At 60.1% G+C, this 228,678-nt stretch carries 209 protein-coding genes, 10 tRNA genes and 1 other RNA gene (2 of these 220 running past the window's edge); 84 read left to right on the plus strand and 136 right to left on the minus strand.

The genetic code is table 11. The features are described from left to right. Positions 1-332 carry the end of a mannitol dehydrogenase family protein gene (locus tag ACJ8HH_RS12230; RefSeq protein ID WP_039565071.1) on the plus strand. Its footprint begins 1,141 nt before the window's first position, so only the last 332 of its 1,473 coding nucleotides appear in the window; its start codon lies off the left edge, out of view; it ends in the stop codon at positions 330-332. A 62-nt stretch (positions 333-394) separates the two neighbouring features. On the opposite strand, the gene ACJ8HH_RS12235 is transcribed toward ACJ8HH_RS12230, so the two are convergent. Next, positions 395-703: a type 1 fimbrial protein gene (locus tag ACJ8HH_RS12235; protein WP_033635274.1), complete on the minus strand. Its 309-nt coding sequence runs from the start codon at positions 701-703 to the stop codon at positions 395-397. 318 nt (positions 704-1,021) lie between these two features. Here ACJ8HH_RS12235 and ACJ8HH_RS12240 point away from each other — a divergent pair, with 318 nt between their 5' ends. The 9 genes from ACJ8HH_RS12240 (at position 1,022) to yejF (ending at position 11,403) form a co-directional block, all read left to right on the plus strand. Next, positions 1,022-1,996 (plus strand): CobW family GTP-binding protein, encoded by a 975-nt coding sequence (locus ACJ8HH_RS12240; protein WP_043147724.1) that lies wholly within the window; start codon positions 1,022-1,024, stop codon positions 1,994-1,996. 77 nt (positions 1,997-2,073) lie between these two features. Next, positions 2,074-2,784, plus strand: coding sequence for a phosphatase PAP2 family protein (locus tag ACJ8HH_RS12245; protein ID WP_043147725.1), 711 nt, complete (start codon positions 2,074-2,076; stop codon positions 2,782-2,784). 410 nt (positions 2,785-3,194) lie between these two features. Beyond that, positions 3,195-3,770: a bifunctional murein DD-endopeptidase/murein LD-carboxypeptidase gene (gene mepS, locus ACJ8HH_RS12250; protein ID WP_033635277.1), complete on the plus strand. Its 576-nt coding sequence runs from the start codon at positions 3,195-3,197 to the stop codon at positions 3,768-3,770. 12 nt (positions 3,771-3,782) lie between these two features. Continuing rightward, positions 3,783-4,031, plus strand: coding sequence for a hypothetical protein (locus tag ACJ8HH_RS12255; RefSeq protein ID WP_197766258.1), 249 nt, complete (start codon positions 3,783-3,785; stop codon positions 4,029-4,031). Positions 4,032-4,182: 151 nt separating this feature from the next. Next, positions 4,183-5,766, plus strand: coding sequence for a cyclic di-GMP phosphodiesterase (locus ACJ8HH_RS12260; protein WP_039565063.1), 1,584 nt, complete (start codon positions 4,183-4,185; stop codon positions 5,764-5,766). Between the two features lie 93 nt (positions 5,767-5,859). Continuing rightward, complete coding sequence (locus ACJ8HH_RS12265; RefSeq protein WP_039565061.1) at positions 5,860-7,668, plus strand: extracellular solute-binding protein; 1,809 nt, start codon at positions 5,860-5,862, stop codon at positions 7,666-7,668. Positions 7,669-7,677: 9 nt separating this feature from the next. Continuing rightward, a complete protein-coding gene (locus tag ACJ8HH_RS12270; protein WP_043147726.1) occupies positions 7,678-8,769 on the plus strand; it encodes a microcin C ABC transporter permease YejB in 1,092 nt (363 codons plus the stop codon). After that, complete coding sequence (locus ACJ8HH_RS12275; protein WP_015378535.1) at positions 8,766-9,791, plus strand: ABC transporter permease; 1,026 nt, start codon at positions 8,766-8,768, stop codon at positions 9,789-9,791. The genes ACJ8HH_RS12270 and ACJ8HH_RS12275 overlap by 4 nt, the downstream gene beginning before the upstream one ends. Before the next feature lies 1 nt (position 9,792). Further along, complete coding sequence (yejF, locus tag ACJ8HH_RS12280; protein ID WP_060451719.1) at positions 9,793-11,403, plus strand: microcin C ABC transporter ATP-binding protein YejF; 1,611 nt, start codon at positions 9,793-9,795, stop codon at positions 11,401-11,403. A 16-nt stretch (positions 11,404-11,419) separates the two neighbouring features. On the opposite strand, the gene ACJ8HH_RS12285 is transcribed toward yejF, so the two are convergent. The 3 genes from ACJ8HH_RS12285 to rsuA form a co-directional block, all read right to left on the minus strand. Further along, positions 11,420-11,764, minus strand: a complete 345-nt coding sequence (locus ACJ8HH_RS12285; RefSeq protein WP_004935763.1) for a YejG family protein — start codon at positions 11,762-11,764, stop codon at positions 11,420-11,422. Positions 11,765-12,358: 594 nt separating this feature from the next. Further along, entirely contained in the window at positions 12,359-13,555 is a 1,197-nt protein-coding gene (locus ACJ8HH_RS12290; protein WP_025303559.1) for a Bcr/CflA family multidrug efflux MFS transporter, read from the minus strand. A gap of 41 nt (positions 13,556-13,596) precedes the next feature. Next, positions 13,597-14,310: a 16S rRNA pseudouridine(516) synthase RsuA gene (gene rsuA, locus ACJ8HH_RS12295; RefSeq protein WP_033648013.1), complete on the minus strand. Its 714-nt coding sequence runs from the start codon at positions 14,308-14,310 to the stop codon at positions 13,597-13,599. A 316-nt stretch (positions 14,311-14,626) separates the two neighbouring features. On the opposite strand from rsuA, the gene ACJ8HH_RS12300 reads away from it, so the two are divergent. Together ACJ8HH_RS12300 and rplY are read left to right on the plus strand one after the other, a co-directional pair. Beyond that, a complete protein-coding gene (locus tag ACJ8HH_RS12300; RefSeq protein ID WP_060451720.1) occupies positions 14,627-16,384 on the plus strand; it encodes a DEAD/DEAH box helicase in 1,758 nt (585 codons plus the stop codon). Positions 16,385-16,546: 162 nt separating this feature from the next. Beyond that, on the plus strand, positions 16,547-16,831 hold the full coding sequence (gene rplY, locus ACJ8HH_RS12305) for a 50S ribosomal protein L25 (RefSeq protein WP_004935776.1): 285 nt from the start codon (positions 16,547-16,549) through the stop codon (positions 16,829-16,831). 84 nt (positions 16,832-16,915) lie between these two features. Here rplY and yejK read toward each other — a convergent pair whose 3' ends face one another. After that, positions 16,916-17,923, minus strand: a complete 1,008-nt coding sequence (gene yejK / locus ACJ8HH_RS12310; RefSeq protein ID WP_033635284.1) for a nucleoid-associated protein YejK — start codon at positions 17,921-17,923, stop codon at positions 16,916-16,918. A 210-nt stretch (positions 17,924-18,133) separates the two neighbouring features. On the opposite strand from yejK, the gene ACJ8HH_RS12315 reads away from it, so the two are divergent. The 3 genes from ACJ8HH_RS12315 to ACJ8HH_RS12325 all read left to right on the plus strand — a co-directional run bounded on the left by ACJ8HH_RS12315 (position 18,134) and on the right by ACJ8HH_RS12325 (position 20,307). Beyond that, positions 18,134-18,361: a YejL family protein gene (locus ACJ8HH_RS12315; RefSeq protein WP_004935782.1), complete on the plus strand. Its 228-nt coding sequence runs from the start codon at positions 18,134-18,136 to the stop codon at positions 18,359-18,361. A gap of 9 nt (positions 18,362-18,370) precedes the next feature. Then, positions 18,371-20,152 (plus strand): LPS biosynthesis-modulating metalloenzyme YejM, encoded by a 1,782-nt coding sequence (gene yejM / locus ACJ8HH_RS12320; protein WP_033635286.1) that lies wholly within the window; start codon positions 18,371-18,373, stop codon positions 20,150-20,152. A 78-nt stretch (positions 20,153-20,230) separates the two neighbouring features. Beyond that, positions 20,231-20,307 (plus strand) — tRNA-Pro (locus ACJ8HH_RS12325). A 47-nt stretch (positions 20,308-20,354) separates the two neighbouring features. Here ACJ8HH_RS12325 and ttrA read toward each other — a convergent pair. The 3 genes from ttrA to ttrB are packed head-to-tail and all read right to left on the minus strand — an operon-like array spanning position 20,355 to position 25,178. Further along, positions 20,355-23,426 (minus strand): tetrathionate reductase subunit TtrA, encoded by a 3,072-nt coding sequence (gene ttrA, locus ACJ8HH_RS12330; RefSeq protein WP_060451721.1) that lies wholly within the window; start codon positions 23,424-23,426, stop codon positions 20,355-20,357. Next, positions 23,419-24,444, minus strand: coding sequence for a tetrathionate reductase subunit TtrC (gene ttrC / locus ACJ8HH_RS12335; protein WP_060451722.1), 1,026 nt, complete (start codon positions 24,442-24,444; stop codon positions 23,419-23,421). Before ttrC ends, ttrA begins: the two co-directional genes overlap by 8 nt. Beyond that, complete coding sequence (gene ttrB, locus ACJ8HH_RS12340; protein WP_033635289.1) at positions 24,441-25,178, minus strand: tetrathionate reductase subunit TtrB; 738 nt, start codon at positions 25,176-25,178, stop codon at positions 24,441-24,443. Before ttrB ends, ttrC begins: the two co-directional genes overlap by 4 nt. A gap of 229 nt (positions 25,179-25,407) precedes the next feature. Between ttrB and ttrS the strand changes: the two genes are divergently transcribed. The 3 genes from ttrS (at position 25,408) to ACJ8HH_RS12355 (ending at position 28,034) form a co-directional block, all read left to right on the plus strand. Further along, positions 25,408-27,126 carry a tetrathionate respiration histidine kinase TtrS gene (ttrS, locus tag ACJ8HH_RS12345; protein ID WP_230298443.1) on the plus strand — a complete coding sequence of 573 codons (1,719 nt, stop codon included), beginning with the start codon at positions 25,408-25,410 and terminating at the stop codon, positions 27,124-27,126. Then, the gene (gene ttrR / locus ACJ8HH_RS12350; RefSeq protein ID WP_041035997.1) at positions 27,101-27,700 is read left to right on the plus strand and encodes a tetrathionate respiration response regulator TtrR; all 600 of its coding nucleotides are present in this window, start codon (positions 27,101-27,103) and stop codon (positions 27,698-27,700) included. The genes ttrS and ttrR overlap by 26 nt, the downstream gene beginning before the upstream one ends. Before the next feature lie 91 nt (positions 27,701-27,791). After that, on the plus strand, positions 27,792-28,034 hold the full coding sequence (locus tag ACJ8HH_RS12355; protein WP_004935803.1) for a DinI family protein: 243 nt from the start codon (positions 27,792-27,794) through the stop codon (positions 28,032-28,034). A 209-nt stretch (positions 28,035-28,243) separates the two neighbouring features. On the opposite strand, the gene ACJ8HH_RS12360 is transcribed toward ACJ8HH_RS12355, so the two are convergent. From ACJ8HH_RS12360 to ACJ8HH_RS12375, 4 genes are all read right to left on the minus strand, one after another. Then, positions 28,244-28,319 (minus strand) — tRNA-Thr (locus ACJ8HH_RS12360). A gap of 6 nt (positions 28,320-28,325) precedes the next feature. Beyond that, a tRNA-Ser gene (locus ACJ8HH_RS12365) sits at positions 28,326-28,413 on the minus strand. Positions 28,414-28,570: 157 nt separating this feature from the next. Beyond that, positions 28,571-28,900, minus strand: a complete 330-nt coding sequence (gene osmE / locus ACJ8HH_RS12370) for an osmotically-inducible lipoprotein OsmE (protein WP_033635291.1) — start codon at positions 28,898-28,900, stop codon at positions 28,571-28,573. Between the two features lie 127 nt (positions 28,901-29,027). Continuing rightward, positions 29,028-29,495 (minus strand): nuclear transport factor 2 family protein, encoded by a 468-nt coding sequence (locus ACJ8HH_RS12375; protein WP_025303631.1) that lies wholly within the window; start codon positions 29,493-29,495, stop codon positions 29,028-29,030. 107 nt (positions 29,496-29,602) lie between these two features. Between ACJ8HH_RS12375 and ACJ8HH_RS12380 the strand changes: the two genes are divergently transcribed. Next, positions 29,603-30,181, plus strand: a complete 579-nt coding sequence (locus tag ACJ8HH_RS12380; protein WP_039565032.1) for a TetR/AcrR family transcriptional regulator — start codon at positions 29,603-29,605, stop codon at positions 30,179-30,181. On the opposite strand, the gene ACJ8HH_RS12385 is transcribed toward ACJ8HH_RS12380, so the two are convergent. The 3 genes from ACJ8HH_RS12385 to ACJ8HH_RS12395 all read right to left on the minus strand — a co-directional run bounded on the left by ACJ8HH_RS12385 (position 30,175) and on the right by ACJ8HH_RS12395 (position 32,397). Further along, on the minus strand, positions 30,175-30,591 hold the full coding sequence (locus ACJ8HH_RS12385) for a VOC family protein (protein WP_033635296.1): 417 nt from the start codon (positions 30,589-30,591) through the stop codon (positions 30,175-30,177). The two genes, ACJ8HH_RS12380 and ACJ8HH_RS12385, sit on opposite strands and share 7 nt — an antisense overlap. A gap of 151 nt (positions 30,592-30,742) precedes the next feature. Continuing rightward, entirely contained in the window at positions 30,743-31,873 is a 1,131-nt protein-coding gene (gene ompC / locus ACJ8HH_RS12390; RefSeq protein WP_033635297.1) for a porin OmpC, read from the minus strand. Between the two features lie 272 nt (positions 31,874-32,145). Further along, a complete protein-coding gene (locus ACJ8HH_RS12395) occupies positions 32,146-32,397 on the minus strand; it encodes a hypothetical protein (RefSeq protein ID WP_133306283.1) in 252 nt (83 codons plus the stop codon). A 172-nt stretch (positions 32,398-32,569) separates the two neighbouring features. On the opposite strand from ACJ8HH_RS12395, the gene ACJ8HH_RS12400 reads away from it, so the two are divergent. From ACJ8HH_RS12400 to rcsB, 4 genes are read left to right on the plus strand one after another with little or no spacing between them, the layout of a single operon-like run. Beyond that, positions 32,570-32,977, plus strand: coding sequence for a DUF4186 domain-containing protein (locus tag ACJ8HH_RS12400; RefSeq protein ID WP_089185413.1), 408 nt, complete (start codon positions 32,570-32,572; stop codon positions 32,975-32,977). Positions 32,978-33,031: 54 nt separating this feature from the next. Next, positions 33,032-34,186 carry an MFS transporter gene (locus ACJ8HH_RS12405; RefSeq protein WP_033648025.1) on the plus strand — a complete coding sequence of 385 codons (1,155 nt, stop codon included), beginning with the start codon at positions 33,032-33,034 and terminating at the stop codon, positions 34,184-34,186. A 20-nt stretch (positions 34,187-34,206) separates the two neighbouring features. Then, entirely contained in the window at positions 34,207-36,909 is a 2,703-nt protein-coding gene (rcsD, locus tag ACJ8HH_RS12410) for a phosphotransferase RcsD (RefSeq protein ID WP_060451723.1), read from the plus strand. After that, complete coding sequence (gene rcsB, locus ACJ8HH_RS12415; RefSeq protein WP_004935900.1) at positions 36,902-37,552, plus strand: response regulator transcription factor RcsB; 651 nt, start codon at positions 36,902-36,904, stop codon at positions 37,550-37,552. Before rcsD ends, rcsB begins: the two co-directional genes overlap by 8 nt. Before the next feature lie 61 nt (positions 37,553-37,613). Here the strand turns inward: rcsB and rcsC are convergent, their stop codons facing one another. Both rcsC and gyrA read right to left on the minus strand, forming a co-directional pair. Further along, a complete protein-coding gene (gene rcsC / locus ACJ8HH_RS12420) occupies positions 37,614-40,475 on the minus strand; it encodes a two-component system sensor histidine kinase RcsC (protein ID WP_041036029.1) in 2,862 nt (953 codons plus the stop codon). A gap of 163 nt (positions 40,476-40,638) precedes the next feature. After that, positions 40,639-43,281, minus strand: a complete 2,643-nt coding sequence (gyrA, locus tag ACJ8HH_RS12425; protein WP_004935906.1) for a DNA topoisomerase (ATP-hydrolyzing) subunit A — start codon at positions 43,279-43,281, stop codon at positions 40,639-40,641. A 212-nt stretch (positions 43,282-43,493) separates the two neighbouring features. On the opposite strand from gyrA, the gene ubiG reads away from it, so the two are divergent. The 4 genes from ubiG to yfaE all read left to right on the plus strand — a co-directional run bounded on the left by ubiG (position 43,494) and on the right by yfaE (position 48,408). After that, positions 43,494-44,219: a bifunctional 2-polyprenyl-6-hydroxyphenol methylase/3-demethylubiquinol 3-O-methyltransferase UbiG gene (gene ubiG, locus ACJ8HH_RS12430; RefSeq protein WP_004935909.1), complete on the plus strand. Its 726-nt coding sequence runs from the start codon at positions 43,494-43,496 to the stop codon at positions 44,217-44,219. Between the two features lie 438 nt (positions 44,220-44,657). Continuing rightward, complete coding sequence (nrdA, locus tag ACJ8HH_RS12435; RefSeq protein ID WP_033635301.1) at positions 44,658-46,946, plus strand: class 1a ribonucleoside-diphosphate reductase subunit alpha; 2,289 nt, start codon at positions 44,658-44,660, stop codon at positions 46,944-46,946. 67 nt (positions 46,947-47,013) lie between these two features. Next, entirely contained in the window at positions 47,014-48,144 is a 1,131-nt protein-coding gene (gene nrdB, locus ACJ8HH_RS12440) for a class Ia ribonucleoside-diphosphate reductase subunit beta (RefSeq protein WP_019453694.1), read from the plus strand. A gap of 3 nt (positions 48,145-48,147) precedes the next feature. Next, complete coding sequence (gene yfaE, locus ACJ8HH_RS12445) at positions 48,148-48,408, plus strand: class I ribonucleotide reductase maintenance protein YfaE (protein ID WP_033635302.1); 261 nt, start codon at positions 48,148-48,150, stop codon at positions 48,406-48,408. Between the two features lie 59 nt (positions 48,409-48,467). Here the strand turns inward: yfaE and ACJ8HH_RS12450 are convergent, their stop codons facing one another. The 3 genes from ACJ8HH_RS12450 to ACJ8HH_RS12460 all read right to left on the minus strand — a co-directional run bounded on the left by ACJ8HH_RS12450 (position 48,468) and on the right by ACJ8HH_RS12460 (position 50,306). Beyond that, the gene (locus ACJ8HH_RS12450; protein WP_021505939.1) at positions 48,468-48,620 is read right to left on the minus strand and encodes a Hok/Gef family protein; all 153 of its coding nucleotides are present in this window, start codon (positions 48,618-48,620) and stop codon (positions 48,468-48,470) included. Positions 48,621-48,851: 231 nt separating this feature from the next. Then, positions 48,852-48,974 carry a helix-turn-helix domain-containing protein gene (locus ACJ8HH_RS12455; protein WP_228657843.1) on the minus strand — a complete coding sequence of 41 codons (123 nt, stop codon included), beginning with the start codon at positions 48,972-48,974 and terminating at the stop codon, positions 48,852-48,854. A gap of 135 nt (positions 48,975-49,109) precedes the next feature. Further along, positions 49,110-50,306: a nicotinamide mononucleotide deamidase-related protein YfaY gene (locus ACJ8HH_RS12460; RefSeq protein WP_048321827.1), complete on the minus strand. Its 1,197-nt coding sequence runs from the start codon at positions 50,304-50,306 to the stop codon at positions 49,110-49,112. Between the two features lie 245 nt (positions 50,307-50,551). Here ACJ8HH_RS12460 and tyrP point away from each other — a divergent pair, with 245 nt between their 5' ends. Then, on the plus strand, positions 50,552-51,760 hold the full coding sequence (gene tyrP / locus ACJ8HH_RS12465) for a tyrosine transporter TyrP (RefSeq protein WP_015378562.1): 1,209 nt from the start codon (positions 50,552-50,554) through the stop codon (positions 51,758-51,760). A gap of 47 nt (positions 51,761-51,807) precedes the next feature. Here tyrP and ACJ8HH_RS12470 read toward each other — a convergent pair whose 3' ends face one another. Then, positions 51,808-52,347, minus strand: coding sequence for a YfaZ family outer membrane protein (locus tag ACJ8HH_RS12470; RefSeq protein WP_016926923.1), 540 nt, complete (start codon positions 52,345-52,347; stop codon positions 51,808-51,810). A gap of 338 nt (positions 52,348-52,685) precedes the next feature. Here ACJ8HH_RS12470 and katA point away from each other — a divergent pair, with 338 nt between their 5' ends. Then, positions 52,686-54,122 carry a catalase KatA gene (gene katA / locus ACJ8HH_RS12475; RefSeq protein ID WP_060443031.1) on the plus strand — a complete coding sequence of 479 codons (1,437 nt, stop codon included), beginning with the start codon at positions 52,686-52,688 and terminating at the stop codon, positions 54,120-54,122. Between the two features lie 43 nt (positions 54,123-54,165). Here the strand turns inward: katA and menE are convergent, their stop codons facing one another. The 8 genes from menE to idnO form a co-directional block, all read right to left on the minus strand. Further along, positions 54,166-55,551 (minus strand): o-succinylbenzoate--CoA ligase, encoded by a 1,386-nt coding sequence (gene menE, locus ACJ8HH_RS12480; RefSeq protein WP_048321829.1) that lies wholly within the window; start codon positions 55,549-55,551, stop codon positions 54,166-54,168. Further along, positions 55,539-56,522: an o-succinylbenzoate synthase gene (gene menC / locus ACJ8HH_RS12485; protein WP_060425871.1), complete on the minus strand. Its 984-nt coding sequence runs from the start codon at positions 56,520-56,522 to the stop codon at positions 55,539-55,541. The genes menE and menC overlap by 13 nt, the downstream gene beginning before the upstream one ends. Continuing rightward, positions 56,522-57,379: a 1,4-dihydroxy-2-naphthoyl-CoA synthase gene (gene menB, locus ACJ8HH_RS12490; protein ID WP_033635308.1), complete on the minus strand. Its 858-nt coding sequence runs from the start codon at positions 57,377-57,379 to the stop codon at positions 56,522-56,524. Before menB ends, menC begins: the two co-directional genes overlap by 1 nt. Positions 57,380-57,390: 11 nt before the next feature. Beyond that, positions 57,391-58,161, minus strand: a complete 771-nt coding sequence (menH, locus tag ACJ8HH_RS12495) for a 2-succinyl-6-hydroxy-2,4-cyclohexadiene-1-carboxylate synthase (protein WP_033648035.1) — start codon at positions 58,159-58,161, stop codon at positions 57,391-57,393. Then, a complete protein-coding gene (gene menD, locus ACJ8HH_RS12500) occupies positions 58,158-59,834 on the minus strand; it encodes a 2-succinyl-5-enolpyruvyl-6-hydroxy-3-cyclohexene-1-carboxylic-acid synthase (RefSeq protein WP_049213520.1) in 1,677 nt (558 codons plus the stop codon). The genes menH and menD overlap by 4 nt, the downstream gene beginning before the upstream one ends. A gap of 376 nt (positions 59,835-60,210) precedes the next feature. Continuing rightward, positions 60,211-60,522, minus strand: coding sequence for a stress response protein ElaB (elaB, locus tag ACJ8HH_RS12505; protein WP_025303653.1), 312 nt, complete (start codon positions 60,520-60,522; stop codon positions 60,211-60,213). An 81-nt stretch (positions 60,523-60,603) separates the two neighbouring features. Further along, positions 60,604-61,635 carry an L-idonate 5-dehydrogenase gene (gene idnD, locus ACJ8HH_RS12510; protein WP_060451724.1) on the minus strand — a complete coding sequence of 344 codons (1,032 nt, stop codon included), beginning with the start codon at positions 61,633-61,635 and terminating at the stop codon, positions 60,604-60,606. A gap of 22 nt (positions 61,636-61,657) precedes the next feature. Next, positions 61,658-62,422 (minus strand): gluconate 5-dehydrogenase, encoded by a 765-nt coding sequence (idnO, locus tag ACJ8HH_RS12515; RefSeq protein WP_060430680.1) that lies wholly within the window; start codon positions 62,420-62,422, stop codon positions 61,658-61,660. Positions 62,423-62,690: 268 nt separating this feature from the next. On the opposite strand from idnO, the gene ACJ8HH_RS12520 reads away from it, so the two are divergent. Next, on the plus strand, positions 62,691-63,674 hold the full coding sequence (locus ACJ8HH_RS12520; RefSeq protein ID WP_033648039.1) for a LacI family DNA-binding transcriptional regulator: 984 nt from the start codon (positions 62,691-62,693) through the stop codon (positions 63,672-63,674). Here ACJ8HH_RS12520 and ACJ8HH_RS12525 read toward each other — a convergent pair. Together ACJ8HH_RS12525 and ACJ8HH_RS12530 are read right to left on the minus strand one after the other, a co-directional pair. Next, the gene (locus ACJ8HH_RS12525) at positions 63,654-64,163 is read right to left on the minus strand and encodes a DUF1097 domain-containing protein (RefSeq protein ID WP_060451725.1); all 510 of its coding nucleotides are present in this window, start codon (positions 64,161-64,163) and stop codon (positions 63,654-63,656) included. The genes ACJ8HH_RS12520 and ACJ8HH_RS12525 overlap by 21 nt on opposite strands. Positions 64,164-64,293: 130 nt before the next feature. After that, a complete protein-coding gene (locus tag ACJ8HH_RS12530) occupies positions 64,294-65,529 on the minus strand; it encodes an MFS transporter (protein ID WP_442520233.1) in 1,236 nt (411 codons plus the stop codon). A 288-nt stretch (positions 65,530-65,817) separates the two neighbouring features. Between ACJ8HH_RS12530 and ACJ8HH_RS12535 the strand changes: the two genes are divergently transcribed. Further along, positions 65,818-66,693 (plus strand): LysR family transcriptional regulator, encoded by an 876-nt coding sequence (locus ACJ8HH_RS12535; protein ID WP_060451726.1) that lies wholly within the window; start codon positions 65,818-65,820, stop codon positions 66,691-66,693. Positions 66,694-66,752: 59 nt separating this feature from the next. Here ACJ8HH_RS12535 and nuoN read toward each other — a convergent pair whose 3' ends face one another. The 14 genes from nuoN to lrhA form a co-directional block, all read right to left on the minus strand. Next, positions 66,753-68,210, minus strand: coding sequence for an NADH-quinone oxidoreductase subunit NuoN (nuoN, locus tag ACJ8HH_RS12540; RefSeq protein WP_033635324.1), 1,458 nt, complete (start codon positions 68,208-68,210; stop codon positions 66,753-66,755). Positions 68,211-68,216: 6 nt separating this feature from the next. Continuing rightward, a complete protein-coding gene (nuoM, locus tag ACJ8HH_RS12545; RefSeq protein ID WP_033648043.1) occupies positions 68,217-69,746 on the minus strand; it encodes an NADH-quinone oxidoreductase subunit M in 1,530 nt (509 codons plus the stop codon). A gap of 95 nt (positions 69,747-69,841) precedes the next feature. Further along, positions 69,842-71,689, minus strand: coding sequence for an NADH-quinone oxidoreductase subunit L (gene nuoL / locus ACJ8HH_RS12550; protein ID WP_015378577.1), 1,848 nt, complete (start codon positions 71,687-71,689; stop codon positions 69,842-69,844). After that, the gene (gene nuoK / locus ACJ8HH_RS12555) at positions 71,686-71,988 is read right to left on the minus strand and encodes an NADH-quinone oxidoreductase subunit NuoK (RefSeq protein WP_004936014.1); all 303 of its coding nucleotides are present in this window, start codon (positions 71,986-71,988) and stop codon (positions 71,686-71,688) included. The genes nuoL and nuoK overlap by 4 nt, the downstream gene beginning before the upstream one ends. After that, complete coding sequence (gene nuoJ / locus ACJ8HH_RS12560; protein WP_019453717.1) at positions 71,985-72,542, minus strand: NADH-quinone oxidoreductase subunit J; 558 nt, start codon at positions 72,540-72,542, stop codon at positions 71,985-71,987. The genes nuoK and nuoJ overlap by 4 nt, the downstream gene beginning before the upstream one ends. A 13-nt stretch (positions 72,543-72,555) precedes the next feature. Then, a complete protein-coding gene (nuoI, locus tag ACJ8HH_RS12565; RefSeq protein ID WP_025160170.1) occupies positions 72,556-73,098 on the minus strand; it encodes an NADH-quinone oxidoreductase subunit NuoI in 543 nt (180 codons plus the stop codon). A 14-nt stretch (positions 73,099-73,112) separates the two neighbouring features. After that, positions 73,113-74,090 carry an NADH-quinone oxidoreductase subunit NuoH gene (gene nuoH / locus ACJ8HH_RS12570; RefSeq protein WP_004936022.1) on the minus strand — a complete coding sequence of 326 codons (978 nt, stop codon included), beginning with the start codon at positions 74,088-74,090 and terminating at the stop codon, positions 73,113-73,115. Further along, a complete protein-coding gene (gene nuoG, locus ACJ8HH_RS12575) occupies positions 74,087-76,825 on the minus strand; it encodes an NADH-quinone oxidoreductase subunit NuoG (protein WP_039567075.1) in 2,739 nt (912 codons plus the stop codon). The genes nuoH and nuoG overlap by 4 nt, the downstream gene beginning before the upstream one ends. Positions 76,826-76,901: 76 nt before the next feature. Continuing rightward, positions 76,902-78,248: an NADH-quinone oxidoreductase subunit NuoF gene (gene nuoF / locus ACJ8HH_RS12580; RefSeq protein WP_033648045.1), complete on the minus strand. Its 1,347-nt coding sequence runs from the start codon at positions 78,246-78,248 to the stop codon at positions 76,902-76,904. Next, complete coding sequence (nuoE, locus tag ACJ8HH_RS12585; RefSeq protein WP_060451727.1) at positions 78,245-78,796, minus strand: NADH-quinone oxidoreductase subunit NuoE; 552 nt, start codon at positions 78,794-78,796, stop codon at positions 78,245-78,247. Before nuoE ends, nuoF begins: the two co-directional genes overlap by 4 nt. Positions 78,797-78,798: 2 nt before the next feature. Further along, positions 78,799-80,595 (minus strand): NADH-quinone oxidoreductase subunit C/D, encoded by a 1,797-nt coding sequence (gene nuoC, locus ACJ8HH_RS12590; protein WP_004936036.1) that lies wholly within the window; start codon positions 80,593-80,595, stop codon positions 78,799-78,801. Positions 80,596-80,691: 96 nt separating this feature from the next. Then, positions 80,692-81,366: a NuoB/complex I 20 kDa subunit family protein gene (locus ACJ8HH_RS12595; protein WP_004936039.1), complete on the minus strand. Its 675-nt coding sequence runs from the start codon at positions 81,364-81,366 to the stop codon at positions 80,692-80,694. Between the two features lie 15 nt (positions 81,367-81,381). Next, a complete protein-coding gene (nuoA, locus tag ACJ8HH_RS12600; protein WP_025303663.1) occupies positions 81,382-81,819 on the minus strand; it encodes an NADH-quinone oxidoreductase subunit NuoA in 438 nt (145 codons plus the stop codon). A gap of 707 nt (positions 81,820-82,526) precedes the next feature. Beyond that, the gene (gene lrhA / locus ACJ8HH_RS12605) at positions 82,527-83,471 is read right to left on the minus strand and encodes a transcriptional regulator LrhA (RefSeq protein ID WP_004936045.1); all 945 of its coding nucleotides are present in this window, start codon (positions 83,469-83,471) and stop codon (positions 82,527-82,529) included. 856 nt (positions 83,472-84,327) lie between these two features. On the opposite strand from lrhA, the gene ACJ8HH_RS12610 reads away from it, so the two are divergent. Then, positions 84,328-85,542, plus strand: a complete 1,215-nt coding sequence (locus ACJ8HH_RS12610) for a pyridoxal phosphate-dependent aminotransferase (RefSeq protein ID WP_004936047.1) — start codon at positions 84,328-84,330, stop codon at positions 85,540-85,542. Between the two features lie 107 nt (positions 85,543-85,649). Then, positions 85,650-86,249 (plus strand): 5'-deoxynucleotidase, encoded by a 600-nt coding sequence (yfbR, locus tag ACJ8HH_RS12615; protein WP_025303666.1) that lies wholly within the window; start codon positions 85,650-85,652, stop codon positions 86,247-86,249. Between the two features lie 27 nt (positions 86,250-86,276). On the opposite strand, the gene ACJ8HH_RS12620 is transcribed toward yfbR, so the two are convergent. From ACJ8HH_RS12620 to yfbV, 4 genes are all read right to left on the minus strand, one after another. Then, positions 86,277-88,127, minus strand: a complete 1,851-nt coding sequence (locus ACJ8HH_RS12620) for an SLC13 family permease (protein ID WP_072270997.1) — start codon at positions 88,125-88,127, stop codon at positions 86,277-86,279. Between the two features lie 79 nt (positions 88,128-88,206). Continuing rightward, on the minus strand, positions 88,207-88,863 hold the full coding sequence (locus tag ACJ8HH_RS12625; protein ID WP_060420045.1) for a sugar phosphatase: 657 nt from the start codon (positions 88,861-88,863) through the stop codon (positions 88,207-88,209). Between the two features lie 17 nt (positions 88,864-88,880). After that, the gene (locus ACJ8HH_RS12630; protein WP_016926898.1) at positions 88,881-89,375 is read right to left on the minus strand and encodes a YfbU family protein; all 495 of its coding nucleotides are present in this window, start codon (positions 89,373-89,375) and stop codon (positions 88,881-88,883) included. A 143-nt stretch (positions 89,376-89,518) separates the two neighbouring features. Then, positions 89,519-89,974: a terminus macrodomain insulation protein YfbV gene (gene yfbV, locus ACJ8HH_RS12635; RefSeq protein ID WP_004936061.1), complete on the minus strand. Its 456-nt coding sequence runs from the start codon at positions 89,972-89,974 to the stop codon at positions 89,519-89,521. Between the two features lie 358 nt (positions 89,975-90,332). On the opposite strand from yfbV, the gene ackA reads away from it, so the two are divergent. Together ackA and pta are read left to right on the plus strand one after the other, a co-directional pair. Continuing rightward, complete coding sequence (gene ackA, locus ACJ8HH_RS12640) at positions 90,333-91,535, plus strand: acetate kinase (protein ID WP_055312511.1); 1,203 nt, start codon at positions 90,333-90,335, stop codon at positions 91,533-91,535. 74 nt (positions 91,536-91,609) lie between these two features. Further along, positions 91,610-93,769: a phosphate acetyltransferase gene (gene pta, locus ACJ8HH_RS12645; RefSeq protein ID WP_049203683.1), complete on the plus strand. Its 2,160-nt coding sequence runs from the start codon at positions 91,610-91,612 to the stop codon at positions 93,767-93,769. A 65-nt stretch (positions 93,770-93,834) separates the two neighbouring features. Here pta and ACJ8HH_RS12650 read toward each other — a convergent pair whose 3' ends face one another. From ACJ8HH_RS12650 to ACJ8HH_RS12670, 5 genes are all read right to left on the minus strand, one after another. After that, positions 93,835-94,794, minus strand: a complete 960-nt coding sequence (locus ACJ8HH_RS12650) for a transketolase family protein (RefSeq protein WP_197766259.1) — start codon at positions 94,792-94,794, stop codon at positions 93,835-93,837. Then, positions 94,787-95,638 (minus strand): transketolase, encoded by an 852-nt coding sequence (locus ACJ8HH_RS12655; RefSeq protein ID WP_084827352.1) that lies wholly within the window; start codon positions 95,636-95,638, stop codon positions 94,787-94,789. Before ACJ8HH_RS12655 ends, ACJ8HH_RS12650 begins: the two co-directional genes overlap by 8 nt. Positions 95,639-95,651: 13 nt before the next feature. Beyond that, entirely contained in the window at positions 95,652-97,031 is a 1,380-nt protein-coding gene (locus tag ACJ8HH_RS12660; protein ID WP_004936074.1) for a PTS ascorbate transporter subunit IIC, read from the minus strand. A gap of 23 nt (positions 97,032-97,054) precedes the next feature. Then, entirely contained in the window at positions 97,055-97,336 is a 282-nt protein-coding gene (locus tag ACJ8HH_RS12665; RefSeq protein ID WP_025303676.1) for a PTS sugar transporter subunit IIB, read from the minus strand. 92 nt (positions 97,337-97,428) lie between these two features. After that, positions 97,429-97,872 (minus strand): PTS sugar transporter subunit IIA, encoded by a 444-nt coding sequence (locus tag ACJ8HH_RS12670; RefSeq protein ID WP_038876423.1) that lies wholly within the window; start codon positions 97,870-97,872, stop codon positions 97,429-97,431. A 310-nt stretch (positions 97,873-98,182) separates the two neighbouring features. On the opposite strand from ACJ8HH_RS12670, the gene ACJ8HH_RS12675 reads away from it, so the two are divergent. Beyond that, positions 98,183-99,202 (plus strand): LacI family DNA-binding transcriptional regulator, encoded by a 1,020-nt coding sequence (locus ACJ8HH_RS12675; RefSeq protein ID WP_038876425.1) that lies wholly within the window; start codon positions 98,183-98,185, stop codon positions 99,200-99,202. A gap of 54 nt (positions 99,203-99,256) precedes the next feature. Here ACJ8HH_RS12675 and yfcD read toward each other — a convergent pair whose 3' ends face one another. Both yfcD and yfcE read right to left on the minus strand, forming a co-directional pair. After that, positions 99,257-99,802 carry an NUDIX hydrolase YfcD gene (yfcD, locus tag ACJ8HH_RS12680; RefSeq protein WP_004936086.1) on the minus strand — a complete coding sequence of 182 codons (546 nt, stop codon included), beginning with the start codon at positions 99,800-99,802 and terminating at the stop codon, positions 99,257-99,259. 99 nt (positions 99,803-99,901) lie between these two features. Next, complete coding sequence (gene yfcE, locus ACJ8HH_RS12685; protein ID WP_033635338.1) at positions 99,902-100,453, minus strand: phosphodiesterase; 552 nt, start codon at positions 100,451-100,453, stop codon at positions 99,902-99,904. 233 nt (positions 100,454-100,686) lie between these two features. Between yfcE and yfcG the strand changes: the two genes are divergently transcribed. The 3 genes from yfcG to ACJ8HH_RS12700 all read left to right on the plus strand — a co-directional run bounded on the left by yfcG (position 100,687) and on the right by ACJ8HH_RS12700 (position 102,729). Further along, entirely contained in the window at positions 100,687-101,316 is a 630-nt protein-coding gene (gene yfcG, locus ACJ8HH_RS12690) for a GSH-dependent disulfide bond oxidoreductase (RefSeq protein ID WP_033648056.1), read from the plus strand. A 110-nt stretch (positions 101,317-101,426) separates the two neighbouring features. Further along, on the plus strand, positions 101,427-101,798 hold the full coding sequence (gene folX / locus ACJ8HH_RS12695; protein ID WP_033635340.1) for a dihydroneopterin triphosphate 2'-epimerase: 372 nt from the start codon (positions 101,427-101,429) through the stop codon (positions 101,796-101,798). Between the two features lie 16 nt (positions 101,799-101,814). Continuing rightward, a complete protein-coding gene (locus tag ACJ8HH_RS12700; protein WP_060425854.1) occupies positions 101,815-102,729 on the plus strand; it encodes a TIGR01777 family oxidoreductase in 915 nt (304 codons plus the stop codon). Between the two features lie 7 nt (positions 102,730-102,736). On the opposite strand, the gene hisP is transcribed toward ACJ8HH_RS12700, so the two are convergent. The 15 genes from hisP to ACJ8HH_RS12775 form a co-directional block, all read right to left on the minus strand. Then, positions 102,737-103,510, minus strand: a complete 774-nt coding sequence (gene hisP / locus ACJ8HH_RS12705) for a histidine ABC transporter ATP-binding protein HisP (RefSeq protein WP_004936098.1) — start codon at positions 103,508-103,510, stop codon at positions 102,737-102,739. Positions 103,511-103,531: 21 nt separating this feature from the next. Further along, positions 103,532-104,236: an ABC transporter permease gene (locus ACJ8HH_RS12710; protein WP_033635343.1), complete on the minus strand. Its 705-nt coding sequence runs from the start codon at positions 104,234-104,236 to the stop codon at positions 103,532-103,534. Then, positions 104,233-104,919, minus strand: a complete 687-nt coding sequence (locus tag ACJ8HH_RS12715; RefSeq protein ID WP_033635345.1) for a histidine ABC transporter permease HisQ — start codon at positions 104,917-104,919, stop codon at positions 104,233-104,235. The genes ACJ8HH_RS12710 and ACJ8HH_RS12715 overlap by 4 nt, the downstream gene beginning before the upstream one ends. A gap of 82 nt (positions 104,920-105,001) precedes the next feature. Further along, entirely contained in the window at positions 105,002-105,784 is a 783-nt protein-coding gene (gene hisJ, locus ACJ8HH_RS12720; protein ID WP_033635346.1) for a histidine ABC transporter substrate-binding protein HisJ, read from the minus strand. Positions 105,785-106,088: 304 nt separating this feature from the next. Then, positions 106,089-106,661: a UbiX family flavin prenyltransferase gene (locus ACJ8HH_RS12725; RefSeq protein WP_033635347.1), complete on the minus strand. Its 573-nt coding sequence runs from the start codon at positions 106,659-106,661 to the stop codon at positions 106,089-106,091. A gap of 132 nt (positions 106,662-106,793) precedes the next feature. Continuing rightward, positions 106,794-108,311 carry an amidophosphoribosyltransferase gene (purF, locus tag ACJ8HH_RS12730; RefSeq protein ID WP_033653751.1) on the minus strand — a complete coding sequence of 506 codons (1,518 nt, stop codon included), beginning with the start codon at positions 108,309-108,311 and terminating at the stop codon, positions 106,794-106,796. Between the two features lie 21 nt (positions 108,312-108,332). Then, a complete protein-coding gene (cvpA, locus tag ACJ8HH_RS12735; RefSeq protein WP_004936119.1) occupies positions 108,333-108,833 on the minus strand; it encodes a colicin V production protein in 501 nt (166 codons plus the stop codon). Positions 108,834-109,067: 234 nt separating this feature from the next. Continuing rightward, a complete protein-coding gene (dedD, locus tag ACJ8HH_RS12740; RefSeq protein ID WP_033648058.1) occupies positions 109,068-109,805 on the minus strand; it encodes a cell division protein DedD in 738 nt (245 codons plus the stop codon). Beyond that, a complete protein-coding gene (gene folC, locus ACJ8HH_RS12745) occupies positions 109,806-111,071 on the minus strand; it encodes a bifunctional tetrahydrofolate synthase/dihydrofolate synthase (protein WP_060437717.1) in 1,266 nt (421 codons plus the stop codon). Between the two features lie 191 nt (positions 111,072-111,262). Then, positions 111,263-112,171, minus strand: coding sequence for an acetyl-CoA carboxylase, carboxyltransferase subunit beta (gene accD / locus ACJ8HH_RS12750; RefSeq protein ID WP_025303691.1), 909 nt, complete (start codon positions 112,169-112,171; stop codon positions 111,263-111,265). Between the two features lie 232 nt (positions 112,172-112,403). Continuing rightward, entirely contained in the window at positions 112,404-113,066 is a 663-nt protein-coding gene (locus tag ACJ8HH_RS12755; protein ID WP_019453745.1) for a DedA family protein, read from the minus strand. Positions 113,067-113,144: 78 nt separating this feature from the next. Beyond that, on the minus strand, positions 113,145-113,966 hold the full coding sequence (truA, locus tag ACJ8HH_RS12760; protein ID WP_033635351.1) for a tRNA pseudouridine(38-40) synthase TruA: 822 nt from the start codon (positions 113,964-113,966) through the stop codon (positions 113,145-113,147). After that, positions 113,966-114,976 (minus strand): aspartate-semialdehyde dehydrogenase, encoded by a 1,011-nt coding sequence (locus ACJ8HH_RS12765; protein ID WP_033635352.1) that lies wholly within the window; start codon positions 114,974-114,976, stop codon positions 113,966-113,968. The genes truA and ACJ8HH_RS12765 overlap by 1 nt, the downstream gene beginning before the upstream one ends. Before the next feature lie 110 nt (positions 114,977-115,086). Then, positions 115,087-116,208, minus strand: a complete 1,122-nt coding sequence (pdxB, locus tag ACJ8HH_RS12770) for a 4-phosphoerythronate dehydrogenase PdxB (protein WP_039564969.1) — start codon at positions 116,206-116,208, stop codon at positions 115,087-115,089. 53 nt (positions 116,209-116,261) lie between these two features. Further along, positions 116,262-117,035, minus strand: a complete 774-nt coding sequence (locus tag ACJ8HH_RS12775) for an AraC family transcriptional regulator (RefSeq protein ID WP_033635354.1) — start codon at positions 117,033-117,035, stop codon at positions 116,262-116,264. A 117-nt stretch (positions 117,036-117,152) separates the two neighbouring features. On the opposite strand from ACJ8HH_RS12775, the gene ACJ8HH_RS12780 reads away from it, so the two are divergent. Continuing rightward, the gene (locus ACJ8HH_RS12780; RefSeq protein ID WP_033648062.1) at positions 117,153-118,073 is read left to right on the plus strand and encodes a DMT family transporter; all 921 of its coding nucleotides are present in this window, start codon (positions 117,153-117,155) and stop codon (positions 118,071-118,073) included. Here the strand turns inward: ACJ8HH_RS12780 and ACJ8HH_RS12785 are convergent. From ACJ8HH_RS12785 to ACJ8HH_RS12795, 3 genes are all read right to left on the minus strand, one after another. After that, on the minus strand, positions 118,070-119,488 hold the full coding sequence (locus ACJ8HH_RS12785; protein ID WP_033648063.1) for a sensor histidine kinase: 1,419 nt from the start codon (positions 119,486-119,488) through the stop codon (positions 118,070-118,072). The genes ACJ8HH_RS12780 and ACJ8HH_RS12785 overlap by 4 nt on opposite strands. Beyond that, positions 119,475-120,149 (minus strand): transcriptional regulator TctD, encoded by a 675-nt coding sequence (gene tctD, locus ACJ8HH_RS12790; RefSeq protein WP_033648064.1) that lies wholly within the window; start codon positions 120,147-120,149, stop codon positions 119,475-119,477. Before tctD ends, ACJ8HH_RS12785 begins: the two co-directional genes overlap by 14 nt. A gap of 167 nt (positions 120,150-120,316) precedes the next feature. Then, positions 120,317-120,646, minus strand: coding sequence for a hypothetical protein (locus tag ACJ8HH_RS12795; RefSeq protein ID WP_033648065.1), 330 nt, complete (start codon positions 120,644-120,646; stop codon positions 120,317-120,319). 276 nt (positions 120,647-120,922) lie between these two features. Here ACJ8HH_RS12795 and ACJ8HH_RS12800 point away from each other — a divergent pair, with 276 nt between their 5' ends. Genes ACJ8HH_RS12800 through ACJ8HH_RS12810 form a run of 3 tightly spaced genes read left to right on the plus strand, consistent with a single transcriptional unit; the run spans position 120,923 to position 123,879 of the window. Next, the gene (locus tag ACJ8HH_RS12800) at positions 120,923-121,903 is read left to right on the plus strand and encodes a Bug family tripartite tricarboxylate transporter substrate binding protein (protein WP_033635359.1); all 981 of its coding nucleotides are present in this window, start codon (positions 120,923-120,925) and stop codon (positions 121,901-121,903) included. A 15-nt stretch (positions 121,904-121,918) separates the two neighbouring features. Further along, positions 121,919-122,350: a tripartite tricarboxylate transporter TctB family protein gene (locus tag ACJ8HH_RS12805; RefSeq protein WP_033648066.1), complete on the plus strand. Its 432-nt coding sequence runs from the start codon at positions 121,919-121,921 to the stop codon at positions 122,348-122,350. An 11-nt stretch (positions 122,351-122,361) separates the two neighbouring features. Continuing rightward, entirely contained in the window at positions 122,362-123,879 is a 1,518-nt protein-coding gene (locus ACJ8HH_RS12810; protein WP_033648067.1) for a tripartite tricarboxylate transporter permease, read from the plus strand. A gap of 34 nt (positions 123,880-123,913) precedes the next feature. Here the strand turns inward: ACJ8HH_RS12810 and ACJ8HH_RS12815 are convergent, their stop codons facing one another. Further along, positions 123,914-124,543, minus strand: a complete 630-nt coding sequence (locus ACJ8HH_RS12815) for a CatB-related O-acetyltransferase (RefSeq protein WP_033653746.1) — start codon at positions 124,541-124,543, stop codon at positions 123,914-123,916. A gap of 156 nt (positions 124,544-124,699) precedes the next feature. Beyond that, entirely contained in the window at positions 124,700-125,695 is a 996-nt protein-coding gene (locus ACJ8HH_RS12820; RefSeq protein ID WP_060419172.1) for a DMT family transporter, read from the minus strand. Between the two features lie 172 nt (positions 125,696-125,867). Between ACJ8HH_RS12820 and pdxR (ACJ8HH_RS12825) the strand changes: the two genes are divergently transcribed. After that, positions 125,868-127,334, plus strand: coding sequence for a MocR-like pyridoxine biosynthesis transcription factor PdxR (gene pdxR, locus ACJ8HH_RS12825; RefSeq protein ID WP_060419174.1), 1,467 nt, complete (start codon positions 125,868-125,870; stop codon positions 127,332-127,334). Here pdxR (ACJ8HH_RS12825) and ACJ8HH_RS12830 read toward each other — a convergent pair. Genes ACJ8HH_RS12830 through ACJ8HH_RS12845 form a run of 4 tightly spaced genes read right to left on the minus strand, consistent with a single transcriptional unit; the run spans position 127,331 to position 130,985 of the window. Next, a complete protein-coding gene (locus ACJ8HH_RS12830) occupies positions 127,331-127,831 on the minus strand; it encodes a protein disulfide oxidoreductase (protein WP_060451729.1) in 501 nt (166 codons plus the stop codon). The genes pdxR (ACJ8HH_RS12825) and ACJ8HH_RS12830 overlap by 4 nt on opposite strands. After that, the gene (locus ACJ8HH_RS12835) at positions 127,824-128,540 is read right to left on the minus strand and encodes a DsbA family protein (protein WP_442520234.1); all 717 of its coding nucleotides are present in this window, start codon (positions 128,538-128,540) and stop codon (positions 127,824-127,826) included. Before ACJ8HH_RS12835 ends, ACJ8HH_RS12830 begins: the two co-directional genes overlap by 8 nt. After that, the gene (locus tag ACJ8HH_RS12840) at positions 128,537-130,573 is read right to left on the minus strand and encodes a protein-disulfide reductase DsbD family protein (RefSeq protein WP_033653742.1); all 2,037 of its coding nucleotides are present in this window, start codon (positions 130,571-130,573) and stop codon (positions 128,537-128,539) included. The genes ACJ8HH_RS12835 and ACJ8HH_RS12840 overlap by 4 nt, the downstream gene beginning before the upstream one ends. Positions 130,574-130,622: 49 nt before the next feature. Beyond that, positions 130,623-130,985, minus strand: coding sequence for a hypothetical protein (locus tag ACJ8HH_RS12845; RefSeq protein ID WP_033635372.1), 363 nt, complete (start codon positions 130,983-130,985; stop codon positions 130,623-130,625). 205 nt (positions 130,986-131,190) lie between these two features. Here ACJ8HH_RS12845 and flk point away from each other — a divergent pair, with 205 nt between their 5' ends. After that, positions 131,191-132,219 carry a flagella biosynthesis regulator Flk gene (gene flk / locus ACJ8HH_RS12850; protein ID WP_048321842.1) on the plus strand — a complete coding sequence of 343 codons (1,029 nt, stop codon included), beginning with the start codon at positions 131,191-131,193 and terminating at the stop codon, positions 132,217-132,219. Positions 132,220-132,223: 4 nt separating this feature from the next. Here flk and ACJ8HH_RS12855 read toward each other — a convergent pair whose 3' ends face one another. Then, positions 132,224-132,679, minus strand: coding sequence for a rhodanese-like domain-containing protein (locus tag ACJ8HH_RS12855; RefSeq protein WP_033635375.1), 456 nt, complete (start codon positions 132,677-132,679; stop codon positions 132,224-132,226). A 93-nt stretch (positions 132,680-132,772) separates the two neighbouring features. Between ACJ8HH_RS12855 and pdxR (ACJ8HH_RS12860) the strand changes: the two genes are divergently transcribed. Beyond that, positions 132,773-134,206: a MocR-like pyridoxine biosynthesis transcription factor PdxR gene (gene pdxR / locus ACJ8HH_RS12860; RefSeq protein WP_060451730.1), complete on the plus strand. Its 1,434-nt coding sequence runs from the start codon at positions 132,773-132,775 to the stop codon at positions 134,204-134,206. Positions 134,207-134,233: 27 nt separating this feature from the next. Here the strand turns inward: pdxR (ACJ8HH_RS12860) and ACJ8HH_RS12865 are convergent, their stop codons facing one another. After that, positions 134,234-135,130, minus strand: coding sequence for an endonuclease/exonuclease/phosphatase family protein (locus tag ACJ8HH_RS12865; RefSeq protein ID WP_033648077.1), 897 nt, complete (start codon positions 135,128-135,130; stop codon positions 134,234-134,236). A gap of 217 nt (positions 135,131-135,347) precedes the next feature. Between ACJ8HH_RS12865 and pepT the strand changes: the two genes are divergently transcribed. Then, positions 135,348-136,595, plus strand: coding sequence for a peptidase T (gene pepT, locus ACJ8HH_RS12870; protein WP_033648078.1), 1,248 nt, complete (start codon positions 135,348-135,350; stop codon positions 136,593-136,595). On the opposite strand, the gene ACJ8HH_RS12875 is transcribed toward pepT, so the two are convergent. Next, complete coding sequence (locus tag ACJ8HH_RS12875) at positions 136,592-137,704, minus strand: SLC13 family permease (protein WP_033648079.1); 1,113 nt, start codon at positions 137,702-137,704, stop codon at positions 136,592-136,594. The genes pepT and ACJ8HH_RS12875 overlap by 4 nt on opposite strands. 154 nt (positions 137,705-137,858) lie before the next feature. Here ACJ8HH_RS12875 and apbE point away from each other — a divergent pair, with 154 nt between their 5' ends. Then, the gene (gene apbE / locus ACJ8HH_RS12880; protein ID WP_033648080.1) at positions 137,859-138,890 is read left to right on the plus strand and encodes an FAD:protein FMN transferase ApbE; all 1,032 of its coding nucleotides are present in this window, start codon (positions 137,859-137,861) and stop codon (positions 138,888-138,890) included. 62 nt (positions 138,891-138,952) lie between these two features. Here apbE and ACJ8HH_RS12885 read toward each other — a convergent pair whose 3' ends face one another. Together ACJ8HH_RS12885 and fabB are read right to left on the minus strand one after the other, a co-directional pair. After that, on the minus strand, positions 138,953-139,174 hold the full coding sequence (locus ACJ8HH_RS12885) for a hypothetical protein (RefSeq protein WP_004936201.1): 222 nt from the start codon (positions 139,172-139,174) through the stop codon (positions 138,953-138,955). Positions 139,175-139,386: 212 nt separating this feature from the next. Then, positions 139,387-140,607 (minus strand): beta-ketoacyl-ACP synthase I, encoded by a 1,221-nt coding sequence (fabB, locus tag ACJ8HH_RS12890; protein ID WP_033648081.1) that lies wholly within the window; start codon positions 140,605-140,607, stop codon positions 139,387-139,389. A 170-nt stretch (positions 140,608-140,777) separates the two neighbouring features. On the opposite strand from fabB, the gene mnmC reads away from it, so the two are divergent. Further along, positions 140,778-142,799: a bifunctional tRNA (5-methylaminomethyl-2-thiouridine)(34)-methyltransferase MnmD/FAD-dependent 5-carboxymethylaminomethyl-2-thiouridine(34) oxidoreductase MnmC gene (gene mnmC, locus ACJ8HH_RS12895; RefSeq protein ID WP_033648154.1), complete on the plus strand. Its 2,022-nt coding sequence runs from the start codon at positions 140,778-140,780 to the stop codon at positions 142,797-142,799. 41 nt (positions 142,800-142,840) lie between these two features. On the opposite strand, the gene ACJ8HH_RS12900 is transcribed toward mnmC, so the two are convergent. The 6 genes from ACJ8HH_RS12900 to prmB form a co-directional block, all read right to left on the minus strand. Then, positions 142,841-143,122: a YfcL family protein gene (locus ACJ8HH_RS12900; protein ID WP_016926855.1), complete on the minus strand. Its 282-nt coding sequence runs from the start codon at positions 143,120-143,122 to the stop codon at positions 142,841-142,843. Between the two features lie 32 nt (positions 143,123-143,154). Beyond that, positions 143,155-143,712 carry an elongation factor P hydroxylase gene (locus tag ACJ8HH_RS12905; protein WP_033648082.1) on the minus strand — a complete coding sequence of 186 codons (558 nt, stop codon included), beginning with the start codon at positions 143,710-143,712 and terminating at the stop codon, positions 143,155-143,157. An 80-nt stretch (positions 143,713-143,792) separates the two neighbouring features. Continuing rightward, positions 143,793-144,599, minus strand: coding sequence for a sulfite exporter TauE/SafE family protein (locus ACJ8HH_RS12910; RefSeq protein WP_033635385.1), 807 nt, complete (start codon positions 144,597-144,599; stop codon positions 143,793-143,795). A gap of 3 nt (positions 144,600-144,602) precedes the next feature. Further along, positions 144,603-145,430: a penicillin-insensitive murein endopeptidase gene (gene mepA / locus ACJ8HH_RS12915; protein WP_060388079.1), complete on the minus strand. Its 828-nt coding sequence runs from the start codon at positions 145,428-145,430 to the stop codon at positions 144,603-144,605. Positions 145,431-145,435: 5 nt separating this feature from the next. After that, a complete protein-coding gene (gene aroC / locus ACJ8HH_RS12920; protein ID WP_004936219.1) occupies positions 145,436-146,521 on the minus strand; it encodes a chorismate synthase in 1,086 nt (361 codons plus the stop codon). A 65-nt stretch (positions 146,522-146,586) separates the two neighbouring features. Further along, entirely contained in the window at positions 146,587-147,519 is a 933-nt protein-coding gene (gene prmB, locus ACJ8HH_RS12925; protein WP_028127753.1) for a 50S ribosomal protein L3 N(5)-glutamine methyltransferase, read from the minus strand. A gap of 170 nt (positions 147,520-147,689) precedes the next feature. Between prmB and smrB the strand changes: the two genes are divergently transcribed. After that, positions 147,690-148,220 carry an endonuclease SmrB gene (smrB, locus tag ACJ8HH_RS12930; protein WP_033635388.1) on the plus strand — a complete coding sequence of 177 codons (531 nt, stop codon included), beginning with the start codon at positions 147,690-147,692 and terminating at the stop codon, positions 148,218-148,220. A 71-nt stretch (positions 148,221-148,291) separates the two neighbouring features. On the opposite strand, the gene sixA is transcribed toward smrB, so the two are convergent. The 4 genes from sixA to ACJ8HH_RS12950 all read right to left on the minus strand — a co-directional run bounded on the left by sixA (position 148,292) and on the right by ACJ8HH_RS12950 (position 153,131). After that, a complete protein-coding gene (gene sixA / locus ACJ8HH_RS12935) occupies positions 148,292-148,774 on the minus strand; it encodes a phosphohistidine phosphatase SixA (RefSeq protein WP_004936230.1) in 483 nt (160 codons plus the stop codon). 388 nt (positions 148,775-149,162) lie between these two features. Then, entirely contained in the window at positions 149,163-151,328 is a 2,166-nt protein-coding gene (gene fadJ, locus ACJ8HH_RS12940; RefSeq protein WP_060451732.1) for a fatty acid oxidation complex subunit alpha FadJ, read from the minus strand. Next, positions 151,328-152,638, minus strand: coding sequence for an acetyl-CoA C-acyltransferase FadI (gene fadI, locus ACJ8HH_RS12945; RefSeq protein WP_041036112.1), 1,311 nt, complete (start codon positions 152,636-152,638; stop codon positions 151,328-151,330). The genes fadJ and fadI overlap by 1 nt, the downstream gene beginning before the upstream one ends. A gap of 196 nt (positions 152,639-152,834) precedes the next feature. Next, positions 152,835-153,131 carry a YfcZ/YiiS family protein gene (locus tag ACJ8HH_RS12950; RefSeq protein ID WP_072145088.1) on the minus strand — a complete coding sequence of 99 codons (297 nt, stop codon included), beginning with the start codon at positions 153,129-153,131 and terminating at the stop codon, positions 152,835-152,837. 405 nt (positions 153,132-153,536) lie between these two features. Between ACJ8HH_RS12950 and fadL the strand changes: the two genes are divergently transcribed. Continuing rightward, complete coding sequence (fadL, locus tag ACJ8HH_RS12955; RefSeq protein ID WP_033648086.1) at positions 153,537-154,859, plus strand: long-chain fatty acid transporter FadL; 1,323 nt, start codon at positions 153,537-153,539, stop codon at positions 154,857-154,859. Between the two features lie 117 nt (positions 154,860-154,976). Here the strand turns inward: fadL and mlaA are convergent, their stop codons facing one another. From mlaA to ccmA, 10 genes are all read right to left on the minus strand, one after another. Next, entirely contained in the window at positions 154,977-155,735 is a 759-nt protein-coding gene (mlaA, locus tag ACJ8HH_RS12960; RefSeq protein ID WP_033635394.1) for a phospholipid-binding lipoprotein MlaA, read from the minus strand. A gap of 28 nt (positions 155,736-155,763) precedes the next feature. Then, positions 155,764-156,978 carry a c-type cytochrome biogenesis protein CcmI gene (ccmI, locus tag ACJ8HH_RS12965; RefSeq protein WP_049212425.1) on the minus strand — a complete coding sequence of 405 codons (1,215 nt, stop codon included), beginning with the start codon at positions 156,976-156,978 and terminating at the stop codon, positions 155,764-155,766. After that, positions 156,978-157,445, minus strand: coding sequence for a cytochrome c-type biogenesis protein (locus tag ACJ8HH_RS12970; protein ID WP_033635396.1), 468 nt, complete (start codon positions 157,443-157,445; stop codon positions 156,978-156,980). Before ACJ8HH_RS12970 ends, ccmI begins: the two co-directional genes overlap by 1 nt. Continuing rightward, on the minus strand, positions 157,442-157,993 hold the full coding sequence (locus tag ACJ8HH_RS12975; RefSeq protein ID WP_015378623.1) for a DsbE family thiol:disulfide interchange protein: 552 nt from the start codon (positions 157,991-157,993) through the stop codon (positions 157,442-157,444). Before ACJ8HH_RS12975 ends, ACJ8HH_RS12970 begins: the two co-directional genes overlap by 4 nt. Continuing rightward, positions 157,990-159,960, minus strand: coding sequence for a heme lyase CcmF/NrfE family subunit (locus ACJ8HH_RS12980; RefSeq protein WP_033648089.1), 1,971 nt, complete (start codon positions 159,958-159,960; stop codon positions 157,990-157,992). The genes ACJ8HH_RS12975 and ACJ8HH_RS12980 overlap by 4 nt, the downstream gene beginning before the upstream one ends. Next, positions 159,957-160,451 carry a cytochrome c maturation protein CcmE gene (ccmE, locus tag ACJ8HH_RS12985; RefSeq protein WP_004936264.1) on the minus strand — a complete coding sequence of 165 codons (495 nt, stop codon included), beginning with the start codon at positions 160,449-160,451 and terminating at the stop codon, positions 159,957-159,959. The genes ACJ8HH_RS12980 and ccmE overlap by 4 nt, the downstream gene beginning before the upstream one ends. Next, positions 160,448-160,684 (minus strand): heme exporter protein CcmD, encoded by a 237-nt coding sequence (gene ccmD / locus ACJ8HH_RS12990; RefSeq protein WP_004936267.1) that lies wholly within the window; start codon positions 160,682-160,684, stop codon positions 160,448-160,450. The genes ccmE and ccmD overlap by 4 nt, the downstream gene beginning before the upstream one ends. After that, the gene (locus ACJ8HH_RS12995) at positions 160,681-161,418 is read right to left on the minus strand and encodes a heme ABC transporter permease (RefSeq protein WP_004936270.1); all 738 of its coding nucleotides are present in this window, start codon (positions 161,416-161,418) and stop codon (positions 160,681-160,683) included. The genes ccmD and ACJ8HH_RS12995 overlap by 4 nt, the downstream gene beginning before the upstream one ends. 119 nt (positions 161,419-161,537) lie before the next feature. Further along, positions 161,538-162,197 carry a heme exporter protein CcmB gene (ccmB, locus tag ACJ8HH_RS13000; protein ID WP_025303731.1) on the minus strand — a complete coding sequence of 220 codons (660 nt, stop codon included), beginning with the start codon at positions 162,195-162,197 and terminating at the stop codon, positions 161,538-161,540. After that, a complete protein-coding gene (gene ccmA / locus ACJ8HH_RS13005; protein ID WP_197766261.1) occupies positions 162,197-162,829 on the minus strand; it encodes a cytochrome c biogenesis heme-transporting ATPase CcmA in 633 nt (210 codons plus the stop codon). The genes ccmB and ccmA overlap by 1 nt, the downstream gene beginning before the upstream one ends. 220 nt (positions 162,830-163,049) lie before the next feature. Here ccmA and ACJ8HH_RS13010 point away from each other — a divergent pair, with 220 nt between their 5' ends. Together ACJ8HH_RS13010 and ACJ8HH_RS13015 are read left to right on the plus strand one after the other, a co-directional pair. Further along, positions 163,050-163,976, plus strand: a complete 927-nt coding sequence (locus ACJ8HH_RS13010; RefSeq protein ID WP_060451736.1) for a formate/nitrite transporter family protein — start codon at positions 163,050-163,052, stop codon at positions 163,974-163,976. Between the two features lie 129 nt (positions 163,977-164,105). Further along, a tRNA-Arg gene (locus tag ACJ8HH_RS13015) sits at positions 164,106-164,180 on the plus strand. 93 nt (positions 164,181-164,273) lie between these two features. On the opposite strand, the gene ACJ8HH_RS13020 is transcribed toward ACJ8HH_RS13015, so the two are convergent. The 4 genes from ACJ8HH_RS13020 to ACJ8HH_RS13035 form a co-directional block, all read right to left on the minus strand. Beyond that, entirely contained in the window at positions 164,274-165,548 is a 1,275-nt protein-coding gene (locus ACJ8HH_RS13020) for a lactonase family protein (RefSeq protein WP_230298440.1), read from the minus strand. 20 nt (positions 165,549-165,568) lie between these two features. Continuing rightward, positions 165,569-166,369 carry a helix-turn-helix domain-containing protein gene (locus ACJ8HH_RS13025; RefSeq protein ID WP_039564901.1) on the minus strand — a complete coding sequence of 267 codons (801 nt, stop codon included), beginning with the start codon at positions 166,367-166,369 and terminating at the stop codon, positions 165,569-165,571. Between the two features lie 704 nt (positions 166,370-167,073). Beyond that, positions 167,074-167,295 carry a hypothetical protein gene (locus tag ACJ8HH_RS13030; protein WP_004936288.1) on the minus strand — a complete coding sequence of 74 codons (222 nt, stop codon included), beginning with the start codon at positions 167,293-167,295 and terminating at the stop codon, positions 167,074-167,076. 1 nt (position 167,296) lies between these two features. Further along, on the minus strand, positions 167,297-168,268 hold the full coding sequence (locus ACJ8HH_RS13035) for a hypothetical protein (RefSeq protein ID WP_041036124.1): 972 nt from the start codon (positions 168,266-168,268) through the stop codon (positions 167,297-167,299). 227 nt (positions 168,269-168,495) lie between these two features. On the opposite strand from ACJ8HH_RS13035, the gene ACJ8HH_RS13040 reads away from it, so the two are divergent. From ACJ8HH_RS13040 to dsdC, 3 genes are all read left to right on the plus strand, one after another. Then, the gene (locus tag ACJ8HH_RS13040; RefSeq protein ID WP_039564898.1) at positions 168,496-169,992 is read left to right on the plus strand and encodes a helix-turn-helix transcriptional regulator; all 1,497 of its coding nucleotides are present in this window, start codon (positions 168,496-168,498) and stop codon (positions 169,990-169,992) included. A 134-nt stretch (positions 169,993-170,126) separates the two neighbouring features. After that, positions 170,127-170,378, plus strand: a complete 252-nt coding sequence (locus ACJ8HH_RS13045) for a CsbD family protein (RefSeq protein ID WP_033648096.1) — start codon at positions 170,127-170,129, stop codon at positions 170,376-170,378. A gap of 469 nt (positions 170,379-170,847) precedes the next feature. Then, the gene (gene dsdC, locus ACJ8HH_RS13050; protein WP_039564894.1) at positions 170,848-171,777 is read left to right on the plus strand and encodes a DNA-binding transcriptional regulator DsdC; all 930 of its coding nucleotides are present in this window, start codon (positions 170,848-170,850) and stop codon (positions 171,775-171,777) included. 11 nt (positions 171,778-171,788) lie between these two features. On the opposite strand, the gene ACJ8HH_RS13055 is transcribed toward dsdC, so the two are convergent. Genes ACJ8HH_RS13055 through ACJ8HH_RS13065 form a run of 3 tightly spaced genes read right to left on the minus strand, consistent with a single transcriptional unit; the run spans position 171,789 to position 173,355 of the window. Beyond that, complete coding sequence (locus ACJ8HH_RS13055; protein WP_033648098.1) at positions 171,789-172,091, minus strand: hypothetical protein; 303 nt, start codon at positions 172,089-172,091, stop codon at positions 171,789-171,791. A gap of 3 nt (positions 172,092-172,094) precedes the next feature. After that, entirely contained in the window at positions 172,095-173,018 is a 924-nt protein-coding gene (locus ACJ8HH_RS13060; RefSeq protein WP_060451738.1) for a DMT family transporter, read from the minus strand. 46 nt (positions 173,019-173,064) lie between these two features. Continuing rightward, positions 173,065-173,355 (minus strand): hypothetical protein, encoded by a 291-nt coding sequence (locus ACJ8HH_RS13065; RefSeq protein ID WP_033635408.1) that lies wholly within the window; start codon positions 173,353-173,355, stop codon positions 173,065-173,067. 396 nt (positions 173,356-173,751) lie between these two features. On the opposite strand from ACJ8HH_RS13065, the gene ACJ8HH_RS13070 reads away from it, so the two are divergent. Continuing rightward, positions 173,752-174,903: a porin gene (locus ACJ8HH_RS13070; RefSeq protein ID WP_033648100.1), complete on the plus strand. Its 1,152-nt coding sequence runs from the start codon at positions 173,752-173,754 to the stop codon at positions 174,901-174,903. Between the two features lie 56 nt (positions 174,904-174,959). Here the strand turns inward: ACJ8HH_RS13070 and mltB are convergent, their stop codons facing one another. After that, complete coding sequence (mltB, locus tag ACJ8HH_RS13075) at positions 174,960-176,048, minus strand: lytic murein transglycosylase B (RefSeq protein WP_033648101.1); 1,089 nt, start codon at positions 176,046-176,048, stop codon at positions 174,960-174,962. A gap of 279 nt (positions 176,049-176,327) precedes the next feature. Between mltB and ACJ8HH_RS13080 the strand changes: the two genes are divergently transcribed. Further along, positions 176,328-176,783: a DUF805 domain-containing protein gene (locus tag ACJ8HH_RS13080; RefSeq protein ID WP_060436525.1), complete on the plus strand. Its 456-nt coding sequence runs from the start codon at positions 176,328-176,330 to the stop codon at positions 176,781-176,783. Here the strand turns inward: ACJ8HH_RS13080 and pgaD are convergent. Genes pgaD through pgaA form a run of 4 tightly spaced genes read right to left on the minus strand, consistent with a single transcriptional unit; the run spans position 176,780 to position 183,021 of the window. Then, positions 176,780-177,220 carry a poly-beta-1,6-N-acetyl-D-glucosamine biosynthesis protein PgaD gene (gene pgaD / locus ACJ8HH_RS13085; RefSeq protein WP_015378639.1) on the minus strand — a complete coding sequence of 147 codons (441 nt, stop codon included), beginning with the start codon at positions 177,218-177,220 and terminating at the stop codon, positions 176,780-176,782. The two genes, ACJ8HH_RS13080 and pgaD, sit on opposite strands and share 4 nt — an antisense overlap. Beyond that, entirely contained in the window at positions 177,217-178,551 is a 1,335-nt protein-coding gene (gene pgaC / locus ACJ8HH_RS13090) for a poly-beta-1,6-N-acetyl-D-glucosamine synthase (protein ID WP_033653713.1), read from the minus strand. Before pgaC ends, pgaD begins: the two co-directional genes overlap by 4 nt. After that, a complete protein-coding gene (gene pgaB / locus ACJ8HH_RS13095; RefSeq protein WP_039564888.1) occupies positions 178,548-180,554 on the minus strand; it encodes a poly-beta-1,6-N-acetyl-D-glucosamine N-deacetylase PgaB in 2,007 nt (668 codons plus the stop codon). The genes pgaC and pgaB overlap by 4 nt, the downstream gene beginning before the upstream one ends. 10 nt (positions 180,555-180,564) lie before the next feature. Further along, on the minus strand, positions 180,565-183,021 hold the full coding sequence (gene pgaA / locus ACJ8HH_RS13100; RefSeq protein WP_072274575.1) for a poly-beta-1,6 N-acetyl-D-glucosamine export porin PgaA: 2,457 nt from the start codon (positions 183,019-183,021) through the stop codon (positions 180,565-180,567). 580 nt (positions 183,022-183,601) lie between these two features. On the opposite strand from pgaA, the gene ACJ8HH_RS13105 reads away from it, so the two are divergent. Both ACJ8HH_RS13105 and ypdK read left to right on the plus strand, forming a co-directional pair. Next, a complete protein-coding gene (locus tag ACJ8HH_RS13105) occupies positions 183,602-184,039 on the plus strand; it encodes an antitoxin HicB (RefSeq protein ID WP_033648105.1) in 438 nt (145 codons plus the stop codon). A 557-nt stretch (positions 184,040-184,596) separates the two neighbouring features. After that, positions 184,597-184,671, plus strand: a complete 75-nt coding sequence (ypdK, locus tag ACJ8HH_RS13110; protein ID WP_099782600.1) for a membrane protein YpdK — start codon at positions 184,597-184,599, stop codon at positions 184,669-184,671. Positions 184,672-184,726: 55 nt separating this feature from the next. Here ypdK and ACJ8HH_RS13115 read toward each other — a convergent pair whose 3' ends face one another. The 3 genes from ACJ8HH_RS13115 to ACJ8HH_RS13125 form a co-directional block, all read right to left on the minus strand. Next, positions 184,727-185,251, minus strand: coding sequence for a cytochrome b (locus ACJ8HH_RS13115; RefSeq protein WP_060424395.1), 525 nt, complete (start codon positions 185,249-185,251; stop codon positions 184,727-184,729). A 111-nt stretch (positions 185,252-185,362) separates the two neighbouring features. Continuing rightward, positions 185,363-186,592 carry an alanine transaminase gene (gene alaC, locus ACJ8HH_RS13120; RefSeq protein ID WP_039564884.1) on the minus strand — a complete coding sequence of 410 codons (1,230 nt, stop codon included), beginning with the start codon at positions 186,590-186,592 and terminating at the stop codon, positions 185,363-185,365. 119 nt (positions 186,593-186,711) lie between these two features. Next, positions 186,712-187,251 carry a GNAT family N-acetyltransferase gene (locus ACJ8HH_RS13125; protein WP_033648108.1) on the minus strand — a complete coding sequence of 180 codons (540 nt, stop codon included), beginning with the start codon at positions 187,249-187,251 and terminating at the stop codon, positions 186,712-186,714. Between the two features lie 167 nt (positions 187,252-187,418). On the opposite strand from ACJ8HH_RS13125, the gene ACJ8HH_RS13130 reads away from it, so the two are divergent. The 3 genes from ACJ8HH_RS13130 to ACJ8HH_RS13140 all read left to right on the plus strand — a co-directional run bounded on the left by ACJ8HH_RS13130 (position 187,419) and on the right by ACJ8HH_RS13140 (position 191,185). Continuing rightward, positions 187,419-188,663: a DUF1479 domain-containing protein gene (locus ACJ8HH_RS13130; protein WP_442520235.1), complete on the plus strand. Its 1,245-nt coding sequence runs from the start codon at positions 187,419-187,421 to the stop codon at positions 188,661-188,663. Positions 188,664-188,762: 99 nt separating this feature from the next. Further along, positions 188,763-190,454, plus strand: a complete 1,692-nt coding sequence (locus tag ACJ8HH_RS13135) for a LytS/YhcK type 5TM receptor domain-containing protein (RefSeq protein WP_060451741.1) — start codon at positions 188,763-188,765, stop codon at positions 190,452-190,454. Beyond that, positions 190,451-191,185 carry a LytR/AlgR family response regulator transcription factor gene (locus ACJ8HH_RS13140; RefSeq protein WP_033635419.1) on the plus strand — a complete coding sequence of 245 codons (735 nt, stop codon included), beginning with the start codon at positions 190,451-190,453 and terminating at the stop codon, positions 191,183-191,185. The genes ACJ8HH_RS13135 and ACJ8HH_RS13140 overlap by 4 nt, the downstream gene beginning before the upstream one ends. 4 nt (positions 191,186-191,189) lie before the next feature. Here the strand turns inward: ACJ8HH_RS13140 and ACJ8HH_RS13145 are convergent, their stop codons facing one another. After that, a complete protein-coding gene (locus ACJ8HH_RS13145) occupies positions 191,190-191,522 on the minus strand; it encodes a DUF2502 domain-containing protein (RefSeq protein ID WP_060451742.1) in 333 nt (110 codons plus the stop codon). 397 nt (positions 191,523-191,919) lie between these two features. Between ACJ8HH_RS13145 and ACJ8HH_RS13150 the strand changes: the two genes are divergently transcribed. Next, entirely contained in the window at positions 191,920-193,149 is a 1,230-nt protein-coding gene (locus ACJ8HH_RS13150) for an L-lactate MFS transporter (RefSeq protein WP_033653703.1), read from the plus strand. Between the two features lie 71 nt (positions 193,150-193,220). Here ACJ8HH_RS13150 and glk read toward each other — a convergent pair whose 3' ends face one another. Then, entirely contained in the window at positions 193,221-194,183 is a 963-nt protein-coding gene (gene glk, locus ACJ8HH_RS13155; protein ID WP_060451743.1) for a glucokinase, read from the minus strand. A gap of 310 nt (positions 194,184-194,493) precedes the next feature. Between glk and ACJ8HH_RS13160 the strand changes: the two genes are divergently transcribed. Continuing rightward, complete coding sequence (locus ACJ8HH_RS13160; protein WP_060451744.1) at positions 194,494-195,741, plus strand: ion channel protein; 1,248 nt, start codon at positions 194,494-194,496, stop codon at positions 195,739-195,741. On the opposite strand, the gene ACJ8HH_RS13165 is transcribed toward ACJ8HH_RS13160, so the two are convergent. Together ACJ8HH_RS13165 and ACJ8HH_RS13170 are read right to left on the minus strand one after the other, a co-directional pair. After that, positions 195,738-196,430: an aspartate/glutamate racemase family protein gene (locus ACJ8HH_RS13165; RefSeq protein WP_033653701.1), complete on the minus strand. Its 693-nt coding sequence runs from the start codon at positions 196,428-196,430 to the stop codon at positions 195,738-195,740. The two genes, ACJ8HH_RS13160 and ACJ8HH_RS13165, sit on opposite strands and share 4 nt — an antisense overlap. Before the next feature lie 67 nt (positions 196,431-196,497). Beyond that, on the minus strand, positions 196,498-196,950 hold the full coding sequence (locus ACJ8HH_RS13170) for a multidrug/biocide efflux PACE transporter (RefSeq protein WP_060451745.1): 453 nt from the start codon (positions 196,948-196,950) through the stop codon (positions 196,498-196,500). A 99-nt stretch (positions 196,951-197,049) separates the two neighbouring features. Between ACJ8HH_RS13170 and ACJ8HH_RS13175 the strand changes: the two genes are divergently transcribed. Beyond that, complete coding sequence (locus ACJ8HH_RS13175) at positions 197,050-197,919, plus strand: LysR family transcriptional regulator (protein ID WP_060451746.1); 870 nt, start codon at positions 197,050-197,052, stop codon at positions 197,917-197,919. Here ACJ8HH_RS13175 and ACJ8HH_RS13180 read toward each other — a convergent pair. Further along, a complete protein-coding gene (locus tag ACJ8HH_RS13180; protein ID WP_060426285.1) occupies positions 197,916-199,577 on the minus strand; it encodes an alpha-keto acid decarboxylase family protein in 1,662 nt (553 codons plus the stop codon). The two genes, ACJ8HH_RS13175 and ACJ8HH_RS13180, sit on opposite strands and share 4 nt — an antisense overlap. A gap of 189 nt (positions 199,578-199,766) precedes the next feature. Here ACJ8HH_RS13180 and mgrA point away from each other — a divergent pair, with 189 nt between their 5' ends. Continuing rightward, the gene (mgrA, locus tag ACJ8HH_RS13185) at positions 199,767-200,756 is read left to right on the plus strand and encodes an L-glyceraldehyde 3-phosphate reductase (protein ID WP_041036146.1); all 990 of its coding nucleotides are present in this window, start codon (positions 199,767-199,769) and stop codon (positions 200,754-200,756) included. 224 nt (positions 200,757-200,980) lie between these two features. Continuing rightward, entirely contained in the window at positions 200,981-201,391 is a 411-nt protein-coding gene (locus tag ACJ8HH_RS13190) for a DUF2502 domain-containing protein (protein WP_049195598.1), read from the plus strand. A 41-nt stretch (positions 201,392-201,432) separates the two neighbouring features. Here the strand turns inward: ACJ8HH_RS13190 and ACJ8HH_RS13195 are convergent, their stop codons facing one another. Further along, positions 201,433-202,668, minus strand: a complete 1,236-nt coding sequence (locus ACJ8HH_RS13195) for an Nramp family divalent metal transporter (RefSeq protein WP_043147789.1) — start codon at positions 202,666-202,668, stop codon at positions 201,433-201,435. Positions 202,669-203,045: 377 nt separating this feature from the next. On the opposite strand from ACJ8HH_RS13195, the gene ACJ8HH_RS13200 reads away from it, so the two are divergent. Then, positions 203,046-204,233, plus strand: coding sequence for a NupC/NupG family nucleoside CNT transporter (locus tag ACJ8HH_RS13200; RefSeq protein ID WP_004936373.1), 1,188 nt, complete (start codon positions 203,046-203,048; stop codon positions 204,231-204,233). Positions 204,234-204,527: 294 nt separating this feature from the next. On the opposite strand, the gene ACJ8HH_RS13205 is transcribed toward ACJ8HH_RS13200, so the two are convergent. Next, entirely contained in the window at positions 204,528-205,592 is a 1,065-nt protein-coding gene (locus tag ACJ8HH_RS13205) for an FAD-dependent oxidoreductase (protein WP_043147790.1), read from the minus strand. Positions 205,593-206,065: 473 nt separating this feature from the next. On the opposite strand from ACJ8HH_RS13205, the gene ACJ8HH_RS13210 reads away from it, so the two are divergent. The 4 genes from ACJ8HH_RS13210 to ACJ8HH_RS13225 all read left to right on the plus strand — a co-directional run bounded on the left by ACJ8HH_RS13210 (position 206,066) and on the right by ACJ8HH_RS13225 (position 210,935). After that, a complete protein-coding gene (locus ACJ8HH_RS13210; RefSeq protein WP_033648118.1) occupies positions 206,066-206,602 on the plus strand; it encodes a fimbrial protein in 537 nt (178 codons plus the stop codon). A 69-nt stretch (positions 206,603-206,671) separates the two neighbouring features. Then, entirely contained in the window at positions 206,672-207,352 is a 681-nt protein-coding gene (locus ACJ8HH_RS13215; protein WP_071883831.1) for a fimbrial biogenesis chaperone, read from the plus strand. Positions 207,353-207,373: 21 nt separating this feature from the next. Then, complete coding sequence (locus ACJ8HH_RS13220) at positions 207,374-209,842, plus strand: fimbria/pilus outer membrane usher protein (RefSeq protein ID WP_060451747.1); 2,469 nt, start codon at positions 207,374-207,376, stop codon at positions 209,840-209,842. Positions 209,843-209,888: 46 nt separating this feature from the next. Continuing rightward, positions 209,889-210,935, plus strand: coding sequence for a fimbrial protein (locus ACJ8HH_RS13225; RefSeq protein ID WP_060426115.1), 1,047 nt, complete (start codon positions 209,889-209,891; stop codon positions 210,933-210,935). A gap of 161 nt (positions 210,936-211,096) precedes the next feature. On the opposite strand, the gene ACJ8HH_RS13230 is transcribed toward ACJ8HH_RS13225, so the two are convergent. The 4 genes from ACJ8HH_RS13230 to gltX form a co-directional block, all read right to left on the minus strand. Further along, a tRNA-Ala gene (locus tag ACJ8HH_RS13230) sits at positions 211,097-211,172 on the minus strand. 60 nt (positions 211,173-211,232) lie between these two features. Continuing rightward, positions 211,233-211,308: transfer RNA gene (locus tag ACJ8HH_RS13235), tRNA-Ala, on the minus strand. Positions 211,309-211,477: 169 nt separating this feature from the next. After that, positions 211,478-211,831, minus strand: coding sequence for a GNAT family N-acetyltransferase (locus ACJ8HH_RS13240; protein ID WP_197640977.1), 354 nt, complete (start codon positions 211,829-211,831; stop codon positions 211,478-211,480). A 149-nt stretch (positions 211,832-211,980) separates the two neighbouring features. Then, positions 211,981-213,396: a glutamate--tRNA ligase gene (gltX, locus tag ACJ8HH_RS13245; RefSeq protein WP_015378659.1), complete on the minus strand. Its 1,416-nt coding sequence runs from the start codon at positions 213,394-213,396 to the stop codon at positions 211,981-211,983. 294 nt (positions 213,397-213,690) lie between these two features. Between gltX and ACJ8HH_RS13250 the strand changes: the two genes are divergently transcribed. The 9 genes from ACJ8HH_RS13250 to ACJ8HH_RS13290 all read left to right on the plus strand — a co-directional run bounded on the left by ACJ8HH_RS13250 (position 213,691) and on the right by ACJ8HH_RS13290 (position 218,611). Beyond that, positions 213,691-213,766: transfer RNA gene (locus tag ACJ8HH_RS13250), tRNA-Val, on the plus strand. Positions 213,767-213,794: 28 nt separating this feature from the next. Then, a tRNA-Val gene (locus ACJ8HH_RS13255) sits at positions 213,795-213,870 on the plus strand. Positions 213,871-213,908: 38 nt separating this feature from the next. Continuing rightward, positions 213,909-213,984, plus strand: a tRNA-Val gene (locus tag ACJ8HH_RS13260). Between the two features lie 7 nt (positions 213,985-213,991). Next, positions 213,992-214,067, plus strand: a tRNA-Lys gene (locus tag ACJ8HH_RS13265). Between the two features lie 76 nt (positions 214,068-214,143). Next, positions 214,144-214,267: non-coding RNA, RtT sRNA (locus tag ACJ8HH_RS13270), on the plus strand. A 205-nt stretch (positions 214,268-214,472) separates the two neighbouring features. After that, on the plus strand, positions 214,473-215,480 hold the full coding sequence (gene fepB, locus ACJ8HH_RS13275; RefSeq protein WP_041036157.1) for a Fe2+-enterobactin ABC transporter substrate-binding protein: 1,008 nt from the start codon (positions 214,473-214,475) through the stop codon (positions 215,478-215,480). 214 nt (positions 215,481-215,694) lie between these two features. Next, positions 215,695-216,750, plus strand: coding sequence for a Fe(3+)-siderophore ABC transporter permease (gene fepD, locus ACJ8HH_RS13280; protein WP_033635435.1), 1,056 nt, complete (start codon positions 215,695-215,697; stop codon positions 216,748-216,750). Beyond that, a complete protein-coding gene (gene fepG, locus ACJ8HH_RS13285; RefSeq protein ID WP_033635436.1) occupies positions 216,750-217,787 on the plus strand; it encodes an iron-enterobactin ABC transporter permease in 1,038 nt (345 codons plus the stop codon). The genes fepD and fepG overlap by 1 nt, the downstream gene beginning before the upstream one ends. A 17-nt stretch (positions 217,788-217,804) precedes the next feature. Further along, complete coding sequence (locus tag ACJ8HH_RS13290) at positions 217,805-218,611, plus strand: ABC transporter ATP-binding protein (RefSeq protein WP_033649861.1); 807 nt, start codon at positions 217,805-217,807, stop codon at positions 218,609-218,611. Positions 218,612-218,648: 37 nt separating this feature from the next. Here ACJ8HH_RS13290 and fes read toward each other — a convergent pair whose 3' ends face one another. After that, positions 218,649-219,932 (minus strand): enterochelin esterase, encoded by a 1,284-nt coding sequence (gene fes / locus ACJ8HH_RS13295; protein WP_033649829.1) that lies wholly within the window; start codon positions 219,930-219,932, stop codon positions 218,649-218,651. A 277-nt stretch (positions 219,933-220,209) separates the two neighbouring features. On the opposite strand from fes, the gene ACJ8HH_RS13300 reads away from it, so the two are divergent. Further along, the gene (locus tag ACJ8HH_RS13300) at positions 220,210-222,372 is read left to right on the plus strand and encodes a TonB-dependent siderophore receptor (RefSeq protein WP_033649830.1); all 2,163 of its coding nucleotides are present in this window, start codon (positions 220,210-220,212) and stop codon (positions 222,370-222,372) included. Between the two features lie 35 nt (positions 222,373-222,407). On the opposite strand, the gene ACJ8HH_RS13305 is transcribed toward ACJ8HH_RS13300, so the two are convergent. From ACJ8HH_RS13305 to budA, 3 genes are all read right to left on the minus strand, one after another. Then, positions 222,408-223,994 (minus strand): ABC transporter substrate-binding protein, encoded by a 1,587-nt coding sequence (locus tag ACJ8HH_RS13305; protein ID WP_033649831.1) that lies wholly within the window; start codon positions 223,992-223,994, stop codon positions 222,408-222,410. A 142-nt stretch (positions 223,995-224,136) separates the two neighbouring features. Beyond that, positions 224,137-225,822 (minus strand): acetolactate synthase AlsS, encoded by a 1,686-nt coding sequence (gene alsS, locus ACJ8HH_RS13310; protein ID WP_033635442.1) that lies wholly within the window; start codon positions 225,820-225,822, stop codon positions 224,137-224,139. 32 nt (positions 225,823-225,854) lie between these two features. Then, entirely contained in the window at positions 225,855-226,634 is a 780-nt protein-coding gene (budA, locus tag ACJ8HH_RS13315) for an acetolactate decarboxylase (protein ID WP_033635443.1), read from the minus strand. A gap of 451 nt (positions 226,635-227,085) precedes the next feature. On the opposite strand from budA, the gene ACJ8HH_RS13320 reads away from it, so the two are divergent. Then, a complete protein-coding gene (locus ACJ8HH_RS13320; protein ID WP_033635445.1) occupies positions 227,086-227,988 on the plus strand; it encodes a LysR family transcriptional regulator in 903 nt (300 codons plus the stop codon). On the opposite strand, the gene eutC is transcribed toward ACJ8HH_RS13320, so the two are convergent. Continuing rightward, on the minus strand, positions 227,967-228,678 hold the 3' portion of the coding sequence (gene eutC, locus ACJ8HH_RS13325) for an ethanolamine ammonia-lyase subunit EutC (protein ID WP_060430410.1). The gene runs 80 nt beyond the window's last position; 712 of the gene's 792 nt are visible here — the last part of the coding sequence; its start codon lies beyond the right edge, outside the window — the gene reads right to left on this strand; its stop codon occupies positions 227,967-227,969. The two genes, ACJ8HH_RS13320 and eutC, sit on opposite strands and share 22 nt — an antisense overlap.

Here is a 228,678-nt window from a genome sequence, read left to right on the forward strand (position 1 = left end):
GCCTGCTGGACGCGGTGCGCTGGCATCTGCGGCACGGCGGCGACTATAGCGGGCTGGCGCTGGGCGTGGCGGGCTGGATGCGTTACGTCGGCGGCGTCGATGACGCCGGTCAGCCGATCGACATTCGCGATCCGCTGGCAGACGTGCTGCAACAGACTATTGCCGCTACGCCGGACGATCGGCGGCGCGTAACGGCGCTGCTGGCGCTGAAATCGGTGTTCGGCGAATCGCTGGCAACGCATGCGGCGTTTGCCGACGCGGTGACGCAAGCCTATTTGTCGCTGCGCGATCGCGGTGCGCGTGAAACGGTGAAGGAGTGGGTGCTGCGGTGAGGTGCCTGCAGGGCCGAGAATAACCATGCCGGCGTAACGTTACGCCGGCATGGCGGAACGACTTAACGATAAACGACCGTCATAACAGCGAGTTTCTTCTGTTGGTCTACCCACTTCATTTCGGTTGTGCCTAGATTTAGCGGAAGTTCTTTGCGTGTAGTATCAAAACCTGACAACGCTTGCTGGGCCTGATAACGCTGGCCGTTGCGGTAACATTGCGTATTCGCCTTAGAATCTGCAATATTGACCGTGCAAGGACTTTCAACGATAGAACCGACGAAGCGAATTACCCCGCCGGCCACTCCTGCATGACTCACTGCCGTCCATGAAAACAACATTCCTACGATCAAAAATAACCGAAAGGTATTCATGGCAACCTCATTTTTAGTTAAGCCAATTTAACCATAGAGGATCTTGTTAGGAATAATCGCAAGGAAAGGGACGAGATTTGATCGTTAATCGCGTCATTAACAATGTAAAAACAAGCTACTAACAAAAGTTAACCGCATCTAATACAGGGTTTTATCTAAGAATTTTCTTGTTATGAACGGTGGATTTTGTCGGTTGAAAAGCGCATGGTGACGTGCAAAATTTGCGAGATAGAGCACAAATTAAATCGCGGCGGTTTCACCGATAAGGCTGCGTAACTCATTTATTAAGCAGGTTAATTTTTGCTCCAGGAATTATTAATGACCAAAACCAATTTGATTACCGGTTTCCTCGGCAGCGGTAAAACCACCACTATCCGCCATTTGCTGGCTCATAAGCCCGAACATGAGCGCTGGGCGGTATTGGTCAATGAATTCGGCGAGATCGGCATCGACGGCGCGCTGCTGGCAGACAGCGGCGCGGTGCTCAAAGAGATCCCCGGTGGCTGCATGTGCTGCGTCAACGGCCTGCCGATGCAGGTGGGCTTGAATATGCTGTTACAGCAGGCCAAACCGGATCGGCTGCTGATCGAGCCGACCGGGCTCGGACATCCGAAACAAATTCTGTCGCTGCTGACCCAGGAGAGCTATGCCGGCTGGATTGATCTGCAGGCCACCCTGTGCCTGCTGGATGCCCGCCAGCTCAGCCAGCCCCGCTACCGCGACAACGAAAACTTCCGCGATCAGCTGGCCGCGGCCGACGTTATTTTGGCCAGCAAAAGCGATACCTATCAGCCGGAAGACAGGGGGGCGCTGGAGGCCTGGAGGGCGCAAGATCCGCTGCGGCGGCCCTGTTATGCCATCGCTCAAGGCGAAGCGGATGTCGCGCTGTTGTCACTTCCGCGCACGAATCGTACAGAATTGCCGGACGCGCAGCATCATCATGGTCAGGCGAAAACGCAGGGGCTGGCGGCGCTGCGGCTGCCGGAGCACGCCCGCTGGCGGCGAGCGTTGAACGAGGGGCAAGGCTTCACCAGCTGCGGCTGGATTTTTGACGGCGACACCCAATTCGACACCGTCGGCTTTATGGAATGGGTGCGACTCGCGCCGGTAGAACGCGCCAAAGGCGCGGTGCGCATCCCCGAAGGCACATTGCTGATCAATCGTCAGGGACAGGATCTCAACATCGAAACCCGCCCGGTCGCGCCGCTCGACAGCCGAATTGAGCTTATCCACAGCGAAAATGCCGATTGGAACGCCCTGCAATCCGCCTTGTTTAAGATTCGTTTAAGTTAGACCCCGTACCGTTGCCCCCCGGTTGCCGCAGGGCGGCCGGGTTTTATTTCGTTTTCATTTTGCCAACAGGTTATGTCATGACACGCCGCAATTTACCCCTCATTATCCTCTTCAACTTACTGGGCGTTGCGCTGTTCCTGTCCTGGTTCCTGCCGGCCAATCACGGCGGCTGGTTTACCCTGGACTCGGCGATCTTTTTCTTCTTTAACCGCCATCTGGCCACCGACCCGGCGTTTTTGCACCTGGTCGCCATCACCAACAACCGCGCGTTTGACGTGATTTCGCTGCTCGCCATGGGCCTGCTGTATTTGTACTTCTACCTGAAGCAGGACGCCGCCGGCCGCCGCCGCCTGGTGATCACCGGCGTGGTGATGCTGCTGACCGCCGTGGTGCTGAACCAGCTTGGCCACCTGCTGCCGGTGAAGCATCCGAGCCCCACCCTGACCTTCGACAATATCTATCGCGTCAGCGAGCTGACCGGCATCCCCACCAAGGACGCTTCCAGCGACAGCTTCCCCGGCGACCACGGCATGATGCTGATTATTTTTTCCTGCTTTATGCTGCGCTATTTCGGCCGCCGCGCCTTCGCCGTCGCCCTGCTGATTACGCTGCTCTTCTCATTGCCACGCGTGATGATTGGCGCCCACTGGTTTACCGATATCGCCGTCGGCTCGCTGTCAGTGGTGCTGGTTGGCGCCAGCTGGGTGCTGATGACGCCTTGCAGCGACTGGATCGTCGATCGGTTGAATCGCCTGTTGCCCGGCAAGCATCGCCCCGGCCAACCATAACTTGCGTCTATGACTCATGCCGGGAGGCGCTCGCCTTCCGGCCTTAATCCCTTCGCTGAGCGCAAAATATCGTCACCGCCCGTTAACGCTTTTGCAACCTGATTTCACGCCAGATTCATACATCGGACAATTGGCGTTTTTTATATGAAGATTTACATTATGTTACATCACAAATTCATATAAAAAAGACGGGAAAAAGGCTCGCAATCCCCTATTTGTTCCGGTAATCTCAGATGCGTTTGTGCCTGGTTTAAGTCGAATCAGTATGGAATCCGATAAAAATGTGCGTTCTCGCACGTTTTCAACGGTAACTGGTTGTCGATGCAACAGGTGCGGACTAGGCTCGTTTCGTTTGGCATTTTTCAGGTAGCGACTTTCGTCGTTAAGGACTTCAAGGGAAAACAACAACAATGGTCAAATCTCAACCGTTTCTGAGATATTTTTTGCGGGTAGTCCCTGCAATTGCCGCTGCGGTTATGCTCTCCGCATGCAGCTCGACTCACACTTCGAACTTGAATAACGCACAAACTGAGATGCGTGCAGTTAATGACAAAGACGGTCTTTTACTGCAAGCCTCTCAGGATGAATTCGAAGCGATGGTCCGCAACGTTGACGTCAAGTCAAAGATTATGGATCAGTACGCGGACTGGAAAGGCGTTCGCTACCGTTTAGGCGGTGACAGCAAGCGCGGCATCGATTGCTCGGCGTTTGTTCAACGCACCTTCCGCGAACAGTTCGGCATGGATTTACCGCGTTCTACCTATGAACAGGAAGATCTCGGCAAGAAAATCCAGCGCACCAAGCTGCGCGTCGGCGATTTGGTGCTGTTCCGCGCAGGTTCCACCGGGCGCCATGTCGGCATCTATTTAGGCAACGATCAGTTCGTTCACGCCTCCACCAGCAGTGGGGTCATGATTTCCAAGCTGACCGATAACTATTGGAATAAACGTTATCGAGAAGCGCGCCGGGTGTTGACCAACGGTTAACGGCGCAATGCCTTGAAGATCCTGAATACCAAACGAGCGATAAGCGCCGCCTACGGGCGGCGTTTTTTTTGGTTGTCTAACAGATATCATCAAGATTGCTCCCTGCCTTATCGCCATCTTTCTCCGCTTAACGCTGCCGCACGCCATTATTTTGATAAACTGTTGGCAGGAAATCGCGCCATCGAGGAAAAACTCGCCTATTATCGTCAGATGGCGGCAACGGCGCCCCGGCGTTATTTAAAACGTTTCCGCTTAAAATAGGCGCATTATATTTCTGTCGGCGACGCCGCATATTTAAACAACGCCGCCGGTTGGTACGGGATAAAAAGGCAAAAATGAAAAAAAAGCCGTTGGCACAATCCATTAAATGGCTGCGCGACACCCCTGACGCCCTGTTGCAGAGGACTCGGTTATGGGCTTGAAAAGAGCTTTTGCCCGCAGCGTGTCTCACCGACAGCGCAGCCTGGCTAAAAGCGGCGTCGCCGCCCTGGTATTTTTTACGCTCTTCACCGCGGTCACGCTTTCTTTGATTAACCACCAGCGCACGCAATATCAACATAAGGTCGAAGCGCGCACGCAAAAGTTCACGCTGGGTTATATCTCGCACCTGAAGACGGTGATGCAGCAAATGATGCCGCTGCTGGCCAAGCCTTGCCTCTCAAGCCAGTCGGACATTACCTACCAGGCGGCCTTTACCAGCGGCGTGCGCACCTTCCTGTTGGTGAAAGACGGCTACGCCTATTGCTCTTCCGCCACCGGCGACATGATGTTGCCGATGAAAAATCTCTACCAGGATATCGACTGGAATCTGCCCCTGGATCTCAAGCTGCAGCAGGGCACGCCGATCGTGCCGAACAAACCGGCGGTTGCAGTTTGGCTGCGGCATCCCGACGAAAAGGCCACCGGCATCCTCGCTACGCTGGACATCGATCTGATGCCCTATCTGCTGTTCACCTCGCACGACGAACAGGCGCCGGGCATCGCCATCGTGATGGGCAACCGCGCGCTGACCACCTTCAGCCCGAACCTGATGCCGGTCGATCAGTTGCCGAAGGGCAAGGCGGATAAACTGACGCTGCCCAATCTGCCGCTGACCATCCTGTTCTACAACGAGAAACTGACCCCCAACGACATTCGCCTGACGCTGCTGGGCAGCCTGGTGCTGTCATTGATGATCGGCGTACTCTGCTATTACATGCTGCTGCTGCGGCAAAGCCCGGAACGCGCACTGCTGCGCGGCATCAAGCGCAACGAGTTCTTTATCGAATACCAGCCGGTGTTCCATACCGACAGCAACAGCATCGGCGGGCTGGAAGCGCTGATCCGCTGGCAGCATCCGATCGAAGGCCGCATCCCGCCCGACGTCTTTATCCCCTACGCCGAAAGCAACGGGCTGATCGTGCCGCTCACCCGCCACCTGTTCAGGCTGATCGCCGAAGATGCGCCGCAGCTCGCCAAAGCGCTGCCGCGGGGAGGCAAGGTCGGGCTCAACATCTCCCCCGCCCACCTGAGCGCGCCGTCGTTCCACCAGGACGTGTATGAACTGTTGACGCAGCTGCCGGGCGATTACTTTACGCTGGTGTTTGAAATCACCGAGCGCGGCATGGTGGAAGAAGAGAGTGCGCTGGCGGAGTTTGACTGGCTGCACAAACAGGGCATCGAGATCGCGGTGGACGATTTTGGCACCGGGCACAGCGCGTTGATCTATCTTGAGCGCTTCACCATGGATTACCTGAAGATCGATCGTGGCTTCGTCAACACCATCGGCCAGGACACGGTCACCGCGCCGGTGCTGGATGCGGTGATCTCGTTGGCGAAAAAGCTGAAAATGCTGACGGTGGCCGAGGGCGTGGAAACCGCCGAGCAGATGCAGTTCCTGCAAGAACACGGCGTCAACTTCATGCAGGGCTACTACTTCAGCAAGCCGCTGAGCATCGACAATTTCGTCGCTTACTGCAATGCTCATCAGGTCTTTGATTATCAGGCAAATAAATAGTTAGTCTTTAAGCATCTTTACCCTGCGCCCGCCCGAAGAATGTTATGCTGGGCGCAGGTTGTACTTTATTCCACAGCAGGAGCTTACCGTCTGATGTCCGTGCGCATTTTCGCTGCTCTGGTGCTCTCGGCACTGAGTTTCGGTCTGCGGGCCGAAGCCCTCAACGAAAGCTACGCTTTCGCCCTTCTCGGTGAACCGAAATACGCCACCGACTTCAGCCATTTCGACTACGTCAACCCGGCGGCACCCAAAGGCGGCGACGTGCGGCTGGCGGCCATCGGCACCTACGACAACTTCAACCGCTTCGCTACCCGCGGCGTGCCCGGCGAACGTACGATGGAGCTGTACGATACGCTGTTCACCAACTCCGACGACGAACCCGGCAGCTATTATCCGCTGATTGCCGAATCGGCCCGTTTCCCGGCCGACATGCGCTGGATGGAGTTGGATATCAACGCCCGCGCCCGCTTCCAGGACGGCAGCCCGATCACCGCCGCCGATGTGGCCTTCACCTTCAATAAATTCATGACCGAAGGCGTACCGCAGTTTCGCTCCTATTACAAAGGCGTCACGGTCAAGGCCATTTCCCGGCTGACGGTGCGCATCGAGCTACCTAAAGCCAACCGTGAGCAAATCCTCAGCCTGCTCAGCCTGCGCGTATTGCCGGAAAGTTTCTGGAAAAACCATAAGCTCAACGAACCGCTCAGCACCCCGCCGCTCGCCAGCGGCCCGTATAAAATCGCCGATTACCGCCTCGGCCAGTACATCACCTACCAGCGAGTGCGCGACTACTGGGCCGCCAACCTGCCGGTGAACCGCGGCCGCTACAACTTCGACAGCATTCGCTACGATTATTACCTGGACGATAAAGTATCGCTGGAAGCCTTCAAGGCCGGCGCTTACGATTTCCGCATCGAGCCGTCACCCAAAAGCTGGGCCACCCAGTATCAGGGCGGCAACTTCGCGCGCAACTACATCATCAAGCAGGACGAGACCAACCAGGCGGCGCAGAATACCCGCTGGCTGGCGTTCAACCTGCAAAAACCGCTGTTCGCCGATCGTCGGGTACGGGAAGCGATCGGCCTGGCTTTCGACTTCAACTGGATGAACAAGGCGCTGTATTACAACGCCTATCAGCGCGCCGACAGCTATTTCCAAAACACCGCCTACGCCGCCCGCGGCTACCCGGACGCCGCCGAACTGGCCTTGCTGGCGCCGCTCAAAGGCCAGATACCGCCGGAGGTGTTTACCAGCATCTACCAGCCGCCCTCCTCCGACGGCAGCGGCAACGATCGGCAAAACCTGCTGAAGGCGACCCAATTGCTGAAAGAAGCCGGTTGGGTGGTCAAAAATCAAAAGCTGGTCAACGCCAAAACCGGCCAGCCGTTCACCTTCGAACTGATGCTGCTGAGCGGCAGCAACTTCCAGTACGTATTACCCTTCCGCCACAACCTGCAGCGGCTGGGCATCGAGATGCAAATTCGCGAAATTGACGCCTCGCAGTACACCCGTCGCATGCGTGAACGCGATTTCGACATGATGTCGACCGTATATATGGCGATGCCGTTCCCCAGCGCCGATCTGCAAATCCTGTGGGATTCGCAGTACATCGATTCCAGCTACAACACGGCCGGCGTTAAAGATCCGGCGGTCGACAGCCTGGTGAGGCAAATCGCCGCCCATCAGGGCGACGAAAAGGCCCTGTTGCCGCTCGGCCGCGCGCTGGATCGGGTGCTGACCTGGAACAACTACATGCTGCCGATGTGGTACTCCAACCACGATCGCTACGCCTATTGGGACAAGTTCTCCACGCCGTCGATCCGCCCGGCCTATGCGATCGGCTTCGATAACTGGTGGTACGACGTCAACAAGGCGGCGCGTTTACCGGCTCAACGGCAATAAGGAGTCGGAATGGTGGCCTATCTGATACGCAGACTGTTACTGGTGATCCCCACGCTGTGGGCGATCATCACCATCAACTTTTTTATCGTGCAAATTGCCCCCGGCGGCCCGGTCGATCAGGCCATCGCCGCCATTGAGCTGGGGCATGGCAGCGGTTTTGGCAGCGGCGGCGTCAGCGAAGGCCTGGGCCATGCCCGGGCAGGCATCGCGGCTGGCGACAGCCAATACCGCGGTTCGCGCGGTCTGGATCCGGAGGTGATCGCCGAGATCACCCAACGTTACGGCTTCGATAAACCGCTGCACGAGCGCTACTTCACCATGCTGTGGAACTATATGCGCTTCGACTTCGGCAACAGCCTGTTTCGCGGCGCTTCGGTGATGCAGCTGATCGGCCAGAGCCTGCCGGTCTCCATCACGCTGGGCCTTTGGAGCACGCTGATCATCTACCTGGTGTCGATCCCGCTCGGCATCCGCAAGGCCGTCCACAACGGCAGCGCGTTCGATACCTGGAGCAGCACGCTGATCATCATCGGCTACGCCATTCCGGCTTTCCTGTTCGCCATCCTGATGATTGTGCTGTTCGCCGGCGGCAGCTACCTGGACTGGTTCCCGCTGCGCGGCCTGGTCTCCAGCAACTTCGACACCCTCTCGTGGCCAGCGAAGATCGCCGACTACCTGTGGCACATCACGTTGCCGGTGTTGGCGACGGTGATCGGCGGCTTCGCCACCCTGACCATGCTGACCAAAAACTCGTTCCTCGACGAGATCCGCAAGCAGTACGTCACCACCGCCCGCGCCAAGGGGCTGGATGAGAAAAAGATCCTGTACCGCCACGTATTCCGCAACGCCATGCTGCTGGTGATCGCCGGTTTTCCGGCCACCTTTATCAGCATGTTCTTCACCGGCTCGCTGCTGATTGAGGTGATGTTCTCGCTCAACGGCCTGGGGCTGCTGGGCTACGACGCCACGCTGCAGCGCGACTACCCGGTGATGTTCGGCACGCTGTATATCTTCACCCTGATCGGCCTGCTGTTGAATATCCTCAGCGATATCACCTACACCCTGGTCGATCCGCGCATTGACTTCGAGGCCCGCCAATGAGCCGCCTTAGCCCGATCAACCAGGCGCGCTGGGCGCGCTTTCGCCGCAACCGCCGCGGCTACTGGTCGCTGTGGATCTTTTTGGTGCTGTTCACCCTGAGCCTGGCCGCCGATCTGATCGCCAATGACAAACCGCTGTTGGTGCGTTATGAAGGCCGGCTGTACCTGCCGTTTATGATTAGCTACAGCGAAACCGCCTTCGGCGGCGAACTGAATACCGAAGCCGACTATCAGGATCCGTTCGTGCAGCGGCAGATCGAACGGCACGGCTGGGCGGTATGGGCGCCGATCCGCTTCAGTTACGACACCATCAACTTCGCCACCGAAGTGCCCTTCCCCTCGCCGCCTTCGCGTCACAACCTGCTGGGCACCGACAGCAACGGCGGCGACGTGCTGGCCCGGGTGCTGTACGGTTTTCGCATCTCGATGCTGTTCGGCCTGGCGCTGACGCTGTTTTCCAGCCTGATCGGCGTGTGCGTCGGCGCGACGCAAGGGTATTACGGCGGGCGTTTCGATCTGTGGGGGCAACGCTTTATCGAAGTGTGGTCGGGCATGCCGACGCTGTTTCTGATCATTCTGCTGTCGAGCATCGTCCAGCCCAATTTCTGGTGGCTGCTCGGCATCACCATCCTGTTCGGCTGGATGAGCCTGGTGGGTGTGGTGCGCGCCGAATTCCTGCGCACCCGCAATTTTGACTACATCCGCGCCGCGCGCGCCATGGGCGTGCCGGATCGCGTTATCATGTCCCGCCATATGCTGCCCAACGCCATGGTGGCGACGCTGACCTTCCTGCCGTTTATCCTGTGCGGCTCGATCACCACCCTGACGTCGCTCGATTTCCTCGGTTTCGGTCTGCCGATCGGTTCGCCGTCGCTCGGTGAGTTGCTGCTGCAAGGCAAAAACAATCTGCAGGCGCCGTGGCTCGGCATCACCGCCTTCCTGGTCTTGGCGGTGCTGCTTTCGTTATTAATCTTTATCGGCGAAGCGGTGCGCGACGCCTTTGACCCCAGCAAGGCGCATTGATATGGCCACTCCTTTGCTCGCTATTCAGGATCTCAGCATCGCCTTCCGCCAGGGCGACACCGTCACGCCGGTGGTCAACGAACTCTCGCTGCAAATCGCGCCGGCGGAAACGCTGGCGCTGGTAGGGGAATCCGGCTCCGGCAAAAGCGTCACCGCCCTGTCGATACTGCGCCTGCTGCCCGCGCCGCCGGTGGTTTACCCTGCCGGCGACATTCTGTTCAACGGCGACTCGTTGCTGCATGCGCCGGAAACGGCGCTGCGCAAGGTGCGCGGCAATCAGATCGCGATGATCTTTCAGGAACCGATGGTGTCGCTTAACCCGCTGCACACCATCGAGAAACAGCTGGCGGAAGTGTTGATGCTGCACCGCGGCCTGCGGCGCGATGCCGCGCGCGCGGAGATCGTCGAGTGCCTGGAGCGCGTCGGCATCCGCCAGGCCAAAAACCGGCTGCAGGACTATCCGCATCAGCTGTCCGGCGGCGAACGCCAGCGGGTGATGATCGCCATGGCGGTGTTGACCCGCCCGAAACTGCTGATCGCCGACGAACCCACCACCGCGCTCGACGTCACTATCCAGGCGCAGATCCTGACGCTGCTGCAAGAATTGAAACGAGAGATGGACATGGGGCTGCTGTTCATCACCCATAACCTGAATATCGTGCGCCGCCTGGCGGACAACGTGGCGGTGATGCGCCAGGGGCGCTGCGTGGAGCAAAACGCCCGCGCGCGGCTGTTCAGCCGGCCGCAGCATCCTTACACGCAGCAGCTGCTGGCCGCCGAAGACGTCGGTGAACCGCTGCCGTTGCCTGCCGCGCCCAACGGGCGCCCCGGCGACGAGCGGCCGCTGCTCAAGGTGGAGAACCTGCAGGTGCGCTTCCCCATTCGCCGCGGCCTGCTGCGCCGCACGGTGGATTATCACTATGCATTGAAATCATTGAGTTTCGAGCTGCGGGCCGGGGAAAGCGTGGGGCTGGTGGGAGAATCCGGCTCGGGCAAAAGCACCACCGGGCTGGCGCTGCTGCGCCTGTTGGCCTCGCAGGGCGCCATCTGGTTCGACGGCGAACCGCTGCACCCGCTCACGATGAAGCAGATGCTGCCCTACCGCAGCCGGATGCAAATCGTCTTCCAGGATCCCTATTCCGCCCTGAACCCGCGCCTGAACGTGCAGCAGATCATCGCCGAGGGGCTGGAAGTGCACCAGCAGCTTAGCGCAGAGCAGCGGGAACAGCGCGTGATCGAGGTGTTGCAGGAGGTCGGCCTGGATCCGCAGCTGCGCCACCGCTATCCCACCGAGTTTTCCGGCGGCCAGCGCCAGCGTATCGCCATCGCGCGCGCGCTGATCCTGCAGCCGCAGCTGCTGATCCTCGACGAGCCGACCTCTTCGCTGGATAAATCGGTGCAGGCGCAGATCCTGACGCTGCTGAAATCGCTGCAGCAACGTCACCGGCTGGCTTATCTGTTCATCAGCCATGACCTGCAGGTGGTGCGTTCGCTATGCCACCAGGTCATCGTGCTGCGACAGGGAGAAGTGGTTGAACAGGGAGACTGCCGGGCGATTTTCGCGGCGCCCGCCGCCGACTATACCCGTCAACTGCTGCAGTTGGCGGATTAGCGGATTAGCGGCGAATTCAGAAGGGGTATTGCGCGCTGAGCGGTTCGGCGATCGCGGCGCCGACGTTTTTCAGGCGGCACATGGTGGCGCTCTCGTCGCTGCGCTGCACGAACAGGCAAGGCTCTCCTTCCCATTCGACAATCGCGCAGTCGACCTGAATCTCCTGCAGCGACAGATTGAGCTGTTGCATTACCTGCCAGGCCTCGGCCCCTTCATGGCTGAGCAACTTCAGCCCAATCAGGTTGTTATCTTCGTCTATTCCGTTAAACGGAATCGGTTCGACCTTCACGCCGGTGAAACCGGATAGCCAACGATAACTTTGCGGCAAGCGATGCACTACCGAAAGTTGGATACTCTCCACATGAAATCCCTAGTTTGAAAAGGTGAAACACTTTTACCTGACAGGGTTACTAAGTTATAGCCGTTGACTCCCGACTCTGCCGCGCACAAATGTTATTTAAATGTAAATTTTGCCGCAAACCATTAACCTGACCCCGTGCTTGCCGATGCCGCGCCATTTTTTGGCGCGCCGTGCGGTGTTATTTCACGGCATTTTGCGACTCAGCTCGCATTTTTGCGTTATATGTAACCCTTTCCCGCAGCGATCTCAACTCTTTTTTCTTGCAATGCGACTACTTTTCCGTCGCCATATTTTTACATTGAAGAAACATTTCACCCGCCACGTTAGCGCAGCCTCTCCTGCTAATGCCTTGATTTACACCAATCCTAATACAAACCACTCGCGCGGCGCAGCCGACAGAACGCCGCGCCTCCCGGGGAATATCGGGCGGCACGATGGCGGAGTTTTTTAACAAAAAGCACACAGATGGGAAAATGACCGATTAATTAGCAGGCATATATTTAGCAACAAATTATTCATTGCCGGTTGCACCCTGAAATGGCAGGGCGCAACCCCATGACGCTGCGGGGCGAAACGCCCCGAGTCGGGAGAACGTCAGGCTGCGCGATCGCGCGGCCGGCTGGCGTAAACGTAGAACAGCACCGCCACGATGCTGCACAGCGCCATCGAGGTGACCATTGGCCAGGCGCTTTTGCCCGGCGCCATCGACAGCACCGCCCCCACCAGCGCGCCGATGCTGAAGCGCAACGTGCCGGCCAGGGAAGACGCGGTGCCCGCCATATGCGGAAAATCATCCAGGATCACCGCCATGGCGTTGGAGGAAATCATCGCGATACACCCCAGGTAGACCGCTACGCCGATCACCAGCGCCCAGAAGCCCAGGCCGACGGCGCTTACCGCCAGCAGCCACAGCCCCATCGCCAGCTGCACCAGCAGCCCCAGCTTGAACATCTTGACCGCGCCGAACCGCCGCACGTTGCGGCTGTTGATCAGCGTCGTCAGGAACAGGAAGACGATGTTCAGCGCAAAATAGTAGCCAAAGTGCTGCGGCGAAACGTGGTTCAGTTCGATGTAGACGAACGGCCCGGCGCTGAGGAACGAGAACATGCCCGCAAACGAGAAGGCGCTGGCCAACATGTAGCTCAGCACCCGCTTGTGGCGGAACAGCGAACCGAAGTTGCCCAGCGTGGTGCGCAGGTGGAACCGCTGACGCCGCTCTTTCGGCAGCGTCTCCTTGATGAACAAGGCCACCAGCAGTGAACCGATCAGCGCCGCGGCGCCCATGGTCCAGAAGATGGCGTGCCAGCTGAACCACAGCAGCAGCGCACCGCCGATCATCGGCGCCAGCAGCGGCGCGATGGTCATCACCAGAATGACGAACGACATCATGCGCGAGAACTCATCCTTGGTGAACATGTCGCGCATCAGGGCGTTAATCACCACGCTGGCGGCGGCGGCGGCCAGACCGTGCAGGAAACGCAGCCCGATCAGCTGATCGATAGACTGCGCCATGGCGCAGGCGCAGCCGGCGATGGCAAAGATCAGCGTTCCCCACAGGATCACCGGCTTGCGGCCGATGCTGTCCGACATCGGCCCATAGAACAGCTGCCCGAAGGCAAAGCCGAGCATATAGGCGCTGAGCGTCATCTGCACGCTGCCGGACTCGACGCCAAACTGGGCGGCGATCACCGGCATACTGGGCAGGTACATGTCGATGGCCAACGGCATCAACATGGACAACAGGCCCAGAATGAAAATCAAACCGAGATGAGAGGTTCGGTTCTGTTGCACGTTCCACGACTCCTTAATCGGCCGCAATCAATGATCGGTTATCAGTCCTGCAGGTGCGGCGCGCCCACGCTGGCGATCTCTTCTTCGGTCAGTGGGCGGTATTCGCCCGGCGCCAGATCGTCATCCAGCACGATGGCGCCGATGCGCTCACGGTGCAACTCGATCACCCGGTTGCCGACGGCGGCGAACATCCGCTTCACCTGGTGGTAGCGCCCTTCGCTGATGGTCAGGCGCACCACGCGCTCGTCGACCTGCTCCAACGTCGCCGGCCGCGTCAGATCTTTCTCGTTGTGCAGTTGCACCCCTTCGGCGAAACGCTGCGCGGTGTCTTCCGCCAACGGGTGCTCCAGCGTGACCAAATAGGTTTTCTCGCAGTGGTGGCGCGGCGACGTGACGCGGTGCGACCACTGGCCGTCGTCGGTCATCAGCACCAGCCCGGTGGTGTCGATATCCAACCGCCCGGCGGCGTGCAGCTTGTACGCGACCGGCTCATCGAGGAAATACAGCACCGTCGGATGATCGGGATCGTCGGTGGAGCAGACGTAGCCCTGCGGTTTGTTGAGCATGAAATAGCGCGGGCCGTTCTGCTGCTGCAGCGGATTGCCGTCGAACGCCACTTCTTGCTCCGGGGTCAGTTTGATCGCCCCGCTCTTCACCACCTCACCGTCAACGGTGACGCGTTTAGCCCGAAGTTCGCGCGCGACCAGCGCACGGCTGATGCCTAACTGCTGAGATAAAAACTTGTCCAATCGCATGGGATCTGCTTTGCCTGTCGTTGTTATGATCGCATTGATCGTATTGCCAAAATATGACGCCCGCCGTTGCACCGGGTGCAAATGGCAGGTTCAGGGGGGAAATCGCGTGGGGGAACAGCGATTGCTGTCACACGAGTATAGCGGCACAACGCGTTGCCCGACAGGGGTAATTTTCACGCTTCTCGCACCGCGCGCGCGCAGAAGGCATAATAATGGAAATTTTTCGGCCGCCCGGGCGTAAAATGTCACGCTTTCTGTGGGAACAGAGGTGACAAAACCGCTTCCCGGCGGCCCATTCCAACCTACGGCGTTCATTATGGCCTTTACCCTACGCCCCTACCAACTGGAAGCGGTCGAAGCCACCATCAATCATTTCCGGCGGCACCCCGAACCGGCGCTGATCGTGCTGCCGACCGGCGCCGGCAAAAGCCTGGTGATCGCCGAACTGGCGAAGCGCGCCCGCGGGCGGGTGCTGGTGCTGGCGCACGTCAAGGAACTGGTGGCGCAAAACCACGCCAAATACTGCGCCTACGGCCTGGAAGCGGACATCTTCGCCGCCGGCCTGCAACAAAAAGAGAGCGCCGGCAAGGTGGTGTTCGGCAGCGTGCAGTCGGTGGCGCGCAACCTGCCTCTGTTCGACGGCGCCTTCTCGCTGCTGATCGTCGATGAATGCCACCGCATCAGCGACGACGACGACAGCCAGTACCAGCAAATCATCCAGCATTTGCAGAAAACCAACCCGCAGCTGCGGCTGCTGGGGCTGACCGCCACGCCCTATCGCCTGGGCAAGGGCTGGATTTACCAGTATCACTACCACGGCTTCACCCGCGGCGACGGCGCCAGCCTGTTTCGCGACTGCATCTACGAGCTGCCGCTGCGCTACATGATTAAGAACGGCTTCCTGGTGCCGCCTGAGCGGCTGGACATGCCGATCGTGCAGTACGATTTCAGCCGGCTGGAGGCCAGAAGCAACGGCCTGTTCAGCGAAGCGGATCTGAACCGTGAGCTGAAGCGGCAAAACCGCGTCACGCCGCATATCATCAGCCAGATTGTAGAGTACGCCCAAGATCGTAAAGGGGTGATGATCTTCGCCGCCACCGTCGAGCACGCCCGCGAGATCCACGGCCTGCTGCCGAACGGCGAGGCCGCGCTGGTCAACGCCGAAACGCCGCCCGCCGAGCGCGATGCGCTGATCGAGGCGTTCAAACAGCAGCAGCTGCGCTATCTGGTCAACGTAGCGGTATTGACCACCGGCTTCGACGCGCCGCACGTCGATCTGATCGCTATTCTGCGCCCGACCGAGTCCGTCAGCCTGTATCAGCAGATCGTCGGCCGCGGGCTGCGGCTGGCGCCCGGCAAGGAGGATTGCCTGATCCTCGACTACGCCGGCAACCCGCACGATCTGTTCACGCCGGAGGTCGGCGTCAGCAAGCCGCACGGCGACAGCCAGCCGGTGCAGGTGTTCTGCCCGGCCTGCGGCTTCGCCAACCTGTTCTGGGGCAAGTGCACCGAGAATGGCGACATCATCGAGCACTACGGCCGCCGCTGTCAGGGCTGGCTGGAAGACGACGACGGCCACCGCGAACAGTGCGATTACCGCTTCCGGTTCAAGAGCTGCCCGCACTGCGGCGCGGAGAACGACATCGCCGCGCGCCGCTGCCATCAGTGCCAGGAGGTGCTGGTCGATCCCGATGACATGCTGAAGGCGGCGCTGAAGCTGAAAGACGCGCTGGTGCTGCGCTGCGGCGGCATGGAATTGCAAAGCGGCCGCGACGACAAGGGCGAATGGCTGAAGGCCACCTATTACGACGAGGACGGCACCAGCACCAGCGAGCGTTTCCGCCTGCAGACGCCGGCGCAGCGCAAAGCGTTCGAAATGCTGTTCCTGCGCCCGCACCAGCGCGCGCCGGGCGTGCCGTTCGCCTGGCACACCGCCGCCGACGTGCTGGCGCAACAGCAGGCGCTGCGCCATCCGGATTTCGTGGTGGCGCGCAAACGCGGGCAGTTTTGGCAGGTGCGCGAGAAAGTGTTCGATTATCAAGGCCGTTTCCGCCGCGCCAATCAGTTGGCCTGAGCGAACGGCCCTCAATCTGGGCAGGTTTTCGTTGCCCTGCAGGCGGCTTTCCGTTAAAATGCCGCGCGCTTTACCTGGGCCTGCCCAGCGTTAAAGCGGAATTCCGAACTTGCTACTTGGGTCGCCTGTAGCAGGGTAAATTTTCTTTTAAGAGAAAAAACAATGTTCACTATCAATGCAGAAGTACGTAAAGACCAGGGTAAAGGTGCGAGCCGCCGCCTGCGTGCAGCAAACAAATTCCCAGCTATCGTTTACGGTGGCAAAGAAGCTGCAGTTTCCATCGAATTGGACCATGATTCTGTCAAGAACATGGAAGCTAAACCAGAATTCTACAGCGAAGCAGTAACTCTGGTTATCGACGGTAAAGAAACCAAAGTTAAGGTTCAGGCTGTACAGCGTCACCCGTTCAAGCCAAAACTGGCTCACATCGACTTCGTTCGCGTTTAATCGCTACGTTTTCGAACCTTTCGGGACGCCGAAATAAAGAACGCCGCAATTGCGGCGTTTTTTATTGTCTGCGATTCGGCGCGCTTACTTGCCGCTGCCGGTCCGGCGCTGCAGCTGATCGCGCAGATTCGGCGGCGTGCCTCTGATGGTCAGGGTGTCGGTGGCCGCATCCCAGAAAATGCGCTCGCCCAGCAGCATGGCGTCGAAGTTCAGGCTGATGCCGCCGCCGCTGCCGGCGAATTTGGTTAGTTGGCGCAGCGTGCCGCGATCCGCCGGGAAGCTTTCTTCCAGCTCATACCCTTGCTCGCTTGAGAACTGCATGAAGTCTTTCTCGCCGACCGGCGACAGCTCCTGCGACAGCGCCTGCAGCTCAATCTCTTCGCCCGCCTGCAGCTGTTCGTTGCAGTAGCTGTACACCTGCTGGCGCACTGACTGGCGCTCGTTCTTGTCCAGCTGCGCATCGGCGCAGTAGTCGTCCACCGCCTGCAGCAGCCCACGATTTTGCGCCTTGGCGTCCAACCCTTCGGATGCCGCCAGGAAATCCATGAAGAAGTCGGCGACCTTGCGGCCCACGCGCCCACGCAGGAAGGTCAGGTAGCGGGTCGATTCCGGGTTGGTTTCCCATTCGGTCAGATCGATGCGCGCGACGATATCGGCGTTGTTGATGTCCAGATAGTGCGTGGTGTTGATATCCAGCTCTTCGTTAACGCGCATGCTGTTACGGCTGTTCAGCACCGCGATCAGCAGATACTCCACCGCCAGATAACGGTATTGGCCAAACAGCACCACGCCGCCTTCGGCGAACGGATACTTCGCCAGTTCGTCGCGCAGGCGGCCAGTCGCCGCGCGGCTGAAGGCCAGAAAGTCCTTATCGTCCTTGCGGCAGGTGCGCAGCGCTTCCGCCAGCTCGCTGCCTTCGTTGAACAGGCCCAAGGCCTTGCTCTTGGCGCTATAGACGCGATGCAGTTCCGTCATCATTTCTTCCACCGCCGCGTTGGTGGGAAGCAAGGAATCGCGCAGCACCACGTCCAGCGTTTGCTCGTCGCGTTTCACCAACTGGTGCAGAGCGATCTGGTCGATATCCAGACTCATGGTAAATCCTCCTGTTCTTTAGGCGCGTATTCAAACACTGAAGGCCCCGCCCTGCAATACTAAAAACCGCGGCAAACCGGAAAGGCGCTGCAAGGGGCAGCCCCGGCGCGGGCGAACAATTTCCCGAATGACAGGAAGTGATAAAAGAGCGGAAAATCACTGCCCTATACGGTAAGATAGGGCACTTTGCAGATTACTAAGCGCAATTTTATGCCACAATCATCCCGTTACAGTGACGAACACGTTGAACAACTGCTCTCAGAGCTGGTCAATGTTCTGGAAAAACACCATACCCCCACCGATCTTTCCCTGATGGTGCTGGGCAATATGGTCACTAATTTGATCAACACCAGCGTTGCCCCCGCGCAGCGGAAAACCCTGGCGAGATCGTTCGCGGAAGCCCTGCAGGCTTCTGTCCGTGAAGATAAAGCACATTAATATTGACTTATGGTGACAAACCGTCAGCGTTATCGTGAAAAAGTCTCCCAGATGATCAGCTGGGGGCACTGGTTCGCCTTATTCAACATTTTGCTCGCCCTTGGGCTGGGCAGCCGTTACCTGTTTGTCACCGACTGGCCCGCATCCCTGCTGGGCCGGGTTTATGCCTTTGTCAGCCTGCTGGGGCATTTCAGCTTTATCGTGTTCGCCGGCTATTTGCTGGTGATCTTCCCGCTCACCTTCGTGGTGATGTCGCAGCGGCTGCTGCGATTTATTTCCGCCGCGCTGGCCACCATCGGGCTCACGCTGTTGCTGGTCGACAGCGAAGTGTTCTCCCATTTCCACCTGCACCTCAATCCGGTGGTGTGGGATCTGGTGGTCAACCCGGACCAAAGCGAGCTTTCGCGCGACTGGCAACTGATGTTCATCTGCGTGCCGGCGATCTTCCTGGTGGAGATGCTGTTCGCCACCTGGAGCTGGCAGAAGCTGCGCAGCCTGAACCGCCGCCGCTTCGGCAAACCGCTGGCGGCGCTGTTTATCAGCGCCTTTTTCGCGTCGCACCTGATTTACATCTGGGCCGACGCCAACTTCTATCGCCCGATCACCATGCAGCGAGCCAACCTGCCGCTCTCGTACCCGATGACCGCGCGCAAGTTCCTCGAAAAACACGGCCTGCTCGACCAGCAAGAGTATGAGCGCCGCCTGATGCAACAGGGCAACCCGGAAGCGGTGGCGGTAGAGTATCCGCTCAGCGATCTCAGCTACGGCGATAAAGGCAGCGGCTATAACCTGCTGATGATCGTGGTGGACGGCATTCGCGCCAAAGACGTGGCGCAGGATATGCCGGCGCTGACGCGCTTCGCCCAGGAAAACGTGCGTTTCAGCGATCATTACAGTTCGGGCAACCATGCCGATACCGGGCTGTTCGGCCTGTTCTACGGCATTTCCCCGACCTATCTGGACAGCGTGCTCGCCGGCCGCAAGCCGTCGGCGCTGATCGCTGCGCTCGGCGATCGGGGCTACCAGCTGGGGCTGTTCTCCTCCGATGGCTTCAACGCCAGCCTGTACCGTCAGGCGCTGTTGACCGACTTCTCGCTGCCGACGCCGGCGCCGCAAAGCGACGCGCAAACCACGCAGCAATGGCAGCGTTGGCTGGCGGATCAGGGTAGCAAAGAGCCGTGGTTCTCCTATATCAGCTTCAGCGGCGCCGAGGCTGTCGAAGGCGACAAAACCCCGGCGCCGGCCGACTTTATTCGGCGCTATCGCACCGGCGCGCAAGACGTGGACGCCCAGATAGCCCAGGTGCTGGACACCCTGAAACAGCGTGGCCTGCTGGATAAAACCGTGGTGGTGATCACCGCCGAGCACGGCGTCGAGTTCAACGACAGCGGCAAAGGCCAATGGGGCGCCGGCACCGGCTTCAACCAGGCGCAGCTGCAGGTGCCGTTGGTGATCCACTGGCCGGGCACCCCGGCGCAGACCATCAGCAAGCTGACCGGCCATAACGACGTGATGCGCACCCTGATGCAACGATTGCTGCACGTGAAGACCGCGCCGAAAGACTATTCGCAGGGCGAAGATCTGTTCACCGCCCAGCGCCGCAACGACTGGATCGCTACCGGCGATGGCAATCAGCTGGTGATCATCACGCCGACGCAGACGCTGATGCTGGACAACAGCGGCAACTATCGCGTCTACGATCAGAACGGCGATGAAATAAAAGACGAGAAACCGCAGCTTGCTCTGCTGTTGCAGGTGCTGACCGATGTAAAACGCTTTATCGCCAACTAACTGCTTAAAACTAAAGCAATCAAGTGGCGAGGCGCTTGCATTAACATCGGGAATCGGTAGTATGATTTTTCATAGCGTCGGCATGTAGCGCAGCCTGGTAGCGCACCGTCATGGGGTGTCGGGGGTCGGAGGTTCGAATCCTCTCATGCCGACCAAATTTAAGAAAACCTGCTGTTACAGCAGGTTTTTTTTCGTCTGCCGTTTACGCGGAAAGTTTGACGATCGCCGCTGGAATCCCCTGTCGCACCGCCGCACCGGTCACCCAGTCCAGCCAGGTGTTCGGCACTTCGCGCGTCGGATCGGCAAACCCCAGATCGTTGAGATTGATGCCGGCGGCAATGCGCTTATCCATCGCCAGCGGCTCGCCGTCCAGGTAGTGCTGGCTGGCGCCCATCTCCCGGTGGCCGTAGCCGTGTTCCACCGCGATCACGCCGGGCATCACCCCCGCCAGCAGACTGATCTGCGCCTCACGGCTGCCGCCCGGGGTGCTGATGCTCACCCAATCACCGTGTTGAATGCCGAAACGCGCCCCGTCCGCCGGGTTCAGCGCCACCAGGTTCACCGGCTTCACGTCATGCAGGCGCCGGATCACCGCGGTGGAGCTGCTCATCACATTGGATTTGAAGGACATCAGCCGCAGCGGCCACTGCCGCTCAGGGTAGAGTTCTTCCACCGCGCGGCCGTCCGACAAACGCGCCGGGTAGCAGGTTGGGCAGCCGCTGAAACGCTCGCCGGTAATCGCATGCCGGTGCTTCGCCACTTCCGCATTCCAGATCTGCAGCGGCTTCTCCCAGCGGTTGCCCACGCTGCCGTCGCGGCGGCCGCTGTCATGACCGGCGAAGCGGCCGCCGCGGCTGTAGATAAACGCCACGCGGCCGATCTCATCGGCGCGCAGCGTCTGCGCAAGCTGCGGCAACAAGCGATCGACGCCGCTCAGCGCCAGCTCTTCCTCCCTCACGGCCGGCACCGGCGCCTTGCCGGCAAACGCCACGTTGGCGGCGGCGCGCAGATAATAATCCTCGGCGCGGTTGAGCGGCAGCAGCCCGCCCCGGCCGTCGCCGATAGCGCGATCGCCGACCCCCGGCAGCGCCAGGCGTTTGGCGACGGCGATGCAAAACGCCTCCATGGAGATCGGCTGCCCTTGCGCCGTTTTCGCGGTCGCCGGCGTCACTATCGGCCAGCGCGCAGTGGTGGCCTTGCTGGCGACGCCGCCCCAGGGGGCGCTGAATCCCCAGCTCTCAAAGTTATGGGTGTCCGGGACGATATAGTCGGCCAATGCCGTCGTTTCGTTGATAAACGCATCGATGGCGATAAACAGCGGCAAACGCGCCGGATCTTTCAGCCGCTCTTCCGCCACGCCGCGCAACCCGGCGATACCGTACAGGGGGTTGGTCATGTTCGAGATCCAGGCTTTCAGCCCGTACGGATATCCCGCCAGCGCCGACGTCAGCAGCTCGGTCAACTGCCCGGCGACGAACGGATACCAGGGCGCCCTGGCCGGCCAGGGCGAAACGCCCGCCGCCACTTTTTCGCGGTATTCGTCGGAGGTTTCATAGGCGGCCTTGCTGCGCGCGATATTCAACCCCTTCGGTTTTACCAGGCCGGGAAACTCGACCAGGTTATAGCGCGGCCCCTCGGCGAAACCGTTGAATTTGCCGCCGCCGACGAACACCCCGCCCGTCAGGCTCAGGTTACCGATCAACACGTTGAGCATCATCACCGACCAGGTATTGTAAAACCCGTTCGCCGCCATCATCCCGCCATGGGCGATCACCGCCGCCTTGCGCCCGTGGGCGGTAAAAGCCTCGGCCAGCGCCGCGATGCGCGCCACCGGTACGCCACATTCCCGGCTGTAGGCTTCCGGCGACAGCTTGTCGGCCGCCTCTTTCAGACACTGAAAGCTGCTCTTCACCGCCACCTGCGCGCCGTCGTGCAGCGTCACCGTGCGGGTTACCCACAGCTCAGCGCTGTCGCACGTCTCGGCCGCCACCAGTTCCCCCGCGCCGTTAACCACCAGCGGCGACGTCGACTCGGCGCCGTTCAGATGGGCCAGCGTCAGATGCTGCCCCGCCAACGGATGCTCGCTCTCGGCGATCACCAGATGCGTGGCGTTGGTCCAGCTCTTCTCGCCGGCGCGTTGCATGGCGGCCTCCGACGGGATGGCGAGATAACCGGCCTGATAACGCCGATTGTCGAGGATCCAACGGATCATCGCCATCGCCAGCGCCGAGTCGGTGCCCGGCAGTATCGGGATCCAATGGCCATGATCGTCCGCCAGCGTGGTGGTCAACGGCAGCGCCGGCGCCACTACCGCGTAGCGGAATTCGCTGCGCAATCTGGCGCTGGCCAACTGCCGGGCCTGCCGCTTGAACGGGTTGCCGGACTGCGCCGGCGAGGTGCCCATAAACAGCGCGAATTCGACCTGTTCCCAGTCCGGTTTCACGTGCGGATTCTTGTCCAGATCGTTCATCAACGCGCCGGAACCGGCGCGGTAGGCCAGCCCGCAGTAAGCGCCGTGTGCGCCGAAATTTTTGCTGCCGAAGCTGTTCTGGGCGAAGCGCCGCAGGAAGCTGTCGCGCCCGTCATCACCGGCGTTGGTCACCAGCAGCTGGTTGGCTTTCGGCCCCAGCCCCGGCTGTCGGGCATCGATCGGCGTTTCCAGATCGCGGATCGCCCGCAGGCCGTCCACATGCCCCTCGCCGAACAGATCGCCGCCCTCCACCACTTCGGCGATCAACTGCTCGAAGCTGATGCGCTGCCACTTGCCCTCGCCGCGTTTGCCGACGCGTTTCATCGGCTCCAGCACGCGCAGCGGGCTGTAAAGCCCCTCCAGCAGCGTGGCGCCCCGCGCGCAGGCGGTGGAACGGGCGTCGAGGCCGCTCTCCCCGCCCAACTGCGCCAACGCGTCCTGCAGCGGCAACGCAGAATCGAGGTGCCGCTCCTGAGACAGCGGATGATACGGGTTACCGGCGATACGCAATACCCGATCGGTCTGCCTGTCCACCCGCACCCGCACGCCGCATTGCGTCCAGCAACCGAAGCACTGGGTCATCGAGATGGCCTGCTGCGGATTGCCTTGCCATTCCGGCACTGCCCGCCCTTCGGGCTGCAGAGAGTTGCCGTTGATGCGATCCAGAGTCACGCGCCCTGAGGTGCCGTGAATCAAGCCGTCGATCGCCCGTTTGGCGACCTCGCGATAGCTCAGGCCGAAAGCGGACAGCCCGCCGAAGGCCAGGCCCACTTTCAACCACTGACGCCGGGTGAGTTTAGCCATGTTGTTTTCTCCGCAGTAAAAACGCCTGTGCTTCACGCACCATGATCATTAACGCCAGCCACAGCCCGAAGGTGCCGACGATCGCCAGCAAGCCATCGGTACCAAGCGGCAGGCTATAGGGGGAATAAGACGCGTTGTATTTCGGGATGGTCTGCACCTCAATCAACAGCGTCCAGCGCATCAGCCAGCTCAGCCCCAGCGCGCAGGCCACCAGCAGCGGCGCGCCGCCGCGCGGCAAACGTCGATAGGCCGCCCAGGCGGCCCACGCCAGCGCCAGCCCCCACAGCGCGATCCAGCCGGCAGCATACTGGCGCGCCGTCGCCTGCGTCTGCAGCCAGTGGCGTACCGCCGCGCCGGATAGCGTATCGCCGCACACCCACAGCAGGATCGCCCCGCCGAGCGGCAGCAGCGTCAGCAGCATCCCGCGCGCCAGCGGCGCCTGCAGGCCGGGCCGTTTGCGCATCGCCAACAGCAACAGAGCCAAGAGCGCCTGCAGCGCGCTGAGGAACATCACGATCGGAAATGCGTAGCTGAACCAGATTGGGCGGGCGCGCACGACGGAAACCTCGCGCCCGGTGTACAACAGCAGGCCGATAGCCACCAGCGCGCAGGCGGGCGCGATCCCACGCAACAGCGCAACCGGTCTGCCCGTCAGCCGTGTAAATTCAATCGCGATAAACCACAGGCCGATCAGCAAGGTAAACAACGGCAAGAACAGCGCGCCCCACGGCATCCACGACCAGGGCGTCGGGTAGGCGTAAAAATGCCAGAAACGGGCGGTTTGATGCAGATCGGCGGTCAACGCCAGCGGCGCGGTGATGGCGCACGTCAGCCCGATAAACAGCGCCGCGCGCTCCAAATGTGCGGTGTTGTCTCCACCGCGCCAGCGCCACACGCAGGCCAGCAGCGCGGCGCAGGCGGCAATGCCGATAAAGAAGAAATATTGCACGGCCCACGGCAGCCAGCTCACCGCCTGCGGCTGGCTCAAAACCTCTGCGATCATCAGTTGGCGGCTCATCGTCCCTCTCCCCATAAGGCGACCTGCGCCCGCCCCGGCAGCGGCGTGACGAAGGCATCATCCAGCCCCAGATAAAACACGTGGGGCGCGGTTTGGTTCTCCGGCTTGAGGACTTTGATCTCGGCCTCGTGACGCCGCAGCAGCTTGCTCAGCGTGCTGTGCGGATCGCGCATATCGCCGATGATCCGCGCCCCGCCCACGCACGACTCCACGCATGCCGGCAGCAATCCCGCCTCCAGCCGGTGTACGCAGAAGGTGCATTTGTCCGCCGTTTGGGTGGCGTGATTGATAAAACGGGCATCGTACGGGCAGGCCTGCACGCAATAGGCGCAACCCACGCAGCGTTTGTTGTCGACCACCACGATCCCGTCCTCGCGCTGGAAGGTGGCCTGCACCGGGCACACCGGCACGCAGGGCGGGTTGTCGCAGTGGTTGCACAGCCTGGGCAGCAGCACGTTGGTCGCCACCGCTTCGCCTTCGAGACTGACCTGGTACTGGTTTACCGTAGTGCGAAACTCCCCGTGCGGGGTCTGGTTTTCAATGGCGCAACTGACGGTACAGGCCTGGCACCCGACGCAGCGCCGCAGATCGATCAGCATCGCGTAGCGGCGGCTGGCATCCCCCTCGCGCCGCGTCGGCGCTAACGTCAGCCCGGCCTCCGCCACGGGGATCAGCGAAGCCCCCGCCGTCAACACGCCCAGCCGCTGCAAAAACTGCCGTTTACCGAAATCCATGCGCCTCTCCCACGCCCTGGGCATCATCCCGATCACGCTATTGATGCCCGTTAGATGAATAAACAATGTCGATGATTTACAGTGTAAAAATGACATTGGGCTCAGCTCTATTGTGGTTAACCACATACCGAACCCAACGTTGATCTAAAACAAGTGGCGGCAGGCAAATTGCCCATCAGGAGGGGCCGTGAGGGTCGTGTTATTACTGCTGTTCAGTCTCGGCTGGGGGATGGCGGCACAGGCGGGCGAGTGGTCGGTCGGCGTGCTGGCGATGCGCGGCGATGCGGCGACCGCGCGTGACTGGCAGCCGCTGATCGACAGGCTCAACGGCAGCGTCGGCGGAGAACGCTTCCGCCTGCGGCCGCTCGATCTGGCGCAGATGCGCGAAGCGGTCAATCGGGGCAGCGTGCAGTTCGTGGTCACTAATCCGGCGCAGTTTGTGCAGCTGAACAGCCACTATCATCTGCGCTGGCTGGCGTCGTTGCGCGCCGCCAACGGCGATCGGGCAACGGGCAACATCATCGGCAGCGTGATTCTGGTGCGGCGCGACAGCGGCATTACGACGCCGCAGGCACTGATGGGCAAAACGGTGGGCGCCATCGATCCGCAGGCCTTCGGCGGCTATCTGACCGGCTATAAGGCGCTCAGCGACGCCGGCATACGGCCCGAGCGCGATTTTCACCTGCGCTTTACCGGTTTCCCTGCCGACGCCCTGCTCTATCTTTTGCGCGAGCGCGCCATTCAGGCCGCCATCGTCCCGGTCTGCCTGCTGGAGAAAATGGGCAAGGAAGGCCTGATCAACCCGGCGGATTTTCGCCCGCTGCTGCAACAGGCCACGTCGGCTCCCTGCGTCACCAGCACGCCGCTTTATCCCAACTGGTCGTTCGCCGCCCTGCCCGGCCTGGATAACTCACTGGTGGATGCGGTGGCGAGAGCCTTGCTGACCGCACCGCCCCAGTCTCCCTTCCTGTGGGGTGCACCAGCCTCGACCAGCGAGGTGGAAACGCTGCTGCGCGCCGTCAATCAGCACCCGGAACAGCGGCGGCTATGGCTGGATATCAAGAGCTGGCTGATCCAGCATCAGACGGCCGTCGGCCTGTCGCTGGCGCTGCTGGCGCTGTTGATCGTCAACCATATCTGGATCGCGCTGCTGGTGCGCCGACGCGGGCGACAGCTGCTCCGCGCCGACGAGCAACTGCGGCGGCAGGAACGGGCGCTGGAAAACGCCAGGCAGCTGAACGTGCTGGGGGAGATGGCCTCCGGCTTCGCGCACGAGCTCAACCAGCCGCTGGCGGCCATTCGCCACTATGCGCAGGGGTGCCTGATCCAACTGCGCAACACGGACGCCGGGCATCCGCTGCTGGGGCCGCTGGAAAATATCGACCGGCAGGCGCAGCGCGGCGGCGAGACGATTCATAACCTGCGCCAGTGGGTGCAGCCCACCGCGGAGGCGATAGACCAAACGCGCTGGCGCCCCACCGCGGTAAGCGAAACCGCCGAGCGGGTGTGGACGCTGCTGCGCCTGACGCAGCGCTATCCCGACCTGACGTTGTTCAATAACGTGGCGCCTTCGCTGACGCTAACCCTGCCGCCGGCGCTGCTGGAACAGTTGCTGGCGAACCTGCTGCTGAATGCGGCGCAGGCCGGGGCCAATGCCGTCTGGCTTTCCGCCGCCAAGAGCGAACGGGCGATGGAGTTGCATCTGCAGGACAACGCGGGCGGCATGACAACGGCCGGGCTGGAACAGGCTTTTCGCCCCTTCAACACCACCAAGGCCGGCGGCATGGGGCTGGGGTTAGCCATTTGCCGGCGCCTTGCCCGCTATGGCGGCGGCGAAATCCGCCTGGCTAACCGCCCGGCTCCCGACCGCCGCAACGGGCTGTGCGTAACGCTGCATTTCATATTGGATAACGAGGAAAACCATGTCGCTAATTTATCTGGTGGATGATGACGTCGCCGTCACCGACGCCTGCCATTTTTTGCTGACCAGCCTCGGCCACGGCGTGCAATGCTGGAATGACAGCGCCGATTTTCTGGCGCAGGCGGACCTGTTTCAGACCGGGATCGTCTTGCTGGACATGCGGATGCCGAAGCTCGATGGTCACCAGGTTTACGGGGAGCTGCGCCGCCGCGGCAGCACGCTGGCGGTGGTGTTCCTGTCCGGCCATGGCGACGTGCCGATGGCGGTGGAGCAGATGAAGTACGGCGCGGTGGACTTCCTGCAAAAACCGATCGCCGCTGAACCGCTGATCGCCGCCCTCGAACGGGCGCAGCAGGTCTCCGCCGAGGCCTGGCAACGCCATGAAACTTGCGGCCGCTACCGCACGCTCACGCCGAAAGAACGCGACATTGCGCAGCTGGTGGTGCGGGGCATGATGAACAGGGAAATGGCTGAGCGGTTGAATATCGCCCTGCGCACCGTGGAGGTTCACCGGGCAAAAGTGATGGAGAAAATGCAGGCCACCAGCCTGGCGGAATTGGTGATTCAGCTGCAGGATTTACCGCACGCCGCGCAAGAATGAACGCATCATGCAAAATTCCGCGCCCCCTCTTGCCAACCGGCCTTCCTCAGGCCAGAATACTGTACATTAAATCAGTACTTACAGGTGAGTCATGTTTGTAGAATTGGTGTACGACAAACGCAACGTCGCTGGGTTACCCAACGCCGCCGAGATTATTCGCAACGAGCTGGAAAAACGCGTGCATGCACTGTTCCCGGAAGCTGACGTGCGCGTGAAGCCGATGCAGGCCAACGGCCTGAACTCCGACGCCAGCAAAAGCGATCGTGAGAAGCTGAACCGAATGTTGGAAGAGATGTTCGAAGAAGCGGATCAGTGGCTGGTCACGGATATTTGAACCCTATCTGATAGCCGGCTCGTCCACCGGCTATATTTCTGCCAGAATAAGCCACATCCCCCCAATCCCTCAGTGATAAATGCCCTAGGTTCCAAGCTCCGTGCGGCTGATAAAACCCCGGCTATAGGTTAATACCTATACTGTTTGTTCCTGCGGAAGTGTAAAGCTCATAACAAAAAGCCCCAGCATCGCTGCTGGGGCCTCTGTCATGGTGCCGGCTACCGGAATCGAACTGGTGACCTACTGATTACAAGTCAGTTGCTCTACCTACTGAGCTAAGCCGGCTGAATTTGGCGGAAGGACAGAGATTCGAACTCTGGGAGCTGTTACACTCGACGGTTTTCAAGACCGTTGCCTTAAACCACTCGGCCATCCTTCCAATGGGCGCTGATATTAGCGATACCGTTATGAAATGTCTATCGTTTTGATGCAAAAAAATGGCATGGGCGGCGCAGTTGCCTAAACTTCAGGCCTTAAACGCCTAAAAAATGAAAAGCCCCGCGCAAGCGAGGCTTTTTTGGTCGGCCGAAACGCGATTATTTCGGCTGCGAATCGTAGTCTGAACAGGTTTGATAGCCCTTGTTCATGACATGGCCCGTGTCGTTGTAGCTGACAAAGTACGTCTGCACCTTGCCGTCGCGCGGCGCCACCGCATAGGTGTCGCAGGTGCCCTGCGCATGGATCAGCGTGGCGGACGTCGACGGCGGACCGGCGATAGCCCGCACCTGCTGCTTGGTCATCCCTACTTTGACATCGCTGACCACCGGCTCATTGACATAACTGGCTGCGCGATCATAGGTGGTGCAACCGGCAAGAATGGAAAATACCGCCGCGGTGCCGACGGCCAAAACCAACTTCTTCGTCATAGCTTGTCCTCTTGGAGTGCATTTGTTGTTCCCTAAGTCTAGAAGCGGGAAGGCTTTTCTACAAATTCCCCTTTGTCGATCGGTGCGCTTTTGCACTCAAGAGGCCATCGCCGGCGTGCCAGCAGATTCAAAAACCGAAATCGCTCAGCGCTGGAACATCGTCCGGGCGCCGGCCGAGCGGCCAATGAAAACGCCGATCCTGTTCGCGAATCGGCATGTCGTTGATGCAGGCATGGCGATTGATCATCAGCCCCTCCTGATTGAACTCCCAGTTTTCATTGCCGAAGCTGCGATACCAGTTGCCGGAATCGTCGCGCCATTCATAGGCGAAACGCACCGCGATGCGCGCGCCGTCAAACGCCCACAGCTCCTTAATCAGCCGATACTCCAGTTCTTTCGCCCATTTGCGTTGCAAAAAGCCGACCACCGCCGCGCGCCCGTCGACAAACTCCGCGCGGTTACGCCAGTGGGTATCGAGGGAATACACCTGCGATACGCGTTCGGGATCGCGACTGTTCCAGGCATCCTCCGCCAGCCGCACCTTCTCGATGGCAGATTCGCGGGTAAAAGGCGGCAATGGGGGTTTAATGCTCATGTTCATCTCCTGAGTGAAGGCATGTAGACAACTCTGTCTACATCTTTACGCTAGCGCAAGTAGACAGAGTTGTCTACAATCACTCGAAAATAGCCCCGGAGAAAATGATGACCGCCGATCTCAACGCCTTGCCCGCCCGCCAGCGCATCCTGCTGACGGCGCACGATCTGTTTTATCAAGAAGGGATCCGCGCCACCGGTATCGATCGCATCATCAAGGAATCGGGCGTGACCAAAGTGACCTTCTACCGCCACTTTCCCAGCAAGAACGATTTGATTACGGCGTTTTTGACCTATCGCCATCAGCAGTGGCTCAGCTGGTTCAGCACATCACTGGCCCGCCATGTGGCGCAGACCGGCGGGTTGCTGCCGGCGCTGGTACCCTGCCTGGCGGAATGGTTCGACGATCCGCGCTTTCGCGGCTGCGCGTTTATCAATACTGCGGTGGAGATAGCCGATCTGCTGCCGGAAAGCCTGCACATCGCCGGCCGGCATAAGCGGCAGATGGCGGATGAACTGGCGCGCCACCTGCCCGCCGGGCCGCAGCAGGAACAGCGGGCGGCAATGCTGGCGATGCTGATCGACGGCGCCATCGTCAGAGTGCAGATAGAGCAGCAACCGCAGGCCGCGCTGCAGGTGCTGAATGCCGCGTTGGACATGTTGGCGCAAGGCGGGTTCGATCAGTAATTGGCCCAGATGCCCGGCGTCACCAGCTCCAGCAGGTGGGCGTCGGGATCGCGAAAATAAATGCTCTCCCCGCCGTGTTCCCAACGCATTCGCCCCTCAATCTCCACGCCGTTGGCCACCAGATGCCGTTCCCAGTGCGGCAGTTGCTCTTTCGCCACCGCCAGCCCGATATGCGCCGGCCCCACGCCATCGTGCGCGGGAATAAACCCGGTCGGATACTGCGCCCCGCGCAGCGAATCGCCCTCGATAAACAGCAACAGTACGCTCCGATCGCCGACGTTATAGGCGCGAAACCGTTCATTGGCGACCATTGCCGGCAGCTTCAGCACCTGCCGGTAAAAAGCGTCCGCGCGTTCAATGTCGCTGACGTACAGCACCGTTTCGATCACCTTATCGATCTTGAGTTCCATATCACCTCCGTTCTGTTTGCTGTACTGACAGCGTAGGCCGAGCGGAGGCGATCCGAAGCGCTTCCCATGCCGACAACGGATCAATCCGTGCTTTTTACCGGCAAAAAAAACGCGGCCCGAAGGCCGCGCTGTGTCATTCACACGCTGGTGCTTAGAACTGGTAAACCAGGCCCACGGCAACCACGTTGTCGGTGTTGATGCCAGCAGCGTCGGTGAAATCGTTGTTGTCCACCAGGTTGATTTTGTAATCAACATAGGTAGACATGTTTTTGTTGAAGAAGTAGGTCGCACCCAGGTCGACGAATTTGACCAGATCTTGATCGCCGTAGTCCTTGCCGTTGCCGGCGCGGCCCAGGTCTTTACCTTTGGTCTGGTTATAGCCCACGAACGGACGCAGACCGAAGTCGAACTGGTAGTGCGCGTAGGCTTCGAAGCTCTGCGCCTTGTTGGCGTAGCCATAAACGCTGCTGTCGGAACTGCCGAAACGCGCCGCGTTGTAGGACTGGGTGAACATCACCGCCAGGTAGACGTCGTTGGCGTCATATTTCAGACCGCCGGAGTAACCTTCCGCCTTGTCGCCGCGGCCCATAATATTGCGGTACGCGCCGGCGCCGTTCTGCTCGCTGGTGCGGCGAGAGTTGAAGAAGGCGCCCGCGGCGCTGATGCCGTAGCCCATGTCATAGCTCATGGACATACCGTAGCCTTCGCCGTTTTGGCCCAGGACGTCACGACCGTTGTTGGTCTCTTCGCCGTTGCCGTTTTTACCCTGGTACTGCAGGGCGAAGTTCAGGCCGTCAACCAGACCGAAGAAGTCGTTGTTACGGTAGGTCGCCAGGCCGCTGGAACGCTGGAACATGAACTGGTCGGCGCCGTAGGTCATACCGTCGAACTCAGGCTGCAAGTCGGTATACGCCGCGACGTCATACAGCACGCCGGTGTTACGGCCGTAGTCGAAGGAACCATAGTCGCCGAATTTCAGACCGGCGAAGCCGTAACGGGTGAAGTTCTTGTTGTCCTGGTTTTCAGCGTGGTTCAGGTTCGCCTGATATTCCCACTGGCCGTACCCGGTCAGCTGATCGCTGATTTGCGTTTCGCCGCGCAGGCCAAAACGCATATAAGACTGATCGCCGTCCACGCCGTTGTTGCTGGAGAAATAGTGAAGACCGTCGACTTTACCGTACAAATCCAGTTTATTACCGTCTTTGTTGTAGATTTCCGCCGCGCCTGCTGTGCCTGCAACCAGCAGTGCGGGTACCATCAGAGAGAGTACTCGAAGTTTCATCGTTATTATCCTCGTTAATTATGTCGAGCTACGGCCACTGCCCTTTTCGAGCATTATTAGCACGACTGTGCATTACCATTCTGGTAACAAGGGTTATATTAATCCAGAAAGAAAATGATACCAAGTATCCGATAGTGTTTCAGTGTAATTAATAAAGGTTTCAAAATGTAAATACGCGCGAACTTTCACAAAACCTTACAGACAAACAAAATAAAGCACTTAAAGACAAAGAATAGATTAATTGATAAAAAATCATGTAGTTATACATATCTTTAAGAAAAAAAAGCCAACCATACAATTGAGACGGGCAATAAGCACATTGTGCCAAAACGCTCCCCACACGCAGCCGCTATAATCACTTCGCTATCATCATTATTTTCATTATTACCTTCATTATCGGAAGATAATTTCTGCATTCCTTTTAACCGGCTTCTGGCCGGTTTTTTATTTCCCTCCATACTCCCCTCACAATTTCGACTCGCACAAATAGCAAGCAAATAAATAACCCAATGATATAGTTTCATTAATTTACTGCCGCACTAATTGCTAATCTTTTTCCTTATTTTAGCCTACAAATTGAGCTTGCTTTTCATTTCGTGCTTTATCTTGCCGATTATTTCCCGCCGCAGGCACAATTAGCCGCAGAGTTTCAGTTCTGGTAATCTGAAAAAAGCGCACCTTCAGCGAGTAAAATTCATGATGCCCTTTCAACCCGACGTGCTGTGGCGGCGGCTGCAAAGTTCCCCCTTCCGCGCTCGCTTTCGTTTAAATGCCAAAGACCAGGCTTATCTGGAGGGCAAAGGATTGCCCCTTATCCTCAGCCATGCCCGCGATTTTATCGATCGCCGCCTGGCCGCCGCCTACCCTAAAAACGACGGCAAGCAAACGCCGATGCGTGGCCACCCGGTATTCGTCGCCCAACACGCCACCGCCACCTGCTGCCGCGGCTGCCTGGAAAAGTGGCACGGCATACCGCAGGGCGTCGCACTGGACGAGCGGCAAAAGGACTATATTGTCCAGGCTATCGCGCTGTGGCTGGTGCGCAGGGGCGGCGCCAGGGATGTGTCAGGCACGAATATTTTCGACCCGGATCGCGGATTGTGATAAAAACTGTCAGTAACTTTCACCATTCTTTTGACCCAAGATCCTGACGCTTACATGACAGCCACCTTGTGCAATGAACAGCAAACGCCCGGCGTTCCTCAACAGATCGCCACCCGTCTGGCCTTTTTCGTCGCCGGTCTCGGCATGGCCGCCTGGGCGCCGCTGGTCCCCTTCGCCAAAGCGCGCATCGGCATCGACGACGGCTCGCTCGGCCTGTTGCTGCTCTGTATCGGCGCCGGCTCCATGCTGGCGATGCCGCTGACCGGTTTCCTGACCGGCAAATTGGGCTGCCGCTCGGTGATCTTGATGGCGGGGCTGGGATTGTGCATCGATCTGCCGCTGCTGGCGCTGATGGACTCTCTCGGCGGCATGGCCGTGGCGCTGCTGCTGTTCGGTGCGGCGATCGGCATGATCGACGTAGCGATGAACGTTCAGGCGGTGATCGTCGAACGCGCCAGCGGCAAGGCGATGATGTCCGGCTTTCACGGTTTCTTCAGCATCGGCGGCATTGCCGGTGCCGGCGGCGTCAGCGCGCTGCTGTGGCTGGGGCTGACGCCGCTGCAATCCACCCTGCTTACCGTACTGGCGGTGATAGTGCTGCTGGCGCTCGCCAGCCGCCATCTGCTGCGTGAGAGCGGCGCCGACGACGGCGGGCCAATGTTCGTCTTGCCGCGCGGCTGGGTGATGTTCATCGGCATTCTTTGCTTCATCATGTTCCTGGCGGAAGGATCGATGCTCGACTGGAGCGCGCTGTTCCTCACCACATTGCGCGGCGTCGAACACAGCCAGGCCGGTCTGGGCTATGCGCTGTTTTCCATCACCATGACGCTCGGTCGCCTCAATGGCGATCGGGTAGTGAACTCACTGGGCCGCTACCGGGTGTTGCTGCTGGGCAGCCTGTGCGCCGCTCTCGGCCTGAGTCTGGCCATCGCCTTCAATCACGCCACCGTGTCGCTGGTCGGTTTCATGCTGGTCGGCCTGGGCGCCTCGAACGTGGTGCCGATCCTGTTCAGCGCTGCAGGCAACCAGCGTGACATGCCGGCCAATTTGGCGATCGCCTCCGTCACCACCGTCGGCTATGCCGGTATTCTGGCCGGCCCGGCGCTGATCGGCTTCATCGCTCAGTTTTCCAGCCTGACGGTGGCCTTCGCCTGCGTAGCCGCTCTGCTGTTGGCGGTGACCGCCAGCGCCAGGGCCGTCACTCGCTGATTCAGGAATGCGCAGCCACTATGCAAAATAAACAATTGACCATCAGCTCCAGCAACATTACCCGCTGCTTCCTGCTGTTTATCGTGCTGCTAACGATCGGCATCGGCCTGTATGGCTACAACTACACCAATGCCTGGCTGGCGGAAAAGAAGTACGCGCTGAACAGCATTGCCGGTTCGCTGCAAAAGCGCATCGATACCTACCGCTATATGACCTATCAGGTCTATGACAAATTCGGCAATGCCCCGGCGCAGAATGTCGATCCCGGTTTGCAGGAAACCCGCCTGCGGCCCGACGTCTATTATATCGAGAAACCGCACAAGAAAACCGACGCGGTGATCTTCGGCAGCCATGACGAGAGCACGCTGGCGATGATCGCCAACATCTCGGATTACCTGGACACCCGCTGGGGCGCCAAGACCGAAAACTACGCCATGTATTACCTCAATGGTCAGGACAACAGCCTCAGCCTGATCACCACCCAGCCGCTCAAAGAGCTGGCTTCGCGCTTTCGGGAAAGCTACCTGACCACCTCGGCGGACGAACGCCGCGCCGAGATGCTGCAGCAGGCCAATATGCTCGACGAGCGCGAGAGCTTTTCCGATCTGCGCAAGCAGCGCTTCCAGAACGCCTATTCGTTCTCGATTCGCACCACTTTCAATCAGCCAGGGCATCTGGCGACGGTGATCGCCTTCGACTTGCCGATCAACGACATCATTCCGGCCAATCTGGCCCGCGCCAATTTCCTGCTGCAGCCGGACGATGTCGATCTCGACGACAGCACCATCCCGGCGGAAACCGTCCTCGGCACCCATGCGACGATGAGCGGCGGCTGGGTGGAGTTCAGCGCCGCCCTGCCCAATGCGCCGCTGAAGGTGGTGTATCGCGTTTCGGCCATCAATCTGGCCATCGACCTGCTGCGCAACAACATCTGGCTGATCGCGGTCAACTTGCTGCTGCTGGCGCTGTCGATGCTGAGCATCTACTTTATCCGCCGCCAGTACATTCGCCCGAGCGAAAACATGGCGGTGGAACTGGAGGCCGAGCGCGCGCTGAATCAGGAAATCGTCTCCAGCCTGCCTTCCGGCCTGCTGGTCTACAGCTTCGCCAACAATGCGGTGATCGCCAGCAATAAAATCGCCGAGCACCTGTTGCCGCACCTCAGTCTGCAAAAGATCGCCCATATGGCCGAACAGCATCACGGGGTGATCCAGGCGACGGTCAACAACGAGGTGTATGAAATCCGCATCTTCCGCAGCCAGCTGTCGCCGGACACCTACTTGTTCCTGATGCACGATCAGGATAAAGAGGTGATGGTGAACAAGCGGCTGCAGCAGGCACGGCGCGAATACGACAAAAACGTTCAGGCGCGCAAGCTGATGCTGCACAACCTGGGCATTGAGCTGAATCAGCCGGTACGCCAGATGCACGATCTGGTCGATCGTCTGCACGGCCGGCCGGATGGGGAACAGCAGCAGGCGCTGCTGGGCCAGCTGACGGCGGCGTCGGCTTCGGTGCTGGAATTGATCGATAACATCACCCTGCTGACCCGGCTGGAAACCCAGGACTGGCAACCCTCGCGCGAGCCGTTTAGCCCGACGGCGATGATCGACGAGTTGCTGTTGGAGGCCCTGCCCGCCCTTAATCAGAAGGGGCTGGCGCTGTTCAAGCATTTCCAGCTGGACGTCGAGCAGAACTATATCGGCGACGCCAACGCGCTGCGCAAGGTGATCTCGCTGCTGGTGCATTACGCCATTATCACCACCGCCTGCGGCAAGATTTCCCTGGTTGTCGACCATGAGCCAGAGCACCCGGATCGCCTGATTTTCCAAATCAACGACACCGGCTCCGGCATCTCCAACGAAGAGATCAGCAACCTCAACTATCCGTTCCTCAGCCAGACGCTGGTGGATCGCTTCAACCACGGTTCCGGCCTCACCTTCTTCCTGTGCAATCAGCTGTGCAAGAAGCTTAACGGCCAGTTGGACATTCGCAGCAAGGTGGATATCGGCACTCGCTACACCATTCGCGTCGCCATGGAGATGGAGAAAAAAGAGCCGCAGGAGCAGGAAAAACTGCTCGACGGCGTCACCGCCCTGCTGGACGTCACGTCGGATGAAGTGCGCGGCATCGTGACCCGTCTGCTGCAGGCCTACGGCGCCGACTGCCTCGTCGCCGACGATCGCGCGGTCAATCGCGATTATGACGTGCTGCTGACCGATAACCCGCAGCGAGCCGATGATTACACCCTGCTGCTGGCGACCGATGAGCCGGGTTGGCAAGCGCTGGATAAACGCTACATTCGGGTGAACTACAACCTGAACGGCGCATTAATCGACGCCGTGCTGATACTGATCGAACAGCAAATGGCCGCGCTGGAACAGGAAGAAAGCCCGCTTTCATTGAGTTCAGAAGATATCCAACTCTATGAAAAACAATTGAAATCAAGTGATTACTATGGGCTGTTTGTCGATACAGTACCCGACGATGTCAAAAAACTGTATACTGAGGCGGGCAGCAGTGATTTCAATGCGCTGTCACAAACCGCACATCGCCTGAAAGGCGTGTTTGCCATGTTAAATCTGCTTCCCGGCAAGCAGCTGTGCGAATCGTTAGAACAGCGCATCGCAGAAGGTGATGCGCCCGAGATCGAGAATAACATCAGTCAGATTGATTTTTTCGTCAGCAGACTGCTGAAGCAAGGTAGCCAACAACATGAATAACCTGAACGTAATTATTGCTGATGACCATCCTATCGTACTGTTTGGCATCCGGAAGTCACTTGAGCAAATTGAATGGGTGAATGTCGTTGGGGAGTTCGAAGACTCAACCGCACTGATCAACAATCTGTCCAAGCTGGACGCCAACGTGCTGATCACCGATCTGTCGATGCCGGGTGACAAGTATGGCGACGGCATCACGCTGATTAAGTACATCAAGCGTCACTATCCGCAGTTGTCGATCATCGTGCTGACCATGAACAACAACCCGGCGATCCTGAGCGCGGTATTGGATCTGGATATCGAAGGCATCGTGCTGAAACAAGGCGCGCCTACCGATCTGCCGAAGGCGCTGGCCGCCCTGCAGAAAGGCAAGAAGTTCACGCCGGAAAGCGTCTCTAAACTGCTGGAGAAGATCAGCGCCAGCGGCTATGGCGACAAACGCCTGTCGCCGAAAGAGAGCGAAGTGCTGCGCCTGTTCGCCGAAGGTTTCCTGGTGACCGAGATCGCCAAGAAGCTCAACCGCAGCATCAAAACCATCAGCAGCCAGAAGAAATCGGCGATGATGAAGCTGGGCGTCGAGAACGACATCGCCCTGCTCAACTACCTCTCCTCCGTCAGCATGACGCCGTTGGACAAAGATTAACGCCTGACTCACGGCAGGTTAACGCCAAACAGGCACGGCATTCGCCGTGCCTGTTTGCTTTTCAAGCCTCGCTGCGGCTGTAGCGCACCTGCTGGCTGTAGTAAGCCAACGTCTGTTCCAGCGTCTCCAGCGTGACCGGTTTCGACAGGCAATTATCCATACCCGCCTCGAGGCAACGCTGCCTCTCTTCCGCCAGCGCGTTCGCCGTCACGCCGATCACCGGCGCGCTGAACTGCATCTGCCGCAGCGCCTGCGTCAGACGATAACCGTCCATATTCGGCATATTGACGTCGGTCAGCACAATATCGACGCGATGCTGTTTCAGCACGCCGAGCGCGTCGACGCCGTCGTTGGCGGTCACCACCTGATATCCCAGCGATCCCAGCTGATCGGACAACAGGCGACGGTTGATCGGATGATCGTCGACCACCAGCAGATGAATATCGCCGTTGTCCGCCGCGCTGGCCTTGGCGGGCACCGGCAGCTGCACCAGCGCCTCTGCCGCGCCGCTGCCGACGCCGAACAACCGGTTGAGCAAGGTCAGCGTTTCACGCGGCGTGGAGGTGCTGTGCATCCAATAGCCCGGCCGGGTTTCCTGTGATGGGCCAATATGCTCGGTGGAGAATTGGATCTGAGCCAGCAGCGGCGCATCCAGCATCAGCGGATGATCGCTGAGCAGCACCTCTCCCGCGGCGGTCTCCTGCCCGTCATAGCGCTGGATATCGGCGCCGTAGCCGCCCAGGATCGCCATCAGGTAGCTTTCCAGCCGCTGATTGCGGATATCCAGCCACAGCCGACGCCCCTGCCAGGTATCGCTGGCCTGCGGGATCGGGAACTGGGCGTTAAACAATGGAATGCGAATGCTGAACAAGCTGCCCAGGCCCGGCTCGGACTCGACGGAGACGTCGCCGTCCATCAGGTTGACCAATTTCTCGCAGATCGCCAATCCCAGGCCGGTGCCCTGGAAATGACGCTGCACGCCGGTCCCCACCTGGAAGAACGGATCGAACAGGCGCGAAATCTCCTTCTCCGGGATGCCGACGCCGGTATCGCGCACGCTGAACTCCAGGTAGCTGCCGCGGGTGCAGACCTGCAGCACGATACAGCCGGTATCGGTGAACTTGATGGCGTTGTTCACCAGGTTGGAGAGCACCTGCTGCAACCGCACCGGATCGCCGAAGATGCGCTCCGGCACGTTCTGTTCGATAAAGCAGTACAGCCCCAGACGTTTCTTGACCACCAGCGGCAAATAGTTGCCGGCGATATGGGTGATCACCTCCAGACAGGAGAACTCGCGCGGTTCAATCTTCAACTGCTCGGACTCGATTTTGGAGAAATCGAGGATGTCGCTGATGATTTTCAGCAGCAGGCCGGAAGAGTTGTTCATCGCATTGACCAGCCGATCGACCCCTTGCGGCAACGCCTTGGTTTGCAGCAGATCAAGGTTGCCGATAATGCCGTACAGCGGCGTGCGCAGCTCATGGCTGACGGTGGCCAGGAACATCGATTTCGACTGGCTGGCCTGCTCCGCCGCCGCCGCCATCTCCTGCAGCGACTCTTCCATCTTCACGCGCGCGCTGACGTCCACCAACACGCAAATCGCCACCTCTTCGTTACGGTAGCGCGAATGGACAAAGCTGATCTGCAGGTTGTTGTTGTTGCTGGTCATCACATCGACGAAATTCGCCTGCTGTTCGCAAATGATGCGCGTTATGCGATCGCGATCTTCGTGGGTCAACAGGTTGATGTAGTTGTGCGCCAGTTCGTTACTCAGGATATTGGTGCCGTCGCTGATGCGCAGGATACAGATGCCCACCGGCGCCGAAGCGACGATCTTGCGGTTGAACTGCTCGTGCTCTTCCAGGCGGAAGGCGTTGTCCTCCGCCGGCAGGAACATCTTGCGCTCAAACAGCCACGCCAGCGTGAACAGCACGATGGCCGACAACAGGTTCAGCAACAGCGCGTTGAGGATCAGCATTTTGAAGCGTTCCACCACGCTTTTCACCGGCAGCGCATAGACGATGCTCAGCGAAGAAGGCGGCAGCGCTTTCTTCAGGATCAGGTCGCGGTAATTGTCGACATAACCGAAGTAGGCATGCTCTTCGGGGTAGCTGTTGAGCGCAGCGGCATAGCGTTCGCCATCCGCCAGGCGCAGCACCGGCTCGTTGTTCTCATCCAGCAGCGTGACGCCGATCGGCAGGTTGCCGGCGGTAACGAAATCTTCCAGCCGAACGGTTTGCTCGATGCCCAGCAACGCCTCCAGCTTGTTGCCGATATAGAGAGGCGTCAGCACGTACAGATAACCGACGTCCGGCCGCTGCGCGCTGGGGCTGATCCAATACAGGTTGTTGTCTTTGTCGAGATTCTTGGCGTTGCGGTATTTCAGAATGCGCTCGTGCAGCAACTTCAGCATGTTTTCCCGATTGGCGCTCGCGTTGCCGCCGCCGAATTCCGCCATACACAGGCTGTCGCCGCCAATGAAGAACACCCGGTTGAGATCGTAGGCCGCCACGAAGTTCTCTTTCCAATACTGGATCAGGCCGCTCAGCGAATCGAGCGAACTGCGATAGGTGGTGCTCAGCGCGCAGTTGGACTCGGGGTACAGCGGAAAGAATTGCGGCGGGCTGCCCTTGCCGGGGATCACGCCGCTGAACATGTCCAGGCCGCTGACCGAACCGTTGAGGCGGTTTTCCGCCATATACTTGATGTCGCGAATGATGTCAGCGGAGTGACGGATGTAGCCCTGCGCCTGGTCGAAGTTGAGGTTGTACTCCTGCCGGATGTCCGATTCTTTCTGATGCAGGATATTCAGAATATAAAAGGTGGTGAGCAGCGCTCCCAACGACCACAGCAAAATCGCCAGTACCCGGAACAGATAGCGGGATATCTTCAGCGTAGTTCGAAAAGAGGCTAAGTATTTCAATCGGATACCATACGAAAGTCAGTGGCGGCGCACGCTGTCGCCGGCGCGGCGGCCGGCGGCTCGGTGCGCCAATTAAACCATATAACTGAAAAAGGGCCTAGCATCGCTGCCAGACCCTTTTGTCTCAGTGCATCATGGTGCCGGCATGCCGACGCCCTTTGCTTTAAACGTTGTCGTCATCCATCGGCTCAGCCGCGTCGTCGCCATCGTCCAGCGGCGTGGTGTCTTCTTCCACCGCTTCCGCGCCCGGCTCCAGGCTGTCCAGCTCTTCGTCTTCCACCGGCTCGGCCACGCGCTGCAGACCGACGACGTTTTCGTCTTCCGCCGTACGGATCAGCGTCACGCCCTGGGTGTTACGGCCCACCACGCTGACTTCCGAAACGCGGGTACGCACCAGCGTGCCAGCATCGGTGATCATCATGATCTGGTCGCTGGTTTCCACCTGCACGGCGCCGACCACCTGCCCGTTACGCTCGCTCACCTTGATGGAGATAACCCCCTGGGTGGCGCGTGACTTGGTCGGATATTCGGTCACGGCGGTACGTTTACCGAAGCCGTTTTGCGTGACGGTCAGGATGTCGCCTTCGCCGCGCGGCACGATCAGGGAGATCACACTGTCGCCTTCGCCAAGGTTGATGCCGCGCACGCCGGTTGCGGTACGGCCCATCGAACGCACCTGCGTTTCCGGGAAGCGCACCACTTTACCGTTGGCGGAGAACAGCATCACTTCGTTGCTGCCGTCGGTCAGATCGACACCGATCAGCTCGTCACCCTCGTTGAGGTTGACGGCGATGATGCCGGCGCTGCGTGGGCGGCTGAACTCGGTCAGCGCGGTTTTCTTCACGGTACCGCTGGCGGTGGCCATGAACACGTGGCGCCCTTCTTCATACTCGCGCACCGGCAGAATGGCGGTGATACGCTCATCGGCTTCCAGCGGCAGCAGGTTGACGATTGGGCGACCGCGCGCGCCGCGGCTGGCTTCAGGCAGTTGGTACACCTTCATCCAGTACAGGCGGCCACGGCTGGAGAAGCACAGGATCGTATCGTGGGTGTTGGCCACCAGCAGACGATCGATAAAGTCTTCTTCTTTAATACGCGCCGCAGATTTGCCTTTGCCGCCGCGGCGCTGCGCTTCATAGTCGGACAGCGGCTGATACTTCACGTAGCCCTGATGAGACAGGGTCACCACCACGTCTTCCTGGTTGATCAGGTCTTCGATGTTGATGTCGGAAGTATTGGCGGTGATCTCGGTGCGGCGGCCGTCGTTGTACAGCTCTTTGACTGCCACCAGCTCTTCGCGGATCACTTCCATCAGGCGCTCTGGGCTTTCCAGGATAAAGATCAGCTCGGCGATAAAGTTGAGCAGCTCTTTATATTCGTCCAGCAGCTTCTCGTGCTCCAGGCCGGTCAGTTTCTGCAGGCGCAGATCCAGAATCGCCTGAGCCTGCTGCTCGGTCAGGTAGTACTTGCCGTCGCGGATGCCGAACTCCGGCTCCAGCCACTCAGGGCGGGCGGCGTCGTCACCGGCGCGCTCCAGCATGGCGCTGACGTTGCCCAGATCCCACGGCTGCGCCACCAACGCGACTTTCGCTTCGGCCGGGGTCGGCGCACGGCGAATCAGCTCGATGATCGGATCGATGTTGGCCAGCGCGATAGCCAGCGCTTCCAGGATATGGGCGCGGTCGCGAGCCTTGCGCAGTTCGAAGATGGTGCGGCGGGTAACCACTTCGCGGCGGTGACGCACGAAGGCTTCGAGGATGTCTTTCAGGTTCAGCAGCTTAGGCTGGCCCTGATGCAGCGCGACCATGTTGATGCCGAAGGTGACCTGCAGTTGCGTCAGCGCATACAGGTTGTTCAGCACCACTTCGCCGACCGCGTCGCGTTTGACTTCGATCACGATGCGCATGCCGTCTTTATCGGACTCGTCGCGCAGCGCGCTGATGCCTTCCACACGCTTTTCTTTCACCAGCTCGGCGATCTTCTCGATCAGACGCGCCTTGTTCACCTGATACGGGATCTCGTGAACGATGATGGTTTCGCGCCCGGTCTTGGCGTCGGCCTCCACTTCCGCGCGCGCGCGCAGGTAGACTTTGCCACGCCCGGTGCGGTAGGCCTCTTCAATGCCGCGGCGGCCATTGATGATCGCTGCCGTCGGGAAGTCCGGCCCCGGGATGTGTTCCATCAGCCCTTCGATGCTGATGTTTTCATCGTCGATATAGGCCAGGCAGCCGTTGACGACTTCCGCCAGGTTATGCGGCGGGATATTGGTGGCCATGCCCACGGCGATGCCCGACGAGCCGTTGACCAGCAGGTTCGGGATCTTGGTCGGCATGACGGCCGGGATCTGCTCGGTGCCATCATAGTTAGGCACGAAGTCGACGGTTTCTTTTTCCAGATCCGCCAACAGTTCGTGAGCAATCTTGGACATGCGCACTTCGGTATAACGCATCGCCGCGGCGGAGTCGCCGTCGACGGAGCCGAAGTTACCCTGACCGTCCACCAGCATGTAGCGCAGTGAAAACGGCTGAGCCATACGCACGATAGTGTCGTAAACCGCGCTGTCACCGTGCGGGTGATATTTACCGATCACGTCCCCGACGACACGGGCCGATTTCTTGTATGGTTTATTCCAGTCGTTACCCAATACGCTCATCGCGTACAGAACGCGGCGGTGAACCGGCTTCAGTCCATCACGAACATCTGGCAGCGCACGTCCGACAATAACGGACATCGCATAGTCCAGATACGAGTTTTTCAACTCGTCTTCGATGTTTACCGGTGTGATTTCTCTGGCAAGGTCGCTCATGGAGCTGCTATCCCTCTACTAATGATTCATCTGCCCGCTGCCATAGTGGCAAAGGTGTAAAACTATATCACAAAGCACGCTTTACGGGAAAATAACCGCCGCTGTTTCACGGAAATTGTGCAGATAAGTGCGCTAAAAACGCATCGGCGCAGACGATGCCGCGCCGGAACATGTATAATCCGCGCAACGAGAACAAGGAGCCAGACAAGCCCATGAACGCAGAATCATCCAGCCGAGTGCAAAACGTTGACCACCAGGAAATCGCCAAGTTCGAGGCCGTCGCCTCCCGCTGGTGGGATCTGGAAGGCGAGTTCAAACCGCTGCACCGCATCAACCCGCTGCGCCTGAACTACATCATGCAGCGCGCCGGCGGCATTTTTGACAAGCAGGTGCTCGACGTGGGCTGCGGCGGCGGCATTCTGGCGGAAAGCATGGCGCGCGAAGGCGCCAAGGTCACCGGCTTGGACATGGGCGCGGAGCCGCTGCAGGTCGCCCGTCTGCACGCGCTGGAAAGCGGCATGGACGTCACCTATGTGCAGGAGACGGTGGAAAGCCACGCTCAGGCCAACCCGCAACGCTACGACGTGGTCACCTGCATGGAGATGCTGGAGCACGTGCCGGATCCGGCCTCGGTGGTGCGCGCCTGCGCCCAGCTGGTGAAACCGGGCGGCCACGTGTTCTTCTCCACCATCAACCGCAACACTAAAGCCTGGCTGATGGCGGTGATCGGCGCGGAGTACGTACTGAAGATGGTGCCGCAGGGCACCCACGATCATAAGAAGTTCATTCGCCCTTCCGAACTGATCGGCTGGGTCGACGGCACGCCGCTGCGCGAAAAGCACATGATCGGCCTGCATTACAACCCGATCACCGATCATTTCAAGCTTGGACGCAACGTTGACGTGAACTACATGGTGCACACCCAGCACGAAGGCTAAGCGCTGTAAACCGCGCCGGCCCTGCATTACCGGTGGGCGGCGCCGTTGGCGTATTCGGAAAAATACCTAATTTCCGCGATTTCGCTCAAAATACCCGTTGTAAACAGTTTTTTAGAATATTAAATCAGATCAATATGCCGTTTTTTTCTAACGTTTAATAAAGCGCCAAACGATCGATTTTTTCAGTTTTTCAGTAAAATCTGATCGCGCTTATTGACAAGCTTGTCGCGCCAGTCACGGCGCGCACTGCGAACGGCAAGTTACATTTCACCCCCAAGTTATCCACAAATTAGGCCGGTTTTGTTCACTTGCAAACGCCGTTTTTTCTCACTATCTTGTTACCTCACCGACATACAACCCCTATATATAGTGTTTACATACTGAGCAGAGCGACTACACTTCTGCTTAGGGGCACCATACGGACAGGTAAAACACCACATGAACCAAAGTCTGCTTGTAACTAAACGCGATGGCCGTAAAGAGCGCATCAATCTCGACAAAATCCACCGGGTCATCGATTGGGCCGCAGAGGGATTACACAACGTCTCGGTTTCTCAAGTAGAGTTGCGTTCACACATTCAGTTTTATGACGGCATCAAAACCGCCGACATTCACGAAACCATCATCAAAGCCGCAGCCGATCTGATCTCCCGCGATGCGCCGGACTATCAGTACCTGGCCGCTCGCCTGGCGATCTTCCACCTGCGTAAAAAGGCTTATGGCCAGTTCGAGCCGCCGAAGCTGCACGCTCACGTGACGCGCATGGTCGAGATGGGCAAATACGATAAGCATCTGCTGGAAGACTACAGCGCTGAAGAGTTCGAGCAGATGGATTCCTTTATCGATCACTGGCGCGACATGAACTTCTCTTATGCCGCCGTCAAGCAGCTGGAAGGCAAGTATCTGGTGCAGAACCGCGTCAGCGGCGAGATCTACGAAAGCGCCCAGTTCCTGTACATGCTGGTGTCCGCGTGCCTGTTCTCCAACTACCCGCGTGAAACCCGTCTGGACTACGTCAAACGTTTCTACGACGCGATTTCCACCTTCAAGATTTCGCTGCCTACGCCGATCATGTCCGGCGTGCGCACCCCAACCCGCCAGTTCAGCTCCTGCGTGCTGATCGAGTGCGGCGACAGCCTGGATTCCATCAACGCCACCTCCAGCGCCATTGTGAAATACGTTTCGCAGCGCGCCGGCATCGGCATCAACGCCGGCCGCATCCGCGCGCTGGGCAGCCCGATCCGCGGCGGTGAAGCCTTCCATACCGGCTGTATTCCGTTCTACAAACACTTCCAGACCGCCGTCAAATCCTGCTCGCAGGGCGGCGTGCGCGGTGGCGCGGCAACGCTGTTCTACCCGATGTGGCACCTGGAAGTGGAAAGCCTGCTGGTGTTGAAAAACAACCGTGGCGTTGAAGGCAACCGCGTGCGTCACATGGACTACGGCGTGCAGCTGAACCGCCTGATGTACCAGCGTCTGATCAAGGGCGAAGACATCACCCTGTTCAGCCCGTCCGACGTGCCGGGGCTGTATGACGCGTTCTTCGCCGATCAGGACGAATTCGAACGCCTGTATACCCAGTACGAGAAAGACGACAGCATTCGCCAGAAGCGCGTGAAAGCGGTTGAGCTGTTCTCGCTGATGATGCAAGAGCGCGCCTCTACCGGCCGCATCTACATCCAGAACGTCGACCATTGCAACACCCACAGCCCGTTCGATCCGCAGATCGCGCCGGTGCGTCAGTCCAACCTGTGCCTGGAAATCGCCCTGCCGACCAAGCCGCTGGAAGACGTCAACGACGAAAACGGCGAGATCGCGCTGTGCACCCTGTCCGCCTTCAACCTGGGCGCGATCGACAGCCTGGACGATCTGGAAGAGCTGGCGACCCTGGCGGTGCGCTCGCTCGACGCCCTGCTGGATTACCAGGATTATCCGATCAAGGCCGCGCACCGTGGCGCGATGGGCCGCCGCACCCTGGGCATCGGCGTTATCAACTTCGCCTATTACCTGGCGAAGAACGGCGTGCGCTACTCCGACGGCAGCGCCAACAACCTGACGCACAAAACGTTCGAAGCCATTCAGTACTACCTGCTGAAAGCCTCCAACCGCCTGGCTCAGGAACAAGGCGCTTGCCCGTGGTTCAAAGAGACCACTTATTCACAGGGTATCCTGCCGATCGACACCTACAAGAAAGACCTGGATGCGGTCTGCAGCGAGCCGCTGCACTACGACTGGGAAACCCTGCGTAAAGAGATCCAGGAAACCGGCCTGCGCAACTCGACCCTGTCTGCGCTGATGCCGTCGGAAACCTCTTCGCAGATTTCCAACGCCACCAACGGCATCGAGCCGCCGCGCGGCCACATCAGCATCAAGGCGTCGAAAGACGGCATCCTGCGCCAGGTGGTGCCGGAGTATGAGCGTCTGAAAGACAACTACGAGCTGCTGTGGGAAATGCCAAGCAACGACGGCTATCTGCAGTTGGTGGGGCTGATGCAGAAATTCATCGACCAGTCGATTTCGGCCAACACCAATTACGATCCGACCCGCTTCCCGGGCGGCAAGGTGCCGATGAAGCAGCTGTTGAAAGACCTGCTCACCACCTACAAGTTCGGCGTGAAAACGCTGTACTACCAAAACACCCGCGACGGTGCGGAAGACGCCCAGGAAGATTTGCAGCCTGCCAAGGCCGGCGATGACGACTGCGAAAGCGGCGCCTGCAAGATCTAAAGTTTGACCTAGCGGGCCGGAATTTTCCGGCCCCTTCATTTAGCCACGTTACGATGGATTCAGGCTTATGGCTTACACCACTTTTTCTCAGACCAAAAACGACCAGCTGCAAGAGCCGATGTTCTTCGGCCAGTCGGTAAACGTTGCGCGTTTCGACCAGCAAAAGCATGAAATCTTCGAAAAGCTGATCGAAAAACAGCTCTCCTTCTTCTGGCGCCCGGAAGAAGTTGACGTCTCCCGCGATCGCATCGATTACCAGGCGCTGCCGGAGCACGAGAAGCATATCTTCATCAGCAACCTGAAGTATCAGACGCTGCTGGATTCCATCCAGGGCCGCAGCCCGAACGTCGCTCTGCTGCCGCTGATCTCGATCCCTGAGCTGGAAACCTGGGTGGAAACCTGGTCGTTCTCCGAGACCATCCACTCCCGTTCCTACACTCACATTATCCGCAACATCGTCAACGATCCGGCGCTGGTGTTCGACGACATCGTCACCAACGAAGAGATCAAGAAGCGCGCGAAAGACATCTCCGGCTACTACGACGATCTGATCGAGATGACCAGCTACTATCACCTGCTGGGTGAAGGCACCCACCAGGTGAACGGTAAAACCGTCACCGTCAATCTGCGCGCGCTGAAGAAACAGCTGTACCTGTGCCTGATGAGCGTGAACGCGCTGGAAGCGATCCGCTTCTACGTCAGCTTCGCCTGCTCCTTCGCGTTCGCCGAGCGCGAACTGATGGAAGGCAACGCCAAAATCATCAAGCTGATCGCCCGCGACGAAGCGCTGCACCTGACCGGCACCCAGCACATGCTGAACCTGATGCGTTCCGGCGCCGACGATCCGGAAATGGCGGAGATCGCCGAGGAATGCCAACAGCAGTGCTACGATCTGTTCGTGCTGGCTGCCCAGCAGGAAAAAGAGTGGGCGGAATACCTGTTCCGCGACGGCTCGATGATCGGCCTGAACAAAGACATCCTGTGCCAGTATGTGGAGTACATCACCAATATCCGCATGCAGGCGGTCGGCCTCGGTCTGCCGTTCGAAACCCGCTCCAACCCGATCCCGTGGATCAACGCCTGGCTGGTGTCCGACAACGTGCAGGTGGCGCCGCAGGAAGTGGAAGTGAGCTCCTACCTGGTTGGCCAGATCGACTCGGAGATCAACGCCGACGACCTGAGCGACTTCGAACTGTAAGCGATGGCGACGCCAATCGTAACGCTGCGCGCCGCTGGCACACAGCTCTCCTGCCCCAACAGTGAAAGCTGCCTGCTCGACGTGCTGGAACTGCACGACGTGCAGGTGGAGTACCAATGCCGCTCCGGCTATTGCGGCGCCTGCCGCCTGAAGCTGGTGAAAGGCGAAGTGGCCTACCGCCAACAGCCGCTGGCGTTTATCAACGCCGGCGAGATCCTGCCCTGCTGCTGTATGCCGCTGACGGATATCGAGCTGGAAATGTAAAGTCGGGTGCCGGAAACCGCACCTGGAGACCAGAAGGCGGGGTTGCCCCCGCCCTATGATTACCGCTTCACCTCACACGCCAACCTGATCAGGATAGTGATATTTTCCTGGTAGATTTTCAGCTCGCACAGCGAGTCTCTTATCATCCAGATAAATAAAAAAACCGTAATACATACAACGGTTAGCGAGTGAAACACATGCCTTAAGCGCATGCTTGCCTCCTTGCTGTGAAGGGGCTACCATACCGGTGTCTAGGCGGTATGTGCAGCCCCATTCTGATTGAGAGTCAGTCTGGGGCTTTCATCTATCCGCCTTGTCACACAATGCCCAAGACGAACAGTCTCAAGCACCCGCCAAAAGAGTAACAGCATTCCCTCGCCGCGAATATCCCCTATAACATTATGATTAATCAGGGATATATAACTATCCTCAAAGTATTCCGCTTAGCGCCCCTTTCCTGCCGATGCGGAAAAATAACGCGCCGGAGAATCGCCAAAGGCTTTGCGAAACATGGCGATAAAATTACTCGGCGAGGCATATCCCAGCGTTTCCGCGATCTGCAGCACGGTTTCGCCGCGCAGGCACTCAGGAACTACGGTACAGAACTGCAAACGCGGGGCGCGGCGGCGATACGCCTTTCACGCCTGGCGTCCGAACGGCTGCAGCAAAACCGTGACGCCGGCAACTCGGCGCCATGACCGTCACTCGATAATTTCCACCACCTCCAGCCAGGCGTTTTTACCGCACGCCTGGCCCCCATTCAGCCAGCGGCGCAGCATATCCAGCGCCAGCATCGCCACCGACTCCTGACGCAGCCGCAGGCCGTGGCGCGACGCACGATAACGCACGGTCTGGCCAATGCCGCCGCGCGGTGTGTGCAGCGCAATGCTCACCTGCTCGTCGCACATGGCGCTGACCGCCAACGCCAACGGCGCGCCGGTCAATTCCGCCAGCGAGCGGGCGCGCGCCAGCGTCGTTTCCAGCGTTTCGATACAGTGCGCCGGCAGCAGCTCTCCCCCTGCCAGCGGCGCCCCTTCGCTCTGCAGCTGCAGATTGATCAACCCGCCGCTGAACTGTTCGCTCAACGCCAGCTTCAGCCCTTGCTGATTCAGACGCTGCGTCAGCGTCGCCGGCAACCCGATAGTGCCTTCAAAAATGCAGTTGTCCCCCGCCACCTCACGCACACGCCGCCAGGCCAGTTCCATTTCCGCACGCCGGCTTTCCGGCCCGGTCAGCTTCAGCTCGATGATCGGGCTGGAGGAACGGTAACCCAGCACCACATCCGGCGGCAGCGGCATACCGTCCAGCTCGGCGGCCAGATCGCTCTCGGAGGTGCCGAAGGTGGTCAGGCGCAGGCAGAGCGGCGGCGTCGGCAAGGTGAAGCGCTGGCGCAGACGCGGCACGATCTGCTGTTCGACCATGACTTTGAATTCCGACGGCACGCCGGGGGTGAAGAACATCTGACATCGGTTCAGCTGCAGCGCGAACCCGCAGGCGGTGCCCACCGGGTTATCCAGCATTTCCGCGTTGGCCGGGATCTGCGCCTGCTTGCGGTTGGAAGGGGCCATCGGCCGCCCGCGCTCGGCGAAATAAGCTTCCATGCGCGCCAGCCAGTCGGCCCGTTCAACCAGCTCTACGCCGCAGGCTTTGGCGGCGGCCAGCGCGCTGAGATCGTCGCTGGTCGGCCCCAGGCCGCCGTTGACGATCAGCACATCGGCGATATGGCTTCGTTCCTGCAGGATCTCGATCAACGCAGAGAGGCTGTCCCCGACCGTTTCCCGCCCGCTCATCGGCACTCCCTGCCGGAACAGGTAGTCCGCCAGCCAGGCGGCGTTGGTATCAATAATTTGCCCGTGCAGCACCTCATCGCCGGTGCTGAGCATCTCCACCCTTAACATTGATCTCTCCCACATTTTTTGGTCATTCCACTATAGAAGCCCGTAAATAACTTTTCACTAGCCGCCTGCGGATAATTTCAGCCATGGGCCCGTTCCTCATGTGGCATGCAGCTCGCCGCAATGTAAACATTACTGTACATCATGCGTAACGTCGGTTTGACACAAATTAGGGCTTCCACTATCCTGCCATCCTCATAAATCGTTACCTATAATTTTCAAAATCTTTCGGCTGGTAGAGAAAAAACGTGAAGAATCGCACTCTTGGCAGTGTTTTTATCGTGGCGGGCACCACCATTGGCGCCGGGATGCTGGCGATGCCGCTGGCGGCGGCCGGCGTCGGCTTCGGCGTCACGCTGGCCTTACTGGTCGGGCTGTGGCTGTTGATGTGTTACACCGCGCTGCTGCTGGTAGAGGTTTACCAGCATGAGCAGGCGGATACCGGTCTGGGCACCCTCGCCAAACGTTATCTCGGCGGCGGCGGCCAGTGGCTGACCAGCTTTAGCATGATGTTCCTGATGTACGCCCTCACCGCCGCCTACATCAGCGGCGCCGGCGAACTGCTCGCCACCAGCATCAGCCAGTGGACGTCGCAGGACTTCCCGGTGTCGCTCGGCGTTCTGCTGTTCACCCTGGTGGCCGGCGGCGTGGTATGCATCGGCACCCACTCGGTCGATTTGTTCAACCGCATCCTGTTCAGCGCCAAAGTGGTATTTCTGGTGGTGATGCTCGGCCTGATGTTGCCGAATATCCATCAAACCAACCTGATGACGCTGCCGCTGGAGCAAGGCCTGGCGCTGTCGGCTATTCCGGTGATCTTCACCTCATTTGGCTTCCACGGCAGCGTGCCGAGCATCGTCAACTATATGGGCGGCAACATTCGCAAACTGCGCTGGGTGTTTATCATCGGCAGCGCTATCCCGCTGATGGCCTACATCTTCTGGCAGCTGGCAACGCTGGGCAGCATCAGCTCCGACACCTTCGTCGGCATTCTGGCGCAGCAGGCCGGGCTGAACGGTTTGTTGCAGGCGGTGCGCGACGCGGTGGCTTCGCCGCACGTTGAACTGGCGGTGCACCTGTTCGCCGATCTGGCGCTGGCGACCTCGTTCCTCGGCGTCGCGCTCGGGCTGTTCGATTTCCTTGCCGACCTGTTCAAGCGGCAAGACAACGTGCGTGGCCGCCTGCAAACCGGTGCCATCACCTTCCTGCCGCCGCTGGCCTTTGCACTGTTTTATCCTCGCGGCTTCGTGCTGGCGTTGGGATTCGCCGCCATCGCTCTGTCGGTGCTGGCCCTGCTGTTGCCTTCACTGCTGGTGTGGAAAACGCGCCAAAAACATCAGGCACAGTATCGCGTCTGGGGCGGTACGCCGGCGCTGGCGTTGGTGTTTGTCTGCGGGGTGACGGTGATCGCCATTCAACTGGGCATCGCCAGCGGCATGCTGCCGGCGGTGGGGTAAACCAGGCAGAAAAGATAAAGGGGCCTGAAGGCCCCTTTTTCACAGCGTCAGAAGCTCAGACCCACGCCGACGTAAGGGCCATCGGCCAGCGTGTTGTCGCGACGCCCGTCTTTGCCTTCCATTTGCATGTAACGGTAGCCCACGTCCACGCTCAGCGGACGGAACTTCCAGCGCAGGCCGCCGCTGGCTTCGTTATAGGCTTTCACGCCGCTGGTGAAGGATTCAGGGGCAAAGTACCCTTCGCCGTGCAGGCTGAAGTAACGGTTGATCTCCCACTCCAGGCCGCCGCCCAGCGCCACCGCCCCGCCGCTCTTCCCATCTTTCGGGCTGAGGTACAGCGCTTTGGCACCCACGGTCGCCGTCAACGGCCCCAGCGGCACGCCGAAGTTCAGCCCCAGGCTGCCGACGTTACCGTCGTGGTCGCTGCGCGCCCAGTTGCCGGTCAGGCCCAGACCAGAAGAGCCGGTGCTCATGCCAACGCCCAGGTTGGTGTAGTGCTGCCCGGCTTCGCCCGACACGCTGATGGCGTTCGCCGCGCCGGTCACCAACAGCAATCCTGCCGCGCACGCGACCCAAGTCTTTTTCATCATCTTTCCCTCTGGTTTGTCATCCGTACCGAATGATCGAATCAACGCATAATAATAACGTCACGAGTCTATACCAAAGCGCAATGAGTATTTAAGGGATAAAAGCGAAAAAATTCTTCAATAATCAAATAAATGTAAATATTTGCAAACAAGATTCTATATTCGTCAAGGCAATGCCAACGATAACCGAGACCTATTTGCCGCCGCTCGGCAATAGAGCTACAACTAGTAGTGGCTTTGACCAAGGTCAGGGGAAGAAGCCCCGCCAAAGGACTATGCTGATGAACGCTTAAACCGCCCGAGTCTTTACTTAACTGCACTACGATAAGGAGCAAGTGATGAGCAAGAAAGGACTGACCACCGCAGCCGGCGCCCCGGTTGTCGATAACAATAACGTGATCACCGCAGGCAAACGCGGCCCGATGCTGTTGCAGGACGTGTGGTTCCTGGAAAAATTGGCCCACTTCGACCGTGAAGTCATTCCCGAGCGCCGCATGCACGCCAAGGGATCCGGCGCTTACGGCACCTTTACCGTCACCCACGACATCACCCGCTACACCCGCGCCAAGATCTTCTCCGAGGTCGGCAAACAGACCGACATGTTCATCCGCTTCTCCACCGTCGCCGGTGAACGCGGCGCCGCCGACGCCGAACGCGACATTCGCGGCTTCGCCATGAAGTTCTATACCGAAGAAGGCAACTGGGATTTGGTGGGTAACGATACGCCGGTGTTCTACCTGCGCGATCCGCTGAAATTCCCCGATCTCAACCACGTGGTGAAACGCGATCCGCATACCAACCTGCGCAACCCGGTCTACAAATGGGACTTTTTCTCCCACCTGCCGGAATCGCTGCACCAGCTGACCATCGACTTCAGCGATCGCGGCATTCCGAAGTCCTATCGCCACATGCACGGCTTCGGCAGCCACACCTTCAGCTTTATCAATGCCGCCAACGAGCGTTTCTGGGTGAAATTCCACTTCCGCTGCCAGCAAGGCATTGAAAACCTGATGGATGAAGAAGCGGAAGCGATCATCGCCAAGGATCGCGAAAGCTCACAGCGCGATCTGTTCGACGCGATCAAACGCGGCGACTTCCCGCGCTGGAAGCTGCAAATTCAGATCATGCCGGAACACGAAGCCTCGCAGACGCCATACAACCCGTTCGATCTGACCAAGGTGTGGCCGCACGGCGACTATCCGCTGATCGACGTCGGCTATTTCGAGCTGAACCGCAACCCCGACAACTACTTCTCCGAGGTTGAGCAGGTGGCGATGAACCCCGCCAACGTGGTGCCGGGCATCAGTTTCTCGCCGGATAAAATGCTGCAGGGCCGTCTGTTCTCCTATGGCGATGCGCACCGCTATCGCCTGGGCGTCAACCACCACCAGATCCCGGTGAACGGCGCCAAATGCCCGTTCCACAACTACCATCGCGACGGCGCGATGCGCGTGGACGGCAACAGCGGCAACGGCGCCACCTACGAACCAAACAGCTTCGGCCTGTTCCAGGAGCAGCCGGACTTCAGCGAGCCGCCGCTGAGCATTGAGGGCGCGGCCGACCACTGGAATCATCGTGAAGACGACGATTACTACAGCCAGCCGCGCGCGCTGTTCAACCTGCTGAGCGCCGAAGAGCACCAGCGCATGTTCACCCGCATCGCCGGCGAACTATCGCAGGTGCCGGAGCAAATCCAGCGCCGTCAGATCGAGCTGTTCACCAAGGTGCACCCGGACTACGGCGCCGGCGTCGCCAAGGCGCTGGGGCTGAAATAACCCCCTGCCGTCATCCACTCAGCCGCCCTTTCGGGCGGCTTTTTTATGCCTGAGAGAGGCGCTGCGCCACCCATTGCTGCAACTGGCGGCGCGAAATCTTGATGCCGCCGTTTTTCAGCTCGTCAGGCAGCGGGAGCAGCGCCGCCGGGCGTTGGAAATTGGCCAGCTTGTCCTGCGACCAGGCGAGCAACGCCGCCAGCGACAGCGACGGATCGCCGTCGATTACCGCCACCGGCCGCTGGCCGAACTCGACGTCCGCCGCCGGCACCACAAACGCCTGCGAGATCTGCGGGTGCGCCGCCAACACGCGTTCGATATCCTCCGGCTGCACCCCTTCGCCGCCGCTGAAAAACAGGTTGTCCAGCCGGCCCAAAATGCGCAGTTCCCCCTCGGCCATCGCGCCGCGATCGCGGGTCGCGAACCAGCCCTGTGCATCCGCCAGCGGCTGCAGCTGGCCATGACACCAGTAGCCGAGCGCCAGGCTGTCGGCGCGGATCCAGACCTCTTCGTCCACCAGTTTTACCTCGCGGCCGCTGAGCGGCAGGCCGACGCCCGGCCGCGCATCGGCGCGCTTGGCGCACACCGTGGAAGCCAGTTCGGTCAGCCCATAGCCGCACCAGCAGTGGATCCCCGCCGCTTCCGCCCGTTCGGTCAGCTCCACCGGGATCATCGCACCGCCGAGCAGCACCTCTTTCAGCGTCATGCCCGTCAGCGGTTGCGCCAGCAGCCGCCAGAGCTGTGTCGGCACCAGCGAGGCGTGCGTGCAGCCTGCCAATGCCTCGGCCAGCGGATGCATCTCGCGCACCGCCAGCCGCGCACCCGCCGCCAGCCAGCGCCAGACGATACCCTGGCCGGAGACGTGAAACAGCGGCAGTGACAGCAGCCAGCAATCCTCGCGCTGAAAATCCATCAGCCGCAACACCCCGGCGGCGCTGGCCAGATGGTTGGCGTAGCTGTGCGCCGCCGCCTTCGGCAGGCCGCTGGAGCCCGAGGTCAGCGTCAGCGTCGCCAGACGTTGCGCATCCCACATCGGCAAGTTCGGCCAGCGCGGCTCGGTCGAGGGCGGCGTCAATCGAATCACCTCTTCCGGCAGCGCCGGCAACGGATCCGGGCCGAAGGCAAAGGTGATGTCCAATTCGGGTAGCAGCTGTGCCAGCAGCGGCGTCGGCAAGGCAGGATTGAGCGGCAACAGGCGCGCGCCGCATTGCAGCAGCGCCAGATAGGCCAACAGCAGCGGGTAGCTGTTTTTACCGCACAGCGCCACGCCGCAGCCCGGCTCCACGCCCTGGTGCTGAAAATCCGCCGCCAGCTCATCCACCTGGCCTTGCAACGCCAGCCAGCTCAGCGGCTGTTCGCCGAGCAGCAACGCCGTCGCCTGCGGCTGAAGGCGCGCCCAGTGTCGCCACGGCCAATCGCTTAACGGCGCCATAGGCACTCCAGCGCCGAAATATCCAGCAGCGGCAATGCGCTGCCCGGCCAAGGCCGCAGCACCTGCGCCTGCATCAGCCCCAGCGTATCCAGCCCCGGCACGGTGTCCGGCGTCAGCCAGCGGGCGATGCGCGCCAGTTGGGTTAATCCCAGGCTGGACTCGATGCTGGAGCTGATCACCGCCGTCAGCCCCGCCGCGTGTGCCTGCGCCACCAGCGCCTGGCAGCGCGCCAGGCTGCCGACCAGCGTCGGCTTGACCACGATGGCCGCCACGCCCGGCTCGGCCTGCACCACAAAGTCCGCCTCGCGCACGCTCTCATCCCAGGCGATGGCGATGCCGGTTGCCCGGGCGAAATCGCGCGATTCATCACGGGTCTTGCAGGGCTCTTCCAAAAAGGCGATGCGATCGCGCCACGCCGGATTGACGTATTTGGCGAAGCCGTCGGCTTTGGCGCGGGTCCAGCTGCGGTTGGCGTCCAGCCGCAGCCGCAGATCCGGCAGCGCCTCCAGCAGCACGTTGACGATCATGCCGTCGCGCACCGCCTCATACAGCCCCACCTTCACCTTGGCGACTTTCTCGCCCGGCAAGGCGTTCAATGTCTCGAACAGCTCATCCGGATCGCCGGTACACAGCGGCGCCTTGCGAAAATCCGCCTGCGTCGGCAAGCGCTGCTCCAGCTCGGCCTGCGCGCAGCTAATCCCAAAAGCCACCGAGGGCAGCGCGCTGTCATCCGGTTCGTTGCCCGCCAACCAGGCCTGCAGCCAGTCCAACGCGGCCTGTTCGGCCTGCGCCAGCGTTTCCCTGCTGAATTCCGGCAGCGGCGCGATCTCGCCCCAGCCTTCACGCTCGCCCTGACGCAGCTGCACCACCCATCCGTCACGCGTTTTCAACCGCTGATTGCGCAGCACCACGCCCGCCTCCATCGGCAGGCTGTAACGGTAAAGCGCCGCGCTGCGGTTTACCCCGTTCATTACGGGTTACGCTTGAATTTGCTGAAGTCCGGCTGACGCTTCTCGTTGAACGCGTTGCGCCCTTCCTGCCCTTCGTCGGTCATGTAGAACAGCATGGTGGCGTTGCCCGCCAGCTCCTGCAAACCGGCCTGGCCGTCGCAGTCAGCGTTCAGCGCCGCCTTCAGGCAGCGCAGCGCCATCGGGCTGTTCTGCAGCATTTCGCGGCACCAGCGCACCGTCTCTTTTTCCAGATCGGCCAGCGGCACCACGGTATTGACCAGCCCCATGTCCAACGCGGCAGCGGCATCGTACTGGCGGCACAGGAACCAGATTTCGCGCGCCTTCTTCTGGCCGACGATGCGTGCCATGTAAGACGCGCCCCAACCGCCGTCGAACGAGCCCACTTTCGGGCCGGTCTGGCCGAAGATGGCGTTATCCGCCGCGATGGTCAGATCGCACATCATGTGCAGCACGTGGCCGCCGCCGATCGAATAACCGGCCACCATCGCCACCACCGGTTTCGGGCAGGTGCGGATCTGGCGCTGGAAGTCCAGCACGTTGAGGTGATGCACGCCGCTGTCGTCGCGATAGCCGCCGTAATCGCCGCGCACTTTCTGATCGCCGCCGGAGCAGAAGGCCTTATCGCCGGCGCCGGTCAGAATAATGACGCCGATGCCGTCGTCGTAACGGGCGTTGGCCAGCGCGTCGATCATCTCTTTAACCGTTTGCGGGCGAAACGCGTTGCGCACCTGCGGCCGGTTAATGGTGATTTTGGCGATGCCGTCGGCGGACTTGTGATACAGAATGTCTTCGAAATCGCCGGTGCAATCCTGCCAGGCGATAGCGGCATACAGCTGTTCTTCATTCGGATAAAGCATGTTCGGTTCCTTTAACCAGGGTTAACGAGAAAGGTCTGCAGCTCGGCGACGAAATCCTGCGGATTGGCCAGGTGCGCGTTGTGGCCGGCCTGCGGCACGATGCGCAACGGCAACCCGGCGTCGCGCGCCAGCCGTTGAAATTTGGGGTCGTTCTCACCGCACAGCACCCGCAGCGGCACGGTCAGTTGACGTAGCTGCGGCGCCAGATAGGGCTGCCGCCCGAGCGACGTGGCTTCGAGCATGTCGGCGATCGCCGGGCCGCTGTTGACCGAGCGCGCGGCGATCAGCGCCTGGCGGTGCACGTGGCTGAGCTCTTTGAACACCGGCTGCTGATACCAGTCCGCCAGGACCTCGGCGATCGGCTCACTGCGAAAACGCGCCGCCCACAGCGCATCCTGTTCGCAGCGCCGGCGGCGCTGTTCTTCGTCCTCCAGCCCCGGATTACCGCCCTCGACGATCACCCCCTGCAGGCCGGCATGGTGGCCGTGGCAGGCGTGATACATGGCGATGCGCCCGCCGAGCGAGTAGCCCACCAGCCAATAGCGTTCGATATTGCGCAGCTGCAGCGCGGCGGCGATCTGCGCGCTGATGTCGTCGAAGCCGCGGCAGCTCACCGCCACGGAATCGCCGTGGCCGGGCAGATCGATGGCCAGCGACGGCCATTCCGGGCTGCGCGCGGCGATCACCCGCCATTCATTGTTGTTGCCAAGCAGGCCATGCAGCCACACCAGCCACGGGCGGCCCGCCTCGCCCTGTTGCAAAATTCGCGTCGCCAGCATCATTGCACCGCCATCTGTTGCACCAGGTATTGCAGGCTTTCGGCCCCCGCGCTCGGCGGCACCTGCAGTTCGACAAGCGTGGCGCCGCCGCGCCGCCAGCCTTGCTCAACCGCCTGTTGCAGCTGGCCCCAGTTCGCCGGCCGCGCGTAACCCAGCTGGAACATCGCCGCCGCGTGGCTGAACTCGACGTTCTGCGGCATGCAGTAAAAGCGCTGACGATCCTCTTCCGGCGTCGGCAGCAGCGAGAAAATTTGGCCGCCGTTGTTGTTGACGACGATCAGCACCGTCGGCGCCGAGCTCTGGCGCAGCAGCGCCAGCGCATTGAGGTCATACAGTGCGGAAAGGTCGCCCACCACCGCCAACGTCGGTCTGGCGGTGGCGCGCTGCACGCCGGCTGCGGTGGAGATCAGGCCGTCGATGCCGCTGGCACCGCGGTTGCTGAATACCGGGTAGGCGACGGGCAATGGCGTTAACGCGTCGATCAGTCGCACCACCAGGCTGTTGCCGAGAAACAGCTGGCCGTTCTCCGGCAGCAGCTCCGGCAGGCGGTGCGCCAGTTGAGCTTCGCCAAAGTTATCGTGCAGATGCGTGGATGCCGCCGTCAGCGCTTTATCCGCCAGCACGGCCAGCCCGGCGGCCCAAGGCTGGCGCGGCTGCGCCGGGTGCTGTGCCAACCACTGCGCCACGCCGGCGCGCAGGCGCCGCCCCCGGTGCTGAGCCGGATCGAGCCGCCCCGGCAGCTCGTCGATGACCCAATACTCTTCCGGCCGACACTGCGCCTGCCACTGCAGCAGGCGTTTGCCGGTCAGGCTGCCGCCGAACTGCACCACCAGCTGCGCATCTTGCAGTACGCGCTGCGCCTGCGGGTGAGCGAGCCACAAATCGGCGCAGGGCAGCGGTTGCCCGGTCTGCGACAGCACGTCGCCGATCAGCGGCCAGCCCAGCGTTGCGGCCCATTCGGCCACCTGCGCGCCCTCTTGCGCGCTCATGCGCCCGGCCAACACCACGCCGCGCTTTTGCCGCCAGAAGAACCAGTCCGGCTGCGGCAATGGCGCCGCATGCGTCTCGCTTTCCTGCAGCCACGGGCGATCGCTCTGCCACCAGTCGCCCAGCGCGGCGGACCAGTCGGCAAAGTGACGTTCGTCGCCGCCGTACAGCGGCTCGGCGAACGGGCAGTTGATGTGCAAAGCGCCGTGCTGCAGGCGCGCCATCGCGCTGTCGACGCTGGAGGCCAGCCACGCGGCCGGAATATCCGGCGTAGGACGCGGCAGATCGATCGCCAGCGTCGGGTGGCTGCTGTAGAGGCCGTTTTGACGGATAGCTTGATTGGCGCCGCAGTCGATCAACTCCGGCGGCCGATCGGCGGTGAGAAACACCAGCCGCTCACCGGTCAGGCCGGCTTCAATCAACGCGGGATAAAGGTTGGCCGCCGCGGTGCCGGACGTGACGATCACCGCCACCGGCTCACGCGCCGCCTTCGCCAGCCCAAGCGCCAGATGGCCGAGCCCGCGCTCGTCAAAATGGGTATGACAGATAAACGATCGGTTAGCCGCGGCGGCCAGCGTCAGCGGCGTGGAGCGCGATCCCGGAGCGATACAAACATGCCGCACCCCATGGCGGGCCAGCGCCTCGAGCAGCACAGCCGCCCACCGGCGATTAAAAACACTTGTCGACATAGTTCGCTCACAAGTCAGTTAGCAGAGATCGTCTCCGGCGCAGCCGACGGACGCCGCGCCTGTAGTTACGCTCTGTATTATATGAGGTGTTATTTTCACGGCTTTTGCGCCAGCGCAAGAACGCCGTATATCCCTGGGCGTTTACACCAGATAATTATTTGATTTAGAACAAAAAATAAACAATAAAAACACAGATACTTTACACTTGCGGCGGCGCCGGCTCAATCCGTCCATACAAAAATAAGGGGAATAGAGGCACTCCGACGGCGGCTAGCGGGAAGTATAGGCGGGATAAGGGAAAGCCAGCGGGGAAACGGCGGGATGAACGTACCGCCGCGGAAAACATGGGGTGGCCTGCGCCGCCCCGATGGGTGATTTATTTGCGGGCCAGCAGCAGCCCCAGCACCAGCCCTACGGTGGCGCCGATGCCTACGCTGTGCCAGGGTTTATCCCGCACGTAGTCGTCGGTGCGGTGTACCGCTTCTTTGGCGCGCGCATAGTAGGATTCGCCGGTGTTCGCCCAGCGCGCCTTAACCTCACTCAGCGCCTGCTCGGCGTGCGACTTGATGTCGATGTAGGCCTGATCCGCGCGATCGCCGGTGTATTGCAGCACTTCTTCCAGCGTCTCGGTCAGCATTCTCAGATCGTCATCCAGCGTAGTTTGCTCAGCATCCGTATGTCTTGCCATAGTGAGATCTCCGTGGTTGAAAAATTAAGCGTTCCTACACTATAGACAAGGATCGCCGCCTGCGGCCATCGGACTTTTACCCTAAAACACCAATTGCACCTTGGCGGCCTGGCGCTTATCGCCGGCAAACTCCAGCGCCTGTGCCAGTTGCCCGCTGGCGAACTCCGCCGACAGCAACGGCAGCGGATCGACCACGTCGTCGGCCAGCCACGCCACCGCCAGCGCAAACTCCGCCACGAAGCGGAAGGATCCGAGCAGGTTCAACTCCTTGGCGATCAACAACATCAGCGGAAAATCGGGGAAGCTGGCGCCCATCCCCACCTGCACCACGGTGCCTTTGGCGCGGGTGATCTCCAGGCAGCGCTGCAGCGACTGCGGATGCCCCGCCACTTCGAAGGCGACGTCGAAATATCCTTTGTCCTGCTGATAACCGCTAACATCGTCTTCCGCGGCATGCAGGCACCGATCGGCCCCCATTTGCCTGGCGATCGCCAGGCAGCGCGGGCTGAGATCGGCACAGACAATCTCGGCGGCGCCCAGCGCTTTCAGCGCCGCCACCAGCAGGCAGCCGATCGGGCCGACGCCGGACACGAAGATCTTTTTCCCCGTCACGTCGCCGGGCTGCTTCGCCGCGTGGATCGCCACCGCCAGCGGTTCAGCGAACACCATCACCCTGTCGTCGCGATCGGCGCCGTAAGGAATGCACTGCGCGCTATCCACCACTTTGTATTGGGTAAAGGCCCCGTCGACGTGCGGAAAATACATCGCGCTGCCGAAAAAACGCATCTCGACGCATTGATTGCTTTGCTGCGCCAGACAGTATTTGCACTGCCCGCAGGGTTTGCTGGGATTGAGCGCCACCTTCTGCCCGACCGGCAGCTGCGGCGAATCGCTGGCGACCACCTCGCCGATCACCTCATGGCCCAGCACCATCGGCTGGCGCACCTGAAAATTGCCGACCCTGCCTTCCTGAAAGTAATGCAGATCCGAGCCGCAGATGCCGCCACGGCTGATTTTCACCAGCGTTCCCTGCCCCCGGTAATCCACTTCTTGCGCAATCACCGCCACGTCGCGTTTGCCATTGACCACGCAGGACTGGGTTTGAATTTTCATCTCAACACTCCACGAAAAAAGGTTACACCGCCGCCGACATGCCGCCATCGACAAACAGCAGTTGCCCGTTGACGAAGGCGGAGGCGTCGGCGGCCAGGAACACCGCCGCGCCGATCAACTCCTGCGGATCGCCCCAGCGTGCGGCGGGCGTGCGTTGGGTCAGCCAGGCGGTGAAGGCCGGATCGTCGGCCAGCGCCTGCGTCATCTCGGTTTTGAAGTAGCCGGGGGCGATGCCGTTGACCTGAATGTTGTAGCGCGCCAGCTCCACGCACATGCCGCGCGTCAGCATTTTCACCGCGCCCTTGGAGGCCGCATAAGGGGTGATGGTGTCCCGCCCCAGCTCGCTTTGCATCGAGCCGATGTTGACTATCTTGCCGCGCCGGCGCGGCACCATATAACGCGCCACGGTTTGCGACACGATGAAAACCGCCTTCTGGTTGACGGCGATGATGTCGTCCCAGTCTTGCTCCGGAAACTCGGTGAACGGGTGGCGGCGCTGGATGCCGGCGTTGTTGATCAAGACGTCTATCGCGCCGATATCCGCTTCGATACGATCGATGGCAGCATGCACCGCATGGGAATCGGTGACGTCGAACGCCGCCGCATCGGCGCGCAAGCCCTCTTCGCGCAGGCGATCGGCGGCGTGTCGGGCATGTTCGTCGGTGGTGGCGTTGACCAGAATATGCGCGCCTTGCTGCGCCAGGCCGCGCGCCAGCAGAAAACCGATGCCGCGCGAGGCGCCGGTGATCAAGACAATTTTGTTATCCAGTGAAAACAGGTTGTTCATGGTGATTCCCGGCCATCAGGCCTCCAATCGGACAGGCCTCTATCTCAGCCGATTGTTACCGGTAAAAACGTGATGGAAATCACTGAACATCATGTTACGAAACCCTGTTACCCTTAACGTGATCTCACGCAGGCAGCAAGCGGGAAAAAAGCAGTTATCCAATTGAAAAATAGCTATTTTTAATAGGATCGCATTCATTGTTATCGCCAAATCGATTTGTTAACATACCGCTATCTGCCCTTGCCGCGCCGCCCGTGAAGGCCACCGAATGAAACACCCTCGCGTTACGCTACAGGACATCGCGCAATTGGCCGGCGTGACCAAAATGACCGTCAGCCGCTTCCTGCGCACGCCGGAAAAAGTGGCGGCCGACACCGCCGAACGCATTGCGCAGGTCATGCGGGAGCTGAACGTCACAGATGCCGATACCGCACAGGCCGGCAGAAGACCGCGCATCGGCGTACTGATCCCCTCCTTCAACAACCAGATCTTCGCCGACCTGCTGGCCGGCATCGAATCCGTTACCCAAGCGCGGGGTTACCAAACGCTGGTGGTGAACTACGATTACAGCCCGCAGCGGGAAGAAGAGCAGATCGCACAGCTGTTGAGCTACCCGATCGCCGGGCTGATCCTCACCGACTCTGCGCATACCTTGCGCGCAGAGACCTACCTCGGCGCCGCCAAAATCCCCCTCGCGCAGGTGATGGATCTCGACGCGCCGCCGGGGCGGATTGCGGTGGGGTTTGATAATGAACAGGCGGGGTATGACATGACCGAAGCACTGCTCGCCAGCGGCAAACGGCATATCGTTTACTTTGGCGCCATGTCGGACGCCCGCGACAATAAACGCTATCGGGGGTACTGCCGCGCCATGGCGGCTCAGGGGCAAACGCCGCGCCAGATCACGCCGCATCGGGTCTCTTCGGTTTCGATCGGCGCCCACATGCTGGCGATGGCGCGCGAACGCTACCCGCAGTTGGACGGTATCCTGTGCACCAACGACGATCTGGCGGTGGGCGTGTTGCAGGCCTGCCTGCGTCTCGGCGTGCGCGTGCCGCAGGAGATTGCGCTATCGGGTTTTCACGGCCTGGATATTGGCCAGGCGACCACGCCGGGCATCGCCAGCGTGATCACGCCGCGCTTTGACATGGGGAAAACCGCCGCTGAAATGCTGCTGCTGCGGATCGCGGGCGAACCCTGCGCCGAGCGCCACGATCTGCACTACCGCCTCTCACTCGGCGGCACCGTTTGAGCCGGCATTCGGGCTGACCGGCTGTGCGGCACGGGCTTTTTCGCTGCGCGCCGCCCACCACAGACCGCTGTTTTTCATCGCATAGCCAAACAGCAAGCCCACCAACAGAGAAAGCGTCACCAGCGGCCAATCTCCGCCGCCGGCGAAGGTCGCACAGGCGCCGATAAAGGTGCCGGGCACAAACCCCAGCCACTGCTGTTTGGCCTGAATGCACATCAGGAACGCAACGACGCCGGTCAGCAGATACCCCAGCAGCTCCCACTGCGGCGCCAGTTCGCTGCCGTGGATGATCGCCATTGCCCAGAAGACGCCGCTGCAGCAGGTCAACGCGCCGATCAACAGCCCTTTCAGCCCGCCCTGCGGGCAGGCGAAATACGCCGTGCAGCCGAGAAAACCGGCCCAACCGATCAGCCCCAGGCTGACGGCAACCCAGCCCCACACGCTGGAGAGGATCCCGGTAGTAACGGCAATGGCGAAAAGAACGTTCATAAAGTGACCCGCGGCAAAAAGAAAGCGCGCAGTTTACCCGAAAGCCGGTTATTTCATGTGATTAAAATCACAATATAAATGCAATTAAAGAATGATTAATTAAATAAAAGAGACATACATCACAAAATTATTAACGTGGGAACCCTACACGTACCGTCATCCATGCCAACAACAGGCATACCGTGGTGCTGCTCAGGAATAGCAGATGGGTTGCCTGCTGCAGATCGACACGGTCGACCACGATCCCCAGCAAGATCGGCACCCAGTTGGCGATATAAGCGATAACGTAAAACAGTGAAAGCAAACGCGCATGGCTGGCCGGCGGCGAAATCAGGTTTACCAGGGTCGCGCTGCCGACGAAAATGGCGCCGTAAGCATAGCCGGCCACCACCAGGCCCGCAGCCGCCAGCCACAGTGAATGCCATTGGATCGCCGCAGCGAATACCACCGCCGCCAGCACCTGCGCCAGGCAACCGAACAACAGCGAATGACGGGCGTTAAGGCGGCGGCTCAGGATCTGGCTAATACCGGCGATCAACAGATACACCGCAATCGCATAGCCAAAGACGCCCCGCTGGTGCATGCCTAACAGCGTTTCCGCCACGCTGGGGCCAATAGCCAAAATGCTGGCGGCCAGGGCCCAACAGATAAACAGCGCCCCGGCACACACAAAGAATTTACCGCCGGTGGCGCGCAGGCCATCGAGCAGCGTGCTTTTTTCTGTCGCCGTCGGCGCAGCGCGGGTCGGCGCCGCGACCACGCCACGCGGCCACGAGAACATCACGCCCAACGCCGCCACGGCGGCAATGATCATGATGAAAACGAACGGCAGCGTCGTGGGATGAAAACCGGTCTGCAAAGCGATGCCGCTGAAGATCGGGCCCAGCGCCAACCCTGTGGTAAAGTACAACGTGGCGATCAGCGCGGCGTTTTTACCGCCGTCCTGTGGCCCAAAACGCACCAGGGCGATGTTTGCCGCCCCGGTCAATGCCCCGGTGCCCACCCCGGCCAGCAGTCGCGCCATGAGCATCATGACAAAGGTATCCGCCAGCGCAAACAGCAGCGCACCGCTCAACACCACCAGCAATGCCGGCACGATCACGCTGCGCAAATCCTTCACTTTGCCGGCCAGATTGCCGACGCCGAACAAAGAGATCAGTACGCCGGCGGCGTAGGCACCGTAAACGACGGTCAGGCTGACGGAACTCAGCGCAAACTGCTGCTGATACAGCGGATAAAGCGGTGTCGGCGCACTGCTGTTCAGCAATGCCGACATCAAAGCCAGCGCCAGGAACAATAAAATGGTCCTGCGCGACGCCTGAGCATTTTGCGGCGCCGCGATCTGGCTGGCGGTATTTTCTGACATGTTTAAACTCCCAAAGTCGGCAGACGGCGGCCTGCCATCGACATCTTTCTCACCCGGCGGGCCGGGAACGGCGCTTATCATAGCGTTACGGCGACGGGCGAAGTATCGTCAAGAATGAATCACCCTGATGCATTCTTGCATCACCGGAGAAATAACCGCCGATGTGCAGGCCGCTAGCCGTCTTTCTCTCCCCCAGGGCAGAGCAACGCTTTATGATATAACCCGTTATCATTCGTCCGGCCCGGCCTGTTTCCTACGGCGCCGACAAATCTGCAGAGAGGAAATGGCATGATAAATTGGGACGACGCGCGCTTCTTTTTGGCCGTCGCGCGCTGCGGCACGCTACGCAAAGCCGCCAGCCAGCTGCATGTCGATCAGGCGACCGTCGGTCGACGGCTGTCCGCTTTCGAGGATGCGCTCGGCTCCAAGCTGTTTATCCGCACGCCGAAATCCTTCGCCCTCAGCCCGCTGGGGGAGCAAATGCTGGCGGACGTGATGAAGATGGAAAATGCGGTGCAGGCGATCAACCGCAAAGCCGCCAGCGGTGACGAAAGCCTGAGCGGCAACGTGCGCATCGCCACCACCGATACCCTGGCCGAAGCCTTCGTGATGCCGGCGCTGCAAGATCTGCGGGAACGCTACCCCGCCATCACCGTCACGCTGTTGACGGCGGTCAACATCGCCGATATTTCTTACCACGGCGCGGATCTGGCGATCCGTGGCGCCCGCCCCGATGACGATGAGCTGATCATCAAACGCTTAGCCACCATCGAAATGGGTCTGTACGCCAGCCCACACTATCTGGCACGGCGCGGCATGCCGCTCAGGGGCGAGCAGCTGCGCGGCCACGATCTGCTGATGTTCCCGCGCGATCTGGTGCCGCGCCACTGGAACAATTTCTGCGGCGAGGCCCTGCACGAGCCCAACGTGGTGCTGCAATGCAATTCGCAGCTACTGCTGCGTTCCGCCACCCGCAGCGGGCTGGGCATCGGCCTGCTCTCCGCGTTTTTGGCGGACAAAGACCCGGAGCTGGTGCGCCTGTTGCCGGAGAACAAAGACTGGGTGGATATCTGGCTGGTGCTGCATCCCGATTTGCAACGCGCCGCCCGCGTGCGCGCGGTAGTGCAGGCGCTGGAAACCTCGTTTAACGCCCATTACGGCTGAGTGCCGTTTCCCCATAAAAAAAGGCCGCCGAAGCGACCTTTTTATCGTTTGAAGGGTTATCAGAACGTCGGCTGCGCCATCTGCACCAGCGAAATCAGCGGCTGCGGATAGACGCCCAGCAGCAGCACCAGCGCGGCGGAGATCAGCACCACGACGCCACCGGCGGTCAACGCCCAGTTGTTCGGGGTATCGCGCTGCAGCGATTCCGGCGCGCTGAGGAACAGGCTGACGGTCACGCGCAGGTAGTAGTACAGGCCGATGGCGCTGCCTACCACGACTGCGCCGGTCAGCCACCACAGGTGTGCGCTGACACCCATCGCGATCACGAAGAACTTACCGATAAAGCCCAGCGTCATCGGGATACCGGCCAGCGACAGCATCATCACCGTCATCACCGCGGACAAGATTGGCTTATGCCAGAACAGACCACGGTAAGAGAACAGCGAATCCGCATCCGGGCCGCGGTACGGGCTGGACATCAGGCTGACCACGCCGAAGGCGCCCAGGCTGCTGAACAGGTAACCGGCCAGGTAAACGCCGGCGGTTTCCAGCGACAGCTGATGGGTTTGCACCGCAATCAGCGCCACCAGCAGGTAGCCCAGGTGAGCGATCGACGAGTAGCCCAGCAGACGCTTGATGTTGGTCTGGCTGATGGCCATCAGGTTACCGAACAAGATGGAGCAGAACGCGATGATCGACAGCACCATGCGCAGCGCTTCGTTGTCGGCGGCCGGGGCATACAGGAACAGACGCATCACGACCGCGAAGATCGCGATCTTGCTGGCGGTCGCCAGGAAGGTCGAGACCGGCGCAGGCGCGCCCTGATACACGTCCGGCGTCCACAGTTGGAACGGCACCAGCGACAGCTTGAAGCCCAGACCGACGATCATCATGCCCATACCGGCCAGGATCAGCGGTTGGTGCATCATGTTTTCCTGCAGGCTCTTGCCGAGGCCGGCCAGCGACAGATCGCCGGATTCGGCATACAGCAGCGCCATGCCGAACAGCAGGAACGACGACGCGGCGGCGGACAGCAGCATGTACTTGATGGCGGCTTCCAGCGGGCGCTTCTGGCGGTAGGCGTAGCCCACCAGGCCGAACAGCGGCAGCGAGATCAGCTCGATACCGATGAACAGCGAAGCCAGATGGTTGGCGCTCGCCAGCAGGATGCCGCCCATGGCGGCGATCAGCACCAGCAGGTAGAACTCTTCGCGGTTATCCGGATAGCCGACCAGCCACGGATAGGCGAAGGTGCAGGTCGCCAGGCTCGCCAGCAGCACCAGCCCGGTGTAGAACATCGAGTAACCGTCAACCCGCAGCAGCGGGGTGACGTCCATTGGGCCTGCCTGGCCGACAAAGTACAGCGAAAGCAGCGCCAGGTTGAGACCGATCACGGTCAGGGTGGCGTTGATAAAGTGGTCGCGTCGCCACGCAATGCCTAGCATCACAACCACCACCGTCAATCCGACGATCAACAGCGGCAGCAGTGCGATCAGTTGTTGAGGAGTTATTGTCATGGCGAATTACGGCCTTGTTGTTGAAATTGCTGAAACTGACGAACCAAACCAGTGTTGCACGTTGCTCATCGCCGCGTTGGAAGTATCCAGAATCGGCTGCGGGTAAACCCCCAGCAGAACCAGCAACACCACCAGCAGCAGAATGATGAACAGTTCGCGCGCGGTCATGCCCTGCAGCGGCTGGTCGGATTTAGGCGCACCGTAGTAAGCGCGCTGCATCATGATCAGCGAGTAAACCGAAGCGAACACCAGACCGAAGGTAGAAATCACGGTGATCACCGGCACCACCTGGTAGCTGCCGAACAGAATCATGAATTCGCCGACGAAGTTACCGGTACCCGGCATCCCCAGCGTAGCCACAGCGAAGAACAGCGACAGCGCAGGGATGAACTTGATACGCCCCCACAGGCCGCCCATCTGACGCATGTCGCGGGTATGCAGGCGCTCATACAGCTGGCCGCAGATGATAAACATACCGGCGGCGGACAGGCCGTGCGCGATCATCTGGATCACCGCGCCCTGATAAGCCAACTGGCTGCCGGTGTAGATGGCGATCAGCACGAAGCCCATGTGCGAGACCGAGGTGTAGGCGATCAGACGCTTGATGTCGGTCTGCGCGAACGCCATCCAGGCGCCGTAGAAGATGCCGATCACGCCCAGCCACATGGCGATTGGCGCAAACTCGTGCGAAGCCTCAGGGAACAGCGGCAGGCTGAAACGCAGCAGGCCGTAGGCCGCGGTTTTCAGCAAGATGCCCGCCAGGTCGACGGAACCTGCGGTCGGCGCCTGGCTGTGCGCGTCCGGCAACCAGCCGTGCAGCGGCACCACCGGCATTTTCACCGCGAAAGCGATGAAGAAGCCTAGCATCAACAGATATTGCACGTTGTGGGACATCGGCGTTTGCAGCAGGTCTTCGTAATCGAAGGTCCACACGCCGGTGGCGTTGTAGTGCACGAACACCAGGCCCAGGATCGCAATCAGCATCACCAGACCGCTGGCCTGGGTGTAGATGAAGAACTTGGTCGCCGCGGTGATGCGGGTTTTACCGTCCGACGCCTTGTGGCCCCACAGCGCGATCAGGAAGTACATCGGCACCAACATCATTTCCCAGAAGAAGAAGAACAGGAACATGTCGATGGCGAGGAACACGCCGATAACGCCGCCCAGGATCCACAGCAGGTTGAGGTGGAAGAAGCCCTGATACTTCTGGATTTCACGCCAGGAACAGAGGATCGCCAGCACGCCCAGCAGACCGGTCAACACCACCATCAGCAGCGACAGGCCGTCCAGCGCCAGGTGGATGGAGATGCCGAAGCGCGGGATCCACGGCAGCAGGAATTCGCTCTGCCACTGCGGAATGCCTTTCGGCGTGGTCAAGGTATAGCCGCCCTGCAGCCACAGCTGCAGAGAGAGCGCCAACGTCAGCCCCATTGCGATCAGCGCTATCCAGCGCGGCACCTTAGTACCGAAGCGCTCAAGCTGCCAGCACAGCAGACCGCCGATAAAGGGGATAAGAATTAGCCAAGGTAATAGCATGGCGTTTTGTGTCCCTTATACGAATAATTTCAAACTTTGTACGTAGCGCCTGCCCGGCGCTACGCCCGAAAAATGCGTCTGTTTAAATTATTCAATTAAACCAAAATCAACAGAGCCAATACGACCACTGCACCCACACCCATAGACGCTATATACCAACGCACCTGACCGTTCTCGCTCACCGTCAGACCGCGGTTCCCCCAGCGGGAGAAGACGGCCGGCAGGTTCATCAGCGAGTTCAGCGGATCGCGCTGCAGCAGCTTCGCAATGCCCAGGTACGGCTTGACGAACACTTTGTCATACAGCCAGTCGAAGCCCCAGGCATGGAACCACCAGGTCGAGAAGAAACGCCCCGGCGCGCTGTTGGCGATGCTGTTGACCAGGCTGCGTTTGCCCAGCCACAGCGCGGCCGCCAGCAGAATGCCGACGATAGCCACCACGCCGGAGGTGATTTCCAGCGTCAGCACGCTGCCGTGCGCCAGCTCGGTCGTCTCCGGCAGCACGCCCTGCAACGGCGGCACGATCATCGCGCCGACGAAGGTGGACAGCACCAGCAGAACCAGCAGCGGCAGGTGGTGAGTGATGCCTTTACCGGCATGCGCTTTGATTTTCTCTTCGCCGTGGAACACGATGAAAATCATACGGAAGGTGTACAGCGAGGTCATGAATGCGCCGACCAGGCCGGCCACCATCAGGTTGATGTGGCCGTTGGCCATCGCGCCCGCCAGGATCTCGTCCTTACTGAAGAAGCCGGCCGTGACCAGCGGCAACGCAGACAGCGCCGCGCCACCCACCAGGAAGCAGACGTACACCAGCGGGATGCTCTTGCGCAGGCCGCCCATCTTGAAGATGTTTTGCTCGTGGTGGCAAGCCAGGATCACCGAACCGGACGACAGGAACAGCAGCGCCTTGAAGAACGCGTGGGTCATCAGGTGGAAGATCGCCGCGTCCCATGCCTGCACGCCCAGCGCCAGGAACATGTAACCGATCTGGCTCATGGTGGAGTAAGCGAGCACGCGCTTGATGTCGGTCTGCACCAGCGCGGCGAAGCCGGCCAGCAGCAGGGTGACCGCACCGACGATGCCCACCAGGTGCAGCACTTCCGGCGCCATCAGGAACAGGCCGTGCGTACGGGCGATCAGATAGACGCCCGCGGTCACCATGGTCGCCGCGTGGATCAGTGCGGAAACCGGGGTTGGGCCCGCCATCGCGTCCGCCAACCAGGTTTGCAACGGCAGCTGCGCCGATTTACCGACCGCGCCGCCCAGCAGCATCAGGGTCGCCCAGGTGATGGCCGTATCGCCCACCGCCAGTTTCTGCGGTGCCAGGATCATCAGCTCGCGGATGTTCAGCGTGCCCAGCTCGTTGTAGAGGATGAACAGCGCGAACGCCAGGAACACGTCGCCCACGCGGGTCACGATGAAGGCTTTCATCGCCGCCGCGCCGTTGGCCGGATCTTTGTAGTAGAAGCCGATCAACAGGTAGCTGCACAGGCCCACGCCTTCCCAACCCAGATACATCAGCAGCAGGTTGTCCGCCAGCACCAAGACCACCATGCTGGCGATAAACAGGTTGGTGTAAGCGAAGAAGCGCGAATAGCCCTCTTCACCGCGCATGTACCAGGAGGCGAACATGTGGATGAAGAAGCCGACGCCGGTGACCACCGACAGCATGGTCAGCGACAGGCCGTCCAGCACCAGGGTCACACCGATATTGAAGTTGCCGACGGCCATCCAGGTCCACAGGCTTTGCTCGAACAGCTGCACGCCGGCGGCTTTCTGGGCGAAGAAATCCATCGCCACATACACCGTGACCAGCGCAGCCAGGCCGATAGAGCCCACGCCGACGGTGGCCGCCGTGTTCTCAGACCAACGACCGCGGGAAAATGCCAACAGCAGGAACCCGATCAGCGGTAGCAGAATTGTTAAATATAATAGGTTCATCCGCGCATCTCACTGACAGTATCAATATTCAGGGTATGACGACGACGGTAGAGCTGCAGCAGCAGCGCCAGGCCGATACTGGCCTCGGCTGCCGCCAGGCTGATCGCCAGGATGTACATCACCTGCCCGTCCGCCTGGCCCCAGTAGCTTCCCGCCACGATAAACGCCAACGCCGCGGCGTTGATCATCACTTCCAGGCTGATCAGCATAAACAGCAGGTTGCGGCGCACCAGCAGCCCGGTCAGCCCGAGCACAAACAGGATAGCCGCCAGGATCAGGCCGTGTTGAAGAGGGATCATGCTTGCTCCTCCGATTTTCTTCTCGCCATTTCGCCACTCGCCGGCGCGTTGCTCAGCACCTCGCCAGGCTTGTGCTCGCGGCCGATATGGAAGGCGACAACCAGACCCGCCAACAGCAGCATTGAAGCCAGCTCAACCGCCAATACGTAAGGCCCGAACAGGCTGATGCCCACCGCCTTCGCGTCGACCATCTCGCCGCTGATACCCTGGTCGGATACGCTGCGGATCGCGACGATCAATACCACCAGCAGCGCCAGCGACAACAGGCCAGGCCCGATCCACACCGTCGGCTTCATCCAGTCGCGCTCTTGCTGCTGCACGTTGCCGAGGTTCAGCATCATCACCACGAACACGAACAGCACCATGATGGCGCCCGCATAGACGATGATTTCCAACGCGGCGGCAAAGTAGGCGCCGAGCGAGAAGAAGACTGCCGAGATCGCCAATAACGAGACGATCAGATACAGCAGCGCATGCACAGGGTTGGTATGGGTGATCACGCGAATCGTCGCGGCCACCGCAATCAAACCTGCCAGGTAAAATGCAATTTCCATGCTTGCTGGCTCCTTAGGGCAACAGACCTTTGACGTCGATCGGTTTGGCTTCGTTTTCGGCTTCGCCTTTGGCTTTGCCGTCAATCGCCATACCGGCCATCCGGTAGAAGTTATATTCCGGATATTTACCCGGCCCCGAGATCAACAGATCTTCTTTTTCGTACACCAGATCCTGACGCTTGTACTCACCCAGTTCGAAATCCGGCGTCAGCTGGATAGCGGTAGTCGGGCAAGCCTCTTCGCACAGGCCACAGAAAATGCAGCGCGAGAAGTTGATGCGGAAGAACTCCGGATACCAACGGCCGTCTTTCTGCTCCGCTTTTTGCAGCGAGATACAGCCGACCGGGCAGGCAACCGCACACAGGTTACAGGCGACGCAGCGCTCTTCGCCGTCCGGATCGCGCGTCAGCACGATGCGGCCGCGGTAGCGCGGCGGCAGGTAAACCGGTTCTTCCGGATACATCTGGGTTTCGCGCTTGGCGAAGGCATGCATGCCAATCATCCAAATGCTGCGCACCTGGGTGCCGAAACCAACCACTAACTCTTTCAATGTCATGGTTTATTCACCCCTTATTGAGCGTTGTACAAAATGACCGCGGCGGTTGCCAGCAGGTTCAGCAGCGTCAGCGGCAGGCACACTTTCCAGCCGAAGGACATCACCTGGTCATAACGCGGACGCGGCAGCGCGGCACGGATCAGGATGAACATCATCATGAAGAAGGCCGTTTTCAACGCGAACCAGATGAATGGCGGCAGGAACGGACCCTGCCAGCCGCCGAAGAACAACGTCACAATCAGGGCGGACACGGTGACGATACCGATGTATTCCCCCACGAAGAACAGACCGAACTTCATGCCGGAATATTCGATGTGGTAACCGTCGGCCAGTTCCTGCTCGGCTTCCGGCTGGTCAAACGGGTGACGGTGACACACCGCCACGCCGGCGATCGCGAAGGTCACGAAGCCGAAGAACTGCGGAATGACGTTCCAGACGTGCGCCTGGGATTCAACGATGGCCTGCATGTTGAACGAATCCGCCTGCATCACCACGCCCATCAGCGACAGACCGATGAACACTTCGTAGCTCAGAGTTTGCGCGGAGGCGCGCATCGCGCCCAACAGCGAGTATTTGTTGTTGCTCGACCATCCGGCGAACAGCACGGCGTACACCGCCAGGCCGGCCATCATCAGGAAGAACAGAATACCGATGTTGAGATCGGACACCGCCCAGGTCGGGCTGACCGGCACGATGGCAAATGCCAGCAACAGGGAAGTAAAGGCGATCATCGGCGCCAGGGTGAAGATCACCCGGTCGGAGAATCTCGGCACCCAGTCTTCCTTGAAGAACATTTTGATCATGTCGGCGACCAGCTGCAGCGAGCCGCCCCAGCCTACGCGGTTCGGTCCGTAGCGGTTCTGGAACAGGCCGAGCAGGCGGCGTTCGCCAAAGCTCATGAATGCCCCGCACGCCACGACCACCAACAGGATCACGACCGCTTTAAGAATGGCGATCAGAATGTCGATCACCTCAGGGGTAAACCAGCTCATCGTGCCGCCTCCCGCAGATTGTCTACCTTAGCACCCACCAAGATCGGCGGGATCCCTGGCAAGCCGAGCGGCAAACCAACCTGGCCCTGGGTCAGGGTTTCACTCAGACGCACCGGCAGACGCAGGGTCTGGCCCGCACAGCTGAACTCCACCAGGCTGCCCGCGTTGACGCCAAGCGTCGCCGCGTCGGCCGGGTTGACCATCACGTAGGCTTCCGGCATGCGCTGCTGGATCACGTGAGAGCGCTGCGACATTTCGTCACTGCCGAACAGGTGGTAGTACGGCGCGACACGCCAGCCGTCGTTCGGATTGAACGCGGCAGGCACGCGGTGGAAGTAACCGAGGCTGCCCTCCCCCGCTTCGATCAGGCGCACGCCCGGATCGCCGTGGCGCAGTTTGCCGCCCACTTCGGCCTGGAACTTGTTCCATGCCTGCGGTGAGTTCCAGCCTGGCGCCCAGGCGAACGGGATCTGCTGACGATCAGCCAGCGGGCTGTTGTTCCCTTCCATCGAGAAGGCGAACATGGTGTCTTTATCCTGCGGCTGACGCGGCTCGTGCACGCTGATGTTGGCGCGCATGGCGGTACGGCCGCTGGAGCGGTGCGGCGAACGCGCCAGCTTCTGACCGCGAATGCGGAAAGTCGCGTCCGGCGCGGCGTCGACGATGCCCTGCAGCTGCGGCAACGCGGCGACGCAAGCGGCGATCACGTCATCGAGCTGGGTCCAGTCCACGTGGCGGCTGGTGTAGGTGGAGTGCAGCGAGTGCATCCAGCGCCAGCTTTCCAGCATCACGGTGAACTGATTCTTCTTGGCGTCGTCGTAGTAGGCCGGATCGTATACCTGGAAGAAGCGCTGCGCGCGGCCTTCCTGGTTGATCAGCGTACCGTCGCTCTCGGCGAAGCTGGCCGAGGAGAGGATCAGGTTGGCTTTGTCCATGATCGCGGTGCGCTGGTGGTCGGCGACGATCAGGTTATTAACCTTGGCCAGCGCCGCGTCCACCTGCGCCGCCGGCGCATGACGATAGAGATCGTTTTCCATCACGATGGCGGTATCGGCTGCGCCGCTCGCCAGCTGTTCCAGCGCCTGATCGAGCGAACCGCCGCCGATCATCGCCAGGCCCATGCTGTTGGCTGCGCCCGCCACGAAGGTGATGCCGACGTCGGAACCGCGGCCCTTCAACGCTTTGGCAATGTTGGCCGCCGCTTCGATGATGGCTTCGCTGCCGGCGTTGCTGCCGGTAATAATCAGCGGTTTGCGTGCGCCGGTCAGCGCCTGCACGATGATATCGACTTTCTTGTTCAGGCCTTCAGCCAGATCGTTCACCGCCGGCGCCGCGCTGTCCAGCGCGTGAGCGATGGCGAAACCGAAGCGCGCCTGCTCGTCTACCGGCGCGCGGTAGTTCCAGGCGGCGATGTCGTCCAGGCGGGTGTTGTCGACGTTGGTGGTGAACAGCGGGTACTTGGCGTGCTGGCCGATGTTCTGCACCGCCGCGATCTGCCAGTCGGCCACGCGTTGCGCCGCCGCCATCGCGCGGGCTTTGCCCTTGACGGCCTGGCGCACGGACAGCGCGATGCGCGCGCCGGTTTGCGTCAGGTCTTCGCCCAGCACCAGCACCGCGTCGTAATCTTCGATCTCACGCAGCGCCGGCGTATGGACACCGCCGTTTTTCAGCACGTTCAGCATCAGCGCCAGGCGTGATTGCTCCGCCTGAGCGATACCGGTGTAGTAGTTCTCGGCGCCGACCAGCTCGCGCAGTGCGAAGTTGCTTTCCAGGCTGGCGCGCGGGGAGCCGATGCCGATGGTTTTCTTCGCCTGACGCAGGATGTCCGCCGCGCCCTGCATCGCCTGCTCGGCGTTCAGGGTGATCCAGTCATCGCCGCGCAGCTGCTGCGGTTGACGCGGACGATCTTTCTGGTTGACGTAGCCGTAACCGAAGCGGCCGCGGTCGCACAGGAAGTAGTGGTTCACGCTGCCGTTGTAACGGTTTTCGATACGGCGCAGCTCGCCATAGCGCTCGCCCGGGCTGGTGTTACAGCCGATGCTGCACTGCTGGCAAATGCTCGGCGCGAACTGCATGTCCCATTTACGGTTGTAGCGCTCGGAGTGCGTTTTGTCGGTGAATACGCCGGTCGGGCACACTTCCACCAGGTTGCCGGAGAACTCGCTTTCCAGCGTGCCGCTTTCCGGGCGACCGAAGTAGACGTTGTCGTGCGCGCCGTACACGCCGAAGTCGGTGCCGTCCGCATAGTCTTTGTAGTAACGCACGCAGCGGTAGCAGGCGATGCAGCGGTTCATCTCGTGCGAGATAAACGGCCCCAGCTCCTGGTTGTTGTGGGTGCGCTTGGTGAAGCGGTAGCGGCGGAAGCTGTGGCCGGTCATTACCGTCATATCCTGCAGGTGACAGTTACCGCCTTCTTCACAGACCGGGCAATCGTGCGGGTGGTTGGTCATCAACCACTCGACCACGCTTTCACGGAACTGCTTCGCTTCGCCGTCATCGATGGAGATGAAGGTGCCATCGGATGCCGGGGTCATACAGGACATCACCAAACGGCCGCGCGTATCTTCCGCGTTTTGGTATTGCTTTACCGCACATTGGCGGCAAGCGCCGACGCTTCCCAGCGCCGGATGCCAGCAAAAGTAAGGAATATCAAGGCCGAGGGAGAGACAAGCCTGCAGCAGGTTGTCCGCTCCGTCTACCTCATACTCTTTGCCGTCTACATGAATCGTAGCCATAGTCAGCATGCTTCCAAGTGGCCTGCCTTGCGGCAGGCGTTAATCAAAAATTCTGGCCGTGTTCGGGCGAGTCGGCTTACCAGCGCTGCTTCAGCAGATTGTTCGGCTGAATGCCGCCAATCGCATGGGCGTTGCTGAAGTGCTGCACGGCGATGCCCGCCTCGAACTCTTCACGGAAATATTTAATCGCGCTTTGCAGTGGCTCTACGGCACCTGGCGCGTGGGCGCAGAAGGTTTTGCCCGGGCCGAGGGAACGGCACAGCTGTTCGAGGGTTTCGATATCCCCCGGCTGCCCTTCGCCGTTTTCCAACGCACGCAGGATCTTCACGCTCCACGGCAGGCCGTCGCGGCATGGCGTACACCAGCCGCAGGACTCGCGGGCGAAGAACTCTTCCAGGTTACGCACCAGCGGCACCATGCCGATCTCGTGGTCTACCGCCATCGCCAGCGCGGTGCCGAGGCGGCTGCCGGCTTTGCCGATTGCGCCGTATTCCATCGGCAGATCGAGATGATCGGCGGTCAGGAAGTCGGTCCCCGCGCCGCCTGGCTGCCAGGCTTTGAAGCGCAGACCGTCGCGCATGCCGCCGGCGTAGTCTTCCAGGATCTCGCGCGCGGTGGTGCCGAACGGCAGCTCCCAAACGCCCGGATTTTTCACCCGGCCGGAGAAGCCCATCAGCTTGGTGCCTTTGTCCTCACTGCCGGAGATGCCGGTGTACCACTCCACGCCGTTCGCCAAAATGGCCGGTACGTTGCACAGCGTTTCGACGTTGTTGACGCAGGTCGGCTTGCCCCACACGCCGGCGCTGGCCGGGAATGGCGGCTTGGAGCGCGGGTTGGCGCGGCGGCCTTCCAGCGAGTTGATCAGCGCGGTTTCTTCGCCGCAGATGTAACGGCCGGCGCCGGTGTGCACGATCAGCTCGAAATCAAATCCGGTGCCGAGAATGTTCTTGCCCAGATAGCCGGCTTCGGTGGCTTCCGCGATGGCGCGACGCAGATGCGCCGCCGCTTCGATGTACTCACCGCGCAGGAAGATGTACCCACGGTAGGCTTTCAGCGCGAACGCGGAGATCAGCATGCCTTCCACCAGCAGGTGCGGCAGCTGCTCCATCAGCAGGCGGTCTTTATAGGTGCCCGGCTCCATTTCATCGGCGTTACACAGCAGGTAACGGATGTTCATGGATTCGTCCTTCGGCATCAGGCTCCACTTCAAACCGGTGGAGAAGCCCGCGCCGCCGCGGCCCTTCAGCCCGGAGTCTTTCACCAGGCCGACGATCTCGTCCGGGGCCAGGCCTTTGAGGGCCTTTTCCGCGCCGGCATAGCCGTTTTTGCTGCGGTATTCGTCCAGCCACAGCGGCTGCTTGTCATCACGCAGCCGCCAGGTCAGCGGATGCGTTTCGGGAGTGCGTACAATGTGCTTGGTCATTGATACTGCTCCAGTAGCGTCTCGATATCTTCAGGCTTCAGCTGACTGTGAGTGTCGTCATCAATCATCATGGTCGGCCCTTTATCGCAGTTGCCCAGACAGCAGGTCGGCAGCAGCGTGAAGCGGCCATCAAAGGTGGTTTGACCCGGCTTGATGTTCAGCTTCTTCTCGATAGCGGCCTGAATGCCCTGGTAACCGGTGATGTGACAAACAACGCTGTCACAATAACGGATCACGTGACGTCCTACCGGCTGACGGAAAATCTGGCTGTAGAACGTGGCCACGCCTTCTACGTCGCTGGCGGGGATGCCCAGCACTTGCGCGATGGCGTAAATCGCACCGTCCGGAACCCAGCCGCGCTGCTTCTGCACAATTTTCAGTGCTTCGATGGAAGCGGCGCGCGGATCCTCGTAATGATGCTTTTCGTGCTCGATCGCATCACGTTCTTCCGCACTCAGTACAAATGCATCAACGCCGCTCTGAGGAGCGGCTGCGTTGATGGGCTCGAGCGCATCATTGACTGCGTGATTGTCTTTTTGAGAGTGCATAATTAGCGGTCCACATCTGACATAACAAAATCGATACTACCCAGATAGACGATCAGGTCGGAAACCAGGCTGCCACGGATGACCGATGGGATCTGCTGCAGGTGCGCAAAGCTCGGCGTACGTACCCGGGTGCGGTAGCTCATGGTGCTGCCGTCGCTGGTCAGGTAGTAGCTGTTGATCCCTTTGGTGGCTTCAATCATCTGGAATGATTCGTTGGCTGGCATCACCGGGCCCCAGGAAACCTGCAGGAAGTGGGTGATCAGCGTTTCAATGTGCTGCAGCGTGCGCTCTTTCGGCGGCGGCGTGGTCAGCGGGTGATCGGCCTTGAACGGGCCTTCCGGCATGTTGTTCAGGCACTGTTCGAGGATGCGCAGGCTCTGGCGCAGCTCTTCCACCTTCAGCATCACGCGGGTGTAGCAGTCGCTGGTGCCGTCGCCGACCGGCACTTCGAAGTCGAAGTTCTCGTAGCCGGAGTACGGACGCCATTTACGCACGTCGAACTCGACGCCAGTGGCGCGCAGGCCGGCGCCGGTCACGCCCCACTCCAGCGCTTCTTTGGCGTTGTAAGACGCTACGCCGATGGAACGGCCTTTCAGGATGCTGTTCTTCAGCGCCGCTTTCACGTAGGAGTCCAGACGCTTCGGCATCCAGTCGAGGAATTCACGCAGCAGGCGATCCCAGCCGCGCGGCAGATCGTGCGCGACGCCGCCGATGCGGAACCAGGCCGGGTGCATACGGAAACCGGTGATCGCTTCCACCAGATCGTAGATTTTCTGGCGGTCGGTAAAGGCGAAGAACACCGGGGTCATCGCGCCGACGTCCTGAATGAAGGTGGAGATGTACAGCAGGTGGCTGTTGATGCGGAACAGCTCGGACAGCATCACGCGGATGGTGTCGACGCGCTCCGGCACCTTGATGCCGGCCAGCTTCTCGACCGCCAGCACGTAAGGCATTTCGTTCACGCAGCCGCCGAGGTACTCGATACGGTCGGTGTACGGAATGTAGCTGTGCCAGGATTGGCGCTCGCCCATCTTCTCGGCGCCGCGGTGGTGATAGCCGATATCCGGCACGCAGTCGACGATCTCTTCGCCGTCCAGCTGCAGAATGATGCGGAACGCACCGTGCGCGGACGGGTGGTTCGGGCCGAGGTTGAGGAACATGAAATCTTCGTTCTCGGTGCCGCGCTTCATGCCCCAGTCTTCCGGCTTGAAGGTCAGCGCTTCCATCTCCAGATCTTCTTTCTGCTTGGTCAGCACGAAAGGATCGAATTCGGTGGCGCGCGCCGGGTAGTCCTTGCGCAGCGGGTGCCCTTCCCAGGTCTGCGGCATCATGATGCGCGACAGGTGCGGGTGGCCGTCAAAGGTGATGCCGAACATTTCCCAGGTTTCGCGCTCGTACCAGTTGGCGTTCGGGAACACCTTGGTCGCCGTCGGCACGTGCAGGTCTTTTTCAGACAGCGCCACCTTCAGCATGATGTCGCGGTTGCGTTCGATGGAAATCAGATGGTAGAAAACGGAGAAATCCGCAGCGGGCAGGCCGTCGCGGTGGGTGCGAAGACGTTCGTCCACGCCATGCAGATCGAACAGCATGACATACGGCTTCGGCTGTTTTCTCAGGAACGTCATTACTTCCAGCAACTGGTCAGGTTTAACCCATACCACGGGCATGCCGGTGCGGGTGGCCTGAACAGTAAAGGCTTCCGGCCCAAAACGGTTGCGCAGTTCGCCGATCACCGGGTCGTCAAGGTGATCTCGGGTCTGCCAGGCAGGCAAGGCGTCGTGCGTCGTCAAATCTGTCATAATTTTTTTTCACCACACTAAAGGGTTATTCGCCGCAAGTTTCACTTTTCGCTGTGTTAACCAATAGCGCACTAAGATGGACGTTAAATGAACGTCTTAAATCTCGTCAGGCGTCCGGAGGTTGGTCACCGCGATGCGTTCGCCGTGTTTACGCTCTCTTTCAGACTGCATATTGGCGCGGTAAACGCCCTGATCGCCGACAACCCACGACAGCGGGCGACGTTCTTTGCCGATGGATTCCTGCAGCAGCATCAGCGCTTGCATGTAGGCTTCCGGACGCGGCGGGCAGCCGGGAATGTACACGTCGACCGGCAGGAACTTGTCCACGCCCTGCACCACGGAATAGATGTCGTACATGCCGCCGGAGTTGGCGCAGGCGCCCATCGAGATCACCCACTTAGGCTCCAGCATCTGCTCGTACAGGCGTTGGATGACCGGGGCCATCTTGGTGAAACAGGTACCGGCCACCACCATCAGGTCAGCCTGACGCGGGGAGGCGCGCAGTACTTCCGCACCGAAACGCGCCACGTCGTGAACGGCGGTAAACGACGTCACCATCTCCACGTAACAGCACGAAAGGCCGAAGTTATACGGCCAAATAGAGTTTTTACGCCCCCAGTTCACCATGTCATGCAGCGCATGTTCGAGTTTACCCATGTAAACCGTGCGGTGGACCTGTTGTTCCAGGGGATCGGCGACGATCTCCTGTTTTTGCAGGGGATAACGGTCGTTCTCACCGTTCGGGTCTATGCGGGTGAGCGTATAGTCCATCTTAATGCCTCGCTGTTACTGCGGATGACTGTTGGTGTTAGTGATCGTGCTCGGTTTGCTGCGGCGTTGGGAACGCGCCGGAGTCCAATCCAACGCGCCGATGCGCACCAGATAAACCAGACCGGCCAATAGCACCAAAATGAAAATGGCGGCTTCGATAAAGCCTACCCAACCGCTCTCGCGAACCGAGACCGACCAGGCATACAGGTATAAGGCTTCAACGTCGAAAATAACGAAGAACATGGCCACCAGGTAGAACTTGGCGGACAAGCGCATGCGCGCCGTACCGACCGAGTCGATGCCTGATTCAAACGGGGTGTGTTTGGCGCGCGCCCGGGCTCTCCCGCCCAAGAAGAACGCACCCAGCAGCATTAAGCCGCAAAGCCCGATAGCCACGACGAGAAATACGGCGAGCGCCCAGTGATGAGCGATAACTTCAGTGGTTGTTGACATACTCTATGCTTACTCATCAAAAGTGGCGTCGATCGCGCTGCTCTTGTCACCGGCAGTTAGTGCGCCACATCGATTTAAGGGAAGGATAAATAACCACACAAACAAACTGCTTTTACAGCGAGTTAGGCAGCGTTTTTCTGTGGGCTTTTTACTCCTTTCTATAACCTTTTGTCAACTTTGACAAAAGTATCTACACACTAGTTTACATACGTATCATTTGATTAACATTTGATGCGCCAGGGGCTGGCTAAATCGTGTCAGTTAATTTTTGTGTAGAAACAGATAGATATAAACCAACGTGCACATTTCAGTTTTACTATACCATTGTCTCAGGAATTCCCTGTTCTTCCACTCACTACCTAGGGGTATTTTTTTGATCCAGGACACGTTTTCAGCATAAATCCTCAAAAAAAGTGTGGCCCTTTAACAATTTTCCTCAAATTAAGCCGCAAAAACGGCCGCTATAAGCTAACAAAATAACCCTGCTATTACCATGCCTTTAACCCATTCAATCTTATTGCTCAAAAAACAAACTCAGCGTCTTAAACCCGGCCAAACTCTCTTTTCAGTAACGCTTAAAAGTTAATAAAACAGCCAACTCATAACAAAATCGTCATTAAATCCCTATAACAGTAAAAATCGCCAAAAAAAGGGCAAAAAAAACCTCCGCCGAAGCAGAGGTTTTCATCAGATCTAACGCCGCGGCGTTATTCTTCTTCGTCCACCAGGCTGGCGTCATCCTGATCGCCCTGGAGACCGGCTTCCGCGCCGTTGAAGCCATAACCGTCATTGCCGCCCTGCATTGCGCTGAAGATGGCCATCGCCAGCTCATTGCTGCACTGCGCGTTTTTGCACAGCGCATACTGGGTATCCGGCAGCGGCGGCAAACCTTCCACCGCCCCCAGCACCCGCAGATCGGGGCTCATCATCTCGATCGGCCGCGCGGTCACGCCCAGGCCGGCCTTACAGGCCGCCCGCACTGCGGACAGCGTGGAAGCGACGTAGGCGATTCGCCAAGGGATACCGGCTTCGTCCAGCTGCTTGATCGCCAGCGCGCGGAACGGGCTTGGCTCATCCATCACCACCAACGGGATCGGTTCGCCCGCCTGATAGTGGTAATCGGCGGCGCAGTACCACAGCGTCGGCGATGTGCGCAGCACGATATGCGGATGTCCGGCCGGATCGGCCGTGGTCACCGCCAGATCGATCTCGCCCTCTTCCAGCAGATCGACCATCGTCGTGCTGCGCTTTACGCGCACGTCAATGGCCAGCTTCGGATAGATGGCGGTCACGCGGTTCAACAGGAAAGGCAGAATGGTATCGGCGGTGTCGTCGGAAGCGCCGATGGTCAGAACACCTTTAATATTGTTGTACATCAGCGAGGTACAGGCTTCGTCGTTAAAGCGCAGGATCTTCCTGGCATAACCGAGAAGCTGAATACCATGCTCAGTCAGGAGTTTGTTACGCCCATGGCGGGCAAACAGTTCTTTGCCGACCAGTTGCTCTAATCGCTGCATTTGTTGACTGACGGCTGATTGAGTACGGCATACGGCAACCGCCGCCGCCGCAAAGGTATTCAAATCAGCAACCGCAACAAAGGTTCTTAGCAGATCGAGGTCGAGATTAAGTATCGGACGATTTGCAGTTGTCATAGTGTATTCTTCACTTTTTTAAATTCTAATTTACGAACTACTACCCTGGTGTGTTTCTCAGACGCCGTTGAAAAGGACGGAGCCTGTTATGACAGTACCCCACTCATAAGTGGAGGGCAAAAAAATTACTTATGATTCGTTACCTCTATCGCTTTTTAAAATGCGATCTATCGATGGTGCTTATAGAACGCGGGGGACTGAATACCGGTGAAAAGGGAAAACCCCCACCGAACCTGAGATTTTACTCATTCATACTGCCTAATTTCCACTCCATTCGTGCTACTGAGAACCCTTATCAACCGGCGTTCAGACTGCATTACAGAGCAAAAAAGATAAATAATTAACGGTACCGACTTCGTGTTACCACTCAATGAATTTAATAAATTCAATCAGTAAGATTTTTGCTTTAAATAATAATCCTATAACCACATAAACAATGCTTAAGGTAAAATATAAAGTAAAGCTAATGTAAATATGTCATTTTTCTTAGTGTGGTGCGCTAACTGACACCCCGCTATCAGACAACTCCGGTATTATCGTTCCTTTACAGTTTATTGAAGCCTATTCTCCCTTTCGGCTTATCAGTTCACTGCTTCCAGCCACGATCGCCGGCACGTCGCGTTTATCGAGGCGGGATTTTACAGAACAAAACCCTAGTAAAATTATAGTTCATGAAATTATGAACCACAAAATAACTTTACCTTTGCTTATCATAACTAAAATCCCCCGTTACGACATGCATTTGCACCAAAGGCGTGCAAAACCCTTCAAAAGCAACTACGCCAGGAGTACATTGGGCGGGTTGCGGCGTCCCACGGTAGGAGCGCCCCTATCCCAGCAAAAGGCTCAACTTTTTATGTCCCCCATTGAGAAATCCAGCAAACTGGACAACGTCTGCTATGACATTCGCGGCCCGGTGCTTAAAGAAGCTAAACGTCTTGAAGAAGAAGGCAACAAAGTCCTGAAACTGAACATCGGCAACCCTGCCCCGTTCGGTTTCGACGCCCCGGACGAAATCCTGGTCGACGTGATCCGCAATCTGCCCACGGCGCAAGGCTACTCCGATTCCAAAGGCCTCTTCTCGGCGCGTAAAGCGATCATGCAGCACTACCAGGCGCGCAACATGCGTGACGTGACCGTTGAGGATATCTACATTGGCAACGGCGTCTCGGAGCTGATCGTCCAATCCATGCAGGCGCTGCTCAACAGCGGCGACGAAATGCTGGTGCCGGCGCCGGACTACCCGCTGTGGACCGCTGCGGTATCGCTTTCCGGCGGTAAGGCCGTGCACTACCTGTGCGATGAGCAGGCCGGCTGGTTCCCGGATCTGGACGACATCATCAGCAAGATCACCCCGCGCACCCGCGGCATCGTGATCATCAACCCGAACAACCCGACCGGCGCGGTTTACAGCAAAGCGCTGCTGGAACAGATCGTCGAGATCGCCCGTCAACACAACCTGATCATCTTCGCCGACGAGATCTACGACAAGATCCTGTATGACGAAGCCGAGCACCATTCGATCGCCGCGCTGGCGCCGGATCTGCTGACCGTGACCTTCAACGGCCTGTCGAAAACCTACCGCGTGGCGGGCTTCCGCCAGGGCTGGATGGTGCTGAACGGGCCGAAGAAACACGCCAAAGGCTATATCGAAGGGCTGGAGATGCTGGCTTCGATGCGCCTGTGCGCCAACGTGCCGATGCAACACGCCATTCAAACCGCGCTGGGCGGTTATCAGAGCATCAGCGAATTCATTCAGCCCGGCGGCCGCCTGTACGAACAGCGCAACCGCACCTGGGAACTGCTCAACGACATTCCGGGCGTCTCTTGCGTGAAGCCACAGGGCGCGCTGTATATGTTCCCGCGCATCGACGCCAAGCGCTTCAACATTCACGACGACCAGAAACTGGTGCTGGACCTGCTGCTGCAGGAAAAAGTGCTGCTGGTGCAGGGCACCGCGTTCAACTGGCCTTACCCGGATCACGTGCGCATCGTCACCCTGCCGCGCGTAGACGAACTGGAAATGGCGGTCGGCAAGCTGGGCCGCTTCCTGGAAGGTTACCACCAGTAATCGCCCGGGGCGCAGCGCCTTGCTGCGCCCTTCTCTCATTGCCCGGTTGCAAAATTCGCCGTCACTGCTTCACAATGGGGCCCTCACTTGCCGTTAAAGAGAGCACCATGAGCCAGAGCCATTTCTTCGCCCATCTGTCCCGCCTGAAACTGATCAACCGCTGGCCGCTGATGCGCAACGTGCGTACCGAGAACGTCTCCGAACACAGTCTGCAGGTGGCCTTTGTCGCCCACGCGTTGGCGGTGATCAAGAACCGCAAATTCAACGGCAACCTCAACGCCGACCGCGTTGCGCTGCTGGCGATGTACCACGACGCCAGCGAAGTGATCACCGGCGACATGCCGACGCCGATCAAGTACTACAATCCGCAGATCGCCCATGAATACAAGAAGATCGAAAAGATCGCCCAGCAAAAGCTGCTGGACATGATCCCCGCGGAGCTGCGCAACGATTTCCGCACCATTCTCGATGAGCACTACTACAGCGAAGATGAAAAGCAGGTAGTGAAGCAGGCAGACGCGCTGTGCGCCTACCTGAAATGCCTGGAGGAACTCTCTGCCGGCAACAACGAATTCACCCTGGCCAAGGCGCGGCTGGATAAAACCCTGGAACAGCGCCGCAGCCCGGAAATGGACTACTTCATGGACGTGTTCATTCCCAGCTTCAGCCTGTCATTGGACGAAATCAGCCTCGACAGTTCGCTGTAACCCCGCCGGCGCAGCCTCGCTGCGCCGTTAAAAGCCGTAGAGCCACGGCACCACAATCACGCTGACCGCCATCACCAGCAGAGTGAACGGCACGCCGAGACGCACGAAATCGCCGAACTTGTAATTGCCCGGCCCCAGCACCAACGTGTTGACCGGTGAAGAGACCGGCGTCATAAAGGCGGCGGACGCGGCGATGGCGATAATCATCGCAAATGGGTATGGCGAGACGCCCATTTCGCGCGCGGCGGCGATGGCGATCGGCGCCATCAGCACCGCCGTCGCGGTGTTGGAAATAAACAGGCCGATGGTGGCGCACAAGACGAACAGGCACAGCAGCATCACGCGCGGCCCCGCGCCGCCTGCGACGTCCATCAGCCCGCTGACGATCAGATCCACCCCGCCGGTCTTTTGCAGCGCCTGCGCAAACGGCATCATCCCGACGATCAAAATAATGCTCGGCCAATGGATCGATTTATAGGCGCTTTCCATATCGATACAGCGGAACTTACCCATCAGCAGGCAAGCGATCAGCGCCGCGATCGGATTGGGGATTTCGTCGGTCAACATCATTGCCACCATCAACGCCAGGCAAAACAGCGCGTGCGGCGCCTGCGTGATCGCCGGCGCCACTTCGTCCACCTCAGCCGGCAGGTTGAGCACGATAAAGTCGTGGGTTTTGGCCTGCAGCTGACGGATCGCCTTCCAGTCACCGATCACCAGCAAAATGTCGCCCAGCTCCAGCGGCTCGTCCACCAGCTTGCCGCCCAGCGTCTCGCCGTGGCGGCGGATGCCCACCACGTTGAGATCGTAGCGGCTGCGGAACGCCGCTTCGCGCAGGCTTTTGCCCAGCAGCGCCGAGTCCGGGATCAGCGACACTTCCGCCATGCCGACGTTGCGCGACTGTTCAGAGAAGTAATCGCCGCGCAGCACCATCGGCTCCAGCCGCTGCTCGCCGCAGAATTCGCGCAGATCGACCTGGCTGTCCGACATGTCGATCAAAAGAACGTCGCCCTCGCGCAGCTCGGTGCTGCCAGAGGCGCTGACCATCACCCGCCGGAAGCGTTTCCAGCGCTCGATACCCACCACGTTGGCGCCATAACGCGCACGCAGGTGCAGTTCATCCAGCGAACGCCCGATCAGCGGCGAAGCGCTGCGGACAGCCAGCCGCCGCGCGCGACCGGTCAGCTTGTAGTCGCGGATCAAATCGCGGAAGGTACGGCGCTGCCAGTCATCGCCGGCTTTGCCCGTTTCACCGCTGCCCAGCCAACGCCGGGCGATCAGCATGTAACCGACGCCCAGCGCCAGCACCACCAGGCCAATGGGCGTTACGCTGAAGAAACCGAAACCATGGATGCCTTCTCGCACCAGTTCGCTGTTGACCACCATGTTGGGCGGCGTGGCCACCAGCGTCATCATGCCGCTGATAAGCCCAGCGAAGCTGAGCGGCATCATCAGCCGCCCCGGCGCGATCTTCATTCTGGCCGTCACGCTGAGCACTACCGGGATAAAGATCGCCACCACGCCGGTCGAGCTCATGAACGCGCCCAGCCCGGCGACCGTCACCATCAGCAGCATCAACATTTTGGTTTCGCTGCTGCCGGCCACTTTCACCAGCCAGTCCCCCACCTGATAGGCCACGCCGGTGCGCACCAGCCCTTCGCCGATCACGAACAGCGCCGCGATCAAAATCACGTTGGGATCGCTGAAACCGACCGTCGCCTCCTGCAGGCTGAGCGTGCCGCTCAGCACGAAGGCGATGATCACCAACAGGGCCACCACGTCCATGCGCAGCTTGTTGGTGGTAAACAGCACGATGGCAATCAGCAGTAAACTCAGCACCCACAGTAATTCGCTGTTCAAAACGGCCTCATCCGGCAAATGTCCAAGGGTCTAAAAAATAGCATAAAAAAACCCCGCCGAAGCGGGGTCTAATCAATTAGGGTGAAGATAATGCCGCTCAGGCCAGCCGGCGAACGATCGCGCCCTGCGCCGTTTTATCGACGGCGATCTGCGCCAGCGAATCCAGCCGCAGGTCGACCTGCTCCAGCTTCGGCGCATCCGCCGGCGCGTTGACCGCAATCACCTGACAGCCCGCCGCCAGGCCGGAGAGAATGCCGGCCGGCGCGTCTTCAACCACCACGCACTCGTGCGGCGCAAGCCCCAGGCGCTCGGCGCCCAGAAGATAGGCGTCGGGCTGTGGCTTACCGTGTTTAACCTGCTCGGCGGTGATGAACACCTCCGGCTGCGGCAAACCGCCGGCCTGGCGGCGAGCGCCGGCCACCGGCACCGAACCGGAGGTGACGATCGCCCAAGGGATACCGAGCGCGTTCAGGCGCTCCAGCAGCGCAATCGCGCCCGGCAGCGCGCGAACGCCGTCGGTATCCTGCGCTTCGGCCTGCTCCAGCAATTCGAACTCGCGCTGAATTTCCGCTTCGCTTTCGCCCGGCATAAAGTGGCGCAGAGAAGTAATGGCCTGTTTACCGTGAATGAAATCCAGCACCGCTTGCGGGTTGACACCGCGGCGCTCGGCCCAGTGCGTCCAGGCGCGCTCTACCGCCGGCAATGAATCCACCAGGGTGCCATCAAGATCGAACAGAAAACCCTTACACTCCACAGAAAACCTCTTCTTAATCAAGCATTGATGATTTGCGCTATCTCAACGGCGCTCAGGTGATACTGGCGCGGACAGGCCAGCCAGATCGCCAGCATACGCTGGTATTTTTCCCACATTTTGGTCTGGGCGTTGAAACCGTGGCTGCCGGAATCGAAGTGAGTATAACGCCCCTCGGTGCTGACCAGGAAACGCACGTAGCTCAGGTAGCGCGCTTCGGTGGCGGCGTCGAAGCCGAGAAACGCCAGGCGGCGCTCGTCCAGATCCTGCTTCTCTTTCAGGTTGCCCCAGGAAACCTGCAGCGCATGGTGCATCTCCATCACGTTGATGATGGTGCGGCACACCTCTTCGCTCAGTTCGCCGAAGTCGCGATCCAGTTCGCGCATTTGCAACCCGAAGCCGCGTTCGACGATGGTTTGCAACCGGCGATAACGGTCGCCGTTGTCCGGGTCGAGCAGGGTCATCATCTTGTACTGGTTCGACAGGATCAGCCGCTGGGCGTTGGTCATTTCCATCAGGATTTCCTCATTTCTGTGTGATGGCGGGAGCATCGCACAGCGCAAGAACGCAGGAAATCACAACTCGACCGTTCTTTGATTTAAACCGGGGTTATTGGCGCTTTGACGAAAAAGGCCGCATCAACGCGGCCTTTTCTCAGTTACAGATCGTCGAGGAAGGTTTTGTCCAGCTGCTTAAAAGCACGTTTGAGCAGATCGGCCAACGTCTGATAGGTCGGCGTGCCTTCGAGCGGCGCGACCGCCTGCCCGGCTTCCGTCAGCTTGTTGCGCACCTCATGGAACCATTGCAGCAGCGTCGGCGGCAGCGGCGTGACCGAACGGCGCCCCAGCCACCACAGTCCCTGCATCGGCAGGCTGCAGGCGAACAGCGCGGTAGCGATCGCCGGGCCGAGCTGACCGCCAAGCGCGATCTGCCAGGTCAGCGTGAAAATCGCCAACGGCGGCATGAAACGGATAGCGAAACGGGTGGCACGCGCAACGCGGTTCTCCGGAAAGACCGGTGCCAGACGTTTGTCCGACGGCCAGGTTTTCATATAATGCTGCCCGCGCTGGAAGACCTGAAACCAGCTTACGGAACCGGACGGTTTGCTCGTCATTGCGTACCTCAACGTCACGTAAAGAAACTAAAAGCGTGCTGCCAGAGACCATACTAAAAAATTTGAAGCTTTAAATTTATTTTGTGTTTGCACCGGGCTATCGGTATCCTAAGCCGGCCTTGTGGCCGGTAGAAGATGACGCAAATTTTGTCAACTTTTAGCCCTATAAAAATCAAGATTATTTAAACCGCAGAGAAATCATCGGTTTTTCCATCATCCTGTGATTTGTGCACTTCACATGATGTTAATCATAAATGTCATCGGCACTATGCGCTACGCTTGTTGTCTGATTGACGATTAATTCACCACGTGTTTTCGATTTTCTTTTAACAACACGACTATTTAAGTAGGTACTTCCATGTCGAGTAAGCTAGTACTGGTTCTTAACTGCGGCAGTTCTTCTCTGAAATTCGCCATCATCGATGCCGTTAACGGCGACGAATTCCTCTCCGGTTTGGCCGAGTGTTTCCACCTGCCTGAAGCTCGCATCAAGTGGAAAATGGACGGCGCCAAACACGAAGCTGCCCTGGGGGCCGGCGCTGCACACAGCGAAGCGCTGAACTTCATTGTTAATACTATTCTGGCACAAAAACCAGAGCTTTCTGCGCAGCTGACCGCTATCGGCCACCGCATCGTGCACGGCGGCGAGAAGTTTACCGCTTCCGCCGTGATCAACGACGAAGTTCTGCAGGGTATCAAAGATTCCGTGCCGTTTGCACCACTGCACAACCCGGCTCACCTGATCGGCATCGCGGAAGCGCTGAAATCCTTCCCTAACCTGGCCGACAAGAACGTTGCCGTGTTCGACACCGCGTTCCACCAGACCATGCCGGAAGAATCTTACCTGTACGCCCTGCCGTACAGCCTGTACCGCGACCACGGCGTTCGCCGCTACGGCGCACACGGCACCAGCCACTTCTACGTGACTCAGGAAGCCGCGAAGATGCTGAACAAGCCGGTAGAAGAAGTGAACGTGATCACTTGCCACCTGGGCAACGGCGGTTCCGTTACCGCAGTGCGCAACGGCCAGTGCGTTGACACCTCCATGGGTCTGACCCCGCTGGAAGGCCTGGTGATGGGCACCCGCAGCGGTGACATCGATCCGGCTATCATCTTCCACCTGCACGATTCTCTGGGCATGAGCGTTGACCAGATCAACAAGATGCTGACCAAAGAATCCGGCCTGCTGGGCCTGACCGAAGTCACCAGCGACTGCCGTTACGTTGAAGACAACTACGACAGCAAAGCCGACGCCAAACGCGCCATGGACGTGTTCTGCCACCGTCTGGCCAAATACATCGGCGCATACAGCGCCCTGATGGAAGGCCGTCTGGACGCGGTGATCTTCACCGGCGGCATCGGCGAGAACGCCGGCATGGTGCGTGAGCTGACCCTGAACAAACTGGGCCTGCTGGGCTTCGAAATCGACCACGACCGCAACATGGCCGCTCGCTTCGGCAAATCCGGCGCCATCACCAAAGACGGCAGCCGCCTGGCGCTGGTGATCCCGACCAACGAAGAGTTGGTCATCGCGCAGGACGCATCCCGCCTGACCGCGTAATGCTCTCAAAACACCGTCAGCCCAGGCTGACGGTGTTGTTTTAGCCTCATGTTAATCGTGAAGAGGACTATTCTGTGTCACGTACTATTATGTTGATCCCCACCGGCACCAGCGTCGGCCTGACCAGCGTCAGCCTGGGTGTCATCCGCTCCATGGAGCAAAAAGGCGTTCGTCTGAGCGTGTTCAAGCCTATCGCTCAACCGCGCACCGGCGACAACGCGCTCGACCAGACCACCACCATCATCCGCAGCAGCAACTCCACCATTACGGCGGCCGAACCGCTGCGCATGGACTACGTTGAGGGCCTGCTGAGCTCCAACCAGCAAGACGTGCTGATGGAAGAGATCGTGGCGCGCTACCACGAGAACACCAAAGACGCGGAAGTGGTGCTGATCGAAGGCCTGGTGCCGACCCGCAAGCATCAGTTCGCCAACGCGCTGAACTACGAGATCGCCAAAACCCTGAACGCCGAGATCGTCTTCGTGCTGGCGCTGGGCAACGACTCGCCGGCGCAGCTGAAAGAGCGCATCGAACTGGCGCGCACCAGCTTCGGCGGCAGCAAGAACAAAAACATCACCGGCGTAATCATCAACAAGCTGAACGCACCGGTCGACGATCAGGGCCGCACCCGTCCTGACCTGTCCGAAATCTTCGACGACTCCACCAAAGCCAGCATCGCCCACGTCGATCCTGCGCAGCTGTTCGCCAACAGCCCGCTGCCGGTTCTGGGCTGCGTGCCGTGGAGCTTCGATCTGATCGCCACCCGTGCCATCGACATGGCTCGCCACCTGAAGGCCCGCGTGGTCAACGAAGGCGACATCATGACTCGCCGCGTGAAGTCCGTGACCTTCTGTGCGCGCAGCATCCCGCACATGCTGGAACACTTCCGCCCGGGCTCTCTGCTGGTGACCTCCGCAGACCGTCCTGACGTGCTGGTCTCCGCCTGCCTGGCGGCGATGAACGGCGTGGAAATCGGCGCCATCCTGCTGACCGGCGGCTACGCCATCGACGAGCCGATCAAGAAGCTGTGCGAACGCGCCTTCCAGACCGGCCTGCCGGTGTTCATGGTCGACACCAACACCTGGCAGACCTCGCTGAGCCTGCAGAGCTTCAACCTCGAAGTGCCGGCGGACGACCACCAGCGCATCGAGAAAGTGCAGAACTACGTGGCCAGCCACATCAACACCGAGTGGATCGACTCGCTGACCGCCACCTCCGAACGTTCACGCCGTCTGTCTCCACCGGCGTTCCGTTACGAGCTGACCGAGCTGGCGCGTAAAGCCGGCAAACGCATCGTGCTGCCGGAAGGCGACGAGCCGCGCACCGTGAAAGCGGCAGCCATCTGCGCCGAACGCGGCATCGCGGAATGCGTGTTGCTCGGCAACCCGGACGAGATCCAGCGCGTCGCGGCAGCGCAAGGCGTTGAGCTGGGCAAAGGCATCGAAATCGTCGATCCGGTCGCCGTACGTGAAAACTACGTGCCGCGTCTGGTTGAGCTGCGCAAGAGCAAAGGCATGACCGAAGTGGTCGCGCGCGAGCAGCTGGAAGACAACGTGGTGCTCGGCACCCTGATGCTGGAACAAGGCGAAGTCGACGGTCTGGTCTCCGGCGCGGTTCACACCACCGCCAACACCATCCGTCCGCCGTTGCAGCTGATCAAAACCGCGCCGGGCAGCTCGCTGGTGTCCTCCGTGTTCTTCATGCTGCTGCCTGACCAGGTACTGGTCTACGGCGACTGCGCGATCAACCCGGATCCGACCGCCGAGCAGCTGTCTGAGATCGCCATCCAGTCTGCGGATTCCGCCGCGGCCTTCGGCATCGAGCCTCGCGTAGCGATGATCTCCTACTCCACCGGCAACTCCGGTGCGGGCAGCGACGTCGAGAAAGTGCGCGAAGCGACCCGTCTGGCGCAGGAAAAACGCCCGGACCTGATCATCGACGGCCCGCTGCAGTACGACGCCGCCATCATGGCCGACGTTGCCAAGTCCAAGGCGCCGAACTCACCGGTAGCCGGCCAGGCGACCGTGTTCATCTTCCCGGATCTGAACACCGGCAACACCACCTACAAAGCGGTACAGCGTTCCGCTGACCTGGTCTCCATCGGGCCGATGCTGCAAGGCATGCGCAAGCCGGTGAACGACCTGTCGCGCGGCGCACTGGTTGACGATATCGTCTACACCGTTGCGCTGACGGCGATCCAGTCTTCCCAGGCTGATGCTGCCGCCAAGGCCTGATACCCTTCGGGGTAGGTGATAAAAAAAACGCCGGTCATTGACCGGCGTTTTTCTTTTTACCCTCTCTAACGCGCCAGCAATTGCCCGGCAGCCTCCAGAATATGCTCGGCGGTCAGACCGTACTCCTGCTGTAGAAATGCCTGGGTGCCCACCTGGCCGTAACGCTCCTTCACCCCCACGCGCCGCATTGGCGTCGGGCACTCTTCCGCCAGCACCTCCGCCACCGCCGATCCCAGCCCATTATGAATGCTGTGATTTTCACAGGTGACGATGCGCCCGGTTTTGGCCGCATAGGTTTTGATCAGTTCACGGTCGATAGGCTTGAGGGTGAACATATCGATCACCGCCGCGCTGACGCCCTGCTGCGCCAGCATCTGCGCCGCCTTCAGCGCCTCCGCCACCATGATGCCATTGGCAATCAGCGTAATGTCGTCTCCGTCGCGCAGCAGGTTGCCCTTGCCGATGGTAAAGCGCGAGCCCTCCTGGTAGATGCGCGTCGCCTGCTTGCGAATGGTGCGCACCCAGTAGAAGCCGCGCAGATCCATCAGCTGGCGCAGAATATCGGCGAACATGGTGGCGTCGGTTACCTCCAGCACCACCGAATGCGCCAGCCCGCGCACGATGCCCATATCCTCGAACGACATGTGGGTGCCGCCGTTGTGGCAGGCGCTCACCCCGGCGTCGGAGGCGATTACCTTGACGTTGTTGCGCTGATAATCCAGCGACATGAACAGCTGATCGAAACAGCGGCGGCTGGCGAAGGCGGTAAAGGTATGCACGAACGGCACCCGGCCGGTGAGCGACAGCCCGGCGGCGACGCCGATCACGTTGGCCTCCATGATGCCGCAGTTGATCACGTGCTGCGGGTGATCCTTGTGCACGCCATCCATCGCCATCGAGCTCATCAGATCCGCCTCCAGCGCGATGATCGGCGCGCTCGCCTCAATCTGCCGACGCACCGCGCCGGCGTAGACTTTGCGCATTTCGACGGCGTCGTTTTCCAACTGCGTCACTACGTTAAACATGGGCGGCCTCCAGTTCGGCGATGGCTTTTTCGATTTCCTGCTGCACGTCCGGCGTCAGGCGCAGGTGGTGAGAGTTCGACAGGTTTTCCAGATAGGCCACGCCCTGCCCTTTGATGCTGTCGAGCACGATCGCCAGCGGCCGCTGTTCGCCGCCGCGCGCCGGCGCCACCGCCGCCAGCAGCGCCGCGATGTCATCGCCCTTGATGGTCTGCACCTCAAAACCGAAGGCGCGGAACTTGGCGGCCAGATCGAACGGTTGGATCACCTCGTCCAGCGCGCCGTCCAGCTGTTGCTTGTTGTAATCGATGAACAGCGTCAGGTTGTTCAGATTGTGGTGGGCGATAAACTGGAACGCCTCCCAGCACTGCCCTTCGTTCAGTTCCCCGTCACCGAGGATGCTGAACACCCGATTGCGGCGCCCCGCCAGCCGATGGGACAACGCCATGCCGGCGGCGATCGATACGCCCTGCCCCAGCGAGCCGGTGGTGGCGTCCACGCCGCGCGTGCGCAGCCGGTCCGGGTGGCTCGGCAGACGCGTGCCGTTCTGGTTGAGGGTCTTCAGCTCCGCCAGCGGGAAGTAGCCCTTGATCGCCAGCGTGCTGTACAGCGCCGGGCCGGCGTGCCCTTTCGACAGCACGAAGTCATCGCGCTCCGGCCAGTCCGGATCCGCCGGATCGATGCGCATCACGCTGCCATACAGCACCGCCAGCGTCTCCACCACCGACATGCAGCCGCCGTAGTGGCCGAAGCCCAGCCCGGTCAGCGCTTTCAGCGTTTCCAGGCGGATCGCCCGCGCCAGGGTATACAGCTCTTCAATTTCCGTTTCGCTCGTTGTGTAGTTCATCAGTCTGCCCTCGTTATTTCTCGACGCGGTCAGCGGCCGGCGCGCCTTTGCGTTTTCCCAGGAAGTTATGCGCCACCAGCAGCGCGAACACGGCGACGATCGCCAGCATGATCATCTCCTTCGACATAAAGCGCGCCATATTGCCCAGCAGGATGCCGATCGCGCCGAAGTCGGCGTCGGAGAAGGTGGTGTTGGCAAAGCCCAGCGCCCCCAGCACCGGCAGCAGCAATACCGGCAGGAAGGTGATCAGCAGCCCGTTGGCGAAGGCGCCCAGCATCGCGCCACGCCGCCCGCCGGTGGCGTTGCCGAACACCCCGGCAGTAGCGCCAGTGAAGAAGTGCGGCACCACGCCGGGCAGGATCAATACCATCTTCAGCTGCCCCAGCAGGAACAGCCCGGCCAATCCGCCAAGGAAGCTGAACAGGAAGCCGATCAGCACCGCGTTGGGGGCATAGGGATAGACCACCGGGCAATCCAGCGCCGGCCGCGCATTCGGCACCAGCTTTTCCGAGAAGCCGGTGAACGCCGGCACGATTTCCGCCAGAATCAAACGCACGCCCTGCAGGATGATGAACACCCCGGCGGCGAAGGTGATGGCCTGAATGATCGAATACACCAGGTAGTTCTGGCCGCCGCTGAGCTCGCTTTCCACATAGGCCCGCCCGGCGCAGATCGCCAGGATCAGGTAGATGACGATCATGGTCATCGAGATCGAAATGGAGCTGTCGCGCAGGAAGCTGAGGTTTTTCGGCAGGTTCATCTCCTCGGTCGAGCGCGAGTTTTTACCCACCTTCGAGCCGATCCAGCCGGACAGCACGTAGCCCAGGGTGCCGAAGTGGCCGAAGGCGATATCGTCATTGCCGGTGATGCGGCGCATATAGCGCTGGGCGATCGCCGGGAAGAACGCCATCACCAGCCCCAGGGTCAGCGCGCCGGTAAACACCAGCTGCACGCCCTCGAAGCCCGCCACCGTTAGGATGATGCCGATCATGCAGGCCATGTAGAAGGTGTGGTGGCCGGTCAGGAAGATGTATTTCAGCCGGGTGAAGCGCGCCACCACGATATTCGCCACCATGCCGAACGCCATGATCAGCGCGGTGGAGGCGCCGTATTTCTCCAGCGCGATGGAGACAATGGCTTCGTTATTCGGAATGATGCCCTGAATATTGAACGCGTGTTCGAACATGCCGCCCAGCGGATTGAGCGATCCGACCAATACCGTGGCGCCGCCGCCCAAAACGATAAAGCCGAGAATGGTTTTTACCGTGCCTTTTACCACGTCGGAAAACGATTTCTTTTGCGCCAGCAAACCGATCAGCGCAATAAGCCCGACCAATACCGAAGGCACCTTTAATATATCCACCACAAACTTAAGCGTTTCCTGGATAAACATATCCACCTCGCCAATCGTTTTATTCAGATGATTGAGTGGGCTTCGAAGTAAGCGCGCAGCTTGGCTTCCAGCTCATTAATGTCGATGATGTTGCTGATCACCACCAGCTGCTCGGCCGGTACGCTGGCGCTGTCGGCGATGTCTTTCGCCATCACGAACACGTCGGCGGCGCCGGGGGTGGCGGACGACAGATCGGAGTGTTCGACCTCGGCCTCCACGCCCATCTTTTTCAGCACCTTTTTAATGTTCATTTCCACCATAAAACTGCTGCCGAGACCGGAACCGCAAATCGCCATGATTTTCATAATATCCACCTGTTGAATTTAGCGTGTAGGGTAGCGCCGCCGGTCATATTCCCGGCGTTGTTAGCATTAATAGTGTTCCTGGTGATTAAGCGTTAATAGCGGGCGATAATATCCTCGATTTGCCGTTTATCTTTGGCGTGAAATAACGCCTCCATGGCCTGATTGTCTGAAAATAATTCCGCCAGTTGCGAAATCAATTCGATGTGGCTGTCGCCGTCGGGCGCCGAAAGCATCACCACCACCTGAACCGGATCGTTATCCGCGGAATGAAAGTTCACCCCCTGATGGATCTTCAACAGCGATAATCCCAACGCGTTGGCGCCCTCTTCGGGCCGGGCGTGCGGCATGGCGATGCCCGGCGCCAGGACAAAGTAAGGCCCGAGCTTCTCCTGCTGATGAAAGATGGCCGTCAGGTAATTCGGCGTGATCACGCCGTCTTGCAGCAGCGGCTGCGCACTCAGCGTTACCGCCTGGCGCCAGTCCTCCACCCGTTCGCACAGCTGTATATGATCGGCGGTCAGCCACTCTTTCAGCACGTTACCCTCCTAAAGGTTGATGGTTTCGGCCGGTGATTAATTCACCGACGACGGTAAAACTTTAATCAACCCCACCCGGCCACACAGTGATGGATATCACAAAGATAGCGCTACCAAAGCGCTATCATGCAGATCTGTGATAGCGCTATCAAAACGCCGCGCCGCGGCATGGCGTTAACCACAATTTTTTCTCGCTATTTCGGGTAACGGGGTAGAATGTGCCGCATACGGGGATTGTCGAAGCCGCGCCGTCGGCTTCCCGCCCTCACCATTTTTATGCGCCGCGCGCGCATTTCAGTCGGGATTAGGCATGTCGATCGGTAAAAAACGACGCAGCACGGGCAGGGTGACGTTGGCTGACGTAGCGCAGCTGGCGGGCGTCGGCACCATGACGGTGTCGCGCGCGCTGCGCACGCCGGAGCAGGTTTCAGACAAACTGCGCGAGAAGATTGAAGCCGCGGTGAGCGAACTGGGGTATCTGCCCAACCTGGCCGCCAGTTCGCTGGCGTCGGCCTCGTCCTACACCATCGCCATGGTGGTGCCCAGCCTGTCCGAATCCGGCTGCGCCGAGATGTTCGCCGGCCTGCAGAAAGTGCTGCAGCCGGCCGGTTATCACATCATGCTGGCGGAGTCGCAGCACCATCTGGAGCGCGAAGAGAAATTGCTGGAGACCCTGCTCTCTTACAACCTGGCGGCGGCGGTGCTGCTCAGCGTCGAGCATTCGCAAAACGCCCGCAACGCGCTGATCGCCGCCAACATTCCGGTGGTGGAGATCGGCGCCGTGCGCGCCGATCCGATCGACATGAGCATCGGCATCGACTACGTGGCGGCCATGTATCAGCTGACGCAAACGGTGATCGCCAGCGGCTATCAGAACATCGGGCTGCTGTGCGCCAATCAGGAACAGTGGATCTTCCAGCAGCACCTGCAGGGCTGGCACAAGGCGCTGCTGCGCAACCATATGTCGCCGCATCGGGTGATCAACGCCGCACAGCCCGCCAGCTTCAGCACCGGCGCGCAGCAGCTGCCGGAATTCCTGCTGGCCTGGCCGGAGCTGGACGCGCTGGTGTGCGCCTCGGACGAACTGGCCGGCGGCGCGCTGTATGAATGCCAACGGCGGCGCATCAAGGTGCCGGACAATCTGGCGGTGGTGGGGTTCGGCAACAGCGAGTTCAGCCGGGTCTGCCAACCGCCGCTGACCACCATGACCATTCCGCATCGCGACATCGGCATCCAGGCCGGCCAGGCGCTGCTGGCGCGCCTGAACGAGCAACCCTGGCTGCCGGCAGGCTCCCTGCCCGCCACGCTGTGCCGCCGCGACAGCTGCTGAATCCGCGCCATAAAAAAAGCCGGTCGATGACCGGCTTTCTCACGCGTTGGCGTCTCAGTGGTTGTCGAGCGGCTTACCGTAATCCTGTTCGTTGTTGCGCGTCAGCCACAGCGACAGCGCCTTCAGCGAATCCGGGGTAAACTCGTCGCAGCGCGCGGTGATCTCTTCCGGCGTCAGCCAGCACACCTCGGCCACTTCTTCTTCCTGCAGCGCGAACGGGCCGTGCGATACGCAGCTGAACAGCGCGCCCCACACCCGGCACTGCTCTTCTTCGAAGTAGAACAGACCGTGTTCGGCGAAAGGCACACCGGCGATGCCCAGCTCTTCTTCCGCCTCGCGGCGCGCCGAATCCAGCACGTTTTCACCGCTTTGCACTACGCCACCCGCCGTTGCGTCCAACCAGCCCGGGTAGAAGTCCTTGATCTCGGTGCGACGCTGCACCAGAATTTTTCCCATCCCATCATGCACCACAATATAGGTAGCACGATGGCGCAGCCGCTCCGCCCGCATCTGTTGACGACTGGATTGAGCGATCACCTCGTTTTGCTCGTCGACGATATCAACCCATTCGGTATCTGCAGCCTGACCCTGTTCCGCCATCCTCTAAAACCTTCTATTTTGGCGCGATGCATCCCGCGCGCTGGTTAATCAATGAGTGTTTTTCAAAGATTTTTATTGTGTGTGTATAAATTAGTGCGTTTAGCGTGTTAACGCCACTTCCGCGACGACCTTGCCGTCGTCGAGCGTCAGCACGCGCAAAGTGCCCCGATCCAACATGCCGTAGCTGGCCGGAAAGCCCCCTTTGGGAATGCTGACCGAGCCCGGATTGAAGCAATAGATCTCACCCTGCCGCTCCGCCTGCGGCAGATGCGTATGGCCGTAGGCCAGGACGTCACCGCGGGATAACGGCGGCAGTGCCGAGGGATGATAAAGGTGACCGTGGGTCAAAAACAATCGTCTTTTTTGCAGTAAAACCTGTTGCCAGGGCGCCTCGATGGGAAACGTCAGCAGCATCTGATCGACCTCGCTGTCGCAATTGCCGCGAACGGCGATGATCTTGTCGCTATAGCGATTCAATCGTTCGGCAACCTGAGCAGGCTGATACCCGGCCGGCAGCGCGTTGCGCGGGCCGTGATTCAGCAAATCACCCAGAAGAATCAACCAGTCGGCGCCGTTTTGTGCGAACAATTCCAGCACGCGTTCGGTGGCCGGCAACGATCCGTGAATATCCGAGGCGAACATCAGCTTCATAACCTTGTCCTATAGAGGGAAATAAGCGCCATTTTACCGCGCCGGCGCCGTGCGGCAAACCGCCGTCCGCCCCGGTGGAGAATTGTGATCCAACCGCGCAGATAGCATCGGACGAATCCCACATAGCCTGCTATCCTTAGCTGCTATTGTTGGATCTCTGATATACCTTTGTGCGCGGCGAAGACCGCAGCAACGTGTAATGAATTACAGATCACCTTACCGCAGGAGGCAACATGATTGACCTGTATTACGCGCCTACTCCCAATGGTCACAAGATCACCTTGTTTTTGGAAGAGGTCGGCTTACCCTACCGTATCCATCGCGTAAACATCAGCGCCGGCGAGCAGTTCAAACCGGACTTTCTGAGCATTTCTCCCAACAACAAAATCCCGGCGATCGTCGATCAGCAACCGGTGGACGGCGGCGAGCCGATCAGCCTGTTCGAATCCGGTGAAATCCTGCTGTATCTGGCGGAGAAGACCGGCAAACTGCTGAGCAAGGGCCTGCGCGAACGTGCCGCCACCCTGCAGTGGCTGTTCTGGCAGGTGGCCGGGTTCGGGCCGATGCTCGGGCAGAATCACCACTTCAACCACTACGCGCCGCAGCCGGTGCCCTACGCCATCGAGCGTTATCATCTGGAGACCAAGCGGCTGTATGGCGTGCTGGAAGCCGAACTGCAAAAGCACCCGTACCTGGGCGGCGACAACTACAGCATCGCCGATATCGCCACCTACCCGTGGGTGGTGTCGCATCCGCGCCAGCGCATCGATCTGGCGGATTACCCGGCGGTGCGCAACTGGTTCGAACGCATCAGCAACCGCCCGGCGACCGAGCGCGCCTACAAACTGGCCGAACAAAGCTAAGTGCCTCCCCGACTCCCCTTTGACCGGGGAGTCACATCGTCGCTGCGTTATCATTTCCCTACTTTCCGTGTATTCTGAACGCCAATAATCAGACCTATGGAGAATCTCTGATGTCTTTCAGTCAACCCGACGCCGTTATCCGCATTAAAAATCTGCGGCTGCGCACGTTCATCGGTATCAAGGAAGAGGAAATCAACAACCGACAGGACATCCTGATCAACGTGGTGATCCACTACCCGGCGGACAAGGCGCGCAACAGCGAAGACATCGCCGATGCGCTCAACTACCGCACCATCACCAAAGCGATCATCCGCCATGTGGAAGATAACCGTTTCGCGTTGCTGGAAAAATTAACGCAGGATGTGCTCGATATCGTAAAAGAACACGCCTGGGTGACCTATGCTGAAGTGGAGATAGATAAACTTCTGGCTCTGCGCTACGCCGATTCTGTCTCCATGACCATGAGCTATCGCAGGGACTAACTCAGGGAGGTCGACCATGCGGATCCTGATCACCGGCGCAACGGGATTGATAGGCAGCAGCCTGACGGCCAGGCTGCTGGCGCTTTCTCACCATATTACGGTACTGACGCGAGACGAACGGCGGGCCCGGGCCCGGCTCGGCGACCAGCCGAGCTATTGGCGCACGCTGGACGACCGGCAGTCGCTGGATGACTTCGATGCGGTGATCAATCTGGCGGGCGAACCTATCGCCGACAAGCGCTGGAGCGCACAGCAGAAGCAGCGGCTGTGTCATAGCCGCTGGGATCTGACCGAACGCTTGGCGCAGCTGATCAAGGCCGGCAGCACGCCGCCCGGCGTGCTGATTTCCGGTTCCGCCGTTGGCTACTACGGCGATCAGGGGCAGGCGGTGGTCACCGAAGAGGAGCCGCCGCACGACGAATTCACCCACCAGCTGTGCCAACGCTGGGAAGCGCTGGCGCTGCAGGCGCAGAGCGACGCCACCCGCGTCTGCCTGCTGCGCACCGGCGTGGTGCTGGCGCCGCAGGGCGGCGCGCTGGCCAAAATGCTGCCGCCGTTCCGCTTCGGGCTGGGCGGCCCGATCGGCGACGGCCGCCAATACCTGCCGTGGATCCATCTCGACGATATGGTCAACGGCATTATTTATCTGCTGGATCACGCCACGCTCACCGGCCCGTTCAACATGGTCGCCCCCTACCCGGTGCATAACGAGCAGTTCGCCGCCCAATTGGCCAACGTGCTCGATCGCCCGGCGTTTCTGCGGGTGCCGGCGTTCGTCATGCGTTTGTTGATGGGGGAAGCGGCGGTGCTGGTGCTCGGCGGCCAGCGGGCGGTGCCGAAGCGGCTGGAGGAGGCCGGCTTCCACTTCCGCTATCTGGAGCTGGAGCAGGCGCTGGATGACGTGATTAATCAGCGGGCCGAAGCCCACTGATCTGAAGTTACTTCAACGCGCCGGACAGGAACTGCTGCAGGCGCGGGCTTTTGGGGTTGCCGAACAGCTCGGCCGGCGGCCCCTGTTCTTCAATCAACCCTTTGTGCAGGAAGATCACGTGGTTGGAAACGTGGCGCGCAAACTCCATTTCGTGCGTCACCACCACCATGGTTTTCCCCTCCTCCGCCAGCTTCTGCATGATGCGCAGCACCTCGCCCACCAGCTCGGGATCCAACGCTGACGTCGGTTCGTCAAACAGCAGCACTTCCGGCTCCATCGCCAACGCGCGGGCGATAGAAACGCGCTGCTGCTGGCCGCCCGACAGGTGCACCGGGTATTTGCCGCGCGCCCGCTCATCGATGCCCACCTTATCCAGATAACGCACCGCGCGCTCGTGCGCGTCGGCCTTGCTCAGCCCCAGCACCTGCACCGGCGCCTCCATCACGTTCTCCAACACCGTCATGTGGCTCCACAGGTTGAAATGCTGGAACACCATGGTCAGGCGAGTGCGCAGCAGCTGCAGCTGCTTCTTGTCGAACACCTTCAGCTGGCCGTCTTTGTCGCGCACCATGCGGATGTCTTCGTTGTTCAGGCTGATCGAGCCCTCGCTCGGCTTCTCGAGGAAGTTGATACAGCGCAGAAAGGTGCTTTTGCCGGAGCCGGAGGAGCCGATGATGCTGATCACATCCCCGGCGTTGGCCGCCAGCGAGACGCCCTTCAGCACTTCGTGGTCGCCATAGCGTTTGTGCAGTTCCGTGACGGCTAATTTATTCTCAGACATGGTTTTTCTTCCCGTCATTTATCAGTGACTAACGTGTGCCATCCAGCGTTTTTCAGCCTTGCGGAACAGGCTGATTAACACGTAGGAGATGATCAGGTACAGCACCGCCGCGATGCCGAAAGCGTAAAACGGCTGATAGGTCGCGGCGTTGATGTCGCGCGCAATCTTCAGCAGATCCGGCACGGTGGCGGTAAACGCCAGCGCGGTGGAGTGCAGCATCAGGATCACTTCGTTGCTGTAGGCCGGCAGCGCGGTGCGCAGCGCCGAAGGCAAAATGATGCAGCGATACATCTTGAAGCGCGAGAAACCGTAGGCGTTGGCGGCCTCGATTTCACCGTGCGGCACCGAGCGGATCGCCCCGGCGAAGATCTCGGTGGTATAGGCGCAGGTGTTGAGCGTCAGCGCCAGGATGGTGCAGTTGAGCCCGCTGCGGAAAAACGCATTGAGAAACTCGCTGCCGCGCACGATCTCGAGGCTGTACATGCCGGAGTAGAATACCAACAGCTGCACGTACAGCGGCGTGCCGCGAAACACGTAGGTATAGAGCCACACCGGGAAACGCACCCAGCGGATGGAAGAGACGCGCGCCACCGCCATCGGGATCGCCAGCAGCCCGCCCATCACCACCGAAGCGATCAGCAGCCACAGCGTTACCGCCACGCCGGTGAAGCGGTAGCCGTCGCTCCACAGCAGCGACTGCCAATACTGTTGCAAAATCTCGATCATAGCTCGGCCCTCTTGACGCCCAGTGAGTAACGCCGTTCAAGCCACAGCAGCACGCCGTTGGAAACGGTCGTGAAGATCAGGTACACCACGCCGGCCACGATGGCGAAGAAGAACGGCTGATAGGTGCCTTTCCCCGCCAGCTGAGTGGCTTTCACCACGTCGTTCAGGCCGAGGATCGACACCAGCGCCGTCGCCTTCAGGATCACCTGCCAGTTATTGCCGATGCCCGGCAAGGCGAAACGCATCATCGCCGGGAACAGAATGCGCCGGAAGATCTGCGCACCGCTGAAGCCGTAGGCCGTCGCCGCTTCGATCTGCCCTTTCGGCACCGCCAGATAGGCGCCGCGGAAGGTCTCGGTAAAATAAGCGCCGTAGATAAAGCCGAGGGTAATGATGCCGGCGCCGAGCGGATCGATATCGATCTGCGAGAAGCCCAGCAGCGTAGTGATATTGTTCAGCGCGATTTGCAGACCGTAAAAGATCAGCAGCATCAGCACCAGATCGGGCACGCCGCGGATCAGCGTGGTGTAAGCGCCGAACAGGCCGGAAATAAGGGGGTTGTGGGAGAGTTTGCCGCCGGCGCCGATCAACCCGATCACCACCGCCAACAATACGGAACTGAGGGCCAACTCCAGCGTCACCAGAGCCCCCTCGAAAATCAGTTGGGAATAGCCTTGCAGCATCTACTTCACCCTGTGGTCTAGGATCCGAACCATCGGGGCCGGCACACCGGCCCCGCAGTCACAGCATGGAACGGTTAGCGGATTACCCGCCGTAGACGTCAAAGTCGAAGTACTTTTTCGCGTATTTATCGTAGGTGCCGTCTTTGCGCATTTCGGCGAAGGCTTTATCCAGCGCGGCTTTCAGCTCGGTATCGGCTTTGCGCAGCCCCATGCCGGTGCCGACGCCGAAGAATTTGTCATCCTTCACCGATTCGCCGGCGAACGCGTAGTCTTTGCCCGGCGGCTGTTTCAGGAAGCCATCGCTGCCCGCAACTTCATCCTGGAAGGCGGCGTCGATGCGCCCGGACGCCAGATCGGCGTAGACCAGATCCTGGTTCTGGTAAGGCACCACCGTGACGCCCTTCGGCTGCCACATAGCGTTGGCGTAGGCTTCCTGGGTAGTGCCCTGCAGCACGCCCACGCTCTTGCCTTTCAGGGCGTCCACGGTAGGTAACAGCTTGGAGCCCTTCGGCGCGATCAGACGCGCGTTGGCGGCATACAGCTTGTCGGTAAAGGCGATTTCCTGCTGGCGTTTTTCAGTGATGGACAGCGAAGAGATGATGGCGTCGATTTTCTTCGCCTTGAGGGATGGGATCAGCGCGTCAAAGTCGCTCTCCACGAAGGTGCATTGGGTATTTATGCGTTTGCACAGCTCTTTGGCCAAATCGATATCGAAGCCGACCAGCTCGCCTTTGGCGTTTTTGGATTCAAACGGCGCATAAGTCGGATCGGTGCCGATCTTCAATGTCGATGGGATAGCGGCGAATGCGCTGTTTGCGGCCGCCAAAGCCAAGACTAAAGGAAGAACCTTAACCAGCTTTTTCATAAATTACCCTCAAATTGATTTTTTTGATGCCACTACGGGCATTACTTTTCCCCACCAAATCAATTTGCAGTAATCGTGCCACATTAGGTGCTACGGGCGGAGGGAACGGCTCCGGCCTTCACAATACTGTTTCCTGGGACGATAACCGCAAAATTAAATCGGCCGCTCGGGGCCGCGCCACTGGCAGCCGCGACAAGGCAGCGCCATGAAACAGTGAACGTGATGAAGTAGGATCATTATGGTGCATGCGCCGCCCTAATTCAGTGCGGTGTTGCACAAATGTGCCAATTTGGGGATGAAAATGTTAACTAACGCCCTGCCAACGGGTGAACAGATCGGCCGGCAGTTCGATATCAAACTGATCGATCACCCGATTGACGGTCTGATCGATGATGTCTTCCACGCTTTTCGGCTGGTGATAAAACGCCGGCACCGGCGGCATGATCACCGCCCCCATCTCCGCCGCCTGGGTCATCAACCGCAGGTGACCCAAATGCAGCGGCGTTTCCCGCACGCACAGCACCAAACGGCGGCGCTCTTTGAGCACCACGTCGGCGGCGCGAGTCAGCAGCCCGTCGCTGTAACTGTTGACGATGCCGGACAGCGTTTTGACTGAGCATGGCAGGATCGCCATGCCCAGGGTTTTGAAGGAGCCGGAGGAGATGCCGGCGGCGATGTCGCGCGCATCGTGCACCACGTCGGCCAGCGCCTGCACTTCCCGCAGGCTGTACGGCGTTTCCAGCGCCAGCGTCTGTCTGGCCGCGTTGCTCATCACCAGATGGGTTTCCACCTCTGCGACGTCGCGCAAAACCTGTAACAGGCGCACGCCGTAGATGGCGCCGCTGGCGCCGGAAATGCCGATGATGAGTCGTTTCATGGAAAATGGCCTCTGCCGTAAAAAGTAAGATCAGGCAGACTTTGCCGCAATGGCGAGGGATAAGCAAGCTCACAGGAGCAAGGCGCACCGCCGCAGACGCGGCGATGCACCCTGATGGATCAACGCAGGCGGTTAGCCTTCGTTATGCAGTTCCAGATTTTCCGCTTCGGTTTGCACCCGCAGCGCCTTGGCGTCGTCGTTGCGCAGCGACTCCAGGTATTCCAGATAGCTTTGATCGACGTCTTTGGTCACGTAGATGCCGTTGAACACCGAGCATTCGAACTGGGTGATGTCCGGGTTCTCTTCGCGCACCGCTTCGATCAGATCGTCGAGGTCCTGGAAAATCAGCCCATCGGCGCCGATAATCTGGCGGATTTCATCCACTTCGCGCCCGTGGGCGATCAGTTCGTTGGCGCTCGGCATGTCGATGCCGTAAACGTTCGGGAAACGCACTTCCGGCGCGGCGGAAGCCAGGTACACCCGCTTGGCGCCCGCTTCGCGCGCCATCTCGACGATCTGTTCCGACGTGGTGCCGCGCACGATGGAGTCATCCACCAGCAGCACGTTCTTGTCGCGGAACTCGGCGCGGTTGGCGTTCAGCTTGCGGCGCACCGACTGGCGACGCGCCTGCTGGCCCGGCATGATGAAGGTGCGGCCGACGTAGCGGTTCTTCACAAAGCCCTGGCGGTAGGGCTTCTCGAGAATGCGCGCGATCTCCAGCGCGATGTCGCAGGAGGTTTCCGGAATCGGGATCACCACGTCGATATCCAGATCTTCCCACTCGCGGGCAATCTTCTCGCCCAGCTTCTGGCCCATGCGCACGCGGGCGCTGTAGACCGAGATCTTGTCCATAAAGGAGTCCGGGCGCGCGAAATAAACGTATTCGAACAGGCACGGGTTGGTTTTCGGGTTCTCTGCGCACTGGCGGGTGAACAGCTGGCCCTTGGTGGTGATATACACCGCTTCGCCCGGCGCCACGTCGCGCAGGAACTCAAAGCCCAGGGTATCCAGCGCCACGCTTTCGGAAGCCACCATGTACTCGCTGCGGCCATCCTCCAGCGTGCGCTTGCCGATCACCAACGGGCGAATGCCGTTCGGATCGCGGAACGCCAGCAGACCGTGGCCGATGATCATCGCCACGCAGGCGTAAGCGCCGCGCAGTTGCTGATGCATGGCGGCGACCGCGGTAAAGATGTTGTCGGCCTCCAGCGGGTAGTGCGGGAAACGGTCCAGCTCGCTGGCCAGCACGTTCAGCAGGATTTCCGAGTCGGAGGTGGTGTTGACATGGCGGCGGCCGCTTTCGAACAGCTTTTGGCGCAGCTCATGGGCGTTGGTCAGGTTGCCATTGTGGGCCAGCGTAATGCCGAACGGCGAGTTGACGTAGAAAGGCTGGGCCTCAGAGGCGCTCGAGCTGCCGGCCGTCGGGTAACGCACATGGCCAATGCCCATGTTGCCCTGCAAGCGTTGCATATGGCGCGCCTCAAACACATCCTTCACCAGGCCGTTGGCTTTACGCAAACGGAACCCGTTGTGGGCGTCAATGGTGACGATGCCTGCGGCATCCTGGCCACGGTGCTGAAGCACCGTCAGCGCATCATAAATCGACTGGTTTACCGGCATGAAACCGGCGATACCGACAATACCGCACATGTTGTCTTTTCCTCATCAGCGCTACCGCCCCGGCAATTGGGTCGGCAAGAAACTCGACGTGCTCTGCAGGTAGTCAAAGAACCACCTGATGACGTAACTGAACTGGGGAATGAGCTGCGACTGTTTCCAGTCGGCACTCTGTGAAAAGCCAGTAAAGGTATCCAGGAAGAACAGGATCGCCGCGACGATCAATACTCCGCGCAGCGCGCCGAAGCAGATGCCCAGCACCCGGTCGGTGCCCGACAACCCGGTTTTCTCTACCAGTGAGCTAATCACATAGTTAACAATAGCCCCTACGATCAAGGTCGCGATGAACAAAATCGCGATCGCGATGCCGTTTCGCACCAGTTCATCTTCAAAACGAGTGAAATAGACCGCAAGGTAAGAGTAGAAATGGCTGGCAACAAAAAACGCACATCCCCATGTCACAAGTGACAATGCTTCGCGAACAAACCCTCGGATCAGGCTCACCAGAGCCGAAAATCCAATTACCGCTATAATGACGTAATCAATCCAGACCATGAACTATTCCAATGATGAATCGCCCCTGCATCCAATTCGCGGCGAATTCTAACAGAAAAAGAAAACGTTTGCGTAGGGGATTTCCTACCACGTTACAAATAAAAAGCGGCGATCAAAAAATTCTCAATCGCCGCGCCTACATAGGTGATTTCGCCTGTAAAAGGCGCGGTTTTTCTCGCTTTCTCTCCACCACTCCTTAATTCAGGGGCGCATCGTGCTGCGCCCCTGCGGGGTTTAACGGCCGTACGGCTTCACCTGCCCGCTCAGCCCGCTGATCGAGTTCAGCGACGGCAGCGCCGCCTGCAGCTTCTGCCTGGAGGCGTCTGGGCCGACGTAGATGCGGGTGATCTGCCCCTGCACCGGCGTTGACGGCACGGTAAAGGCGCGATAGCCCGAGAGGCGCAGCGAGGCGACAATCTCGTTCGCCTTGGCGGCGTTCTTCAGCGCCCCGAGCTGCACGACATAGGCTTGCCCTGCCGGCGCTTTTTCTTCCGCCGGTTTCGGCTGCGGCGCCGGCTCAGGTTTCGGCGTCGGCTCCGGCTTCGGCACCGGCTTCACTTCCACCGGCTTCGGTTGCGGTGCCGGTTTCGGTTTCACTTCCACCGGTTTGGTTTCCACCGGTTTCGGCTTGGGCTGCGGCACCGGCTGAGGACGCGTCTCGACCGGCGGCGGCGCCACCTGCGTCGGCTGCTGAGCGCTCTGCCGTACCGCCTGTTGCGCCGCCGCTTCATTGGCCGCCTGCTGCTCGACCAGCGCGCCCGCCCCTTCCGGCGGCTGCGCCGGCAGCGGTTGCGTCACTGGCGGCAGCACGTCGTTCTCTTCGACATCGCCCGGTTTCGGCACCAACGGAATGGCCGCAAATTCATCCTCGTAATGCTTCTTTTTGCCGTCCAGCAGCCCTGGCAGGATGATCACCCCCAGCGCCACCAGAATCACGGTTCCGACCAGTCGGTTCTGAAATTTACTCGCCACTCACACTCCCCGCATCTCGTCTAACGCCGCCATCACCTGCGCCACGGTGTGGAACGATCCACAGACGATCACAATATCCTGTTTATCAGCATCCTGCATAGCCTGCCGCCAGGCAGTTTCGACATCATTAAAGCGGCGCGGTTCCTTCAGATGTTGCGCCAGCTGTTCGACGCTGGCGCCGCGCGGCCCGTCCAGCGGCGCGCAGTACCATTCATCCACCTGCTCGCTCAGGCAGGCCAGCGTGCCGGCGATATCCTTGTCCGACAGCATGCCCACCACCGCGCGCACCTTGCCGCCTTCGCGCGGCAGTTTGGCCAGACGCCCGGCCAGATAGCCGGCGGCGTGCGGGTTGTGCGCCACGTCGAGGATCAGCGTCGGCTCCCGCCGCACGATCTGGAAACGCCCCGGCAGCGTCGCCAGCTGCAGCCCGGTGAAGATCGCGCGTTCGTCGATTTCCAGCGGGGAGCAGTTCAGCGCCGCCAGCGCGGTAGCGGCGTTGGCCAGCGGCACGTTCGGCGTCGGCAGATCGGTCAGCAGCGTGTCGCCGCCCTGCCACTGCCAGCGATCGCCCTGCTCGCTGAAGCTCCAGGCTTCGCCGCGGCGATACAGCGGCGCGCCCAGCGTTTCGGCAACCTGACGAATGCTGTCCGGCATGTCGGGTTCGCCCACCACCGCCGGCTTGCCGCTGCGGAAAATGCCGGCCTTCTCGCGGCCGATGCTTTCGCGATCGTTGCCCAGCCAGTCGGTGTGATCGAGCGCGATGCTGGTAATCACCGCCACGCTCGGATCGACGATATTGGTGGCGTCGAGACGCCCGCCCAGGCCCACTTCCAGGATCACCACGTCGAGCCGCGCCTGTTTGAACAGCTGCAGCGCCGACAGGGTGCCGAATTCGAAATAGGTCAGCGACGTTTCGCCGCGGCCGGCCTCAATGGCGGCGAACGAGCGGCTGTGCTCCGCTTCGCTCAGCTCTTCCCCTTGAATGCGCACGCGTTCGGTATAGCGCACCAGATGCGGCGAACTGTAGACGCCGACGCGCAGGCCGGCGGCCAGCAGAATGGCTTCGAGGGTGCGACAGGTGGTGCCTTTGCCGTTGGTGCCGGCAACGGTGAACACCGTGGGGGCGGGGGTCAGTAAATCCAGATGCGCCGCGACGCGCTGTACGCGCTCAAGGCCGAGTTCGATCGCCTGGCTGTGCAGACGTTCCAGATAATAAAGCCACGAGCTCAATGGCGACGTGGCTTGGGGAATTTGGTGGTTTTGCATGAGTCCCATCACTGAACTTGGGTTCATTAATCCATCAGGGCACCACCCTCACCGCGGTAAAGGCGATGCGCTTCGTGACTGCCGCCAGCCTGCAAACCGCAGCGAGATAGGCCACGGCCGGCAGGGAACGGGCATCAGCCGTCACTTAGCCACAAAGTGGCGGCTGAACCCGGGCGGGATCTGTCTTTGCCTCAGGCGTCGGCCTGCGGCTCCGGCTCAATGACCGGCGCGGCCTCATCGAAATGCGGCTGCGGCTGGTTGGTCAGCTTGGACAGAATGCTCGCCAACGTTTGGCGCATTTCCGGACGGCGAACGATCATGTCGATCGCGCCTTTTTCGATCAGGAACTCGCTGCGCTGGAAGCCCGGTGGCAGTTTCTCGCGCACGGTCTGCTCGATGACGCGCGGGCCGGCAAAGCCGATCAGCGCTTTCGGCTCGGCGATGTTGATGTCGCCCAGCATCGCCAGGCTGGCGGAAACGCCGCCCATGGTCGGGTCGGTCAGCACGGAGATGTACGGCAAGCCGCGCTCCTGCATCTTGGCCAACGCCGCGCTGGTTTTCGCCATCTGCATCAGCGACATCAGCGCTTCCTGCATGCGCGCGCCGCCGCTGGCGGAGAAGCACACCAGCGGACAGTTGTCCTCCAGCGCCTGCTCAACCGCACGCACGAAACGCGCGCCGACCACGGAAGACATCGAGCCGCCGATGAAGGCGAACTCGAAGGACGCAGCGACGATCGGCATGCCGTACAGCGTGCCCTTCATCACCACCAGCGCGTCTTTCTCGCCGGTCGCTTTCTGTGCGGCAACCAGACGATCTTTATAGCGCTTGGAATCCTTGAATTTCAGAACGTCCTTCGGCTCCAGATCGCTGCCCAGCTCCACTTCGCTGCCTTCGTCCAGCAGGGTATGCAGACGCGCGCGCGCGCCCATACGCATGTGGTGGTCGCACTTCGGACACACTTCCAGATTACGCTCCAGCTCGGCGCGGTAGAGGACCTGGCCGCAGCTGTCGCATTTGGTCCAGACCCCTTCAGGAATGCTCGCCTTACGGGTTTGTGTGATATTGCTCTTGTTAAGAATTCGTTCAATCCAGCTCATCGATGACCTTTCTGTTTGAACCTGGCACACGCCAGTCCGCTGTTCATGCTTTAACAATCCCCCTGAAAACACCCCAATGAAAAAATGCCCGTTCGCGGCGCGGCAAGCGCGGCGACTGAGGCATCGGCTTCAGGGTTGTTCGCAGGAACAGACCATAATGTCGCTCATTAAACCATATCGGCCCGACGCTGTGGACAAAAAACTGGTCGAACCGACAGGTTAAGCGATGTTTTTACTGTTTTTGCTGGCGGGCGGCCGCGCGCTTGTGGCGCCAAATTTCAATCACGCCCGGCAGAATCGAAACAATGATGATCCCGACGATCAACAGTTTCAGGTTCTCCTGCACCACCGGCAGATCGCCGAACAGGTAGCCAGCATAAGTGAAGAGCAGCACCCAAACCAGTGCGCCAATCACGTTGTAGGCGGCGAAGTGGCGATAGGACATATGCCCCATACCGGCGACGAACGGCGCAAAAGTACGCACGATCGGCACAAATCGCGCCAGAATAATCGTTTTTCCACCGTGCTTCTCATAAAACTGGTGCGTCTTGTCCAGGTAGCTGCGGCGGAAAATTTTCGAATTCGGGTTGCTGAACAGCTTCTCGCCGAACAACCGCCCGATAGTGTAGTTCACCGCATCGCCGAGGATCGCCGCCACCACCATCAACGCCACCATGGTGTGCACGTTCAGATCGTTGGTCGGCAACGCCGCCAGCGCGCCGGCGACAAACAGCAAAGAATCCCCCGGCAGGAACGGCGTCACCACCAGACCGGTTTCGCAAAACAGGATCAGGAACAGAATAGCGTAGACCCACATGCCGTATTGTGCGACCAGTTCGGCCAGGTGCACATCAATATGCAGAATGAAATCAATAATAAACTTGATGATGTCCATAAATTCTCTCATTGATACCGGGTGTTTCAATCACCCGGCAGAAGCACAAGGGAGCGACGCGTTCAGGCGTGCCGGCGTTTAATCGTCGGGCAAAAACAACGGCCCCATCGGCGGCCGCGGTAGACCAAAGTGGTCGGGATAATCCACGGCAACCAGATACAGCCCCTCGGCTCGCGCCGTCGCCGCCGCCAGATTGCGATCCTTCAGCGCCAGCAGCTCGGCCATCCAGTTCTCATCCTGATTGCCGCAGCCGATCTCCATCAGGCTGCCGACGATGTTGCGAACCATGTGATGCACAAAGGCATTCGCCTTGATATCTACCACAATATATTCGCCGTAGCGCGTAACCTTAACGTGTTTTACGCAGCGCCACGGGGTGCGCGACTGGCACTGCACCGCGCGAAACGAAGTGAAGTCGTTTTCGCCCAGCAGCGCCTGCGCCGCCCGATGCATGCGATCGGCGTCCAGCGGGTGATAAAAATGCGTCACTCCCTGTTGCAGCACCGCCGGCCGGTAGCGATGGTTGAAAATAATATAGCGGTAGCGGCGCGCGGTGGCGCTGAAGCGCGCGTGAAAATCGTCGGCGACGGGGCTCACCCAGCGCACCGCGATGTCCGGCGGCAGATGGGTGTTCACCCCCATCGTCCAGGCGGCGTCCTTGCGGCGCGCGGTGGTTTCGAAATGCACCACCTGCCCGGTGGCGTGCACTCCGGCGTCGGTGCGCCCGGCGCACAGCACGCTAATCGGCGCATCCGCCACCTTGCTCAACGCCTGCTCCAGGCGTTGCTGCACGCTGGCCACTTCTTGCTGCCGCTGCCAGCCGTAGTACCGGCTGCCGTCATATTCGATGCCCAGCGCAATTTTCAGCGTCGGCTGAGCGGGCGAGACCACCTCAGACATCAGTACATCTGCTCCTGCACCAGACGCTCGGCGGTTTCGACAGCCATCAACGCGCCGCCGAAGCGCACGTTGTCCGCCACCGTCCAGAACTGCAGCAGCTCGGGGATGCCGTAATCGTTACGCAGACAACCGATGCTGAGCGCATCGCTGCCGGAGGCGTCGGTGACCTGAGTCGGGTAATCGTCCTCTTCGCTCAGCTGAATGTCCTCGACCTCTTCCAGCTCGCTGCGCGCCTCTTCGGCGGACAGCGGGCGCAGCGCTTCCAGGTGCACCACCTGCGCGTGGCCGTAAAACACCGGCGACTGAACGCAGCTCACCGAAATCGGCAGCCCTTCATCCTGCAGCACCTTGCGCACCTGATCGACGATCAGGCGTTCTTCGCGCACGCTGCCCTGTTCGTCGGCAATCAGCGGCAACAGGTTGAACGCCAGCTGCTTGCCGAAAACGCCTTCCTCCGCCGGGATGCCGTTCAGCAGGCGTGCGCTCTGGCCGGCCAAGTCGTCCACCGCCGCCTTGCCGCGCGACGATACCGACATCAGCGTGGTGACGTGCAGACGCGACAGCCCCGCCTGTTCGGTCAGCGGCTTGATCGCCGTCAGCAGCTGGCTGACCATGCTATCGGCCACCGCTACGATATTGCGGTTGCGGTAATCCGCCAGCACCTGCGGGTTAACGCCCGGCACCACCAGCGGCACATCCGGCTCCATGGCGAACAGGCCGCTGGTGTCGATCACCAGGCAGCCCATGTTGCCGGCTTCTTCGGCATAGCGCGCGGAAGCGTCGCTGCCGGCGACGAAGAAGGCCAGCTGCGCCTGCGACCAGTCGAACTCTTCGGCGTTTTGCACCAAAAGAGACTTGCCGTTGAAGCGCACATTGGCGCCCGCGCTGCGTTCGCTTGCCAGAGGATAGAGCTCACCCACCGGGAACTGGCGATCCTGCAACAATTCCAGCAACGCTTCACCTACCGCGCCAGTGGCGCCGAGCAGCGCGATATTCCAGCCGTCAGACATCGGGTTTTCTCCAGAGTATTTCATTCATAAAAGCAGACGGGCAGTGCAGCCACCGCCCGATAATCTTTGCCGCTCACTGTAGCGGCGTTGGCTTAAGACAACCTTACGCGCTATGCCACGCTGAAGCCCAGCTTGCCGAGCAGCTCGGCGCTGGCGCTGTCATCGCATTGCACGGCCAGCGAAGACCACTCGCGGCGCTCCTGGTAGTGCTTGCGCAGGCGATCGAATTCGCCCGGTTGCCCGGCGACTTTGCGCAGCGGCGCATCATCGCGGCGCACATCATACACCAAGTGCATCAATCGTTTTAACCGCGCTTCATCCAGCGGCCCGTTGAGTCGGATCTGGCTGAACTCCGGCACCGGCAGCAGCGAGGCCAACGCCACCTGCTGCGGCTGCCCCAAATGGCGGCTGAACGCCTCGAACACCTGGGTGGTGCCGCGCGCCTTGCCTTCCAGCGTATACCCGGCGATGTGCGCAGTGCCGATATCCACCCGCGCCAGCAGCGGCAAGGAGAGATCCGGCTCCGGTTCCCACACGTCCAGCACCGTGCTCAGCTTTTTGCCTTTTTCCAGCGCCTGCAGCAGCGCGGCGTTATCCACCACCGGCCCGCGGCAGGCGTTGATCAGAATGCGGTTGTCCGGCAGCGCCGCCAACAGATCGGCGTCCGCCAGATGCAGCGAATGGTATCGGCCGGATTTATTCAGCGGCGTATGGAAGGTCAGCACGTCGGCCTCGGCCACCAGCTTCTCCAGCGGCCAGAATTCCCCGGCGTCGCCGCGATCGGCGCGCGGCGGATCGCACAGCAGCGTGCGCACGCCCAGCGCTTTGAGACGCGCGTCCAGGCGGGAACCGACGTTGCCCACGCCGACGATGCCGACGGTTTTATCCCGCAGGTGGAAGCCATCGCGTTCGGCCAGCAGCATCAAGGCAGAGAACACATACTCGACCACCGCAATGGCGTTGCAGCCCGGCGCGGCGGAAAAACCGATGCCCTGCCGTTGCAGCCAGGCGTCATCGACGTGATCGGTGCCGGCGGTGGCGGTGCCGACAAAGCCGATGCGGCTGCCGGCCAGCAAGGCTTCATTGACCTTGGTGACCGAACGCACCATCAGCGCATCGGCATCCGCCAGCGCCTCGCGCGGGATCGGGCGGCCCGGCACCGCCTGCACGTCGCCCAGGCGGCTGAACAGCTCGGCCGCGTACGGCATATTTTCATCAACCAGAATTTTCACTGCGTTCTCCGACGGTTTACGGCTATTTGTCTGCGAAATAGTGTGCCACTGAATCATGCACGGCGAAAGCGCTCAGGGGTGGTGCCGGCGATCTGCTGGAACATGACGATAAAGGCCGACGCGGAGCTGTAGCCGACGTCCAGCGCCACGTCCTGCACCGTCTTGCCCTGCTCGAGCAGCGACACGGCGTGCAAGAAACGCAGACGCTGGCGCCATTCGCTGAACGACATGCCCAGATCCTGCTGGCAGCGGCGCGACAGCGTACGCTCGGTGGTGTAGACCCGAGCCGCCCACGCCGCCAGCGAGGTGTTGTCCGCCGGGCAATGTTCCAACGCTTCCAGCACCGGCGCCAAAAACTTGTCGTCCGACGACGGCAGATAGGTTTGCTGGCGCGGCGACAGACGCAGCTGGTCGATCAGCACCTGGCACAGGCGCAAATCCTCCTCCGCCTGCGGAATGTACTGTTTGCGCGCATAGAAATCCTCGGCGATGGCGCGGAAGATTGGCGTCACGCTCACCAGGCAGGGATCGGCGGGCATGCCGGCGCACAGTGCCGGCGTGATGTCCACCATGCGGCACTGCGCCAGCCGTTGGTTGTAACAGGAGTGTTCGATGCCCGCCGGCGCCCACAGCACGAACTCCGGCGGCGCCAGAAAGCGCTGCCCGCCGATGCGCAGCACCATCACCCCGGCTTTAACCCACATCAACTGGCCCCAGGTGTGGCTGTGCGGCTGGAATTCGGTGCGCGCATTGAACTCCTCGCAGCGGAACTGCACCGGGTTGGGTGCCGGGATCAGCGACTCGGGGAAATGGCGGATTTCTGGCATGGTTTCGTCCCGTGATTTGTCTTGTTTACGCCAATTTTTGTCTGGATATCGCTATATATGATAAACCGGACACGCGTAGACTAGCCAGCATGTTGGACGTTATTGAGAATAATTATCATGAATATGCTCTTCCCGCTGTTGGCCGTGCTGATTTGGTCGATTAACGCCGTCGTCAGCAAACTCTCCGCCACCGCCATCGATCCGGCGGCCATTTCGCTCTACCGTTGGCTGCTGGCGCTGATTGCCCTGACGCCGTTCGTGCTGCCGGGCGTGCTGCGCAACTGGGCGCAGGTGCGCGCCAACTGGTGGAAGCTGATGATCCTCGGCCTGCTGGGCATGGTGCTGTATCAAAGCCTGGCCTATTACGCGGCGCACAGCGTCAGCGCGCTGTTTATGGGCATCATCGTGTCGCTGATCCCGCTGCTGACCATCCTGATCAGCATCGTGCTGCTGCGCATTGCACCGACCGTCGGCGTACTGCTCGGCAGCATACTCTCCTTCGGCGGTTTGATCTGGCTGGTCAGCGGCGGCCAGCCCGGCGTGCTGCTGCAGCACGGTATCGGCAAGGGGGAATTGATGATGCTGCTCGCCACCGCCTCTTACGCGCTGTATGGCGTGTTGACCAAACGCTGGGCCATCGCGCTGCCGAACTGGCAATCGCTGTACGTGCAGATCCTGTTCGGCGTGCTGCTGCTGCTGCCTAATTTCCTGATGGCGCAGGATGTCGGCTTGAACGGCCATAACCTGCCGCTGGTGCTGTTCGCCGGCATTCCGGCTTCGATCATCGCCCCGTTCCTGTGGATCCAGGGCGTGATGCGCCTGGGCGCCAACACCGCCTCGATCTTCATGAACCTGGCGCCGGTGTTTACCGCCGCTATCGCCGTGCTGTTCCTGCATGAGCAGCTGCACGGTTACCACCTGATCGGCGGCGGCATCACCCTGCTGGGCGTTATCCTGTCGCAGCGGCTGCGCACGCCGCTGACGCGTAAAGCCAAAGCCCCGGCGGCCAACGTCGAGTCCTGCAAAGAACAGGCTTAAGGCAGCAGCCTGAAGCGCACCCGCACCAACAGGCCGCCCAGCGCGGCGGAGCTCAGCAACTCCGGGCGGGTGCCGTGATAGGCGGTGATGTCCTTCACCAGCGCCAGCCCCAGGCCGGCGCCCGGCTGATCGCCCACGTTGTCCAGCCGGTGAAACGGCTGCAGCGCCAGCGCCTTATCCTGCAAGGCGATGCCGGGGCCGCTGTCTTCAATCTCCAGCACGCCTTCCCCCGCCGCCTTATCCTGAGTGAGGCGGGCGGTCACTATCCCCTGACGCGGCGTGTATTTCAGCGCATTGTCCAGCAGATTGGCGCACAGTTCGGCCAACAGCAGCGGCTCCCCCGCCACCTGACACGCCGCCTCGCCTTCGAAACCCAGATCGATCTGTTTGCTGCGCGCCTGCGGCAAGCGGGAAAAGCAGGCGTCGCGCAGCACCTGCGCCAGATTGACCGGCTGCAGCTGGCGCTCGGCCTGGTGCTCGCTGGCCTTCAGGCGTGAGAGGTGCAGCAGGCGATCGGTCAGCGCCACGGTATTATCCAGCGTCGCGCTCATCGCCTGCAGGCTTTCACGCCACTGCTGCGGCCGATCGCTGGCCAGCGCCACCCCGACCTGAGTCTTCAACACCGCCAGCGGCGTGCGCAGCTGGTGGGAGGCGTCGGCGCTGAAACGTTCCTGACGCGCCACCATCAGCCGCAGCCGTTCGATGTAACGATTGAACGCCACCAGCAGCGGCTGCATCTCCGACCACGGCAACACCCGCGGCAAGGGCGTCAGCTCGCCCGGATCGCGCCGCAGCATGATGCCGGAGAGTTTACGCATCGGTTTCAACACCCGCTTGAGCAGCGCGAACGCCAGGATCAGGGTCAACACCACCACCGTGCCCTGGCTCAACAGCGCCGCGATCATCATCTGCCGCGCCAGGTAACGGCGCGACTCCAGGGTTTCCGCCACCAAAATGGTCGCCATGCCGCTCACCCCCGACTCGTTGACCGGTTGAAACAGCGCCGCCACGCGGATCGGCCGGCCGAGGTATTCCGCATCGTAAAAATGCACCAGCGCCGGGTAGAGCGTGGAACGCGGGATATGGGGCGGCAGCGACGGCAAATCGTCATAGCCCGAAATGCTTTTCCCCTGCGGCGAAATCACCTCGTAATACAGCTGATCGTTCATGTTGCGCTCGAAGCTGTCGAGCACCACATAGGGCACATCGACCGCCAGCTTGCCTTCGCGCACCACCAGTCGCTCCGCCACGGTGCGCGCCGACGCCAGCAGCGTGCGATCGTAAGCCAGGGTGGCGGCGCTCATGGCGCTGAAATAGTGGGTGTAGATAGAGATGCCGCCCAACGCCAGCAACGGCAGGCCAAAAAACAGCAGCAGTTGATAGAACAGCGAACGCGGCGCGTTAAACCACCGCATTGCACAGCTCCAGGCTGTAGCCCAGGCCGCGCAGCGTGACGATCGCCACGTCGCTGCCCTGCAGCTTTTTCCGCAGGCGGTGTACGTAAAGCTCGATGCTCTCCGGGTTGGCTTCGTCGGACAGCGTGAACACCTGTTCGAACAGCTGTTGCTTGGCCACCGGACGGCCGCGCCGGTGCATCAGCGCGGTCAGCACCGCCAGTTCGCGCGGCGTCAGCGCCAGCGGCTTGCCCTCCAGCAGAAAATAGCCTTCGTCGTGATAGGTCAACGCGCCGTACTGCAACGCCGGCTGCGGGGCGCCGACGCTGCGGCGCAGCAGCGCCCGGATGCGCGCTTCCAGCTCGTCCAGTTCGAACGGCTTGGTGAGGTAATCGTCCGCCCCCAGATTCAGGCCTTTCACCCGGTCGGCCACGTCGGTGCGTGCCGTCAGCAGCAGCACCGGCAGATCCTGCCCGCGCTTGCGCAGGCGCGCCAACAAATCCAGGCCGTTCATACGCGGCAGCGCCACATCCAGCACCGCGAGCGCATAGCGTTCGTTGAGCAGCAGGTGATCCGCCGCCACGCCGTCCGGGGCGACGTCAACGGCAAAGCCGGCGCCGGTCAGCGCCTTTTGCAACCAGTGAGACAGCTCGGGGTGATCTTCAACCAATAACAGTCGCATGTTCCCATTCCATTGATTTACCTGAACAACCTGGCGCCGACACGGCGCCTGTTAACAGGCCGATAACAGAGAATGGCATGGAAAATAAGGGGATAAAAGAGCGCCGCGCCGCCAGTTTTGGGAGCTGGCACACAATTATGCGTATGGGGCGCGATCGCAGGGCGGTGTCAGATCAGCGGAATGGGGCTATCGGCAACGGCAATGTCCAGCACCGGGCGCAGTTTGTCGGCGGTAAACGGTGAAGAAACCAGCACGGAGCGGTTGTTGACGGCAAACACCAGATCGATGCCGGTCACGCAGGCGGTCATCTGGCAAGCATATTTTTCACCGTCGGCGTTGACGAAATGCAGCTCAAAAACGCCAACGTCGGCACGCAGTCGCTTTAAACGGCACTGCCCGGCTTTTCCCGTCATTTCAGCGTAAACCTCAGGCAACCGTTTAATCGCACCTACTTTGGCGCTGTCCCTGCCACCAAACAATTTCCCTAACGAAAACATATCACTGCGTCTCTATTCATTTCACCGATCGTGATTTTATCGCGAAAGCAGAACGGCAAACCTGATATTACGCAGGATTTTGCCCGGTTTTGCGCCCTGTTCTTGCCTGCTTTTCTATGGTAGCGCATCCGTTATTCGCCGGCGACAAGAGACCCTAATCACAGACTGGAAACTTTTCCGGCCACTGAAAGGTAAATGAAAGGTTGTTGTTTTAACAATCCTGCAACCGCACCCGGCGGGATTTCACAATCAGAACAATACCGAGGGCAAGTCACAATGAAAAAAATAATGACCCGTACCTTTACCGCCGCCGCCCTGCTGCTGGCAGCCAATCAGGCCTTTGCCGTGGAAGCGCCCAAACGCACCGAATGCATCGCGCCGGCCAAGCCCGGCGGCGGCTTCGATCTGACCTGCAAGCTGATTCAGGTGTCGCTGCAGGACACCAAGGCCATCGATAAACCGATGCGCGTCACCTATATGCCCGGCGGCGTCGGCGCGGTGGCCTACAACGCCATCGTCGCGCAGCGCCCGGCGGAGTTCGGCACCGTGGTGGCCTTCTCCGGCGGTTCGCTGCTCAATCTGGCCCAGGGCAAGTTCGGCCGCTACAACGTGGACGACGTGAAATGGCTGGCGGCGGTCGGTACCGACTACGGCATGATCGCGGTGCGCGCCGACTCGCCTTACAAAACCCTGAAAGACCTGATGGATGCCTTCCAAAAAGATCCCAACAGCGTGGTATTCGGCGCCGGCGCCTCCATCGGCAGCCAGGACTGGATGAAAACCGCGCTGCTGGCGCGCGAAGTCGGCGTGGATCCGCGCAAGATGCGCTACGTGGCGTTCGAAGGCGGCGGCGAGCCGGTCACCGCGCTGCTCGGCAACCATATCCAGGCGGTCTCCGGTGACCTGAGCGAGATGGTGCCTTACCTGCAGGGCGACAAGATCCGCGTCCTAGCGGTGTATGCCGAGCAACGTTTGCCGGGCCAACTGGCCGACATTCCGACCGCCAAAGAACAGGGATACAGCCTGGTGTGGCCGATTATTCGCGGCTTCTACGTCGGGCCGAAAGTCAGCGATGAAGAGTATCAGTGGTGGATCGACACCTTCCAGAAAATGATGGCGACCGACGAATTCAAGCAGCAGCGCGATCTGCGCGGCCTGTTCGAATTCAACATGACCGGCAAAGAGCTGGACGCCTACGTGAAGAATCAGGTTGCCCAATACCGTGAGCAGGCGAAAGTGTTCGGCCTGGCCAAATAACCGCAGGGGAAAACCATGAGCGATCGTATTTTTGCCGGCTTTTGGCTGCTGCTGTGTATCGGCGGGCTGTTCATCGGCTGGGGCATCCAAAGCGAATACAGCTATGAACCGCTGGGGCCGCGCCCGTTCCCGCTGGCGATCCTCAGCCTGATGGCGCTGTGCTCGGCCCTGCTGTTGCTGCGCCGCCCGCAGGCGGTGGAGTGGCCGCACAACAAGGTGCTGCAGCGGCTGCTGGTGCTGGTGATCACCCTGGTGCTGTATGCCTGGGGCTTTGAATGGCTGGGCTTCCCGCTGGCGACCGCGCTGCTGACGTTCAGCATCGGCCTGCTGTTTCAGGCCAGCCTGCCGGCGGCGGCGATCTCCGGCGTCATCATGGGCGCAGTGCTGTATTACGCCTTTGACCGCCTTCTTGATGTCACACTGCCGCTCGGCGCCTGGCTGAGCTAACGGGAGCGATGATGGATACCTGGATGTATTTGACCCAAGGGTTCGAAGTGGCGCTGGTGCCGCAGAACCTGATTATCGCCCTGATCGGCTGCTTCGTCGGCACCATCGTCGGCCTGCTGCCGGGCCTCGGGCCGATCAACGGCGTGGCGATCCTGCTGCCGCTGGCGTTTGCCCTCAAGCTGCCGGCCGAATCGGCGCTGATCCTGCTGGCGACGGTGTATATCGGCTGCGAATACGGCGGGCGCATCTCGTCGATTCTGCTCAACGTGCCGGGCGACGCGGCGGCGATCATGACCGCGCTGGACGGCTACCCGATGGCGCAGCAGGGGCGCGCCGGCGTGGCGCTGTCCATCTCGGCGGTCAGCTCGTTCGTTGGCTCGATGATCGCCATCGGCGGCATCATCCTGTTCGCGCCGCTGCTGGCCCGCTGGTCGCTGGCCTTCGGCCCTGCGGAGTATTTCGCCCTGATGGTGTTCGCCATCGCCTGCCTCGGCAGCATGATGAGCCAGAACCCGCTGAAATCGCTGCTGGCGGCGCTGATCGGCCTGGGGCTGGCGACGGTGGGCGTCGACGCCAATACCGGCGTTTACCGCTTTACCTTCGACAGCGTGCACCTCTCTGACGGCGTGCAGTTTATCGTGGTGGTGATCGGCCTGTTCTCGGTCAGCGAAATCCTGCTGATGCTGGAAAGCACCAGCGCCGGACAAAAGCTGGTGCGTAAAACCGGCCGGTTGCTGTTCAACCGCAAAGAGGCGGCGCAGTGCGCAGGCCCTACCCTGCGCTCGTCGGTGATCGGCTTCTTCGTCGGCATTCTGCCGGGCGCCGGCGCCACTATCGCCAGCGCGCTGACCTACATGACCGAGAAGAAAATCAGCGGCAACAGCGACACCTTCGGCAAGGGCGACATCCGCGGCGTAGCGGCGCCGGAAGCGGCCAACAACGCCTCTGCCTGCGGTTCGTTCATTCCGATGCTGACGCTGGGGGTGCCGGGTTCCGGCACCACGGCGGTGATGATGGGCGCGCTGACGCTGTACAACATCACCCCCGGCCCGGCGATGTTCACCGAACAGCCGGATATCGTCTGGGGGCTGATCGCGGCGCTGCTGATCGCCAACGTCATCCTGCTGATCATGAACCTGCCGCTGGTCGGCCTGTTCACCCGCATGCTGACCATCCCGCTGTGGTTCCTGGTGCCGGCGATCGCCGCGGTTTCGGCGGTGGGGGTTTATGCGGTGCACAGCACCACCTTCGACCTGCTGCTGATGGTCGGGTTGGGCGTGTTCGGCTACATCCTGCGGAAAATGCACTTCCCGATGTCGCCGCTGATTCTGGGCTTCGTGCTGGGTGAGATGCTGGAGCAGAATCTGCGTCGCGCGCTGTCGATCAGCAACGGCGAGTTCGGCATCCTGTGGAGCAGCAGCATCGCGCAAACGCTGCTGGTGCTGGCGGTCGCGGTACTGGCGCTGCCGCCGCTGCTGCGCCTGATGCGCAAACGCCGCCAATCGGCGATCGAGGCCAAGGCCGAGTAACGCGAAACGGGCGGGGAATCCCCGCCCGTTGCGTTTAACGGCGCAAGGCCGCAATTCCCCTTTCCAACGCATCGATATCGCCATCGGCGAGCAGGGGCTGAATCACCGTAAAGTCCGCCTCGGACAAATCATAGAGGCGCAAGGCAAGCAACCGCGCGATGACTTCCGGCGCGAACCGCCAACGGATAAACCTCGCCGGATTACCGCCGACGATGGCATAAGGCTCAACATCGCCGGCCACCACGCTGCCTGCGGCGACGATCGCCCCCTCACCTATCGAGATTCCCGGCATCAGCATCGCCCGCATGCCGATCCAGCAACCGTCGCCCAGCCGGGTATCGCCTTTGGGGCGGTACGCCTGCTTGATGGTTGCCATAAACGGATACAGGCTCAGCCAGTCGATGCGATGGGTATGGTTGCCGCCCATCAGGATCACCGCTTCGGCCGCGATGCACACGTAATCGCCGATCAGCAGGCGGTCTATGTCGCCCAGCGGCTGCCATTGCCGGCTGACCGCGTCGCCGTGCAGATAGCGCACTACCGAGCGTTCGAAGCCGTTATCCCAACAGTCGCTGTAGTAGCTGTGGGTGCCTTTGACGATAATGTTCGGGTTGGTCACCGTCTGATGCAGCAGCTCGGTGTTGGACCAGTGTTTTTCGGACATGGCGTATTCTCTGGTTACGGGAATAAAAGCCACGGAACGGAATGTCTGTGGCCGTGTTGTCGTTCACTCAACACGGCCATTCAAGCGATAAGCGCTCGTTTCAATCTCGGGTTATTCATCATTACGGCCTCTCTTGCGAGGCGTAATGGTAGCCGATCACGCCTCGGCGGTCTTGCTTTTCAACAGCAGCACCCCGCCCATCACCAGCGCGCTGCCCAGCAGCTGCAGCTGATTCATGCTCTCCCCCAGCAGGAAATAGGCGATCACCGCGGTGAACACCAGCTCCAGCGACAGGATCAGGTTGGCCACCGCCAGCGGCAGCGTTTTCAGGCTGATATTGTACAGCCCGAAGCCCAGCAGCGTCGGCCCGGCGGCCAACGCCAGCAGCAACAGCCAGCCGCTCCATTGAATGCCCTGCGCACCGTGCGACAGGAACCACAGAGAGCCGGCCATGCCGTGGAACGCCGCCAGCGGGAACGCCGTCAGCGCCGCGTTGAACACCAGCTGGTACAGCGCCGAAAAACCGAACACGTACAGGATGGTGTTCCACACCGGATAGCCGCGTTCGCTGGCCACCCGCCCGCCGAGGGTATACAGGGTATAGCCGATGCCCGACAACATCCCCACCAGCAGCCCCAGCAGATCGAAGTGGCTGTCCCCCATACTGTCGCCGTTGCTGACCAGGAAGCAGCCGCCCAGGCTGATGGCGATCACCAGCAATTGGCGCAGCGTCAGGCGTTCGCTGTACATCACCCAGCCGAGGAACACGGTAAAACCCACCGAACAGTAGGTCAGAATGGTCGCCACCGATGCGCCGTTCAGCGCCACCGACAGCGTCCACAGGCTGTTGAACAGCGCCAGCAACAGCCCGTAAAGCGCGTAGAAAGCCACCTGTTTACGGCGTAGGCGCGCCCACTGCGGTTTCACCAGCAACAGCAGCGGCAACAGCACCAGCGCCACCAGCGCCGCGCGCCAGAACGCCAGCACGAAGGTCGGCAGGTGATAGTACTCGGTCAGCGCGCGGATGATGATGGCGGTAAAGGCCAGCAGCATCGCGCTGATAATGGCGATGGCGTAACCCTGGCTGCTGCCCTGAAAAAGACGCGCGCCGGGCAGCGCCGGCCGGGCGGAAACGCCTGACGGTAATGACATGAGATCCTCGGAAAAATGGCGACATAAATGCTCAGGCGCACAGTGTAACGCGGCCATTTTTTCTCACTATAGCCACTTTGCGGCGTTGTCATGCAGGCCACTTTTCTGCGCTTGAAGCCCTGTTGACATGGGGTATAGTAAAAATCTCTCTCCATAACCGGGCCAATTTCCCATGCATATCCCGTTGGATCGCGAGCAGGACGTTCCGCTCTATTTACAGATCGAAGAAGCGCTGCGGCGCGCCATCCTCACCGGCGTGTTTGTCGATGGCGACAAACTGCCCTCGACGCGCACGCTGGCGGCCGAACTGGCGGTCAGCCGTTTAACGGTGGATAACGCCTACGCCGAACTGACGGCCAAGGGCTTTTTGCATCAGCGGCGCGGCAGCGGCGCCTATGTCGCGCATCCGCAGATGCAGGCACGCCCGGCCCGGCCGAGCAGCGATGCCCCTTTCCCGCTGGAAAGCTTCACCACCCTCACCTCGCGGCTGGACGGCTACGCCGACGCCCCGCTGCCGGAGGGGCTGATCAACTTCGCCGCCGGCGTCGGCAGCCCTAAGGTGTTTCCGCTGGAGGCGTTTCGCAAAGTGCTGCTGTCGGTGCTCAGCCGCCACGCGGAAGAGGCCTTCAGCTACGGCGAATACTGCGGCTACTACCCGCTGCGCGATACGCTGAGCCGCATTCTCAGCGCGCAGGGCATCCCCACGCAGGCGGAACAGGTGCTGATCACCAACGGCTCGCAGCACGCCATCAGCCTGGTGGTGCAAAGCCTGCTGGCGCCGGGCGATACGGCGATCGTCGAAGAGCCGACCTACGCCGAAGCGCTGGGCCTGCTGCGCCAGCACCGCGTCAATATCGTCACCGTACCGGGCGACCGACACGGCATGCGGGTGGATTTGCTGCCGGAATTGTTAGAACGCCACCGTCCCAAACTGATCTACACCATCCCCAACTTCCACAACCCGACCGGCCGCTGCCTGAGCGAGGCGCGTCGGCGACGCCTGCTGGCGATCGCTCAACAGGCCGGCGTGGTGATCCTGGAAGACGACTTCGTCGGCGATCTGCGTTATCAGGGCAAACAGCTGCCGTCGCTGCGCGCGCTGGCGCAGCCGGGCGCGGTGATCTACGTCAGCACCTTCTCCAAAATGCTGCTGCCCAGCATGCGCATCGGCTATCTGGTGGCGGACAGCGAACACTATCAGCGCTTCGCAAGGCTGAAGCACGTCGACAGCTTCACCAGTTCCAGCCTGATCCAGCGGGCGCTGGACGCTTTCGTCACCGTCGGCCGTTACGACAAGCAGCTGCGGCGCGCCGGGCGCGTCTACCGCCGCCATCTGGAGGTGATGATTGACGCCTTGCAACGGCGGCTGCCGTCGGGATGCCGCTTTGAAACGCCGCAGGGAGGCTTGTTTATCTGGCTGACGCTGCCGGCATCGGTGACCACCGCCGAGCTGATGCCGGTCGCCTGGCGATACGGCGTGACCTTCGCGCGCGGCGAATGCTTTTATGCGCAGGAACATTTGGGCGCGCACGGCCTGCGGCTGAATTTCGCCGCCAACTCGCCGCCGCAGATTGAAGAAGGTATCGCCCGGCTATGCCGGGCGATTGAGGAGGTGATAACGGAGAAAAACGCCGGTTAGACGGCGACCCACCACAGCCGCAGCTTCATCCCCCAGTAGCTGGTCCAGCCGGTGGTGGTCTGCACCACCTTGCCCTGCGAGACCACCACGAAGGTCGGCGTCACGCCAATCTGCCACTGCGCCGAGAGCGTACCGGCCGGATCGTTGACCACCGGCAGCGCCAGCCGTTTGCGCGCCAGCCATTGTTTCACCTGGGCATCGTCGCCCGAGCGCAGCGCGACGGTCAGCACGTTGCCGCCCGCCGCCTGCAAACGGGCGACGTCCGGCGTGGTGAAACGGCAGACGCCGCACCAGCTGGCCCAGAAGTAAACCAGCAGCGGCCGCTCATGGCTGAGCTGCGCCAACGACACACTCTCGCCATCCAGCGTGGTCAGGGTCTGGGCATCGAAGGCCGGCGGCGCCTGCGGCGCGTTCAGCCAATCCATCACCGTCACCACCGCCAGCGCGATCAGCGCCAACAGCAGCAACTCGCGCCCCCAGCGCTTGAGCTTAGCCATTGTTGGCCTTCGCCAGTTGCTGTTTCACCATCGCTTCCAGCTCTTCATAGGATACTGCCCCCGGCAGCATCCGATCGCCGATCAGCGTCGCCGGCGTCCCCTGCACGCCCAGTTGCTCCGCCAGTTCCATGTTGGTGCGCAGCGTGGTCATGCTCTGCTCGCTGGGCGCCACCGCCTTGACGCCGGTTTTCTCTTGCGCGGCGGCGATGCTGGCGTTGTCGTGGAAGCCCTTTTTCGCCATCAGCCGCTGGTGCAGAGCCCAGAATTGATCCGGATGTTGCTGCCAGGTGGTGAGCGCCACGCGCGCCGAACTGACCGAGCTTTCGCCCTTGAACGGCAACAGTTTCACCACCAGCGCCACGTCCGGGTATTGCTTGACGATCTTCTCCAGCATCGGATCGAAACGCTTGCAGTACGGGTAGTTATAGTCGGTAAAGGTCACCAGCGTCAGTTTGGGGTTGGCGGCGCCGAGGCGCGGGCTGGCCGGATCCTGATACAGCGTTTTGGCGTTCTGCTTGATAGCCTGGCTGATTTGCTGGCCGGCGGTTTGCTGCTGCCAGGCGTCCACCGCCTGCGCCAGAATGTCCGGGTTAGACACCAACGTTTCGCGGATCATCTCTTTGATACGCGCCTCTTGTGCCGGAGTGAAAGGCTCGGCGGCCCACACCGGGGCGGCGATGATCATCAGTAAAATCAGTAGCTTTTTCATTGTTCGGTTCCTTTGGCATGGGAAAGGGATTGCAGCACGGCGTCACGGGTCAACAGCGGGGATAACACCTCGCCCTCCGGGCTGCCGGGGCCATAGATTTGGTTGAAAGGCACGGCGACGCTGCCGCGCTTTTGCAGGAAGGCGCTGATGTCGGCCGACGGGCGGCTCCAGTCGCCGCGCAGCGCGACCACGTCGTCGGCGCTCAGCGCGCGCTGCACGTCATCGCGCAACAGCACATTGAATTTGTTGGCTTTACAGGTCACACACCAGTCGGCGGTCACGTCGACGAACACCCGCTTATGCTGGGCCAGCGCTTCGGTAATCGCCTGTTCGCTCAGCGGTTGCCACTGCACCCGATCCTGCAACGGCTGGCGCCACAGGCCGGCGGTCAGCGATCCGGCCAGCAAGGCCACGCCCGCCAGCACCAACGTGCCCGCCGCCAGCTTGGCCGCCAACCGTGCGCCCTGTTGACGCCACACCGCCAGCAGCAACGCCAGCAGCGCCAACGCACCCAGCCACAGCGTGGCCTGCACGCCGATATGGTTGCTCAACAGGCTCAGCAGCCACAGCGACGACGCCAGCATCAACAGCCCCATCGCCAGCTTGACGGTATTCATCCAGCGGCCGGGGCGCGGCAAGCGCAGCGCCAGCGACGGCCAGGCGGCGATCAGCAGCCACGGCAGGCTCATGCCGATGCCGAGCGCGATGAACATGCCCCACAACACCGGCAGCGACGCCGCCAGCGCGAAGGCCACCGCCGTGCCGAGAAACGGCGCCGAGCACGGCGTCGCCAACAGCGTGGCGAACGCGCCCTGCCAGAAATGGCCGCTCAGCCCCTGCCCGTTATGGGTGGCCAGCGACGTGTTTAGATCGGACGAGAGGCGCAGGTGGAACAGGCCAAACAGGTTGGCGCTGAACAGCAGCGTCACCAGCACCATAAAACCGATAAACCACGGATTCTGGAACTGAATGCCCCAGCCGAGCGCATGGTTGCCGAGCCGCAGCAGCGTCATCAACAGGGCCAGCGCCATAAACGAGGCGACGATACCCAGCGACGACGCCAGGAACTGCAAACGCACGCTGCGCCGATCGCGATGCTCCACCTGCAGGATGGAGCCGAGCTTGATGCCCAGCACCGGCAGCACGCACGGCATCAGGTTGAGGATTAACCCGCCCGCCAGCGCCATCAATACCGCCTGCCACAGCGGGAACGCCGCACCGACGGGCGCGGCCAACGGATCGCCAATCGGCAGCGTAATCTGCTGCGCCATGCCGCCGTCGTCGATCACCAGCGTCAGCGTTTTGCCGCGCAGATCCGGCGCCGCATCGCCCCAACCGTCGCTGACCGGCACCCGCGCCAACAGTTGAGCGCCGTCAGTCTCGACTTGAGGTTTACCGAGATCGGCATCCGCCAGCGTATCGAAGAACAGCGCGGGCTGCTGCCAGCCGGCGGCGCGTTCGGCGGCAATCTGCAGCTCGCCGTTGCGGTAACCGGCCTTGACGCTCTCCGCCACCCCGGCGGCGATCGGCACCTGCCCCATCGCCTGCGCGAAGTCGTGGTTAAACTGCGGATCGTTCGGCGTCGTCAGATCCAGACTGAACGGGTAGTCGGTCAGAATGCAGACGTTGCTGCAGGTGGACAGCGTCAGGGTGCCCGCCAGCGGGCCGGATACCGGGCCTGACATCACGATCGGCAGCGTGACCCGATCGTGATAGCCCTGGGTGGAAATGCCGGCCACTTCGAAACGCTGCGGCGTCGGCCAGTGCCAGGTCGCCGGCGGCGGGTTGCCCTGCCAGACGATAGCCGGCGCGATGCCGCCTTCGCCAGGGGAACGCCAGTAGGTTTTCCAGCCCTTTTGCAACTCGACCGACAGCAGCAGGCGGGTTTCCCCCGGCTGTGACGTGTCGGCGCGCAGCCGCACCTTGGCATGGTCGTTGGCCGGATTTTGCAGCCAGCCGCTGTCCGCCGCCTGCAAGGCAGGTAGCCACAGCATAAACAGGCAAGCACAGGCCAGCCTGATAATTTTCAACATGTTAATTCTCCATAAATGATTAAATCACCGCGAAAAACGGGCGATTAACTCATTCACGGAAGACGCATAATCGAAGGTGCACCCTGAGGGTGGGGGGTGAAATGGCGCGGGGAGGAGGAATGCGCAGGCGCGCGGCGATGGTCGGCGCCAACAGCGCCAGCAGCAGACCCAGCCCGAACAGCACGGTTTCGAACATCACCGGCGGCGCGGCCAGCAATGACTTGGCGCTCAGCTCACAGGGCGTCGGCTGCGCTTCGGCGGCGGTATCACCGGACTGAACGGCAGTGGCCGCCGGGATCCCCAGCGTTTGCTGCAGCGCATGCAGGCCCGCCATGCGCTGGGTCATGCACGTCAGCACCACCAAGCAAGCCAGGCATAAAAACCATTTTGCAATCCGCTGCCGTTTAACCATGCCATCCTCACGTTCGGGTCTGGGGCTATCTTAGCGGCGCGGGCGCGATTAGCAACGTTTTGTCGGTAAAGAAATGTCTGAGCGGCGGTATTGATGGCGGCGATTTACAGGTATCATAGTGGGTAAGCCTGCGCTTTTCGCCGGGTACGATGATGATTCTCTCCTCCAGGCATTCTGCGGGGATACACAGCGAAGGACTGGTGATATGCAACCTTTGAGTGGGCCGGGCACCCCAATCGCCGGCGAACGCCCTCCCTCCCCGGGCAAAACGGCGGCCACTGACGATCAACCCCTCTCTCCGGCGCAGCGCACGACGCTGGAAAAGCTGATCGTGAAAATCATGACGCTCAGCCCGGCAAAGTCGGCGGAGATCTGGGCAACTCTGCGCCACGATCTCGGCGCCGATAACGGCGGTGAACTGCTGGCGCGTCATTTTCAACCGGCGGAACAGCTGCTGCAAACGCGCCTGACGCAGGCGCAGCAAAACCATGCCGGGCGCCAGCTGTTGCAACAGCTGGCCGAATTGCTGCCGCAGGGCAACAATCGCCAGGCGGTCAGCGACTTTATTCGCCAGCAGTTCGGCCACACGGTACTGAGCCAGCTGAGCCCACCACAGCTGCAGCAGGTGCTGAATCTGTTGCAAACCGGCGGCCTGGCCATTCCCCAGCCGCAGCAAACCGCCACCAGCGATCGCCCGCTGCTGCCCGCAGAGCATCAAAGCCTGCTGCAGCAGGTCACCAAACTCAGCGCCGCCACCGGCGAAGCGCCGGCTAAAATCTGGCAAACGCTGTTTGATCTGGCGGGCGTGAAAACCAACGATCCGCTGCCGGCGCGCCACTTCCAACTGCTGAACCAGTTTTTGCAGGTGAAGGTGGCCCTCAGCCCGCAGAGCGCGCCGACGCTGAACAATCTGCTGGCGGCGCTCAAGCAGCCGGCGGACGAGCAAGAGCTGCAGCAGATGAACGACTATTGCCAGACGCGCTTCAACTGCGGCGCCAATGCGCCTCTGACGCATCCGCAAATGAGCGACGCCATTCATCAGCTGTTTGCCCGCCGCCTGGAGAAGGCCGGCCAGGCGCAGCCGATCGTCAGCCAGCCCGTCGAGCCGCAGCCGCTGCTCAACCCGCTGATCGCCGCCCTGCCGCTGCCGCTGCAAAAAGCGCTCAGCAAGCCTGCCGCGGCGCTGATCCTGCTGCTGGTGGCGCTGGCGATCGTACTGGCGCTGGTGTTTTAACACCTCAGGCGCAGCCGCAGTCCTCAGCCGCCGCCCGATCGCGCAGCGATCCCGGCTGTTCGCCGATGGCCAACGGATGGCCGTCGCGCAGCCAGAAATCCAGCCCGCCGATCAGCTCCTTCACCCTGAATCCCAGCTTCGCCAGCTTATAGGCGCCTTTGGTGGAACCGTTGCAGCCGATGCCGTCGCAGTAGGTCACATACACCTTTTGGCGATCCAGCTGCGCCGTGCCGGCTTCATCCATCAGGCGATGCGGCAAGCTGATCGCCCCGGGGATATGCCCGGCGGCGTACAGCGCCTCTGCGCGGGTGTCGATCACCACTATCCCGTCCACGCCGTTGCGCAGATCTTCCGCCACGTCCCAGGCATCCGCATAACGGCTCAGCTTGGCCGCCAGGTAAGCCAGGCTCTCTTCCGGCGCCGCCGGTGGAAAAGCCAGCACCAATGATTCTTTCGACATACCACTCACTCCCGTGCATCAAGACAGATGACAATAGTGCCTCATTTTGGTCTTATGATTGATACCAATTTCCCATAAACCATAAGGCCAATTATGCGACACTCGCTGGTCACGCTGTTTCAGCAATCGCCCCACACCGCCGGCACGCTGCGCGATCGCCTGTGCGGCGCACTGCGGCAGGCCATCCATCAAGGGGCATTGAACGTTGGGCAACGCCTGCCTTCCAGCCGGGTGCTGGCCAGCGATCTGGGCCTCTCGCGAGTGACCGTCGAAGCGGCCTACGGTCAGTTGGAGGCGGAGGGATATCTGCAGCGCCGCGTCGGCCAGGGCACCTTTGTGGCGATTACCATCGCCAAATCACCGCCGCCGGCAGCCGGCTCCGGCATGCCGCGCCTTTCGCAGCGCGGCCAACAGATCGTGCAAACCGGCGGCTGCCGCGATCCGCAGCAGCCACAGGCGTTCGCCGCCGGTTCACCGGACCTGCGCGCGTTTCCGCTGGCCTTGTGGAAGCAGCTGACCGCACAGCGCCTGCGGCTACAGGGAGAAAGCCTGCTGCGCTACGGCGACCCGCAGGGCTATTTACCGCTGCGTGAGGCGATTGCCGCCCACGTCAACCAAACGCGCGGCGTGGTCTGCGATGCACGGCAGGTTATCGTGCTGACCAGTTCGCAGCAGGCGCTGCAGCTGATCGCCACGTTGCTGCTGGACAGCGGCGACAGCGTCTGGATGGAAGAGCCGGGTTACACCGGGGCAAGAAACGCCTTTATCAGCGCCGGCGCCGCCCTGACGCCGGTCGCGGTGGACGGCGACGGCCTGCGTGCTGAACCCTCCTTGCCCGACCCTCGTTTGATTTATCTGACCCCCTCACACCAATACCCGACCGGCGCCGCGCTCAGCCTGGCGCGCCGATTGGCGTTGCTGGCGCTGGCAGAGCGGCAACAGGCCTGGATCATCGAGGACGATTACGACAGCGAGTTTCATTACGACGGCCTGCCGATACCGGCGATGCAGGGCCTGGATCGCCGTGGCCGAGTGCTGTACCTCGGCACCTTCTCCAAGTCGCTGTTCCCTTCACTGCGGTTGGCGTATCTGATCGCCCCGCCCGCGCTGGTTGAAGCGTTCGTCACCGCGCGTACGGTGTATGACGGCCACAGCGCGCAGCTGATGCAGGCGGTCACCGCCGAATTCATCCACCAGGGGCACTTCGCCGCGCATATCCGCTACATGCGCCAGCTCTACCGCAGCCGGCGCGATGTGTTGCTGGCGGAAGTACGCGAAAAACTCGGCCACTTCGCCACGCCCGCTCCCGCCACCGGCGGCCTGCAGCTCAGCGTCTGGCTGCCGCCCGGCCAGGAGGCGGCGCTCAGCCGACAGGCGCGGCGGCTCGGCATCCTCACGCCCGGGCTGAAGGCGCAATACCAGACGGCGCAGGCGCAGCGCGACGGCTGGCTGCTGGGCTTTTCGGCCCTGACGCCGGGCGAGATCCGCAGCGCCGTCGAGCGGCTGGCACGGATCGCCGTGGCTTAGCGCGGCCCCAATGGAATGCCCCCCCGTTTATTGCTCGGTCAGGCGCATCTCCGCCACCAGCGGCAGGTGGTCGCTCACCGCCGGCCAATGCACGCCGTTCCAGTCGCCGCTGGCGTTCGGCACCGTCAGGCTGTCCAGATGCCAGCGCTGCGCGTTACCGGTGAAGATGTAATCCACCTTGATCTCGGCGTTTTCCGCCGGCCAACTGCGGCCATCCTGGCCGTTAGGCATGATGTCGTTCCAATAGCGGCTCAGCTCCAGCCAGGTCACGCTGCCCGGCACATCGTTCATATCGCCGAACAGCAGCTTGATGCCGCGCACTTCGATGGCGCGATCGTTCAGCTCCCGCACCTGATCCAGGCGCATCGTCGGATCTTCCTTGGTATCGAGGTGGGCGTTGAACAGCGTGATCGGCGCCGGGAACTCCGGCACGTCGACCTTGGCGCTGAAGGCGATGCGCTGTTCGCGCTGGCCGGACGGCAGCGGATAGATCACGGCATCGTGCAGCGGATACTTCGAGAGAAACGCCAGGCCATATTCGCCGCCGTCATGATCGATCGCCCGGCCGAACACCGCCTGCATGCCGGTCAGCTTCGCCAGCTCCGCCGCCTGATCGACCCGGCCGCTGCGGGCGGTGAGTTTATCCACCTCTTGCAGCGCCACCACGTCGACGTTCATCGCGCGAATTGCCTTGGCGATGGCGGTCATGTCGCTGACCTTGCCGGCGGCGATATTGAAGCTGGCGACGCGGATCTTCGGCGCCTGCTCCAGTTCATAGGTTTTATTTTTCAGGCCACCCAACGCGCTGGCCACTTCGCGGCTGTTGGCGTTGCTGTTGGCATGGCCGGCATCGGCAGAGGCCCAGGCGCTGTGAGAGATGCCCAGGGACAGTAAGGTGATAAGCAGAGCGTGACCGGTGTGCATGAATTCTCCTTGAGGGACAGATAAGTGTTATGTAGGCGCTTCCCGGCCCACAGCTAACACCGATTTTGCCGCAGAAACCTGCGACTATTTCCTAGTTGCACCGCTATTTTTCGTTTCTGCGCGATGCTTCGCATTCTAGCGGTTTACGCATTGCACCGTTGGACAAACGGCTGATTTCGTTTTAAAACCGGTAGATTGCCAACCGCGAGGAGTTCCGATGACCAGCCCGATTGCCGAACAGCTTACCGAACGTTTCTTCCGCTACCTGGCGGTCACCAGCCAGAGCAATGCCGCCGCAACCGCCCTGCCCAGCACGCCGGGGCAGCATGAAATGGCGCAGCTGCTGGCGGAAGAGCTGCGCCGGCTAGGCCTGGCCGACGTGCAGATAGACGACCACGCCACCGTCACCGCCCGCAAGCCCGGCACCCAGCCCGGCGCGCCGCGCATCGGCTTCATCACCCATATCGACACCGTGGACGTCGGCCTGTCGCCCGAGATTCGCCCGCAGCGCCTGCGCTTCACCGGCGAAGATGTATGCCTGAACGCCGAGCAAGACATCTGGCTGCGGGTCGCCGAACACCCGGAGATCCTGCCCTACCGCAACGAAGAGATCCTGTTCAGCGACGGCACCAGCGTGCTGGGTGCCGACAACAAGGCGGCGGTCACCGTGGTGATGACGCTGCTGGCCAACCTGGCCGCCGCCGATCGCCACGGCGATATCGTGGTGGCGTTCGTGCCGGATGAAGAGATCGGCCTGCGCGGCGCCAAGGCGCTGGATCTGCAGCGTTTCCCCGTCGATTTCGCCTACACCATCGACTGCTGCGAACTGGGTGAAGTGGTTTACGAGAATTTCAACGCGGCGGCGGCGGAAATCCGCATCGAGGGGGTGACCGCGCACCCGATGTCGGCGAAAAACGTGTTAATCAACCCGATACGTATCGCCAACGACATCATCAACCGCTTCGACGTGCAGGATACCCCGGAACACACCGACGGGCGCGAGGGCTATTTCTGGTTCACCGATCTGGCCGCCAATGCCAATCAGGCGACGCTGAAGGTGTCGATTCGCGACTTCGATAGCGCGGCGTTCGAGGCGCGCAAAGCCCGCCTTGAGGAGACGGTTCGTCAGGTGGCGGCCGGCTATCCGCGCGCCAACGTCAGCTGCAGCATCAGCGACATCTACAGCAACATCAGCAACGCCATCGTCGAAGATCGGCGCGCCATCGATCTGATCTTCGGCGCCCTTGCCGCCCACGGCATCCCGCCGAAGGTGATCCCGATGCGCGGCGGCACCGACGGCGCGGCGCTCTCGAGCCGCGGCATCCTGACGCCCAATTACTTCACCGGCGCGCATAACTTCCACTCGCGCTTCGAGTTTTTACCCGTCAGCGCCTTCGTGAAATCCTACCAGGTGACCCGCAGCATTTGCCTGCTGGCCGCCCGGCAGAGCGGTAATCAGAGTTAGCTCAATAGCCAGCCGACCAGCGCGGCCCACGCCAGCAGCGGCAGCGAGTAATAGTGGAAGCGCAACCAGATCTTGCGCTCCCCCGCCATGCGCAGCGCAATCAGGTTGGCGAGCGATCCGATCGCCAACCCGAAGCCGCCGGCATTGACCGCATAGGCCAGTTGCGTGCTGGAGGGCGCATAGTTGAGCAGCAAAATGGTGGCCGGCACGTTGCTGACGATCTGCGACAGCCCAACGCCCAACGCATACACCCCACCGTCGCTCAGCCCGGCGATGGCGGCAAACGCCGGCTGAAGCGGCGGCAGGCGGGTAAACAGGCCAACATCGATAAACATGGCGGCGAACACAAAAATCAGACTCCAGTCGATCTGCAACAGCACCCGGCGCGCCAGCAACAAAAAGCCGGCGAACACCGCCAGCAGCCCATACAGCGGCAGGCCGATATCCAGGCACAGCAGGAAGATCGCATACAGCCCCACGCAGCTCAGCAACAGCGGCCGTTGATAGGGGTAGCCCTCGGTATTCGGCGTTTTCACGATGTCGCGCGCCGGGAAGCTGAACCAGGTCAACGCCAGCAGGCTCAGCATCATCGCGGCGCCAAACGGCGCCATCTGGCCGATGAAGCCGAGGAAAGAAAGGCCGGAGCGGCTCCACAGCAGGATATTTTGCGGGTTGCCGATCGGCGTCAGCAGCGAACCGGCGTTCACCGCCAGCGCCTGAAAGATGATCAAACGGCCAACCGGCAGCGCCGACAGCTTTTTCAGCGTGATGGTGAGCGGAATGACGATAAACAGCGCCACGTCGTTGGTCAGAAACGACGACAGCAGCGCGGCGGAAAACACCAGGAACAGCGCCAGCCGCCGTTCGCTGTGCAACCGGTTGATAATCTTGCGGCCAACGAAGTCGAAGTAGCCGCTGACCTCGACGCCTTTGGTCAGCAGCATCAGCCCCAGCAGAGTAATGAGGGTGCGGACGTCGATGAAACCGCCCAGCGCCGCCAGCGGCTGCGGATCAAAGGCGAACATCGCTGCGCCGGCCAGCAACAGCACGTGCAGGAAACGGTCTTTGACAAAGGGGTGGATAAGCCGGGAAATGGCGGTTGAACTCATGGTGGCAGCTTGAAACCTCAGCGAAAAGCATGAGCGAGACGTTAGCTCAGGCGCGGCATCTACGCCAGCAAAATGCTATTTTACCTTTATCCGCTTTCCATTTGCCGCGCTTTACTTTATTTGTAGCGGCTTTCTCGTTTTCAAAGGACATGTTATGGCTTCCCTGTTCGCCAAAGGGGCGTTGCTCAGCGCCTTATGCGCCCTGCTCGCCGCCTGCGACGATGCCGCCTCCCGCCCGCAAATCGATATCGACGGCAAGACCATGGGCACCTTCTACAGCGTTAAAGTCAGCGGTGACGTCGCGATCGGCAAGCAAGAACTGCAGCGGCAGATCGACGCGGTGCTCGAACGGGCCAACGACGATATCTCCACCTACCGCGCCGACTCGGTGCTGTCGCAATTTAACCGCAGCGCCGGCCTCGAACCGCAGCCGATCCCGCGTGGCATGGCAGACATCGTGCTGATGGCCCAGCGCATCGGCCGCGATACCGGCGGCGCCATGGACATCACCGTCGGCCCACTGGTGAACCTGTGGGGGTTCGGCCCCGACAAGCACCCGGTCAAAGTGCCGGAACAGGCGCAGATCGACGCGGCGAAGCAGCGCACCGGCCTGCAGCACCTGAAGCTGATCAGCAACAATCGCGGGGAGTGGCTGCAAAAAGATCTGCCGGACATGTATGTCGATCTCTCGACGCTGGGCGAAGGCTACGGCGCCGATGAACTGGTGCGCCTGATGAACCGCAACGGCATTACCAACTACCTGGTGTCGGTCGGCGGCGCGGTCTCTTCACGCGGCGTCAACGGCCAGGGCAAACCCTGGCGGGTGGCGATCCAAAAGCCGACCGACCGTGAAAATGCGGTGCAGGCGCTGGTGGATCTGCACGGTTACGGCATCAGCACCGCCGGCAGCTACCGCAACTACTTCGAACAAAACGGCCAGCGCTACTCCCATGTCATCGATCCGACCACCGGCAGGCCGATCAACCACCGCCTGGTTTCCGCCACGGTGATCGCCCCCAGCGCGCTCGAGGCCGACGGCTGGGATACCGGCCTGATGGTGCTGGGCACGGAGAAGGCGTTGAAACTTGCCGAAGAGAAAGGGCTGGCGGTCTACCTGATCAGCAAAACCGACGACGGTTTCAGCGCCGTGATGACGCCGCAGTTCAAGGCGTTTTTGGTGCAGTGAAATAAAAAAGCCCGGCGCGCGATGGCCGGGCTGGTTGCATGCGCCCGCAGGCGCTGCGCCGATCACTTGGTCAGCGCGATGATGCCGAGAGTCAGGCCGGCAACCGCCGCCGCGCCGCCGGCGATCGCACCCGCGGTTTCCCAGTTATCCTGAGTGGTGCCCTTCATGCAGGTGTTGGTGTGCACCAGGCGCCCCTGGTCATCGTAGACCGGCACGCAGGGAGAATCGGTGGCGCATCCGGCCAACACGGCCGACAGTAACCCAACCGCAATTAACTTTTTCATACTTCGTGCCTCAATGTTCGATCACTTTGGAAAACTACGCCGAGCGATAATCACGCTACCCGGCTATTGTATGCCCAACGCGTGTAATGGCGAGGTAATGATGTGTCAGGGGATGTGATTTGGGAAAACTCCGAGCGCCCGGCCGGCGGGCTTCGGCCAGTAAAAAGCCCGCGAAAACGCGGGCTTGATAGCGAGGTGAGACTCAGGCGGGATTATTTCACCAGTTTGCGCATTACCAGGGTGGCGTTGGTGCCGCCGAAGCCGAAGCTGTTGGACATCACGGTGGTCAGCTCGCGCTGAGTCGGCTGAGTCACGATGTTCATGCCAGCCGCCTGCTCATCCAGGGTTTCGATGTTGATGCTCGGCGCGATAAAGCCGTGCTCCAGCATCAGCAGGCTGTAGATCGCTTCCTGCACGCCTGCGGCGCCCAGCGAGTGACCGGTCATCGCCTTGGTGGAGGAGATAGCCGGGGTATTGTCGCCGAACACTTCGCGAATCGCGCCCAGCTCTTTCACGTCGCCCACCGGCGTGGAGGTGCCGTGCACGTTGATGTAGTCGATCGGCGCATCCAGATCCTGCATCGCCATCTTCATGCAGCGCACCGCGCCTTCGCCCGATGGCGCTACCATGTCGGCGCCGTCAGACGTTGCGCCGTAGCCAACGATTTCCGCGTAGATGTGCGCACCGCGTGCCAGCGCGTGTTCCAGTTCTTCAACCACCACCATACCGCCGCCGCCGGCGATGACGAAACCGTCACGATCGGCGTCGTAAGTACGGGAGGCTTTTTCCGGCGTGTCGTTGTACTTGGTGGACAGCGCGCCCATCGCGTCGAACTCGCAGGCCATTTCCCAGCACAGCTCTTCGCCGCCGCCGGCGAACACGATGTCCTGTTTGCCCAGCTGGATTTGCTCAACCGCGTTACCGATGCAGTGTGCGGAGGTCGCGCAAGCGGAGCTGATGGAGTAGTTCACGCCGTGGATTTTGAACGGCGTCGCCAGGCAGGCGGAAACGCCGGAAGCCATAGCTTTGGTGACCACGTATGGGCCAACCGCTTTCAGGCCGCGCGGGCTGCGCATCGCATCGGCGCCGAACACCTGGAAGCGCGGAGAACCACCGCCGGAACCTGCGATCAGGCCCACGCGCGGGTTGTTTTGATACTCTTCTTCCTTCAGGCCGGAAGAAGCGATCGCTTCTTGCATCGCCAGGAAGGCATAGATGGAAGCATCGCTCATGAAACGCACCGCCTTGCGGTCGATCAGGCCGGTTGTGTCGAGCTTAACTTGCCCCCATACGTGACTACGCATGCCGGAATCTTTCAGCTCCTGGGAGAAAGTGATCCCAGAACGTCCTTCCTGCAGGCTCGCCAGGACCTCCTGCTGGTTATTACCAATGCTGGAGACAACTCCCAGGCCAGTAATCACTGCACGTTTCATTCAATACCTCTTCCACTATTTACCTACGGGATTTTGCATCGCACTTTAGCGTACAGATGTAAGCCGAACAAGTCCGATCAGCGTTTTTCAGCTTTATTGTTGTCCAGTTTGCGCCAGGGCGCCAGCGCCGTTAGAATTCGCGGCATCCCTTGAATTTCGAGCTATTGACCGTGAACCACGCCCCCATCCAAACCGCAACGCTAACCTGGAACGAACAGGGTACACCTGTTTCGAAACAGTTTGATGACGTCTATTTTTCCAATCAGGATGGGCTGGAAGAAACCCGCTATGTCTTTCTGCACGGCAACCGGCTGCCGCAGCGTTTCGCCACTCACCCGCGCCCGCTGCTGGTGGTGGCGGAAACCGGCTTCGGCACCGGGCTCAATTTCCTTACGCTGTGGCAGGCCTTCGCGGGCTTCCGCCAGGCAGAGCCGGACGCCGCGCTGCAACGCCTGCACTTTATCAGCTTCGAGAAATTCCCCCTGCAGCAGGCCGATCTGGCGGCGGCGCATGCGCGCTGGCCGGAGCTGGCTCCCTATGCCGATGAGCTGCGCGCCCAATGGCCGCTGCCGCTGCCGGGCTGCCATCGCCTGCTGTTGGCCGAAGGCCGCATTACGCTCGATCTGTGGTTCGGCGACGTCAACGAACTGCTGCCGCAGTTCGACGCCAGCATGAATAACCAGGTCGACGCCTGGTTCCTCGACGGCTTCGCACCGGCCAAAAATCCCGACATGTGGACCGAGCAACTGTTCGCCGCCATGGCACGTTTCGCCCGGCCGGAAGGCAGCTTCGCCACCTTTACCGCCGCCGGCTTCGTGCGCCGCGGCTTGCAGCAGGCCGGTTTTCAGGTCAACCGTTGCAAAGGCTTCGGCCAAAAGCGTGAGATGCTCGCCGGCTGTCTGCCGGCCGATGCGCAGCCCACGCCCCACCCGGCGCCCTGGTATCGGCGTCCGGCGGCGGACAACACCGCCGACATCGCTCTGATCGGCGGCGGCGTCGCCAGCGCGCTCACCGCGTTGGCCCTATTGCGGCGCGGCGCCACCGTCACGCTGTACTGCGCCGACGAGCAGCCGGCCGAGGGCGCATCCGGCAATCGTCAGGGGGCGATTTACCCCCTGCTGAACGGCAGCGGCGACGCGCTGGAGAGTTTCTTCAGCGCCGCGTTTCCTTTCGCCCGCCGCCAATACGATGCCCTGTTGCAACAAGGCGTCGCCTTTGATCACCAGTGGTGCGGCGTCAGCCAGCTGGCCTACGACGAAAAGAGCGGCGCCAAGATCGCCAATATGCTGAAAACCGACTGGCCGCAGGCCTTGGCGGCGGCAGCCGACCGCGAAACGCTCAGCGAACTGTGCGGCGTCGATACCGGCTTTGGCGGCATCACCTACCCGCTAGGCGGCTGGCTCTGCCCGGCCGAACTGACGCGCGGCGCTATCGCGCTGGCGCAGCGTCAGGGCTTGGTCTGCCAATACCGGCACGATGCACAGAGGCTGACGCAGGAAGAAAACGGCTGGCGCATCGATTTCGCCCACGGCGAAAGCCGCCGCCATGCGACGGTGATCCTGGCCAACGGCCACCGGTTGGCCGAGCTGGCGCCGACGCAAGCCCTGCCGCTGTATGCGGTGCGCGGGCAGGTGTCGCACATCCCAACCTCGCCGTCCCTCGGTCAACTGAAACAGGTGTTGTGCTACGACGGCTACCTGACGCCGGTCAACGCCAACAACGGCCAACACTGCATCGGCGCCAGCTACCAGCGCGGCGACACCGCCACCGACTACCGCGAGCAGGAGCAACAGGAAAACCGCGAGCGCCTGCTGCGCTGCCTGCCGGAGCAGGCCTGGCCGCAGCAGGTGGACGTCAGCGCTCATCAGGCGCGCTGCGGCGTGCGCAGCGCCACCCGCGATCATCTGCCGATGGTCGGCGCACTGCCGGACTATCAGGCCACGGTGACGCAGTATCAGGATTTGCAGCGGCGAAACCAGCGCGGCGAAACCGTCGCCGATGCGCCGGTCTATCCCGGCCTGTTCGCTATCGGCGGGTTGGGATCGCGCGGGCTGTGCTCGGCGCCGCTGGCAGCGGAAATTCTGGCGGCGCAGCTGTTCGGCGAACCGTTGCCGGGCGATACGCGCCTGCTGGCGGCGCTGAATCCAAATCGGATGTGGGTGCGGAAATTGCTGAAAGGGCGTGCGGTTTAATTCATGAATGAGGGGCGCGGCGGCGCGCCCCGGCATGGCGGTCAGGCGGCAGGGGTAGCGGCCTGATAAAGGTTTTCCCACATGCCGCGCACCAGGATCTGATCCGGCGGCGAGAGTTCCCCGGCGGCGATCGCTTTGTGCAGGCTCTCTTCCACCCGCGCTTTCAGCGCTTCGGCAGTGTGCTCGCCCTGCTCTTCCGCTTCGGCCACCGCCAGCGTCAAATGACCGCGCAGGTAGCCACCGGCAAACAGTTCATCATCGCTGGCGTGCTCTACCATGTCATCAATCAGCGCCAAAATGCGCGCTTCGAATTCTGCGATCATCAAATTTCCTCATTAAATAACGGGCTGTGGCGTCAGTTGAGATCTTCCGGATACGGAAAATGCTCGGCCGCCAACGGTGGCGTATTGTAGAACGATTGCAACGCCTGAATAAAGCGCGCAGGCCGTGTGGGTATTCCCTGCTCCAGCAGCGCCAATACCCGGTCGCGCACCTTGCGCTGGAACGCGATGCGATCCGGCTCGCAGTCGCCGTTCAGGTTGTCGCAGCTGACGTTAAACGGGAAACCGGCCGCCACGCAGAACATCCACTCCAGCGCCTGCGGTTTGATCTCCACCGCTTCGAATTCACTCTGGGTTTGCGCGTCGCGCCCGTCCGGGCAATACCAGTAACCGAAGTCCACCCGTTGGCGGCGCGCTTCGCCGGCGATGCACCAGTGCGAGATTTCGTGCAGGCCGCTGGCGTAGAAGCCGTGGGCGAATACGATGCGGTGATACGGCAATTCGTCGTCGGCCGGCAGGTAGATCGGCTCGTCGTCGCCCTTCACCAGGCGGGTGTTGTAGTCATCGCTGAAGCATTGATTGAAGATCTCGATCAGTTGCTCATAGTGATGACGGGTCTGTGTGTCTGACATAAAAACTCTATAACCACAAAAATAAAGAGGCCATTATACCCGATAAGACAGGGCGCGTAAGCAACGCCCTCTCTTCATCTTTAACCGTGCACCAGGGCGCTCAACCACTGCTGAATTTCCGCGCCGTGATTGTCGTACAGCAGCTTGAGGCTCATCACCAGCGAGACGATCACGATCATCGGCCGAATCAGCTTCTGCCCGCGGGTCAGCACCATGTGGGCGCCCAAACGCGCCCCCAGCACCTGCCCCACCAACATCACCAGACCGATGCTCCACACCACCTTGCCGCCGATGATGAACAGCGCCAACCCGCCGACGTTGGAGGTGAAGTTAAGCACCTTGGCGTGCGCCGTGGACTTGGCAAGGTTGAAGCCGCACAGCGTCACATAGGCCAGCGCGTAAAACGATCCGGCTCCGGGGCCGAAGAAGCCGTCGTAAAACCCGACGCAGCCGCCGGCCACCAGCCCGAACGGCAAGGCGCCGAGACGGCGTTGACGATCTTCCTCACCCAGCCGCGGCATCAGCAGGAAGTAGAGGCCGATGCCGATCACCAGCAGCGGCAACATCTGCCGCAGCAAATCGGCGCGCATATGCTGCACCAGAATGGCGCCGGCGATCGAACCGATCAGCGTCAGAAAGATCGTCAGCTTCTGGTCGTTGAGGTTCACCGCCCGCCGACGAATAAAGTACAGGCTGGCGGAGAAGGAACCGCCGACCGACTGCAGTTTGTTGGTCGCCAGCGCCTGCGCCGGGGGAACCCCCACCGCCAGCAGGGCCGGCACCGTCAGCAGCCCACCGCCGCCGGCGATGGAGTCGATAAACCCCGCCAGCAGCGCTACCGCAAACAACACCCCGAGCATCTCGGGGCCGATGACAAACCAGTCCATGTGTTATTCCGCTGCGAAGTGATTATCCAGCAATGCCTGACAGGTCGGCGGTAACGGCGGCGGCACCGGTTTACCCGGTTTGGCGTTCGGTTGATGCGGCACGAACCAGCTCGCCAGTTCGGCGCCGCAGCCGTCGCCCGGCGGCGGCGTATCCTGCTCTTTACATTCAAGGCTGCCCGCCGGGCAACGCAGGCGCACGTGCATGTGCGCGCGGTGACCGAACCACGGCCGCACCTTGTGCAACCAGGCGCGATCGGCGCCGGCATCCAGACACAGACGCTGTTTGATGGCCGGATTGACGAAGATGCGCGTCACGTCCGCATCCTGCGCCGCCAGCTTGATCAGCGACTCAATCTGCGGCTGCCATTGGCGCGCCACTACCTGCTTGCCGTCCCCTGACACCAGATCGATAGGCTGCGGCTTCAGCAATTGCTGCGCGCTCCAGCGTTGGCGCGGCAGCTGCAGCCAGATGTCGACGTCGAGCCCCGACTGGTGGCTGGCGTGGCCGCTGCTGAAGCGCCCGCCGGCCGGCATCGCCATATCGCCGATCAGCACCGTGCCCAGCGCTTTCTGATTCGCCTGGCTGCTGAGGCGCTGAATGAACGCCAACAGATCCGGGTGGCCGAAATAACGGCGCTGGTCGGTACGCATCACCTGGTAGTTCGGTGAGTTCAGCGGCAACGGCTGGGCGCCGATGACGCAGCCGTTGGCGAAACCGCCCACCGCCTGCGGCGCGCCGGCCACCGGACGATCGATTTTCTGCCACGGCGTCAGCGCCATGGCGGAGGCGGAGGCCGTCAGGGCCACCAGGCCCAACATCCAGTTTTTCATGGCGATTACCAGCGAGGCACGTCGGAAACCACATCACCGTTTTGCGCACGCTGGCGCAGCAGGTGATCCATCAGCACGATCGCCATCATCGCTTCGGCGATCGGCACGGCGCGGATACCCACGCACGGATCGTGGCGGCCGCGGGTGACCATTTCCACCGCTTCGCCCTGGCGATTGATGGTGCGGCCCGGCACCATGATGCTGGAGGTCGGCTTCAGCGCCAGATGCGCGATCACCGGTTGGCCGCTGCTGATGCCGCCGAGAATGCCGCCGGCATGGTTGCTCTGAAAACCTTCCGGGGTGATTTCATCGCGGTTTTCGCTGCCGCGCTTGGTCACCACGGCAAATCCGTCGCCGATCTCCACGCCTTTCACCGCGTTGATGCTCATCAGCGCGTGCGCCAGATCGGCGTCGAGGCGATCAAACACCGGCTCGCCCAGGCCAACCGGCACGTTTTCAGCAATCACGCTGACCTTGGCGCCGATGGAGTCGCCCTCTTTTTTCAGCGCGCGCATCAGTTCGTCCAGCGCTTCCAGCTTGTCCGGATCCGGGCAGAAGAACGGATTCTGCTCAACCTGATCCCAATCTTTCAGCTCGCAGGTCACGTCGCCGATCTGCGCCAGATAGCCGCGCACCTGCACGCCGAACTTCTGCTGCAGGTATTTCTTGGCGATAGCGCCCGCCGCAACGCGCATGGCGGTTTCACGCGCCGAAGAGCGGCCGCCGCCGCGGTAGTCGCGCAGGCCGTATTTCTGTTCGTAGGTGTAGTCGGCATGCCCCGGACGGAACACGTCTTTGATGGCGCTGTAGTCTTGCGAGCGCTGATCGGTGTTCTCAATGATCAAACCGATGCTGGTGCCGGTAGTCACGCCTTCGAATACGCCGGAGAGAATGCGCACCTGATCCGGTTCGCGACGCTGGGTGGTGTAACGCGAGGTGCCCGGACGACGGCGGTCCAGATCGTGTTGCAAATCGGCTTCGGTGAGCGGGATGCCGGGCGGCACGCCGTCGACGATACAACCCAGCGCCACCCCGTGAGATTCACCGAAGGTGGTGACGCGGAAAATCTGCCCAATACTGTTTCCTGCCATCACGGCTCCTTACCGTTAGTCTTTTATCGTTATGAGGCCCGCCGTGCGGGCCTTGAAAATGCGGCTTAGCTGCGATAGAGGCTGAAGTGTTCCTTGCAATCCACCAGCTGCTGCTTGGTCAGCATGAACACGCCGTCACCGCCGTTTTCGAACTCCAGCCAGGTGAACGGAATATCCGGATATTGTTCCATCAGGTGTACCATGCTGTTGCCCACTTCACAAATCAGCACGCCGTCGTCGGTCAGGTAGTCCGGCGCGCAGGCCAGGATGCGGCGCACCAGCTTCAGGCCGTCGCTGCCCGCCGCCAGGCCCAGCTCCGGCTCAAAGCGGAACTCCTGCGGCAGATCGGACATGTCTTCCGCATCGACGTACGGCGGGTTGGTGACGATCAGATCGTACTGGATCGCGGGAACGTCGCGGAACAGATCGGAACGGATCGGGATCACCTGGTGTTCGACGCCGTGCGCCTGAATGTTGCGCTCGGTCACCGCCAGCACCTCGCTGGAGATGTCCACCGCGTCCACTTCCGCTTCCGGGAAAGCGTAGCCGCAGGCGATGGCGATACAGCCGCTGCCGGTGCACATGTCGAGGATATGGCGTGGCGGGTGTGGGATCAGCGCGCTGAAGCGATCGTTGATCAGCTCGCCGATCGGCGAACGCGGCACCAGCACGCGCTCGTCAACGTAGAATTCCATGCCGCAGAACCAGGCCTTGTTGGTCAGGTAGGCGACCGGGATGCGCTCGTTGACGCGGCGGATCACGCGCTCAACGATGCGATGGCGCTCGCTGGAGGTCAGACGGGCGGTGTGCATGTCCTCCGGAATGTCCAACGGCAGGAACAGGCTTGGCAGCACCAATTGCACCGCTTCGTCCCACGGATTATCGGTTCCGTGACCATAATAGATATTGGCGGCGTTGAAGCGGCTTACCGTCCAGCGCAGCATATCTTGAATGGTGTGCAGTTCGTTCACTGCTTCGTCGACGAAAATTTTGTCCAATTTGCCCTCCGGCAGGCGCTGTGTTTCATGATTTAGCCGCATAGTTTGCCATGAAGCCCGCGACAAATCACGCTTGCCCCTCGCGCTTTTCACTCTGGCCCGAGTTTTGCGTCGACAGCGCTCATTCACAAGGTAAACTAGCGAAATAAACGATTTCCGGTGAATGAAGCATGAAGAACAAGCCCCCTCTGAGCCAAGACGAACAACAGCTCTTCAGAGAGTCGGTGGCGGGCGCGAAAAAGCTGCGCCAGGACACCATCGTCCACCGCCCGCCGAAGCCCAAGGTCAAACAGATTGCCCCGCAGCGGCTGCTGCAGGAGCAGGTCGATGCCAGCTATTATTTTTCAGATGAATACCAGCCGCAGTTGGAAGAAGAAGGCCCGACGCGCTACGTGCGCCCCGGCAGCAGCCCGTATGAGCTGAAGAAGCTGCGACGCGGCGATTACTCGCCGGAGCTGTTTCTCGATTTGCACGGCCTGACCCAGCTGCAGGCCAAGCAGGAACTGGGGGCGCTGATCGCCGCCTGCAAACGCGAACACGTGCACTGCGCCTGCGTGATGCACGGGCACGGCAAGCACATTCTCAAACAGCAAACGCCGCTGTGGCTGGCGCAGCATCCCGACGTGCTGGCGTTTCATCAGGCGCCGAAGGAATGGGGCGGCAACGCCGCCATCCTGCTGTTGGTGGAGCTGGCCGAGTAGCCCCCGCCGCAGAAACGACTCAGGGCGATGTCAGACATCGCCCTGAGTTTATTCCGCACCGCATCCGCGGTTCACACTTTGGCCATCACCTGCGACGGGCTGACCTGCCATTCAAACTTGCCGTAGCTGCCGTCCGCCGGCAGATCGACGTTGGCAATCGCCGAGGTCGCGAACATCGGCGGGCACTCGCCCGGGCACAGTTCGGCCACCAGATAGCCCACCAGCGGCAGGTGCGACACGATCAGCACCGAACTCACCCCTTGCATCGCCAGCGCCTGCAGATAGCTGCCGACTTGTTCGGCGTTGCCGCCCGGCGTCAGCTCGGGCAACACTTCTTCGCCCTCCGGTAGCGTCAAGGCTTCACGCACCGTCGCCAGCGTCTGTTCGGCCCGCAGATAGGGGCTGACCAGCACGCGTTCAATATCCACAGACTTGGTGTTCAACCAGGCCGCCATCTGACGGGACTCGTCGCGGCCGCACAGGGTAAGGGGCCTTACCGCATCGCTGGCTGCCTCGAGCGCCGCCTCTCCGTGACGCATAATCAAAACTTGCATATTGCACCGCTGTTGTTGACAAAGTAACGCTATACAGAAACGCCGTGCGTGCTGTACCGCCGAGTTTTACAACCCAAAGCCAAAGCTTTAAAACGATAACGCGCCGTCTCTTTATGGCGGCCGGGCATTTTGCCTGAAAGTTTGCCTAAAGAAAACGCTGTTTTTTACAGCAATCCTCCCCGGGCAAACCTCGATTGCTCACAGAACAATCAATTCAACGGGTTAAATTTTAACCTTTCCGCCATGAAATTTATTGATGGCGGTCAAGCTAACTTACCGCTGCCGCAGCCTCGCTGTACAGCCTCACCGGCTGACGCTGTTGCAAGGAGTGATGGCGATCACAACGCGGCCCTGTTGCAACTATAGTGCAAATCGGGCCGCCCTGCGTTCAGCTCCCCAGCGGGTAAAAGCGCTCGCCCTGCTGCGCCATGCGCTGCAGGCGTTCGCACGGGGCGAAATGCTCGCCGTGCTGCTGACGCAGGTAGTCCAGCGTCTTCACCACTTTCTCGGCGCCAAGCTCGTCCATATAGCGGAACGGGCCGCCGAGGAACGGCGGGAAGCCGATGCCGAACACCGCGCCGATGTCGCCATCGCGCGCGCTGCGGATCACGCCTTCGTCCAGGCAGCGTGCCGCTTCGTTCAGCATCATCATCACGCAGCGCTGAGCGACGCTCGCCGGCAGCATGTGCGCCTTCGGCGTGACGCCGAGCAGCGTATACAATGAGGTATCCGCACGTTTGCGCCGCTGCCGCTGCTGCCCTTCGCTCGGGTAGAGATAGAAGCCGCGGCCGTTCTTGCGCCCTTTGCGCCCGTCTTTCAGCACCGCATCGAACGCGGCAGGCGCGGCGAAGCGCGGCCCCAGCGCCTCGACCAGCACGGGAATGATCTTGGTGCCGACGTCGATGCCCACTTCATCCAGCAGGGTGATCGGGCCGACCGGGAAACCGAAGTCCACCAGCGCCTTGTCCAGCGACTCAATCGGCTCGCCTTCCAGCAGGCAGCGCGCCGCTTCGTTGATGTACGGTGCCAGGATGCGGTTGACATAAAAACCGGCGCTGTCGCCCACCACGATGGCGGTTTTGCCCTGCTTGTGCGCCAGCGCCACGGTGGTGGCGATGGTCTCTTCGCTGGTGCCGGCGTGCGGGATCACTTCCACCAGCGGCATCTTGTCCACCGGGCTGAAGTAGTGCAGGCCGATCACCTGCTGCGGCCGCTGGGCCTTTTCGGCGATGCGGCCGATAGGCAGCGAAGAAGTATTGGAGGCGAACACGGTATGCGGCGCGCAGTTGGCTTCTACCTCGGCCACCATCTGCTGCTTCAGCGCCAGATCTTCGAACACCGCCTCGACCACGATATCCACCTGTTCAAAGCCGGTGTAATCGGTAGAGCCGGAGATCAGCATCATCTGCTTTTGCCGTTCCGCCGGGCGCATGCGCTTGCGGCGCACCCGCTTGCCGAGCACGTCCCAGCTGTATTTCAGTGCATGGTTGATACCGGTTTCATTGATGTCTTTGATGCGAACCGGCAATCCGCCGCGGGTGGCGGTGACGCAGGCGATGCCGCCGCCCATCAGGCCGCCGCCGAGAATGCCGACGCGATGCAGGGCGTGCGGCTGGGCATTGCCGCCCCGCTCCTTTTTCAGCGCGGTGGAAGCGAAGAACAGGCTGCGCAGCGCCGCCGACTGCGGCGTCATCGCCAGCTCGCCAAAGGCGCGCGCTTCAGCCTCATAGCCGCTGGCGCTGCCGTGATCCAGCCCGGTACGCACCACCTGAATGATGCGCTCCGCCGCCGGGTAGTTGCCGTGGGTTTTCGCCAACGTTTTCTTGCGCACGATGCTGAACAGCAGACTTCTGCCCAGCGGGCCGTTGAGCAGGCGATCCTGCCACGGCAGCTCGCGCTGATGCTTCCAGCCCTGCTTCACCCGCTCGATGGCGGTCTGCAACAGAATCGACTGCGGCACGGCGTCGTCCACCAACCCCATGCGCAGCGCCTGGCGGGCGCGAATGTGCTTGCCGGTCAGGATCATGTCCAGCGCCTTGGCGGCGCCGACCAGGCGCGGCAGGCGCTGCGTGCCGCCGGAGCCCGGCAGCAGACCCAGCTGCACTTCCGGCAGCCCGAGCGCGGTTTTGTCATCCAGCGAACAGACGCGGCCATGGCAGGCCAGCGCCAGCTCCAGGCCGCCGCCCAGGCAGGCGCCGTGAATGGCCGCCACTACCGGCACCGGGAACGCGGCGATCTGCGCCAGCGTGCTCTGCCCTTTCCTGGCCAGCGTTTCCGCCTCTTTGGCGCTGGTGCAAGCGGCAATCATAGTGATGTCGGCGCCGGCGATAAACGAGTCCGGCTTGCCGGAAACGATCACCAGCCCTTCCAGCGCGCTATGCTGCTGCGCCCGGATCAGCACGTCGTTGACCTGTTCGACGAACTCGGCCTTGAGCGTGTTCACCTTGTCGCCCGGCACGTCGATGGTGATCACGCCGATGTTGTCGGGGCGAATCGTCAGCTGAAAGGCCGACGGTTTGGCGCGCTGTTCATGCAATGCGTTTTCGAAGCTCATCATTCCACCTCCACGATCATCGCGGCCCCTAACCCGCCGGCGGCGCAGGCGGTGGTCAGGCCCAGCCCGCCGCCGCGGCGTTTCAGCTCATGCAGCGTCTGGGTGATCATGCGCGCGCCGGTGGCGGCGAACGGGTGGCCATAGGCGATGGAACCGCCCAAGACGTTGAATTTGTCCATGTCCACTTCGCCGATCGCCTGGCTGCGGCCAAGCTTCTCGCGGGCGAACTCTTCGCTGGCGAACATCTTCAGGTTGGCCAGCGTTTGCGCAGCGAAGGCTTCATGCATGTCGATGAGCGTCAGATCGGCCAGACCGATGCCGGCGCGATCCAGCGCCAGCGGCGTAGCGTAGGAAGGCCCCAGCAGCATGTCTTCCCACACGTCGATGGCGGCGAAGGCGAAGCTGCGCAAATAGCCCAGCGGCTGCAGCCCCAGCTCTTTGGCGCGCGATTCGCTCATCATCAGCACCGCCGCCGCGCCGTCGGTCAGCGGCGTGCTGTTGGCCGCGGTGACGCTGCCATGCTTGCGATCGAACGCCGGCTTCAGCTTGGCGTAGGAAGCCAGGCTGGAATCTTTACGGATGTTGTTGTCTTCAGAAAGCTGCGCGCGGTAAGGCGGCACATAGGCGGTCATCACCTCGTCGCGCAGCCACCCTTCCCGCCAGGCCTTGGCCGCCAGCTCGTGGGAACGGTGCGCCAGCGCATCCTGCGCCTCGCGGGTGATGCCGTGGCTCTTCGCCATCTGCTCGGCGGTATCGCCCATGCGCAGGCCGGTGGAATACTCCGCCACCGCCGGCGGCACCGGCATCAGATCGCGGAATTTCAGCCGGCTGAACAGTTTGAGGCGCTGCGACAGCGTGCGCGCCTTGTTGACGTCCACCAGCGTGCGCGCCAGCGCCTTGCTGACGCCGATCGGCAAGACGGAAGAAGAATCCGCCCCGCCGGCGATGCCAACGCTGATGCTGCCGGCCATGATGCTCTCCGCCACGTTGGCGATCGCCTGGAAGCTGGTGGCGCAGGCGCGCGACACGCTGTAGGCGTCGGTATGGACGCTCATGCCGGTGCCGAGCACGATTTCACGCGCGATGTTCGGCGCCTCGGGCATTTGCACCACCTGGCCGAACACCAGTTGTTCGATAAGCTGCGGATCGATGCCGCTGCGCGCCAACAGCTCGCTCACCGCCGTTTTCCCTAAATCCACCGCCGGAATGCCGTGATAGGCAGTCGCCTGTTTGGCAAAGGGGGTACGCAGTCCATTCACAATCGCAATGCGGTCACCATGACGGGTCACCAACGGCAGTGCCTTACTCATAAATGCTCCTGAAGAAAATAACGTCAGCGCAATGGGCAGAAAGAGGTCTGACCTGATGAGGTCATTGTTAACCAAACGGTTACATTTGGCAAACCGGCAGAGATCAAAACTGCGAGCAGGCGCACTTTCTATCGGGGGCGATGTGGGGAGAGCAATCCCCGGCGCGCGGCAGGCGGCTCCGGGGGTAAAGCGGGGATTAACGCAGGCCGAGCTGGAAGATCAGGGTTTCCGCCTGGCAGGCGAAGGTGAAATCGGCCTCCAACTGTACGCCGCCGTCAACCGGTTTAATGCTACTGCTGATGTCACAAGGGTCGGATTCTACCGCGCGCGCCTTTTCGCTCAGGGCGGCCAGCATCGCCTCCGCATCTTGTTGATTGCTGAACACCTGGCTGTAGGACGCGGTGCAATCGGTGTTATCCATCACGGTGCCGACATCCACACAGCAACACGCGGCGGTTTCCTGGGCGCTGCATTTATTAATTGCATCTGACATGATTGGTTCTCCTCAAAGGCCTCGGTTATCAGCCCAAATTGCCGTTTTACTCACCGGCACAAAGCCACAAAATTCTGCAGGTATTTTACGCTTCCACGCAGGCAATCACTAGCACTTACTTTTAATGGGTGTTTTAAGTGATGGAAATCACAAATAAAAATGAGCGCCTGCTAAGAAATGGTAAGAATTTTGTTATTTACCGCTGACGTTTTGTTAAGCAGATCTCTTTTTTGATATCAGGTTGGAAATATTTCAAAAACAAACTTGCAACATTTTCACAGGTCAGACCTATACTTCAGCCACTGGTCTGATTTGTCTGAACGATAACGGACCCTACAATCCCGCGCTCCTTGTTACCTCGTGTAACAATAGTTTAAATAATAAACACATAATGAGGTTTTGGTCATGAGCCAGAAAAACCTATTGACTAAATCAGCTCTCGCAGCTGCAGTGGCAATTATCTCTTCAAACGTGTCTGCCGCAGGATTCCAGCTGAATGAGTTCTCATCAGCTGGTTTAGGACGTTCGTATTCTGGCGAAGGCGCCATGGCGGATACGGCGGCCTCCGCAAGCCGCAACCCGGCGTTGCTGATGATGTATACCCGCCCGGAACTTTCTTTCGGCGCGGTCTTCATCGACCCGGACGTTGACATTACCGGTCAATCCCCTTCCGGCGCCAGTTTGGATTCGAAAAACATCGCGCCGACCGCCTGGGTGCCGAACCTGCATTATGTTCACCCGATTAACGATCAGTTCGCCGTAGGCGGCTCGGTCACCAGCAACTACGGTCTGGCGACAGAATTCAACGACGGCTATACCGCCGGCGCTTACGGCGGCAAGACCGATCTGACCACCCTCAACCTGAACCTCAGCGGCGCATATCGTCTGAATCAACACTTCAGCTTCGGTCTGGGCTTCGATGCGGTGTACGCCAAAGCCAAACTGGAACGTTACGCCGGTGAACTGCCGAAGCTCATCGCCGGTTCAGGCCAATTACCGCCGCAGCTAGCCGGCCCTGTTTCGCAGATCCCGGCAGATACCCAGATTTCGCACCTGAAAGGCGACGAATGGGGCTTCGGTTGGAACGCCGGTATTCTGTACGAAGTGGATGAAAACAACCGTTACGGCCTCACCTACCGCTCTGAAGTGAAAATCGACTTCGACGGCGACTACAAGAGCAGCCTGCCTTCAGCCTTCAACCCGCTGCTGGCCTCTCAAGGTCTTCCGTGGGGCACCAACGGCAACACCATTCCGGGTTCTCTGAGCCTGCACCTGCCGGAAATGTGGGAGCTGTCCGGTTACAACAAAGTGGCGCCGCAGTGGGCCATCCACTACAGCCTGGCCTACACCAGTTGGAGCCAGTTCCAGGAGCTGAGAGCCACCGGCAACAACGGCCAAACGCTGTTCGAGAAGCATGAAGGCTTCAAAGACGCTTACCGCATCGCGCTGGGTACCACCTACTTCTACGACGACAACTGGACCTTCCGTACCGGTATCGCCTTCGATGACAGCCCAGTGCCGGCACAGAACCGTTCGATTTCCATTCCGGATCAGGACCGTTTCTGGCTGAGTGCCGGTACTACCTATGCGTTCAACAAAGACGCGTCGGTCGACGTCGGCGTTTCCTACATGCACGGCCAGAAAGTCACCATCAAAGAAGGCCCTTACACCTTCAACTCTGAAGGTAAAGCCTGGCTGTACGGCGCCAACTTCAACTACCGCTTCTAATCTCGCCTGAGATGGATGCCAAAGCGCCCCGCGGGGCGCTTTTTCTTTGCCTGCCGCGTGCTGCCGGCATAAAAAACCCGCCTGCCGGCGGGTTTTTCATTGGCGTGACGCCCGTGATTACTGCGAGTCGATCTCGTCCAGTTCGCCCTGAATCGCCTTGGCGTTCGGGTTCTCTTCCGGCTTGAGCGAGCCGCCGTTGGCGATGAAATCGTGGCGCTGGAAGTAAGCTTCGCGCACCATGATGTAAGGATCGGAGGAGTTGCGCAGCAGGCCGTCGGAATCCAGCAGCTGGGCGCGGGTTTCGATCCCCTCGACCACCCATTTGCCCGCCGACATCCAGAAGGTGAGGTAGCTCAGCATCGGATACAGCGTATCCGCAAAGTCGCCGCCGTCTTCACGCAGGGTGAAGCTGCCGTAGCCCGGCAGCATCACGTACGGGCCATAACCTACATCGTAATGCCCCAACGTGCTGCCGAAGCGGTTCGGCTCTTCGCGCGCCAGTTTCGGGTTGGCCATGCCGGCCACGTCGATCAGGCCGCCCATCCCGAGCAGGGTGTTCAGGAAGAAGCGGTTGAAGTGAATCATCCCGCGGTAAGGGTCGCCCTTGAGGAAGGCGTTGACCATGCTGGCCGGCTCTTCCAGGTTGGAGGTGAAGTTGCTGATGCCGTTACGCGCCGGCATCGGCACGTAGTCACGCCAGGCCACCGCGACCGGACGCAGGATATAGGGATCCAGGACGTTGTAGTTGAAGTCGAACATCGTCCGGTTGAATCCTTCCAGAGGATCGGAACGCCCTTGCGGATCGTTGTCTGGCGCGCTGGCACAGCCCACCAGTAATACCGTTGCGAATGCCACCCCAGTCAGGCGAAAGTTCATATTTTTCTCCATAAAAACACGTTCGGTCTTATTTTTCAGTGACCTGCTTGTTTATCTGAACGCTAACCTGCTCTTTACCGCTGAATGTCTGCAGCGAGCTTTCGCCGAACCAATCCCCCGGCTGCGGCGTGGCCAATCCGTCCTGTGAGAGGCGCACACGCACCTGCACCTGATGCTGCGCCGAGAGCAGACGCTCGGGCATCATGGCGTTGCCGTCATCCAGTGAGAAAGACAGCGGAAAACGGCTCAGCGGCAATTGTTTTACCGCCACCGGCACCGGGCTAACGCCGTCAGTGACCGAAATGACCAGCGTCCCCTGCGCCGGCAAGGCTTTCGCCGCCTGCGGTGACAGCGAAACGGTCACATTCAGTTTAACATTTTCTCCGCCTGCCTGGGCTTTTGCTTGTGCAATGCTGCGCTTTATCACTTCCGCGCGCGGATCGTTGGCCGGCAGCAGTTGCAGCATCACCTGCCAGGCACCGATCGCCTGCTTGAAATCGCCCTGTTCGAAGGCATTGAACGCCAACAGGCTCAGCACCCGCGGATCGCCGTGGTTTTCCGCGATCATGCGCCGCAGCAGCTGCGTCGCCTGCTTGTTATCCTCCGGATCGTTGGAGCGCGTCAAGACCTCGGCATAGCCGAGCCGCACTTCCAGACTATTCGGATCCAATTGATAAGCATGGGCAAACGCCTGCGTGGCGGTGGTGGCGTTGTTCAACGCCATGCCGACGCGCCCCAGCATCATCCAGTCGTTGATGTTGCGATCGTCCTGCTGCAGCGCGGTGCGCAGCCCCAGCCCGAGGCGGGCGATCTCTTCCATGCTCAGCGGTTTGGCGCGCTCATTGGCGACGCGCTCGCGCAATTCCGGCATTTGCGCCTGCACCAGACGCCAGTCCAGCACCTGCGCCAATCCGCCGGTTTTCAGATAAAAGCCAACGGTCACCGCCAGCAATAACAGCACGCCCGGCACCAGCGCCCAACGATTGATCGGTTTCGCCTGCGCCGCTTGCTCGGCCGGGATGTCGTTCAACAGGTTCTGTTGCAGCTCTTTCACCAGCTCCGGGCGCTCGGCCACCACGCCCTGCTGCTCGTCCTGCTCCAGCTCGCTGAGACGATCCTGATAAAAAGCCTTGTTCAACGCATCGCGCGTGGCGGCGCTCTGCTTGCCGTAGCGCATTGCCGGCACCACCAGCAACGCGGCGGCGCCGGCCAGCAACACGCAAATAATCAGCCAAAAAGCCATTAGGGTTTCTTCCTGTCAGTCTCTTGCAACAGCGCCGCCAGGCGCTGCCGTTCCCGTTCGGAGAATGCATCGTCCACCGCCGCGCCAGGCCGGCGCCGGGCGCGCAGGATCACCACCGCCCCGCCGATCAGCACGAACAGCAGCGGGCCGATCCACAAGATCAGCGTCGCCGGCGTTACCGGCGGCTCGTAGGTGACGAAATTGCCGTAGCGCGCCACCATGTAATCAATGATCTGCTGCTTGCTTTGCCCCTGCATCATCAGCTCGTACACCTTGGTGCGCATGTCGGCGGCGATGATGGCGTTGGAATCGGCAATGCTGTTGTTTTGGCATTTCGGGCAGCGCAGTTGTTCGGTCAACTCGCGATACTGCTGCTCCTGCTCGACGGAGTTGAAGCGATAGGTATCGATCGCCGCGGCGGCGCTCCAGCTCAGCAGCGCGGCGCACAGCAGGACAATCAGCCTCATGCCTCACCTCCGTACTTTTTATACAGCGGCAGCACTTCCTGCTGCCAGACGCGCTCATTCATGTCACCGGCGTGGCGATAGCGAATAATCCCCTGGCCGTCGATGAGAAAGGTCTCCGGCGCGCCGTAGACCCCGAGATCCAACCCCAGCATGCCGTCGCCGTCGTACAGGCTGAGGGCATAGGGATTGCCGAGGGAATTCAGCCAGGTCACCGCCTTGGCGCGATCGTCTTTGTAGTTCAGGCCAACCACCCGCACGCCGCGCGCCGCCAGCGTGTTGAGATACTGGTGTTCCGCGCGGCAGGTCGGGCACCAGGTGGCCCAGACGTTGAGCAATATCGGCTTGCCGTCGCGCAGCACCGCCTGATCGTAGGTTTTGCCGGGCTGATCCAGCGATTCCAGCCTGAAGGTCGGCACCGGTTTGCCGATCAGCGCCGATTCCAGCATGGTCGGATCTTCGCCGCCGGCGTTGCGCGTCAGCTGCACCATCAGCGCCGCCACCAGCAGCAGGAAGAGTACCAACGGGATAAACAGCAGCTTGCGCTTCATGGTTGCGTCTCCAGCTTGCCTTCGCGCTTGAGTTTTTTGCTCATGCGGTAACGCGGGTCAAGGATGCACAGCAGGCCGCCGATCGCCATAAAGACGCCGCCGAACCAGATCCAGCGCACAAAGGGTTTGTAATACAGGCGCACCGCCCAGGAACCGTCCTCCAGCTCTTCGCCCAGCGCCGCATACAGATCGCGGCTGAAACCGCCGTCGATCGCCGCCTCGGTCATCATGCTGCGCGCCACGCTGTAGTAGCGTTTCTCCGCGCGCAGCGTCGCCTCCGGCTTGCCGTTGCGCGTGACGTCGATGATGCCGACGCCGCCGCTGTAGTTCGGGCCGCGAATGTCGTGCACGTCGCGGAACACGAAGTGATAGTTGTGGATATCCACGCTGTCGCCGGCCTTCATCCGCACGTCGCGCTCCACGCTGTAGTTCTGGCTGAAGGCGATGCCGATCACCGTCACCGCCACGCCGAGGTGGCCGAGCACCATGCCCCAGTGGCTGCGGGACAGCTGCCGCAGGCCGCGCCAGAAACCGTGACGGTGGGTGGCACGCTCATGCAGTTCCATCAGCGTCAGGATGATCACCCACAGCGCCATGATCAGGCCCACCACCGTCATGCCGGCGATGCTGTCCTGCAGCAGCCACGGCAGCAGAATCGACAGCGCCAGCGTCGCCAACAGCGCCACGCCGAGGCGGCGCCACAGCTTGCTCGGCTCATCGCGGCGCCAGCGCACCAGCGGGCCGATGCCCAACAGCAGCGCCAACGGCGCCATCAGCCAGGTGAACATGGTGTTGAAGAACGGCTCACCGATCGAGATGCTGCCCAGCCCCAGCTGTTTGTGCACCAGCGGCAGCAGCGTGCCCAACAGCACCACCAGCATGGCGGCGATCAGCAGCACGTTGTTGCCCAGCAGGAAGGTCTCGCGCGAGAAGGTCTCGTGCTGCACCCGGCTGCGCACCTGGCCGCCCTTGACGGCGTACAGCAGCAGCGAACCGCCGATCACGATCACCAGATAGGCGAGGATAAACATGCCGCGCGCCGGATCGGAGGCGAAGGAGTGCACCGAGACCAGCACGCCGGAACGCACCAGGAAGGTGCCCAGCAGGCACAGCGAAAAGGCGGTGATCGCCAGCAGTACCGTCCAGGCTTTGAACGTGCCGCGTTTTTCGGTCACCGCCAGCGAATGCATCAGCGCAGTGCCGGCCAACCACGGCATAAAGGAGGCGTTTTCCACCGGATCCCAGAACCACCAGCCGCCCCAGCCCAGCTCATAGTAGGCCCAGGCCGATCCGAGCACGATGCCCAGCGTGAGGAACACCCAGGCGGCGGTGGTCCACGGGCGCGACCAGCGCGCCCAGGCGGTGTCGAGCCGGCCAGCCATCAGCGAGGCGATGGCGAAGGCGAAGGCGACCGAGAAGCCAACATAGCCCATATACAGCAGCGGCGGGTGGAAGATCAGGCCGATATCCTGCAGCAGCGGGTTGAGATCGCTGCCGTCGATCGGGAAGTTCGGCAGCGTGCGGGTGAACGGATTGGAGGTCATGATGATGAACAGCAGGAAACCGGCGGTGATCATCCCCATCACCGACAGCACCCGCGCCACCGCATCCTGCGGCATCGCCCGGCTGCACAACGCCACCGCCAGCGACCAACAGCTCAGCAGCAGCACCCACAGCAGCAGCGACCCCTCATGCGCCCCCCAGGTGGCGGCGATGCGGTAATACACCGGTAGTTGGGTATTGGAGTTGGTGGCCACGTAGGCGACGGTAAAATCATTGACCACGAAGGCGTGCACCAGGCACAGGAACGCCAGCGCAATCGCGGCGAACATGCCGTAGGTCAGCGGGCGGGCGACCGCCATCATGCGGCTGTCTTGCCGCGCCGCGCCCCACTGCGGGTAAATGCTCAGCAGCAGCGCAATCGCCAGCGCCAGGCACAGCAGAAAACTGCCCAGTTCCGGCATCATGACTTGGCGCCCTCCGCCTGCGGCGCGTTATACGCTTCCGCCGGGCCTTTGTGGTTCTCTTTCATCGCGTCGGCCACTTCCGGCGGCGTGTATTTTTCATCGTGTTTGGCCAGCACTTCGCGCGCATTGACCACGTTGCCCTCACCCAGCACGCCCTGCGCCACCACGCCCTGCCCTTCGCGGAACAGGTCCGGCAGAATGCCGGTGTAGGTCACGCCGATCGCGCCGCGCGCGTCGTAAATCTTGAAGCTGACCTGCAGCGTATTGGGATCGCGTTTCACCGAGCCCGGCATCACCATGCCGCCGATGCGCAGCCGCTGGCCGACCTCGGGCTTCTCATGATTTTCACCCTTGCCCTGCAGGATTTCACCCGGGGTATAGAACAGATCGATGTTGGAGCGCAGCGCGTACAGCATCAGGGTCGCGGTCAGCGCGATGCCGATCAGCACAACGATCGCCAGATAAAGGCGGCTTTTACGACGTGGATTCACAATGATTTCTCCCGCGGTGCGGCGGATTTTTGTTTTGATTGTTGCGCATGGCGAATGCGCCGCTCGCGCGCCTGACGGCGGCCGATCTCGGCGAGCAACTGCCGCCGTTGCCAGACGGTGTGCGCCACCAGCCCCAACAGCGAAATCAGCGTGGCGGCGACCGCCAGCCAAACATAGAAGGCGTAACCGCCCATGGCGAAAAACGCCGACCAGGAATCGAACGCGGCATTCATGACTGACGCTCCTTATTCACCAGCCCGGCGACCCACGGGCGCTGGCGCTCCTGGAACAAGATCAGATTGCGCAGGCGCATCAGCGTCAGCGTGACGAACAGCAGCAGGTAACCGAGGATCGCCCAGCGCAGCGGGGTGCGCATGCTTGGCGCGATAGACTGCTGCATATTGGTCGAGCCCTGATGCAGCGTATTCCACCATTCGACCGAAAAATGGATGATAGGGATATTCACCACGCCCACCAGCACCAGAATCCCGGCGGCGCGGCCCGCCAGGCGGCGGTCTTCGAAAGCGTTATACAGCGCGATGACGCCCATATAGAGGAACAGCAGCACCAGCTCGGAGGTCAGACGCGCATCCCACACCCACCAGGTGCCCCACATCGGCTTGCCCCAGGCGGAGCCGGTCACCAGCGCGATAAAGGTGAACACCGCGCCGATCGGCGCCATCGCCGCCACCACGGTATCGGACATTTTCATCTGCCACACCAGGCCGATAAACGCCGCCACCGCCATCGAGGCGTAGATGCCCATCGACCACATGGCCGCCGGCACGTGAATATAAATGATGCGGAAGCTGTCGCCCTGCTGATAATCCTTCGGCGCGAAACCAAAGCCCCATGCCCAGCCAAGCAGCAGGCAGGCCGCCGCCGCCAGCCCCAGCCAGGGGATAAAGCGGCCGCAGACGTGATACAGCCGTTCAGGCCGCGCCAGTTGATGTAACCATTTCCACATTGTCGTCAGTGCTCACGGTAATTTTTATGCGTCGGCCGCCCCGAGGGTTCGAAACGGCGAAAATCTTCTGCGGGGTACGCTCTTCTCGGCCTTGCCCGTCTGTTCATTCAATACGTTAGCTAGTGTACGCTCACTCGCAGCGCCGCCGCGGTGGCAAACGGCGCCAAAGTCACGCTGCCCGCCAGCATCGCGCCGAGTATCGCCAGGTAACCGTCGATCGGCATGCCCATCGAAGCGGCGTCGATCGCCCCGGTGGCGAAGATCAGCACAGGAATATACAGCGGCAGCACCAGCAGGCTGAGCAGCACGCCCCCTTTGCGCAGGCCGACGGTCAACCCCACGCCGATAGCGCCGATCAGGCTCAGCGTCGGCGTGCCGAGCAGCAGCGTCCCCGCCACCGCCAGCCAGGTCTGCATATCGAGCGACAGCAGCAGCGCCACCAGCGGCGACAGGATCAGCAGCGGCAGACCCGTCACGACCCAGTGAGCACACACTTTGCCCAGCACCGTCATCGGCAGCGGCGTCGGCAGCAGCAACAGCTGCTCCAGCGAGCCATCGAGGAAATCATCGCGAAACAGCCGCTCCAGCGACAGCAGCGAGGCCAGCAGCGCCGCCACCCACACGATGCCCGGCGCAATGCGCGCCAGCAGCTGCGGCTCCGGGCCAATCCCCAACGGGAATAGCGTGATCACTATCAGGAAAAACCACAGCGGGTTGACGATCTCCGAGCCTTTACGGCAGGCGATCTTCAGTTCGCGGCGCACCAGAGTCAAAAACATCACAAACTCCCCGCGTCGTGTTCCGCCAAACGAACTTTGCCCACCGTTTGGCCGACGCCGGCCAAATCCTGATGGGTGGTCAACAATACCATGCCGCCCCGCTGCGCATGTTGTTCAAAAAGGCTAATCAACTCGGCCACGCCCTGTTTGTCGATCGCCGTCAGCGGTTCATCGAGGATCCACAGCGACGCCGCGCTGAGCCACAGCCGCGCCAGCGCCACGCGCCGCTGCTGCCCGGCGGAAAGCTGCGCCACCGGCAGATCTTCGTAACCCACCAGCCCCACCTGCTCCAGCGCGCGCCAGATGTCCTGATGCTCGGCCGCGCCGCGCACCGCTTGATAAAACTGCAGATTTTCGAAGGGCGTCAATACGGCTTTGATGCCGGGCTGATGGCCGATAAACAGCAAATCTTGCTGGTAATTCGCGCGATCGCGCAGCGTGTTGCGCCCGCGCCAGCACACCTCGCCGCCGTCCGGCCGCGCCAGGCCGGCGAGAATGCGCAGTAAACTGGTCTTGCCCGCGCCGTTCGGCCCTTCTACCTGAATGATATCGCCCGGCTGAACTGAAAAGCTTAGCTCGCTAAACAGGATGCGCTCATCGCGCACGCAACTCAGACTTTTGGCTTCCAGCATCGGGGAACTCATATTTTTCTTTGGGATAGCGAATCATAGCATAAGCCTTTCCCCGCACGCAGCCCGCGGCGGGCGCGCCGACGGGCCAATATGGCGAGCAGGATCAAGAATGCGTGGAAAAAATCGGCGGATTTTAACTCTTGTTACCTTTTTCTGTATTTCGCCGCATTTAACTACGCTTAATGACGTGAACTCACCCTTATGAAGCAGGAGCGACAGCATGAACGAACAGCGACGCCAGGAGCACGAGCCGGATGAGACGATGCAGGTAGAGAGCGAAGAACAGGAACAGGGCAAGCGCGAAATCGAAGTCAGGGAAGAAAATCTGCCGTCGCGCGCGGCGGCGGTGCATGAACAGATCCGGATGGAAGGCGAAAAAGAGCTGGAGCGCGACTGGCTGGCATTGCTGTGGTCGGCGATCGCCGCCGGGCTGTCGATGGGCGCCTCGCTGGCGGCAAAGGGCATTTTCCACGCCCGCCTGCCGGACGATCCCAGCCGCTTTTTCATCGAGAACCTCGGCTACACCTTCGGTTTCATCATTGTCATCATGGCGCGCCAGCAGCTGTTTACCGAAAATACCGTCACGGCGGTATTGCCAATCATGCATAAACCCACGCCGCGCAACCTGCTGATCCTGCTGCGCCTGTGGGGCGTGGTGCTGCTCGGCAACCTGATCGGCACCGGGCTGGCGGCGTTGGCGTTTACCCATATGCCGCTGTTCGACGCCGAGACGCGCGGCGCCTTCATCAGCCTGGGCGAAGAGGTGATGCGCCATACGCCGGGAGAAATGTTCGCCAACGGCATCCTGGCCGGCTGGATCATCGCCACCATGGTGTGGATGTTCCCGGCCGCCGGCGCGGCGAAAATCTGGGTGATCGTACTGATGACCTACCTGGTGGCGATTTGCGATCTGACCCATATCGTGGTCGGCTCTGTCGAGATCCTCTATCTGGTGTTCAACGGCGCGATTGAATGGCAAGAATTCATTTACCCGTTCGCCCTGCCGACGCTGGCGGGCAACATCATCGGCGGCACCTTTATCTTTGCGCTGATAAGCCACGCGCAGATCCGCAACGATTTGAGCGCCAAAAACCGGGCGGCGCGCCTGCAAGAGGAAAAACGGTGCCACGGCGGGGAAAAACCGTGATCGCCGTCGGTTAGCCGAGGAAATTTCGGCATGAACTGGCGAGGTATTGAGCAAACGCGCCGCTAAGCGCTTATTCTGCGGGTAAAAAAAGGTATAATGCCCCGGCAGCTTCGGTTGCCGGCCCGCAGCGTCCCCGTAGTTAAACGGATATAACAAGCCCCTCCTAAGGGCTAGTTACTGGTTCGATTCCAGTCGGGGACGCCATTCTTTCTTATCCAGCCATTCCCCATCATCTGCACCCGCAATTCCCCTTTTCCCCTGTTCAGAGCCGGTTTCCCCCGAGCGTTATGATTGGCATTAATTAAAAAACTTAATATCCGTCGGAGTAGAAACCGTCGTCGCCTTACCTCTGGCCTGCAATTCGCCCTTCTCATCATCGAAATCGAACAACATAACGGTATTGGTAAACACATTCGTCACATAGAGATGGTTGCCGCCGGCATCGAAAGCGAGCGCACGCGGTTCAATACCGCCGGCCTCATAGCGCGTCGGTGCGCCCGGCAGCCCATCCTCGCCAATTTTTAATACCAGCAGGTGGTTATCGGCACCGCGATTGGTGGCAATAAGATATCTGCCGCTCGGGCTGAGGATTATTGCCCCACCGCTTTTCGCCTCCGCTGAATCCTGCCCGCCGTTCAGTTTCACCTTCCCTTGCCGCGTCAATCGATGGTCGCTGACGGCAAACACCTCGATTTCACTCGCCATTTCAGTGATGACGTAGGCGTATTCCCCTTCTGGCGAGAACGCCATGTGCCGTGGGCCGGCGCCGGGTGCGAAGGCGACATCGCGCGAAGCATCCGCTTGCAACGGCTGCGCGTTGCCCGAGCGATAGCGGTAGGCGCGCAGCTTGTCCCCGCCGAGATCCGCCGCGTACAGGTATTGGCCATCGAGGCTGAAGGTGGTGGAGTGCGCATGGCCCCCTTCCTGGCGCCCCTGCACGGCGCCGGAGCCGGGCGTGAACGGAAAATGCTGCACCCGTTCCCCCAGTTTGCCGTCGCCGCCAATCGGTAATACCGTCACCCCCGCGCCGCCTTTGGCGACGGAGTAGTTGGCGACAAATAGAAACTTGCCATCCGGGCTGAGGGTGGCATGCGTCGGCTGCCGGCCCGCGCTGCTCACCGTATTCAGCACCCGCACGGCGCCGTCTTTGTCTATCGCCAAGGCAGTGACCGTTCCCGCGTTCTCCTCATTGGTGACATAGGCGAAACGGCCATCGCGAGATTTTACGATCCATGACGGGCTTTTCATTTTAATCACGTCGAGCAGCGTTAATGTGCCGTCGCCATTAACCGCCAGACGATAGAGGCCTTCACTGGGGTGCGCCGGTTTCTGCACCGCAGGCGCATCCGGAATATGGGTCCAGGTGCCGACTAACGCTATTTGCTGATGCTCCCGATTATTTGCCATCGCATTTCCTGAAAACATGAAAAGAGTTAATGCCAACGCGAATTGAATGGCCTGTCTGGCTAAACCGGCCACGCTCGCTCCGCCAGACACAGACAATGTCAAAGGTAGCATACGGCGCGCATAATGACGCTTATTCATCGAATCGGTGGATTTCTCTATACTCATGATGTTTCCTTTTCTCAACGCTACGCCACAGGAATAAGTATATCGACATTGACGACGCGACTGTGTAAATGCTCATGTCTATATAGTTCGATAAAAAAACTTTCTCTCACCTTGACATTGATAGCCGGCAGATAGGCGTCATAGATATCTGCAAAAAAATCAATGTACTCAGACAACTCACCCATAAAGGGGATGACAATATATTTCCCTCTGGGTATGTAGAAATTGAAGATAGAATGAAAAACCTCTTGCTCCTTACCGTTTGAATGCCATTTTCCCGCTCTGTTGTTTTCCGCACGATAAGCCTTCCCATGCTTGCTTAACCATTTCTCATTAGTCTGCGTAATGTCACCGGCATCTCTGTATTTCCTTATGGAATGGAAGATCAATGCCTTGTACTGCTTTAACAGCTCGATATCATCCGGCATGACCGTGTGATAAAAATAGGGTTTCTTGTCAGTGCCATACGGTGGGATCTGGGTGGAAAAATCCCATCCCTGGCTGTTCCTAAAGCTGTTGGGCGTTTCGCCAAAGAAACGTTTAAACGCCCGCGTGTAACATTGCTGAGAGGCAAAGCCCGATGCCAAGGCGACATCCAATATGTTCCCTTGATGTTGTTTAAGCAAGATTGCGGATCGGCTCAGCTTTCTGTTTCTGATATAAGTCCCTAACGTAATGCCAAAATAATGTTTAAACAGCCGCTGTAAATGCCATTTAGAGTAACCCGAGATAATAGACACTTTCTCAACAGAAAGTCCCTCTATAATATTCTTCTCCATATACTCTAACACCTGTAAAAGAATATCTTTTCGATAGTCCATACGCGCTCCTTGCTTTTATAAAAATTGTGTCCTTTTCATTAAAATCGTTAACCAACCAAATCAAGTCATTAAGATTAATCCTAAAAAAATCACCCTGACAACGCCATTTTTACGGCATGGGAAAAGTCATCATATAAATAACTGAAAATGATCATGTTATATAAATACGCTTGCGAAAAACACGTGAATAAAAAATGCGCCACGCAAAGTGCATCCATTAAAGATGCATTTGCCACACCAGGGCAAATCACACTTTATGTTAATTGTTTTATCTTAAAGTGTTTTTTTGCATCCCAATTGCATGACCAAATAGGAATTTCATCATTGCAAATTAAAATGCATTTTATAATCAGGCTGACTGATAAAACTTATTGAGGCTAATAAATAAAAGCATGAGCAGCGTTTGAAAAGAAGATAGGGACAGGCTCATTTTCTGAACATCGGGCCAGAAAATCACAGATCGTAATAGGGAGCTTCTTTTATCTTTTTTCCTGCGCTGAGAAGAACCGATGTTTTAACACATCTTGCTCGATGCCCTATTTTACCCTCCACGCCAATTGGGGCGCTACTTTGCCCACCGTGAACCGCCGGCCCTCCAACGTAAAAGCCTCGTGCCGACTCGCACCGTGCGTTGTTGCCAGAATAGCCTGATTGCCCAGTAAAAAGCCCAGCCTATAAGGCCGGGCCTTTCATTAACGGCCTGATTAATCAGCCAGGTTGTCGATCTCTGCGGATCTGTGCTTGCGCAACAGATACAGCAGCAAAGATACCCGCCGCTCGGTGCGTTCCGGGGTATCCGGCGGCAGGTTGTAGCGCAGGGTGTAGCGCTCGTTATTCTCGTTGCAAAAGTCGATGACGAGCACGGGAGCAGAGGCCCCCGCTACTTTTCGATAATTCAGCGAGATGCACGACAGGTTTTTTTTCATCTCAACTTACCGCGACAGTGCGGCGGGTTGATTCGGCAATCCGCCCCACACCGGCGCTCAGCGCGGCGCCCAACAGCAGCATCAACAGCGAACCCCACGCGGCGCGCGACAGCTGTTTGGCCGCTTCGTCGGCCGCTTCACGCGCTTTCTGCTCTGCCTCGGCCTTGAGTTTTTCCACTTTCTGCACCGCCTGCTGGTAAGCCTGAGCATAGTTATCGACGATTTGGCTCGCTTCATCGCGGCTTTTGCCGGTGCGCGCCGCAACGATATTCACCAGCGCATCCTTGTCGGCGGCGCTCAACGTCGGCTCACCGGACTGCTTGACGCGGTCGAACCACTGCTTGAGCTCGGAGGCGGCCTGCGCCGGATCGGCAGCCGCGTCCATGGCCGATTGCTTGCCGTCGGCGGTCGCCCTATCGGCCTTCTGTTCCAACCGAGCCGGATCCAGTTCCGGCTTGCCGGTCTGCTTGAGCGTGGCGTTCAACTGGTTTTCCAGGCTTCCCCAGTCAAGGCTGATGCCCTTTTTATCCAGCTGTTGCTTGAGGCCTTCGCCCACGTTTGGCGCCGCCGCCGCCAGGCCGCTGCCCGCCAGCGAAAGCCCTTTGCCCACCGCGCTGCCCGCCAGCCCCACCACGCCACTCGCCAATGAAACCACCAGCCAGGTGGTCAGCAAGGTGGTGATCGCCCAGCTCAGCAGGCCATGCAAGCCGCCGCGGTTCGGTGCGGTGCGGCCGGCGACAAACGCGCCTGCGGCCAGCGACGCCAGCGTTGAAACCAGCAGCCAGATCCCGGTGCCGGTGCCAAAGCCGCTCAGCGGGTTACCCTTTTGCATCATATCCACGGCCTGGGCGCCGATAGCCGTGCCCAGCACGCTGAAGATCAGATAAGTCACCAGCGCCACGGCACTCCCGGCCAATATCGAGCCCCATGACACCTGAAACGCAAAGCGATTTGATTCATAGACAGTGGTCATCGTTGTTCCTTATATTTTCTGGACAAGTGATTGCACGCACGGCGGATAACCGCGCAGACAGATGCAGTCTGCCGCGCGGCGTCGTCGGCCGTCCCGGTTCATTTGCGCCAGAATGACTAGTGCATTCACACCCTGCGAATACGCACGTTATGCACTAAGCTGCTCAGCGAGTAGCGTAACCCGCGGCCCCGGTCAGAGGCCGCTCCCTTCTGTCTAGCGGAGAACACATGAGCCAATCCGTCCTGGCCAGCGAAACCCACCGCGGCCACCTGCAGCAAATCATCTCCGGCTTGTCCGACGGCGTGATCCTGACGGATACCTATCGAACGCTGCTCTGGGCCAACGAGGCCGCGTTGGCCATGCATGGCGTGAGTCATCAGAAAGCTCTGGGGGCCAATGCCGGCGAGTACGCGGCGCGTTTTGCCCTGCGCTATCGCAACAATCATCCGCTGGCTTTGGAACAGTATCCGCTGAACCGGGTTGCCGATGGCGAGACCTTCACCGATGTGGTGGTGGAGGTTCGGCAGGCCGACGATCCGGACAGCTTCTGGGTGCACCGCCTACGGAGCCTGATTATCACCGATGCGCAGGGGCAACCGGAGCTGCTGGCGCTGATCCTGAGCGACGCGACGGAGTGGGCCAGCGCCGAACAGCGCTTTGAAAAAACCTTCAACGCCAATCCGGCGCCGGCAGTCATTTGTCGGCTAAGCGACCTGCGCTACGTCAAGGTCAACCAGGGGTTCCTCGATATGACCGGTTACCAACGTGAACAGGTCATGGGCCGTTCGGTTTATGAACTCGACGTTTTGGAACAGGCGGAGCACAAAGATCTGGCGATACAGCGCCTGGGGGAAGGCGCCACCATTCCGCAAATGGAGGCCGAGCTGAAACTGCCCGGTGGCGGAAGCAAGCTGGTGGTGGTTGCCGGCCAACCGCTGGACATCAATGAAGACGACTGCATGCTGTTCACTTTTACCGATCTCGAACCCCGGCGCCAGGCGGAATCGGCGCTGCGGGAAAGTGAAGAGCGGTTCGCCAAGGCATTTCGCCTGAGCCCGGTGCCGACGTTGCTGTGTACCGCGCACGAGCGGCGCGTGCTGGACGTCAACGAAGCCTTTACCCGCACCACCGAGTACGACGCCGAAGCCTTGATCGGCAAGACGATCGATGAGATCCCGTTTATTGACGATCCCGAGGCGAACCGCCGTTTGTTTGCCGCGCTGGAAAAAAGCGGCAACGTCGAAGGGCTGGACATCCGGGTACGCAAGAAAGGGAGTGAGTCGATCGACTGCGTGGCCTCGGCGGATGCCGTCAGCATCCACAATGCGCCCTGCTACCTGCTGGTGCTCATGGACATTACCGAACGCAAACGCTCGGAGCTGGAGCTGGTCAGCGCCATCGAAGAAGTGATGCAGGACGCCTCCTGGTTCAGCCAAACCCTGATTGAAAAACTGGCCAACGTGAAAAGCATCAACCGGCCCGACCAGGCCGGATTGACCGCCAGCGATCTCACGCCGCGCGAGCGCGATGTGCTGGAGTTGATTTGCGAGGGGCTGCCGGACAAGAAAATCGCGGCGCGTCTCAATCTGGCGCTCAACACCATTCGCAACCATGTCGCGACGGTCTATTCCAAGCTTGGCGTGCACAGCCGCAGCGAAGCCATCGTCTGGGCCAGAGAACGCGGGCTGTTTACCGGCGGGCTGGCCGCCAGGAACGGAAAGTAGCCTGCAAATGCACTATCCGCACCGATGCAAACGCCCCTTATAGGCTCAAAGTGAAGTGCATAACATGGAGGTGCAAATGCAGGCTTTCGCCCTGTGCGGAAGCCAAACGGATCGAACCTTAGGAGCGCATCACAATGAACAGCGAAAAAGCCAATGGCATGATGGAAAAAGTGGCGGGCAAGGCGCAGGAAATGGCGGGCGACGTCACCGGAAACCCACGTTTGCAGGCCGAAGGCGCCACGCGCTATGCAGCGGGCGCGCTGCAAGAAAAATACGGCGACGCCCTGAGCTGCGCCGGCAGCATGATGAAGAAAAACCCCCTCGCCGCATTAGCCCTCATTGCCGGCGCTGGCCTGTTGACCGGCCTGCTGCTGCGCCGCCGTTGATACACGCCGGCGAGCAAACCGCTTTTCCCTGAACGCCGCGCCCGGTTAACGACAACCGGGCGCGGTGCTATCGGCCAACGGGCAATGCCGTGCGAGCATATGGCCTTTTCGATTTATTCATCCGTTACGCCGACAATGATGATTAACGGCTATTCAGCGGCATCGGGTTATTATGGCGAAACGGCGATATCCCTCATGGAATAGGCGGCATTCTTTTTCATACCGTCGCACGCCGCCTTTACTCACTGCTTAACGACAGCCATTTTATTTTCCTCGCGTATTCCTGATTTTTATCGTCTTCTCAACCCAAACCCCTCGGCGGTTATTTACGGCCTTGGTGCAATAAATCGGCTTACCCTCAACATCATTAAAACCATCAGGTTAAAATTCGACTCCATTCGTCAACCTGGGTTTATCCTCCTCTCCATTAAATGTTAAGATCGCTGTATTGCGCGCACGGAGAAATAGCATGTTCCCCACTAAAAAACATTCACAGCGGGCCACCCCGCTGACCAGCTATCAATTTTCCCGGCTGCATACTTTCGAATGCGTCGCCCGTCATTTATCTTTTGCGCTGGCGGCGCAAGAATTGTCGATCACCCCCAGCGCCGTAAGCCACCGCATTAATTTGCTCGAAAAGGAGTTGGGTTTTCTGCTATTCCAGCGCTTTCATCGCAGAATTACCCTGACGCCGGAGGGCGAGCGCATGCAATGGGCGCTGGACAGCTCCTTCAACACGCTGAATCAGGAAATTCTGGACATCAAGAATCGCGAGCTGACGGGCACCCTGACCCTCTACTCGCACCCGTCTCTGGTGCAATGCCTGCTGCTGCCGCGCATCGGCGACTTTATCGCCCAGCACCCCACCATTCACCTCAACATTCTGACCGGGCAAGAGATCATCAACCTGGCCAACCGCGGCGTGGACTTGGCGATGTACTTCGGCAAACTGCCCTCGGGGCGGCATCTGGACGAGGCCTTTATGCAAGAATCGATGGTGCCGATCTGTACGCCGCAGTACGCCGCCGCACATAGCCTGTACGATGCGCCGGAAAACCTGGCCCACTGCACGCTGCTGCATGATCGCTACAACTCCGGCGAAGACGAGTGGCAAACCTGGTCGCAACACTTTGCGCTGGGGCTGGATACCGACAGCAAAAGCATGGAGTTCGACCGTTCCGATCTCGCGGTGCTGGCCGCCACGCGGCACCTTGGCGTCGCCATGGGGCGGCTCAATCTGGTGCAGGACTGGATCAAAAGCGGCGAGCTGATCATTCCGTTCACCGACATGACCGTGCCCTGCGAGCACTGCTATTTTACCTCGACCATCTCCGAGCGGCAGTGGCCGAAAATCCTCGCGTTTAAACAGTGGATCATGAAAATCGCCCCTCTGGTCTGATGGCCAGAGGGTTAGCGCTCTATTTTGGGGGAATAAGAAAAATTCAGCGCGCAGGCGTAGAGCCGGCCGGCCTTTGAATAAGAGATATATTTGCGGTTTTTATCCCAGGCCAACAGGGCATTATTGGCAAAATAATAAACCTCCAATTGCATCCCATTAGCCAACCTCGACCAGCCTCGGCTTCTTATCACGGTAAAATCACCGTTGTCACTGAGCGTAATCAGCGGCACGCCCCAGGCATAGCGGGATATTTGCAGCTGAATAATGAATTGGCTTTCGCAGCTTATTTGGTAGTTTTGTACATCAACATCCATAATTTATATTTTGGGTGCCACCCTTCTGTCAAAATAAATAAGATAAGAACAACTCACCACGATTAATCCCAGCACGATCAGCACGGCACCCAATACAAACTCAATTTGCAACGGCTCGCCGAGAATGACGCCCCCCGCCAGGATGCCGAATACCGGCGTCATAAAGGTGAGAATGCCCAGCGAGGAAGCCTGATAACGGCGCAGCAGCGAAAACCAGATCAGGTAGCTGAAAAATGACACCACCACGGTCTGGAACAGCAGGCTGTACCAGGCCACCGGGCTCAGGGTGAAATGCAGGTTTCCCGTCGCCAGCGCCGGCAACAACAACAGCACACAGGCGCCCGTCAACTGAAACAACAGCGTCTGTTTGGCCGGGCACTCCGCCAGGCGCGTGGTGCGGATCACCAGGGTAGAAGCTCCCCAGGCGATCCCCGCCAGCAGGCCGTAGAGATCGCCTTTCAGCCGTTCGGCTCCGCCGCTTCCCTCAGCCATGCCCGATATGGCCAGCACCACGCCGCCAAAGGCGATGAGCATGCCCAGCCACTGCACCGGCGACAGGCGCTCCTGAGGAAGGAGAAAATGCAGGCCAAGGGCGGAAAACAGCGGCGCGGTGTACAAAAACACCGCCATATGCGAGGCGCTGGTGTAACGCAGCCCTGCGGAGACAAAAAAGAACTCCAGCGCGAACAATGCCCCCACGCTCAAACCGGCGCACAGCGTGGCGCGATCCCAGGTGAAGCGCTCGCCGCAGCCGCGCGCCAGCAGGTAAACCGCCAGCGCGGCAAGACCCGAGCGAATGGCGATTTGCAGCACCGCTGACACATCCGGCTCGGCGGCCTTGATTGCCACCTGTTGCATTCCCCAGATGGCGCATAGCATCACCATCGTGGCGGCAGCCCTGCCGTCGATTCCGATTCTCGCATTCATAATAGAGTTCTCGCCGCCGTTGAAATAATAACGGGCTACCGTCGCGTTATTCTTTATACACCACGATTTCCTGGTAAAGCTTAATAACTTCACCGTCGCTGTCGACGGAGTCGGTATATTCGGTTTGCTGCGCCAAATGAATCACCTTCCATCCTTTTCGCGCTAATTCAGGGATCGTCAGGCGCCCCACGTCGCGGCAGGTGAACAGGGTATCATCCGACAACCTAAGCTTGCTAACCTCTGCATAATCATAGGCTTGAGAATGACAAACGTGCGACTCCGCCGCCATCGCCGGCAGTGAAAACAGCCCCACTAATAACATTAACAGGTTTCTCATGGCGACCTCCCAATCGCTTATTCATGCCGGCCGATTACGCAGACAAAGGCTGACGTTAATACGCCGGCGAAAGACTCAAATTTATTATCTCTTGCACGGATGAAATTACAGGCTGGCGCCGGTGACTGACAAATGAAAAATATAAACCTTGGCGTTAGATGAATTCATCCGAATCGAGAAACATGAACAGCGGCCCTTTGCACCGCACGGAATGGTCAAAAACCGGCCAATAATTAGCAAGAAAAGTAATTCTTTATGTCACTGTTTATGTTAAAAATGCCGCCCGCCGCTAAAACACCAAAAAAACCGTCAAAATGCGTGAAAACGCAGCGTTCTGCGCAAAACATCGGCTTGGCGGCGCTGATGGGGCGGTCATACATAAAACAGGGATAACACATGGCAATCAAATTGCGCGTATTGACTCAAGCGGTGGCGCTGGGTCTGGCGATCGGCAGCGCGTCGTTCGCCGCTCAGGCGGAAATCACCCTGCTGAAGCAGGATCCGCAGGCCGGCGATCCGCTCAGCCGCCTGAACTTCACCGTTGGCGGCAGCATCCGTCCACAGTTCAACAACATGACGGGCGACGGCGACAAGGGTTCCTACAAGCGTAACGGCTTCGACGGCGGCACCCGCTTCCGTTTCGCGGCGGACTACTACCTGTTCGACGATATCAGCTGGATCAGCTACTACGAGCTGGGCGTGAACATTCCGGCGCTGTTCGACTGGGATCACCACTATGCCGACGGCGCGAGAAACACCAGCCGCCGCATGCTGTACACCGGCCTGAAAAGCAACACCTGGGGCCAGATGACCTTCGGCCAGCAGAACAGCGTTTACTATGACGTGGTGGGCGCCAAGACCGATATCTGGGACTACGACATGTTGGCCCAGGCGCCGGGCAACGGCATCAACGGCGACTACGACGGCTCTTACCGTTCACGCAAGATGCTGAAGTACAAGAACCGCTTCGGCGATGCGGACGTTTATGCCTCGTACCTGTTCAGCGACAGCGACTACCTGCCGGGCAACGGCCTGCGCTATAAGCGCAAAGGCGGCGGCTCACTGGGCGTGGACTACCACATCACGCAGGATCTGACCTGGGGCACCGCCTGGAACTACACCCGCGCCGAAATGCGCAATCCGTCCACCAGCGGCAGCAAGAGCTACGATCAGCACATCGTCGGCACCGCCCTCAGCTGGAAACCGGACAACTGGACGCTGACTTTCGGCGGCGGTTACTACCACGACTTCCTGACCACCAAGAAAACCGACATCAACAATTACTTCGCCGGCGATGCCTGGGGTATCGAATACCTGGCCGGTTATACCGTGCCGGTGGGCCAGTACGCGGTGAAATCGGTAATGCCGTACTTTATGGGCGATCGCCTGGAATACGTCACCGGCCGCAACTACCAGCGCATCGACAACGGCCTCGGGGTGACCGTACAGTTTGACTACGGCTTCCGCGTTGACGTAGAGCACGTGCTGACATCGAGCACCGACAACCTCGGCGATATGACCGTGGTGCGTCTGCGCTACGATTTCTGATTGTTCCGCACGTAAAAAAGGCCGCGCAAGCGGCCTTTTTCGTTATTGAAGCAGCGTCAGAAGCCGCCGCGCGCCGAGCGCCCTACCGCTTCGCCCAGCTGCCATACCGCCATGGCGTAGTGGGTGCTGTGGTTATAGCGGGTGATGACGTAGAAGTTCGGCAGGCCGTACCAATACTGGTAGCCGGTGCCGACGTCCAGCCGCAGCAGGCTGGCTTCCTGATTGTCGCCGAGCGAACCCTGCGGGCTTAGGCCGGCTTCCGCCAGCGCAGCGACCGAGTAGCGGGTCTTGAAGCCGTTTTCCAATCCCGGCGCCTGGCCGTTGGCCTGAATCGCGACCGGCTCGCCTTTGGACCAGCCGTGCGCCTTGAAGTAATTGGCCACGCTGCCGATGGCATCGACCGGATCCCACAGGTTGATATGACCATCGCCGTTGAAGTCGACCGCATAGCTCTTGAAGGAAGACGGCATGAACTGCCCATAGCCCATCGCGCCGGCGAAGGAGCCGCGCAGTTCGAGCGGATCGTCGCCCTCGGTACGCGACATCAGCAGGAAGGTTTCCAGCTCGCCGGCGAAGTAATCGGCGCGGCGCGGGTAGTTGAAGGCCAGCGTCGCCAGCGCATCGATAATGCGGGTTTTACCCATTACGCGGCCCCAGCGGGTCTCCACGCCGATAATCCCTACGATGATCTCCGGCGGCACGCCGTACACCTGCCAGGCCCGCTGCAGCGCATCCTGATATTGATTCCAGAACACCACGCCGTTTTGCACGTTATCCGGCGTGATGAACTTGTTGCGGTAGCGCAGCCAGGAACCGTTCGGGCCGGTAGGCCCCTGGGTAGACGGTTTCGGCGCCTGCCTGTCCATCAGCCGCAGCACCGAATCCAGGCGCCGAGCCTGCGCCAGCACGTCGTGCAGCTGCTGTCGATCAAAGCCGTGTTCCCGCACCATCTTATCGATAAAGCGTGCGGTATTCGGGTTATTGGCGAAATCTCCACCCAGCGGCGCGCCGCTGTGCGCCGGGCTCAGCAAAAAGCCGCCCTTTACCGGGGTGCCCTGCGGCGTAGCGGTGGTACTGGGTTTCGGCGTGCTGCTACAGGCAGCAAGCAAGGTAATCAGCGGTAAAAGCGCAACCAGGTGACGCATCGGATATCCATATAGCCATGCAAGAGATAAGTGGGAGTTATGTTAATGCATTGTTCAACGCGAACAAACAGGATTATGCCGCCAATTACCACGCCAGGTAGCCAAACGTGCCAAATTGTGACGTTTTGCACGGTGAGAGAACGCCCGGCGCGGCCGCGCGGAATCTCAACCGCGACTAAATGAGAAAAATTATCACCTTGACGCCCCCTTTTACCCCGATAAAATGCCCGGCTGCTTGCCACCCGGCTATCGCCGCAATGATCACGACAATGGACTGTGATGGAATCTCTCGGACAACTCGCCAAAGACCTATACCGTGGGCGCATCTCGCGCAAACCCTTTATTTTCTCGCTGGCGATCTTCGCCGTTGGCATCGTGCTGCTGTCGTTTCTGTCGACCTATCTGGACAAAAACCATTTTCGCGCCCATGCGCACAGCGATACCGAGGAATTCGTCTCGGTGCTGCTGTATCTGCTGTGCATTATGGTCTGGGCGCTGTTCTGTTTCGGCCTGGTGGCGTGGTTCATGGCCAAAACCGCGTTCCGGCTCAACGATATCGGCCTGCCCGGCTGGGCGCTGGCCGCAGCGTGCTATGTTTGCTCGGTGCTCAACAACTACTCCCCCGGCCCGGTGGCGCGCTGGCTGCCGCTTTTCAGCCTGGCCGTCATGATCTGCGCTCTGCTGTTGCCGCCGGGCGGGCTGCGGCGCAGGCCGGGCGGCGACGCTGACGACTAACGCAGCTGCACCACCTTGTTCGCGGCCGGTTCGGCCGCCGTCAGCCTGCCGCTGACCTGGCTGATGCCGCCGCCGCTGTTATGGGACACCACGGCGATCGGCAAACGCCGCAGCTGCCGGGTCAGCTCGGGCGTGATATAGCCGATGTGGGTGTTCTGTTGCTGTTTCCGCCAGCGGTCGGCCGCCCTGCGACGGGAGAAATACTGGTTGTATTTGGCCCAGGCGATCAGCGTGACGGCATTGAACAACGCCACAATGATGTACAGCGAGATCACTTCCAGCAGCGACAGGGCGGAGCCCACCCCGTGCTGATCCATCACCGACATCAGGCCGCGGCTGAACAGATAAAGGAAGCCGCACCAGGCGAAAAGCGTCAGCAGGCTGTCTACCACGCGCGGCAACAGGCCGCGTTCGGAATAAATCAGGACGTCCGTCATTCTTTGATCCTCCCAATGCCCCGGTCGGGGCTGATCCAGCGCGCACGCCCGCGCCGAGCTTTCAACATCACTTTGGAAAACGCCACCAGCGTGGTCAGCAGGCTGAGCAGCCAATACACCAGCGGATACCAGATGATCCAGAACAGCGAGCGGCCGAAGCCCTTCTCATAACGCTTCTCCAGCAGCAGGCTGACGGTGAACTGCAGCAGGCACACCACGCCCAGCACCAGGCCGGTAAACGCCGGCGTCAGCAACGAGTGAATGCGGATGCCCTCCGGCAGCGGCACCGCCAGCCCGACCAGGAAAATCAGCACGCTGACCAGGTAAGTGAACGCCCACAACGTGGAGAGGCAATACTCGGCGAACAGCAGCCACATATGCCGGTGCTCCCAGGCCCACAGGTTGCGCAGATTCTTTAAAAACACCTCGGCGCCGCCCTGCGCCCAGCGCAGGCGCTGCTTCCACAGCCCGCGCAGGGTCTCCGGCATCAGGATCCAGCACAGCGCCCGCGGTTCGAAGAAGATAGCCCAGTGCTTGAGCTGCAGTTTCCAGCTGATGTCGATGTCTTCGGTGATCATGTCCTGGCTCCAGTAACCGACATCGGTAAGCGCTTGCTTACGAAACGCGGCCACCACGCCGGAGATGGTGAACAGGCGGCCATAAACGCGCTGCGTGCGCTTGATAAGGCCGATGATCGACGAAAACTCACCGACCTGGATGCGGCCGATCAGGGTGGAGCGCGTGCGGATGCGCGGGTTGCCGGTCACCGCGCCGACGTGCGGATTGGCCAACAGCGGCGCCACCAAATAGGCCGCCGCATCACGATCCAGCAGCGCATCACCGTCGATGCACACCAGATACTCGCTGCGCGCCGCCGCCGCGCCCGCCTGCAGCGCGATCGCTTTGCCCTGATTTTGCGCCAGATGGATCACCCGCAGCCGGGGGAACTCCAGCGTCAACTGATCCAGCACCTCGGCGGTGTCATCGCTGGAGCCGTCGTTGATGGCGATCACTTCGATATTTTCATAGCGCTGCGCCATCGCTGCCGAAATGGTTTCACGCGCGTTCAACCCTTCGTTGAAACAGGGGATCAGCACGCTGATCGACGGGTTGCCCGGCAGCACCGGCGCGGGCATGTCCGGGCTCCAGCGCCAGTGGCGCTCGCGGTGCAGCCAGAAATAGATGCCGCCGGCGATCCAGATACCGGACATGAACAGCGGCCAGAAAAACACGAAGTTGAGCAGCACTTCGCCGGTAAACAGCAGGACGATGCCGAAAGGCACGCTCAACACCAGACACAGGATGAATAAGGCAATTAAACGATCGGTCATGGCAGTGGGAACCAGGCTGAGGACAACACCGGGCGAACGGCATCCAGCTTAGGCCGATCGTCGAGGAAGTTGTCGGGGTAATAACCAAAGCTCTGAGCGCCATTGCGCTGCAGGCGACGCATCCATTCGGCCAGCAGTTGACCGTCATCCAGGCTTATCCGGCGCTCCTTGCGCCAGTCGACGGCCTGCAACTCAAACACCGTTTTATCGAGCGCGCCGGGGTAAGCGGCCACTTTGCCCACCAGTTGATCCAGCCAGCGGCCGCTGTCGGCGCGCGGCACGTTTTCCATCAGCGGCATCGCCATCGGCGCCACCCAGTCGTAGGCCTGCAGGAAATCCGCCAGATTCTGGCCAAACCAGGCCTCGCTGGCGGGATCGAGCACCGGCATCGCATAGATATTGCGCGCGGTTTGCACCTGCGGGCCGCGGATCGCCCGCACCCGCTCGGTCAGCGACTGGGTAAATTCGATCAGCGCCCGGCTCTTGAAGCGCGTCCAGCGCGCCATCGCCTGCGGATCCTGGCGTATCGCCGCCACCGAATCGGCGAAGCCGGCCTGGCGGTAGGCCGCAGCGGCGTCGGGGCCGGCGTCCTCGAAGTCCGACAGCAGGGCATCGTCGTGGAACAGGATCCCTTTGAAGGTGGCGTGAGCCGCCAGATCCTCGTAGATCTCACCGATGCGCTGGCGCGCCACCGGGCTGAACGGCGACAGGCGGCGGTACTGCTTGTCGTCTACCGACAGCTGCCCGTTTTGCGGATCGAGGCGCTGTACGCGCGGCACGTCAGATCCCAGCTCGAACGCCAACACCGGCATCCAGGCATACACGGCCACGCCGGTGCGCGAAGAGAGCTGCCAGGAGACCCGGTTGAACAGGTCTGCCTTCATCGGCAGCCAGCGGTTGGGGAAATAGAGCTCGCGCACGTTGCCGTCGCCTTTTGGATCGGCGAACGCCTGCAGGAAAACGGTATTGATGCGCAGGTCGTAGATGCGCTGGATCAGCTTGTCGAGGTTTTTGGCCTGCTGCTGCGGATCGGGATCGTAAAGGTAGTCGAGATCGACGTGCGCCACCCGCATGATCTGCCGGTTCTGTATCTGCGTCAGCTGCTGGGCGAAGCTCGTCAGCGACGGGTTGCCGGCCACCAGCATGCGCGGCACGTTCTCAGGCGCGTTGACGTCTGCCAGCCCGTTCTCCAGCGTCAGCGCCATGCGGTAACCGTGCTTGCGCGCGATGTCCAGCGCCACGCCGCCGGCCGCGCCGTACGGCCAGACCCAGACGCGCGGCGCCTTGCCGGTGGCTGCGGTGATGCGCTGGGTGATCAACGCCACGTCTTTCTCGATGCGTTGGCGATATTCCGCCTCGCTTTCGTAGCGGCCCTGTTTGGCGTCGTACAACCGATTGGCGACCGCCGGTTCGGTATTGCCCTGCGGGTTGGCGATGCCGCCGTAATGCGAAGCGTAGGTGTGCGCGCCGATCTCCACCAAGCCGGAGTCCGACACTTCCCGCACCTGCTGCCAGGTGAGGAAGCGATCGCGCGGCGTCATCAGGCCGCCGAAATCGACCGGCTTGTCGGCCGGCGCATCCAGCCAGACGCCGACCGGCGCCAACACCGCCGGCCAGTTGTAGGCCTTCAGCAGCGGAAAAACCCGGCTGTAGAAGCTGCGGTAGCCGTCGTCGAAGGTCAGCAGCACCGCCTTGTTCGGCAACGCCGGGCCGCCGTTTTGCGCCTGCAGGATCTGCTCGACCGACACCGGCTGGTAGCCGTTTTGCTTCAGCCAGGCGAACTGTTCATTGAGCGCGCTGGTGCGCACCGACATGTAGCGCTGGTCCGCCGCGCCGTCTTCCACGTCGTGATACGCCAGCACCGCGTAACGGTTGGCCGGCCACGGGCGTTCCATCGGCCCCACGGGCCGCTCCGCCGGCGGCGTGAAGCGCGGCACGTCCGCCTGGCTGCAGGTGGTGGTCAGCAACGCGGCCAACACGAAAAGCGAGGATCGAATAAGCATGATTATTCCTTTAAAAACGATAATTCAGATCAAACGTCACGCCGATGTTCCGCTCGCGCTTGCCGTCGTAAGGATGCTTCTCAAACTGCAGCATCGCGCCGGCGTCCAACACCCCGTTCCAGCTGATGCGCTGGCCGTAACCCAGCTGGGTGATCGGCTTGCGCGCATAGTCCCGCTGCCAATAGCTGCCGGCACCGGCCTGAAACTGCTGGCTCCACTCGGTCTGATAATGGCGATACAGGGTGTGATCGAGCGTTAACGACGGCAGCAGCGTGAAGTCGCGCTTCGGGTTGTAATACGGCACGTTCTCCTGGCTGTTGCGGCTGCCGGACAGCGTCAGGTTCATGTCCAGCCGATAACGGGCGCCGGCGAGCAGCCGTTGCCGCCCTTCCAGGCCGTATTCCAGCCGGTTGTTGCCGTCCGAGAAGTGCGAAGGCGCCACGCTGGCGCGCAGCTCGCGGCTTTCGTTCTGCTGCCAACGCAGCCACAGGTTGCCGCCGTTGGCGCTGATGCCGTTGGTCAACGCGCGCAGCGGCGTCTCGGCCGACAGGCGCGCCACCGAACCGCCGAGGCGCCATTGATCATTCAGGTCATACCAGGATGAAAGGCGCAGGCCGAGCTCATTGCCGTGGCCGTAGTTGCGGTTGGCCACCTCGGCTTCCAGCCACAGATCGCGCGAGCGCCACTCGGCGCCGGCGCTGAGATCGCGGTTGATGCCCTTGCCCTCGTCGAACTGGCCGGTGTTGAATCCCCAGCCGGTGAACAGCCGCCAGTTGTCGTCGATCGGCGGTGAATAGAGCGCGGCGTGAATGCCGAAATCGTGGCTGCCGCTGACCGGCCCGTCGGAATCGATGCCCTGATTGCCGCTGATGCGCAGTTCAGACATGTGGTGAATGCGACGCGAACGCTCGAGCTGCTGAGCGGCGACGCTTTCCGGCGCGCGCTGGATGACGTCGTCGGCCAGCAAATCCAGCTGCCGCCACTCCTGCAATTCCTGCGCGACATAGCCCTGCTGGATCTCCAACGGCAGGCTGCGCGGCTCCAGCCCTTCCACCTGCTTCAACTCGTCCTCGGCGCGGCGCGGCCAGCCGCGCGCCAAATAAACGCTGGCCAATGAGATGCGCAGCCCCTGATTGCCCGGCGCCGTGCGCGCCAGATGGGTCAACTGCCGTTCGGCCTCGGCCAGATCGCGTTGATAAACCCGTGACTGCGCCAGCAGCGATTGGCCGACCAGCCAGTCATCGTTGTAGGCCAGCGTCGGCAGCTGGTACAGGTGGGTCGCGTAGGGATAGCGCTGGCTGACGCGCTGCGCCAGCAACGCCGCCCGATCGATGCGTTCGTCCTCCGCCTGCGCGTAAAACAGATCGGTTTCGTCTTCGGCGGTCACCGCCTGCGGCGCGGCGGCGTTCAAGCGGCTGAAAATGGCCTGCGCCTTGTCCGGCTGCTGCAGGTAGAGGTAGGCGGACGCCGCCCAGCGCTGGGCATAATCCGGCACCGTGCGCCTTTCCGCCTGCAAGGTTTGATACTCGCTCACCACGTCGGCCATGCGATAACGCGCCAGCAGCGCGCCCAGGCGATCGATACGCGCCTGTTGGTAGCTGTCCTGCGCCTCCGGCAGCGGCCGCCACTGCGTCAGCAGTTGGTCATAGCGCGCCAGCGCACGGTCGGCGATGACGAAGCGTTCCTGTTCGCCACGAGCATCGATAAACGACAGCCGCACCAGTTCGGCGGCTTCATCCGCCTGCAGGCGCCGCTGCTGCGCGGGCGGCAATGCCAGCCCCTGGCTTGCACGCAGCGCCGGATCCGCGACCCGGTTCGCCGCCAGCAGCGTCACGTAATAAGCCTGAATGCCGGCGTCGGACGGCGCCAGCGCACGGGCGCGGGTCACGTTTTCCAACGCCGCCCAGCTGCGGCCGGCGGCCTGATCCACATAGGCGCGCGTCAGATACCACGTCGCCGGTTCCAGTAACTTCTCCGCTTTGGCCGCTTCCGTTTGCGCCTGCGCATCCCGCCCGGCATCCGCCAGCGTCATCACGTAGCCACGCTGCAGGCCGCCGTCGGCGGGAGCGAGCTGCAACGCCGCCCGCCACAGGCGCAGCGATGGTTGCCACTGCTTAAGATTGCGGTAGGCGCGGGCCGCCGTTGCCAGGCTGGCGCTATCCCGCTGCAGCGCGGCGCCGTCGGCACGCCAGAGTGCGACCACCTCTTCGTCATGGCCGGCCCAACCGGCCACCTGGATATAATCGGCTCGCTGCTGCAGGCTCAACCCCTCCCGAGCGCGCCGCTGCGATAAATACGCCAACACCGGCGCGGTATCGCCCGATCTGGCCTGACGGATCAGCGCGTCATAGCGCTCATCCGCCAGCGCGGCGGCCGGCAGGGATAAACCGATAAACAGCAATGACGCCGCATATTTGGTGACGTGGCGTTCGGTAAAGCGTAATGAACGCGAGTTAACTTTAGGCACGAGGTATTCCTTTAATCCGTGAGCTGCTGTCCTGGCAGAGTGCAAATGCGAGCAGGCACCCGAAAAGTCGGCTAGAGCCGTCGGGTAATAAGCATGGAGTAATGAATATTTCTGTCTGGCGCAGACATAAAGAGAATCGAATGCGCCTTTGCCTAAAAAGAGTATTTTATAAAGCTGCCGGTGAATACCGCAGCCAGGTGATATCTGCCTGAAACTGGAATTTCACAATTGTTAATAAGTGAAATAATAAAAATTAAACCACCACAAATCAAACACATGAACTTTTATCATGATCAATATTCTTATTTTCACCCTTCCGTGTGAAATTGTATAAAAACCGGCGTGATATTTGATTTTAATTCTCATTATCACCCATCAACAGGGATATTAATCCAAACACCTAATTAAATAATCTTTCTTCCCGGAAAAAATAATAAGAATATTGCTCACCAGGAAATTAAATTTGCCTGATAATAATTATTATTTCAATTTAAATTCCCCCACGGCTGCGTTCATGCTGGCTATCTCCCGGGCATGCCGTCACAATAGCGCCTCATTCAGGCCTCAATCAAGGATTGCCATGTACAGCCACTACCCCGCTCATTACACCTTCGATCGCGATAGCGACGCCTGGCAGATCGGTTTTCACGACTTCCCCGAGTGGCAATCTGCCTGCTATAAACGCGAAGACATCGAGCTGGAAGCGCAGGAAAGCCTGCTGGCCGCCATCGCCGCCGCGATGGACGAAGGGCTGCCCCTGCCCGCCCCTTCCCCTGTGCAAACCGATGATCTGAGAGTACATCTGCCGGCGCTGGTGGCGCTGAAGATCGAGCTGCACAACGCCATGCTGCGCAAAAACACCGGCAAAGCGGCGCTGGCACGCAAGCTAGGGTTCAACGGCGGGCAAATGGAGCGGTTGCTGGATATCGGCTACGCCTCGAAGGTTGAGGCGTTGGAGCAGGCGCTGTATCTGCTGGGCTACGAAGTGCGCGTGACAATAAGCGAAGTTTGCCAATAGGTTAGCGGCAGGTAAGCGAAATATTATCCAACGGGGCTAAATTTTCCCCGTTTTGCGCCGATATGATCGCTACCTAATCACTTGTCGCAACAACGAAGGCTAAAAATGGAGTGGAGTCGCCGTCATATTTGGGCCGTTATTCTGCTGTCTTGTCTCGTTTTTTGGGTCATTTTGGCGACCGGCATCAACGCCGTCGCCTGAGCGCCTGCCGCCGCATTGCAATACCTCGATTTTATAGCCCGCTGCGGCGGGCTACTTCCCGGCGCTTGCCCATAAAAAGCGTTATAAAACAGCCCTCACTGTGCAAAAAACAGCCAAAAATTGTGATCAAAAACACAGTATTGAAATCAGACCAGTATTGAGAGTACATTAGCGCCGATCCTGTCGCGGTTCGGATTTTACCTCACGGAGCATGAGGCGCGACAACCGGACAACCCGCGCTCGAGGACGTTGTTCTTTCGCTTGGAAGAATCCGCCCGACAAGCAGGTTGCCCATAAAATACTCAGCACAACAATCGGGATCATTGCTGGCGAGGACTCCAGACAGGAGTTGTTCAGTGAAATATTTTTTGATGGGCGTGTCATTCATGCTGGTTGCCTGGGTTGGCACCTTCATGTTGATGGTTGCCTGACCGGGAACACAGCCAAAGGGACGCGCAAGCGTCCCTTTGTCGTTTCGGCTAGCGATCATTTGCCCGACATCATGCGGCGCAGGGTGTCGTCCTTGCGCAGATAGTGATGATACAGCGCCGCCAGCGCATGCGCGCCAATGATAAAGTAGCCAACGTTTGCCAGCGTCTCATGCACCGTTTTGACCAGCCGGCGCATCACCGGATCCGGCGTCATCCACTGCGGCACCGGCCAGCCCAGCAAAGACCACGATTTTCCGCCGTAGGCCAGGGTTAACATGCCCAGCAGCGGCAACATCAGGAAGACCACGTACAGCAGCCAATGGAAGATCTTGGCGCCCACTTCCTGCCATTCCTCCAGCGGCGGCGTGGTCGGCGGCGCAGCGCGGAAAGCGCGCACCGCCAACCGAATCAGCATCAGGGCAAAGACCGATACCCCGAAATTAAAGTGCAGATTTTTGACCACCGGCCCCCACGCCTCCGGCATCGAATCCTTCAGCAACATCGCCGAATAGGTGAGGATCACCAGCAGCAGCGTCAGCCAATGTAAAACGATTTGCGATCGCGCGTAGCGGTTGCTCATACACTCAGTCCAAAAAATAAAACTCAGCGTAGTCGAGCATAATGGGGAAATGATGAAGAAAACCTTGGGACGGAAAAAAATCAGGCCGGGCGAACGCCCGGCCTGACAGGATTATTTGGCGCTGCCGCCTTTCCCCGGCTTCAGCAGCCCGTCCGCGCGGAACATCGCCTTGATGCCGCGCACCGCCTGGCGGATACGGTCCTGGTTCTCGATCAGCGCGAAGCGCACGTGGGTATCGCCGTAGTCGCCGAAACCGATGCCTGGCGAGACGCAGACCTTGGCTTCCGCCAGCAGGCGCTTGGCGAACTCCAGCGAACCGAGGTGGGCATAAGGCTCGGGAATTTTCGCCCACACGTACATCGACGCCTTCGGATTTTCCACCATCCAGCCGGCCTCATGCAGCCCCTTCACCAGCACGTTGCGGCGCTGCCGATACTGCTCGGCGATATCGCGCACGCACTGCTGATCGCCTTCCAGCGCGGCGATGGCCGCCACCTGCAGCGGCGTAAAGGTGCCGTAGTCGTGATAGCTCTTGATGCGCGCCAGCGCGCTGACCAGCTCGGGGTTGCCGACCATGAACCCGATGCGCCAGCCGGCCATGTTGTAGCTTTTCGACAGGGTGAAGAACTCCACCGCAATGTCTTTCGCTCCCGGCACCTGCATGATCGACGGCGCTTGCCAGCCGTCATAGACGATATCGGCATAGGCCAGATCGTGGATCACCAGCACGTTGTACTGCTTGGCCAGCGCCACCACCCGCTCGAAGAAATCCAGCTCCACGCACTGCGCGGTCGGGTTGGACGGGAAGCCGAGTATCATCATTTTCGGGCGCGGAATGGTTTCCCGAATGGCGCGCTCCAGCTCACCGAAGAAATCCACGCCGTCCACCAGCGGCACCGAACGCACCTGGGCGCCGGCGATCACCGCGCCGTAAATGTGGATCGGGTAGCTGGGGTTCGGCACCAGCACGGTATCGCCGTGATCGAGGGTCGCCAGCATCAGGTGCGCCAGCCCCTCTTTCGAACCGATGGTGACGATGGCTTCGCTTTCCGGATCGATATCCACCTGATAACGGTCGGCATACCAGCGCGAAATGGCGCGACGCAGGCGCGGAATGCCGCGCGAGGTGGAATAACCGTGGGTGTCGTCGCGCTGGGCGACGGCGCACAGTTTTTCCACGATGTGCGGCGGCGTCGGGCCGTCGGGGTTACCCATGCTGAAGTCGATAATATCCTCGCCGCGACGGCGCGCGGCCATCTTCAGTTCGGCGGTGATGTTGAATACGTAAGGGGGAAGACGTTCAATGCGCGTAAAACGGCGCTGTGGACTGTTATCAGCCATAGGGGATTCCTCGATAGACGTTAGCGCCCGGACCGTCCGAGCGACGCTGGCCAGCGAACTGACCGAATATCGAACATAGCGCAGCGCCGACGAGCTTGTCGATACCCGGCGCGATATTTTTATTTGCCGCCCTGAAACTCCGCCGCCAGCAGCCCAAACAGCCAGTCGTCGCACCACTGCCCCGCCAGACGGTAGTTGTCGCGCAGCGTGCCTTCAAGCTGAAAACCGCACGACTCCAGCAGGCCGCGCGAAGCGAGGTTGCCCGCGGTTACGGTGGCGGTCAGCTTGTGAAAACCGCAGGCGTTCACCGCAAAATCCAGCACCGCCCGCAGCGACTCCTTGCCATAGCCCTTGCCCTGGCCGGCAGGCAAACTCCCGTATCCCACTTCCGCCTGCCGATACGGCACCCACTGCGGGCGAAAGCCGGTAACGCCCACCGCCTCCCCGCTGTGCTTCTCACGCATCACCAGGCACAGCCACTGCTCACCGTGTTTGTCCCAGGCCGGCAACCGCTCCTCGAACCGGGCGCGGATCTCCGCTTCGCTGCGCGGATCGGAGATGTAACGGATCACCTCGGGATCTTGGTACAGGCGCAAAAACAGCGGCCAATCCTCGGCGGTTATCGACTGTAAGTGCAGACGTTCAGTGACCAGCTTCATAAAATCTCCGAAAAACGAAAAGAGGAACTTACGAATGAAAGATATCTCTTTATTTTCCCCGATTGGTTGCCGATAATCATTCACGTTAAAACCACAAAACCATAACGTCTTGCCCGATTCCCTACAACCGCTCGCCGCAGTCACGCACGCGGCACGAGGAGAACACCATGGCCTCTTTAGTCATCGACGATATTCCGCAGACGATCGTTAACGTCAAGCGCCAGCTGCGCCAGGCATTGCCGAACTACCGCGACGTATTTCTGGCGCTGGAAGAGAACATCCGCGGCCAGGTCGAACAGATCCGGCGCGAGCTGGCCGCCGGCCACAATCCGGTGCCGCAGATCGACGCGGAAGATATCCTGCAGCAGCGCGTCAGCGAGCAGCAGATAGCGCTGATCAAACAGCGCGGCGCCTGCGCCATTCGCGGCGTATTTCCCCGCGCCAAGGCCGAGGGCTGGAACCGGGAAATCGGCGACTACCTCGAGCGCAACAACTTCGTCGAGCGGTTGAAAAACGCCGCTGAAGACAACTATTTCGGCAAGCTGGCCGCCAGCAAACCGCAGATTTACGGCATCTATTGGTCGAAACCGCAGGTCGAGGCGCGGCAGGATGCGCGCATGCATGCGGTGCAGGTGTTCCTCAACAGCCTATGGGCCACCGAGAGCAACGGCAAACAGCATTTCGATCCGACCCGCGTCACCACCTATGCCGATCGTACCCGCCGCCGCCCGCCGAACTCCTCGTCGCTGGGTCTGTCGCCGCACGTCGACAGCGGCACCATCGAGCGCTGGCTGGACGAAAACTTCCGCTATGTGTATCGCCACGTTTTCTCCGGCGACTGGCAGCAGTACGATCCCTTCGCCGCCGACGGCCGCACCGAGGTGCGCGAGATAGCCTCGCCGGCGGTCTGTTCGATGTTCCGCACCTTCCAGGGTTGGACGGCGCTGACGCCGCAGCGCACCAATGCCGGCACGCTGAACCTGGTGCCGATCGCCAATGCCATGGCCTATGTGCTGCTGCGCGCGCTGCGGGACGACGTCGCAGACGACGATCTGTGCGATGCGGCGCCGGGCCGCGCGCTGTCGATCTCGGAAAAATGGCATCCCCTTTTATTAAGTGGGATTTCCCCTATTCCCGATCTGGAGCCGGGCGACACGGTATTTTGGCACTGCGACGTGATCCACGCGGTGGAGAACGAGCATAACGGCGAGTTCGACAGCAACGTGATGTACATCGCCGCCGCGCCGGGCTGCGAGAAAAACGACGCCTATCTGCAGCGCCAGCTGCCGAGCTTTATCGACGGCAGAACGCCGCCGGACTTCGCCCCCGACGACTTCGAGGTGGATTTCGACGGCCGCGCCACCGCCGACCTGCTGACGCCGCTGGGTAAAGCGCAGCTCGGCATGGGCTGATCCCCCGCCCGTGGCGCGCGCCACGGGCCCCTTTCGCTGTGGTATACTGCCGCCATCCGTAGGCCGCAGCGAGAACCCGTCGTGCACCCTTTTTTTGAAATGCTGTTGGCGGTGTTTGATCGCGCCGCGCTGATGTTGATCTGTCTGTTTTTCCTGACCCGCACCCGGCTGTTCCGCCAACTGCTGCAAAAAGAAGACCATACGCCGCTCGAGCTCGGCATCGTCACGGCGATCTTCTCGCTGTTCGCGCTGTTCAGCACCTACTCCGGCATCAACGTCGAAGGATCGCTGGTCAACGTGCGCGTCATCGCCATCATGGCCGGCGGCATCCTGTTCGGCCCCTGGGTGGGGATCGTCACCGGCATCGTCGCCGGGGTGCACCGCTATCTGATCGACATCGGCGGCATCACCTCGGTGCCTTGCCTTATCACCAGCATCATCGCCGGCATCAGCGCCGGCTACATCAACCTCAAGGTGAAAAAAGAGCAGCGCTGGCGCGCCGGCATCGTCGGCGGCATGCTGTGCGAATCCCTCACCATGCTGCTGATCGTGCTGTGGGCCAAGCCGATCGAGCTTGGGTTGGACATCGTGTCGCAGATTGCCCTGCCGATGATCCTCGGCACGGTGTGCATCGGCCTGATCGTGCTGCTGGTGCAGAGCGTCGAAGATGAAAAAGAGGTGATCGCCGCGCGCCAGGCCAAGCTGGCGCTGGATATCGCCCACAAGACGCTGCCCTATTTCCGCAACATCAACAGCGAATCGCTGGCCACCATCTGCGATATCATCCGCGAGGACATCCGCGCCGACGCGGTGGCGATCACCGATACCCATCAGGTGCTGGCCTACGTCGGCGTAGGGCGCGAAGCCTACCCGATCGGCCGCGAAGGGCTGAGCCGCGTCACCCGCGAAAGCATTCGCCACGGCAAAATCATCATCAAGAACAACCTGGAAAACCCGGCCGCGCCGCAGATCCATTCGCAGCTGGTGGTGCCGCTGTGGGAAAAAGGCGAAGTGACCGGCGCGCTGAAAATTTACTACTGCCACGCCCACCAGATCACCAACACGCTGAAGGTAATGGCGGTCGGGCTGTCGCAGATCATCTCCACGCAGATCGAGGTTTCCCGCATCGAGCATCTGCGCCAGATGGCGGACAAAGCCGAAATGCGCGCGCTGCAGAGCAAGATCAACCCGCACTTCCTGTTCAACGCGCTGAACGCCATCTCTTCCTCTATTCGCCTGAATCCGGACACCGCGCGCCAGCTGATCATCAATCTGTCGCGCTACCTGCGCTACAACCTGGAGCTGAACGACGAACTGATCGATATCCGCAAGGAGCTGCATCAGATTCAGGACTATATCGCCATCGAACAGGCGCGCTTCGGCGCCAAGCTGACGGTGATTTACGACATCGACGACGACGTCTCGGTGCGCATTCCGAGCCTGCTAATCCAGCCGCTGGTGGAAAACGCCATCGTGCACGGCATCCAGCCCTGCAAGGGTAAAGGGGTGGTGGTGATCGCGGTGAAAGATCAGGGCGATCGGGTGAAGATTTCGGTGAAGGATACCGGCCACGGCATCAATCAGGAAACCATCGACCGGGTGGCGCGCAACGAGATGCCGGGCCACAATATCGGCCTGCTCAACGTGCACCACCGCGTGTCGCTGCTGTATGGTGAAGGGCTGCATATCCGCCGCCTGGAGCCGGGCACCGAAATCGCGTTCTACATCAGCAAAAACGGCGGCAAGCTGCATCAGGAACCGAGCGCGCCGCCGGTCGGGGAGGCCTCATGAAAGCCATCATCGTGGAAGACGAATTCCTCGCGCAGGAAGAACTCAGCTACCTGATCAAGAAACACAGCAATATCGATATCGTCGCCAGCTTCGAGGACGGCCTCGACGTCCTGAAATACCTGCAAACCCACCAGGTCGACGCCATTTTCCTCGACATCAATATCCCGTCGCTGGACGGCGTGCTGCTGGCGCAAAACATCAGCAAGTTCGCGCATCGCCCGTCGATCGTGTTCATCACCGCCTATAAAGAGCACGCGGTGGAAGCGTTCGAGATCGAGGCGTTCGACTATATCCTCAAGCCCTATCACGAGGCGCGCATCGTCACCATGCTGCAAAAGCTGGAGGCGCTGCATCAGCGCCCCGCCGGCGCGGCGGAACCGGCCAGCGCGCCGAGCCGCGGCAGCCACAGCATCAACCTGATCAAAGACGAGCGGATCATCGTTACCGACATCAACGACATCTACTACGCCGCCGCCGATGAAAAGGTGACGCGGGTCTATACCCGCCGGGAAGAGTTCGTGATGCCGATGAACATCACCGAGTTTTACGGCCGGCTGCCGGAAGCGCATTTCTTCCGCTGCCATCGCTCTTACTGCGTTAACCTGGCGAAGATCCGCGAGATCGTGCCCTGGTTCAACAATACCTACATTCTGCGGCTGAGCGATCTTGAGTTTGAAGTGCCGGTCAGCCGCAGCAAGGTGAAAGAGTTTCGCCAGCTGATGCGCCTGTAAGCGCTTACCAGCGCGGGCCCGGACGGTAGTAATAGCCGGGCGGCGGCGGTGGCGGCATGCGGTAATGCGGCCGGTCTCGCCAGTCGCGCCGCGGCGGCCCGTAGTAAATCACCCGTGGCGGCGGGCCATAATAGTACCCGCGCGGGCGTTCATACCGGTGGTGATCGGCCCACCAGCGCGGGTCGCGCCAGCGATAGCCGTCCCAGTAGTGGCCGCGATTATCGCGATCGCCGATATGCAACGACAGGCCCGGCACGTTCACGCCGATGGACACGTCGGCCTGGCTCGCCATCGGCAGCGCCAACAGCGCGGCCAGTAACAACAGCGTTTTTTTCATTTCATGGACTCCTGCAGAGCGGACCTCGTCCGATCGCAGATAACATAGTCCCGCGCTTGCCGCCGCTCTATAGGCGCAATGCCGATTTACGCCTTTCAGACGCATCCTTCACAATCTCACCACAATCGTTCACCGGCAGTTAACAATAAATCGTTGATATCTTTGATGTAGATCACGTGCCACCCACGGCATTTCACGCGCTTTTCGGCGCTAAAACGGCAACTCACGCCGCATAACATGCATTTCATTCCTTCCGCCGTGCAACTCATTCCCGATCCGCCGCCCGCCGGGGGGGCCGGCCATATAATAAGCCCATACCGCGGGAACGCTGATTCACCCCGCAAATTTCAGCCAGCGGCTCACGCCCGGCAACGCACACACAGGAAGGAGACCGGCCATGAACACCAAACCGGCAAATCGCAGCTTAATCGTTCTCGGCACCATCATCTGTCAGATGGGCCTGGGCACCATCTACACCTGGAGCCTGTTCAACCAGCCGCTGGTCGACAAGTTCCACTGGGGGCTGGCGGATGTCGCCACCACCTTCTCCATCACCAGCTTCTTCCTGGCCTTCGCCACGCTGTTCGCCGGCAAGCTGCAAGAGCGCTTCGGCATCCGCAACCTGACGCTGTGTTCCGGCATTCTGGTCGGCCTGGGCCTGATCGCCAGCGCCCACGTCAGCTCGCTCGACATGATCTACCTGCTGGCCGGCGTGGTGGTGGGCTTTGCGGTCGGTATCGCCTACATCTCCACCCTGTCCAACCTGATTAAATGGTTCCCGGCCAACAAAGGCCTGATTTCCGGCATCTCCGTCGGCGCCTTCGGCAGCGGCAGCCTGCTGTTCAAATACGTCAACGCCGCCCTGATCGCCGACGTCGGCGTTTCCGGCGCCTTCTTCTACTGGGGCGCCATCGTGATGGGCCTGATCGTCGTCGGTTCCCTGCTGCTGAAAGAGCCGGTGCTGGCGACCAACGCCGCGCAGCAAGGCGCCAACGGTCTGGGCAACGACTTCAGCGTGCGCCAGATGCTGGCCACCAAAGAAGCCTATCTGCTGTTCACCATCTTCTTCGCGGCCTGCATGAGCGGTCTGTACCTCATCGGCATCGTGAAAGACATGGGCGTTCAACTGGCCGGGATGGATTTGGCCACCGCCGCCAACACCGTGTCCGCCGTCGCCATCTTCAACACCGCCGGCCGCATCATCCTGGGTACGCTGTCCGATAAAGTGGGCCGCATGCGCGTCATCAGCTTCACCATGTTGGTTACCGTGCTGGCGATTGTCGCGCTGAGCTTCATGACCCTGAACCACACGCTGTTCTTTATCTGCGTCGGCGCGGTGGCCTTCTGCTTCGGCGGCAACATCACCGTGTTCCCGGCGATTGTCGGCGACTTCTTCGGCCTGAAAAACCACAGCAAAAACTACGGCATCATCTACCAGGGCTTCGGCCTGGGCGCGCTGGCCGGTTCGTTCGTCGCCAAATACTTCGGCGGCTTCCACGCCACCTTCATGGTGATTGGCGTCCTGTCCGCCGCCTCCCTGCTGATTACGCTGTTCATCAAAGCGCCGAAAGCGGTGGAAGCGGAAACGGCAGAAACCGCCCAGACGGCGGAATTGGCCAAAGCCTGATCCCCCGCGAAAACGACAAGGGGCGCAACCTGCGGGTTGCGCCCCCTTTTTTTATTACTTCATCTCTGGGCTTACAGCTGCATGCCCAGCGTCTGGCGCAGATGCGCGCCGGCACCCAGCAGGCCCGGCTGGCCGTGCGTTATCATGAACACCGGAATGTCGCGCACATAGTCGCGGAAGCGCCCTTTGTCTTCGAAGGCGGCGCGGAAGCCCGAGGCCTTGAAGAATTCCATAAAGCGCGGCACGATGCCGCCGGCGATGTACACGCCGCCAAAGGTGCCCAGATTCAGCGCCAGGTTGCCGCCGAAGCGCCCCATGATCACGCAAAACAGCGACAGCGCGCGGCGGCAATCGATGCAGCTGTCGGCCAGCGCCCGCTCGGTGATGTCCTTCGGCTCCCATTTTTCCGGCAGGCGGTTGTCCGCCTTGACGATGGCGCGATACAGATTGACCAGACCCGGCCCGGACAGCACGCGCTCGGCGGAAACGTGCCCCACTTCACCGCGCAGCACCTCCAGAATGATGTCCTCTTCTTCGCTGTTCGGCGCGAAATCGACATGGCCGCCCTCGCCCGGCAGGCTGACCCAGCGGCGATCGATGTGCACCAGATGGGCGACGCCCAGCCCGGTGCCGGCGCCGTACACCGCGATCGGTTTGCCCGGCTGCGCATCGCCGCCGCCAAACTGCAGCACGTCGTCCGGCGAAAGCATCGGGATCGCCATCGAGACGGCGGTGAAATCGTTGATCACTTCCAGGTGGCTCAGCCCCAGGCTGGCCCTCATTTCTTTGATCGAGAACGCCCAGCTGTGGTTGGTCATCGCCACCCAGTCTTCGGTCACCGGGCAGGCGATCGCGATACAGGCGTCCTGCACCTCGATATCGCACACTTTCAGGTATTGGCGGATCACCGCCTCCAGGCTGTCGAACTCCAGGCCGGAATAGGTTTTCGCCTGGGTAATTTCACCCGTCGCAACAGTGCACAACGCCAGGCGGGCATTGGTGCCGCCAACATCACCCACGAGGGCATAGGTCATTGATTTCGTCTCCACAAAATGAAAAATAAAAAGCTGCCCACACTGTAAAATCCTGCTGCGAAAACAACAATCACCCGCCCCGGATCTGCACCCCAATAGCGATCCGGATCACAAAAAACGTTTCAGCTTGCCCGCGACGCCGCGCCTTGAAACAAATTGCGGCAAAAAACGCCCCCCGGCGACTGTTAACCGTCATCGCCGCCGGGCAATATCAATGCGTGCCTGCGCGCCGATAGTCTGGCAAGCTGTGACCACAGCCCAACCACCCGCTCTCCCTGCCCTGTAGGGAGGCATCGACAAGGGATTACCCATGCTGCATCCGCGCGCCAATGCCATGTTGGCCTTTGCTTTGCCTGCGCTGATTATCGGTTCCGCTTCCAGTCTGGTGCTGCTGCTGGTGATGAAAATCGCCGCCGCGCTGCAGCAATTACTGTGGGTGACGCTGCCCGATGCGCTGAGCCTGGATGCCCAGTCGCCCTGGTGGCCGGTCGCGATGCTGACGCTGACCGGCGTGGCGGTGGGCCTTATCGTGCGCTATATGCCGGGCCACGCAGGGCCGGATCCGGCGACGGAATCGCTGATCGGCATGCCGCTGCCGCTCTCCGCCCTGCCGGGGCTGGGGTTGGCGCTGATCGTCGGCCTGGCCGGCGGCGTCAGCCTGGGGCCGGAGAACCCGATCACCGCCATCAATATCGCGCTGGTAGCGGCCGCCGGTGCACGCCTGCTGCCGAAGGTGCCGCGCATGGACTGGATCATCCTGGCGGCCGCAGGCACCATCGGCGCGATGTTCGGCACGCCGGTCGCCGCCGCGCTGATCTTCTCGCAAACCCTGGCGGGCAATAACGAAACGCCGCTGTGGGATCGCCTGTTCGCCCCGCTGGTGGCCGCCGCCGCCGGCGCGGTCACCACCCAGATGTTCTTCGTGCCCAATTTCGCCCTGCAGCTCGACGCCTACGACGTGACGCGGCTGCCGGACATCTTCAGCGGCGCCATCGTGGCGCTGATCGCCATCGCGCTCGGCATGGTGGCGCTGTGGTGCTTCCCGCACGTTCACCGCCTGTTCCATTCGATGAAGAATCCGGTGTTGATGTTAGGGCTGGGGGGTTTTGTGCTGGGCCTGCTGGCGCTGGTGGGCGGAGAGATTACCCTGTTCAAAGGGCTGGATGAAATGAAGCGCCTCGCGCAAGACGACGGCTATTCGGTGCCGGCGCTGTTGGCCATTACCCTGACCAAGCTGGCGGCGCTGGTGATCGCCGCCGCCAGCGGCTTTCGCGGCGGGCGCATCTTCCCGGCGGTGTTCGTCGGCGTGGCGCTGGGACTGATGCTGCACCAGCACGTTCCCGCAGTGCCGGCGGCGATCACCGTCTCCTGCGCCATCATGGGGCTGGTGCTGGTGGTGACGCGCGACGGCTGGCTCAGCCTGTTCATGGCGGTGGCGGTGGTGCCGGATCTGCACCTGCTGCCGGTCTTGTGCATCGTGATGCTGCCCGCCTGGCTGGCGCTGGCGGGCAAACCGCTGATGCTGGTGAACCGCCGGCAACCGCCGCACGACGATTAGGCCAGCGCGAACGCCGCGGCAGCGCGGGCGTGGATCGCGGTGGTGTCGAACACCGGCACCGAGGCATCCTGCTCGCTCACCAACAACCCTATCTCGGTGCAGCCGAAAATAATCCCCTGCGCGCCCTGCTGCTCCAGATCGCTGATGATCCGGCGATACTCGTCGCGCGAGGCGTCGCGAATTTTACCGAGGCACAGTTCGTCATAGATGATGCGGTGTACGATGTCGCGATCGGCGCTGACCGGCGTCACCACCTCAATGCCGTGCAATTCCTGCAGGCGGCCACGGTAGAAGGTCTGCTCCATGGTAAAGCGCGTGCCCAGCAGCCCGACGCGGCGAATGTTTTTTTCCCGCACCTGCAGCGCCGTGGCGTCGGCGATGTGGATCAGCGGCAGGCCGCTGGCCTGCTCGACCGCCTCCGCCACCTTGTGCATGGTGTTGGTGCAGATCACGATGGCTTCGGCGCCGGCGGCGCGCAACGCCACCGCGGCGGCGGCCAGCAATCGGCCGGCGCCGTCCCAATCGCCCTGATGCTGCAATCGCTCGATCTCCTGAAAATCGACGCTGTAGAGCACGATTTTGGCCGAATGCAGCCCGCCGAGGCGCGCCTTTACCTGCTCGTTGATGGTGCGGTAATACGGAATGGTGGATTCCCAGCTCATGCCACCCAGCAAGCCCAACACTTTCATTTTTCTTTCCTCAGCCTGTTGCGACAATCCTCTGACCTTACCTGAGAATCGCCGGGCTGACGACGCCTTATTCAGCGCCGGAATTGATCGGCTGGCGCGCTTCGAACCAGCGCTGGCGCAGCGTGTCGTACAGCCAGTTATAGGCCATGGTGTACGGCAGGAAGAACAGGAAGAAACCGATCTCCAGCATAAAGGCCTGCAATACGGAAATATTCAGCAGCCAGGCGGCGATCGGCACGCCGATCAGGATAAAACCGGCTTCAAAGCCGACGGCGTGCAGCACACGCACCTTCAGGTTGCGGACGACCCGGCTGACCGGCCACAGACGGTCGAACACCGTGTTGTAAACCATATTCCAGACCATGGCGATGGTCGCCAAGGCCACCGCCAATGCGCCGATTTGCACCATCGAACGATTAAGCAGCCATGCCCCCAGCGGAGAAACGATCATCACGGCAATCACCTCGAAACCGACGGCGTGGACGATACGTTCAATGAGAGACTTGTTTTGCAGTTGCATACATCACCTTTTTTCCGACAGTTGTTGCGAAAGCCAGGTGATTATCATCGCTTTTTTGGGTAGATTAAAAATAGGTTCCATCGATAAAGTAGATAGTTTATGCACTATTCCCCGGAAGCGCTGCACGCGTTTGTCGAAGCCGCCGCCCTCGGCTCGTTTTCCGCCGCCGCGCGCAAGCTGCGCAAAAGCCAATCCACCATCAGCACCGCCATCGCCAATCTGGAGGCCGACCTGGCATTGACGCTGTTCGATCGCAGCGCGCGCCAGCCGGTGCTCACCGCCGCCGGCCGCAAAGTGCTGGGGCATGTGCAGGCGATCCTCGCCGCCAGCGAGCGGCTCGACGCCCTGAGCATTCAACTGGCGGGCGAGGTCGAACCGCGCCTGAGCATGGTGTTCTCCGATACCTATCAACCCAAGCATCACGATCAATTGATGCAACAATTCGAACTGCGTTACCCGGAGATTGAGCTGGAGTGGATGATCGCCGAAGATGGCGACGTTATCGATCTGCTGCAAAGCGGCCGCGCGCATTTGGGCATGGTGGAAGTGCAAAAAAGCTACCCGCCGGATATCGCCTTCTCTCGTTTGCCGGAACAAACCGACATGGGGCTGTTCGTCGCCCACCAGCATCCGCTGGCGCAGGCCGCCGCGCCGACGTCGGAGCAGTTGTCCAGCACCCGACAGCTGATCCTGAACACCTACACCGGCGCCGAAGCGGCCAGACAAGGCGGCCTGGTTTGGTCGGCGCCCAGCTATCTGCTGCTGCTGGAGATGGCGGAGCAGGGGTTCGGCTGGGCGGTATTGCCGCACTGGCTGGTGCAACAATACGGCCACAATATGCTGACCGAGCTGCGGCCGCGCGGCTGGCCGAAAATGATCTCGGTGGATGCGGTATGGTCAAAACTGACCCCGCCGGGCCCGGCGGGGTTCTGGGTGCTGAAGCGCCTGCTGGGCGATTCCCTGCCTTAAGCGGCGGCGTTGCGCGCCTGGATGGCGCGCGAAACGGTGTCGAGTAGCTCGGGAATGTCCATCTTCGGCAGCATCACTTCAATGAAGGCCAGCCGATCGCCGTCGGCTACCTCGCGCAGCGCCTGGCGCAAGCCGTCCGAATCGCTGACCCGCAGCGCCTTCACCGGCCGCTCGCCGGCCAGCGCAGGCGGCAACTGCGTCCAGTTCCAGCACGCGATGTCGTTATAACGTTGCTCCGGCCCGTGGATGGCGCGCTCGACGGTATATCCCTGATTATTCAGCACGAAGATCACCGGTTTAAGTCCGTCGCGCAACATCGAACCCAGCTCCTGCACGGTCAGCTGCGCGGCGCCGTCGCCAATCAGCAGCACTGCCCGGCGCTGCGGTTCGGCGGTCTGCACGCCAAACGTCGCCGGCAGGGTATAGCCGATCGATCCCCAGAGCGACTGCACGATCAACCGGCAGCCGCGCGGCAACGTCAGCGCCGCCGCACCAAAACAGGCGGTGCCCTGATCGGCCAGCACGATATCCCCGGGCCGCAGGAAATCCTGCATCTGCCGCCAGAAGGCGTGCTGATCCAGCCCTTCTCCATCGCCTTCCGGCAGCGCCGGGCGGACGATCGGCGGCAACGGCCAACGCGACGCCAGCGACAGGCTCAGGCGATGCAGCGCCCGCACCGCGTCGCGCATCGGAATGCGGCTAAAGCGCTGCCGCCCGACCCAGGCTTCGAACGGCTGAATGTCGATGCATTTTTCCACCGGCAGATGATGCGTGAAACCGGCGGTAATGGTGTCGGTCAAACGCACGCCGACGTTGATCACCACATCGGCGTTTTCGATAAGCTGTTTCACCGCCGGATCGCTGGCACCGCCGCAGTAGGTACCGACAAAACCGGCGCGGTTCTCATCCAGCACGCCTTTGCCGAGCAGCAGCGTAGCGTGCGGAATGTCGACCTCCTGCAGCCACTCGTCCAGCGCCGCTTCGGCACCGAAGCGATCGGCCAGGAAGTCCGCCAGCAGCGATACCCGCCGCGCCGACAGCAGCTTTTCGCGCGCCGCGGCGATAAACGCCTGCAATGCGCTGCTCGACAGTTTGGCCTGGCGCAGCATCAGCGGCGCCGGTTTACTCGGCAGCGGCGCCTGTGCGACGTCGCTGGGCAACATCAGGTAAACAGGGCGATGTTCCAGCAAGGCGACGCCGATCAGGCGGTCGATCTCCTCTGCTGCGTTGTCGGCGGTCAGGTCGGCCTGCGCGACGGTCACCTCTTTGGCTATGCGGGCGAAGTGGGTGAAGTCGCCATCCCCCAGCGAATGGTGCAGCAAATCACCGGCGCGCTGAGCGCGCTGCGCCGGCGTGCCGACCACGTGGATCACCGGCAGGTATTCGGCGTAGCTGCCGGCCACCCCGTTCAACGCGCTCAGCTCGCCGACGCCAAAGGTGGTGAGCAGCGCGGCCGCCGGTTTGCAGCGCGCATAGCCGTCGGCGGCGTAGGCGGCGTTCAGTTCGTTGGCGCAGCCTACCCAGGTGATTTGCGGATGGGCGAGGACGTGATCGAGGAATTGCAGGTTGTAATCCCCCGGCACGCCGAAGAAATGACGGATGCCGATTTGGGCCAGACGATCGAGCAGATAATCGGCCACCGTATAGGTCTGAGTCATGATCATCACCTGTCTGCAGCTGGAGCGATTACCTTTAAGTATCGAAGATGCTGTTCAAATTTCGAACAAGGATTCCTGCATCGATCGGCAACCTGGCGTTACATGCCGGCGCTGTGATCGCTCCCCCGGCAGCGCGGTGTGAAAGCGTATACACTCAAAGCACTTCACCTCTCGCCGACAAGGATAACTATGTCCTACCCCGCCTCCCCCTCACGTTATCAAGACATGGAATACCGGCGCTGCGGCCGCAGCGGGCTGAAGCTGCCCGCCGTCTCGCTCGGACTGTGGCACAATTTCGGCGACACCACGCTGTACGACAACGCCCGCGGCCTGATCCGCTGCGCCTTCGATCGCGGCATTACTCATTTCGATCTGGCCAATAACTACGGCCCGCCGCCCGGCGCCGCCGAGGAGAACTTTGGCCGCATACTCAACGCCGATCTGCGGGCCTGGCGCGATGAGCTGATCGTCTCATCCAAAGCCGGTTACACCATGTGGCCCGGCCCCTACGGTGATTGGGGCTCGAAAAAGTACCTGGTCGCCAGCCTCGATCAGAGCCTGAAGCGCATGGGGCTGGAGTATGTGGATATCTTTTATCATCATCGGCCGGATCCGGAGACGCCGCTGGAAGAAACCATGGCGGCGCTGGATTTGTTGGTGCGCCAGGGCAAAGCGCTGTATGTCGGCCTGTCCAACTACCCGGCCGAGCGCGCGCGGCAGGCATTCGACATTCTGCAAGGGCTCGGCACGCCGTGCGTGATCCACCAACCGAAGTATTCGATGTTGGAACGCGGGCCGGAGACGGCGCTGCTGGATACGCTGGCGGAGCATGGCGTCGGCTCGATCGCCTTCTCGCCGCTGGCGGGCGGCCTGCTGACCGACCGCTACCTGCACGGCGTTCCGCAAGATTCCCGCGCCGCCAGCGGCAGCCGCTTCCTGCAGCCGGAGCAGTTGACCGCCGAGCGGCTGGACAAGGTGCGCCGCCTCGATGCGCTGGCGCGGCAACGCGGGCAGAAGCTGTCGCAAATGGCGCTGGCCTGGGTGCTGCGCGGCGATCGCGTTACCTCGGTGCTGATCGGCGCCAGCAAGAATGCGCAGATAGAAGACGCGGTGGGCATGCTGGCCAATCGCCACTTCAGTGAAGAAGAACTCGCGCAGATCGAGAAAATCTTATTGTAATCGCTTACAAATTCCGCCGCTCAATCGAGCGGCGATACCCCAGAAAAATCTCAAATCTTGGCCTTCGTCGCCGTTTTCAGAGTGGCTCTCAGATTCAACCCCATGCGCCGGCGCTATGATGCCGATATTGCAGCAAAAATAACGATAAGGCCGCTTTTTTAAACTGATGAACGCGCTTCATAAAGTGACAAACGGCCAGGCCGCGCAAGCGGAAAGGAGAAGTCATGTTTAAACCTCTGCTCTTGGCCGCCATCTTGGCGGCGACGGTACTGCCCGCCGCACAGCAGGCGCACGCCGAAGGGATCAGCATCGATCTGATGCCGGGCGTTTCACTGCGCATCGGCGATCGGGACAATCGCGGCCGTTACTGGGACGGTTACGACTGGCGCGATCGCGACTGGTGGCAAGGCCATCAGGGGCGCTATCTCGGCGACCGCAGCCGCCGCGGTTACTACTGGGACGGCTATCGCTGGCGCGACCGCGACTACTGGCGCAAACACTATTACTATCATGAAGGACGCTATCGTAAATACGACAGGCATTACGATAAGCACCACTGGAAGAAAGAGAAAAAGCACCACCACGATCATGACCGCGATCGCTGGCGCCGCCACGGCGATGACGACCGCGATTAACGACGACGGGCCGGCGCAATGCCGGCCCACGCTATTTTCGCCTACAGTACGCTGCCGATCAGCAGGTAGCCGTTCAATCCCACCACCACCAGCACGATCAGCTTGCCCAGGTTTTGCACCACAGGGCCGTTGACCATCTCCCCCATCAGCGCCCGATTGCCGGTGAAAGCCAGCAGCGGCACCAGCGCCAGCGCAATGCCGAAGCTGAGCAGCACCTGGCTCAGCACCAGAATGCGCGTGGCGTCCATCCCCAGCATGATGACGATAAACGACGGCAGCATGGTCACCGCACGCCGCAGCCACAGCGGAATATGAAAATGCACAAACCCCTGCATCACCACCTGCCCCGCCAGCGTGCCCACCACGGTAGAGGAGAGGCCGGCGGCCACCAGGCTCAGGCCAAACACGGTGGCGGCGGCTTGCCCGAGCAGCGGTTGCAGCGTCAGGTAGGCCACGTCGAGATCGGCGATGCCGCTGTGGCCGCTGAAATGAAACGCGGCGGCGGCGGTGGCCATCATCGCCAGGTTGACAAAACCGGCAATGGTCATGGCCACGGCGACGTCGACTTTGGTGGCGGCATAGCGCTCCGCCTTGTCGTGCTCGCCGCCGATTTGGGTGAGCGACGAATGCAGGTAGATTACGTGCGGCATGATGGTGGCACCCAATACCCCGGCGGCCAGAAATACCGCATCGCCGTTGGGCAGATCGGGCAGCGCCATGCCCTTCAGCAGTGGCGCAAGCTGCGGCTGGGAGAACGCCAGCTCGACGATGTAAGCGGCGGCGACGAACAGCAGCAGGCCGCCAATCACCCGTTCCAGCGGCTTTTGCCCGCGCTTTTGCAGCATCAGAATTAAAAAGGTGGCGATGCCGGTCAGCACCGCGCCCTGCAGCAGGGAAACGCCGAGCAGCAGCTTGAAGCCGATCGCCGCGCCGATAAACTCGGCCAGATCGGTCGCCATGGCGATGATCTCCGCCTGCACCCAATAGGCCCACACCGCCGGCCGCGGAAAGCGATCGCGAATGTGCTCGGCCAGATTTTTCCCGGTGGCGATGCCCAGCTTGGCGGACAACAGCTGGATCAGCATCGCCATCACGTTGGCCCAAACCACCACCCACAGCAGGCTGTAGCCGAACGAGGCGCCGGCCTGGATGTTGGTGGCGAAGTTACCGGGATCGATATAGCCGATAGCGGCGATGAAGGCAGGCCCCATCAGCGAGAGTTTGATTTTTCTGGCGGAGCGACCGGAGGTGGTTTCAACCACGCGACTGTTCAGCATATGTTGAACCCTTACTGAAATTACGTTTATCTCCACTCTATATAAATGATAATAATTATCAAGCGCATTTAGAGCGGTAAAACTTATCTCTGTAATAGCCAACATTAACGGTTTTATCGAAGGGTTCAGCGCGGAGCTTGCCGATTTCCGTGCTTTTCTGATGGGATTTTGGCTGCAATACCCCTGAAAGACAGGTTAGCACAAGAATACGAATTTCCTATTGCCGATTTAACGTCTTGATTTTTTATGCTTTTGCGCAACACTTTAGGAGAACTCCCGCTATGATTTTCCATATTTGCAATAGAAGTCTCGTTTTTAAACGTAGCGTTACATAAAATGACAGCCGAAATTCAGCCTGCCTCAAATTTGGAGCAAACATGTCCCATATTGCGCACTTTGCGTTGGCGATAGTGGTGGTGGCGATCCTGGCCCTGTTGGTGTGCCGCGATCGCAAAAGCATCCGCATTCGCTATGTTATTCAATTACTGGTTATCGAAGTACTGCTGGCCTACTTTTTCCTGCATTCGGAAGCGGGTTTGGGCTTCGTAAAAGGATTCGCCGCGCTGTTTGACAAACTGCTCGGGTTTGCGGGACAAGGGACTGATTTCGTATTCGGCGGCATGGGCGACAAAGGCCTGGCATTCTTCTTCCTGAAGGTGCTGTGCCCGATCGTCTTCATTTCGGCGCTGATCGGTATTCTGCAGTACATCAAGGTGCTGCCGTTCATCATCCGCATTATCGGTACCGTGCTGTCGAAAGTGAACGGCATGGGCAAGCTGGAGTCATTCAACGCCGTCAGTTCGCTGATCCTCGGCCAATCCGAAAACTTCATCGCCTACAAGGATATCCTGGGCAAGATGTCGGAAAAGCGCATGTACACCATGGCGGCGACCGCGATGTCTACGGTGTCCATGTCCATCGTCGGCGCCTACATGACCATGCTGGACGCCAAGTTCGTGGTGGCGGCGCTGGTATTGAACATGTTCAGCACCTTTATCGTGCTGTCGCTGGTCAACCCGTACGACACCAATAAAGAAGAAGAGCTGCACCTCGGCAACCTGCACGAAGGCCAGAGCTTCTTCGAAATGCTGGGTGAATATATCCTGGCCGGCTTCAAAGTAGCGATTATCGTTGCCGCGATGCTGATCGGCTTCATCGCCCTGATCGCCGCGCTCAACGGTGTGTTCAGCGCCATCTTCGGCCTGAGCTTCCAGGAAATCCTCGGCTACTTCTTCTATCCGTTCGCCTGGATCATGGGCATTCCTAAGCACGAAGCCCTGCAGGTTGGCAGCATCATGGCCACCAAGCTGGTTTCCAACGAGTTCGTGGCAATGATGGAGCTGCAGAAAGTGTCTGCCGAACTGTCGCCACGCAGCCTGGGGATCCTGTCGGTGTTCCTGGTGTCCTTCGCCAACTTCTCTTCCATCGGTATCGTGGCCGGTGCGATCAAGGGCCTGAACGAACATCAGGGCAACGTGGTGTCGCGCTTTGGCCTGAAGCTGGTGTACGGCTCTACGCTGGTCAGCATCCTGTCCGCTTCGATCGCAGGCCTGGTGCTGGGCTAAGCCTCGAACTCACTGCGATAACAAGGCGCCTGCGGGCGCCTTTTTTGTTATTTGCCGCGCCTCTCACCTGTGCGCTGGGAAGAAATAAATCTCAGCGCCTGTTGGCATGGCAAGTCATAAAGTCTTACTTGCAGTTTGTATAAAAAGAAAACACGCTAAAAACGAATACCTTAGTTTTTAGGGCGTACTTTCCACTATATCGGTAACATTGAACGCACGTTATTGTGATGGAGAATGTTCACTAGCGGCTAATGATAAGATGCATCCTTACTCTGAACCGACTTTAAAAAAAAGTTAGCTGCTCGAATCCGTTAAAAACGCTGTGATTTCCTCAGAAATAATTGGCGACGCATTATAGTAAGAATCAACACTTTCCACGACCACGATCTTCTTGTTATCTTCACTTGCAGTCCAACATGGAACCACCGCCAAAGTCCCTTCCACATAGGAAAAGGAAGAGATAATGGTAAACAACGAATCCGAAATGATATCTAACTTTCGGCGATCGATGTAGGCACCGATATCCAAGCTTCGCGTCAAAAACTCCGCAGACTGAGGGACATGAATATCTCCTCCTACTCTGACGATCTTGCCATCAACAGAAGGGACAATCCACAGATTGAACTCCCTTTCTGTAATCATCATAGGCGAAAGCAGATTTCCCACAGAGTGGGAAAGATAATAATCTCTAAATACCCGGTTAACGGCAGGACACACCTCGGAAGGTGAATCTATCTCATTGATATTATAGCCATTTGCAAACTTTATTACCGTGTCGTACATGCGTTTATTTTCATCAAAAAAAATCACGCCACTCTCGATACTGTTTAAGTCCCCAATATTTTTGTTTCTAAAGACATTGACACAGGTAAAGAAAGCCAGCTCATCCTGAAAGTAGGAAAAAATTTCTGCCGTATTTAGCAAAATGGAATCATAACTCACAAAAACAGATTTGTTTTTACAGTTAAGGAAAGAGGGAAAATTGATGGATTCATCATCTCCGCCGTTTTTCACTTCATAGGGTAGATCATGCTGTTCATAGAGTCTCGCGAGGTGAGGTATTTCAGATCTTTCGACGATGCGAACCATCTTTTCTTTTCTGCCGAACTCACCGCTGGAGGAAAGAATGAACTTTTCCCACATCCATTGCGACTGAGTACATAAACGGCTGAGGCGTTGGTTATTTTCATGAATGCGTCGCCACAGACAATGATTTCCAAATGAAGTTTTGAAGTCGTCATAATCTCTGTCATCAAGGAAGAAATCGACGGAAATTCCTTTTCTGGCGCAAGCCAGTGCTGTCATCGCCGCAGTTACCCCACCGCCACCCACAATTGCGATATTTTTATTTTTTTTCATGGATAACCTCATCCAGCCGTAATGAAATAATGACAATAGTTTCTTCAAGAAAACAGCACCAATGTCAATAGATACCAACAACCAACATTAATTAGCACATTAACTATTTCGCGATTAATCAGAGGATAAAACTATTAACATCGCTAAAATTTGATATAAATTCACACCACTACAGCATAAAAAACTATTTATATAGAATTATATACCAAAAACACAGACATAGCCGCACTTAACGACTGACAATTTTTTTTTCATGTAGACTGAATTTCATTAACAAACAGCACACGAAATGCGCGGCACAGCCAGCACAAAACACCATTTAAAAAACTAAAATCAGTTTTTTAAAGAAATCTAACATGGAAATAATGGTATCAATCACCAGAAAAGGGGGGTATTTAACATCTATTTACACATGATGACGCAAGAATAGAAAACGTATAATTTACATACAGTTATAACACAAGGATATTTATATGAATAAGTACATGCTGAACTCATTGCTGCTTGTCGGTGTTCCTTTGGCGATGACCACCATTACCAAGGCTGCCGCGGCGGACGGCACCATTAATTTCACCGGCAATGTCACCGATCAAACCTGCACCGTAGTCGCCGGTAGCGCCAACCAAACCATTCCGATGGGCAACATCAGCGCCAAAGCATTTAAAAGTGCTGGCGATACCGCCCTGCCGACAAAGTTCAGTATTGCTTTAACCAGCTGCCCTGAAACGGTGACAAAAGCGTCGGTAAAATTCGACGGGACATATGCACAAGGCAACTCGACATTGTTGTCACTCAATTCAGAAAGCGGTGTGGCAACGGGTCTTGGCGTAGCCCTCTATGAGGCTGATGGCACCACGCAAATTCCTATGGCTTCGTTTTCTAATGCGCAGAGCGTGCAGAAAGACATCAACAACGTCTTTACCTATGTCGCCAAATATATGGCGACATCGGATAAGGTCACAGTCGGGCCGGCTAATGCCACGACACAATTTAGCATTTCATATAACTGATAAAAATAGCCTGTCAGGTCAGCAAATATAGCTGGCCTGACGACAAAAAACATCAAGGACGCCATAATAATGAAGCTAAGTAAATATTCTTTGCTGGCAATACTCTTTTTTTCATGCGGCGCATCGGCAAGCGTGACGCTAGCCGGTACACGTATCGTTTATGAAGAAGATAAAAAAGAGGCAAACATTTCCGTCACCAACCAGGATCACAATAGCCCGGTGCTTATTCAAACTTGGGTAGAAAGTTTCTCGCCTGAAGATAAAAAAGAGGCTCCATTTGTTGTCACTCCGCCATTATTTAGACTGGAACCAGAACAGGATAATATTATCAGAGTCATTTATTCTGGAGGAAATCTGCCACAACATAAGGAATCGATATATTGGCTGAGCGTAAGATCAATACCCTCAACCAAGAAATCAAAAGAAAACAAGTTGCTCATTACCGTACAAAATAAAATAAAGCTATTTTATCGCCCTAAAACCCTATCAAGAGATGAAGCCATAGATGCCTACAAAAAAATTCATTTCTCATTGAAAGGAAAGACCTTAGAGGCAAAAAATCCGTCACCGTTTTACGTCTCCTTTTACTCAGTAAGCATTGATGGAAAAGAGGTAAAGGAGGTCGATATGATCGCGCCACAAAGCACGAAAAAATGGCTATTGCCACAGGAAACTCATGGTAAAGAAATAAAATGGCAAGCCATCAATGACTATGGGGGAGTGACCCGTGCGATAAGCGCACCATTATAGTATTTGCCAGGGGATGCGAAAATGACGATGAATAACAAGGCCACCAATAAAACATCGGTGCTGTTTTTTTGTGTTCTATCTTCACCTGCGGTTTTAGCTGAAGACTACTTTGAACCCTCAGCACTGAACAGAGATTACCAGACCATAACTGACTTATCCCACTTTAATAATTCGCGCAGTCAATTGCCTGGTGAGTATTGGGTTGATATCTATTTGAACAATGTGTTTTTCGCTAATAAAAAAGTGTCTTTCTATTATGTGGATGGTACTTTGCAGCCCCGAATCTATCGCAGCGCTCTGGTTAACCTCGGTGTTCGCATGGACAAACTGGAAATAAACAATGACACCGACCTTGCCTCAACGCCTATCAGCAAGATTATTCCCGGCAGTCAGGCCAAGTTTGATTTTAATCGACAACGATTGGATTTAAATATCCCGCAGGCTTATATCGAAAATCTTCCTAGAGACTGGGTTAACCCCGCACTTTGGGATGATGGCATTCGCGCATTTTTAATGGATTACAATTTTAGTGGTACCGAGTCATGGAAAACGAAAAATAAAAAAGATAATGGAAATCAATATTTAAACTTGCACAGTGGTTTTAACTATGATGCCTGGCGCTTCAGAAACTACTCTACCTATTCAAACCAAAGCAGTACTAAATGGAAAGGTATCAACACCTATGCCGAGCGCAGCTTTCGGGACAGCAAAAACACGCTGACCATTGGCGATAGTTCAACATCGGGCGACGTTTTTGACAGTTTTCAATTTCGCGGTCTGAAATTAGCAAGCGATCCCAGCATGTGGCCCGACAGCCAGAGAGGGTTTGCCCCAACGGTTAGAGGTATAGCGCAAAGCAATGCTGAGGTCACTATAAAACAAAATGGCTATATCATTTATCAAACACATGTACCAGCGGGGAATTTTGAAATAACGGATATCTACCCCACCACCTCCAGCGGTGGGCTGCATGTGATCATCAAAGAAACCGATGGCTCAGAAAGGAGTTTCTTCCAGCCTTTTTCCTCTGTCCCCATCATGCTCAGGGAGAACATGAAAAGAAATGAATTCACAATGGGGGAATATCGCTCTGCGCGAAGCGCTAACCAAAAGTATAAGTTTCTACAGGCATCGACGATTTATGGCATTAAAGATGATAAAACACTCTATGGTGGCGCCATTATTTCTGAAAAGCACCAGGGAATTTCTGCCGGCATTGGCAGCAGCCTGGGACATTTCGGCTCCGTCTCTGCCGATGTCACTCACACCAAAAGCCGATTAGCCACAGGGCAGGATCGTAAAGGACAACAATACCGTATCCAGTACGCAAAAAATATTGAAAAAACGGGTACCAACTTTACGCTGGCCGGCTATCAATACTCGACGTCCGGCTACTTAAGTTTCTCGCAGCTCAGTGATATTAATGCCAACATTGAAAGAAACTGGCTGGCGCGCGGCGTGAAAAGAAGCCGGCTGGTTCTCAATATTAATCAGCCTATCCGGGATTTCGGCAGTCTATACATCAATGGTTACCAAGAAAACTATTGGCACAACGGTGCCGTTGAACGAAATTTTCTCATGGGATTTTCCACGAACCAATCTGGAGTGAGTTACAATATTGGATTGGGCTACAACAGCGGCCGCTATACGGACAAACCCGACAAGATCGCCACGCTTAACGTTCAGATTCCGCTAAGCAAAGGGCAATCAAACAACTGGATGAACTATACCTCGAGCAAGAGCAGCAAAGGCAAACTCAATCAGCAATTAGGACTAAGCGGCACCGCACTGGAAAATAACCAGCTCAGTTATAACGTCTCTGCAGCTCAAAGCGGTACCCGTGACGGCTATTCTGGCAACAGTTCGGCTTATTATCGCAGTAGATATGGTGAAATAGGCGCCGGATACAGCTTTGATAAAGATGTGCAGCGAATAAACTACAGTTTGCGAGGCGGCGCCGTGGTTCATCGCAACGGCATTACATTATCCCAATCGCTGGGTGACACAATCGCTTTAGTCGAGGTGCCAAATGCAGGCAACGTTGAAATCATCAACAGTACCGGTGTCACCACAGATTGGCGAGGCTATGCCGTGGTGCCTTATATCAACAGTTATCATAAGAATAGAATTAACTTAAATCCGCAGTCCTTTGATGATTCAGTAGAAATAGAGAACAACAGCCAAACCGTTATCCCGACGAAAGGCGCCATTGTTGTCGCCAACTTTGCATCTCACATAGGAAACCGAATTATTTTCAAAGTACATCATCGTGGGACGGAGATTCCTTTCGGCGCAGTTGCCACATTGCGCAGCGACCCAGGGAAATCAGGTATCGTCGGCAACAATAACGCTGTCTATATGAGCGGCATGCCAGACGCTGGAACAATAACATTGCGTTGGGGAGCGGGAGGAAGCTGCCAAGGAAATTACAGCATAGAGCCTAACGATTCTGCCTCAAGAGTTAAGCAGATTAGCTTGCAATGTGAATAAATAAACAGGCCATATCACCATCAATGGTCATATTAAATTTTAAAACATGATTATCAGTAATAAGCAGATGGGTAAATCATGTGCAAGAGAAAAACCGCCAAAGGACATCAGCATGACTATATCAAGGCTATTAACAGCCACACATATCGCCAAAGCGGTCAGCATTCTGGCGCTATTATTTTCCTTTTCAGCCAAGGCAGACGGTGATTGCCGCGCAATATGGCACCACCCGCTACGGATCGTACAATCCAGCATTACCGTCCCGGCCAGCGCCAAAATAGGCGATCTTATCGGCCAGGGAGAATCTAACTTCTCAGTAAAACTGTTGGAAAATAACACAGGATTCTCCTTGGGTGAACGAGGCGATTTAGTGATGCAACCCTTTACCGAGATGAGTGCGACAAACTTCTGGTACAATGGGATCAAAGTTTATCAAACCAGTTGGCCGGGCGTTGGCATGGCCATGTCGCTCAATAACAAACCGGGCCTTATCGAGTTTTATGGTCCCCGCGAGACGCCTATCGGTTACATTCTAAACGCTAACTTTAAATATTATCTGATAAAGATCGGTGATATACAGCCAGGCACCATACCCTCGTTCGCGCCTTTCTTTTTCAACTATGCCTGTTTAAGAGCCTCAAATGCCAGGAGATTGGGCCACATTTATTATCCTACCGTCAATATTGCCGTAGAGGGCTGCCGTCTGAACACGCCGTCTAAACAGGTTTTTTTAGATAAAATTAATCGCCGAGCATTTTCCGGGCCAGGCAGCGTAGCGGGAAAAACGCCCTTCAGCATCGCTCTGGAGTGCAATGCCAACACAAAAATTGATTTGGAAATACGCGGGGAAATGGCTAATGGCCATCGACAGGTCTTAGCGATTACGCCATCGAAAGAGGCTGCCACCGGCGTCGGCCTACAGATTCTGAGCAACGGCGTTCCCTTTGAACTGGGTTCCGCAGCCAACGTATTAAGCGAGACATTGGTAGGGATAAATGAAATCCCACTCAGCGTACAATATTACCAAACGGAAGAAAAAATCAGGCCGGGCGAAGTCAATGCAGTGGCTCAATTCACCGTGTCATATCGCTAGTTTTATTCTTGTTCTAACACGCCGGCGCAAGACCCGGCTGGAATACTGGCATTCCCTCTCGATGAGATCGGGAGGCCTATTTCCGCACAAAAGCAAGAGGCCTATGGTCATAGAGATGGTTAAAAGCAAAAAGCCGACCCTGAGGTCGGCTTTTTAAATGGTGGTGGAGCTAGACGGGATCGAACCGTCGACCTCTTGCATGCCATGCAAGCGCTCTCCCAGCTGAGCTATAGCCCCACAAAAGTGGTACGCTTTGACCGGCGTTACGGTATTCCCCAACCTCTCTGAGAAGAAGGTTGGTGGAGCTAGACGGGATCGAACCGTCGACCTCTTGCATGCCATGCAAGCGCTCTCCCAGCTGAGCTATAGCCCCGTTCCACAATCACTTTGTGCTGTGAACGGGGCGCATAATATGAAACCCGCTCTAAGCTGTCAACGGCTAAATTGAATTACTGAATCAAGCGTTGAAAAAGCCGCCAAATCAGCGCGTTTGCTACGAAATATTGCTCGTTTCGGGCAAAAATGCAGCGCCTGCGCCAACTCTACTTAACCAGGTACATGCCTTCGCTGGCCGGGCGGCTGAGCTTGAAGCCAAACTTTTCATACAGCGACGGCACGTCGGCCATCAGGGTGATATAAGCACCCTGCGGTGCGGCCCGTTCCAGATAGCCCATAATATGGCTCATGATCTGGCGCCCCAATCCTTTCCCCTGGTGTTCGGGATCGACCGCCACATCAACAATCTCGAAATTCAGCCCGCCATCCCCCACCACACGCCCCATGCCGACCACCAGCCCCGACAACGTGATTTGCACGCCGTACAGGCTGTTGGGCAACGCACGTTCGGCGCCCGCACGCGGCCGCGCCGACAGGCCGGCAACCTGCCGCAGCCGCATAAAATCGTCCACCGGCGCCACTTGCTGTTTCACGCTATACAAGATGCCTCCTTAATATTTATCACCGTTTGCTTTCGCCCATTGAGTGTAGGCGGAAAAAAAGCCCCGGGATCGCTCCACGGGGCTTTTCTTTAAGGCGTATCAGCGAATCAAGCTTGCGCTTCGCGCTCGGCGATGTAAGCCAGCGCCATGTCGATGCGCTGCAGCGAACGCTTCTGGCCGATAGCATGCACGGTCACGTCCATGCCCGGCGACTGACCGGCGCCGGTCACCGCAACGCGCAGCGGCATGCCGACTTTACCCATGCCGACACCCAGCTCATCCGCAGTGCCCTGAATGGCGTCGTGCACGTTTTCCGGCGTCCAGACGGTGATGGCGGCCAGCTTGGCGCGCACCGCCTCCAGCGGCTGACGCGCCACCGGGCGCAGGTGCTTCTTGGCCGCGTCTGCATCGAACTCGCTGAAGTCTTCATAGAAGTAGCGGCAGGACTCCGCCATTTCTTTCAGCGTTTTGCAACGCTCGCCCAGCAGCTTGACGATGTCTTTCAGTTCCGGGCCGTTGCGGGTTTCAAGGCCCAGTTGCTCAACGTGCCACGCCAGATGCACCGCCACTTCTTCCGCCGGCATATGGTTGATGTAGTGGTGGTTCAGCCACTGCAGCTTCTCGGTGTTGAACGCGCTGGCGGATTTGTTGATCGCTTCCAGCGTGAAGAACTCTTTCATCTCATCGATGGAGAAGATCTCCTGATCGCCATGGGACCAGCCCAGACGCACCAGGTAGTTCAGCAGCGCCTGGGGCAGATAGCCGTCGTCGCGGTACTGCATAACGCCCACGGCGCCGTGACGCTTGGACAGCTTTTTACCGTCGTCGCCGAGGATCATCGACACGTGTGCGTATTCCGGCACCGGCGCGCCCAGCGCTTTGAGAATGTTGATCTGGCGCGGGGTGTTGTTGATATGGTCTTCGCCGCGGATCACGTGGGTGATCTCCATGTCCCAGTCATCGACGACGACGCAGAAGTTATAGGTTGGCGAACCATCGGTACGGCGGATGATCAGATCGTCCAGCTCCTGGTTGCTGAATTCGATCGGGCCGCGAATTTTGTCGTCGAAGATCACCGAGCCTTCCTGCGGGTTGCGGAAGCGCACCACGTGCGGCTCGTCGTCGGTGTGGCTGCACTGGCTGTCGCGGCAGTGGCCGTCGTAGCGCGGCTTCTCGCCGTTTTCCATCTGCTTCTCGCGCAGCGCTTCCAGACGTTCCTTGGAGCAATAGCATTTATAGGCAGTGCCCTGCTCCAGCATCTCGTCGATGACCGCGTTGTAACGATCGAAACGCTTGGTCTGGAAATACGGGCCTTCATCCCAATCTAGGTTCAACCAGTTCATGCCATCCATAATTGCGTCGATCGCGTCCTGGGTGGAGCGTTCCAGATCGGTATCTTCGATACGCAGAACGAACTCACCGCCCGCATGGCGGCTGAACAACCAGGAATAAAGTGCGGTACGCGCGCCGCCGACGTGAAGATAGCCGGTCGGGCTCGGTGCAAAACGGGTTTTGATTTTCATTGGGTTCACTGCCTTATTACGCAACGCGTGTCGGCGGTTGCCGACGATTGCTCGGAATTGAAAAAAGAGTGGACGACATTGTATCACCACGCGCTAATTCCTCAACGCCGACACGATATTGCGCCGGTCGATTTCGCGCGTTTTGCGGTGAGTTTCGCATAGCGTTGCGCAAAGAATCGGCGCCGTTGGCGATAATTATCGCGCCCTGCCTAAATTTGCGGCGAACGATTGAAATCATTTTAAAAACCGTTGACTCACTTTGAACTATCCCTATAATGCGACTCCAACAAGACGGGGCGATTAGCTCAGTTGGTAGAGCATCTCCTTTACACGGAGGGGGTCGGCGGTTCGAGCCCGTCATCGCCCACCATCTTGTTGAGAAAAATGAGAACGAATGAGGGTGATTAGCTCAGTTGGTAGAGCATCTCCTTTACACGGAGGGGGTCGGCGGTTCGAGCCCGTCATCACCCACCATCATTCTCTCGTTTAGCAGTACCTGGAAGTCCTGAAGTGGGTGATTAGCTCAGTTGGTAGAGCATCTCCTTTACACGGAGGGGGTCGGCGGTTCGAGCCCGTCATCACCCACCACTTCTGCGGGTCGTTAGCTCAGTTGGTAGAGCAGTTGACTTTTAATCAATTGGTCGCAGGTTCGAATCCTGCACGACCCACCAATTCAGAAAAAAGCGCCTTTGGGCGCTTTTTTCGTTTCTGCGCCCCCCCAACTCTGACTTTATCTTCTTGCAGGCATAGTTTACCGAGTCGTGAAGGATGAAGAACCGTAGAGGTTCGAGCATCGCGCAGCGATACGACAACGCGCAGCGTTGCCCGCAGGGTGAGGCCAAAGGCCGAATCAATCCTGCACGACCCACCAATTCAGAGAAAAGCGCCTTTTGGCGCTTTTTTCGTTTCTGCCGCACTCACCTCCACTTTCTCCTTATTCTCACTATTCACCACGCGCTGAGATACGAATGGTTATCATTTTGCCGGCTTGGATGGTAAATTAGCGGGCATCCACCACGCAGCCAATCCGCCGCCGGATTGATAAGCCTTAGTTCAAGGAAAGAAAGAGCCCGCTCATGACCCTATCCTTACGCCAGCTGTTCATTGCATTTATCGCCACTTCCAGCCTGCTGCTCAGCGGCTGCGGCCCGGACGACCAGAGCGACGGGCAGAAACCGTCCGCCCCCGCTGCCGACAGCAGTTGGCCGCGCACCATCGACAGCGCCAAAGGGAAATTCACGCTGGAAAAACCGCCGCAGCGCATCGTGTCCACCAGCGTCACCATCACCGGCACGCTGCTGGCTATTGACGCCCCGGTGGTCGCCAGCGCCGCCACCAGCCCAAATCCCCTGGTGGCCGATAAGCAAGGCTTCTTTACCCAGTGGAGCGAAGTGGCCAAACAGCGCCACGTCGAACGGCTGTATCAGGTGGAGCCCAATGCCGAAGCCGTCGCCGCCGCCGCACCGGATTTGATCGTCGTCGCCGCCACCGGCGGTGATTCGGCGTTGAAGCTGTATGACCAGCTGTCCGCCATTGCGCCGACGCTGGTGCTCGACTATGGCGACAAAAGCTGGCAGCAGCTGGCCAGCGAGCTCGGCGAGATCACCGGCCATGAAGCCGGCGCCAAACAGGCGGAGGATCGTTTCGAACAGCGCGTGGAGCAAGTGAAGCAGGCGATCGCGCTGCCGCCGCAGCCGACCACTCCGCTGGTGTATGCCGACAACGGCCGCGAGGCCATGCTGTGGACGCCGGGTTCCGCCCAGGGCAAGCTGCTGACCCAGCTCGGCTTCCAGCTGGCCACCCCGCCGGAAAGCGCCAAAGGCAACACCAGCATGGGTAAACGCCATGACATCATCCAGATCTCCGGCGAAAAAATGGCCGAAGGCCTGAACGGCAAAACGCTGATCCTGTTCGCCACCAACGAGCGCAAAGTGCAAGAGGTGCTGGCCAACCCATTCCTCAAACATCTGGAGCCGGTGGAACAGCGGCACGTCTACGCCGTCGGCAACGACACTTTCCGTCTCGATTACTACAGCGCCACCAACATGCTGAACCAAATCGAACGGCTGTTCAAAAAGCCCTGAACCACGCCGTCGGCAGGCCAGCCTCCTGCCGACGTTTGCCATAAACAGGGCAACCGTTCACATTCAATCAATTGAAATATCAATAGTTATTAACATCGTCACCGCACCTGCGCCACCAACCGGCGGGTGCATGCGGGCGTAAACTCGTGCTACTATTAGCGCCCGCATGAACGCAAATAACAATGAGAATAAAAATCATACAGGAGTTACCGGTGTGAACGTACCCACTCCGACTGAGCGGACGCTTTCGTCCGCACCGCACGCAGCTTACGCCAGTGGCTTCAAACGCATCGCCGGGTTCGGTATCGGCTTGGCGCTGTTGCTGCTGTGCATCATTGCCAGCCTGATGCTGGGTTCCAAAGCCATCCCCTTCCATACCGTCTGGCTCAGCCTGCAAGGCGCCGCGAGCGGTTCCGACAGCACCATCATTCTCAACGCCCGGGTGCCCCGTACGTTGGCGGGCATCTTGGCCGGCATGGCGCTCGGCGCCGCCGGCGCGCTGATTCAGGCCTTGACGCGCAATCCGTTGGCCGATCCCGGCGTGCTCGGCATCAACGCCGGCGCCAGCTTCGCCGTGGTCATCGGCATCATGTTTTTCGGCGCCGCCACCACCGAAAGCTATATGGCCTACGCCTTTGTCGGCGCCGCCCTCACCACCCTGCTGGTCTACCTGATCGGCACGCTGGCGGGCGGGCGCATCAACCCGGTGCGGCTGACGCTGGCCGGTGTGGCGATCGGCGCGGTGCTGCTCGGCATCACCACCGGGCTGTCGCTGATCGATCCGCAAACCTTCGACCAACTGCGCTTCTGGCAGGCCGGCACGCTGGATATCCGCACGCTATCCACGCTGCCGGTCACCGCCCCCGCCATTTTGCTCGGCTGCCTGCTGACGCTGCTCATCGCCCGGCCGCTGAATACCATCGGCATGGGGGAAGATCTGGCTATCGCGCTCGGCGCGCGCGTGGTGCTGACTCAGGTCATCGCGGTGATCGCCATCACGCTGCTGTGCGGCGCGGCAACCGCCACCGTCGGCCCAATCAGCTTTATCGGCCTGATGGTGCCGCACATCGCCCGCTGGTGGGTCGGCCCCGACCAGCGCTGGATCCTGCCCTACTCCATGCTGCTGGCGCCGATTTTACTGCTGTGCGCCGACGTGGTCGGCCGTCTGCTGGCGGCCGGTGAGCTGCGGGTTTCCATCGTGGCGGCCTTCATCGGCGCGCCGGTGCTGATCTGGCTGGTGCGCCGCAAGAAAACGCTGGGGGGGCTGTGATGAGTCTGCCCCACACGTTGCATATCGGCCGCCCGGACGGCGTCATCAACTGGCGCATGCCGCTGCGCCTGCTGCTGGTCAACCTTTCGCTGCTGGCGTTGTGCCTGGCGATGGCCGTTGCCGCGCTGTGCTACGGCACGCTGCAGCTCTCGCTGGAGCAGGTCTTTGCCGCGCTCAGCGGCGAGGCGCCGAAAAATCTGGTCACCGTGGTCACCCAATGGCGCTTGCCACGTATCGCCATGGCGCTGCTGTTAGGCGCCGCGCTCGGCATGAGCGGCGCCATCTTCCAGTCGATTATCCGCAACCCGCTCGGCAGCCCGGACGTGATTGGCTTTAACATGGGGGCTTACACCGGCGCGCTGATCGCCATCACCCTGTTCAACGGCGGCTATTACTACATCGCCGGCGGCGCGCTGGCCGGCGGCATTCTCGCCGCGCTGGCCATCTACCTGCTGGCCTGGCGGCAAGGCATCGCCGGCTTCCGGCTGATCATCGTCGGCATCGCCATCAGCGCGGTATTGGTCTCCACCAATACCTGGCTGATCATCACCGCCTCGCTGGAGCGCGCCATGGACGCCGCCATGTGGCAGGCCGGTTCGCTCAACGGCATGACCTGGCAGAAAGCCCAACCCGCCACGGCGTTCATCGTGCTGGCGGCCGCGGCCGCGCTGCTGATGGGCAAACGGCTGCAGCTGCTGGAAATGGGCGACGACACGGCGCGCGCGCTGGGCGTGAACGCCGAAGGCAGCCGGCTGTGGCTGATGCTGTTCGGCGTCACCCTCACCGCCGCCGTCACCGCCACCGCCGGGCCGATTTCCTTTATCGCGCTGGCGGCGCCGCAGATCGCCCGCCGCCTGGCCGGCCAATCCTCGGTCACCCTGACGTCCTCGGCGCTGATGGGCGCGGCGCTGCTGCTCGGCGCCGACGTAGTGTCCCAACATCTTTTCGCACCGATCCAACTGCCGGTCGGGGTCGTGACCGTCTGTATCGGCGGCCTGTACCTGATTTGGCTGCTCATCCGTGAGGCCCGCAGATAATGAAGAATGACAATGCCATGAGCCACCGCCTGCACGCCTCGCATCTGAAGCTGGGCTACGACAATAAAATCATCGCTGACGATCTGAGCGTGGCGATCCCTGACGGCGCCTTCACGGTGATCGTCGGGCCGAACGCCTGCGGCAAATCGACGCTGCTGCGCGCCCTGTGCCGCCTGCTGAAACCCAGCGCCGGCGAGGTGATGCTGGACGGCAAAAACATCAGCAACTTCGCCACCAAGGCGCTGGCGCGCGAGCTTGGGCTGCTGCCGCAAACCTCGATCGCACCGGACAGCATTACCGTGGCGGATCTGGTGTCGCGCGGCCGCTACCCGCACCAGAGCCTGCTGAAACAGTGGACGCAGGCCGACAAACAGGCGGTGGAAGCCGCCATGGCGGCCACCAACGTCAGCCAGCTGGCGGACCGCAGCGTCGACGAGCTGTCCGGCGGGCAGCGCCAGCGCGTCTGGGTGGCGATGGCGTTGGCGCAGCAAACGCCGCTGCTGCTGCTGGATGAACCGACCACCTATCTGGACATCGCGCATCAGATCGAGCTGCTGGATCTGTTCCGCCAGCTCAACCGCGAGCACGGCCAAACCCTCATCGCGGTGCTGCACGATCTCAACCACGCCTGCCGCTATGCCGATCACATCATCGCTATGCGCGACGGCAAGATCGTGGCGGAGGGGAAACCGGCGGAGATCATCACCGCCGAGCTGGTGGAACGGGTATTCGGCATGCCGTGCATGATCATCGACGATCCGCTGTCCCACACGCCGCTGGTGATCCCGCGCGGCCGCTACCACTGCGACACGCCACAGGCATGAAAAAGGCCGGGTTAACCCGGCCTTCGTTTATCCATGACTAGGGAGCCAACAGCGCCCGCAATCCGTCGAGCAAACCGCCGCGCCAGCAGACGGCATCATGCCCGCCGGCGAACACGCGATAATCGACCCGATGCCCCGCCTCCACCAGCGCCCGATGCATTTGGCGATTGACCTGATGAATATCCCTCTCCCCTTCACCGGCTTCCTGAAAGACGCGCAGCGGCGTCGCGGCGCACAAGCCCCGCCGCACCTGTTCAGTCAACCAGCCGACGTCGGCGTCATACTCCTCAGCCGGGTTAATCATCGCTTCAATGTGCGGCCACCAGAAAGAACCCGACTGGGTCAATACGCAGCCGAAACGCTGCGGCCAATGCAACCCGGCATACAACGCCGCCAACCCGCCGTAACTCTGCCCCGCCACCACCGTGCGCTGCGGATCGTCGCTGTAAGGCGCACGCGCCGCCACCTGCGGCAGCAGCTCCTCTTGCACCGCCCGCCAGAAAGCCGCATTGCAGGCCAATTCTTCCGCACGCCGCGCCATGTCTATCACGTCGATAAACAGATAAAGCGCCGACGGCAGCCTTCCGTTAAGCGTCTCGGCGTCCAGTGCGGAAAAAATCGGTATGCCATGCAGCCAAAATTGCCCGTCCAGCAGTACGACTAACGGGCGGTCTTCCCCTGCGCCGGTGGCGTACAGCCAGATGTTGCGTCGGTTAGCCAATCGTTCGCTGTGCCAAAAGAAGTGCTGCAAACGCCCAGACGCGGCGGGCAATGCTTGCCCGGCGTCCAACGCCCGCCACGCTGATTGATCCGGTGCCGCCGGCAAATGTATCGCAGACAACGGGAAGCCGCGGCTGCTGCAGTGTGGCGCCACCGGATTGAGCGGATCATGGCGCATCAACGGAAACAACGAACACCACCACTGACGCTGCTGCTGCCGACGCTGAGCCGCATCGCCGGTAAAAGCGGGCGGCAGTTGCGCCGTCTCAATGGGTATAAAACTGTAACTGCCTCGCCAATCTTCGCGAACAGTGAACTGCCACCACCAAATATCGCTACCCGGCCGGCGTTCCAGACTCTGTGGCGAAGGGCTGTGATGGTCGGTCACGCAGTTGATATCGACATACACCTTTTTAATCGGCGAGCGCCGTTCATCACCCCACGGGTCGCGCCAAAAAAAGGTAACGCGCACCTGCGCTGCGGGCAGCGATTCGACGAGCGGCGTTCCCAACTCCGCGAGCTGACGCCACCAATCTTCTCCGCCGAGATCGGGCCTTTGCAGCAGGTTGAGCACCAGGCCATCGGCATGAAGCGAATGCATTTTTCCTTTTTCCCCTGTTCACCGCACCCGGCGTTTTTTGTTTTCTTGAATAATGCAAATGGTATTGAGAATCATTTGTATTTTCAATAAAATGTAACCAATTATAAATCAACACGCCTGGGGTCAACAAGGCCACTTCGAAGCGTGGCTCTGCAAAACGGTAAGCGATTCGTCCACCGTTCATTTATGGCAAGGAACTGCGCAGCCCTTCTCGGCGGCGCCAAATGAAAAAAGACAGCAATAGCTTGATATAAAATTGTTTTTTAAGGGATGAAAAATGTCAGAACACCCCCAAAATACCGCCAATCAACCTCTGCGTCACCCAGCCGCCAAGCTCTTGCTGACCTCAGCCATGCTGCTGGCGCCGGGCGTACAGGCCGGAACCGACAACGTTGAGCGTGATATCACCGTCGTCGCCGGCGCACAGGAAAACGTCACCGCGCCGCTGCAGGGCATCGTCGCCAAAGAAAGCGCGGCGGGAACCAAAAGCGCCGCGCCGTTGGTAAAAACGCCGCAGGCCATCACCGTCGTCACGCGCGATCAAATGGATCAGCAGGATGCGGCTTCCGTCGCTCAGGCGCTGCGATACTCCAGCGGCGTCGTGGCGGAATACCGCGGCACCTCTAACCGCAGCGACGAAGTGATCGTACGCGGCTTTCGTTACGCCCCAAAATATCTGGACGGCCTGAGCTATCAAAGCGGCCAGATCGACCCCTGGCTGCTTGAACGCGTTGAGGTGGTGCGCGGCCCGGCTTCTGTGCTGTACGGCCAGGCCAACCCGGGTGGGCTGGTGGCGATGACCAGCAAGCGGCCCGTCGCCCAGGCTATTCGCAAACTGCAATTGAGCGCGGGCAACCTGCATCAAGGAGAGGCCGCTTTCGACTTCGGCGGCGCATTGGACGAAGATGCCAAACTGCTGTATCGCCTTAACGGCATCGCCGGCACCAAAGAGACCGGTATCAAAGATCACAAGGAAAAACGCTTCGCCATCGCACCGGCGCTGACCTATATCGCCAATGAAGACACGACGTTCACCCTGTTGACCAGCTATCAAAAGGAACCGGAGAACGGCTACCGCAACTTCCTGCCGACCTCCGGCGTGGCGATCAAAAGCAGCGCCGGCTATCTGCCGTATGATTTCAACGTCAGCGATCCCGGTTTCAATCAGGCTCGCCGCGAACAAACCTCGTTCGGCTATATCTTCGAGCACTATATTAACGACGTTTTCTCTTTCCAGCAGAACATGCGTTACACCACGGTGGATGAACGTTACAAATATCTGGTGTTCATGTCGCAAGCCAAAAACAGCACGCTGCTGCAGCGCCGTCCGCAAAAAGATATCGTCAAATCCCATGAGCTGGGGTTGGATAACCAACTGAAAGCGCAATTCAGCACCGGCGACGTCGAGCACAGCGTGTTGACCGGCCTTGACTACAAGTGGAGCAAGGTCAATACCCAAAACTGGCGCGGCGACAGCGCGGGCTATTTCCTCGACTGGACTCGGCCGGTTTACGGCATGCCGGTCAACGAAAGCGCATTGCCGAAGGTCACCGATAACCGCAAGGTGCTGGACCAACTCGGCGTTTATCTGCAGGATCAGATGAGCTACGGCGGTTGGAATTTGTTGTTGTCGCTGCGCAACGACTGGACCGAGCTGCGCACTCAGGACATGTTGAGATCCAGCGACAGTCAGCAAAACGACACCAAGCTGACTGGCCGCAGCGGCCTGCTGTACGCCTTTGACAACGGCATTGCCCCGTACATCAGCTACAGCACATCGTTTGAACCCAACCTCGATACCGGCGCGCCGGGCACCGATCCGTTCAAGCCCACCACCGGTGAACAAACCGAAATCGGCGTGAAATTCCAGCCGAAGAACAGCAACACGCTGCTGACGCTGGCGTTGTTCGATCTGACGCAGAAAAACGTCAGCTCCACCAACCCGGTAACCAAATACAAGGAGCAGATCGGCAAAGTGCGCTCCAAGGGGCTGGAAGCCGAAGTGCATTCACAGCTCACCCCGGCCATCGCGCTCATGGCGGCCTACACCTATACCGACATCGTTACCAAAGAAACCTATGTCGACGATCAGCGCGGCAAGACGCTGGTGATGGTGCCGACGCACGCCGCCTCCGCCTGGGGAACCTACAGCTTCCTGCAAGGGCCGCTGAAAGGCTTCTCCACAGGCGCTGGGGTACGCTACAACGGCGCCAGCCAAGGCAATGCGACCAACACCTACAAAGTGCCGGCCTTTACGCTGTATGACTGGATGGCGCGCTACGAATTGGCAGAAGTGGCTCCGAGCCTGGCAGGCGCCGCGCTGCAGGTTAACGTCAACAACCTGACCGACAAGCATTACGTTTCGTCCTGCGGCGGCGTGGACGCCTGTTTCTACGGCAGCGGCCGCACCGTCACCGCCACGGTCAGCTACAGCTGGTAAAACCTTTGGGCGCCGCATTGCCGCGGCGCCCTGCTTTATTTCTCCAGCGACACCTGCTTGAAGATGTGTTTGCCGAACGGGTCAATCTCGTAGCCTTTCACTTCCTTGCGCACCGGTTCGAAGATGGTCGAGTGCGCGATCATCAGCGCCGGCATCTGATCGTGCATCATCACCTGCGCCTGCTGGTACATCGCCACCCGCTTGGCGTGATCGTTCTCTTCGCGCGCCTGCAGGATCAGCTGGTCGAACGGTTTATAGCACCATTTCGCCGAGTTCGAACCGCCGAGCGAAGCGCAGGTGAACAGCGGCCCGAAGAAGTTGTCCGGATCGCCGTTGGCGGTGGTCCAGCCCATCAGCGCGGTCTGATGCTCGCCGTTTTTAATCCGCTGCAAATATTCGCCCCACTCGAAGGTGACGATTTTGGCGCGTACGCCGATCTTGGCCCAGTCGGCCTGGATCATCTCCGCCATACGCTTGGCGTTGGGATTGTAGGGCCGCTGCACCGGCATCGCCCACAGATCGATGTCGAACCCCTGCCCCAGCCCGGCCTCCTGCAACAGCTGCTTCGCCCGCTCCGGCGAATACGGGTAATCTTCAAGCTGCGCGTTGCTGCCCCACTGGGTCGGCGGCAGCAGATTCTTGGCCGGCTGGCCGGCGCCGTGGAACACCGCCTCGATGATCGCCGGCTTGTTGACCGCCAGCGCCAACGCCTGGCGCACCTTGACGTTATCCAACGGTTTCTTCTGGGTGTTGAACGCCAGGAAGCCGATATTCAAGCCGGATTTTTCCATCACCTGAAGGTTGCCGTCCTGCCGCATGCGCGCCAGATCCGCCGGATTGGGGAACGGCATCACCTGACACTCGTTCTTTTGCAGCTTGGCGTAACGCACCGTCGCATCCGGCGTGATCGAAAACACCAGCCGGTCGATCTTCGGTTTGCCTTCCCAGTAACGATCGAACGCCTTGTAGAGGATTTTCGCGTCTTTCTGATACTGCACCAGTTGGAACGGCCCGGTGCCGATCGGATCGTTGTCCACCCACTGCGGCGTACCGGCCTTCAGCATCGCGTCGGCATATTCCGCCGAAAAAATGGTGGCGAAGTACATGCCCAGATCGGCGACGAACGGCGCCTCGGCGCGGGAGAGCTCAAAGCGCACGGTGTTGTCGTCCACCTTGACGATCCGGTCGATCAGCGTGCCGAACTCCATCGACTCGAAGTTGGTGTAGGCGCCGTTGGAGACCTTGTGATACGGGTTGTTGGCGTCCTTTTGCCGCATAAACGAGAAGATGACGTCATCGGCGTTGAAATCGCGGGTGGGCGTGAAATATTTATTGCTCTGGAATGCCACGCCCTTGCGCAGGTGGAAGGTATAGCGCTTGCCGTCCTCGCTCACCTCCCAGCTTTCCGCCAGGCTGGGTTGCAGCTCGACGGTGCCGGGTTTGAAGTCCACCAGCCGGTTGTAGATCGCCGCCGAACTGGCGTCCACCGTGGTGCCGGAGGTGAACAGCTGCGGGTTGAAGCCTTCCGGCGAGCCTTCGGAACAGTAGACCAGTGTATTGGCCCGCGCGCCGCCGGCAATCGCCAACGCCAGCAGCCCGATCGTTATTGCTTTTCTTTTCATTGCGCTATCCCCAGTGGTGAAAAAACAGCCCAACGGTTAGCAATAAATCATGCGGTTAGCGATGTAAAGGACAAATTCCGCGCATAAAAACGGGCAGGCGCGCATGCGGCCTGCCCGGTGAAACGGCGCGAGGATGATGAAATTAAATCATCTGGCTGAAGTTCATCTGCGCCATCAGCTTATAGTTGTCGGCGTAGTCGACCGGAATGGCCACCACCACCGGCCCCTGGATCGCCATCGCCTTGCGCAGCATCGGCCGCAGATCGTCCACCGACTGCACGGCGAAACCGACCGCGCCGCAGGATTCCGCGTAGGCTTTGAAGTCGATCGGCCCAAACTCCACGCCGGATTTGCGCTGGTATTTGTTCACTTCCTGCATCTCCACCATGTTGTAGGCGTTATCGACCCAGATGACGTGCACGATGTTGTTTTTCAGCCGCACCGCGGTCTCCAGCTCCATGCTCGACTGCATGAACCCGCCGTCGCCGGAGATCGACACCACTTTATCGCCAGGGCGCACCAGCGCCGCGCCGATGGCCCACGGCAACGCCACCCCCATGGTTTGCTGGCCGTTGGAGATCAACAGCTGACGGGCGCGGAAGCTGTACAGGTAGCGGGCGATCCAGATATGGAAACTGCCCATGTCCACGCACAGGGTTACGTCGTCGCTGACGATGTCCTGCAGTTCCTTGACGATGCGCAGCGGATGGATCGGCATGCCGCCGCGGCGGGCGGCGCGCTCCGCCAGTTCCGTGCGCTGGCGGCCGAGATCGGTGAGGATCAGCTCCACCTCCGGCGGCACGCAGACCGCCTCAGTGAACGTTTCGGTCATCATGTTCAGCGTGGCGCTGATGTTGCCCACCAGCTCGACGTCCGGCCGATAGCAGGTGTCGATATCCGCCGGCAGCACGTCGATGTGCACCAGTTTCAGCCGCCCGTGGCTGTTCCACATGCAGGGATCGTATTCGATCGGATCATAGCCGACGCTGACCACCAGATCGGCCTTCTGCAACAGCTGATCGGCCGGCTGGTTGTTGAACAGGCCGACGCGGCCGGCGAAACGGGCGAAGTGGTTGACGTCGATCACCCCCGCCGCCTGATAGGTGCCGACCACCGGCATATGGGTGCGGTACAGCAGATGGCGCACCGCTTCGCTGTTCTCCGGCCGGCTGGCCTGCAGGCCGAGCAGCAATACCGGGCATTTGGCCTGGCGGATCAGTTTCACCGCCGCCTGAATGTCGTCCGCCGCGGCGGCCCCCATGCGCGGCAAGCGGCAGCCGGCCAGCACCGGCGCGCTGACCGGTTCATTGACGATATCCATCGGCAGGCTGACGAACGATGCCCCCGGCCGGCCGAACTCGGCGCGGCGAAAGGCGTTGGCGATCACCTCGGAAATTGCCGAACCGGCATGCACTTCGGCGCAATACTTGGTCACCGGCCGGAACATGCTGACGGTATCCATGCTCTGGTGCGTCTGTTTCAGGCTGTCGGCGCGCTTCACCGCCCCGCCGAAGGCCACCACCGCGTCCCCTTCCGAAGTGGCGGTGGCCAGCCCGGTGATCAGGTTGGAGCTGCCCGGCCCGGAGGTGACCAGCGCCACCCCGGCCTTGCCGGTCAAGCGGCCGACCGCCGCCGCCATAAAGGCCGCGTTGGCCTCATGCCGCACCACCACCGTTTCAATCGATGGCGCGTCCTCCAGCGAGTCGAACACCCGGTCGATCTTGGCGCCCGGAATGCCGAAAACGTGTTTGACGCCCTGCGCTTCCAGGTTTTTCACCACCAAATCGGCGCCGCATTGCCAGTCATTGCCTGTTTTTTCCTGTGCCATGGTTCCACCTCCTAAGAAAACGATCGCCGGGGTTAGCCCTCGGCGGAACGAATCGCGCGATCCAAATCCTCTGGGCAGAGGTTGGCGCGCAAGAAATCCGCATCATGCGGCAACTGAAGATTGAGACGCGTGATGACGCCGAACTGCAGACGACCATGATCGAGCTGGTAGTCCAGCACGTGGCCGCCGCCGCTGCGGTCGTCGGTAACGAAGTGTTCGTGATAGCCGGCCACGCCGATGCCCTGCATGTAATCCGGCGAGCGGAAACCAACCAGCGTGCCGCGCCGCTGATGGAACGAGAAGGTCGGCTGCTCTTCTATCGCCTCCAGCATCGGGCGGTAGGGCCGCTCCTGGCGCGGCACGGTGCGGGTTTCCACGTGGCTGAACTCGCCGTCGACCCGCACCGCGCAAAACAGGTTCGGCGAGGCGACCTGCTCGTCGATGCACTGGTGCAGCTGCGCCTTGGTGATCGGCCGGTCGAACTGCTGGCTGACGCTGGGCTGGAAAAAGGTGACGACGGCGAAGGGGGTTTGCTGTTGCAGGCCGGCCGGCCGGGCGCTGCCGTCGGCGCGCAGCTGGTGTATTTCCTGGTCGAAAGCGATCAGTTCGCCGTCCAGGTGATTGAAGGTGCCGAGGCCGAAATCGCCGTGCTTGAGCAGCTCGGCAATGGTGGTTTCACCCTCGTAGACCCCGTCGATGAGCGCGCTCATCAGCGAGATTTGATAGATTTCGCCCTCCCCGGCGTTGATCGACTGCCTGGCAAAACCCTGCGCCAAATGGCGCGCACAGGCACACCCGTGTTTTTCGTTCATGACTGACTCCTCCACCAGCGCGAAACCGCGGTTCCGCGCGTTCAAAAGACCCACCGACGGTGAGCCAAGATGCCCCCCAAGGCGCGTTCATCAGTTGGAACGATTCAGCCTGAGGCGACAAAAAAACCGGCACGGCTGGCCGGCCGATAACCAGGCATCAAATCAGAATGAGATAAAGTAAAGGCTTACTAATCATTAAGACTGAACCGGTTATCAAATTGAACGGTTAATCTGGTGTTGGAGCGACAATCAACTCCGCAGGCGGCTCACGCGGCCTGGGAAAAACATCTGCTATTTGGTGCTAAGCGCCGCGAGGTTTATGCGTTTTCTCTCTATGCGGCCGGGATGGGACGGCGCCGAAGCCCGTCGTCAACCCGCAGCCAGAGTAGCCGCCGCGCCGCCGGCAGAGAAGCGGGTATTCATAAGAAACGCTTTTGCATATAATGCAAAAATGAATGACGCCCGCTATGTAGAACATCTGCCAATTTTTCTCGACGTCGCCCGCCTGGGCAGCTTTTCCGCTGCTGCGCGCCGGCTGGGCATGGTGCCCTCCTCGCTGGTGCGCCACATCGATGCCCTGGAAAGCGCGCTCGGCGCCGCGCTGTTCGTGCGCTCCACCCGTGGCCTGCTGCTGACCGACGCCGGCGAGCTGCTGCTGACGCGCGCCGCCGCGCTGATGACGGACATCACCGGCCTTCGCGCCGAGCTGAGCGCGCTGAACGAAACGCCGCAGGGCACGCTGCGCATCAGCTGCCTGCCAACCTTCGGCAAAACCTATGTGCTGCCGCTGCTGCCGACGCTGGCGGAACGCTACCCGCAGCTGTCGGTCGACCTCGATCTGACCGAACGCCAGACCGATCCGACGCAGGAGCGGCTCGACGCCGCCCTCCGCATCGGCGAACAGAAGGACAGCGCGCTGTATGCCAGCCGCATCGCCACCCAACGCTGGGTGATGTGCGCCAGCCCCGCCTACGTCGCCCGCTATGGCCTGCCGGCCGATCTGGAAGCGCTGCCGCAGCATCGGCTGATCGCCCGCTACCACAAGCAGCAGCCGGCCTGCTGGGCGCAGATCCTCGACGCGGCGCTGATGAACCGCTGCACCATGGCGCTGCGCTGCGACGACTTCACCGCGCAGCGCCAGGCCGCGCTGCTCGGGCTCGGCATCGCCTTTCTGCCCAACTGGGTGGTGGGGCCTGACGTGCAGCACGGGCAACTGGTGCAGATGCTCGAAGATCCGCGCCATGAGCAGCAAGGCATCTATCTGCTGCGCCCGATGGCGAAGGTGTCCGCCCGGCTGGCGGCCTTCACCGCCCTGCTGCAGCAAACCCTCGGTCAGCCGCCCAACTGGGGGTAAAGCGGCGTTACCCGGCCGCGCAGCGCCGGGTTGTCACTCTCGTCTTTCAGTTCGACGCCGGTCAGCCGGCGCTGGAACGCCTGCTCCAGCAGCCAGGCCAATTTGAACGCCGCCTGCGGGTAATCCAGCCCCTCGGGGCGCACGTTGGAGATGCAATTGCGCTCGGCGTCCGTTCTGTGCGCGTTCGGCCCCCAGGTCATATAGACACCCAGGCTGTCCGGCGACGACAGCCCCGGCCGTTCGCCGATCAGCACCGCCACCGCCCGGGCCTGCAGGCATTCGCCGATCTCATCCCCCAGCGCCACCCGCGCCTGATGCGCCAGCACCACCGGCGCAACGGTCAGCCCCAGCGTATCGAGATAGGGCCGCAGCGCCTGCAGCAGCGGCAGCGCCTGGCGGTGCACCGCCTTGGAGGAGAGGCCGTCCGCCACTATCAGCAGCAGATCGACGCGGCGCGATGGCGAACCGAGCAGCAGGCTGCGGCTATCCGACGCCAACCGCCGCCCCAGATCCGGCCGGCGCAGATAGGCGGCGCGGTCGGCGGCCTGGCTGTGCACCGCCAGCGTGGGCCAACCGGCATCGTGCAGATCCGCCGCCAGCCGCTCGCTGTCGAAAGGCTGATGCACCGCGTCGCGCGCCTGGGCATGAGCCAGGCCGAAGCGCAGCAGTTCGTCAGTCGGCAGGCTGGCG

The sequence above is a fragment of the Serratia sp. CY32780 genome, assembly GCF_052169135.1.
Lineage (GTDB): Bacteria > Pseudomonadota > Gammaproteobacteria > Enterobacterales > Enterobacteriaceae > Serratia > Serratia sarumanii.

Coding starts and splice junctions, on each gene's coding strand:
- rcsD (WP_060451723.1), top strand. CDS start 34,207: ATGCAAAATAAACAATTGACCATCAGCTCCAGCAACATTACCCGCTGC.
- truA (WP_033635351.1), bottom strand. CDS start 113,966: ATGTCTGAGGTGGTCTCGCCCGCTCAGCCGACGCTGAAAATTGCGCTG.
- fepG (WP_033635436.1), top strand. CDS start 216,750: ATGAGTCTGCCCCACACGTTGCATATCGGCCGCCCGGACGGCGTCATC.
- ACJ8HH_RS12785 (WP_033648063.1), bottom strand. CDS start 119,488: ATGCGGTGGTTTAACGCGCCGCGTTCGCTGTTCTATCAACTGCTGCTG.
- ACJ8HH_RS13200 (WP_004936373.1), top strand. CDS start 203,046: ATGTCCCATATTGCGCACTTTGCGTTGGCGATAGTGGTGGTGGCGATC.
- ACJ8HH_RS13240 (WP_197640977.1), bottom strand. CDS start 211,831: ATGCGGCTGCGGCAGGTTGCCGGCCTGTCGGCGCGGCCGCGTGCGGGC.
- elaB (WP_025303653.1), bottom strand. CDS start 60,522: ATGGCAAGACATACGGATGCTGAGCAAACTACGCTGGATGACGATCTG.
- fadL (WP_033648086.1), top strand. CDS start 153,537: ATGAGCCAGAAAAACCTATTGACTAAATCAGCTCTCGCAGCTGCAGTG.
- ACJ8HH_RS12405 (WP_033648025.1), top strand. CDS start 33,032: ATGACAGCCACCTTGTGCAATGAACAGCAAACGCCCGGCGTTCCTCAA.
- ACJ8HH_RS12675 (WP_038876425.1), top strand. CDS start 98,183: ATGTCGATCGGTAAAAAACGACGCAGCACGGGCAGGGTGACGTTGGCT.
- ACJ8HH_RS12795 (WP_033648065.1), bottom strand. CDS start 120,646: ATGTTTTCGTTAGGGAAATTGTTTGGTGGCAGGGACAGCGCCAAAGTA.
- ACJ8HH_RS13305 (WP_033649831.1), bottom strand. CDS start 223,994: ATGAAAAGAAAAGCAATAACGATCGGGCTGCTGGCGTTGGCGATTGCC.
- ACJ8HH_RS12780 (WP_033648062.1), top strand. CDS start 117,153: ATGAATATGCTCTTCCCGCTGTTGGCCGTGCTGATTTGGTCGATTAAC.
- ACJ8HH_RS13145 (WP_060451742.1), bottom strand. CDS start 191,522: ATGAAAAAAACGCTGTTGTTACTGGCCGCGCTGTTGGCGCTGCCGATG.
- ACJ8HH_RS13055 (WP_033648098.1), bottom strand. CDS start 172,091: ATGGATGTTGATGTACAAAACTACCAAATAAGCTGCGAAAGCCAATTC.
- ubiG (WP_004935909.1), top strand. CDS start 43,494: ATGAACGCAGAATCATCCAGCCGAGTGCAAAACGTTGACCACCAGGAA.
- nuoA (WP_025303663.1), bottom strand. CDS start 81,819: ATGTCAACAACCACTGAAGTTATCGCTCATCACTGGGCGCTCGCCGTA.
- nuoF (WP_033648045.1), bottom strand. CDS start 78,248: ATGACCAAGCACATTGTACGCACTCCCGAAACGCATCCGCTGACCTGG.
- yfcE (WP_033635338.1), bottom strand. CDS start 100,453: ATGAAGCTGATGTTCGCCTCGGATATTCACGGATCGTTGCCGGCCACC.
- ACJ8HH_RS13180 (WP_060426285.1), bottom strand. CDS start 199,577: ATGACTCAGACCTATACGGTGGCCGATTATCTGCTCGATCGTCTGGCC.
- menE (WP_048321829.1), bottom strand. CDS start 55,551: ATGGCGCCGTTAAGCGATTGGCCGTGGCGACACTGGGCGCGCCTTCAG.
- ACJ8HH_RS12450 (WP_021505939.1), bottom strand. CDS start 48,620: ATGCGCTTAAGGCATGTGTTTCACTCGCTAACCGTTGTATGTATTACG.
- ACJ8HH_RS12840 (WP_033653742.1), bottom strand. CDS start 130,573: ATGTTGAAAATTATCAGGCTGGCCTGTGCTTGCCTGTTTATGCTGTGG.
- rplY (WP_004935776.1), top strand. CDS start 16,547: ATGTTCACTATCAATGCAGAAGTACGTAAAGACCAGGGTAAAGGTGCG.
- ACJ8HH_RS12235 (WP_033635274.1), bottom strand. CDS start 703: ATGAATACCTTTCGGTTATTTTTGATCGTAGGAATGTTGTTTTCATGG.
- ACJ8HH_RS13220 (WP_060451747.1), top strand. CDS start 207,374: ATGACGATGAATAACAAGGCCACCAATAAAACATCGGTGCTGTTTTTT.
- pepT (WP_033648078.1), top strand. CDS start 135,348: ATGACCAGCCCGATTGCCGAACAGCTTACCGAACGTTTCTTCCGCTAC.
- ACJ8HH_RS12375 (WP_025303631.1), bottom strand. CDS start 29,495: ATGAGCATTAAACCCCCATTGCCGCCTTTTACCCGCGAATCTGCCATC.
- ACJ8HH_RS13215 (WP_071883831.1), top strand. CDS start 206,672: ATGAAGCTAAGTAAATATTCTTTGCTGGCAATACTCTTTTTTTCATGC.
- ACJ8HH_RS12835 (WP_442520234.1), bottom strand. CDS start 128,540: ATGAAAAAGCTACTGATTTTACTGATGATCATCGCCGCCCCGGTGTGG.
- nuoH (WP_004936022.1), bottom strand. CDS start 74,090: ATGAGCTGGTTTACCCCTGAGGTGATCGACATTCTGATCGCCATTCTT.
- ACJ8HH_RS12905 (WP_033648082.1), bottom strand. CDS start 143,712: ATGTCAGACACACAGACCCGTCATCACTATGAGCAACTGATCGAGATC.
- ACJ8HH_RS12650 (WP_197766259.1), bottom strand. CDS start 94,794: ATGTTTAACGTAGTGACGCAGTTGGAAAACGACGCCGTCGAAATGCGC.
- ACJ8HH_RS12355 (WP_004935803.1), top strand. CDS start 27,792: ATGTTTGTAGAATTGGTGTACGACAAACGCAACGTCGCTGGGTTACCC.
- pdxR (WP_060451730.1), top strand. CDS start 132,773: ATGCGACACTCGCTGGTCACGCTGTTTCAGCAATCGCCCCACACCGCC.
- fabB (WP_033648081.1), bottom strand. CDS start 140,607: ATGAAACGTGCAGTGATTACTGGCCTGGGAGTTGTCTCCAGCATTGGT.
- ACJ8HH_RS12665 (WP_025303676.1), bottom strand. CDS start 97,336: ATGAAAATCATGGCGATTTGCGGTTCCGGTCTCGGCAGCAGTTTTATG.
- ACJ8HH_RS12950 (WP_072145088.1), bottom strand. CDS start 153,131: ATGTCAGATGCAATTAATAAATGCAGCGCCCAGGAAACCGCCGCGTGT.
- ACJ8HH_RS13210 (WP_033648118.1), top strand. CDS start 206,066: ATGAATAAGTACATGCTGAACTCATTGCTGCTTGTCGGTGTTCCTTTG.
- ttrA (WP_060451721.1), bottom strand. CDS start 23,426: ATGGCTAAACTCACCCGGCGTCAGTGGTTGAAAGTGGGCCTGGCCTTC.
- nrdB (WP_019453694.1), top strand. CDS start 47,014: ATGGCTTACACCACTTTTTCTCAGACCAAAAACGACCAGCTGCAAGAG.
- pdxR (WP_060419174.1), top strand. CDS start 125,868: ATGCATATCCCGTTGGATCGCGAGCAGGACGTTCCGCTCTATTTACAG.
- idnD (WP_060451724.1), bottom strand. CDS start 61,635: ATGAAAATTCAAACCCAGTCCTGCGTGGTCAATGGCAAACGCGACGTG.
- ACJ8HH_RS12725 (WP_033635347.1), bottom strand. CDS start 106,661: ATGAAACGACTCATCATCGGCATTTCCGGCGCCAGCGGCGCCATCTAC.
- fadI (WP_041036112.1), bottom strand. CDS start 152,638: ATGAGTAAGGCACTGCCGTTGGTGACCCGTCATGGTGACCGCATTGCG.
- nuoE (WP_060451727.1), bottom strand. CDS start 78,796: ATGCACTCTCAAAAAGACAATCACGCAGTCAATGATGCGCTCGAGCCC.
- aroC (WP_004936219.1), bottom strand. CDS start 146,521: ATGGCAGGAAACAGTATTGGGCAGATTTTCCGCGTCACCACCTTCGGT.
- ACJ8HH_RS13135 (WP_060451741.1), top strand. CDS start 188,763: ATGCTGTTGGCGGTGTTTGATCGCGCCGCGCTGATGTTGATCTGTCTG.
- ACJ8HH_RS13020 (WP_230298440.1), bottom strand. CDS start 165,548: ATGAGTATAGAGAAATCCACCGATTCGATGAATAAGCGTCATTATGCG.
- ACJ8HH_RS13105 (WP_033648105.1), top strand. CDS start 183,602: ATGTACAGCCACTACCCCGCTCATTACACCTTCGATCGCGATAGCGAC.
- ACJ8HH_RS13040 (WP_039564898.1), top strand. CDS start 168,496: ATGAGCCAATCCGTCCTGGCCAGCGAAACCCACCGCGGCCACCTGCAG.
- ttrB (WP_033635289.1), bottom strand. CDS start 25,178: ATGGATTTCGGTAAACGGCAGTTTTTGCAGCGGCTGGGCGTGTTGACG.
- ACJ8HH_RS13115 (WP_060424395.1), bottom strand. CDS start 185,251: ATGAGCAACCGCTACGCGCGATCGCAAATCGTTTTACATTGGCTGACG.
- dsdC (WP_039564894.1), top strand. CDS start 170,848: ATGTTCCCCACTAAAAAACATTCACAGCGGGCCACCCCGCTGACCAGC.
- mlaA (WP_033635394.1), bottom strand. CDS start 155,735: ATGAACTTTCGCCTGACTGGGGTGGCATTCGCAACGGTATTACTGGTG.
- budA (WP_033635443.1), bottom strand. CDS start 226,634: ATGAACGAAAAACACGGGTGTGCCTGTGCGCGCCATTTGGCGCAGGGT.
- fadJ (WP_060451732.1), bottom strand. CDS start 151,328: ATGAGCTTCGAAAACGCATTGCATGAACAGCGCGCCAAACCGTCGGCC.
- apbE (WP_033648080.1), top strand. CDS start 137,859: ATGGCTTCCCTGTTCGCCAAAGGGGCGTTGCTCAGCGCCTTATGCGCC.
- rcsB (WP_004935900.1), top strand. CDS start 36,902: ATGAATAACCTGAACGTAATTATTGCTGATGACCATCCTATCGTACTG.
- ACJ8HH_RS12460 (WP_048321827.1), bottom strand. CDS start 50,306: ATGTTAAGGGTGGAGATGCTCAGCACCGGCGATGAGGTGCTGCACGGG.
- nuoC (WP_004936036.1), bottom strand. CDS start 80,595: ATGACAGATTTGACGACGCACGACGCCTTGCCTGCCTGGCAGACCCGA.
- nuoI (WP_025160170.1), bottom strand. CDS start 73,098: ATGACATTGAAAGAGTTAGTGGTTGGTTTCGGCACCCAGGTGCGCAGC.
- ACJ8HH_RS13150 (WP_033653703.1), top strand. CDS start 191,920: ATGAACACCAAACCGGCAAATCGCAGCTTAATCGTTCTCGGCACCATC.
- accD (WP_025303691.1), bottom strand. CDS start 112,171: ATGAGCTGGATTGAACGAATTCTTAACAAGAGCAATATCACACAAACC.
- nuoJ (WP_019453717.1), bottom strand. CDS start 72,542: ATGGAAATTGCATTTTACCTGGCAGGTTTGATTGCGGTGGCCGCGACG.
- hisP (WP_004936098.1), bottom strand. CDS start 103,510: ATGTCTGAGAATAAATTAGCCGTCACGGAACTGCACAAACGCTATGGC.
- yejF (WP_060451719.1), top strand. CDS start 9,793: ATGGCCACTCCTTTGCTCGCTATTCAGGATCTCAGCATCGCCTTCCGC.
- ACJ8HH_RS12470 (WP_016926923.1), bottom strand. CDS start 52,347: ATGAAAAAGACTTGGGTCGCGTGCGCGGCAGGATTGCTGTTGGTGACC.
- ACJ8HH_RS12800 (WP_033635359.1), top strand. CDS start 120,923: ATGAAAAAAATAATGACCCGTACCTTTACCGCCGCCGCCCTGCTGCTG.
- ACJ8HH_RS12530 (WP_442520233.1), bottom strand. CDS start 65,529: ATGTCAGAAAATACCGCCAGCCAGATCGCGGCGCCGCAAAATGCTCAG.
- pgaC (WP_033653713.1), bottom strand. CDS start 178,551: ATGACCGATCGTTTAATTGCCTTATTCATCCTGTGTCTGGTGTTGAGC.
- ACJ8HH_RS13070 (WP_033648100.1), top strand. CDS start 173,752: ATGGCAATCAAATTGCGCGTATTGACTCAAGCGGTGGCGCTGGGTCTG.
- ACJ8HH_RS12655 (WP_084827352.1), bottom strand. CDS start 95,638: ATGAACTACACAACGAGCGAAACGGAAATTGAAGAGCTGTATACCCTG.
- mgrA (WP_041036146.1), top strand. CDS start 199,767: ATGTCCTACCCCGCCTCCCCCTCACGTTATCAAGACATGGAATACCGG.
- nuoM (WP_033648043.1), bottom strand. CDS start 69,746: ATGCTATTACCTTGGCTAATTCTTATCCCCTTTATCGGCGGTCTGCTG.
- ccmD (WP_004936267.1), bottom strand. CDS start 160,684: ATGAATGCCGCGTTCGATTCCTGGTCGGCGTTTTTCGCCATGGGCGGT.
- alsS (WP_033635442.1), bottom strand. CDS start 225,822: ATGGCACAGGAAAAAACAGGCAATGACTGGCAATGCGGCGCCGATTTG.
- yfbR (WP_025303666.1), top strand. CDS start 85,650: ATGAGCCAGAGCCATTTCTTCGCCCATCTGTCCCGCCTGAAACTGATC.
- ACJ8HH_RS12275 (WP_015378535.1), top strand. CDS start 8,766: ATGAGCCGCCTTAGCCCGATCAACCAGGCGCGCTGGGCGCGCTTTCGC.
- ACJ8HH_RS12525 (WP_060451725.1), bottom strand. CDS start 64,163: ATGAACGTTCTTTTCGCCATTGCCGTTACTACCGGGATCCTCTCCAGC.
- yejM (WP_033635286.1), top strand. CDS start 18,371: ATGGTGACAAACCGTCAGCGTTATCGTGAAAAAGTCTCCCAGATGATC.
- idnO (WP_060430680.1), bottom strand. CDS start 62,422: ATGAACAACCTGTTTTCACTGGATAACAAAATTGTCTTGATCACCGGC.
- ACJ8HH_RS13290 (WP_033649861.1), top strand. CDS start 217,805: ATGAGCCACCGCCTGCACGCCTCGCATCTGAAGCTGGGCTACGACAAT.
- ACJ8HH_RS12980 (WP_033648089.1), bottom strand. CDS start 159,960: ATGATGCCGGAACTGGGCAGTTTTCTGCTGTGCCTGGCGCTGGCGATT.
- ACJ8HH_RS12765 (WP_033635352.1), bottom strand. CDS start 114,976: ATGTCTGACGGCTGGAATATCGCGCTGCTCGGCGCCACTGGCGCGGTA.
- ACJ8HH_RS12710 (WP_033635343.1), bottom strand. CDS start 104,236: ATGATCGAGATTTTGCAACAGTATTGGCAGTCGCTGCTGTGGAGCGAC.
- ACJ8HH_RS13030 (WP_004936288.1), bottom strand. CDS start 167,295: ATGAAAAAAAACCTGTCGTGCATCTCGCTGAATTATCGAAAAGTAGCG.
- nuoN (WP_033635324.1), bottom strand. CDS start 68,210: ATGACAATAACTCCTCAACAACTGATCGCACTGCTGCCGCTGTTGATC.
- katA (WP_060443031.1), top strand. CDS start 52,686: ATGAGCAAGAAAGGACTGACCACCGCAGCCGGCGCCCCGGTTGTCGAT.
- fes (WP_033649829.1), bottom strand. CDS start 219,932: ATGCATTCGCTTCATGCCGATGGCCTGGTGCTCAACCTGCTGCAAAGG.
- ACJ8HH_RS12395 (WP_133306283.1), bottom strand. CDS start 32,397: ATGAAACTATATCATTGGGTTATTTATTTGCTTGCTATTTGTGCGAGT.
- ACJ8HH_RS13170 (WP_060451745.1), bottom strand. CDS start 196,950: ATGCAACTGCAAAACAAGTCTCTCATTGAACGTATCGTCCACGCCGTC.
- ACJ8HH_RS12385 (WP_033635296.1), bottom strand. CDS start 30,591: ATGGAACTCAAGATCGATAAGGTGATCGAAACGGTGCTGTACGTCAGC.
- ACJ8HH_RS12400 (WP_089185413.1), top strand. CDS start 32,570: ATGATGCCCTTTCAACCCGACGTGCTGTGGCGGCGGCTGCAAAGTTCC.
- ACJ8HH_RS12875 (WP_033648079.1), bottom strand. CDS start 137,704: ATGAGTTCAACCGCCATTTCCCGGCTTATCCACCCCTTTGTCAAAGAC.
- menH (WP_033648035.1), bottom strand. CDS start 58,161: ATGATGCTGGCGACGCGAATTTTGCAACAGGGCGAGGCGGGCCGCCCG.
- ACJ8HH_RS13080 (WP_060436525.1), top strand. CDS start 176,328: ATGGAATCTCTCGGACAACTCGCCAAAGACCTATACCGTGGGCGCATC.
- lrhA (WP_004936045.1), bottom strand. CDS start 83,471: ATGACAACTGCAAATCGTCCGATACTTAATCTCGACCTCGATCTGCTA.
- ccmA (WP_197766261.1), bottom strand. CDS start 162,829: ATGCTGGAAGCCAAAAGTCTGAGTTGCGTGCGCGATGAGCGCATCCTG.
- ACJ8HH_RS12815 (WP_033653746.1), bottom strand. CDS start 124,543: ATGTCCGAAAAACACTGGTCCAACACCGAGCTGCTGCATCAGACGGTG.
- purF (WP_033653751.1), bottom strand. CDS start 108,311: ATGTGCGGTATTGTCGGTATCGCCGGTTTCATGCCGGTAAACCAGTCG.
- ACJ8HH_RS12805 (WP_033648066.1), top strand. CDS start 121,919: ATGAGCGATCGTATTTTTGCCGGCTTTTGGCTGCTGCTGTGTATCGGC.
- ACJ8HH_RS13300 (WP_033649830.1), top strand. CDS start 220,210: ATGTCAGAACACCCCCAAAATACCGCCAATCAACCTCTGCGTCACCCA.
- ACJ8HH_RS13205 (WP_043147790.1), bottom strand. CDS start 205,592: ATGAAAAAAAATAAAAATATCGCAATTGTGGGTGGCGGTGGGGTAACT.
- gyrA (WP_004935906.1), bottom strand. CDS start 43,281: ATGAGCGACCTTGCCAGAGAAATCACACCGGTAAACATCGAAGACGAG.
- glk (WP_060451743.1), bottom strand. CDS start 194,183: ATGACCTATGCCCTCGTGGGTGATGTTGGCGGCACCAATGCCCGCCTG.
- osmE (WP_033635291.1), bottom strand. CDS start 28,900: ATGACGAAGAAGTTGGTTTTGGCCGTCGGCACCGCGGCGGTATTTTCC.
- ACJ8HH_RS12975 (WP_015378623.1), bottom strand. CDS start 157,993: ATGAAGCGCAAGCTGCTGTTTATCCCGTTGGTACTCTTCCTGCTGCTG.
- ACJ8HH_RS12245 (WP_043147725.1), top strand. CDS start 2,074: ATGACACGCCGCAATTTACCCCTCATTATCCTCTTCAACTTACTGGGC.
- ACJ8HH_RS12900 (WP_016926855.1), bottom strand. CDS start 143,122: ATGATCGCAGAATTCGAAGCGCGCATTTTGGCGCTGATTGATGACATG.
- ACJ8HH_RS12810 (WP_033648067.1), top strand. CDS start 122,362: ATGGATACCTGGATGTATTTGACCCAAGGGTTCGAAGTGGCGCTGGTG.
- ACJ8HH_RS12595 (WP_004936039.1), bottom strand. CDS start 81,366: ATGGACTATACGCTCACCCGCATAGACCCGAACGGTGAGAACGACCGT.
- ACJ8HH_RS12885 (WP_004936201.1), bottom strand. CDS start 139,174: ATGAAAAAGTTAATTGCGGTTGGGTTACTGTCGGCCGTGTTGGCCGGA.
- nrdA (WP_033635301.1), top strand. CDS start 44,658: ATGAACCAAAGTCTGCTTGTAACTAAACGCGATGGCCGTAAAGAGCGC.
- ACJ8HH_RS13025 (WP_039564901.1), bottom strand. CDS start 166,369: ATGGACTATCGAAAAGATATTCTTTTACAGGTGTTAGAGTATATGGAG.
- ACJ8HH_RS12240 (WP_043147724.1), top strand. CDS start 1,022: ATGACCAAAACCAATTTGATTACCGGTTTCCTCGGCAGCGGTAAAACC.
- ACJ8HH_RS13060 (WP_060451738.1), bottom strand. CDS start 173,018: ATGAATGCGAGAATCGGAATCGACGGCAGGGCTGCCGCCACGATGGTG.
- nuoG (WP_039567075.1), bottom strand. CDS start 76,825: ATGGCTACGATTCATGTAGACGGCAAAGAGTATGAGGTAGACGGAGCG.
- ACJ8HH_RS12845 (WP_033635372.1), bottom strand. CDS start 130,985: ATGGTTAAACGGCAGCGGATTGCAAAATGGTTTTTATGCCTGGCTTGC.
- ACJ8HH_RS12315 (WP_004935782.1), top strand. CDS start 18,134: ATGCCACAATCATCCCGTTACAGTGACGAACACGTTGAACAACTGCTC.
- ACJ8HH_RS12865 (WP_033648077.1), bottom strand. CDS start 135,130: ATGCACACCGGTCACGCTCTGCTTATCACCTTACTGTCCCTGGGCATC.
- rsuA (WP_033648013.1), bottom strand. CDS start 14,310: ATGCGATTGGACAAGTTTTTATCTCAGCAGTTAGGCATCAGCCGTGCG.
- yejK (WP_033635284.1), bottom strand. CDS start 17,923: ATGAGTCTGGATATCGACCAGATCGCTCTGCACCAGTTGGTGAAACGC.
- ACJ8HH_RS13160 (WP_060451744.1), top strand. CDS start 194,494: ATGCTGCATCCGCGCGCCAATGCCATGTTGGCCTTTGCTTTGCCTGCG.
- yfbV (WP_004936061.1), bottom strand. CDS start 89,974: ATGACGAGCAAACCGTCCGGTTCCGTAAGCTGGTTTCAGGTCTTCCAG.
- smrB (WP_033635388.1), top strand. CDS start 147,690: ATGAAGAACAAGCCCCCTCTGAGCCAAGACGAACAACAGCTCTTCAGA.
- yfaE (WP_033635302.1), top strand. CDS start 48,148: ATGGCGACGCCAATCGTAACGCTGCGCGCCGCTGGCACACAGCTCTCC.
- pgaB (WP_039564888.1), bottom strand. CDS start 180,554: ATGCTTATTCGATCCTCGCTTTTCGTGTTGGCCGCGTTGCTGACCACC.
- ACJ8HH_RS12910 (WP_033635385.1), bottom strand. CDS start 144,599: ATGGACTGGTTTGTCATCGGCCCCGAGATGCTCGGGGTGTTGTTTGCG.
- ACJ8HH_RS12520 (WP_033648039.1), top strand. CDS start 62,691: ATGAAACACCCTCGCGTTACGCTACAGGACATCGCGCAATTGGCCGGC.
- alaC (WP_039564884.1), bottom strand. CDS start 186,592: ATGGCTGATAACAGTCCACAGCGCCGTTTTACGCGCATTGAACGTCTT.
- ACJ8HH_RS13140 (WP_033635419.1), top strand. CDS start 190,451: ATGAAAGCCATCATCGTGGAAGACGAATTCCTCGCGCAGGAAGAACTC.
- ACJ8HH_RS12995 (WP_004936270.1), bottom strand. CDS start 161,418: ATGTGGAAATGGTTACATCAACTGGCGCGGCCTGAACGGCTGTATCAC.
- ttrR (WP_041035997.1), top strand. CDS start 27,101: ATGTCGCTAATTTATCTGGTGGATGATGACGTCGCCGTCACCGACGCC.
- ttrC (WP_060451722.1), bottom strand. CDS start 24,444: ATGAGCCGCCAACTGATGATCGCAGAGGTTTTGAGCCAGCCGCAGGCG.
- hisJ (WP_033635346.1), bottom strand. CDS start 105,784: ATGAAAAAGCTGGTTAAGGTTCTTCCTTTAGTCTTGGCTTTGGCGGCC.
- ttrS (WP_230298443.1), top strand. CDS start 25,408: ATGGCGGCACAGGCGGGCGAGTGGTCGGTCGGCGTGCTGGCGATGCGC.
- ACJ8HH_RS13035 (WP_041036124.1), bottom strand. CDS start 168,268: ATGACCACTGTCTATGAATCAAATCGCTTTGCGTTTCAGGTGTCATGG.
- ACJ8HH_RS12300 (WP_060451720.1), top strand. CDS start 14,627: ATGGCCTTTACCCTACGCCCCTACCAACTGGAAGCGGTCGAAGCCACC.
- nuoL (WP_015378577.1), bottom strand. CDS start 71,689: ATGAACCTATTATATTTAACAATTCTGCTACCGCTGATCGGGTTCCTG.
- ACJ8HH_RS12755 (WP_019453745.1), bottom strand. CDS start 113,066: ATGGACATCATCAAGTTTATTATTGATTTCATTCTGCATATTGATGTG.
- mepS (WP_033635277.1), top strand. CDS start 3,195: ATGGTCAAATCTCAACCGTTTCTGAGATATTTTTTGCGGGTAGTCCCT.
- ACJ8HH_RS12715 (WP_033635345.1), bottom strand. CDS start 104,919: ATGCTGCAAGGCTATTCCCAACTGATTTTCGAGGGGGCTCTGGTGACG.
- ACJ8HH_RS13125 (WP_033648108.1), bottom strand. CDS start 187,251: ATGAAGCTGGTCACTGAACGTCTGCACTTACAGTCGATAACCGCCGAG.
- yfcG (WP_033648056.1), top strand. CDS start 100,687: ATGATTGACCTGTATTACGCGCCTACTCCCAATGGTCACAAGATCACC.
- ACJ8HH_RS13195 (WP_043147789.1), bottom strand. CDS start 202,668: ATGCTGAACAGTCGCGTGGTTGAAACCACCTCCGGTCGCTCCGCCAGA.
- fepB (WP_041036157.1), top strand. CDS start 214,473: ATGACCCTATCCTTACGCCAGCTGTTCATTGCATTTATCGCCACTTCC.
- ACJ8HH_RS12775 (WP_033635354.1), bottom strand. CDS start 117,035: ATGCCAGAAATCCGCCATTTCCCCGAGTCGCTGATCCCGGCACCCAAC.
- ACJ8HH_RS12855 (WP_033635375.1), bottom strand. CDS start 132,679: ATGTCGAAAGAATCATTGGTGCTGGCTTTTCCACCGGCGGCGCCGGAA.
- ACJ8HH_RS13225 (WP_060426115.1), top strand. CDS start 209,889: ATGATTATCAGTAATAAGCAGATGGGTAAATCATGTGCAAGAGAAAAA.
- mepA (WP_060388079.1), bottom strand. CDS start 145,430: ATGAAAAACTGGATGTTGGGCCTGGTGGCCCTGACGGCCTCCGCCTCC.
- flk (WP_048321842.1), top strand. CDS start 131,191: ATGCAACCTTTGAGTGGGCCGGGCACCCCAATCGCCGGCGAACGCCCT.
- ccmI (WP_049212425.1), bottom strand. CDS start 156,978: ATGGCTTTTTGGCTGATTATTTGCGTGTTGCTGGCCGGCGCCGCCGCG.
- yfcD (WP_004936086.1), bottom strand. CDS start 99,802: ATGGCGGAACAGGGTCAGGCTGCAGATACCGAATGGGTTGATATCGTC.
- ACJ8HH_RS13010 (WP_060451736.1), top strand. CDS start 163,050: ATGAACGAACAGCGACGCCAGGAGCACGAGCCGGATGAGACGATGCAG.
- ackA (WP_055312511.1), top strand. CDS start 90,333: ATGTCGAGTAAGCTAGTACTGGTTCTTAACTGCGGCAGTTCTTCTCTG.
- ompC (WP_033635297.1), bottom strand. CDS start 31,873: ATGAAACTTCGAGTACTCTCTCTGATGGTACCCGCACTGCTGGTTGCA.
- ACJ8HH_RS12380 (WP_039565032.1), top strand. CDS start 29,603: ATGACCGCCGATCTCAACGCCTTGCCCGCCCGCCAGCGCATCCTGCTG.
- ACJ8HH_RS12265 (WP_039565061.1), top strand. CDS start 5,860: ATGTCCGTGCGCATTTTCGCTGCTCTGGTGCTCTCGGCACTGAGTTTC.
- ACJ8HH_RS12660 (WP_004936074.1), bottom strand. CDS start 97,031: ATGTTTATCCAGGAAACGCTTAAGTTTGTGGTGGATATATTAAAGGTG.
- ACJ8HH_RS12830 (WP_060451729.1), bottom strand. CDS start 127,831: ATGGCTAAGCTCAAGCGCTGGGGGCGCGAGTTGCTGCTGTTGGCGCTG.
- ACJ8HH_RS12610 (WP_004936047.1), top strand. CDS start 84,328: ATGTCCCCCATTGAGAAATCCAGCAAACTGGACAACGTCTGCTATGAC.
- ACJ8HH_RS13130 (WP_442520235.1), top strand. CDS start 187,419: ATGGCCTCTTTAGTCATCGACGATATTCCGCAGACGATCGTTAACGTC.
- tctD (WP_033648064.1), bottom strand. CDS start 120,149: ATGCGACTGTTATTGGTTGAAGATCACCCCGAGCTGTCTCACTGGTTG.
- mltB (WP_033648101.1), bottom strand. CDS start 176,048: ATGCGTCACCTGGTTGCGCTTTTACCGCTGATTACCTTGCTTGCTGCC.
- cvpA (WP_004936119.1), bottom strand. CDS start 108,833: ATGGTCTGGATTGATTACGTCATTATAGCGGTAATTGGATTTTCGGCT.
- ACJ8HH_RS12970 (WP_033635396.1), bottom strand. CDS start 157,445: ATGAGGCTGATTGTCCTGCTGTGCGCCGCGCTGCTGAGCTGGAGCGCC.
- ACJ8HH_RS12260 (WP_039565063.1), top strand. CDS start 4,183: ATGGGCTTGAAAAGAGCTTTTGCCCGCAGCGTGTCTCACCGACAGCGC.
- menC (WP_060425871.1), bottom strand. CDS start 56,522: ATGAACGGGGTAAACCGCAGCGCGGCGCTTTACCGTTACAGCCTGCCG.
- ACJ8HH_RS13045 (WP_033648096.1), top strand. CDS start 170,127: ATGAACAGCGAAAAAGCCAATGGCATGATGGAAAAAGTGGCGGGCAAG.
- ACJ8HH_RS12820 (WP_060419172.1), bottom strand. CDS start 125,695: ATGTCATTACCGTCAGGCGTTTCCGCCCGGCCGGCGCTGCCCGGCGCG.
- ACJ8HH_RS12700 (WP_060425854.1), top strand. CDS start 101,815: ATGCGGATCCTGATCACCGGCGCAACGGGATTGATAGGCAGCAGCCTG.
- menD (WP_049213520.1), bottom strand. CDS start 59,834: ATGTCGACAAGTGTTTTTAATCGCCGGTGGGCGGCTGTGCTGCTCGAG.
- ACJ8HH_RS12270 (WP_043147726.1), top strand. CDS start 7,678: ATGGTGGCCTATCTGATACGCAGACTGTTACTGGTGATCCCCACGCTG.
- ACJ8HH_RS13175 (WP_060451746.1), top strand. CDS start 197,050: ATGCACTATTCCCCGGAAGCGCTGCACGCGTTTGTCGAAGCCGCCGCC.
- ACJ8HH_RS13320 (WP_033635445.1), top strand. CDS start 227,086: ATGAATGACGCCCGCTATGTAGAACATCTGCCAATTTTTCTCGACGTC.
- nuoK (WP_004936014.1), bottom strand. CDS start 71,988: ATGATCCCTCTTCAACACGGCCTGATCCTGGCGGCTATCCTGTTTGTG.
- folX (WP_033635340.1), top strand. CDS start 101,427: ATGTCTTTCAGTCAACCCGACGCCGTTATCCGCATTAAAAATCTGCGG.
- folC (WP_060437717.1), bottom strand. CDS start 111,071: ATGCAAAACCACCAAATTCCCCAAGCCACGTCGCCATTGAGCTCGTGG.
- sixA (WP_004936230.1), bottom strand. CDS start 148,774: ATGCAAGTTTTGATTATGCGTCACGGAGAGGCGGCGCTCGAGGCAGCC.
- ACJ8HH_RS12535 (WP_060451726.1), top strand. CDS start 65,818: ATGATAAATTGGGACGACGCGCGCTTCTTTTTGGCCGTCGCGCGCTGC.
- ACJ8HH_RS12630 (WP_016926898.1), bottom strand. CDS start 89,375: ATGGAAATGACCAACGCCCAGCGGCTGATCCTGTCGAACCAGTACAAG.
- ccmB (WP_025303731.1), bottom strand. CDS start 162,197: ATGTTTTTGACTCTGGTGCGCCGCGAACTGAAGATCGCCTGCCGTAAA.
- ACJ8HH_RS13165 (WP_033653701.1), bottom strand. CDS start 196,430: ATGAAAGTGTTGGGCTTGCTGGGTGGCATGAGCTGGGAATCCACCATT.
- ACJ8HH_RS13190 (WP_049195598.1), top strand. CDS start 200,981: ATGTTTAAACCTCTGCTCTTGGCCGCCATCTTGGCGGCGACGGTACTG.
- menB (WP_033635308.1), bottom strand. CDS start 57,379: ATGCTTTATCCGAATGAAGAACAGCTGTATGCCGCTATCGCCTGGCAG.
- pgaD (WP_015378639.1), bottom strand. CDS start 177,220: ATGACGGACGTCCTGATTTATTCCGAACGCGGCCTGTTGCCGCGCGTG.
- gltX (WP_015378659.1), bottom strand. CDS start 213,396: ATGAAAATCAAAACCCGTTTTGCACCGAGCCCGACCGGCTATCTTCAC.
- ACJ8HH_RS13065 (WP_033635408.1), bottom strand. CDS start 173,355: ATGAGAAACCTGTTAATGTTATTAGTGGGGCTGTTTTCACTGCCGGCG.